Here is a 230,686-nt window from a genome sequence, read left to right on the forward strand (position 1 = left end):
GAAAAACTGGGGATTATCATTCCTGTTTTAGCAATCACGTGTACGTATAAATCGATGGTTTACTACAATGACCGTGTCTTCATTATTCCTAAGATTGAAGAGTTTAACGGTATTCGTTTGACTATTTCCTATAGGATAATAGATAAAGCTACCGGTGTATTGCGAACTACTGGGGAAAGTAAACATTGCTTCTTAGATAAAACTAATCGTCCTATTTCATTGAAAAAAGAACAGACAAAAATGTATGATTTATTCAACGATTATTGGGGAATCGATTTATCAAAATAAGTTTCAGCAATTAGTAAAAACCAAAAAGACAAAGTAAGCTGTCTTTTTGGTTTATTTTTTATCAGTCAGTTATTTCAGTAATTAGTTTTTGAACAGGTATGTCAAACGACTCAATTGGAAATCCAGCGGTTAGTTGTTTCGAATAAATAAGAGCAGCTGTGTGGTTAGGAAAGTCGGTTAAAAAGCGATCATAATACCCTCCACCAAACCCGATTCGAAAACCTTTCGTATCAAAAACCAACCCGGGTACCAATACTAAATCAATTTCTGTTTTACTCACTTCTTTTGTCTCTTGAGTTTTAGGTTCGATGAGGTTATAGAAGCCTTTTTCTAGTTGTTCTAAACTAGTGAAATCATAAAATATCATTGCCTTAGTTTGTGGAACACACTTTGGTGCACAAACAATTTTTCCTTCTTGCCATGCTCGTTCAATAACACCTAACGTATTCCATTCAAATCCTTGAGAAAGTGTGACCCCAACACGCTTGGCTGCTTTCCACTCCTCGGATTTAAATAAGTTTTCTTCTAACTTTTTTTCAATAGCCACTTTTTCTTCCGAAGAAATATTTTTCAAGAAAGAAATCATCTTCTGACGCAAAAAAGGTTTAGTCATTTCTTCTGTCATTGGTTGTCCTTCTTTTCCCAGTCTTAAAGCTTTATTGGCTTGATGATTTGTATAGCAGACTGATTTTTTGATAAACGTTCGTTGCGAGAATTGTCCCTTTTTCTAGCAACAGATCAGCTTTTAGGTTTAAAGCTTCTTTTTTTTGCCTATTTTTCATCGAAGCTGTATTGATGTAAACACTCAAACTAGCACCTTCTAAAGCAGCTTTACAAAAAACAATGCCCGTTCCCGCATCCGCAATCAACATTTTATTGCCTATTTTTGACATCTGTTCCAGCAGTTCAATTGCTCTTAAGGCCTTTTCCATTATTTCAATTGGGACAACTGAAGCGCCTACTAAAGCTTCTTCTATGACTTTTTCTTTGTAGTTTATTTCAGCTGGTGTTGATTTAGGCAGCTTATACGCTTGTGCTAAAGGATAAAAAGCATCTGCGTCTTTTTGAATTAACCCTTCCAAGCACCATTTTATTTGTTCTAGCTCTTCAACAATCGTCTCAACTTCCGATTCAACCGCTTGATATTTTTTCTTTCCCAGTGTGAAATTTCCAACCATACTACCTAAAGAGGAGCCTAATGCAGCCACTAATGCTGCGGCACCACCTGCTCCAGGAGTAGATTGTTTTGCGGATAAATCTGTTAAAAACTGCTCAATGGTTTGTTCTTTCATTGTCTTAACCTTCTTTCTTTAATCTATAAAGAAATTAAAATAATCCAATAACTCTTCCATCAGCCAGAACATCAATAGATTCGGCTGATGGTACTTTAGGTAACCCTGGCATCGTCATGATATCTCCAGTTAAAACTACAATAAACCCTGCCCCAGCTGATACTTTTACTTTTTTTATTGTAACGGTAAAATCTTCTGGACGGCCTAATTTATTTTTATCATCTGAAAACGAATATTGCGTTTTCGCCATACAGATAGGCATATTCCCAAATCCAAGCGCTTCTAAATTGGCGATTTCTTTTTTCACTCCAGGTGCTAATACGATTCCTTCGCCACCATACACTTTTTGTACAACTTTAGTCATTTTATCCACTAATGAATCCTCTAATTCATACGCGTAAGTTAACGTGCTCTCTTGATCTGCTAGCTCGACAACTGCTCTAGCTAAATCTTGTCCGCCATTCCCGCCATTTTCCCAGACATCTGATAAAACGACCCGAACACCCATCGCTAGGCACTTTTCTTCTACTAAAGCTAATTCTTCAGCCGTATCTGTGGGGAACTTATTAATGGCTACAACAGTTGGCATTCCAAATACCGTTTGCATATTTTCAATATGCTTTATTAAGTTAGGCAACCCTTCTTCAAGAGCTAAAAGGTTCTCTTTCTTCAGTTCTTTTTTAGCCATCCCACCATGCATTTTCAATGCTCTAATTGTTGCGACAACAACGACTGCTGAGGGTTCCAATCCCGATAACCGGCATTTGATATCCATAAATTTTTCTGCCCCTAAGTCGGCACCAAAGCCGGCTTCAGTTACAACGTAGTCCGCGTATTTCAAAGCTAATTTAGTTGCTTTAATGCTATTGCAACCATGTGCTATGTTAGCAAATGGACCGCCATGAATAAAAGCAGGAGTATGTTCCAAAGTCTGAACTAAATTTGGTTTCAACGCATCTTTCAATAAGGCTGCCATCGCCCCATGTGCCTTTAAGTCTCCGGCTGTAACGGGTTGCCCAGCAACGGTGTACCCTACAATAATTTTTTTCAACTTCTCTTTCATTTCATCCATATTCATAGACAAACATAAGATAGCCATAATTTCAGAAGCTACGGTAATATCAAATCCATCTTCGCGTGGAACACCATTTGTTTTGCCGTTTAAACCATCAACAATATAACGCAATTGACGATCATTCATGTCTACTACTCGCTTCCACGTAATGTTTCGTGTATCAATAGTTAAAGTATTTCCGTGATGAATATGATTATCTAACATAGCAGCTAACAAATTGTTTGCTGCACTAATCGCATGGAAATCACCTGTAAAATGCAGATTTAAGTCTTCCATCGGTACTACTTGAGCATATCCACCACCAGCTGCACCACCTTTCATACCAAATACTGGCCCTAATGAAGGTTCTCTTAAAGCAATGGCTGCTTTCTTACCTATTTTTTGAAGTCCATCTCCCAATCCCGCTACCGTAGTTGTTTTGCCTTCTCCAGCAGGTGTAGGCGTGATGGCCGTTACAAGAATCAATTTCCCGTCTTTTCTAGTATCCAAATCTGTAATTTCTGTTTCATTGATTTTAGCTTTGTATTTACCATATTGTTCAATAGCCTCATCATTAATGCCTAACTTTTTAGCTATCGCTACTATTGGTTCCATTTCAGCTTCTTGTGCAATCATGACATCTGTTTTATAGTCCAATTATATCCCTCCACTTTGTTTCAACTCAAATAATACTTACCCTTATATTACCATTTTTCTCGGTTGATTTTGTAGATTTATTCAAGTTGTTATTGAACATCCTTTTTTCTATAAAAAAGAGACGTTTTGCTTAAAAATAAGCTTAAACGCCTCTTCTTTACTTGCTTTTAATTTGTCTTTTTCAGAATATGTTTGTGGTAAATTTTATCCATTATAACTGCAATAGCGTTGTCGCCTGAAACATTTGCAGCTGTACCAAAACTATCTTGTGTCAAATAAAGTGTGATTAAAAGATTTCCCAGTACACCAGTCGGATCGATGCCAACCATCGTCATAAAAGGTAAAGCACTCATAATTCCCCCACCTGGTGCACCTGGTGCAGCCACCATTGCTACACCCAACATAGCAATAAAACCGGCCATCATTCCAAAGTGTACGGGCATATTGTACATCAACAATACTGCTGTCACGCATGAAACGACTGTCACAATACTTCCCAACAAATGGATGGTCGCACATAAAGGGATAATAAATTCACGAATTTGAGTGGATACCCCATTCTTTTTAGCAATCTCTAAGTTAACAGGGATAGTAGCCGCAGAGGATTGCGTTCCAACAGCCGTTACATAGCCTGGAATTTGATTTTTGATTAATGTGAACGGATTTTTCTTTGTATAGATTCCTGCAATAATAAAAAAGAGGGAAACAAGAATAAGCTGCACACTAATCACAACAATAAATACTTTCCAAAAAATTGCAAGTATTGAAAAAACACTTCCTGTATAACTCAAGTTGACAAAATTACCAAATATAAAAATAGGCAATCCTGGAATTATCAGTGAATTAAGTAATTTAGTAATGATTAGACTAAATTCACTAAAAAAGTTGTACATTGTTTCTCCTTTACCTTGACCTTTTAGCCAAGAAATACAAATGCCAAACATAAAAGAAAAAACAATAGCAGAAGTAACATCCATTAGGGGTTCTAAAGGAATTAAAAATAACGGTTCAAGACTTGCCTGCTCACCAATAACGGCTTTGCTTAAACTAGCATCTATAAACAAAGGAAATATATTAAACGCAACAACGTAAGCAATAACTCCAGCAATCAATGTTGACGAATAGGACATCAATGTGGTGATTCCCAGTAGCTTTCCAGCTCCTTGTGTCAAATCGGCAATCCCGATCACTACGAATCCAACAATCATTAATGGAATAATAAAACTTAGCAAACTGCTAAATAGAGCGGAAATCGTAACGGGTATCTCAATAATAAAATCTGGTAAAAAAGTCAACTGACCAAAAATAATACCTAAAACAATTGCTATTAGTAATTTGGTTACTAATCCTAATTTAATTTTTTTCATTTTTTCTCACTCCTTATATATAAAGAAAAATCTATCTTTTTAATAAATTCTTCCTTAACTATCCTAACACACTTTTTTATTTCTAACCATTTTTTAATCAAAAAAAAAAGTGGTTAGTTGATTTGAAAATTATTCAACAAAAAAAAGGTCTGTAACTATTGGTGTTGATAAATGCATTGAAATAATTAGCTGGAATTTCTGGAGGAATAGGGTTGCTTGTAGCCGTGTAAAGGATTCAATGCGAATTACCGAGCGTTGACGCTTCAGCGATTACGTTTGGTTTGAAGCTTAAAAGTTTTAAGATTATGGTCTTTAAGCTTAAAATGCTCCCATGGCTTCACAAGTTACCCCGTCTATTCCACAAAAAAAAATAGCTGGCACAGATTCGGAACAATCCCGAACATCTGCCAGCTAATTCATTATTGATACTCTCTTTATTAGTATTGATTTATTTATTCTTCTTTCAGTATTCCATCTTCAATGCGGTAAACTCGGTCACAATATTTCAACATGCGTTCATCATGTGTAACCATGATGGCTGCTTTGTTACGCGATTTCACTTCTTTTGAAATCAATTGTACCACTTCATGTGCACGTGCTGTATCTAAATTAGCTGTTGGTTCATCTGCTAAAATAATATCTGGATTATTTACAAATGAACGAGCAATAGCGACACGTTGTCTTTCACCACCAGATAGTTCATTAGGATATTTTTTAAGTTTCATACCTAATCCCAAATCTTCTAATAATTCAGTGGCTATTTTTTTCATTTCTTCAGTGATAGCGCCTTTCATTTTTACGACTACCAACAGTTGATCTAATACTGTCAAATACGGTATCAAGTTCGCTGTTTGCAAGATGAATCCAATTTGTTCCAAACGTACATGTGCTAATTCTTTTTCATTTAAAGATGAAATAGCTTTATCTTTAATAAATACTTCTCCATCAGTTGGCTTCAATAAAGCTCCAGCAATAGATAAAAAAGTGCTTTTTCCTGAACCAGATGGCCCAATAATAGCCACGAATTCTCCTTTATCTACCGTCAGAGAAACCTGATCCAAAGCGATTGTTTCTCTTTCGCTATCTTTATAGCGTTTAGTTACATTTTCCAATTGAATACTAGCCATTATTCCACCCTCCCTAATGCTATTAGCGGATCGATTTTTGAAATTTTCATGACAGAAAATAACGAACTTAAAACACTTATTATTAGTAACACAATACTATAGATCACAACCATTGGAAGTTGCAAATTAAATGGCATTCCTTCAGGTAGTACTGCAGCCGTTAAATAGGTCAATCCAATTCCTACTAAAATGCTGACTGCTGATAAAATAAACACTTGAGAAATAACCGTTTTGATGACAAACCAGTTGCTTCCCCCAATAGCTTTTAATACACCAAACTGTTGCGTTTTTTGGTTAGTTAATACATAGAAGAACACGCCAATAATAAATGCTGAAATAATAATTAAAAACCACAGCATCATAGTGATTGTGCCGTTCTCAGCTGCATAACCTGGAACTGCATTTACCGCTTCATCTTTTGTGCCCATTTCGATTTCACCGACAGCTTCTTCTACTTTCTTTGTATCTACATCAGTTCCTTGAACTAAGATTCCATTAACCGGATTTTCAATACCTGTATCTGAACCAGGTGCAGCATACTTCACCGCACGAAATTTGTCCATCTGCGTAAATATGACCGGTTGATGATTTAATGTTTGATTATGAACAAAACCTATAATTTCTACTTCTTCATTGGAACCATTGATTGCCAACACGTCACCTAAAGAAAAGCCATCTGCTTTCAGTGAATCATCTACAATCACACCGTTTAAATTGTTGCTAGTCAAATTTTCACCAGCATTAACCGTTGGCTCCATAAAAGATCCAGGCTGAATACCTGCTATAAGGACATCCGTTTTAGTGGCATTTTTTTCATCACTAGCTGCTGAACGGATAGAAGCAGAAACAGTCCCCATCGAAGCAACAGCATCTACGCCCTCTTGTTTTAGAATCTCTTTCTCGACAGATTCAGAAAGAATTGATTTTGAAAAACTAAAATCCGTTTCATCTTCAAAAACAGCATAATCTGCCTCTGAATATTTTAACGTTGAAGTTGCTAAATCAGATAATCCTGTTCCAAGACCAGATAATACAAACACTAGCCACGAAATAAAGACGATAATTAAACCAATCATCATAAATTTCCCTTTGGAATGCTTTAATTCTTTTAATGCTAAAAACATTTATCCTACCCCATTTCTTTGAATACTTATCTTTACAATAAGTAGTATACAGCAAAGTTACACAAGTGTCACTTTAAATAGTGAAAATACCATTTTTTATGATTAGTTTAATAAAATACGCTTTTTCTTCCAGACTTAAATTAGAATGGTCTGGTATGTTGATGCTATGAAATATCATATTAACAATTAAACTATCTGGTAATTCTTCTTTCAGCTGTCCATTCTTTTTACCCGTTTTTATAAATTGTTGAATGTGTTTAAAAAAATGACCGTGTACATCTGCAGAGATAATTTCTTTTCGCTTTTGATTTTCTGGACTGATTTTGATTTTATTGTGAGGAATAGCATTTGATATCAAGTGGATTTCGCGGTACTTAAAGATCAACTCAAATAATTGATCGAACTGCTCAGAGTAATTTAAAGACCATTCAGTATGATTAAAATCTTTCATCATTTGTTCCATCTGACAAATCAAATAATCATTCATTAATTCATCTTTATTCGTATAGTATTTATAAATGGCTGCTCTTGATACCTGCAAAGATTTAGCTAACAAACTAAACGAAAAATGTTCGTATCCTTCTTTTATCAGAAGTTCATGTGTATGCAAGTAAATCTCTTCTGTTGAAAATTTCTTTTCTCTTGCCACCGAAATCATCCCTTCTTTTTCTTTTCTATTACAGATTATATCACGTTCTCACCCTCTAAAAGCAAAATAAATAAGGGGATGAAGTTCTTTCCTTCACACCCTTATTTATTTCTATTTCACTAACGCTAAAGCACCCATAGGATCCCATGGTTCTAATGCAATAATCGGTTCATCTAAAGCTTTTAGCCATTCTTCAGAAACGTATTTCTTATCTACTGCAATTTGATAATTAAACTCTTCAAACCATTTATCACTCATAGAATAAATGCCTTTTTTACCAGCTTTGTCTCCCCAGCTATTTTCGACCTTCCATGTTAAGGGTTGACCTTGTTCATCTAAGTCTACTCCAACAAAGACCATTGCATGTGTCAATAAGCTGTCCCCATAATCTAAGCGTTGAGCTTTTGTTAATCCATTGCCTTCGCCTAGCGTCAACTCATAACTGTAACTTTTTTCATCCATAATTCCAACATCTTTTACCAACATTTTGCCTACATCACAGCCAAACCATACAGGTTGGCCATCTTTAATAGAAGCCACTGCTGCTGCTTTTAAAGCTTGAATTGGAACATTGATGTATTGAATCGGTTTAGCTTCTTTAACGGTTCCTAAATATTTAACCGTATACGCTCTTCCGAAAGGTTTATCTTCAGTTGGCGCATTTAACAAGCTAACCAAATTCGTCAAATCCCAACCCACATACTCTTTGAAAAAATTTTGTGGTGTACTATCTTGAATGCGACGGTATTCGCCATCTTTATCTCGGTATGTGTAAGCGAATGTTTCAGGAACTTCTCCCAGAGATTTTACCAGTACGCTATAAATGAAGTATAACATCGTTTCTTTCTTAGCTGTCAGTTCATTTAAGGTCAATCCTGTTTTATGTCCTTCACGTAGTTGATAAGCAAATTCTCTTAATTTAGATGTTAGTACTGCATTTAATTTGCTTGTGTTAGAAGAATGAAACGTTTCCGGCATAACTGATTTAGGAACAGCACCATATTTTTCTAATAAGCCTGAAAACATATCCCATTGTCCGCCATCTTGAACTGGATCCATCAATAGATGAGCAATAATTCTAGAATCTTGGGCTTCATCTAGCGTTTCTAAAATGCTGTCCAAGAAATAATTTGCTTTTTCTAATTTATCCCAAAAAAGCGTATAGTTTTGAGAAAACTCAAAGCTTTCCATATTTAATTTGTTCATTGTGTCAACACGAGCGGTATTTAAAGCCGCAAACATCCAACACCGGCCACTAGATTTTTGATTTGTTATCGTGCCACGTTTTGTTTCATTTGAAAACTCAAAAGAGTGTCGTCTTAATACATTGTTGTCTAAAGAAGCGTCATCAATACCGACTTTTGCTATTGCACCTTTAATGACTTGATTTGTGCTATTTGCATCAAATCTGTTTTTAAATTCTACTAATAATTCGTTATCGATTCCCATCTTCATTCCTCCTAAATATTACTCAATATGTTACTCTTCTTTAGTTTATCTAGCAAGTTGATTCATTTAAAATAAAAAAAAGACTGGATTAATCCAGCCTTACTTCATAATTATTTAGCTACTTGATAATTTGTGCCGCTTAGTGCTTGGTTAAATTCTGCTTCATCAATTTCATTTTGGCTTTCAACGATAGCTTGTTTAGTTTTTAAATCAACCGCTACACGTTCAACCCCGTCAATAGACTCCAACTTTTCAACTACTGTACTGGCACAACCATCACATTTCATGCCTTCAATCGTTAATTCTTTTTTCATTCTTCATCGCTCCATTTCTTTCAAGTGTTTTTTAAGCTTTTATTTAACAGCGGGTTTAAATCTTTTCAAGCGCAAAGCGTTAATCAAGACAGATACTGAACTAAAACTCATTGCTGCTCCAGCTAGCATTGGATTTAATAACGGTCCGCCAAAGACATGCAAGAATCCCATTGCTATCGGAATCCCAAGAACATTGTAGCCAAATGCCCAAAATAAATTTTCTTTGATATTTTTGATAGTAGCTTTACTTAATTCAACAGCAGTTGGTACATCCATCAAATCACTTCTCATCAACACAATATCAGCAGATTCCATAGCGACATCTGTACCTGTTCCAATAGCGATTCCGATATCCGCTTGTGCTAAAGCAGGAGCATCATTAATACCGTCTCCAACCATCGCAACGATTTTTCCTTCTGCTTGTAATTTTTTAACTTCATTTGCTTTCTCTTCTGGTACTACTTCACTTAATACCCGGTCTATTCCAACTTGTTTGGCAATCGCTTCGGCTGTTCGTTTATTGTCACCAGTAATCATAGCTACTTCTAGTCCCATTTTATGCAATTTCTCAATAGCTTTCAAACTATTTTCTTTTACAGTATCTGCAACAGCAATAATCCCAGCCATTTGACCGTCTTTAGCAATATACATTGGCGTTTTTCCTTCTCCAGCTAGTGTATCAGCTGTCATTTCTACTAAATCAAGCGAAATACCACGGTCTAGCATGAGTCTTTTATTTCCTAATAAGATAGACTGATTCTCAATGTTCACCTCAATACCATGCCCTGGCAGCGCATTAAACGATTGTATCTTAAGAAATGTTAATCCTTTATTTTCTGCACCATGAACAATGGCTTCTCCTAGTGGATGTTCGGACCCTTTTTCAGCAGACGCTGCAAGAATCAGCAAGTCTTCTTCAGCCAGGTCATTAACTGTTACGATATCGGTGACTACAGGCTTGCCTTCTGTGATTGTACCCGTTTTATCAAAAACAATCGTTTGGATTTTGTGTGTTTTTTCTAACGCTCCACCACTTTTAATTAATACTCCGTGTTCTGCACCTTTTCCGGTACCAACCATAATTGCTGTCGGTGTCGCTAAACCTAGTGCACATGGACAAGCGATGACTAATACGGAGATTGCAATCGTTAAAGCAAATACGCCAGACTCGCCTGCCAAATACCAAGCCAAACCTGATAAAACGGCCAAAACGATAACGATTGGTACAAAGTAACCCGAAATAATATCAGCTAGTTTGGCAATCGGCGCTTTTGAACCTTGTGCATTTTCAACCAGTTTAATGATTTGAGATAAAGCTGTATCTTTTCCGACTTTCGTTGCTTTGTATTGAATTGTCCCGTTTTTATTGATACTTGCTCCAATGATTGCATCGCCGATTGTTTTTTCAACCGGTATACTTTCTCCTGTCAGCATTGCCTCATCTACTGAAGTGATTCCTTCAACAACGACTCCATCGACCGGCATCTTTTCACCTGGTTTGACGATAATAATGTCACCTACTTGTACTTCATCAATGGTGACTTCAACCTCTAGTTCATTGCGTATCACGCTAGCTTTTTTCGGAGCAAGTCCCATTAATTTCTTAATGGCCTCAGAAGTTTTTCCTTTTGAAAGAGCTTCAAAGTATTTACCGAGGGTGATTAATGTCAAAATAACTGCCGCAGATTCATAATAAAGTTCCATCGCTAAATCAGTATTTCCCATTATTATTCCTATCGTAGCAACCAAGCTATACAAGAAGGCTGCACTCGTTCCTAATGCGACGAGCGAATCCATATTTGGGTGACCTTTGAATAACGCTCTAAAGCCTACTTTAAAGAATTCTCTTCCTAAAAATACAACTGGCACGGTTAAAATCAATTGCGTTAAAGCAAACGTTCCAGCATTCATCATGGGATCTATTGCTTCAGGTAAAGGCATTCCTAACATATGTCCCATTGAAATGTACAATAACGGAATCGTAAATACTGCTGAAATCCAAAAACGTTGCCACATATTTTTTATGTGTTGAGCCTTTTTCTCACGATCCACGTCTACCGCATCTCGTGTTTCAATTTCTTCATGAGCTTCATAACCCGCATCTTTGACAGCACTTGTAATATCCGATAAGACTAACTGATCTGGGTCATATTGGACCGACATTTTTTCTGTAGCAAAATTGACACTTGCACTTACTATACCAGGCAATTTACCAGTAGCTTTTTCAACTGTTTGAGCACAAGACGCACAGGTCATTTCCTCAATTACAAATGTTTTCTGCTTTGTATTTGTTAAAGCTTTATAGCCGGATTGACTGACTACTTCTTGAATGTCTTTGTATGTCAGACTCGCTTCATCGTAACGAATATGCATTTTTTCAGTAGCTAAATTCACACTTGATTCTTGAACTCCCGGTAATTTCTTAGTTGCTTTTTCAATTGTTTGCGCACAAGATGCACAACTCATACCTTCAATCGTAAATGATTTCTCAATCACCTTTATCCACTCCTTTTTTTAGTGCTGATGGTTTTGGCAATCACATTGACCAGGAATACAATCGCATGAAACGACATCGACTGCTTCGTTTCTTTTTTCTTTTAAAAGCTCTTCCAACATTTTTACATCTGCGTGACTTAACGTTGCTTCACTAATAAGATTGGCAATTGTTTGTCCAACTTTTCGATTGCAGACCTGATCAAAAAAATCGTTGGTTTTACTTTTCAAACTTTCTTCTTCAGTAATTAACGGGCTGTACAAATACTTATTGCCAACAGCTTCTGTTTGCAACATGCCTTTATCAACGAGTCGACCAATCAATGTTTTTATCGTCGCTTGTTTCCAATTCATTTTTTCTTTTACTATTGCTGTAATTTGCTTACTCGTTACCGTTTGGTTCGTCCAAGCTACTCGCATGATTTCCCATTCAGCATCGGAAATATTCGGTTGAATGTTACTAATCATTAAGTTTCACTCCTTTCGACTACATTCGTAATCGTTCTATATTTATAGTTTACATTCGTAATCGTTTTTTGTCAACTATTTACATTCAAAAAAAAACAACACAATAAAAAAAGAGCGAAGTTTCACTCTTTTCTTATTGTGTTGTTTGTTCAGTATCATTGTACTCACTAGTTAAAATCAAACTATCGACCCGGCCTTCTTCTGTTTTATTATCTGCTTTTGGTCGGCATTCACCGTATCCTACTACAGAAATGCGCTTTGGATCAATTCCCGTTCTTTGATAAGCCTTATGATCATTGATCAAAATCCAATAATTAAGCCTCCCATCATAATTCCTCCAAATACCCATACTAATCGGTCATTTATCTCTACTGACCATATAGGGAATTAACTTAGTTTTTTTAAGTCTCTTCTAAACAAGAAAACGCTCATTCTATACTGCTAGAATGAGCGTTTTTTTGTTCGTATTTTTCTTTTTTACGGTTGAATACTTTTTCTAGGCGTGGTCGATTATAGCGCTGCACTAATATAATCGGTACATTAAACATCAATGCGTAAATAACCATGATCCACCCTGCCCAAACGGGATTCCAGAAAAAAAACAATCCTGAAGGCAGAATTGAAAGCCAATGAGTGAGTTCTGCTCTTTTTGTTTCGATTATAAAGGTTTCTAAATAGTTCATTTCTTTCTGTTGCAACTTTCTTTTATAAAAGCCACTTCCTAAAATACGAGAACCTTCGGGAATATATTTGGCATATTTCTTAACATTAAAATGGTTTTGCCAAAATTGTCCTTCAGCTTCCCATTTCCTAGTTCGATACAGTAAGGAATTTTTTTGAAAAAAGTGGTCAGGTAAACTCAACGTAAACATAGAAATAGCTAAATGAAAAAAAAGCCAAGCGACACTATCAACAACGATGGTCCAGAAAACAGATAATTCTATTAGCTGCATTGCATTTTCCCTCCACTATACTTCTATATTACGCCCTCGCCACTTCACCCGGTGAAAAACTTTTGTTAAAATAAGTGACCAGACAAACAATCCAACAAAAAATAAAAATTGGAACGGATAGAAGACAAGCGCATAAAACTTAAAGTTCCCTACTCGTCTGGCCAACCAATAAAACTGCGTTAGGTACAAGATACACAAAAGGCTAGTTGCTACTAACAGGCTATAGTGGGTTGTACTCAACGCGCCAATTAATGCAATCATAGAGAAAAAGCTTCCGCTAATCCAGCTTGATATCATTAACGTGACTATTGGATGAGTAGATTGTGCCGCAGTCCCGAAGCTCTTTGTCCATCCTTCTACCAATGTTTTCATTCCTTCTGGATACATTTGGAAAGAAATGGTTTCTTTTCCGCTGTAACAACGAACTGGGAAGTCCTTCTTGGCGAATAACTCTCCTAAAGCTAAATCATCCATGATTGCCCCTTGTATTTCTTTGTGACCGCCCACACTAAAATACTCTTCACTTGTACACAAAATACAGGGACCAAAAGATCCAGCTGTTTTAAGTTTATCACCTATAGGTGTAAAAGTATTCATTCCAGCCATTAAAATAATATTAAAAACGGCTGACATATTTTCGTATAAATGGGTTATTTTATGATAAGGCTGAAAAGATAGAATGCCATCTCCACCAACCGTTTGATACGTATTTAGTAAATGTTGTAAGCTAAATTGATTTTCAAAGCACGTATCTGCATCTAAAAAGAGTAACCAATCTCCATTGGCCTTTTGGGCTCCACGCCAACAAGCAGCGGATTTCCCAATATCTTCCTCAGAACTCGCTCTCTGGATTACTTTAGCGCCATAACCTTTAGCAATCGCAACCGTTTGATCTTTTGAATCATCATCGACTACTATTATTTCTATGTTATAGACGGATTGTTCTTTTAATGACTTTAGCAATTTGGGCAAACGATTTTCTTCATTTCTAGCAGGAATAATAATGGATACCGTTTTTCCAAAACTTAGCTGTTGCTCTTTCTTGAGTGCTAAAGGAACTTTCCAAAGCATAAGGAAACCACTAACGAGAGCTAGGGCTGTCAAAACACAAAAAACGATTACGATACTTTCCACTTCTAAAATAACCAACGCCTCCATTTACGAAGCAAATTCAAATCATTTGTTTGATATGGTGGGTATTGTTTTTGGCTATTGAAAGGCAAAATATTTTCATAATCCATCTTCAAATAACTAAAAGTAGCTAGACTAGCCATTCCATGATAGCGCCCAAAACCACTTGCTCCGACTCCACCAAAAGGACTATGTGAGCTGACAGCATGTAAAATTACTTGATTTAAACTGAACGCTCCTGAACGCAATTCTCTTTTCAAAAATTGACTAGTTTCTTTATCTTTACTGAACACATATACAGCTAACGGATCAGGATAATCTTTCAATTGATGAACTAAGGTTGTTAAATCGGTATAAGGAATAATTGGCAAAATTGGACCGAATATTTCTTCTTGTAAAATCGAACTATCCATTGGAATATCGGTTAATAGTGTTGGTTCAATAAATCGATTAGCAGTATCTACATGCCCACCATAATAGATTTTTCCTTGTTCCAAATAATTCTTTAATTTTTCAACTTGTTTATCATGAACAATCCGGCCGAAATTCGAATGGTGAATCGGTTGAGTTCCATAGAATGTTTTGATTTGATCAGTCGCTAGTTGGAGAAATTTAGTGTAAACAGACTCATGGATATAAACCGTGTCAGGAGCGATACAAGTTTGTCCTGCATTTAAAAATTTACCCCAAATGATACGTTGAACAACTGTCGGAGTTAGATTTGTTTCGTCAACGATACAAGGATTTTTTCCACCTAATTCCAGCACAATTGGAATCTGTCTTGCAGCTGCAGCTTTATGAACAATTGACCCCACCTTTTTACTTCCAGTAAAAAAAATGAAATCCCATGGCAACTCTAATAACTCACTAGCCACTGAAGCATCTCCAGTAACAACCACTAAATTATCCGGTGAAAAATACTGTTCAACTAATCGTGCAATTAAATTGGCTGTTGCAGGTGCATATTCTGAAGGTTTAATGAAGCAACTATTTCCAGCTGCCATTGCCCCAATTGCAGGAAGAAGTGCTAAATGTAAAGGATAATTCCAAGGACTAATAATCAGTACCGATCCATAAGGATGATGTTGGATACTTGTTTTGCTAATTGAACTCAATCTAATGTGATGCTTCTTTTTAGTTCTTTGCCATTGATTGAGTTTACGTTTCAAAAAGTCGATTTCTTGAAGCAATACTGCAATTTCAGAAGCATAAGCTTCCTCAGGTGATTTGCCCAAATCTTCATAAAGCGCATTCAACAATTCCGTTTGATTCTCTTCTAACATTAACTGAAAAGTAAACAATTGTTGTTTGCGGTAGTTGATATCTGAAAGACTTGTTTCAACCACTCTTCTTTTCTGCTGCTGTTGAATAATCGTCCACTTTAACTTTTGTTTGTAAATTCTTATTGATTCAGTCATTTTCTTGGTCTCTTTGCACGATTTTATCTCTAACTTGTTGACCACTCATAGTAACCATAGGCATACCTCCACCTGGATTTACAGTGCCTCCAACAAAATAAAGATTGTCATACTTTTCACTGTGTTTACTATGTTTAAATCCATGATTTTTTTTGCGGTTAGATACGGTGCCATAAATTGATCCTTTGTGCGATCCATAGGTTTTTTCAATGTCATCCGGTGTCCACATATCCTCCGTCACAATGTGTTGTCGCAAATCTGTTAAACCCATCTTCTCTAATTTGATCAAGACTCGTTCACGCAATTGCAAGTAGTCTTCTTGAGTGAAGGGTTTGTCTTGAATATAAGGAATATGAGGCAATATTTTGATATTTTCATGTCCTGGTTTAGATTGAGTTGGGTCAGTTTTATTCACATTTACTAAATAAATAGTAGGATCTTCCGGTAGTTCGTGCTTATTGAATACTGTATCAAAATGGTGAGCTGGATCAGCTGAGAAAAAGAAATTATGGTGCGCAAGCTGAGGATATTCTTTACTTACACCTAAATGCAACACTAAGCCAGAGCTTGAAGGCTCAAATTTCTTTTCTAATTTATCAATAAAATCCGTATCTTCATTCAATAATTTTTTATAAACTGGAATAACTTCCATATTTGAAACATAATAATCAGCCTTTTTTAACGAACCATCTGCAAATTGGACGCCTTGAATTTGATTTTGGTTATCTTTAAGTAATGAAGTAACGGCTTTACCGGTGTGAAATTCCACGCCCAATTCGCCAGCTAATTTAACCAGCCCGTCTGCAATTTTATGCATCCCACCTGGTACATACCAAACACCTTGAGCATGTTGCATATAAATCATCATATTTAAGACTGCTGGAGCATCATAGGGGGACGAACCGACGTATTTTATAAAATAAGCCAGCATGTCTCTGACTTTTTGATTACTGATTCTTTTTTCAATAGCATCATACATGGATGAAAAATAATCAAAATCTTTCATCGCCCCTATTAACCCATGCACACGAAAAATTTCTCCTGTTTTGTCTAATCCCTTTTCAAAATAGCCTTTTTCAGTCGCATCGTATAATTTTTTAGCGTAAGACAAGAACTCTTTGTACTCATTCAGATCCTTTTCACTTAACTCTTTATTTTCACGAGACATTTTCTCTAAATCACCATACAAATCAATAACTGAACCATCTGGAAAGAATGATCTCCATTGTTGATCTAATTGAATGATAGAAAGATAATCATCCATCTTACGTCCACTGTCTGTAAATAATTTTTCAAATACGTGAGGCATTGTTAGGATTGATGGACCTAGATCAAAACCAAAACCGTCTTGTTCTAAACGATTTAACTTGCCTCCAAGATGATCATTTTGTTCAAAAAGCGATACATTATACCCACTCTGGGCCAGTGAAATAGCTGCCGAAATTCCGCCTAATCCTCCGCCAATAACAATGACTGATTTTTTTTGAGATGACATATTCAAACACTCCTCATGTACTTTATTGTATAAGAAAAGCCCCAGACTCAAACATCGTGCTCATTCGTCAAGGACAATTTCTTATTTTATTGCTTGGTAAATACGCTGCATCTCCATTTTAGAAACATAATTACGTTTTGTAAAACAATCGTACTTATTTTTTCGCACCGCATTTAGCAGACCTCTATAAATATTAGCTGATAATTCAACCGGAAAACGACTATCTTCATCAAAGTAGCGATAATCCGATTGAATATTATCATAAAGTTCTTCAGCGCGTTGAGCCAATCTTTCCCAAATACGAATAAATTTATCATTCACTTTTTTTTCCTTCAACTCTTGAATAGAATAGTTTTCCTTTTCTAATTCTGAAATAGGAATATACACACGTCCAATATTTTGAAAATCTTCCCCTATATCTCTCAATATATTAGTCAATTGCATGGCTAACCCTAGATTTACAGCTGTTTGCGTAAGATCTTTATCCGTTTCAGAAGCTAGTACAGGCAACAACATAAGCCCCACTGAGCCAGCGACATAAAAACAATACTTTTCTAAGTCTGACATCGTTTCAGGCATACTAAATTGAATATCCATTTTTTGACCCGTTAATTGATAATAAAACGGTTGAATATCCATATCATATCGTTCAAACACATCAGTTAACGCTCTCCAAGCTGGATGATCAATTGGCTGTCCCTTTTCAAATAGAGCCAATTCTTTTTCAAGCGTCTCCACTGCTGCTAACTGTTCTTGTGCTGTTTCTGCTAAATCTACCTCATCATCGGCTCGCCTACAAAAGGCGTAAATCGCAAATATGGCTTGTGCCTTAGCTTTAGGCAAACGTGAGAAAGCATAATAAAAACTCTTGGAGTGCTGTTTAATAATATTTTCACAGTACTGGTAATCTTGTTTTATGGTTTCTTGTTTGTTTAATTCCATATTCCGCCCCTCCTAGCTTTTATTCATCTACTTTCTTCAACCCATTAGTATTTAACGCCACGGTCATCTAGCAACAATTCTCCTACAGCTATCTTAGCAGACAACAAGACAATTGGGACACCTGCACCTGGATGGGTACTGCTTCCGGCAAAATAAAGATTTTCACAATTTTTTGCTTTTGCTTGTGGTCTAAAATGATTGCTTTGTAACAAATTAGGTCTCAATCCAAAACATGCTCCATTATAGGCATTGAATTTTTCTTCAAAATCTAATGGTGTCATATACGTTTCCGATACAATCTCATTTTCAACATTTTCAAAACCTTTTAGGGTTTTAAGCGAGTCCAATACTTGTGAACGGTAATACTGAATCGTTTCTTCATTCCATTCGTAATCTGCTGTCGAAAGATCTGAAACGGGAACTAACAGATACAATCCATCTTTGCCTTCTGGTGCCATAGATTGATCCATTTTTGAAGCCATATATAAATAGTAAGAGGGTTTATCTAATAATTTTCCATCAAAAATATCCTCAAGATTTTTATCTAGATCTTCTGTAAATACAAAGTTATGCAATTGATCAACCTGATCATATTTACGATCCATCCCTAGGTACAAGATAAAACAAGAACAAGAATACTTCATACTATCAATTTTTTTGTCCGTATATTTGCCTTTTGCAGCTTTGTCTTGCACTAAATTCTTGATAGCATAAGGAAAATCAGCGTTACATAAAACAAAATCCGTTAGTACTTCTTTGTCTTTCAGTTTGATCCCATAAGCTTTTTTATCTTGAATCAAAATACTTTCTACTGGACTATTATAGTTTACTTTTCCACCTAATTCTAAAAATAAACGTTCCATTGACTTAGCCATTGTATACATGCCGCCTTTAATGAACCAAACACCGTAAAGGAATTCAATCATTGGAATGATCGAATAAAGAGAAGGTCCATTATTAGGTGAAACACCTATATAAAGGGTTTGAAAGCTTAACATTTGCTGCATTCGTTTGTCTTTTACGAATTTACCGATAGAATGACTAGCCGTATCAAATGTTTTCAACTTCAGCGCTTGCTTAATCATAAAGGGGTTATAAAAATCTAACGCACTTCTGAAAGGTCGTTGTAAAAAGTGATTTTTCGCCACGATAAAACGCCCATAAATATCTTGCAAATAACTTAAAAATCCTTCTGCATCTTCATCGCTAAGATTTTCTAGTGAAGCTATCAATTTAACAAGATCTGAAGATACATCATATCGATCTTTTTCCTCTGGCCCAAAGAACGCTGAATACATAGGATCGAGTCTGGTCATAGGAATATAATCATCTGGATTTCTTCCTGCCAATTCGAAAACTTCTTTATAAATCTCAGGCATCATTACTAAGCTTGGGCCTAAATCAAATGTATATCCGTCTTTTTCAATCCGATTCATTTTTCCGCCTGGAATGGCTTCTTTTTCAAATATCTCTACTTCATATCCTTCATGTTGCAACCGGATAGCACTGGCTAAACCGGCTACACCAGCCCCAATAACCGCTATTTTTTTACTCAAAAAGTCTTCCCCCTAATTTATATTTGTATGGTTCCTATTTTTAGCCTGAGTTCAACTTAATTATTTTTCTCTTCTAACCATTCAAATTCATGGTTTAAAGACTTCAAACCTTTTACAAAAGCATCATTGCTTATATCTTCCATGTTACACTGAATAATTTCATTCAAAATAGCTTTTGATATAGCTTTTTTAGATTGCTGACTTTTCTCAGTTAACGTCACTACTACTGCTCGCTTGTCCGTATCTGATATTACTTTTTCAATCCATCCTTGAGTTTTCAACCGATTTAAGATTGGATTCATTGTTCCTATACTCATACCTATACGATCGCTTATGTTTTTTATAAAGACATGATCTTCATCCCATAGCGCTAACAAAACAAGATACTGAGGAAAAGTTAAACCGAATGGCTTCAAGGCTCTTCCATACATTCTTGAAAATCCGTTGGAAGCTTTGTATACTTCAAAGCACAGTTGGTCTTCTAAAGATCGAACGAATATTGATTCATCCATTATTTTTTCCCCTTCCATCTAGTCCATTCATTTCAATTGTAATACTCACGTTAATTAGTTTCTCTCAACGTTAAAACGCCGTCTTTCATCACGTAAACTTTGTCACAATGGCTAATCAAACGCTCATCATGAGTAACCATTATGGTTGCTTTCTTTTTAATTTTCGTTTCACGTGCTAATATCTCAACTACTTCAAAGGCTTTTTCAGAATCTAAACTAGCAGTCGGTTCATCTGCTAAAATAACAGAAGGCTCATGATACAAAGCACGCGCAATCGCAACACGTTGACGTTCTCCGCCAGACAAATCACTTGGGTATTTATCTCTCAAATCATAAATTCCTAATTCTTCTAACAGTTCTTTTTGTTTTTCTTTCTTCACTTTTGATTTTTCAACTTTATTGACTAAGTTTAGTTGATCTTTCACAGTCAAAAATGGAACTAAGTTTGACGCTTGCAAAATAAAACCGATTTCTTTGAATCTTAAAGCTGCACGTTCTTTTTCACTCACATCACTAAATGGTTTTTCGTTAATTTCTACTGTTCCATTTGAAGGCTTTTGTAATCCTCCAATAATTGTCAATAAGGTACTTTTACCAGATCCACTGGGACCTATAATAGCAACGAACTCGCCTTCTTCTACAGAAAAAGTGGTGTTTTTTAATGCTTCTATTCGTTTGTGTCCTTCACCAAAAGAACGGCTTACGTTATCCAATTCTATTAATTTCATTTTTGTTTTCCTCCTTTATCCAATTGCTGTTAATGGGTCGATTTTAACGACTGTCCGTACTGAGAATAATGCTCCTAAAACAGCTATAACAATAAGCAATGCTGTTATTCCTGCAATAAATAGCCAATTTGTGCTATATGGAACTGCTGCTGGCAGAACAAATGACGTGATAACCGTTAAAGTCAAGCCTATTCCCACACCAATAGTAGATAATAAGAATGTTTGTGCAACTACAGATTTAGCGATATAGCCTGAAGAGATTCCTTGTGCTTTCATTACTCCAAACATACTTGTTTTTTGTAAAGTCAATACATAGATAAATATTCCAATAACGACTGCGGCGATTACGATTAAGAAACCAATCATTAAACCGAATGTTAAGACTTGAGCGCTGTATCCAGGTATTTTAAAGATGTAATCCCCAATAGAATACGCAACTAAATCGTCAGCATCTGCAACAACTTTTTTAAAAGAATCTGAAGAGTCACGAACAACTACTGCACTGATTCGACCATTTTCTGAATCATCACTTGCTTCAAAGCGTACTTCTTGGTATGAGTCAATCGTAGTGTACAATACCGGTGCCACATTAAACTTAGCATTTTCAGTAAATCCAACTACTTTTACTTCTTTATCGCTTCCAGCAAGTTGAACCTCATCTCCCAATTCAATGCCATCTTCTTTATTTAAACTGATGTCAGCAACCACTTCATCATCAGTTTCAAATGCTCGTCCATCTATGACTTCGGGCATAATAAATTCATCTGGATCAATACCAAAAAATGTTGCATTTATTTTTGAAGATTCGCCTGTCTCGCCAACTTTTCTAATAACACTAGGCGCTAAACCAAGTAACGCAGTTTCATCTGCTTTTACTTCTTTTGCTTGTTCAAATGTCAACATAGACATATTGATATTGGTATTTGATTCGTCCGTCAAAACAATCGCATCTGCTTCCCATTTATCCACACTTGTTCGATTATCTTGCGCTAAACCATATGCTAACCCTGTTAAAAAATAAACCAAATAGGATACTAATACCATAACCCCAATAATCAATGCAAATCTGGTTTTTGAATACTTAATTTCTTTCCATGCTAAAAACATATTATATCCCCCTCTTAACTACCTGCTTCTTTTTAGACCAATGAATTCTGTTGTATTTTGACTGTATGTAACCCATTGCATCATACACGATATATCATACCGTAAACGAAAAAAAATGTACAATTTTCTTACTTGTTTTTTACAATTCCTACATGATTGCTATAAATCACCCTCCCTTTTGTACTCTTTCAACAATCGTGCGAAGCGATCCGTCAGATTAGCCGTGAATCCCCAGATTGTATGATTGCTCAAGTTATAGAATGGGACAGCATGCTTTCCTTGCTTCCAATTGTATTTTTCACCTCCAGGAATCAGCTCATAAGGAAACCCTTTTTCGTGTTCCAATTTAACATTTGCAGTATAATATACCGGCTCGTGAGTTAAAAAATAATTTAACGGCACAGTATAGACTTCATCTACCTCTTCATTAAATTGAATATCCTTCACGCTTATCTTTTTCACTTCTCCCACAAAAGCTCGAATAACGAGGTGCTCATTCACAATATAATCCATTTCGCCTAAAATTTGAATGGCGTCTCTAGAAAGAGATAATTCTTCCATTGTTTCACGGATAGCTGCTTCTTTATACGTTTCCCCTTTTTCGACTCTTCCACCAGGAAAAGACGTTTCACCCGGTTGAGAGATACTTTTACTGCGTACTTCGTATAAAAGATGCATCTCCTCATCTACTTCAATTAAAGGAATCAGTACTGCAAAATGGCGTTGATTATTAAGCGGTTTCACTCTATGGCTTTCCAACAAGATTTTTATTTCTTCTAACATATTTAATCCTCCTTCAGATATTCATATAATAAACGATATACCTCATTATAATTAATCCAGCTGTACTATACTAATATAATTCTTGCTAATCCTGTAATAAGTTGATTACAATAGAAGAAATATGACAGTTCATGCGTTCATACAAAAGGGAGATTATTATGGAACAAGTAGAAGAGACCTTTTATTTTATAAATGACCAAAAAAAAGCAACCGAAAATAGCACTATTTTTAACCAACTGGATGGAAAAATGATTTATGAGGTTATCCGTGTTCAACAAGGGGTCGCTCTTTTTTTAGAAGATCACTTAGAAAGGTTTAAAGCATCCGCTGCCGCTACAAATTTAACCTTAACTGATTCTGATGAGTCTATAACGCAACGGATTTATCAATTGATTTCTGTAAATCAAGTTTCTAATAAGAATATCAAACTTATTTTAACTGCTTCAAAAGGACTGTTAATTTTCTTTACGAAAACGACTTACCCGCCACAAGAGTATTACCTAAATGGTATGCATACAACTTTATTGAAAATGGAAAGAATAGATCCAAATATCAAAACCGTACGAAATGATTATCAAAAAAGAGTTTTAGCTGAACGAGAAAAACAGCAAGCTTATGAAGTGTTACTCGTCGATCAAGACAATCATGTTACTGAAGGCAGCCGTTCAAATTTATTTATTGTTAAGCAGAATAAACTGTACACCTCGCCTGCTAAGAATGTATTACTTGGTATTGTTCGAAAAAAAACGTTAGCTTTATGTGAAACGTTGGGCTTTGAGGTTTTAGAAGAAACCATCCCTGTTTCAAAATTAGCTGAAATTGATGGAGCTTTTATTACAGGTACTGGGAATAATATATTACCCATCCAATCGATTGAAACACTAACTTTACCCTCTACATCCAATCCAATCATTAAAGCCCTGATGAATGAATACACGAAACTTGTTGAGTCTTATATTCACTCTGCTACTAGTCGTTAACGCGTTCACTTGACTGATAAATAACTGTTAAGAAGCCAAGAACGCAATTTAGGTTCTTGGCTTCTTCAATGAGTTTAATGTGTGTTTTTTAGTTGCTGTGTCCTTTTGATTACTTTGAAAATGGTATCAACAGTGAAAATTGCCAAGGCAATCATCCCTGCTATTTGGATGGTATTCTGCAGGTGCGCTTGTGCTAAATTAGTATTGCCTTGAATAAATTCATAGACCGTTAAATACATACCCGAACCTGGTACCAACGGGAAAAATCCAGGAAGAAAGAAAATAGTTACTGGAACTTTAAACATGCGCGAGAAAATATGCGATTGCGTTGAAATCACTAATCCTGAAATATAGGTAGCTCCAACAGATCCTAGTGCATCAATACAAAGCAAATAAACTGCCCAACCTACAGCTCCTACAATAGCTGCTGTAACAATATGTTTTTTAGGCGATTCTAAGATGACAGCCGCTGCGGTGACTGCCAGAAAAGCTCCTATGATTTGACTAATCAAAGAGAGCACCTCCAATAACAACTAATCCAATGGCTACCCCTATGGCGATTGAGAGAGCAATCACGAAAGCTTCTAAGGCTTTCGCACCACCAGACATGTAGTCTCCTTGTAAAGTATCTCGAATCGCATTTGTAATCGCTGTTCCTGGAACTAAAGGCATGATTGTTCCCGTTATGACCAGATTTATATTAAGCGTTGGGAAAATAAACGCCTGCATCAACCCAGCTCCTACTGATATAACCGCAGACGATAAAACATTTCGTACAAATGATCCCATATCCAACTTTTTCTCGCCTTTTAATACTAGCGCCAGCAAGCCACCGTTAATTCCAGCAGCCAGTATTTCAACTAGACCGCCTCCTAGTAATAGAGCAAACGAAGCTGCTAATGCTGCTATAGCAAAATCTTTATATAGTCGCTTGTACTGTACTTTCCCAATATCCTGTAAAGCATCATACGCTTCTGGAATCGTTATTTCTCCAGTCGTCAATTGACGGGATATGGTGTTTACAGTAGCAATATTATTTAAATTTGTATCGCGCAAGCTGATTCGTTTAACAACTGTGATCGGGTCTTCGATACTAGGATCATCTAGCGTAGCCACTAATCCAGTTGCAATTGCAAAAGCTTCAGTGGTTTCGAATTTTGATGTTTTCAAAATATGATTCATTGTGTCTTCAACACGATACGTTTCAGCGTTGCTTTCTAACATGATTTTCCCTGCTAATATAGCGATATCCATCAGAGTTCTATAATCCATTTTGTGTGTCCTCCCTTTCCCATAATGGCTACCAGCCGCTGTTTCAACTGCATTACTCGTATGTAAATCCAAATTTAGTATAGCATAGTTTCTTTATCCTAAAGAATCTTTCTATTTTTAAAGACAATAGGTGTAAGCAAAAAACAGAGCAGAAAAATCTGCTCTGTTTTTTGCTTACTTGTAATTTAATTTACTTCACCCAGAATTTTACGTACTTTAGTCATCTCTTTGGCTAGTTTTTGATAAGTAGGAATGATTTTTTTGTAGTTTTCAGTCGTTTGTTCATTTGGCTGCATCCAAATCTCAGGCTCCGTTTTTTGATCTAATAAAACAGGTTTATGTTGGATGATCGAACTTTCCAAGATCTCATTATCCACTTTCCCAAGCAGCACTGCTCCTAAACAAGAACTTTCAAAGCTAGTCGGCTGCTGCATCGGTCTACCAAATATATCTGCAAGCATTTGCTTCCATAAAGGAGAATTTAAAAAACCACCCGTTACTTTAATTGTTTTAGAAGGACCACCAACTTCTTGAATGAGCTGCCAAACTTCATAGAGATTAAACATTACGCCTTCCATAGCTGCTCTTACCATATGTCCAGTAGTATGACGAGAAGCTAAACCGATGTAACTACCAGTAGCTTCTGACTCCCATAGTGGCGCACGTTCTCCATTTAAGTACGGCAAGAAAAACAACCCATCTGCACCTGGGGTTACTATTTCAGCTAAACGATTAAGCTGCTCCAATTCTGTTTCAACCTTATTGTCCATTAATTGGCTTCCTTCAGGATAAAGTACAGACGTCAACCAGGCCATCACATTGCCACCATTATTTACAGCGCCACCGATGACCCAACGATTTTTTGATAAGTAGTAGCAAAATGTTCTACCTTCTGCATCCAATACAATTTGATTGGTTACCATGCGTATTGCTCCGCTCGTCCCGATTGTGATTGCTGTTTCTCCAGGATCCATTGCTCCAACCCCAAGATTAGATAGGCAACCATCACTGGCTCCAATAACTAAATCTGTTTTTGAATCAATTGCCATCTGTTCCGCATAAAACTCACGGATAGTCTGCCAGCGATGCGTTACATCAACAGGTTGGGATAACATAGACTCTTCGATTTCGACAAGTTCAAGAATTTCTTTATCCCATGCCAATTCACGAATATTGAACAAGCCTGTCGCTGAAGCAATCGAATAATCAATTTTGTATTCGCCAGTCAACTGGTACAGAACATATTCTTTAATGCCAATAATCTTCTTTGCTTTTTGTAAAATAGTAGGGAAATATTCTTTTAGCCACATTATTTTACTCAGTGGTGTCATAGAATGAACAGGAGTCCCCGTTTTCTGGTATAAAGCTCTCCAATCTGTGGTCTCTTTTAACTGAGCAACTAAATCGGCTGGACGATTATCCGCCCAAATAATGCAATTTGTTAATAATTCATCTTTTTCATCTACAACAATCACGCTATGCATGGCACTTGAGAAAGAAATAAAGTCCACTTGGTTTTTGATTTCTTTGTCTTTTTCCATCAATGTTCGAATAACCGAAAGGACTGCTTGGAAAATTGCCTTTGGATCCTGCTCTGCCATTCCTGCTTCAGTTTGACTAATAGCGTAACCTACATATGTACTATCGACCACTTGAAGGTCTTCTTGGTACAAAACGGCTTTTGTACTGGTTGTCCCAATGTCCACTCCAATGGTATATTTTGGTTGTTTTATCATAAATTTAGTCCTCCTTGCTTTGATACAACTATCTTTCAAATTCATTACGCGATGATTCAAACCATTAAATCTCTCTGCAACCGATTGCATCACGCATACTCTTACTATTATGAACCATTTTCAAATAATGTCTACTGTCACTTTTGGTTTCATTATTTTTTTGAGTAAAAAAGCAAGAAAAGATGAACGTATTCTCCTTTTCTTGCTTAGTCTATGCTGTTTTTTAATTTAATTCTGGCCAGAAACCTTTGTTAGCAATAATTAAATCATCTAATAAGTTTTTAGCTACCGCTGCATTTGGCACAATTTTAGACAAGCACAAAGCTTGCCATAATTTCTGGTAGCTTCCTTCAATGTACGCTTCAACAACCATTTTTTCAGCTGTGACTTGTTGCAACATTAAAGCTCTCTCAAATTGAGGAATCTTCCCTTGTGCTAATGGTTCTGGGCCATCACTACCGACGATACAAGGAACTTCTACCATAGCATCATCATCAAAGTTAGCGATAGCGCCATTATTTTCTACAATCAATAACATTCTTTCATGTGTATTAAAAGCAATAGCACGGGCTAAATCAACAATAAAAGAAGCGTGACTATCAATATGGAAGTTGCTATTTTCAGCTGTGCCTTTTTCAATGATTTCTTTAGCAGCTGTAAATACTTCTTTTTCACGACCAGCCATCACTTCGTTTGCACGCGTGAATTCAGGATTAGAATGAGCTACTTCATAATCTGGGTAAAAATAATATTTCAAATACGTATTCGGTAAGAAACGAGGTTCAATAGCCAATAAATCTTTAGCTTTTTTATGAGTCGCTTGCCAGCTCTCATCCATATGTTGAGTATCGACTTCAACTTGTGTCAAATAACCATTTTCAGCAACATATTCTTTAATCTCATCTAGGTATTCATGGCCAGTTGCAATATCTTTCACACTTGTCCACCAACCAAAATGATTTAATCCAAAATAACGGACTTCTAATTCAGCTGGCGTTTTTCCAATAATTTGAGACATTCTTCTTAACGTTCCCACAGGCATATCGCAAATGTTGAGTACTTTTGCATTAGGACGCATGACACGACATGCCTCCGCTACGATAGCTGCTGGGTTAGAATAGTTCAGCATCCAAGCATCTGGAGAATACTCTTCCATATAATCAATAATTTCCATCATGCCTGTGATACTACGCATTCCATAAGCAATTCCACCAGGTCCACATGTTTCTTGACCTACGATTCCATATTTCAACGGAATTTTTTCATCTTGTTCACGCATTGCGTACTTTCCAACTCGGATATGTGCCATACAAAAATCAACATCCGTAAAAGCTTCTTTTGGATCCGTTGTATAAGAAAAATCAATTTCGGGTGCTTGCTCTTTCAATAATATTTCAAGTGCCTCTCCTAAAACAGCTTGTCTTTCTCCATCATTATCATATAATTTTAGCGTTCGAATTGGAAAACGATCCACATTTTCGAGCAACATCATGACGATTCCTGGTGTAAAGGTGCTTCCGCCTCCTGCGATTACGATTGAAAATTTCTTCATTAGTCATAACTTCCTTTCATCTTATCTTTTTATTTATTCTTCTGATTCTCTTCCTAAATAGTGATCGACTGATTTTCTCACACTGCTCACTTGCAACCCATAAACAACGTGGACATTGTGGTCTTTAATGATTACTCCACTTGCTCCTGTATCATTTTTTAAAGACTGCTCATCTACTATACCGGGGTTATGCAAGGTTAACCTCAAACGTGTGTAACAATTAGTTACCGTATCAATATTGTCTGGTCCTCCCAATGCTGCAACAATCGTGCTTGCTAAACCCGTATCCCCTTGATTCTCTGCACCACCGGAGGCAGGTTTAGCAGCCTTGCTTTCATTGTATTCTTTCTTAGAGTAAAGCTTTGTTTCCTGACCAGTATCTTCACGACCAATCGTTTTAAACTTGAATTTAGTAATCAAGAAACGGAAAGTAACGTAATAGATTGCGAAGAATACGAGACCAACCAAGATGTACATTGGCCAACCCGTTTTCTCAATACCTAATGGCACATTGTACAACAGGAAATCGATGAAGCCATTTGGTCCAATAGCTCGAACACTCAATAAATTCAACACCACCATACTTAATCCACTTAACGCTGCATGGACAATAAATAACAATGGAGCTACGAACATGAATGAAAATTCAATCGGTTCTGTTACTCCTGCTACAAATGAAGTAACCACTGCTGGAATTAAAATAGCTTTTGCTTTATTTTTATTCTCAGGGCTAGCTGTGTGATACATGGCTAAACAGGCTCCAATTAAACCAAACATTTTTGAAATCCCACGTGCATCCCAAATCACGCTTGGAGATAAAACTCTGACACTTGGATCGGCGATTTCAGCAAAGTAAATATTTCTTGCTCCTTCAAAAATTTGCCCTCCAACTTCTTGAATGCCTCCTAGTGACGTGTACAAGAACGGTGTATAAACCAAGTGATGCAGTCCTGTCGGAATTAATAAGCGTTCTAACGTTCCATATAAGAAAATCCCAAAATTTCCGCTTTGATTAATTAATGTTCCTAAGCTATTGATGCCGCTTTGGAAAAACGGCCAGATATATGTGAAAGCAATAGCCAATAAAACGACTACTGGAATCAATAAGATGAATACGAAACGCGTTCCACCATAAATTTGAAATGCGTTATTAAATTCTTTCTCACAAAACTTGTTATGTACAAGTGCTGTTACGATACCTAATATAATGCCAAGAAAAACACCCATATCGAGTACTTGAACACCTAATACCATGGTCTGTCCAGTACCTTGTAATGATTCACCTTCGAATAATACCCCACTAAGTTCCATAAATTTGTTCATCGCATTGATAAACACTAAGTATCCTAGTACAGCAGTAAATCCTGCTTCTGACTTTTTCTTTTTAGCTAATCCAACGGCTAGTCCAATACAAAATATTAGTCCAAGGTTGCTTAATATAGAAACTAACGAGCTAGATAAAATAGCACCAAAACCCATTGTGATGGGATTATTTAAAAAGGGAACGGTTTCAATCAACTTCGCATTTGTAAATAAATTACCGATTGCAATCAAGATTCCTGCGATAGGTAAAATCAATACAGGGATAAACATCGCTTTTGAGAATCGTTGCATACCATCCATCACTTTTTCTTTCATACTTCTTACCTCCAATTTTTTATTGTTTCATTTCTTTTCATAAACCTAGTTTATCTTGAAAGCGATTTATTGTATAGCATTATGGGCACACAAAAAACGTGTTCCGCAACTTAGAAACACGTTTCATTCATCTGTAATTTCCTTTTGTAATCCATCAAGATACATTTTGAAAATATACTCCACCAACATCAGTAATCTAGGAAAAAAACTATTCGGCAACATATTTCGATCATCCAGTTTATTATTGTCGGTTAGTTTAAAGTTTAAATCCGCTAATTCAGCAGCCCGATTGTCTGTTTCTTTTGTAAAAGTAATCGTAAATATTCCCTGATCCTTTGCGACAAGCAACTTATCAATTACTTGTTGTGTTTCGCCAGATTTTGAAATCACAATAAAGGCGCCAATGTCTTCTAAATTATTTTCAAAGACACCAATCGAGTCGGTACCTGTAGCGATAACAGTTTTTTTACCTAATACCAATAGTTTTTTATAGAGATACTCTGCCATGATTGCCGAAAATCCAGTTGCATAAATAAAGATGTATTTTTGCTTTAAACATAGAACCTGTCGGATGAACTGATCAATGTCTTCTTTACTATTTTCCTTAAAAAAATCTTGTTGACTGATGCGCAAAAAATCTTCATCGTTGTCTGTTTGTTGACCTACTGTTCGATTAACCATTGGAAGTAGCTGATAATATAAGTCAATAAAACCCGTATAACCTAACTTCTTTGATAAACGAATAATAGTTGACGGAGAAGTATAGTTGTCTTTTGCTACGCCTCTTACACCTTTATCTAATACATCATCGATATTTTCAATAATGTAATGCAAAACTTTTATATCCAGTTCGGATAGTTTTTTTCCCTGAATCAGTTTGCTGATATCTTTCATTCGCATTCACCCCTTTCGTTGATTGCCCTTTAATCCTTTTCTACTGCTTTAAGCCATGCATTTGCAATAGTTCTATGTCCAGCTGGTGTAGGATGGACCCCATCTTCTCCTGTCAAGTAAGCGTAGGTTTTTTTGATTCCGATAGTATTCAGTATACCATCAAGTGGGATCAGATCCGCTTGAAATTCGTTAGCTAGTTTTCGCACCACTTCAATTCGTGGATTTAAGTCATGGCGCCATGCTTCACGATCCTTTGGATAAGGGAGCACAAAAGGCTCCATTAAAATAATTTGACACTTAAGTTCCCTTTGCAAGGATTCTAGCAATAAACGGTATTGTTGCTCAAAGCGTTGCAATTCCTCTATGCGTCCAAATTGTTCTTGGCCAACAGTATGCCAGGTATCATTGATTCCGATTAAAATAGAAACGATTGTTGGTTTTAAAACCAGGCAGTCTTCTCTCCAGCGTGCAGCCATATCGCTTAATTTATCTCCTCCGATTCCACGATTAAAAAACGTTAGCTCTAACTCAGGATAATGCTTTGTTAAATTTTTAGCGATTATTAAAGGATAGCTCTGACCTAAATCTGCTCCAGTTGTTCGGTCACGGTCGCCATCTGTCACACTATCTCCAATAAAAAGAATGCGGTCTTTTTTATTTAGTTTCATATTCCATTTCCCTCTCTACTACCTGTTAGGTTTGCTTTTATTCTAGTGAATAATTCCTTTTAGTTTCTCGCATATTTCAGTTTGTTGAAAGCAGCAAACTGCTTGTTTGATCATTTTTCAAAAGTCGTTAAAATAGCTTCTTTTGTGTTTGTTTGCTATACTCACATTGTAAGGTTTTTAATTCTGCTTGGCTAGTTTAAGTAGTAAAAGCAGCTTTAACCACTCATCACCATAGTTTGAAAGGGGAAATATATATATGAAAGTCAATGCTATTTTAAGAACAGAGGTCGGATCTGCAGCGGCTACTCGCGACAGAAAAGAAAAGAAAGTTACTGCCGTTATTAACGGTAAAGGTATCACAAGTACTCCAGTATCATTAGATAGTAAAGATTTAGATAATGTTTTAAAAACATTAGGTAAAAATGCTATCTTTGACGTTGTCGTTAAAGGTGGAGAAACTCACCAAGTAATTATCAAAGAGATTCAAAGTGCAACTCTTGTAAATCAAATTTTAGATGTTGAATTGCAAGTTGTCCAAAAAGGTGAAAAATTAACGGTTACGGTTCAAATTAATGTAGAAAACGCTGAGAATGTTAAACGTGGGATTGTTTCTCAAACATTAAATGAATTAGAAATCGAAACTCTTCCAGCTAACATTCCAACTGAATTCACATTGGATGCTGGTGCATTAGAAATTGGAGATGCATTAACCGTTTCAGATATCAAAGTTGATAAGTCTATCACAGTATTAAGTGATCCTGAACAAACAGTAGTAAGTGTCTTACCTCCATCTGCTGAAGAACCTGAAACAGCTGCTGAAGCTGTTGAACCTGAATTAATTGGAGAAAAAGAAGAAGAAGCAAAATAATTATTCTTGACCAATTAATAAATGAATAAAACGAATAAAAACCTCCCATCCCTGGCTCTAAAAGCTCTGGATGGGAGGTTTTTATTTTTCTTGATTAAAAATTGGCTCTATCCTTCTTAGTGTGGATAGATGAATTTAGTTTATGCTTAACTGTTTGAGGAAAAGCCAAAAAAATATATTCAAGAATAAGAATAGAATATGGTAAACTTTGACTAAGAGCGAATCACGAGGAGAATAGTGAGATGGATAAAACTTATTTAGATAAATTTTACAAAAAGAGTCCTACTGAAAGAAAAAAGGCTCTTGTAGCCGCAGATGTGCTAACTGCTGACGATTTCCTGTTAACCCATAACCTACATTTGGCAGATGAACTAGCGGATAATATGATTGAAAATTATTTAGCCAATTACGAACTGCCACTGGGAGTAGCCTTAAACTTTTTAGTTGATGATAAAGACTACATCGTACCGATGGCCATTGAAGAACCTTCTGTTATCGCTGCGGCCAGCGCTGGAGCTAAAATCATTGCTCAAGCTAGCGGATTTAAAACAACAATTTCAGATCGCATAATGATTGGACAAGTCGCTTTAAAAGAGGTTCCTGATTTAACTCTTGCAAAAAGTAACTTGGCCAAATATAAACAAGATATTCTCAAAAAAGCTAATGAAGCACACCCTTCCATCGTCAAGCGCGGAGGCGGAGCCACTGAATTGTTTGTTCGCGTTATTGAAGCAAATCCTGAAGCTGCAACACCAGCATTTTTGATGGTGCATTTGCATGTATCTACTCTTGAAGCCATGGGTGCTAATATTATCAACACGATGATGGAAGGCATTACGGCTTATCTTGAAGAATTAACGGGTGGTACGGCTTTGATGAGTATCCTTTCTAACTACGCAACGGAATGTTTAGCTACTGCTGTTTGTCAAATTCCGGTGCACCTGTTAAAAAGACCTAACTCTAACTATTCTGGAGAAGAGGTACGAGATCGTTTAATTGAAGCTGGGCAACTGGCATATGTCGATCCTTACCGAGCTGTCACTCATAATAAAGGCATTATGAATGGCATTGATGCTGTTGTTTTAGCTTCAGGAAATGATTGGCGAGCAATTTCTGCTGGCGCTCATGCTTATGCTTCCCGCAGTGGACAGTATCGTGCTCTTTCTACTTGGAAAAAAGCTGAAAACGGTGATTTGATTGGCCAATTGACATTGCCTTTGCCTGTAGGGTCAGTTGGGGGCTCCATTTCAATTCATCCTGCTGCTCAGTTCAGCAAACGCTTGTTAGGATACGAATCTGCTAAAGAATTAGAAGCTGTGATTGTTTCCGTTGGACTGGCTCAAAATTTCTCAGCTCTTAAAGCATTAGTGACTGAAGGTATCCAAAAGGGACATATGGGCTTGCAAGCACGTTCTCTAGCCATCAGTGCTGGAGCTACTGGAACAGCCATTGAGCAAGTTGCAGAACAATTAAAACACGCTAAAAACATGAACTTAGCAACCGCAAAAGAATTACTTTCACACATTAATGTTTTAGATAATTAAAAAATGAGGTGCGATTTTAAAATCGCACCTCATTTTTTTAATTTTTTTTAGTAACGTATTGACGCATGTTGTCTTTTATACCCGCTAAATAAATAGCTGCTGTGTCTTTTGTAGCATCAAATTCTGCGGTCGATCCATCAACTGGAACGGTTTCTTGGAAAACAGCTTCATACTCTTCAATAGAGATCTCTGTTCGAGCCGCAAACAAATTAGCATGTTTTTCTACTTGCAAATATTCGCGGTAGTTTGGTTGTAAAATACCCGTAAAGAATTCTCCCACTGCACCAGATCCGTAACTGTACAGTCCGATACGAGAACCATCTTTTAACTGGTCACCTTGTTCAAGCAATGAAACTAAGCTCAAGTACAGTGAACCAGTATAGATATTTCCAACGTTGCGATTATATAGTGTGCTTGATTTGTAATTAGCTAATAAGCGTTCTTGATCTACTTCATTTGCTTCTTCTAATACTGTTCTCAAGGCTTTAAGTCCCATTTTTGTGTAAGGCAAATGGAAACAGATGGCTTCAAAATCATTTAAAGCTAAATCAGATTTAGCTTTGTATTGTTCCCAAACAGTATTGAAAAAGTGAATGTATTGTTCATTTGAAAACTTGCCGTCTACAAAAGCTTTGTCTGAATAAACAGGACGCCAGAAATCCATAATATCGACCGTTAGATACGCGCTTTTATCTTCTAAAGCCAATATCTTAGGATTTGCGCTGATTACCATAGCAACTGCTCCAGCTCCTTGAGTAGACTCTCCTGAAGTATTCAATCCATAACGTGCAATGTCAGAACCTAATACCAAAACTCTGCTTTCTGGATTTAAGGCAATATGCCCTTTTGCCATTTGAATTCCCGCAGTTGCTCCATAACAAGCTTGTTTCACTTCAATAGAACGCGCGTTGGGATTTAAGTCCAACAAGTGATGAACATAAACGGCTCCTGATTTTGAATTATCGATGCCTGACTCTGTACCAAAAATGACAAAATCAATTTTCGCTCGATCTTCATCATTTAATATATTTAATGCTGCATTTGCTGCTAATGTTACTGGATCTTGTGTAATTGGAGCAATTGCCATCTTTTCTTGACCAATACCAATGGTGAATTTTTCTGGTTCTACATTTCTCGCTACCGCCAACTTATTCATGTCCACATATAAATGTGGCGCATAAAAACCAATCTTGTCTATTCCAATTTTCAAAGAAAGGACCCCTTTTTTATTTAATGACTTCTTTTATACAGCTATACGTTCAACGTATACCTATCTAATGGCCTCTTCTACTAAGCTTTCTAACAAATCATAAATTATTCCTAATAAAAAAACAACTGTTTACAACAAAACTAAAGAGAAGTTTAATAAACTGATACACCACAAAGTGATGAAAGCTTTCACCTTATTAATTCTTCTTTAATCGCTACTAGTTTGGCTATTTCCTTTTTTAAACCATCTAATGGGTCGTGCCCACATGGGTATTCAATCGCCGTATTTATGTCGCTTGGAAATACTTTAAGTACTTCAGCGACAGCAATGTCGCCTTCGTTTAATAAAGTCATTTCTCCTGTAGCTGCTTTAATGTCTTTCAAATGGACATACGTTACATTTTTTTTCAATATTAGTGCATTTTTAACTGGATCTTCATGAACGAATATAAAGTTCCCAGTATCAAAGGTTACTGAAACAGTCGCCCCTTTTTCGGTTAACCGGGTACACAATTGGTTTAATTGTTCAGCTGTCGAATAACTTTCTTGACCATTTTCAATCGTAAAGTGATCAATTCCATACTCTTGCATTACTTTATTTAGAATACGCGCATCTTCTGTTGATACTTCTTCAAAGTATCCAGCACCAAATTTCAAATGCTTCGCTCCTAGTTCATTGGCTTCTTTTGCGTAAGAGATTAAAGTTGTTTCTTCCATCATCTGTCCTGTGTAAAGCAGTTCTGGCACAGAATACAATAATTCAAACCCGTATAATTGTGCGGCTTCATTAAGAGCTTTAAATTCAGATTCCTCTTTAATATAGTCTCTTCTAATTTCTACTTTTTTTATGCCCAATTGAGAAAGTCCTTCAAAGAAATCTAACTGTTTCTTTCCTTCTTTAACCAATTCATCAAAAACCAACATATTTACGACAATTGTTTCAGCTATCATTTTTATCCTCCTTAGTAACTACAGCTACATTTTTTTAGTTGAATTCAAAATAAAAATGGCAATCCATTAATAATAGATTACCATTTTTATCCTATTTATTCTTGTTAACTGTTCTAAACGTGCTGCCTTTACTTGATTTCTGTTTTATCCGGAATCTCAAATTCACTCTGTTCAATTAAATCTTTGTACCAAAAAGCCGATTTCTTTAATGAACGGTCTCTATTATTGTCTAAATCAATTCGAACTAATCCATAGCGGTTTTTAAATGCGTTCATAGGAGAAACACAATCGGTAAAGGCCCATAACATATACCCTTTACAGTTTGAACCTGCTTCAGTAACTTCAATCAAACTATTTAAATGCTCTGTAATAAATTCAATTCGGTAATCATCTTGTACAACGCCATTATCGTCCATAAAGCGCTCTTCCTCTTCAATACCCATTCCATTTTCTGTAATTATCCAAGGAATATTGCCATACTCATTCTTGATACGCATCCCAAAATCAACCATCATTTGCGGGTAAATTTCCCAACCTCTTGATTTATTCATTTTGCGTCCTGGTAATTCGAAATGATCATAGTAATACGCTGGATGGAATGGCGCTTGTTCATTCCATTGATGATTAGGTGCCTTCACACGATTTGGGTAATACAAATTGATTCCTAAGTAATCTACCGTGTTCTGTTTAATAATATCCAACTCGTCTTTTGTATAATCAAATAAGATATCATGTTTTTCTAAAAGCGGAAATAATTCTTCAGGGTATGTTCCTTTAACCAACGGATCTAAATAAATACGATTGAAAAACAAATCATACATCTCGGCTGCTTTTTTATCTGCTTCTGAAGAAGATCTTGGATAGGTCACTTCTGGATTAAGCACCACACCAATTTGTCCATCATAGTTGTTTCTATGGTACACTTCAACAACTTTTGCAGTCGCCAGAACTTTATGGTAATTCCACTGCATCCATTTTTTAGTGTTTTGTTCATGTGGATAACGGATAGCATCTAAGTAAGTTCGTGTTTGGATAACCACGGGTTCATTAAATGTAAACCAATGCTTTACACGGTCTGCGTAACGCTCAAAAACAATCTCTGCATATTGCGCAAATAATTCCACAACCTTTTTAGAACTCCAGCCATCGTACTTGTCTAACAAATAAGTAGGGAGCTCATAATGTTCTAAACAAAGCATTGGTACAACACCTGCTTCAATCAAGCTATCTACAAAACGATCGATATATGAAGCATAGTCTTCATCAACTTCTAACGTTTCATAATTCGTAAAGAAACGTGACCAATTGATAGAAGTTCTAAAATGAGTTAAACCGACTTCTTTCATTAAATCAATATCATCTTGGTAGCGTTCATAAAAATTAGTTGCCACTCCTGGTCCATATCCTTCATGCCAAACATGACGTTCATTTTTATACCAGGTATCAAGATACGAATCTTGACCTTCTTTTTTACCTTTCCATCCTTCTGTTTGCCATGCAGAAGACCCCGCACCGATAATAAAATTTTCTGGAATAGTTCTTTTCAATTTATACACTCCTTCATTAATATTTCCAACTAAAAAATCGCTAGTTATCTAATTTAAATTAATTCGTGTTAATCTTCATGATGGCTATACAATAAAAAGTCATAAAATAAATCTTTTATGACTTTTTATGAATCACTATAAACTTACATTTAGTCGATTGCTAATCCTGCAAGCTTTTTATATACATCTACAACTTCAGATGCTAAATCTTTAAATGTAATAGCGTTCATCAAATGATCTTGGCTGTGCACAGCTAATAAAGAAACAGTTAGCTCTTCACCAGATGCTTCTTGCGTTAACAAACTCGTTTGAGCATGATGAGCTTCAACTAATGATTTATCTGATGATTCTAACTTTTCAGCTGCCAATTCAAAATCATCTTTTTTTGCAGCTTGAATAGCTTCCATTGCATCACTTTTAGCATTTCCTCCATGAATGATCAAACCCATGATTGTTTCGATATCGATTGATTGTCCCACTTTAAAACTTCCTTTCCATGTTACGTCTGATTAGTTCATTAATTCGATAGCTCTGTTTAATACGTTTTCACCATTCATTTTACCGTAATCTTGCATATTGATAATATCTAAAGGTATATTTTTGTCAGCCAATTTTTTCTCGAATTGACCTTTCATGAAGCGAACTTGAGGTCCTAATAACAAAACATCAACTTCTTTGCTTGCAAGATATTTATCCGCTTCTGCTGCAGATACTGCGAAAATATCAGTATCCATACCGCGTGCTTTTGAAGCTGCTTGCATTTTAGTTACCAATAAACTTGTACTCATACCTGCTGAACATACTAACATAATTGTTTTTTCTGCCATTATTTATCACTCCATTGTTTTATTTGCTTTACACTTATTATATTGCAATAAACGTGCCAACTTTTACAAATGAAAACCTATTCAGTAAGCCTTTTCTTCACTCCTTCCACCTTACACACTCAAACAAAAAGAATACACACTATAGTAGTGTGTATTCTCAAAGATGAAATTTAACTTTATTTTCAATAATCATCTGAGCAATATAGGCTATTTCATCCTCAGGAATAGCAATCTGATATTGTTTTTCTAATGGAATTAAGGTTACTTTGATAACATCCATAGTCATTCGATTCTTTTTAGCGTATTCATCTAAACCAGAGAACTTACGTAAAATCGTTCCCGTTTTTAGTCCTTCTATTAAGAATGCGATATGCAACATCATTCCCGTTTCGACACCTGCAGGAATCATAACGTTCAGTTCATTTTTCAATTGTTGCATTAACTTTTGTAAGAAATGCATCAACTGTTGCACCGAACCAACTTTATTTAAAGTTCCTGTTAATGATTGAATCATTTCGTTAATTGGCAGCTCTTCTTCAACTTGATTTTTTAATAAACGTAATTTTTCATCATTAAAAATATCATAAGCAGTATAGAAAGGAATATTTTGGTAATCAAATTCAACTGTTCCTACAATTGCTTTAATTTCATAAGTTTCCATCAACTGATCAATACGTTGATTAAAGGCCTCGCGATGCAAAAATTGCAACGGAATAATACTGACATTATCAGAATCTAAAATTGGTCGAATGCGTTGTTCTAATTTTTTAGCCACTCCTTCACCGGTAAAACAAGTCACTAAAATGGCTTTCTTTTTCTTAACATCCATCGAAGTCAGTTGTTTTGTACTACTTTTCAATACCGTTTGGCAACTTTGGTAGATGTCTTCTAATGTGCGACCAATACTAGCCATTCTTACCGCCTCTAAAACAACTGGCGTGCTGACCATTGGTAAGGTTTTGATGCGTAAGCCTAAATCTTCTGCCAGCATATTTCCAAAGGTATTTAGAGACCCCATATCGGTTAGGATCAATAAACCTTGTTCATAAGCCTCTTTGTCTTCCATAATCGTTTGACGCACACGATTGTACATCACTTGTACTTTCATCGACAATGGCATATTAATTGCAATTCCTACCATTGTTTCTAAAAGTTCCTTTACTGTCTCTAACATACTACTGGCTGTTGTTTTCCCGTGCATTAAAACCATAATAGCCGTTGTTTTTTCCTGTTTCTTAATGCTATCTGCTTCTTCTTGTTTTGTCAGGAATAAGGTAATAAAGCCAATTTCTTCAAATGGGATTTCAATAGAATACGTCTCTTCAATCATTGCAGATAAGTCAATGGCTACTTGAAATTCTTTGGGAAAATTTTTGCGGATGTCATTCAAATTAGGAAACTCAATCAGTCGATTCTGAGCTATCCGCTCCAATGCACTCTGCAAATGCAAAGCAAAAGCAAATTCAATTTTAGGAGTGTAGGAACGGTTAAGTCTTTTTTCTGCGATTCTATACATTTGCTTAATCAATTCTTTTAAAATAGGATCAATCATCTGATGCCGTATATCTGATGTTTCTGATAAATTTTTAACATATTCATTAAAATAATTTTTATGACCTAGCCCTTCCAGTTGATAATTTCCCAATAGATTCTCATTCGTTTTTCTCACCAGATTATTTGCAGTTGTATCATTCATCACATTTTTAATTTGCGATTCCATTCCTTCAGTTAAAGGCTGATACGTAAATTCCGCTTTATCCTGTTGAATCAAACGCTCCATTGACTTAGGCATCTCTTTAATAAATAGCAATCCTTTTTGAACTTGAAGAGGCAAATCTTTTTGATCAATTTTCAAAACGTTACTTTTTTTAGTTCTAAAATTTAAAAAGGCTTTTGCACAAACAAGTTTTAAATCTCTTTGGAATTGGCCAATGTTGCCCTCTGGCTGATACAACATAAAGGCTAGTAAAACTTCTCTTTCAATCGTTATCTTTTGGTTGAGTCTTTGCGATTCTCTTTTCAAAAAGCTATCAATTAACTCATAACGCTCTTCAATAGTCCGTTCAGCTAACTCAGGCAAGGTGATTGACATTGGTATGCGTCGAGTAAAGGTTGACAACAAGACATCAGCTTTTTCCGTCGTAGCGCCAATAATCAAAACGTTCGCATGATACGTTTCATTACTTTCTCCTAATGGACGATAAATCCCCTTATCAATAAAGGTAAATAACATCTCCTGGCCTTCAGGGGGTAAACGATGAATTTCATCTAAAAATAAAATTCCATTATCTGCTTGGTGCAGTAATCCAGTTCTATCTTGATTAGCACCAGTATAAGATCCCTTTTTCACACCAAAAATGTGCCCAAATAACAATTGCGGATTTTGCGCATAATCAGCACAATTATAGGTAATAAAAGGGGCATCGGCAGATAGGGCTTTTGATTCCACTGCATACTGATACATACACTCTGCAAAGAGTGATTTACCCGTACCAGTTTGTCCGAAAATAATCGTATGCAATCCATTAGGCGGATACAAAATTGCCGATTCTGCTTGTTGAACCATCTCTTTTAGAGAAGCATCGTATCCAATTAAACGAGAAAAAGCTTTTTTATTGTGGTCTTCCTCTTCTGTATCTTCATCACTAAGAGTGGCTTGATACAACACTGGCCGACCTGGTAATTTCTTTATTTGATTTTCTTTATACAATTCATTCAAATACCGGCTAATATTCGTTCGGTCCAAAGATAATGCCGCTGCAATATCTTTGGCTGTGACGGCTTTATTTAGTTCATTTAAATGATCCAATACTAACTTTTTGCGATTCGTTGCCAATTTTCCTCCCCCTTAGTTTGAGAGCGTCATTGCTTTAAAATTTTTGATTCATATCTATAAATGTAAAACTTCTTGTATCATAACGGTGACGGCTTCGTGAATGCTCAAAAGGGCGACCATCTTTTAAATATACGATTTGTTCGACTTCTAATATAGGATCATGAACGTCACAAATCAAATATTCTTGATCATATTTTGACGCTTTATCTGCCCGGATTTTACGGTAGGCTCCGCTAAATTTTATATTTAATTCATCATGAAGATATTTATAAATGGATCCTTCAATAATCTCTTCTGTTAATCCCGTTGCTAAATCGGTTGGCATATAAGTATGCTCTAACACATAAGGCTTGCCATCCAGAATTCTTAATCGAATAAGATTATAGACGGGCATACTTTTTTCAATCATCAGATGTTCCATCATTTCTTCACTTGGAAATTCTACTGTGAATTTGATGATTTTGCTTTCTAATTTGTGGCCTTGCATCTGTTTAGTTAATCCATCGTACTCATTAACGGCAGCATTTTTTTCATTTAATGGAGAATTTTTCATCACAAATGTTCCAGAACCACGCTGACGATAAATTAATCCTTCCATGGCTAAAATATCTAACGCTTTTTTGATAGTCATTCTACTAACTTTAAATTCTTCTGATAAGGTCACTTGATCTGGAATAAGAGATTCCACTTTGTAAATGCCATCTGTAATGCGACTTCTTATTTCTTTTGCTATCGCTTCATATTTTACCATTGAGGTTCCTCCTCGTTCTTCTATACACATTTATCATAGCTTAATAAAAATAATAAGACTAGCCATTTCAGATAAAAATAGCTTTTTTTCGAAATTATTAAAAATAAAAAAGAACTTGCCTCCAAAAAAGGCAAGTTCTTTCTATATTTGTTGTTTTTATGCCTTCGTATTTATAATTAGTCAGTCATAGAAACAGTATTTAGATTTACTTTATCCACTAATTTAAGGAATGGGAACCAGATTAATCCGATAAGAGCCATATCGATAATTTGAAGTACTCCACCCATTACTGAACTTGTAGCCATTATCCCATTCATAACCACTGGAATTGTCCACGGTATGATAACCCCTGTTGGAGTTGGGAATATATTTGCAGCCATCATAGCATAGTTGAAAGAAGTTGTTACTAATGGAGCAAGAATCCAAGGAATAAAGATAGAAGCATTTAATACTAAAGGCATACCGAAAAGTAACGGTTCGTTAACATTGAAGATTGCAGGTGCTAAAGCTAAGCGACCAATTTCTTTGTTTTGTTTGCTCTTCATGAAGAAGGCTAACAATAATACAACGATTAAAGTACTACCTGATCCACCCATACCAACAGTGTATGTTTCCATAAATGGTTTAGTTACAATATGTGGTAAAGCTTCTCCAGCTTTGTAAGCATCAAGGTTTTCTAATGCTAATGTGTTCCAGATAGGATCCATTACTGAGTTAACAATAATTTGACCGTGTAATCCAAAGAACCATAAGAATTGTACGAAGAATACAGCAATCAAAGTAGCTGGTAATCCACTACCAAGAGCAGTTAACGGTTTTTGAATAACTGAGTATACTACATCATGTAAGTTAGTATCAAAGAAACCAGAAACAGCTGCATTAACCATTAAGAAGATAAATAATGTAATAAGAGCTGGTAATAAGGCTGCGAATGAATTTGCAACTGCTGGCGGAACACCATCAGGCATTTTAATTACGATACCTTTTTTAACGATACGTGTGTAAATTTCAGCTGCAATAAAGGCTGCAATCATTCCGATAAACATTCCTTTTGCACCTAAACGATCTAATGATAATACACCACTGACTGCTTCTCCGCCTTCAGTCACCATTGTGAATGGTGTTAAGATTAAGTATGCAGCTAATGAAACAGCACCACCAAAGGCACCTTCAACATCATATGATTTACTTAAGTAGTAACCAATACCGAACGTAACGAAAATGGTTAGGATTGACATTGTCGCATTTTGTCCGTTTCCGAACAAGCTTCCTAAAGAACCTTTTGTATCATCACTGAAAAATGGCAAGTTATTAAATACAACTACGAATGAACCAAACATGGTAATAGGAAAAGCAAGCATAAATGCGTCACGTAAAACTTTAAGATAACGATTTTCGCCCAATTTCGCGGCAACTGGAAGTAATTTTTCACTTAGCTTATCAATAAAATTATTCACTAATATTCCTCTTTTCTTTTTTAAGTCTCTATTAAGTAATCTTACGTTAATTATTTACTCAAACTAAAAATAGGCCTCTTTTTAGTTCTTTTATCAATTTATTGAAATCGATTACATATAAATAATATCATTTTATTTTATATATGTCTAGTCTTTTATTTAAAAAAACTAAACTTAGGTTAAAAAAGACAGTTAATAAAAAAATTGAGTTCTCCAAGTGGAAAACCCAATCATTTCGTACTTTTTAATTAAAACCGTTAGCGTCAGATACTTCTTTAAACCAACGCCCACTTTTCTTAACGGTTCTTTTGCCTTCATTTTCTATGTCAACAGCAATAAACCCATAGCGGTTTTTATAAGCATTCGTCCATGACCAGTTATCCATACATGTCCACATATGGTAACCTTGTACATTACTACCTTCTTGAATAGCTTTATGCATAAATGTTAAATGATCTTTGACAAATTCAATACGGTAATCATCTTCAATGATTCCATCAGGATTAACGTATGCTTCTTCGCCTTCTACCCCCATCCCATTTTCAGAAATGTAGCAGCGGATATTGCCATAGTTTTCTCTTAGGTTTGTTAAAATATCGTATACTCCTTTTTCGTAGATTTCCCATCCACGGTAAGGATTCATTTTACGATCAGGTTTGATGTAGTTGTCAAAATAATCATCCGGCATAGGACCATCAGCAAGTTTTTCTGTTGATTCTTTCGCCTTGATTCGACGAGGTTGGTAATAGTTAACACCTAACAAATTGACTGTATTATTTTTGATTGTTTCTAAATCGCCTTCTTCGATAACTGGTAAATGATCGATTTCTTTCAACAATTCAACTAAATCTGTTGGGAATTCCCCTTTAACTGAAGGATCTAAGAATGAACGATTAAAGAATGCATCAGCAAGTTGTGCTGCTTTTACATCTTCAGGATTGGATTCATCTCTTGGATAACTTGGTGTTAAGTTTAGAATGATTCCAATTTCGCCGTCTAAGTTCATTTCATGATAAACTTTAATCGCTTTAGCACTTGAAAGCACTTCATGATAAGCCACTTGGACCGCTTTTTTCATATTCACTTCATTTGGATAATGGAATTGGTATAAGTATCCACCTTCAACCGGTACGATAGGTTCATTATGTGTAAACCATTTTTTAACTCGATCACCAAATAATTCGAAACAGGTTTTAGCAAATACTACATATGCGTCTACCGTTTTGCGATCTAACCAGCCGCCCTTTTCTTGTAATTTCATTGGCATATCAAAATGGTACAAGTTGATAAACGGTTCGATGTCATTTGCAAGCAATTCATTGATTACGTCATTATAAAACTCAACAGCTTTTTGATTAACTTCTCCTGTGCCATTCGGAATTAAACGGCTCCATTGAATAGACGTTCTAAATGTCGTATGACCTGTTTCTTTCATTAATTGAATATCTTCTTTATATTTTTCGTAAAAATAAGAAGTTTTTTCTGGTCCTACTTGATTGAAGAATTTTTCTGGTTCTTCGCGGTACCAATGATCCCAAATATTGTCCCCTTTGTTATCGCCTTCAAAAACGCCTTCTGTTTGTGGGCCACTAGCTGCAGATCCCCACCAGAATCCTTTTGGAAATTCATAATTCATTTTATTAAACACTCCTTTTTTTATCTTAAACCAAGACGATTTGTCTAGTCTTTTACATAAAACAATTATACATTTATAAAAATGAAATTACAAGTTGTTAGCGCTATATTTTTCAATTAAATAAGAAACACTCATAATTGAGTGTTTCTGTATTTCTAGCCTAGTTAAGAGAGATTGTACTGGGTAGTCTCTTTTTAAATACATACACTTTATCAAAGCCAGCTTCTTTTGCCATTTTTATGGCTATCTCTTGATTAAATCCAACGGTTTCAGCCTGGTGCGAATCTGAGCCAATTGTTAAAATTTCTCCACCTAATGCGCGATACAACCGCAAAACAGCCATTGATGGAAAAGTTTCTTTTAATCCGCTTTTTGATAATCCTGAGGTATTGATTTCAATACCAATACCTCGCTCTATCGCTTTAAGTAAGATTTTTTCAATAATGGCTTTATACTTATCAAAAGTATAATTGCTAACTGATTCTGTTGCGTAGCGTTTGATTAAGTCTAAGTGTGCAATCACATCAATATCTGCCTGACTAACCAGCTCATAAACTTCTTCAAAATAGTTTTGGTAAATTTCTTCCTTCGTTTTATCTACCATAAAAGTTCGCAATTTTTCTTCGTTGATATTATGAACAGATCCTAAAATGAAATCTATCTCCAAATCCGCTAAAGCTTCTTGATAGTCTTCTTTCATCAAATGCGGCTCGCATAACTCAATCCCAGCTTTAATGATTAACTGACTTCCAAATAACTCACGGCATTGCTCAATTTGCGAAAAGTAGCGTTTGAAATCCATGTGTCCATAAGTCGGTGCTTTAGGGTTTACTGAAAAATGTTCCGTAAAACAGATTTCAGCGATACCTTTATTTATCGCTTGTTGGCAAACATCTTTCATCTGAGCTTTGGAGTCAAACGAATTATCTGTGTGGTGATGGTATTCCATAAAATCCATTTACACTCACTCCTTTACCTTTGTTCTTCCTAAAAAAATAAGATAACCCATCTTTTAAATGGATTATCTTATTTTAGTTTACCGTAAATGGCCTGGCATAGAAACAGATCAATTAGTTTATTTCTTTATAGTGTTTAATGACATTTTCAACTGTGAAACCATACTTTTCAATAACTTCTTCTCCAGGACCTGCTGCTCCAAATGTATCAATACTCATCACACTACCTTTTGTTCCAGCATACTCCCTCCAACCGAGTTTAGAACCCATTTCTATCGTCAATCGTTTTTGAATGTTATCTGGTAAAATAGTCTTTTTATACTCTTCTGTTTGTTTTTCAAATAAATCCCATGATGGCATACTGACAACTGTTACGTGAATTTTTTCGTCAGCCAATTTACTTTGTGCTTTAATGGCTAACGAAACTTCAGATCCGGCAGCAATGAGGATTCCACTTGGCTCTTCTTTTGCTTCAGAAATAACATATGCCCCTTTTTTAACGCCTTCTGCTATCTTATTATTTGTGTTCTCAAGTGTGGGTAAACCTTGTCTTCCCAAAACAATCATGGTAGGTCTATCCTTTTGTGTTAAAGCTATTTTCCAAGCTTCTTTTGTTTCATTTGCATCACCTGGTCTAATTACAGAAAGATTGGGCATTGCTCTAAAAGCTGCCAATTGTTCTACCGGTTGATGTGTCGGTCCATCCTGCCCGACTGCAATGCTATCATGCGTAAATACATAAATCACTGGCACATTCATTAAAGCCGATAATCGAATAGCTGGTCGCAAATAATCAGAGAACACAAAAAATGTACTTACAAAAGGTCTGAGATAATGTAAGGCCATCCCATTAGCAATACCACCCATGGCAAATTCTCTAACCCCAAACATTACATTACGACCTGCATAATTTGATTTTGTGAAGTTATCATATTTAGTTAATCTAGTCTTTGTTGAAGCATCTAAATCCGCAGATCCTCCCACTAATTCTGGGCTATTCGTTGCTAACGCATTTAAAATCTCGCTGCCGCTTGCTCTCGTTGCTATAACTTCCCCTTCAGTGTATAAAGGTAAGTTTTCATTCCAATTTTCTGAAAAATCCCCTACTATAATTCTTTTTAGTTCTCTAGCTAAATCAGGATATTTTTCTTTGTATTGTTCAAATAATTGATCCCATTCTTTTTCTTTTTCTTCTCCATTTTTTTGAATTGTTTCAAAATCAGTATAAACTTCTTTCGGTACATGGAAATCTTCATATTCCCATCCATAAAATTCTTTAGCTTTTTTTATTTCTTCTGCACCTATTGGATCACTATGAATGTCACTAGTCCCTTGAAGAGTAGGAGCACCATAACCAATTATTGTTTTAATTTCGATGATTGTTGGCTTATTTTGTTCTGCTTTGCCTTCAATAATAGCTTTTTCGACTGTATCAACATCGTTACCATTCTCAACTAATAGATAATGCCAGTTCATTGATTCAAAACGTTTTTGAATATCTTCCGAAAAGGAACGGTTCAAATCTCCATCTAGGCTAATGTCATTAGAATCATACAGTACAATTAGACGTCCTAAACCAACATGACCTGCAAATGAAGCTGCTTCATAAGACACACCTTCCATTAAATCGCCATCCCCACAAATGGTATAGGTAAAGTGATCTACGATTGGAAAGTCATCTTTATTATAGGTTTCAGCTAGATGTCTTTCAGCTAGTGCCATACCAACACTTTGAGGTATTCCTTGTCCTAATGGTCCGGTTGTAGCTTCAACTCCTGGAGTAATTCCATATTCAGGATGTCCCGGTGTTTTACTATTCCATTGCCTAAATCGTTTTATTTCGTCTAAGGATAGATCAAATCCGGATAGATGCAATAGGATATATTGAAGTAATGAGCCATGTCCTGCTGATAGGATAAAACGATCTCTATTAAACCATTTCGGGTTGCTAGGATTTATATTCAAAACTTTTTTCCACAGACTGTACGCCATCGGAGCCGCACCCATTGGCATACCTGGATGTCCATGTTGGGCCTTTTCAACACTATCCATCGCAATTGTACGAATAGTATTGATAGATAATTCTGAAATTAAATTGTCATTTTTCATTGTACTTTCTCCCTCCGTAACCGACTATTTTAATAGTTAATTATCCTGCTTACTCTAAAATGCTACAAAAAAAGTGAATACATCACTAATGAGTATCCACTTTTTATTCATTGTCTTATTTAATAGACTTATTTATTTTGCTTCTGCCGTTTTCTTTTTAAACGGTATTGCCATTAATACAAGAATTACAACTAAACTTACTACAATTGCAATTGGCCCTGCATAATTTGCTAATGATCCAAAGAATAGACCACTAACACCAAAGTCGGCATCAGAGAAAGTTGTACTTGCAAAACCTAAATCTCCTAATACAGGCATTAAGAATAACGGTAAGAATGAAACAATTACCCCATTAACAAATGAACCTGCTACAGATCCTTTAATTCCACCAGTTGTATTGCCGAATACTCCAGCTGCAGCCCCTGTAAAGAAATGAGGTACAACTCCTGGTAAAATCACTGTACTTCCTACAGCCAACATGATAGCTAGACTAACAATTCCTCCTAAAAAGCTAGAGAAGAAACCAATCAATACAGCATTGGGAGCAAAAGTAAAAATGATTGGAACATCTAGTGCTGGTTTAGCATTTGGAACTAATTTTGTAGAAATCCCTTTAAATGCTGGGACAATTTCTGCTAGAACTAAACGAACACCTGCTAAGATTACAAATACTCCAGCAGCAAAGTTACCTGCTTGAATTAGTGAGAAGACTAAGAAGTTTGTTCCACCACTAAGTTCTGCTTCAATAAACTGAGGACCTGCAAATAGAGCAACGATGAAATACATTACAATCATAGTAATTGCAATACTTACTGTACTGTCACGTAAGAAACCAAGTCCTTTTGGAAAGTTGATATTTTCAGTGGAATGTTCTTTATCCTTTTTAAAAATTCTTCCAATATAACCACTGACCGCATAACCTACTGCGCTAAAGTGACCTAATGCAACATTATCATTTCCAAGTAATTCACGCATAAACGGTTGAACAATAGCGGGTGATAAAGTCATAATAATACCTAACGCTACAGAACCAGCAATGATTAAAGGTATTGTATCGAATCCGGCTACAGCCATTATTACAGCTAACATACAAGCCATATATAACGTATGGTGTCCTGTCAAAAAGATGTATTTAAATCTGGTGAATCGTGCAATTAGAATATTAGCAACCATTCCAAAGAACATGATCAAAGCAGTGTTTGTGCCATATTCAGTTAAAGCTAATGCAACGATAGCTTCATTATTTGGAACAACTCCTGCAATATTGAAAGCTTCTTGGAACATTAAACCGAATGGTGCTAAAGAGGTTTCTAATATTCCTGCACCTGCTTGTATCACTAAGAAACCAACAAATGTTTTAACTGTACCTTTTATGACATCCGACGTTTTTTTCTTTTGTACCAAAAGACCAACTAAAGCAATAAAGGCTACTAGAATGGAGGGTGCGCTTAAAACATCAATTAAAGTATTCATATTCGTTCTATCTCCTTTTCATCTATCAATTTTTTATTGTAACTAATTCTATAGCATCCCTTTTTCTTCAAGTACTTTTTTTACTTTCACTCTCAACTCATCAATATCAATGATACTGTCTAGAATCACTACATTACCTAACTGTTCCCCACCTTCTGCAATATCTTTAGCTAAGAAAAAGACATCTGCATCTCCTGGTTGTGCAGAACTTAAGTCAGAATGCGAAACCTCTACATCCGTTACTCCTAATTCACCCAATACTTGATTGATATTCATTTCCACCATAAAACTTGTCCCTAAACCTTGTCCACAAACTGCTAAAATTTTCATTATTCATCTTCTCCTTTTTTTATAATACTAATTATTTCTTCTGCTGTTTTTGACTCTTTAATCGCATTTAATGTTGTATCATTGCTTAAAAGCTTTGTTATTTGTGCTAACGCTTTCAAATGCGCCTGGTTATCAATCGCTGCTAAACAAATAAAAATATCAATTTTATGTTCTTCTTTATCTAACAATAATACTGGAGTAGTTGTTCTTAGAAATGAAATACCTAAACTATTTACTCCCGCTTCAGGTCTTGCATGTGGAATAGCTATTCCTTTACCTATATGGATATAAGTTCCAATTTCTTCTACATTTTTTATCATAGCATCCACATACCCTGATTGAACTTTATTAGATTCAACTAAAGGTTGAGCCGCTTTAGCTATTGCTTTTTTCCAATCCATTTCTTCATTTGTAAATTGAATCATATCTTTAGTTAATAATTCTGAAAGCATTGGCTTATAACTCCCCTTTTCTATTTCTTTTGAATGGATAAGATTCACCAGTTCTGATAACATCTTATCCTCATCTTTTACTTCTGTATATTTATGGATAATTTTCATTAATTGATCAATAGAAATATTTCTCAAATTTAATCTTGGAAACTGAGTAGCTACAGATTGAATCAAATAATTTTTTTCAATATCCGTTAATAATGGCTTAACTCGATATACTGGTTTAATTGAAATAACCTCTACTGTTGAAAAAATCAAATCATATTCCGTAATTGGAATGTGATAAATTTGCTCAATCGCATGAACACGAGAAAACCGAATACTTGGAAACATATCTTGTAACTGTGAACGGAGCATAATTGAAGTGCTGACACCATTCGAGCAAACAACTAAGGCGTTTATTTTTTCTGGTTCTTTTTCTTCATTTCTTTCTAGGTAACCGCCAAAATGTAAGGTGAAAAAACTTATTTCAGTTTCACTAATCGTTTTCCCTGTCAAAGCAGATAAAGGTTCCAATGCTCTTTTTACAAATCCAAACAAATCAGCATATTCAGTCTTTATTCTTTTTATCATTGGATTAACTAGTGGAATTTCAAATGTAATTCTAAAAAAAGCTGGAACCAAATGATTATACAAACTGTTTTTTAATTGCGGTTTATTTTTTAAAGGCAATAATGTACTCTTTTCAAATTCTTCAATAATTTGTTCAGCTAATTCTTCAAGAAAAGGGTTCTCTTTATCCTCAATCTCTTGTTGAGTTATCAATAATTGAACAGTAAGAAAATACGAACCATTTATAGCTTTTTCATTAAACAAACTATCAGCTAATTGTTTCCCTTTTTTAAACAGTAGTTGTCTTTCTAACAATTGCTTTTCAAATTCCGTATAATTAAGCTTATCAGTTTTATTCCTTAACTTAACAAAAAGAATGTGCATGAGCATTTCTATTTTTCTACTTTTTACTAGCTTTAAATTAGTTCTTATTAATGCTTCTTCAACCAACTGTTGAACATGTGTAAGTTGATTTTCTTTTCGCCATGCTTTTAAAATTAAGTTTATTAGTTCTTTTCCAAGAGGCTGTGTTAATAGGTAATCAATACAATAAGAAGCAAATTTCCATTTATCATTCTCACTTCCTGTTAAGTAGTACCCCTCCTTTCTTGAATATACTAGGCTGATATTCCACTTCTCACAATTTAATTTTGTTTTTTTCACATCAGTCAAAGCTGTATTTTTACTTACGCCTAGCAATAATTGATAATGATAATTTGATACTGGTTCCGTTCTTATATAGGTGTATAGATAAATTAACAGACTCCGTGTATCTTCAGCTATAACGAACTGTTTTGTATTAAAGTCTAATGGTAACCCTATTTGGATGCGTTTTTTTAAACTTGGATCTATAAAAAAGTTATCCTTATTAATCTTAATCATTGGTAAATCCATCATTTGCAATGTATCGTTAACTTTATCTAAATCATATTGAAGTTGTCTTTCAGATAGGTTCAATTCTCTCATAACTTCAAATTTACTCATCTTATTATGGGTCGTTATTTCTTCGAATAATTTGTAAGCCCTCTCATCAAACAAAAGAGTTCCTCCTTTTCTTAATTTAACTATAGTTGTTTCATCAATCTACATCAATTGGATTTAAACCCAATTGATGTAATCGTTTTCCATAACCGTTGTGCCTACTATCGAATCTGGACTATTAAATCACTTGCTTTTAAACTAAAAAAGTAAGTTGAACCCTCATAAATAGGGGATTCAACTTACTTAATCAATTACCCACCTAATGTAACATCTTGATCTTGGTACCATTGCAATACCTATATGTTTAGGCAGACGCTTGTATATTACCATTCTGTCTTCCCCCTTTATCCATCACTATGTTATTGTAACTGAATTCTTGTTAAATAAATAATAAAGCACTTTAACCTAAAAGAAATCTACCAGAGCCAATTTACTCTGGTAGATTTCTTCTTTAGCTGTATTTATTTTATTCTTCAATTTCAAATGAACGTAGAGTATAAAGCATCATTCTTTTTTCCATAGGTTCACCTAAGTTTTTGAAACTAAACAGATAGTCTGTTTCGTCTACAAAATATCTTAAAGTGAAAACTTCTTCCCCATGGTTCAAAAATAATTCTAACAATGAACTTTCGACTAACAATCGTAATTCTGTCAATTCACGTGTTAAAAACGTCGCTCTTTCCTCTCTCATATTTGTCTTCCAGTTCGTCCGTATTATAGAAAGTTTTCTAGTTTTGGATTGGTACAAGATTTCAATTTCGTTTCTTAAATTTATCACAAAGTCTGTAGCTACTGAACCCCATTCAATCAGAATATCTTGTTGTAACGACGACAATTTAATAACTTCACTTTGACTACTTTTAATGATTATAGGACTTGTTTCTCTTAAATTCGCTATATCAGAAAGTGGGTACTGAGTAAGTTTTTCACTTTCGTAATGCACCTCTCTAGGAATTGTTAACGCATGTAGCCAACCTTGCTTTCTAGTAGGTACCGCTGCTTCAACTTTAGGATCCATCACACCTACCCACCCGTATAGAATTGTACGTCCAACATCATCCACAAAAGTCTGAGGAGCATAAAACTCAAAACCATGATCCAGTTCTTTAAAGTCTTGAGCATTTTTTTTAAAGACACCATTTTCTGTAAAATGACCTGTAAAATAGCCACTTTGATAAATATTACGGTATTTTTCTCCTTCAACTTCTAAGCCTTGCGGTGAAAAGGAAAAGATATCTGTATCCGCAAACCTTAAGATATCAGGGCATTCCCACATATACCCTAATGATAAGGGCTCATCAAGCAATGGACCAACCAATGTCCAGTTTACTAAGTTGTTTGATTGATAGATTAAGGCATCACCTACTAAATTTTCTTTTTGTGCTCCTAATACCATCCACCATTTGCCAGCTTTACCTTGCCAAACTTTTGGATCTCTTACATGTGCTGTATATCCTTTTATAGGGTGTTCTAAAACAGGGCCTTTTTTCTCAAAATAGTTGCCATCTTTTGATACAGCCAAACATTGGTAGCTAAAACGTTCGCCATTTTCTCCTCGGACGTTTCCTGTGTAGAATAAATAAATTTCTTCGTTAAAAACAACAGCACTTCCAGAATAACATCCGTCTTTATCGTACCAATCAGTAGGCTCTAATGCTGGTTTATAAGATTTCCATTGGATGAAATCTTTAGTCGTTACATGACCCCAGCTTTTTGATTGATGTGTAGTATCCGTCTGGTTCCATTGAAAGAATACATGATAAACACCTTTAAAGTGAACTAGTCCATTTGGATCGTTTAACAGTCCTTTAGGCGGTGTAACATGATATCCTAACTTGTAATCATTTATTTCATCCGTTTGTCCCATCTATCTAAACGTCCTTTCATCCTTCTAATTCTTGTCTCATTTTATCGCTGTATCCAAATAGATAAGTTAATACAAATGCTACACCGATAGCAATGATATTTGTTAAAATATACAACAAAATTTGACCATTTAAATAAAGTAATATTCCTGGTATAACCGTAAGTGACATTCCAGTTGCTTCTAATCCAACTAAGCTAGCAAAAAAACCACCAACTCCACCACCAACTAAACCAAAAATAAAAGGTTTAATATAACGCAAGTTTACACCAAATACAGCTGGTTCAGTAATGCCTAAAAAGGCTGCAAGTGTAGAGGGATAAGCCAGCGCTTTTAATTTCTTAGATTTCGTTTTCATTCCAACTGCTAATGCTGCTCCACCTTGTGCAGCTACACTCGCTGTAATGATCCCATTGTAGGGATTAACACCTGTATTAGCTAATAATTGTATCTCCATAAAGTTGAAGAGATGATGAATTCCAGTTACCACAATCAATTGGTTCACGGCACCTAGAATTAAACCGGCTAAACCAAACGGTAAAGCTAATACCCAAATCGTTGCATTTAAAATTACTTCTTCTAAAGAGTGAAAAATTGGTCCGATGATAAATAATGACAAGATACTCATGATTAATAGTGTCATGAATGGTGTAACCAATAAATCAAGTGTCTCAGGTACGTATTTACGAATCCATCTTTCCAATTTCGCTCCGACAAAACCTGCAATAAAAGCAGGCAATACCGTTCCTTGATAGCCGACTACGGGAATAAAACCAAACATAGTGATTGGATCTACTGTTCCGCCTGCTACTTCATAAGCATTTGGCAATGCAGGATTAACGAGCATCAACCCTAAAACAATCCCAATGACTGGCGAGCCACCAAATACTTTAAAGGATGACCAAGCTACAAGTGCAGGTAAAAAGGCAAATGCTGTATCTGTTAATACTTCAGTATATAATAAGAAATTAGAGCTGATATCCGTTGGAACCATTCCAAAAACTGCTAAAACTTGTTCTTGTGTCAATAGACCACGTAATCCCATAAACAACCCTGTAGCAACTAACACAGGAATAATTGGGACAAATATATCCCCAAACGTACGAATCATTCGTTGGAACACATTTCCTTGTTGATTAGACTCTTCTTTCATCTCACCAGTTGATCCTTCAGCTGCACCTAAACTTACAACTTCTTCAAAAATCTTATTTACGGTACCGGTTCCAAAAATGATTTGGAATTGTCCAGAATTATAAAATGCACCTTTGACTTTATCAATATTTTCTACTTCTTCCTTATTTACCTTACTTTGATCCTTAACCATGATACGTAATCTTGTTGCACAATGAGCCACCGAATTGATATTCTCTTTTCCACCAACAGCAGCAATGACTTGTTTGGCTATTTCTTTATTATCTGACATGCTTTTTCCTCCTTTTCATTTTTGGAACCGGTTTCTTTTTTTTAGTTTACCTTATTTTTTTTACTGTGTCTACTAATACATAAAAAAAACACTTCTATTATTTAGAAGTGTTTTTTTCAACTGGCATAGTTGATTCTCTTTTGATTAGCTTGTTGGGTAATTCCAAATTATCTATGGTCTTTCTTCCTTCGATTAATCCAATCATGTTAGCTACCGAGAGAGTACCCAATTTTTTATAAGGATATTCGACTGTCGTTATAGATGGTGTAACGATCGACGTGACTTCATATCCCCCAAATCCTGATAAAGAGAAATCATTTGGGATACTTAGTCCTAATGTATGTGCTGCCTTCATAACAGCTAAAGCAATATTATCAGTAGCACAAAGAATATATGTCGCAGAAGTTTTAGGTAATACATTCATCGCTTTTTCATACGCCTTTGAAAAAGAAAAATTGGTTTCAATAATTTCAATAGACGTGCTAGTGCTTTTTTGTAAAGCATCCATGACACCTTTTGATCTCAGTTTTCCGACTGCATGATCTTCTTTAGAAACCATAAAAACCAAGAAATTATTATGACCTAAATCTGTTGCATAACTTCCCATCTTAAGCCCAGCTTCATACTCTTGATGAACTATCGTATGTAAGCCTTCTGCCGATTGACCCAAAAGTAAAACAGGGATTTCAACTTCTGCTATTGCTTTACGATGAGCCGGGGTTACAATTGTGGCTAAAAGAATAATCCCGTCAACTTTCTGTTTTGCCAATGTGTAAATGTTCTCAACTTCTCGTTCAACACTTTGATTCGTATTTGTAATAATTAATTGATACTGCTTATTTCTTAATTCTTCGTCAATGCTTGCTAAAATAGCATTCGTTGCGAATGAATCTAAGCGAGGAATGATGGTACCAATCATATTTGTTTTTTTCGCTTTTAAGCTCTGGGCAAAAGTATTAGGTGCATAACCTGTTTCTTTTACAATAACATCTAATTTGGCTTTCGTTTTTTTACTCACAGATCCGCCATTCAGATACCTAGAAACGGTACTTTTAGCTACTCCAGCTTGTTGAGCGATATCCTTTATGGTCACCATCTTATCACCTTACATTTCTTTGAACAATCTATTTATTTTCTTCAATAGCCATTAATAGACAACCCGTAATACCTGCATTATCTTCCAGTTCAGGTGTTACGATGTACTCATCTAAAGCAGGAGTACTGACATAGTCAGCCATTAGTTGGGTAAATTCTTTTTTAATTAAAGGAAGTAATTGTGCTTGTTTCATAACGCCTCCACCCAAGATAATTTTTTCTGGGCTAAGAATCAATGTATAATTTACTAAAGCTTGTGCTAAATAGAAAGCTTCTATTTCCCAAACCTTTTTATCGTCTGCCAAATCGTGCCCTTTTTTCCCATAACGTTTTTCAATGGCAGGACCTGCAGCGACACCTTCTAAACAATTCCCGTGATATGGACAGACGCCTTCAAAATCATCATCAGGATGCATACTAACCAAAAGATGTCCCATCTCCGGGTGACCAAAACCACTCAATACTTTTCCGTCAACGACAGCGCCGCCGCCAATACCAGTTCCAACCGTTAAATAGAGACAACTTTCAGTCCCACGCGCACTACCTTTTTTAAGTTCCCCATATGCAGCTGCATTTACATCTGTCGTCCAAGACACCGGAACGTTATATCTTTGTTTAACTGTTCCTAAAAAATCAAAATTCTTCCAAGCTGTTTTAGGAGTTGATGTCACGTACCCATATGTAGCTGATTTTTCATTTACATCAATTGGGCCAAACGAACCTATTCCAATAGAGTTTAACGAATACTGATCAAAGAAATCAAAGACTTGTTTGAGCGTTTCTTCAGGTGTTGTTGTTGGGATACTTACACGTTCTTTTATCTCTAATTGCATATCGCTGACTGCACAAACAAATTTTGTTCCGCCTGCTTCAATTGCGCCATACATCATTCATTTTTCCTCCTACTAATCCTTTGTTTTAAGCAAAGAAAAGGTTTTCTTAATCCTAATAATACCACAGAATTTTTTGGAGTACTAGACGAGTATCTATTTTTAACGGCTCTATACGTTTTAGTGTGGATAGATGAATTTAGTTGATCACACCATTTCTGGAAGAATAAGATTGTTTGTAGCAGCAACACTATTGAATGAAGAGCTTTTTTGATATTTCCAAAACAAAAAGTTTTTATAGAAGAAAATCCTTCCATAAAAACTTTTTGACTGTACTCATTCGGTATAAGCGTTGAAATAAATCAAATCTTTAAAGACAAATAATTTACGTTCGTACTCTAACTTATCCATTTCCTTTAATTTCTTGATAGTATTTCCTACTGTTTCTCTTGAACAGCCACTCATGTCTGCTACTTCATTAATGGTAATAGGATAAGGTATTTTAACCATTGTTGGATTTGTATAGTCGCCTAACTCTTTCATTAAATAATTCAGCGTTTTAATAATCCGATTCGTCGCATTTGAAACGACTATATATTGCACTCTTTTTTCATGACTTTCAAGAATTTTAGATAATTTATGATAGAAGTAAATCATTTGTTTAGGATTATCGGTTATCAGTTTTTCAAAAAGAATCGTTGGAATATAGTACAACTCAATATCTGTAACAGCGTATGCAGAATAATGATAAGTTTCATCGGAGAACATCCCACCATATGGGAATAAGGTTTCTTTTTTTACATAATCTGTATAGGTGTAAAAAGCACTTTCATCATATTTTTCAAGTTTAACCAATCCACTGACTAAATAAAATATTTTTTCACGGATATCCCCTTCATCAAATAAAACTTGCCCTTTTTTATACTTGCGCAAATACATATTTTTTCGGAGGTGATTAAACTCTGGATCAGTAAATTCTGAAAAGACAGGCTTGTAACGAAGCTCGTATAGATTGGTCATCTTTTTTTGAATAGTTGTCATCAAAACACTCCTCAATTTAAGATTCCTATTCATTCTAATCATCTCATCCATTGAAAAATCATCCAAGATAATTTATTCACAATTCAATTATAACATAAAAGCAAAAAAACCCATCATAATAACGGGCTTTCTTGCTTTATTATGTGGCATTCCTAATAACGCTTACATCACTTTGTAATAATTGTACCGGCTCCTTGAGTTAAAACGAATTCGATATTTTCTAAAGAAGTAATGATTGCTTTTCCATCTTTTGAATTTTCAACAAAAGCAATTGCTGCCTCTACTTTTGGCAACATACTTCCTGCGGCAAATTGATTTTCAGCGATATAACCTTTCATTTCTTCAATAGATACTTCGCTTAACTGTTGCTGATTCGGTTTATTGAAATTGACGTATACGTTATCTACGCCAGTTAAAATAACCAATAAATCGGCTTGGATTAATTCTGCTAATTTTTGTGAAGCAAAATCTTTATCGATGACAGCTTCTACTCCTCTTAGCTCATTGTCTTTTTTGATGACTGGAATACCTCCACCGCCAACCGTAATGGGAATGACCCCATTTTCAACTAATTGATTGATCACAACATGTTCTTTTATGCTGATTGGTTTTGGAGAAGGAACGACTTTACGCCAGCCTCTTCCAGCGTCTTCTTTAAAGATAACGTCAGCTTTTTCCATTTCTGCTTTAGCTTCGACTTCAGTTAGAAATGGTCCAATGGGTTTACTTGGGCTTTTAAAAGCTGAATCTGCTTCATCAACGACGACTTGAGTGATCAACGAAACGACTTGTTTCGTTAGATTTCTTTTTTCTAATGCGTGTGAAAGTGCATTTTGCATCCAATAACCAATGCTTCCTTGAGTCATGGCTACACAAGTATCTAATGGCATGGCTGGATTTTTCGAACTATTTGCCGCATTTTGTTGTAATAGTAAGTTTCCCACTTGCGGTCCGTTACCATGAGAAATGACTAAATCATCCCCATTTTCAATAAATTTGACCAAATATTCTGCTGTTTCTGCAAGTGCCTGCTGCTGAGCTTTAGCGCTAGCATCATTTGATAATATAGCATTTCCACCTAAAGCTACCACAATTTTTCTTTTTTTCATATCTGTCACGTCCCTTTACATATTACTGATATCAATTGAACCATTTGCTATTTGAAAGATAGCTATCAAAAAGAGAACCACTACGACCGCAGCCGCAATCCATTCGCTTTTAGTAAATAGTTTTTCTTTATTTTCTTTTTGTACCCAAGCATAAATAATGATTCCTGGTGCGTACAACAACATTGTTAGCAGTAAATAATCCACTCCACCTGCATAAATCAACCAAACAGCATAAATACTAGCTATTATTCCAATAAAAATATTTTGATTACGGCGTTTTGTGTCACTTGTTTCCATTAGCGACAGTTTCAATTGATAAAATGCTGTAAATGCATAAGGAATTAAAATGGCTGATGAAGCCAATGAAAAAGCGAAATTGTAAGCTCTGGAACTGATTAAAAAAGTAAATAAGAATAATTGAATCAATATATTCGTAAATAACAATGAATTGACTGGCGCTCCATTTTTATTTTCTTTAGAAAAGAACTTAGGAAAAGCCCCTTGTTTAGCCGCTTGATAAGGCAATTCTGCCGCAAACATAGTCCAAGCAAGCCAAGCACCTGAAACAGAAATGATTACACCAATATTGATTAATACTGCACCCCACTTACCTACCACGCTTTCTAATAAATAAGCCATTGCAGGTTGAGGCAAATCAGCTAATTCTGGTCTCGTTAAAACGGCCATTGATAGGATAGTCGTCAATAAATAAATCGCAATGACAGTTACCAATCCGATAATCGTTGCTTTTCCAACGTCAGATTTTCTATTGGCACGTCCAGAGAATACAACTGCTCCTTCAATACCAATAAACACCCAGACCGTTACAAGCATCGTTCCTTGAACTTGATCCATCACTTCTTTAAAAGAGAACTCGCCTGAAATGGTTCCCCAGAAGTCAGCGGTAAATATATCTAGTTTAAAAGCAACGAACATCGCAACGAAAAAAATTGCCAAAGGAATCAATTTAGCTGCTGTAACAATCGTATTGATAAATGAAGCTGTTTGGACTCCTTTTAATATAAGGGCATGAACCAACCAAAGCATGACCGATGCTCCAATAACTGAAGCTAAGTTTTGACCATCTCCAAAAATAGGGAAAAAGTACCCAATGGAACTAAACAGCAATGTTCCATAAGCCACATTTCCTAAGAAAGCTGACAACCAATAACCCCAAGCAGAATTGAACCCCATATATTTTCCAAAGCCTTCTTTAGCATAACTATATATTCCGGCATCCAAGTCAGGGCGCTTAGCAGACAAATTTTGAAAACAGAAAGCTAAAAATCCCATACCTACACCGGCAATGACCCAACCGATAATAACTGGACCTACAGAAGCTTCGACGGCCATGTCGGACATGAGGTTGAAAATTCCACCACCAATAATTGACCCTACAACAAGGGCAACTAAAGGCGTTATGCCTAATTTTTTCTCTTCCATTATTTTTCCTCCTCCTTTTTATTAACGTTACGGGTTCAGTTAATTTTATGAAATAAAGTATGAGAAGCTTGTCTCCTCATACTTTATATTCAATTAATTTTTCATTCTTAAACTTTGGGAATAAATAAATTACCTAACGTTGCAGCCATAATCGCTTTTATAGAGTGCATGCGGTTTTCAGCTTGTTCAAATTGTCGTGCATGTTTACTTCTAAATGCTTCATCCGTAATTTCCATCGCATCAATATGGTGTTTTGCTTTTACGTCTCTTCCATAGTCGGTATTGGTATCATGAAAGGCTGGTAGACAGTGTAAAATAATCATGTCCTCTTTTCCAGTAGCACGAACCATCTCCATATTTAACTGATAAGGCGTCAATAACTCGATCCGTTCTGCAAACTTATCTTCTTCTCCCATAGATACCCAGACATCGGTATATAACACGTCTGCGCCTTTAACACCTTCTGCAACATCTTTTGTGATTATCAATTTGCTACCAGATTGTTTCGCAAAAGATTGAGCCATATCCACTAATTCTTTTTCTGGGAATAATGATTCAGGAGACACGATTCGAATGTTTACTCCTAAAATTGCGCCTGTGACTAGCAAGCTGTTTGCTACATTGTTACGGCCATCTCCAACATAGGCTAACGTAAGCCCTTCAAGGTGTCCAAAGTTTTCTTTAACCGTCAAAAAGTCTGCGATCATTTGCGTTGGATGCCATTCATCCGTTAACCCATTCCATACAGGGACTCCTGAAAACTCAGCTAATTGTTCTACAGTACTTTGTTTGAATCCACGAAATTCAATTCCATCGAACATACTTCCGAGTACTCGAGCTGTATCTTCAACAGATTCTTTTTTACCTAATTGAATATCATTTTTCCCAAGGTACTCAGGATGTGCACCTAAATCAATAGCTGCTGTAGTAAACGCAGCCCGCGTACGAGTAGAAGCTTTTTCAAATAATAAAGCGATATTTTTCCCTTCTAAATAGTGGTGTGGAATACCTCTTTTTTTCAAATCTTTTAAATGTGCAGATAGGTCGATTAAATACATCAATTCTTCTTTTGTAAAATCTTTTTCAGCTAATAAACTGCGTCCTTGAAATACTTGTTTTGTCATTACTTATTCCTCCATATACTTATTAATTGGTTGTGAAATTAGGTTTATCTGATAGGTAGATCCTCACGAACTAAAGGCATACTCATACAACGAGGACCGCCACGACCTCTAGATAATTCACTTGAAGCAATTTCAATAACCTCAATGCCGTGACTTCTTAATAACGCGTTAGAAACATAATTGCGGTCATAAGTGACAACTACTCCAGGTGCAATAGCTAGTGTATTGGATCCGTCATTCCATTGCTCACGAGGTGCCGCAATCGCATCTCCACCACCGCAAGGAATCAATGTCAACTTCGGTACATTCAGTGCTTCACGTAAAATTTCTTGCAAATCAGAACGGTGAGTCATTTTGATAGTTCCAGCTTCTTCGCCCTTTTCCAAAATGTACGTATCTACTTCACCACCATTTTTTTGAATCCCTGGATGAATAGTAAATTTATCGTAATCAACCATTGTAAACACCGTATCTAAATGCATCATAGCGCGGACATTTGGTATTTTGATTGCCAAAACTTTCTCAAAATTAGAGTTTCGATCAAACAATTCAGTTGCAAGTTGTTCAATCGCTTTAGCTGATGTTCGTTGTGAGATACCAATAGCCAATACTTTATCGTTTAAAACTAACTCATCTCCTCCTTCAATGCGAGATGTATGATTCCGGTCACGCCATACTTCTACACCTTGACCAGCGAATCTGGGATGGTGTTTTATAATCACTTCAATAAAGAGCGACTCTCTGTTACGAGCTTCAAAAGCCATATGATTGATAGTTAGTCCTTTTCCAATTGCTGCAGCTGGGTCTCTTGTAAAGTAAAGGTTAGGCATAGGATCCATGAAAAATGGATAGACTTCTTCACTAGAAATATCTGCTAAATGATGGCTTTCAATACTGACATCTTTTTTACGGACACCAGCCATAATGACATCTACCATTTCTTGTGTATCGAAACCTAGCAAATATTTTTTTAGTCCCTCTCTAACCCCTTCCGTTTCAAGTTTCGACTCATCTAAAATACGTTCAACAAATTTCTCTCTCCCGTTTGCTGCATCTATCGCTTCTGCAGTTAACTTTTCTAAATACAATACTTCTACCCCGTGATCTATTAAAGCTTGAGCAAATGCATCGTGTTCTTTTTGAATAACTGGCAAATGCGGAATATCATCAAATAATAAACGCTCCATAATCTCTGGCGTTAAATTTTCGACTTCTTTACCTGGTCTTTTCAATAATACTGTTTTCAATTTTCCAATTTCGGACATTACGTGAATGGGTGTCGTCATTTCTTTTTCCTTCCTTTCTTAAAGCTTCTATTTATTATATAATCATGATAACGTTTACATTATTTTTATGAAAGTTTGAAATCCGCACTAGAAATGTCGATTTCATCACATTATTTCACGACTTTTTCATATATATTCTAATTATGGAATATTCATTCCACAACGAATCTTTATACTGTATATGACTTTCGTTTATACACTTTTTATGAATGAATTTTTTTTAGAAAAGAGGCTGATTATGAAGAAAAATGATCGATTATTTGCAATAAAAAAACTAATCCTCAACCACGATATTGCTACACAACAAGAATTGATGGAGCATTTGAAAAACGAAGGCTTTCAAACCACGCAAGCCACATTATCCAGAGACATAAAAGAATTAAATTTAATCAAAGTAACTCAAACAGACAGGACAACAAAGTATACATTCTATCATGATGCTTATCAGGAAAAAAATCTTTATTACAGACTAGAAAAAGCGCTACATCATTATGCAAGAAGTGTTACCGCTGTCCAATTTTTAGTTATCATTCTGGTTACACCCAATTACCCTAATGTTATTGCATCTTTAATTGATGAATTAAAAATGCCATCTATCGTTGGTACGATTGCCAGTTTTGATACTTGTTTAATTATTTTGCACAATGAAAAAGATGCGCGTTTATTGAGCGACTGTTTTTCAAACATTATTCATAAACAAACTGTTACGAATTTAGAAAAAGAAGTGTCTTTTTTAGTCCCAAAGTAACTTATATAGCACGAAAAAAAACTAACTTGAAAAAATTCGGTATCTAAACCAGAATTTTCAAGTTAGTTTTTAAATTAAACCGTTTTAGTTAAATTCAATTGCTTTTATTTCAACATCAATATTGTTGCTAGTAGCTTTAGAATATGGACAGAAAGCATGAGCTTTTTCAGCTAATTCTTGTGTTGCTTCAAGCGTTTGTCCTTCAATAGCAACTGATAACACAACAGAAAGTTTGAATCCATTGTCTGTTGGATCTGACTTTAATGAAACTTCTGCTGTAACTTCAGATTTAGCTTCGATTTTAGCTTGTTGAATCATAATTTCAAGTGCTGAATTGAAACAAGCACTGTATCCTAAAGCAAATAATTGTTCAGGGTTAGTTCCTTGACCAGGTCCCCCCATTTGTTTTGGTGTAGAAACTTTTACAGAAAAAGAACCATCTGGTAAACGACTTTCTCCATTACGTCCACCTGTATTGATTGCTGTTGTTTGATACATTACTTTTGATTCAGTCATTTAAAATTCCTCCTAATGTTTTTGATAAATCATCTATTTTTGTCAATAAATCAAAATAATCTTTTTCATTCATATTTAACAGGGCTAGGCAGGCAGAAACCTTTTCAAGTAACTCATCCCTTAAACTATCAGCTTTTTGGGTAGTCGCAATGATTACTTTTCTTTCGTCTTCCGGATGACGCTTTCGAGTAATGAATCCATTTGACTCCATTCGCTTTAACATCGGTGTTAAAGTTCCACTATCTAATCCAAGTCTTGTTCCTAATGATTGAACGCTTAGATCAGATTCCTCCCAAAGCACAAGTAAAGCTACGTATTGCGTGTATGTAAGAGAATAAGGTTCTAAAACCGGACGATAAAGTTTTGTAAACTGTTTGGATAAAGTATAAGTAGAAAAACATAACTGTTCTTCTAGTAGAAAGTTGTTTCCATCCATTCTTGTTCCTCCTAAATAGGTTGTGCACAATTAAATTGTACACTATTAAAATTTTTAATACAATCTTTTTTAGCTATTTATTAAAAAAATTCTATTCTTTCTCAACCTTCAATAATTTTTACGAAGAATTGTCGTTCTCGTGGGCCGTCAAATTCACAAAAATAAAGGCTTTGCCACGTTCCCAATATAAGCCGTCCTTTTGAAATAATCAGTGTTTCACTGGCTCCTACTAAAGATGATTTCATGTGTCCATCTGAATTTCCTTCCATGTGAACATATTCTTCTTTATTAGGAAATGTTTGATCTAAACCTAAACTGAGATCTTTTTTGACATCTGGGTCTGCATTTTCATTGATGGTAATTCCAGCCGTTGTATGAGGACAAAATACCAGCATGATCCCATTTTTCACACCGCTTCTATATAAAGCCTGTTGCAGATAGTCGTCGATAGTGAGAAAGGTTTGCTTCTTTTCTGTTGTGATATCAAATAAATAAAGATTACTGGTCATGTTGCTCAACTCCTTTTCCTCTTTGCCTCCATCATACAGTATTCCAAAGTATTCCTAAACATATAAGCCGACAACTGGTATACTAATAGTATAAAAATGATTAGAAAGTCGGTGAAATCTTGCAGATTTATATCGATGCAGATGCCTGCCCAGTTAAAACGATTATTATTGAAGAATCCTTAGCGAAAGATATTCCTGTTACACTTGTGACTAGCATTTCGCATTTTTCAACAAAAGAACAACCTCCAGGGGTAAAGACCGTGTACGTTGATACAGGAGCAGAAGCAGCAGATTACCGTATCATAAAATTAATAAAAAAAGGCGATATTCTGATTACGCAAGATTACGGCTTAGCTTCATTAGGTTTAGGGAAAGGCTGTATTGTGCTTCATCATACAGGTTACATGTATACAGCTGAAAATATTGACCAATTGTTGCAATCTCGCTATTTGAGCGCTATGGTACGAAAAAGTGGTAAACGAACAAAAGGTCCTAAGCCTTTTACCGATGAAAACCGCAAAGAATTCAGACAACGATTTAAAGAAGTCCTTTCTCAATCAAAAGAGTCACTTCAAAAAAAAGGATAGACTAGCACAACTCTTTATCAAAAAATTCATTACTATTTTTGATGATTCCTTACAATAGAAGTGAGAATGTATTTTCTTATATTCACTCTGTTTGAAGATGAAACGGCAAAAAAACCTCCCTCTTCTGCTGAAGAGGGAGGTTTTTTTGATAGTCGTTAAAGTCTTTTTGTTTATTTTTTACAATTTGAAACGTCCAACCATATCAGCTAGATTTTCTGCTAAGTTTGAAAGTTGTTCAGAGCTTCCGGCAACTTCCTCCATTGAACTAGTAATTTGTTGTGAAGCAGCAGATGTTTGTTCGACACCCGCAGCAGATTCTTCTGAAACAGATGCAATTTCTTCAATTGAACCGTTCATGATTTCACTGTTAACTTTAATACTCTCTAAGTTGTCAGAAATCCCTTTGATATCTTCTACCATTGCCGTAACTGACGTATTGATTTGATTAAAGGTTTGACCAGTTTTAGCAATTTGACTTGTTCCTTCTTCTACCTCAGCATAACCTGATTGCAGTGAATCACTTACTCTATTAGACTCAACTTGGATTTTTTCTACAAAACCAGTAATATCTGCAATCGATACAGCAACTTGTTCAGCCAATTTACGGACTTCATCTGCTACCACCGCAAATCCTCTACCATGTTCTCCAGCACGTGCAGCTTCTATTGCTGCATTCAAGGCCAATAAATTGGTTTGATCAGCAATTTTTTGAATAATAACTACTAAATGATTGATTTCTTGCGTTTGGTTGTCTAAAATCGCCATTTTTTTCACAGCGTCTTGTACAATTCCGTCTATTTTTGCCATTTGTTGGCTTGTGTCTTCCATGTATTGCTTTCCTTCATTGGTCATAGATAACACACCTAGTGAAGAATTTTTGATTTTTTCTCCGTTTTTATTCGTATTTTGGACTTTTTTAGTGAAATTTTCCATAACGACTGCCAAATTGCTTGCAGTTGTCGCTTGAGTTTCGGAACCAGTTGCCAATTCTTGCATCGTTATTGCTACTTGCTCAGAACCTGATTTCACTTCACTAGCAGATTGAGTTAGCTCTTCACTATGACTGCTCAACTCTTCAGATGCATGCGAAATTCCCTTCATAACACTTTTAACTGTTTTTTGCATTTTATTCATAGACACACTTAATTTACCAGTTTCATCTTTTTCAGTGATTTCTAATGGCTCCAAGCTAAGGTCGCCTTCAGAAATGCTTTGCAAGCGTTTCATTACTACATTTAAAGGCTTTGTAATATTATTAGATGTTAAATATGCAACAAGTATAGACAATAAAGATACTAAAACCATAATAACTACACTGATTGTACTAACCTGTTCGCCATTTTCAATCACTTTTTGACCAATTTCATTAATTATTTGTTCGCGCTCTTTAGCTAATGTTGAAAATCCTGTAATCAATTCTTTTTCAATTGGTTGTGCTTGTTCTATCATAATTTCGTAGGCTTTTTCATTATCGCCTTCGTCATATGCTGCTAACGCTTCATCAGTTAACGTACCCCACTCGAATTTTTTAGCCATTAAATCCTTTACTTCGGCTGAAGCACTTAATTCCAAGGCTTGATTTTCAAGTGCAATCGTTTCATCTAGTTCATCATTAAATGTCTCTCTATAGGTATCATCCTCATATAGCATATATCCTCTTATAAGGCTTGTACGTCTGTTCATATTTGTTGAAAGTTTTTCATCAACGATTAGCAGATCCAACTCTTTTTCTAATATACCTCTTATTGAAGTATTTGTTTTATTGATTGAATGGATTGTGTAAAAACTTAACATAAGCATTAGTACAATGGTAACCCCGAATCCCCCTAAAATTTTTGCACGAATACTTTTAAACTGAAATCTCTTTTTCATTACTTTTATCTCCTCTAATTTATTAGCTAGTTTGTAAGCTAGTTAACTAACTTACAAACCGCTAACGCCCTTTGTTATTTTTAATGACTTACTCTTAACCCTTGTTATTTTTTACCTTTCCCTAGAAGGTAAACCTGTTTTGCTTATTTCAACGTTCTATTTCACGTTTTTTCCACTTGCTTTTATACCTTAAATTCTTCAACCATATCAGCTAAACCTTTTGCTAAATCGGCAAGTTGCTCAGAATTTTCAGCAACTTCATCCATTGAACTTGTAATTTCTTGTGATGCGGCAGATGTTTCTTCTACCCCAGCAGCTGACTCTTGTGAAACAGACGCAATTTCTTCAATTGAACTGTTCATGATTTCACTATTTACTTGAATGCTTTCTAAGTTATCAGATATGTCTTTAATGCCTTTCACCATTGTTGTAACGGAAGCATTGATTTTATTAAAGGTATCACCAGTTTTTTTAATTTGGCTTGTTCCTTCTTGTACTTCTGTATAACCGCTTTGTAAAGACTCGCTTACTTTCATAGATTCGGCTTGAATTTTCCCAACAAATCCAGTAATATCAGCAATCGATACGGCTACTTGTTCAGCTAATTTGCGGACTTCATCTGCTACTACAGCGAATCCTCTACCATGCTCGCCAGCACGTGCGGCTTCAATCGCTGCATTTAATGCTAACAAATTGGTTTGATCGGCGATTTTTTGAATAATGACCACTAAATGATTAATCTCTTTTGTTTGGTTATCCAATGTAGCCATTTTAAATACCGCCTCTAAGACGATTTCATCGATTTTAGCCATTTGCTGACTAGAGTCTTCCATGTATTGTTTACCTTCTGCGGTCATAGACAAAACACCCATTGAAGAGTCTTTAATTTTTTCGCCACTTTTATTGGTACTTTGGACCTTTTTAGTAAAGTTATCCATCACGACAGCTAAATTACTGGCGGTTGTCGCTTGTGCTTCTGATCCAGTTGCTAATTCTTGCATGGTTGTCGCTACTTGTTCTGAACCTGATTTCACTTCATTTGCAGCTTGTGTCAATTGATTGCTGTGATTCGTTAGCATCTCAGAAGCCATTTGAATGCCTTCCATAACTTCTTTTTCCATAACTTGCATTTGGTTGATTGCCATAGCTAATTGGCCTGTTTCATCTTTTTCTGTTATTTCTAATGGTTCAGAAGTAAGATCTCCATAGGCAATAATATTCATCCGTTCCATCACTCTTTTAATCGGTTTAATGATTGAATTTGATGTCAATAAAGCTATAGCGATACCTACTAGGATAATGATAATGCTGATAATAATGATAGATATCAACGAACGGTTTCCAGAATTCGTAACTATTTGTGCGTCAGCTTTTATAGATTCCTTTTGTTCAGTGGACAATTTTTCAAGTTCATTAATCAAATCGTTGGAGTAAGGTTCTACAGATGATCTTAAATAGCTGGCAGCGCCAGCTGTATCGCCATTGTCGTATCGTTCAAATACTTCTGTCAGTACCATCTGTTCCCAGTCATTACTTCGTGCGACAATTTCTTTTGAAGCTTTCACATCAGACAGAGCGAGAATTTTCTTTTCATGTTCATGACTTTTTTCAGAATACTGATTAAATAAATTTTTATACATTTGATCTCCAAATAATATATATCCTCGCGCTGCTGCGATTCTTTGTGACAGACTGAATGTCAAATCATCATTAACAATTAGAAGTTCTAACTCTTCATCGACCATTTTTTCTGTACTGTCATTTGCTCTCGAAATCGTCACAATAGTGATTGAAGATAAGATAATGACTAATACAATGACCGTCATAAATGCTAGAAGGATTTTTGTTTTTAAACTCTTAAAATTCATTACTTTCTTAAATCTTGCTAAATCTAATTCTTTGATCTTCCATTTACCTTTGGTGATGGTTTTATCTTCAATATTATTTTCCAACTACTCTACACCCTTTCGATCTATTTCTGTTCCTATTACGGATAAAACAGATTCATTCTTTTACTTTCTATATATCTTTTACTATATCGGTCCTTTTTTAGAAAACTTTAGTTATACAATCGGAATCTTTTCAACTAAATTTATCCGTAGCGTTTATTGGACCACAAAAAAATAGATAGGTTTAAGCATCTCTCTTTATGCTTAAACCTATCTATTTCACAAATTCATTTTTTATGTATTAAACAACCACATATTCTCCCAATGACAGATCGTATTGAATTGCATTGTCATCTTTATTTTCATCCCAGACAATTTTGCCATTTTCAATTTCTATGACACGATTGCGAAACTTATCTACTATCTTGCGATTATGAGTAACCATTAAAATAGTCGTTCCTTGTTGATTGATACGGTAAAATAACCGCATGATTTCTAAAGCTGTTTTCGGATCTAAATTACCTGTTGGTTCATCTGCAATAATCAGTTTAGGTGAATTAACGATTGCACGTGCAATCGAAACCCGTTGTTGTTCTCCACCGGATAATTCAGTAGGTTTATCATTGGCCTTATGTTCTAATTCAACGTAACGCAAAGCTTGCATCACCAATGGTTTGATTTCATCCGGTTCTATACCAATTACTTCTAATGCATAGGCAATATTATCAAATACGGTACGGTCTAGCAATAATTTGAAATCTTGAAAAACGATTCCAATCTGTCTTCTAAGTTTAGGAATATCTTTTTCTTTCATTTTAGAGATCAATTGACCACAAACCTCAATTTGACCTTTGTTCGCTTTTTCTTCCCGATACAGTAATTTTGCTAAAGTCGACTTTCCAGAGCCGCTTGCTCCAACTAAATATACAAATTCCCCATCTGCAATCGTCAGATTGACTCCTCGAAGAGCTTTCACTCCCTTAGAGTAGTTTTTAATCACATTTTTCATTTTAATCATGTTTCATCACCTATTTTACCTCAAATTCTTCCCCAACGCCTATTTCGCGTCAACCCAAATCCGATAGTGTATGTGCCTAAAGATATTCCTATCTTTTCCTGTTTTGCGACTAAATGCTATTGTTTAAATTGATTAATGACTGAAGCCATTTCGTCTGTGCCTTGTGCTACTTTAAGATTCATTGAATAAGATCTTTGTGCCAAAATCATTTCAGTCATAGAAGAAGCTAAATCAACATTTGAGGCTTCTAAATAATGCTGTTGAATCGAACCCTCTCCCGTTCCAAATGCACCGTCATAGCTGAATTTATTTTCTCCAACAGGCTGCATAGCATTTGGTTGAGCTGGGTAAAATAACGGTATTGTTCCGACTAACATACTATTATTTTCTGATTGGATGGTTACTTCGCCATTTTCAGCAATGGATACGTCTCCTTCAGGCCATTGGTTGATTGGAATAGTGGCTTGGATTTCCAAAGTGTCTCCATTATCATTCGTGATCGATTTATCTCCATTGACGTGGAAAGCACCATCACGTGTCAAGTAACGTTCGCCGTTTTCTCCCGTAACACCAAAAAATCCTTCTCCAGCAATAGCCAAGTGGTAATCATTTGGATCAGAAACAAGCGCTCCTTGGGTAAAATTCGTAGAAGTTACGGCACTTTTTGAACCTATTGAAATTCCTGAACCTTGAGCATCAGCCGATAAGTATGCTGCCTCTCCGTTCATGTCATTCAATAGCAATTCATTAAAACTGATATTTTTAGACTTATAACCTGTTGTATTGATATTTGCAATATCATTCGATACAACGTCCATTTGATTTTGAATGGCATTCATACCGCTTTTGCTAATGCTTAAAGGTATACTCATTTTTTCATCCTCCTAGACTTTCCCTACTTCATTCACAGCTTTTCTTAACGTTTCGTCTGCTGCACTGAGAGCTTTTTGATTTGCTTCAAAAGCTCTTGAAACTTGCATCAAATTCGTGATTTCGTCAACCGTTTCTACGTTAGACGTTTCCAAGTAACTTTGTTGCACAACCGTTCCGCCAGTTTGTACGGTACCGCCTTGACCCGTAAAAAGTGTATCTCCAACTCTTGTTAATCCAGCAGTATCGTCAAAATTGGTAATCATCAAACTCATTCCAGTTCCCGCAATCGTCCCTCTAGCATCAATCGTAAAATCTGCTCCATCAACTTGAATTGGAGCCGCCTGACCGTTAGCTGTTACCCCAAGAACTCGGTAACCTTCTTGGGTAACCAATTCCCCAGCATCGTTAACGTTAAAATTCCCATTGCGGGTGTAAGATGTTTCACCATTTGCGGCTTCAACTGTAAAAAAACCGTCTCCTTGAATCGCTACATCTGTCGTAGAGGTCGTTGCTTTTAAACCGCCTTGATTAAAGTTTTGCACAATCTCATCAATTTGACTGCCAAACGTAAAGCCGCCAATGTCTTGTTGTTGATTTAACAATGGTCCGTCTAAATGATTGGACATTATTTCTGATGCTCGCGTACTTTGGATAATTTCTTGCGATTTATAACCAGAAGTATTGATATTCGCTACGTTTGCACTAATGTTTTCTTGTTTTTTTTGTAGGATATTAATACTATTGCTGAGTGTTGTTAAACTTCTAATCATCGTATTCTCTCCCCATCGATCCTTTTAATTTCAAAATCATTTTGCCATGTATTTGTGAGACCCTAGGAACCGAGATGTCGAAAATATATGCGATTTCTTTCAACGACAACTCTTCAACATAAATCAAACTCAAAATGGTTTGCTCGCGCTTATCCAATTGACCCACATGTTTGGTCAACAGATGCTGCCGTTCTTTATCCAACAATGTGTCTTCAGAACCAGTTTCATGCGTGTCTTCTAAGAAATCCAATAACTCGATTGAATTGCCATCATCGCTAAACATCACTTTTTCTAGTGAGACAGATGCTAAATTATGGACTGTTTCATGAATCTTTGCTAAAGATTTTTCGTCTATTTTCAATTCTGCACAAATTTCTTTTTCAGTAGGCGTGCGCATCAGTTCTGCTTCCAGCTTTTCTTTGCCTCGGTAATACTCATTTAATTTCCCCATCCGTGTACGCGAGACGGGAGCTGTTTTTCTGATTTCATCAATGATTGTACCTTTGATTCTAATGTACGCATACCCTTCAAAAGGAACTTTTTTCGATTTGTCGAATTTTTCCAGCGCATCCATCAGACCTATGACGCCTATATTGTATAAGTCATCCCGGTCATATTCACTCCGCTTAATATCGATTCGGTTAACAATTTTTTCTACTAAGGGAAGGTATTTAATGATTTCCTTTTCCCTATCATTTTCGTAATACATTTATACCCCTCCACCTTAGAAAACGGAATGAACTGGAACGAATAGAATCCATTAGATTCCAGTCCTTCATTCAGCTTATCGTTTATTTTTTTATCCATTGATCATGCCGACTGTTTCAATAGGAATATCATTTGGCACTTCGTTTAAAGATACCACCGTTAAATCAGGGAAATTATATGAAATGAGATTTTTCATTGCTGGTCTCACTTTTGGTGAAGCTAATAAAACATGTGGAATTCCTCTTGCCGAAAGTTGGTTGTGAATAGCTGTAATACTGTCAAAAATCTTCGTGACCGTTTCAGGCTGCAGGATCGGAATTGATCCAGCTGAAGACTTTTGAATGCTGCGTGTAATCAATTCTTCCGTATCTGGCAATATAGTAACCACTTGAAGCACATTTTGTTCATCTAAATACGGTTTAACGATTGTTCGTTTAAGCGACTGACGTACGTATTCAGTCAACATTTCAATATCTTTGGTCGTATTGCCATAATCGGCTAACGTTTCTAAAATAGTAACCAAGTCATTAATCGGAATACTTTCTTTCAATAAGTTTTGCAAGACTTTTTGCACTTCACCTAAACGAAGAATATCTGGAATCAATTCATCTATCACGACACCATATTTATCTTTAATGCCTTCTAGCAATTGTTTCACTTCTTGTCGGCCTAACAATTCATAACTCGATTTGTAAATCGTCTCTTTTAAATGAGTCACTAAAACGGTTATCGGATCGACTACTGTATAGCCTCTTAAGTCAGCAGCTTCGCGGTCACTTTCGTTTACCCACATAGCATCTAAGCCAAAAGCTGGTTCTTTTGTTGGGATACCGTCAAAATCAAATTCGGTTTCGCCTGGGTCTACGATCATATATTTATCTAAATACAATTCCCCACGAGCCACAGCGTTTCCTCTAATTTTAATCACGTAATCATTGGCTTTCAACTGCAAATTATCTCTAATACGTATTGGACTCAATAAAATACCTAACTCATGAGCGCTTTGTTTACGGATTGTTGTGATATGACTCATCAGATTGTTGTCTTGGTTTTCATCCGCTATTGGAATCAAACCGTAGCCAATCTCAATGGAAATCGGATCCACTTGAAAGGAAGCCACTGATTCATCTGTACTTTTTTCTTGATTTGTTCGCTGTACAGCTTTTGAGCGCATTTCTTTCGCTTTCTGATTCAATTTTTTAGATTTTTCATTCTCCATCAATAAGTAACTAGCCGCTCCGGCTGCTGCTCCCAATAATAGAAATGGAACAGTCGGAAAACCAGGCATAATGGCAAATAATAGTAAAATTACTGACAACATCATCATTACTTTGAACGAACCGAACAATTCTTCACCGATTGAGCTCCCAAAGCCTTTAATACTTCCAGAACGTGTCACTAAGATACCAGAAGCTACCGAGATCAATAAGGAAGGAATTTGACTAACCAGTCCATCCCCGATGGTTAACTTCCCAAAAGCCATCAATGCTTCCATAACGGGCATGCCGTTTTGCAGCGAATGAATTGCCACTCCACCAATCAAGTTGATCACGGTAATAATGATACCAGCCATGGCATCCCCTTTTACGAACTTACTCGCTCCATCCATAGCTCCAAAAAACTGAGTTTCTCGTTCAAGATCTGATCTTCTTTTTTTAGCTTGTTCTTCATTAATTAGCCCTGAGTTCAAATCTGCATCGATTGCCATTTGTTTACCGGGCATAGCGTCTAACGTAAAACGGGCTGAAACTTCAGAAACCCTACTGGAACCATTCGTTACAACCATCATCTGGATGATGACGATAATGATAAAAATAACCGCTCCAACAACGAAATTACTTCCTGCTACGAAATTAGCAAACGTATCAATCACTGCTCCCGCTTCTCCTTCAGTTAAAATCAATCGTGTAGAAGAGATGTTCAACGCTAAACGAAACATCGTTGTGATTAATAGAATCGTAGGAAAAGTTGAGAACTCTAACACATTTTTAGTGAACAGAGTCAGTAATAATATGGTGATGGATAACGCTATGTTAATCACTAACATAAAATCGAGTAATCCAGATGGTAAAGGTATAATGATCATCGCTAGAATAGCCATTACAAAAAAAGCTACGATAACATCTAGAGAACCGGTTAGTTTTTCTAATTTCCCCCAAAAAGCAGTAGACATGTTTTTGAACTCCTTATCTTAAATCAGCATTAAATTTTATTTTTATTTAATTCTTCCATTTGGTAGACCAATGCTAATATTTCAGCAATGGCTTGGTAAAGATCGATTGGCACGGGTTGCCCGATTTCGACCGATTTATACATGGCTCGAGCGACTGGTTTATTTTCAATAATTGGAACATCGAATGCTTTAGCTCTCTCTCTAATTTTTGCAGCTTGATGATCTGCTCCTTTAGCCACAATGATGGGAACCTCATCTTTGCCTTTTTCATAACGAATTGCGATAGCTAGATGAGTTGGGTTCGTAATAATGGCTGTGGCTGTTTCCACCTCTCGCAAGGCCCCTTTTGTTAATTGACGGTAACGTTGTCTCCGTTGCGACTTGATTTGTGGGTCTCCCTCAGATTCTTTGTATTCATCTTTTATTTCTTGTTTAGACATCCGCAAATTTTTCCGGTAGTCATAAACTTGATAAATGTAATCCACTAGCCCTAATATAAGCAGTAAGACTCCTAATTGAGTACCTAATTCCATCACAAGATCAGACATTAAGAAAAATATTTTTTCCGTTCCAATACTGCTAGAGTTAATAATCAAGTAAATAGAGGTTTCAAGTGTTTTATACGCCATCCAAAAGACAAGTGTTAATTTGGCCACATTTTTGACCAGTGTAAATAAAGTTTTTTTACTGAACATATTCTTAAAGCCGCTAATAGGATTGATTTTACTTAGCTTGAATTTAATCGGCTCCGCAGAGAATAAAAAACCGGTCTGTACAATACTAGAAATAAATGCAGCTACAAAGGCAATAGCTAGAAAAGGTCCAGCTAACACTAAAGTGAATAGAATGGCTTTCATTCCAATATCTGCTAAATCATTTTCCAAGCCATCTACTGAGAATCCGGCCGTTAAATAATTTTGTAAATAAAGTAAACTATTTTTCAATATGTAATTTCCTAAAAATGTTGCTGAGAGAATAAAAACAATAAACGTAACAGCGGAAGTTAAATCTGGACTTTTAGGAATTTCCCCTTTTTTTCTAGCATCCCTTAGTTTCTTGGGACTAGCTTCTTCGGTTTTACCATCTTTTTCCGCCATCTACGTTCACCTCTCTTTCGTTACAACGACTGCATAAATTCATTCATATATTTCACCATCAACGGTAAGGTTGTCTGAATATTTTTTACTAGAGTTGGCAATAAAACCAATATCATAACGAAACTAGCCACGATTTTTAATGGCATCCCCAAGATCAATACGTTAATCTGAGGTACAGAACGTGAAATCAGTCCTAATATCACTTCCGTCAATAATGCCACAATCATCATCGGCACAGCTATGTTAAACGCGATTTCAAAAATGATGCCAAGTAATTTCATCATTCCTTCGACACCAAAATCACCTAAATTGGTATTGGATATCGGAACGGTCGTAAATGATTTAACCAAACTTTTGATTACGACATGATGCAGATTGGTTAAGTAAAAGACACACATAGACAACCAATAATAGATTTTCCCGTAATAAGAAACATTGATCCCCATACTCGGATCATAAACAGCTCCCATTGAAAAACCTACTTGGAAATCCACAAAATTACCGGCAATCTCAACAGCCGTGAAAAAAAGTTTGGTAATAAAGCCTAACGCTATTCCAAGTAAAACTTCTTTTATGACCAATACTGCAAAAAGTACTGTTCCTGCTTCTTGTTCCATAACTGGCACAGCAGAGTAAGCTGCTAACGTGATGCCCATCGAAAGAGCGATTTTTGCTACACTTGGCAGACCTTTGATTGAAAAACCTGGACTTACCACTATAAACGATGTCACTCGAATGAAAATTAAAATGATGGTTTGCAGTTGTATGTTCATGATTATCCTCTCAAAGCGCCGCAATCATTTCAAAAATTTTCTGTGTAAATGTAATCAGACCATTCAACATGAAATTTCCAAAAACGATTAACGAGACGATTACGGCTAAGATTTTGGGTACAAAACTCAATGTCTGTTCCTGAAGTTGTGTAGTTGCTTGAAAAATACTGATGATCAGTCCTACCACTAATGCGATGATCAATGTCGGACCTGCTACTGCTATCATCACCATGAATGCTTCTCTTATAATGTCTAAAACTTGTACAATTGTCATTTTTCACACCTCTACTGAAATCCTGTGACTAACGATTCGACTACTAAATACCATCCATCAACTAAAACAAATAAGAGCAATTTAAATGGCAGTGAAATCATAACAGGAGATAACATAAACATCCCCATTGACATCAAAATACTGGCCACCACAATATCGATCACTAAGAATGGGATAAAGATTAAGAAACCGATTGTAAAAGCCGTTCTCAACTCACTAATAATAAAGGCTGGAATCGCTACCGTTAGCGGAAGATCATTTACGTCTGCTGGTTTTTCAGTTTTAGATATATCTAAGAACAATTGGATATCTTCATCTCTTGTTTGCTTGTACATAAACTCTTTAATCGGTAGTTCGGCTAATTCAAATGCTTCTATTCCGGATATTTCTTCATTTATGTAAGGCGTAATAGCTTCATCCATCACATCAGTATAGACAGGTTGCATAATAAACAAAGATAAAAACAACGCAATTCCCATCAACACCAAATTGGGCGGATTTTGCTGCGTTCCTAATGAACTTCTGACAAATGACAGTACGACAATAATCCGTGTGAAACAAGTCGTCAACACTAAAAACGTTGGGGCTAAACTTAGTGCTGTTGTCAAAAGGAACAACTGAACGACTTCTGAAGTCCCGCCAGATTGCTTTCCAAAGAGATCCGTTAATCCGTTTAATCCATCCGTTAATTCAGCGGCTGACGCAACTTGCGGAAAGAGAACAAAACTGGTTAAAAAGAGGCTAGAGCATAAAATCAAAAACTTTTTCTTGTGCAACTTTATTTCCTCTTTTCATAGAAAGATTGGTATTGAGACTGTAAGGTTTTAAAGGTCTGGATATTTTTTTTGCCAGCTGACGCTTTTTTCGGTTTCAATTGTGTAACAGGTACAACTTCTTCAATACTAGTCGTGATTTTCGCTTTTTCTTCTGCTGTCAGTTCTCTTAATATTTCGTTACGCGTATCTGTAAAACTCATTAAGTAATACGTATCTGCGATTTCTACGATGCTAAGTGCCGAACTTTTACTGATTGGCGTTCTTTCAATGACTTTAATCACTTGATTTTTTTTAGTCATAAACGTATTTAAATACTTCAATCCATAATTAGCCGCAAAAATGATCACGACCAATGCAACGACACTTTTCAACACATAATTCAGTCCAAGTTCCAATTTTCTCTTCCTCCTTTTTTATTTTCTTATTGGGTTACGATATTTGTGATGAAAATATCTTCCACTGCATCTGTGTCTAATTTTTTATTGATCGCTTCAATCAATTCTTTTTTAATTATCAATTTTCCTTCTGCTTCTACAAACACGTTGTTTACTGATTTCTTACGCAAAACAGAGATAATCGTATCACGAATTTCTGCTACATTTGCATTAAGCAATACATCTGCGCCTTCTTTCGTGCTGTATAAAGAAAGTTCAATTTTTAAAAAATTCTTTTTAACCGATTCACCAGAATCTAAATTAATTAAGAATTCTTCTAAAGGAACCGTTGATTCGACGACTTCTTTTTCTGAAAATCCTTTAATTATTTCCGTTGCTTTACCTGAAGTAAAACCAAAACTGACGACTGCTCCTACTACAATTGCCAATAAGATAGCAATGATTATGCTTATTTTTTTCTTCCCTTTAGCAGGCTTTGCTTCTTCAGATTTCATCTGCTATTAACCCTCCTGTTGATCATAAACAATAACAATATTTACTCTTCTATTTTTCGATCTATTTTCTTCTGAATCATTTGGAACTAACGGGTGGTATTCTCCGTATCCTTTTGCCGCCAACCTGGTTGGATTAACATCTCTTTCTTCACTTAAATACCGCAAGACCGATAAGGCTCTGCCTGTTGATAATTCCCAGTTGCTGCTGAAATTTGCATTGTACATTGGCACATTATCCGTGTACCCTTCAATCACTACAGCATTGTCAAATTGTTGGATCAATTCACCGAGATCATTTAACGTATGTTTTCCTGAATCGGCAATAATTGCACTTCCGCTTCCAAATAAAATCGATTCTTGAATATTTACATAAATTCCATCTTGATCGTATTCAACACTTGCTTGAGAAGTAATATTTTTGTCTTGTAAAAACTGAACGACTTCGTTATACATTTTAAGCAATTCTGGATCAACCGTCTTTTTACTAATTTCTTCAAGTGTCTCTTCAAGAGTCTCGTCACTCGTATCTGTTTTTGTATCTACGACTGTGCTTCCTTCAAGCATCGATTCTCCGCCGCCAAATGCTGATTGCATGGACTTAGCTGCAGCTTCAAATTTTTCCGCACTGACACTTGACATTGAATACAATAGAATGAAAAATGTCAGCAATAAAGACATCAAATCTGAAAAAGTTGTCATCCATCCGCCACCGCTAGAGCTGTTTTTGGTTTCTTTTTTCTTTCGTCTTCTAGCCATAGTTTTCTTCCTCTTGCTGAATCTTAGCTGCTTCTTTCATCGCATCTTCTTTATTTTCAAAAGGCAGATAGCCTTTTAATTTTTGCTCAATGACACGTGGATTTTCTCCAGCTTGTAAGGATAAGACACCTTCAATAATCATTTCACAGAACTTCATTTCTTCAATGGTTTGATTCTGCAAGTTGCTGGCTATTGGAATGAACACTAAGTTGGCTAAGAAACTGCCATAGAAAGTTGTAATCAAAGCTGTTGCCATCCCCACACCAATTGTACTAGGGTCATCTAACTCTCCTAGCATAATAATTAATCCAATCAATGTTCCAATCATTCCATAAGCTGGGGCCATTTCGCCCCATTTTAAAAAGATATCTTGACCAACACTGTGTCTTTTTTCAATGTTTTCCGTTGTGATTTCCATAATATCTCTGACTGTTTCAGGTTCTAAACCGTCTACAACCATTTGCAATCCGCTTACCATCAATTCATTGTCTTGCTGTTCAATGTCTTCTTCAATAGCCAAGATTCCTTGACTTCTGGCTTTTCTAGATAATGAAGCAAAAGTTTCAATCAACTCATTGTAGTTAGGATTCGGATCAAGCACCAATGTTTTTAAAATAGAGGGCAATGTTTTAATTGATTTCAATGGAAAACTAATCAGTATTGCACTAAACGAACCACCAAGTGTGATCACTAATGAAGGTGTATCAATAAAACTAGCAATATTTCCACTAGAAGTGATCGACCAAATAATCAAACCAAATCCTAAGATTAAACCAATTATTGGTACAATATTTTTTTTCATAATTCTCCTTCTGAAAAACCGTTGTATATTTTTCTTTTGTATTGAATGACTTTTTCTACTATTTCATTTTCTGTTTCGCTAACTCGTACTGTTTTGCCATCCGTTAATGTAATAATAGTGTCGAAAGAACGGTCTATCCGATAAATCAATTCACAATTCAAATAAAATTCTTTTCCTGAAATAGCTGTTAGAGCAATCATACTTAAACCCCATCCTATTTTTGTTTAGTTATTAACATTAACTAACGTAAAAGGTTTTTCACTGTTTCAAAAAACCTTTTACCTAGAGACTATCTCTTAAGATTAATCAATTCTTCCAACATCGTATCAGAAGTCGTAATACTTCTTGAGTTTGCTTGGTAAGATCTGCTAGTAACAATCATTTCAGTAAATTCATTCGCTAAATCCACGTTAGACATTTCTAAGAAACCAGAACGCACACTACCATATCCAGGTTCTCCTGGGTTTCCTGCTTCTGGAGCTCCTGAGTTAGCAGATTCTGTGTATAAGTTTCCACCGCTCTTTTGCAAGCCATCTGGGTTCGAGAATGACGTTAAACCAACACGTCCTAAGACCATCGATTTCCCCCCACTATAAGACCCAACGATGAACCCTTTACTATCTACGCTGTAGCTTTGTAAATCCAATGTACCTGCTCCATCTGGGTTTTGAATTGTTTGAAGAATTGTTATAGGCGCCATAGTTGTTCCTAGAGTAGTCGGGTCAAAAGGGTCAACATTTACAGCTGGGGTACCACCTGTATAACCTTGAACTTGCAAACCACCACTTGTGACTAGATTACCGGTAGGATCTGTATAAAATCCACCATCTCGAGTATAAAAAGTATTTTCACCATCTTTAACTGTGAAAAATGAGCTATCACCATTTTCAATCCCGAAGTCTAGTGCTCTTCCAGTTGATTGCAATGATCCACCTGACATAACTGTGTCAATTGATCCTACTTGCACACCAAGACCCACTTGTTGAGCATTGATTCCTGTTTGCGCTGATGCATTAGTTTGGCTCAACATATCTTCAAAACGAACTCTTCCTGTTTTAAAAGCTGTCGTATTTACATTGGCAATATTATTTGAGATAACGTCCATTTTCGTTTGAATATTCTTCATTCCAGTAACACCTGAGTATAGTGATTTTAACATTTCTTTTTCCTCCATTCGATTGTCCCACTTCAGTCGGTCCATGGGATGTTAGCCTCTTTATAAGTCCGGCTAATTTAGGCGTTTATTTTTTTAACACTATCGATATTGGTAACCGTTTCTATTTCATTAGTAGTCATAGCCGTAATAATGGTTCGATTAGCGATACTAGCAATCAATGCCATGTCTTTATAAACGATCAATGAATTTTTCGATCCTTTTTGACTCAACTCTTCTACTGCACCTTCAATGGTGGTCAAATCAGATTGATTTAATTGAATGCCTCTTTCTGCCATGCGTTTTTGTGCATGATGTGAAATTTTCATTTCTGTTGCAGTCGTTTGATTCTGTAGCGATTCGTTCAAAAAAGTACTAAACGTTCGATCAATTTTTTGATTGTTTGGATTAGCTCTATTTTCTATTGCTTGATTTGATGCACTTTCAACGCGAAAAGACATTACGTCTGATCACCAACTTCTAAAATATCGTTTAATGCGTAATCTTTGCCGCCGACTTGAATCGTTGCATAGCCTTTATCAAATTTAACCTTATCAACGGTCCCGCTGACAAAACCTGATTCTGCACCCGCTACTTTTACTTCTTTACCTAACAGGCTTAAGCCCTGTTGTTGTTGCGTCATTAAAATACTCATATTTAAGGTTTCTGAAACAGTCGTCAACTGGTCCAATGTATTAAATTGAGCTAACTGAGCAAGATAATCGGTTTCTCCACCACCACCGCTGCCGCCACTTTCACCTGGAAGTGAGGGCGTTTTAATTGAGGCTGCCATAATTTGTAAAAAGTCTTCTGTAGCAAGTTCATTATTTTTCTTTTCAGTAGATGAGACATTTTTGATTGACCCCATCATAAAACCAGTTGGAAATTCCATTTTTTTTGCTCCTCTTACACTAATATACTGAGTCTACCGGTATCTATCTTCGCTTTTTCTTCAGTTTTCAGCATTTCTATTTCATTATCCGAAAAATTCATTTGCGGTGATTCAAAAGATTTTTGCTGCCCTTCTTGCTGTCTTTCTTGAGAAGTAAAACCGGCTGTTGCATTTTCGTTCAATTGAATTGTTAGTTCTCCTAAACGAATATTTTGACGGTCTAATTTATCGGTTAAGTGCTGCATACCCGTTGTTAATAATTCTCTTGTTTCCAAGTTGTCCACAACAATCTTTGTTAACAACACATTATCGGTTAACTCTACGGTGATTTTTACTTCCCCCATTTTTGCTGGTGTTAATATGACATGCGCAATAGATTGCTTGCCACTTAAAACCGCTTCAGCTTGTTCCAATACGACTTCATTTATCATTTGGACACTCGCTTGTCTCACAGGTTCGATTACGTTTGATTGTTTTACAGCTGTCGCTTCAAAAGGCGGCTGCTGGTGAATGGTTTGTCCATCCGTATCCATTTCAGCAACTCGCATTGCTGTTTCAGTATTTTCGGAATCAGTCATACGAGAAATTGATTTTTTAAGTAGCGTTTCGTTTAAAACTGGTTCTGTTAAAACATTCAACTTACTTTCGACTGTAGCTAAGTTTTGAGGTTGCAGCAGTTCGTTATCGCTTAGTGCTTCACTTGGTTGACTAGCATCATCTAACACTTTATTTAATGATGTTCCTGTTGAATCACTGGGTTTAGCTGTGAGTTGGTTAACAGCCATTCGGTCATTTTTCCATTCAGCAGTCAAAAATCGACCAGTTGGTAAGATAGATCCAACCATTTCATTTTCTTTAGTCGTACTTTGCATTTGATCCATTTCAATCAGATTAGTTTCCTCAACTAACAGGTTAAGCGCATCTTTTGCAATGGATTCTCCTTGAATTCTGTTGGTTGGTTCATTGACTACAGCCGGTTTAGTAACCGTCTTTCCAATTGATTCTATTGGCTCTGTTTGGTCCTTTAAACTCTGTTGTGAACTGCTGACTTCAGTAGCTAAAGGTTCCATCAAAGATTCTACAAATTGATTTTCTTGGGTATTGGGTAAATTTTTTTCATTTTGACCAACTGCAATTGCATCTATTTTTTCCGTTTCAACAGTTATTTGTGCTGCAAAAATCGGTTCACTGCTATTCAACGGTTGATTCACTTCAACTGGTTTTTGGGTCAAGTTAAACGTGCCTGTATAAAGCAATGGTGAATCTAAACTAATCGCTTCATCAGTTGTGTCTTCCTCTGTTTCTTGGTTAATTTCCTGTTCAGTTGTCTTCTCAGAATCAGAACTCTCTTTATGTATTGTGCCAGACTTCTCTTTGTCTAGATACCCTGCAAGCTGAGCTTCAAATTCTTCAGGTAGTACTGCTTGTTGCTGTTCAGGCATTTGTTGGACACCACTACTAATGGGTGCAACAGGAGTCGGGTTCATGTGTTTTTTCACCTCCTTTCAATGGAAAATAAATCCATTTAGTGATGCATATGTAGGTTAATAAAATGATTTCCCAAAACTCAGGGTTGCCATTTCATCTAATTGCTTTTGTTCTTCTTGTTTTTCTTGGTCCATCGTAAAGGTGTACTCTTTTTCTTTTAACTTCTCCATGACTTTTCGGTCTTTATGGGCTTCCATTAATTCGATACGAGCCACTTCTACTTCTTTTTCAGCTTTACTAACGGCATTTTTTTGATGAATGATTTTTTCATCAATCATATCTTTATATAAATTCTGTTGTCGCAAGACATCGATGCGATTGGTTGATAAACTGTCATTTTTTATTTTGATATTTTCATTGATCAACCGTCGTAAGATTGTTTCTTGCTGTTGTTTACTTTGTTGAACTTGGACTAATTTTTTTTTCTTCTCTTCTTCGGTATCTGATCTCCAGTCGAGAACTTTTTCCATTGAAAACTGATATTTCGCCATTTTTTTCGCTCCTTACGTTAACCAACTGAGAAAGTTATTCTGATTACTTTAATAATGTACGCCGACTATTACTCTAGAACTCTTTTCCTTTAAGAAAAAAAACTAAAGTAAGCGTCCACGATACAGTGGAGTGAGAAAACTACTTCACTGTATCGTGGAAGAGTTCTGCATGATATAGTAAAGCAAAAATTGTTCCTCACTATATCATCGAAGCCGGTTGCACGTTAAAGTGAAACCAGAAACGCTGCTCACTGTAACGTGCACCACTATCTTCCATCTTCTATCTGCCGCTTTAAACTCTCCATAACCTAGCTAATCAAACCCTTTTTAATTGCCGAATTGCTGTACTTCAAAGAGTGTTTTTAATTGTCCAACTACTTCATCGAATGCATAGCGCTCGTCTACCCGTTGTTTCAAGAAGTCTTTGATTGGTGTGTTTAACTGAACCGCACGGTCGACTAATGGGTTACTGCCTTTACGGTACGCTCCTACATCAATCAAATCTTTTGAATCCGAGTAAATAGCCATATTCTCTTTTAATTTTCCAGCTGTTTCAGAATGCTTTTCGGCTGCGATGTCCTTCATCAAACGACTGATGCTATTTTGAATATCGATTGCCGGGTAGTGATTCTCTGAAGCAATTTTTCGCGACAACACGATATGACCATCTAATATCCCACGTACGGAATCGGCAATGGGTTCGTTCATGTCATCCCCTTCAACCAATACGGTATAAAAAGCTGTGATTGACCCATTTTCAGACATTCCGCTACGTTCTAATAACTTAGGCAATGTTGTAAAAACTGATGGCGTGTACCCTTTAGTTGTTGGCGGCTCGCCAGTTGCTAATCCAATTTCACGTTGGGCCATAGCCACACGCGTGACCGAGTCCATCATCAAGACAACTTTCTTGCCTTGATCTCTAAAATACTCTGCAATAGTCGTTGCGACCGCTGCTCCTTTTAAACGGACCAGCGGAGGCATATCTGACGTTGCACAAACAACGACTGACTTTCGGTAGCCTTCTTTGCCTAAATCTTTTTCGATAAATTCTAGCACTTCTCTACCACGTTCTCCAATCAATCCAATCACAATAATGTCTGCTTCAATGTAGCGCGCCATCATTCCTAGCAAGGTACTTTTCCCGACCCCACTACCTGCAAAAATTCCAACCCGTTGACCTTCGCCGACAGTCAATGTTCCATCAATGGCTTTTATCCCCGTTGGCATAACATCTTTGATTTTTTTTCGTTTAAAAGGATTTGGCGAGCTTCTATTCACATCATAAAACACGCCATCTACTACTAATGAGGTATCCATCGGTCGGCCTAAGCCATCCAATGTATTGCCGAGCAGCTTTTCACTAATTTCGACTTTAAGCGTCTTACCAGTCGGTTTAACTAAACAACCTGGTCCAATGCCTTCTAATTCATCTAAAGGCATCAGTAAGACCGTTTCATCTACGAACCCAACGACTTCACTCAATGCCACTCTGCCAGATGATTTGATCAAAATCTCGCATACTTCGCCTACAAATGCATCCAAGCCTTCTACTTTAATGATCAGACCCGTCACTTGACTAACTTTCCCCATCTTTAAGTAGTAACTTTTTCGATTCAATTGGTTGTGATATGTTTCAAAAGGAATATCAAACATTATCGTCACTCCACATTCTTCATCTCATCTATCATCGCATCTAATTGTTTTCGCACTTGCAAATCAACGATTGCATGGGCATTTTCAACCACACAGCCATTTTTAGCCAATGTATTATCTGACAGAACTGCAAACCGAATATCTTGATTCTCTTTTTCAAACTCTTTTACTTTTTCTTTAACCAATTCTTTTTGTTCCGGTCTGACCATCAACGTGATGAATTGATCTTCTCGCTTCAAACGATGCAACACTGGCTTAATTAAATCCATTACTTGATTCGAAGAGACATCAATTGTTTTATGAACAATGGTTTCAGCCATGTGTCCTGCCAACTCGATGAATTCAGTTCTTTTAGCTTGGTAATAGCTTTCTACCACTTCTTGAGCTTCAATCAGCATGTTGTGGATTGTTTCTCTCAAACGTTGGCTCTCTTCTTCAGCTTGCTTTATACCGGCTGCATAGCCTGCAATGTAACCCGTTTCATAGCCGTTTCTTTGACCTTCTTCAAAGCCTTGCTTTTCAGCCATTTCTCTCATTTGGTTGGCTTCATTTTGGGCTTCAGAAAGAATAGCCAGTTTCTTTTGGCTCGCTTCCAGCAACAAAGCTCTAGCTTGCTCAACTTCAATCGGTTCTTCTAGTAGTTGCTCGCTTAAGATTTCTTCCATGTCAGGTCGTTTGGCAGCTGTCATATCCGTTTCGATAAATGAGCGGCTGTCTCTTGTAAACGACTGTCCTTGCTTGATAATTTTATGAGATGATGGCATCAGATTCGCCTCTTCTCAAATAGATCTCCCCTTTTTCATCTAAACGACGAATCACGGTTACAATGCGTTGTTGAGCTTCTTCAACGGCTGATAAGCGAGTAGGTCCCATGAATTGTAGATCTTCTTTAAGTGTCTCAACTGCACGAGTAGAAAGGTTGCTGTAAATAAAGCTCTTGATTTCGTCCGATACCCCTTTAAGAGCCAATGCCAAGTCATCATTCTTGACGTCTCTAAGAACTTTTTGCACATCGCCTTTTTCAAGTGTAATGATGTCTTCAAATGTGAACAGACTAGCTTTGATTTCTTCAGCCAATTCTGGTTGTTTTTCTTCCAATACACTAATGATGTTTTTCTCAGTGCTTCGTCCAACAGAATTTAAGATTTCAACCAATGTACGAACGCCACCGACTGTTTCCAAATCATTTTCAATGTAATTTGAAAATTTATTCTCAATTACTTTTTCAATTTTTTCAATAATAGCAGGAGAAGTACTCGTGATGGTTCCGATTCTCTCAGCGATTTCTGATTGCAACTCTAGTGGAAATTCTGCCAAAATAATCGCTGCTTTTTCTGGCTGCATGTAGCATAAAATCAACGCAACTGTTTGCGGTTGTTCATTTAATAATAAGTTCGTCAGCTGCTGTGGATCAGCTTTTCGAGCAATATTGAATGGACGTTCACGCAGTTGAATTTGATTCAGCATATCAATGACTTCTTTGGCACGCTGCGGACCAATGGCCATATTCAATAAATTCTTAGCGTAATCGATTCCTCCATCAATTACGTATTCTCTTGCTTGAGACATTTCGATAAATTCATTAATAACCGAATCCCGTTCTTCTGGGTTCACATAATCAATATTAGCTATTTCATAACTCACTTTTTGAATGTAGCTGTCAGGAAGATTTTTCATGATCTTGGCTGACGTTTCTGAGCCTAATGAGATCAGCAATATAGCCGCTTTTTTTAATCCGTCTACTTCTTTCATACCTTCACCTACTCATCCTTCATCCAAATTTTGATCAAGTCAGCTGCGCCTTCTGGACTTTCTTTTGCATACTCTCTTACAGTCGTTTCTTTTTCAGACATGTTTTTATTTAGTTCTCTTTTAAGGTCTGCTTTTTCTTTTTCTTTTCGTTCTTCATCGGTTGGTCTAACAGGTCCCACTGGTTCTACGATTGGTTCCGGTTCTTCCTCATCGAAGAAATCCAACTCATCATCTTTTCGGTTGCGCAGCAACATACGGAGCAATACAATCATCACAATTAAAAGAACGAGTCCACCTACAAGATATGGCCAATAACGTAAAAGCGTATCTCGAATACTGCTCTTTAATTGCTCGGGAGCTGTTGGTTCGACTACTTCAGTAGAGGTTGCAAAATCGATCCCTTGTATCGAAATCACGTCTTCTCGTTCAGCAACTGTCCCAACCGTTGCAGCCACGATAGCCTCTAGAGAATCCTTATCCGCTGGGCTTAAATTGCCGTCAAAAATAACCGAAGTGCTCAAGCGTTCTACTTCTCCGGGTGCCTTAATAGTATTTGTTGTTTCTGAATTCAATTCATAATTAGTCGTTCGGTCATACGTAGAATTCCCGCCTTCTTCACCACTCGTTACTTGATTAATGGCGTTGTCGAATCCTTCTCCTTCTTCGACCCCAATCGTTTTTCCACCTGCAGAAACCGTTTCACTCCGAACAGAAGAATCACCATAATTAATGATTTCACTTTCACTTGAGTCGAAATTCATGTCGGCATTTACGGCAACGGTCAGCTTATCGATTCCATAAATCGGACCTAGCGTTTGAAGCAGCTTTAGTTCTAATTGTTGTTCGTAACTGTTGGTAATGGCTTGGTACTTGCTGACCAAATCGGTCGCATTTAAATTGACTTCATCTTCCAACGCTACACTCAATAAATTACCAGCGGTATCTACAATCTTGATATTTTCTTTTGGCAAATTATCGACTGCTCCAGAAATCAAAGATGCAATTCCTTGCACAGCAGCAACGGGGATTTGAGAACCGCTTAAAGGGGTTAATACAACAGAAGCTGAGGCCTTTGATTGATTCTCTTCACTTGTAAAGACACTGTCTTCCGGCAGTGACAACATTACTTTTGCCTCTTCAATGGAATCAAGTGCCGAAATCGAGCGTTCCAATTCGCCAGTAACCGCTCTTTGGTACATAATTTTACGGTCTTCATCGGTCGCCATCATACTGGTTTCATCAAAAATCTCAAAACCAGTCGTACTTTTTGGTAAGAGATCATTTACGGCTAATTCAATTCTATATGTATCAACTTGGGCTTGATCAATTAAAATCGTTGTGCCATTGTCTTCTAGCTTATAATCGATGCCTTTAGTTTTTATGTCATTTACGATTGTACCTGCATCTGCTTCTTCCAGGTTAGAAAAAAGTGTGGCATACTCTACTTTTTTCGTATAGTAAGTCACAGCCGTTGCAATACTGATGACAAAAAACAGAACCAAAATGAGTCCGATGCGTTTACTTTTGCCAAGATTCGTCCAACCGTCTTTGATTCCAGTCCAGATTTTCTTAATTCCATCCATAATTAACGTAACTCCCCCAAAAACTCATTAAAATTGCATATTTTTTATTTCGTTGTAAGCTTCTAGACCTTTATTTCTTAATTGCAAGGCTAATTCTAATGATAATTGAGCCTCAGAGGTTTGAATCATGACGTTATGTAAATTATCTGTGTTCCCCGTAATCAAGCCTTGTACACCTTGATCAGCTGCAACTTGTTGGTCATTTAGTGAACCCATCGCATTTTCCAACATATTTGAAAATGACGCTGAACCAGTCGCTGCTTCAGCTGATTGTTCCTTTAATCCACCGGTCACTCCCGTTTGCGTTGGTCCACTGACTAAGCTATTAAAAAGTGCATCTACATTCATTTAAATTCTCCTCTAAACTGTTTTATTAACCAATTGTAATCTGTAACGCTTTAGACAGCATTTCTTTGCTGGCATTCATAGCTGTTACGTTAGCGTCATATGTTCGCAGTGTTGTCATCATATCAATCATTTCATCTGCCATATTAACGTTCGACTGTTGAACATAACCCTCTTCATTGGCATCAGGATGAGTTGGATCATACTCCATAACAATGTCATCTGTATTCTCTCTAATTTCAGTTGGTTTTACGCCAAAACTTTTTTCAGTACCTTGACCGTTCAAAGAAGTTTCAACTTGCTTTAAACTTTCTTCAAAGACCACTTCTTTTTTTAAGTACGGACCTTCTCCATCTTCTGTTCGCGTTGTGTTCACATTCGCAATATTGGTCGATATCGTATCTAGCTTCAAGCGTTCTAAGCTTAATCCGCTTGCATTTATTTGCATTGAATCAAAAATGGACATTAGTACACCTTCTTCTTTTTCTATTCACTACTTCGTAATTACACTACGCAACATGGCATATTTAGCGTTTAATTGAGTCACCAACCCATTATAATAAATGCTGTTGCTAGCTTCTTCAGCCATTTCGATATCAATATCCACATTATTCCCATTCTCTTTGACTGAAGTATTGGTTCTTTTTGACACAACTGGTGTTACTTCATTTAAATTTTCAAACCCTATATGTAAATCACTTGTTTTATTCATTGTTGTACCTTTTGAAACATTATCTAAGATACTTTCAAATTCTACTTTATTGACTTTGTAGCCATCTGTATTTACATTCGCAATATTGCTTGAAATCATTTCTTGTCTCATTGAAGTTGCATCTAATGCATTTTTCATCAAATTGTAAGTAGGATCCATTTCATTCACTCCCAATCTTAATTTTCCAATTTGTTTTATTATGAACATTTTTGTATTTATCACTCACAAATAAAATACATTCGTTATTAATTATTATACATTTATTAGTCGACTTTTTGGTAAACTATACAGTTCTATCAACCTAAGAAAGTATATCCTATTTGTTTTTATTCAGCAATACACTTTTCTCATTCCACTTTGTTCAAAAATACACAAGTTATCTTTTTCTAAAAAAAATAATTTTTTTACTTGATTTTTCTTTTTACTTTGATGTTCAAATAAAACCTTGATTTTATTAAATTTTAATACAAAATAGCCTTACTTTTTTGAAAGTAAGGCGGAGTGGGACTATTAAATTAATATTGTTATTTATTTTTTTGAAAATGTGTCTAAAAATCAACACTTGTCGTTTTTTATTTTCACTCTATTTCAATCCAAGCATCCCGTAGTTCTTCTACTAACTTACGGTTACGCTTTACATCTTCAGTGTCTTTGGAAACATTTGCTTTAATCAATTCACTACCAATGTATTCATACATGCGGTAAAGATTTTCCGCAACTTCTCCGCCTCTTTCAAAGTCTAATGTATTCATTAATTCAGCAATAATATCTTGCGCTTTGATCAACACTTGATTCGTTTTTTCGATATTTTTTTCTGCAATGTGTATCTCAGCTAATTTCAAGTTTTTGATGCAACCTTCATACAAAAGAACAATTAATTTTTTAGGCGATGCATTTAAAATCTGATTTTGTTTGTAAATTTCTGATCCGTTTTTTTGGTACAATGTTTTTTACCTCCTGATTCCATTACTTGTCTTTTTATTTCCCCTGTTAAATGCCTTTATCTACAAATACAGGAGCCCGTTTAACCGACACATAGTTATCTCTGACTTGATTTTTTTTATTGATTTGTTTCATTTTATTCATTAAGCTTGTTTTTTCTCTGCGAATCGTCGCAATCATTTGTTGTTGTTTCGGAATGATTACAGTAAGAAGTTGTTTTTCAACTGAAGTGTACTGAAAAGCCCCATCTTCACTTAACTGTTGTTCAATTTTTTTTAGCTGATCCATATTTTGTTCATTCTCAGATATCAGTGTCACGGCTTCTTCTGCACTGCCATTCCATGAATCCAGTAAAGATTTAATGTTTTGCAATACATCCGTTCGAAGTTTAGCCCATTGAGTATCAGTTGTCATAGTGAGCACTCCTTTCTTAAATTCTTATAAAATCTATTTAGTTGTACTAAATTGACTTTGCAAGTAAGCTAGTTGCGATTCTGCTTCCATCATCGCCGTATCCAACCGAGTAAACATCGCAACATAATTTTCACGTTTCTTCACTAAACGCTCATTGAACTTTGTGATACTGCTAGAAAGATCTTTTAATGATTTATCATAGGTTTCAGATTTTGTCGCAATAATCCCAGTCTTTTCTGAAATATACGTGTCTATTAATGAACGCATTTTTTGAGCCATACCGACTTCGGTTTCAGTGGTTATAGTCGTTGGATCACCATTTTCATCTACTCCTGTTGTTTCAGTTGAAGTAGTTTGGAACAACATTTTTTTTACCGCTGTTGGATCATCTGCTAATGCCGTTTTCAATTTCTCTGTATCAAGTGAGGCCTTACCATATCGATCTACTGAAATACCCACTGCTTCTAAGTTATTGTATGCAGCATTTCCAGTATTTGCGGCTCCAGTCATTAAAGAACGCAAACTTGATTGTAACCGCATCAAAGAACTGTCCCCAACTAATGCCCCAGTAGTATTACCTTCAGCAGAAGGATCGCCAACATCTAATTGATCACCAATAAAATCTAAAGTTGAATTGTATTGATCTACAAAAGATTGAAATGCTGTAACCGTACTGTCAGTATCTTCTTTAATCCCAATTGTGACGGGTTTTAAGGCTTCCGTCACGCCTTTCAACTCAATAGTTAGACCTTCTACAGCATCTGTAATGCTGTTGGTATCACGTATCATTTTAATACCATCTATTGTGAGTTCAGCCGATTGCCCTTCGACTTTTGAAAATTTACCGGATCCAAAACCTAATGCTTCCGCCATACTACCTTTTACAGGATCAGTTCCATTTTCAACAGTTAAATCACCGTCAAATGTCATATTGCGTGCACCCATTTTGCTATCTGTCATGATGATACGATTATCAACGATTTTTGCTTCTATACCCGAATTTTTTGAGACTTCATTGATTTTTCCTACGATATCTTTTAAACTATCTTCTTTTGAGATTTTAATATTAAAGCCACCAGTAGTTGGTTTACCATCTACTTCGGGACCAGCATTTTCTTGATTTATAATTGTAAACGTACCGCTCAATCCAAGACTGTCTTTAATACTTGTACCTATAGCTGAATTGATTATGCCTGATGTCGCTTGGGTTGAAGTTGCTAATTTAGTTACTTCAATGCTATAGTTGCTTGCTGCCGAATCCGTATTTGCTGTAATAGCCACCTTAGATTCATCACTTGATGTCGTTGTTTTTGATTGAAATGTTTTATCTTCTCCAAGAGTCCCTAATTTCTCAAATAAACTATCTAATCGTGTATTTATATCTTTCCAAGCATTTTTTTCTGCTGTAATGCTTGTTTGTTTATTTGTATATTGAACAAGCTTACCAGATTCTGCTTGAATCATTGAGTCAATCGTTGCTGAATCTATTCCTGAATAAGACCCTAAAAAACTAATGCTGCCTGCCATACTTTCACTCCTTTCGATCTACTATTATTCCTGCCATGTTCCAAATACCCGCAATAACGTCAAGCATTTTTTCTGGTGGAATTTCTTTTACTACTTCTTCTGTTTGTTTGTCGACCAATCTAACAACTGTTCTGCCTGTACCTTCATGGATTTTAAAATCAAACTGAATGTTTAACCCCAATAAAAATTGATTGGCTTTTTCTATCGATTTCTCTAATTCTTCATGAGAAATTCCAGTAATTCCATCAATGTTTTTAGTCTCTGATTTACTTTTATTTTCTATTGAACTATATTTTTGAACAGTAGACTGCCTAATTGTACTTGATTCAATCGGACGAATCTGAAGAGATTTAGTGACAGCTTGTATAATATCCATACCTGACAACTCCGTTTCTCGACATCGTATAGCTTACTATAAATAAAAAGCCGGCACAATGCCGGCTTTTTATTGTGCTTCAAAGTTTTTATGCAATTATTATTGCAATAATTGTAATACACCTTGAGGCATTTGATTAGCTTGTGCCAACATTGCTGTTGAAGCTTGAGAAAGAATATTTGATTTAGTAAAGCTCATCATTTCTTCAGCCATGTCTACATCAGTAATGCGAGAATTCGCTTCTGATAAGTTTTCTTTTGTTGTAGCTAAGTTAGAAACTGTGTGGTCTAAACGGTTTTGAGTAGCTCCTAAGTTTGCACGTTCTGTTGAAACTGATTTGATTGCATCATCTAACTTACCAATAACCGCATCAAAAGCAGCTGGTGTAGTTACAGTACTTACATCTAATTTATCAGTTATTGCTCCAGCCGCATCAACTGTTCCAATTTTTAGTGAAGCTGATGTCATATCTGCAACTTTCAATGTAATATCTTGTTCTTTATTAGCTCCAATTTGGAATGTAAAACTACTTCCTTCAGTTGCAACCGCTTCTTTCAACAACTTTTTACCGTTAAATTCTGTTTGGTTAGCGATACGATCTACTTCTAATGTTAGAGAATCCATTTCTTTTTGAATAGCGCCTCTGTCTTCAGTAGTATTGGTATCATTTTTTGCTTGAACAGCTAAGTCACGCATACGGTTTAAAATGCTGTGTGTTTCTGTTAATCCACCTTCAGCTGTTTGAATTAATGAAATACCATCCTGTGCATTACGTGAAGCTTGTGTCATACCACTAATTTGATTTTTCATTTTTTCTGAGATTGCTAAACCTGCTGCGTCATCCCCAGCTTTGTTGATACGTAGACCTGATGATAATTTAGCTAATGAGCTACTTTTTGAAGCATTAGCTGATGTTAATTGAGAGTAAGTATTCATTGCTGCTGTATTTGTATTGATTCTCATAATTGTATTTCCTCCTAATGTTAATTTTTTTTGTTTCTTCTTTGTCTATATCGGTTCATTTGTAAGTTTCTTAATAGTGAATAAAAAAAGTTGAAATAAAATTAATTATTTCAACTTTCAAGTCAACCAGCTAAATCAAACTATTATTGTAATAATTGTAGAACGCCTTGAGGCATTTGATTAGCTTGTGCCAACATTGCTGTTGAAGCTTGAGAAAGAATATTTGATTTAGTAAAGCTCATCATTTCTTCAGCCATGTCTACATCAGTAATGCGAGAATTAGCTTCTGATAAGTTTTCTTTTGTTGTAGCTAAGTTAGAAACTGTGTGGTCTAAACGGTTTTGAGTAGCTCCTAAGTTTGCACGTTCTGTTGATACTTTGCTAATAGCAGTATCAATTGTACCAATAACCGTATCAAATTCTCCTGCTGTAATACCCACCTTTGAAACGTCTAAAGGCACTGCAGTAGCTCCAACTGCAGCTGAGTCAATTCCTAAACTTTTTGCGGTCATATTTTTTATATCTAATGTAATATCTTGTCCTTTATTTGCTCCAATCTGAAAAGTAAATTTAGTGTCAGCTGCTGTCGCTGCGCCAGTAGTGTCTTTTGCTGTTAACAATGATTTACCATTAAATTCTGTTTGATTAGCAATACGATCTATTTCTGATGTTAATGAATTCATTTCTTTTTGGATAGCGCCTCTGTCATCATCTGTATTTGTATCATTTTTAGCTTGAACAGCTAAGTCACGCATACGGTTTAATATACTATGAGTTTCTGTTAATCCACCTTCAGCTGTTTGAATTAATGAAATACCATCCTGTGCATTACGTGAAGCTTGTGTCATACCACTAATTTGATTTTTCATTTTTTCTGAGATTGCTAAACCTGCTGCGTCATCCCCAGCTTTGTTGATACGTAGACCTGATGATAATTTAGCTAATGAGCTACTTTTTGAAGCATTAGCTGATGTTAATTGAGAGTAAGTATTCATTGCTGCTGTATTTGTATTGATTCTCATAATTGTATTTCCTCCTAAAGTCATTTTGTGAAGGAGTTGCCTTCTATCTCTTATATCGGCATGTTTCATTATCTGTTAAGCTTATTTTTCACTTTCGTAAGTTTCTTTCAAAAACAATTCTAACGCTACTATAATAGAATCTATTTACATATCGTAGGAAAATTCGCTATTATTTATTTATTTTCTGAACTATCTTCATGATTCTTTTAAAATAAAACAACACCAGTGCTATTATTAAGCACATACAAATGTTAAATGAAAGGTTTTGTGAAATATAATGGCAATTCATACATCTTATGTAGCTGTACTAGCAATTCCTATTTCTTTTTCTGATTCAGCTATATTAATTCCAATTTAAACGACGATGATTGCAGCAATTTATAAGGATTATGACCGAGAAATTTCACAAGAATTTTTACTTAGAGCTGCAGAAGCTACAAAAAGTTTCTACAATCGAAAAAGTGTTGCAAATAATCTATTTAAAATGATTCTTGGCGTTGGAACTGTATAAATGCTAGTGTTGAAGTAACATTTGCTGAAGCAATAGGATTCGGAATAGCTAATACTTTCGAAAAAAGATTGTGATGATAAATTCCTGGATATATTAGAAGGTTTAAAGGTTATTGGGTTAAACTTTAAAACGAAAAGCATAATATACAACTAATGGTTCTATAATCTTTCCTTGATTAATTTTGATATATAACTTAATTAGTTTAAACTCTTCAAAAAAAAGACTATCTTATAGATAGTCTAGTATGCTTGTGTCTAATATTTTGGTTCCCATGGATAAGGCTGCTTGATAAGCTGATTTTTCCATCGTAAATTGCATGTATTTCTCAGCTAAATCAATATCTTGATTTTCAGATAACATTGTTTTAAGGTTTAATTTTTCGCTGTCATTGCGTTCTAATGTTGCAGTTAGACGATTAAAGATAGAACCTGTTTTTGAACGATTAGAAACCACATTTTCAATTTCTTGATCTGCTCTACCTAATAATCCAGACAACTTTTCTGTATCGTCTTCATCTAGAGCTTTTAGCACATCAGAAAAGAAAGTTCCTAAATTATCTGATCCATCCGCATTTTGTGCATTCATAAAATTACGGCCATCTGTACTTAATTCCACCGAAACACCTGGTGCAATTTCACGTGACAAGTTCCCATTACCTTTAACTGTTCCAGTATAAGTAATCCCAGTAATTTCTCCAGCATCATCTTTGTCAATTGCAAAAGGTTTATCAGTGGTATTCATTCCTGCGAAAACATAGCGTCCACCAAAGTTGGTATTCAATGCATCAACGGTTCCTTGAATTTCTGATTCAATCTCTGCTTTATTCGCTTGGCGATCTTCATGGCTTAATGTGCCATTGGCTGAGTATTGAATCAGTGTTTTAATGCGTTGCATCGATTCTGTCGCACTGCTTAAAGCAGAATCTTGTACATTGGTCCATTGGATGGCATCATTAATGGTTGTTTTGTATTGATCGTTTTGAATGATTGAATTGTTTAAATCCAAAATTTTGGAAACTTTTAAGGGATCGTCGGAAGGTTTGCTGACTTCCTTTAATGTTGATAATTGATTTTGGTATTTCATTACATTTGATGTGTTAGCTGAAAGGTTACGTAAAAAACTTTTCGACATTAACGAATCGGTTACTCTCATTTATTATACCCCCGTCCGATTGATTAGCGTATCTAGCATCTCTGAAACAACTGAAATGATGCGAGAATTCGCTTCAAAAGCACTTTGATAAGTAATCGTATTGGTTACTTCTTCATTGATTGAAACTCCTGAAACAGAATCTCTACGCGCTTCAAGCAAACTTACTAAGCTTCCTTGACTGTCTACCATATTATCGGATTGTTGTTTCACGATTCCCATTTGCGTAACACTATCGTTATAAGCACCAGCTACTGTTGATCCGCCTACTTGATTTTTAATTGTCATCGTATCTGGGTCGTATTCGATTCCTGATGGATCAACAGGGTAACCTAACTTTGTATTTTGCAATGAAGCAATCGCTTGAGCGCGTGTTCCATCTCCGCCTACAACTGTTTCAATATTTTTTCCGGCATTAATTTTAGAAACATCATTTAAGATTTCTTTATTCACTTGGATAGAAGCAGCATAATTTCCATCTACAGTTTCACTAAGGTCAAAGAAGTCTGTACCTTTTCCACCGTCACTATGTACTTTATTTACTGCTGTTGCAAAAGTATAAGCTAATTCATTTAGATCTTGTTTTTTAACGTCAATTTCTACTAAGGCTTCTTGTGAACCTTTGATAGTACCTGACTTGATTTCAATGGTTGTATCATTTACTTTCAATTGTCCTGCCGTTGTAGCTGCAGTATCAACTGTTAGATTGTTAATCTTATCTTCTGTTAAAACCGGTTGTCCGCCAACACTGACGCTGACACGGTTAAATTTATCGTAAGTTGCTTCAACTCCAGCAATACTCGACAACTCGCTTAGAATTTTATCTTGTTGGTCTAATAAATCATTCGGTGCTTGTCCTTGAGAGGTCATATTAAAAATTTGTTTATTCAATGAATCCAATTGTGTGACTTTTGAGTTGAAATCTAACACATTTTTCTCTATATCTTGAACGGTACCTTTATGAAGATTGTCGATTTGATTTGACATATGGTGTAACGTATCCGTAAACGTTTCTGAGTTTTGAGCCACCATTGTTTTAGCAGTCGCAAGTTCTGGGTTAGAGCCTAGGTAAGTCCAAGAAGCAAAAACTTTGCTCAAGTTATTGTTTAGTCCCGTTGTAGAAGGCTCATTAAAGATTCCTTCTAATTGGCCTAGAACATCCGATTTTTGATTATACATTTCTAAAGAAGAGTTTTCATTTCTTAATTGGTTATTCACGTATGGATCCACGATACGGTCAATCGAAGCAATTCTGACTCCTGTACCAAGTTGGCCGATTCCTCCAAGAGTATAAGGATTGTCTGCTACCATAGTGACTTTTTGTCTAGAGTAACCTTCAGTATTCGCATTCGAGATATTGTGACTGGTTGTTTGTAACGCTGATTGTTGCACCAGTAATCCTTTGGTTGCGTTGTTTAATGTTCCGAATAAACCTGACATTCTTTCACCTCATTATAGGGATTGGTCAATAATATTGGCTTGCTGTGTGGCACTAAAATCTCCCTGTTTGGAGTAAGTAGAACCACCTTTGTTAACCCCTTTAGTAATAGCTTCCATCACCATTTCTTGGTAATTGATTGCTTGCTGCGTCAGAGTTAAGTTCGTTTGTTGCAAGTTTTTAATGTCTTCTACCACTTGGCTAAGGTCTGATTTTTCTAGTCCTTCAGTTGATAAGGTAGGTAGAACAGCTAAAAAGGCTTGCTTTTTTTCTACAATAGCTTTTACTTTAGCACTATCATTTTTGATCAATGCTTGTTGTTCTTCCATTAGCACGTTCTTAAATTGCATTAACGTATCAAGTGCTGTCGCTTGTTTGGCCATTATTCAGTGAACTCCCTTTGATTGTTCATTGCTTGCATCATGCCATTCGCAATTTTTTCGGGCGATACGGTATAAGTCCCGTTCAATACAGCTTTTTTAATAGCTTCGACATTCGGTGTCATAGCTGAAGATTCAGCTGATTTAGCTTTAGCAAGTTGTTTAGCAGCATCAGATATGTCAACCGTTACAGATTCTTCATTAACCGTTTCAGTCGTCTTAGCCAATCCTTTGCTGTGTGTATTTTCTTGGTTTTGGCGAACATTATTGACGTATTGGTTGTATCCATTATTTCCTATTTTCATTGGTGGTGCTCCTTTCTTATGCTTGGTTTCAATTTTTATCATCAGTAGGTTTGAGTAATTGATTTGAGTTATCTATGAGTTATAGGCAATTTCTGCCTTACACGTTTACTATCGGCAGTTTTTTTAGATACTTAAGCCTTTAAACCAAAAAAGCCATCTTTGATTTATTTATGTATATTTGTTATGAACTAGACTCTTCTATATTAGCGGTTGCTTTCCCACTATTCAAGAAAAATTAAAGAAACCAGAATAGTTTATTCTGACTTCTTTCCCTTTTGGACACCTGATGAATTAGTTAATGGGTTAATAGGAGCAGACCCTATTTTTGACGGAATAGGGTTGCTTGTAGCCATGTAAAAAGATTCAATGAGAATTAAAGCGCGTTAACGCTTCAGCGATTACGCGCTGTTTGAAGCTTGAAAGCCAGAAGTCTAAAAGGTAGTCTTCCGGCGGTCTCATGGCTCTCCACAAGCAAACCTGTTATTCCAAAAGAAATGTCATTTTATTGCAGACAACTAAAAAAGCCAGAACGATTTGTTCTGACTTTTTTTCCTTTTTGACCTAGAATGTGTTCTCAAAAGCAGACCCGATATCACTTCCCAAATAATGCTCAATTGTCTGTGACCATACTGCGCTTATTTGCTCCAGTGATTCGGGTCTAAACGCTTTTTACCACACTCCACGCGTTAGTTTAAATGTTTGATGCGTTGTTCTTTGCTTAAGATGTTGGTGATACGAATTCCGAAGCTTTCGTTGATCACGACAACTTCTCCTTCAGCGATCAATTTACCATTTACATAAATTTCTAAAGGTTCATCGGTCATTTTGTTCAACTCAACTACTGAACCTGTTCCAAGTGATAAAATGTCTTTGATTGTTTTTTTACTTTCGCCTAGCATAACGCTAAATTGCAACGGTACATCCATAATCAGATCCAAATTGCGCGGTGTTTTCAAACTGCCTGCATGAGTCAGTTCTTGGAACTCAGGCTTTTGAATGCCAATCTTCCCAGCTGTCTCTTGCGTTGGTTGATTAGCTGCCGGTGCAATTGGAGCGGTCATTTCTTCAGCTTGAGGCAGTTGACGATCTTGAATCACTTCACCTTCATCTGCCAATACGATTTTCGAAATATTTCTTACTGTATCAAGAGTGAAAACTTGCATGATTTCACTTTCAATAAAGTCACCTACAGTCATTTGAAAAGCAATTTTACAAACCATCGTGTCGCCGCTAATGCGATCATACGTTACATTATTTTGGTCTTTCCATACTTCAACGTCAGGTGGCAAAATATCGACAATTCGTTCTAGCATCGTAGCCATTGCTGTTGCGGCTGAACCCATCATTTGATTCATGGCTTCTCCTACTGCACTCAATTCAAGTTCAGTAAATTCTTTATTTTCAGGATTGCCATCGCCATCCATCATTAAGTCGGCAATAATGATGGCGTCTCTTTCATTCATCATCAATAAATTACTGCCTTCTAATCCTTTTTTAAACTCAATAGTTGTCACTACTTTTGGTGTAACACTTGCGTCGATGATTTCTTGAAATTTCAAAGTTGATACAACTGGAGTCGTAATCGTTACTCGATGATTTAAGATATCAGACAAAGTAGTAGCGGCTTGAGACATTGAGATATTTCCGATTTCTCCAATAATATCTACTTGTGTTTGATCAAGGGTGTCAGTTGGTGTTGGCTCAGGGGTACTTGCACTGCCGTTTAGCATTGCATCAATTTCTTCTTGTGTTAATTTTTCACTACTCATTCGTCTGTCTCTCCTCCAATATACTGTAATACTTCAACTGCCATGTTTTTTCCTTTTAGTCCCGGTTTAACAAAATAGCGCGGAAGCTCTTCCACCGATAGGACTAACGGATCAGATGTTTTACCATCTAAAGGAATAATGTCTCCCAATTCTAATTGTAGAAAGTTTTCCAACGTCATGACTGTTTCGCCTAAAAGTACTTCCATATTTACTGGGGCAGAATGCAGACTTTTTTCTAATTTCCCACTATCTGTATGATCGGTTTCCTTTTCAGAATGGAACCAATTGCGTAAACTTAACTTTTCTAATATGCCTTCAAAGAAGATGTACGGTACGCAAACATTAATAAACGTTTTGACCCCATGTAACTCAACCGTGAGTGTTACCAGAACTACAGGTTCGTTGGGTGACATGGTTTGTAGGATCTGAGGATTTGTTTCAGTTGAATCTATTTTCACTTTAAGGTCTACCACATCACGCCACGCCAATTCGAATGACTGACTAAAGTTCGTCAATATCTCTTCTAGAATGGCCATTTCAATATCAGTAAAACTATTTTTACTCATAACTTCATCGTTTTTACGAATTTCCGAGCTTCCGCATAATAGATCAACCAGCTGTAAGCAAAGTTGCGGGTTTAGTTCTATAATTTGCGTTCCTTCTAAAGGAGCAGAACGAAACAATCCCATTAACGTAAAACGAGGAACAGAATGGACAAACTCATCAAAACTCACTTGTTCAATTGAGGCAAGCTTTACATCTACATTTGTCCGAATTTGAGTGGACAATAGATTCCCAATTATTTTAGCAAATTCTTCAAAAATCATATTCAGGGTCGTTATGTATTCTTTTGATAACCTGGCTGGTCGTCTAAAGTCATAGCTTTTAACTTTATTTTTTTCTTGCTCCTGTTCATCTATACCTGCAGCATCGATTTCGCCACTTTCTACTGCTTGCAATAACGAGTCGATTTCTTGTTGCGATAGAACTTGCTTCACTATTTATCCCTCATTTTTATAAAAATAGTTTCTCCATGTTGATGACACTCACTATTTGGTCTTTAACTTGGAATACACTAGACACTAAATCATCCATTTTATTGTCCAACTGTTGAATGGTGTCTGGTTCTATATCCAAGACCCAAGCCACTTCATCTACCATGAATGCTATTTTTTCCTCATTATTTTTCACAATAATAATATTATTGTACCATAATTCTTTTGTTTCATCCGTTGGAGAAAGCAATTTATAAAAATTTATCAAAGATATCACATTTCCACGCAAGTTAACGAGCCCTTGAACCCAAGCAGGAGATTGAGGGACTGGGGTCCAAGGCATTTTATTTGTTATCTCTTCAACATTTTCAGAAGAAAAGGCATAGTAATTTTTATTTAACGTAAAAATAATCATCTGCATATTTTTGTCACCTTTACAGACTTGCTTTGTCTAAAGCTTTAATTACACGATCACTATCGAATGGTTTTACGATAAAATCGACTGCTCCAGAACGAATTGCATCCATAACCATTCCTTGTTGTCCCATAGCACTACACATAACTACGCGTGCTGCTGGATCAAAAGCTTTAATTTCTTTTAATGCTTCTACCCCGTCCATTTCTGGCATCGTAATATCCATCGTTACTAAGTTAGGTTTTTCAGCTTTGTACTTCTCAACAGCTTCTAGCCCATTTTGTGCTTCTGCTACTACTGTGTACCCGTTTTTTTCTAAGATGTCTTTCAGTTTCATCCTCATAAAAGCGGCGTCGTCTACGATCATTACATTTTTTGTCATTTGTTTTTCTCCTCTCAAACTGTTAGTGCTGTTAACATCTTTTCTATTATCCCTGGTTTTGGGATGAAATACAATGAAGATTCTAATCGATCTCCTAAATAATAGAACTCATTTTTTATAATCATGATGCTGTCATCGTACTGGCTTTGTTCCATATACGCACTGCTCATAATTGCCCCAAACATATCTTCAATCATAATAGGCACCGAAGTGATTAAGTTTCGGTCTATTAGTTTCATGACCGCATTTAAAAATGAATTGACTAATATGTTTACTAATTCTTGCAAAGCAGAATCAGCCATAGCTTCTGAATAAGGGGTGTTTTTAGGCAACATCATGGCTACTAAATCTTTTGAAAACTGTTGATCTACCGTAAACAAAAACACACCCTCTGCATCACCCATCATTCTAACAATGATAGCTTTTATGACTGTTTCTTCAGGCATAATTTGCTCAAAAACAGCTGCATAATCCATCATTTCAATAACCGGAACAGTCATATGGACTGGTTTATCAATCAATTGAGACAAGCTTGTTGCCGCATGTCCACCGCCGATATTAATAACTTCTTTTAAGACGTCTAATTCGGTTGCTGAATAATTAGATTTCACTATACTCACCAATGCTTTCATTGCAAATGGCTGACGCATCTAAAATCAAGACAATGCTACCATCTCCTAGAATAGTTGCTCCTAAGTAATTTTTCAACATATTTAATTCTTGTCCTAGTTTTTTAATCACGATTTCTTGTTGTCGAACCAAGTCATCTACTGCCAAAGCATTGTAGTTGTCTCCTTGTTTGACCAAGACCAAATGCAGATTGGATTCTTCTGTTACTGCCACATCTAACGCTTTGTGCAATCGAACCACTGGAACAGCTAGTCCTTCATATTTGTACACTTCACGGTTGTGTACGCGAATGATGTCTTCTTCTTTCACCTTAACGATTGTTTTAATAATCCCTAAAGGAATCGCAAAAGTAGCTTGACCAACTTTTACAAGCAACGATTGAATGATGGACAAGGTTAACGGCAAGTTAATTTTAAAGACTGTTCCTTTGCCGACAATACTTTCCAATTCAACGGTTCCACCTAGTTCCGTGATTTTTTGCTTAACGGCATCCATTCCCACACCGCGACCAGAAATACTCGTGACTTCTTGTGCTGTTGAGAATCCTGGGTGGAAGATCAATTGCTGAATTTCTTTGTCGCTCATTCCTTCAGTTGAAATGCCTTTTCGTTCAGCACTTGCTTTAATTACGACTGGGTTTACTCCTTTACCATCATCAGTCAACGTCAATACAACTCGGTTACCTTCTTGATAAGCGGTTATTTTAATTAGACCTTTTGGATTTTTGCCTAATCTCAAACGTTCTTCCGGCATTTCGACTCCATGATCTGCTGAATTTCGCAGCAAATGGACTAAGGGTTCGCTTAATTCAGAAACCACGGTACGGTCTAACTCAGTATCTTCGCCTTCAATTACTAAGTTAAACTCTTTTCCTAAATCATTCCCTAAGTCACGGATCATGCGAGGGAAACGAGTCATCACGGTGCTGACCGGTTGCATTCTGATTTTCAGTACCAATTCTTGCAATTCTGAACTGATCCTTGCCACATGTTCAAGCGGCTCTTTCATTTCAGATACCAATAACTGGTCGCTTAAATCTTCTAATCGTGTGCGGTAGATAACCAATTCAGATACCAAATTCATAAAGGAATCTAATTTCCCAATATCGACTCGAATGGATTGATTCATCGCATGATTTTGCGCTTTCGCTTTGCCAGGTGCTTTAGCTGTTGCTTGAGTTGCTTCAACTTGTTTTGCTTGAGGTTCCGTTTGACTTTTTTCTGCTTGTTGCACGAGTAAGTCATCTGGTTGTTGAATCGTTTGGATCAAAACTTCCGTAATTTCACTATTATCCAATGCTAAGTTTAAGACAGTTTCCTCGTCTAATTTGCTCACATAGATGAGTTTAAAAATAGTGCCGAAATCATCATTTTCAAGCGCTTCTGTACCTGGTTCAGAATACAAAACATCTCCGTGCTGTTCCAACTTACTCATAACAAGGTACACGCGCGCGTTTTTCATTGAACTGTCTTCGTCAATACGAATAGCCAAAACGTAAGCATTGTAGCCATCTTCTTTAGCTGCTTCAATAATCATTAAGTCGGAATCTTCCACTTTTTCTAAAGATAAATTAAGCAATGAACCGGTCTCTTGTTCAACTGTTACAGCTTCTACTAGCGCACTTTTGCCAGATGATACATGATCCAACCGTTGAACAAGGTTAGTAATATCACGTTCTGCATCATTTTCTTCTCTCAAATCTTCCACTAAGTCGGATAATGTATCTAAGCAGTCAAAGATTAAGGCGATAGATGTTGCATCAGCTGGAATGATTTTTTGTTTTAACAAATCAAATACGTTTTCCATTTTATGGGTTAATTTAGCCATTGTATCGTAGCCCATTGTCGCAGCCATTCCTTTGATGGTATGAGCTGATCGAAACATCACGTCTACAATACTAGAATCTTCTGGATTGTTCTCTAATTCAAGCACTTGTTCATTCAAACTTTGCAAATGTTCATCTGTTTCTTCAAAAAATAAATCGAGGTATTTGCTATTTTCGTCCATAGTATCCCTCCCTTTCATCCGTTCTCGTAATTTAGTTGTTACAGTTTTTCATAAATGAACGATGCACGTTTTACTAAGCCATATTTCTCTGGGCTATAAATTGTTTCTGTTGCTCCTGTGAAAAACAAACCACCTGGAACAAGAGCATTACTGAATTTTTGGTACAACTCTTCTTTCACTTCGTTTTTGAAATAAATGGTCACATTTCGGCAGACAATGACATTATAGTCTTTTCCAAAGCGGTCTCCAATCAAATCATGTTTTTTAAAAGCGACTTTGTTTTTAATTTGGTTTGACAAATAATAGGTATTTTCATCATGTGTGAAGTACTTTTCACGGTTTTCTTCATCAACATTTTTGATTTCTATATTAGAAAATGTCCCCAGTTTTGCACGTGCTAATATCGTTTCATCAATATCGGTAGCTGTTATTTTTTCTGATTGCGCGATCTTATGTTTGTCCATGATCATTGCCAGTGAATAGGCTTCTGCTCCGGTAGAACAAGCCGCACTCCAAACTTTTAACGAGCCAAACCGCGGTTCAAGATACGAAACCATCAACTCTTCAAATTCATCAAATACTTCTCTGTTTCGGAAAAAGTCCGTGACATTGATAGTGATGTAATTCAAAAAGTTCTTTTTGACGATTGGGTCTGCTTGTATTTTGATGGCATACTCTTCTAGTGTTGCAGCACCCGTATTTTTCATGATTGTTCCAATTCGTCTTTGAAGCTGTTTTTCTTTGTATCCTTCTAGATTGATATTTAAATGTTCTTTTGTCCAAGCGTAAAAAAATTCGAAATTCAACATTAGCTTCGCATCCTTATCATCCAATTGATCAATTCTGATATTTCATTCAAACTTGCAATTTTATCAATAACACCTTTTTGCACTGCATGACCTGGCATACCGTATACAATAGACGTCTCACGGTTTTGCGCCACTGTATATCCGCCTGTTTCTTTGATTTTAGCTAATCCACGAGCGCCATCTTGCCCCATGCCCGTTAAAATAAAACTAGCCAATTCGCTGCCATAAGATTCAGCAGCCGTTTCAAACATATAATCTACTGCTGGTCTCACACCATGGATTTTATCTGCTTCATTTAATTTAATGCAGTTATTTTCAATTAGCATGTGGTACCCGCCTGGCGCAACATACACAACCCCACCTCTTATTGCCATACCGTCTTCAGCTTCAACGACTGTTGCAGTTGATTCTTTATCCAATCGCTTCGAAAATGATGTCGTAAATCCTTTAGGCATGTGTTGAACGATAAAAATGGGAAAGTTTAAGTTCTCCGGCAACGAGCGTATGATTGAAAATAATGCCTTAGGTCCACCTGTAGAAGCGCCAATTGCGATGGCTTTTATTTTTTTAGGCAGTTTATTTTCCAATTCATTTTTCTGTAATGCTGATTTTTCGGTTGGCAGCTCTGTTCTCTTCTGTTCAAACAAAGGCATGATTTTATCTGCTACTTCATTTTTAAATAAATCCGATTGATTTCTGATATCGTGTGGTTTTTCAATAAAGTCCATTGCTCCTAAATCCAGTGCAGCAATCGTATTGTCTTCTCCACTAAATGAACTCATCATAATAACCGGTACATCATGTTCTTTTTTTATAATCTCAAGGGTTTCTAATCCATTTAATCCCGGCATTTCAATGTCTAAAGTGATGACATCTGGTTGAAGTAACGGAATTACCTTTAGTGCATCTCGACCATTTCTAGCCGTACCAATAACTTCTAATCCATCAATACTTGCTATTGTTTCAGTAATAATCTTTCTCATAAAAGGAGAATCATCTACAACCAATACTTTTATGTTCACTATTTGATACTCTCCTATCCCTTTTTACAGCACAATTATTTCTCTATTCACCATTCGAACAGTTACCGTAAAGGTGGCCAAATCAATGATCATCGTTCGGCCCATATTCCCTCCAGTATGAGCGGCTAGTAAAGGAATGCCTAGTTGTTGCAATACTTTTTCAACGGCAAGGATATTTCGATCTCCGATACTTCCATGCGGAAGATCTTTAGAAAATTGAAACATACTTGCTCCGCCTGCAATTTTTGCGATTAACGGATTGTTGTTTGTTAATTTATTTATTTCAGAGACCATATGAGGAACAGCTAAATCAGCGAATTTTTCAACTTTATTGGTATCTTTAAACGCACTGCTGTCAGGCAGCATGATATGGCTTAATCCGCCAATTTTTGTTTTAGGATCATATAAAGCAATCCCCACACACGAACCCAATCCTACTGTTATCAAGGAATCAGGCTGCTGTGCTACTTTATAATCTGAGATTCCAACTCTTAATTCATCTGACATACCGTTTCACCATTCCTCTAATCTACCCATTTTTATCGATTAATCAATGACACTAATTCTCGTTCGCCATCTTCCGAAAAAATACTGTCTACATCTAATTGTAAAATGATGCCTTCTTCTGTTCGGATAAAAGCCATGACATAACTAGCTGCTTCTTGATTGGCGTTTTCTGACACTTCGCGGTCTTTACTTTCAAATGAACGAATATTGGTTACTTTATCGACAGCTAATCCAATTTTTTTCTCTTGCCATTTTATAGCAATCACTTTAGTATCAGAAGTCACTTCCGTTTTACGTTGAAAGAATCGTTCGCTTAAATCAATGATTGGTAGAATTCCATCATCGTACTCTATCGCCCCTAACACATAATCAGATGTATCTGGAATTCTAGTTAGTCCTTCAACATGTATGATTTTTTCGGTTACTTCGATTGGAATGGCAAAGCTTTGACCTCCGCTACTAAAAATAACAAACTTTTCCATTATCCTATTCCTCCAAGTTCTCTATTTATTAGATACGTGCACTCTTTTTAGACTGCACGTATCTTTTGTATGAATAGTTTAGTTTAGTTTAAATTGATCTGTTTCTTCTTTTAATTCATTTGCAATCGTTTCTAGTTTAGAAATACTTGATGAAAATTCTTCCATCGTTGCCAAAATCTCTTCTGCGTTTGCTGACACTTCTTGAGTTCCTGCAGAATTTTCTTCCGCTGATGCAGCAATGTTTTCAATGGCTACTAATGTTTCATCTTTCTTAGCTGAAATAACAAAACCTAAACTAGCAACATTTAAGATACTTTCAACTAGTTTATCCATTTGATCTGTCACTTTATTCGATGAATCGATGGCTTCATCAATCGTTTTCGTTTGGATTTCACTTTCTGAATGTGATTGCTCCACTTTGCTAACCATTTCATTAGATTTCTCTTGAATGTTTTTGATAATAGCCGCGATATCTTTTGTTGATGCGTCACTTTTCTCAGCAAGTTTTCTAATTTCATTGGCAACCACTGCGAATCCTCGGCCGCTTTCACCTGCACGAGCAGCTTCAATAGAAGCATTTAGAGCTAATAAATTGGTCTGATCAGAAATTCCATCAATCACTTTAACAATTTTCTCAATATTTTGGATATCTTCATTTACTGCATGGATACTTTCACCTAATTTGTCCATTGTGTTGATTGTTTTTGTCCAATTTCCTTGGACATCTGCCATCATTTGGTTGTTTTTCCCATTGGCAATTGTTGTATCATCCGTATGTTGGCCCATTTTTTGAATATTTTGATCAATTTCGCCAACGGTTTTAGATAACTCTTCCATTTTACCAACAGTGTCTTCCGTATCTTTCGTTTGAATACTTGTTGCTTGAGCAATTCCAGTAATCGTCTCAGATACTTCTTCGGTTGCTGAAGTTGTTTGTTTAGAAATATCATTTAGCGTTTGTGTCATATTCATCAAATGATTACTCTTTTGCTGAATCCCTCCAACCATTTGTCTGAATTGGTGCATCATATTATTAAATGCAAATCCGATTCGTCCAATTTCATCACTATTTTCATTAACCATTTTTCGTCTCTTCAGTGCTTTAAAGTAAGGTTTATTTGGTAAAATATTAAAATCTTCACTCGTAATTTCTGTCGTCAAGTCTCCAGCTTCAACTTTACTAAATGCTTTAGTCAACGCTTGGGCAATCGTCATAATATATCTTGAAGCTATGATTGCACTTAGTATGGCAATGAGAAGACCAATTGCTAAACCAGTAAGTGCCGCCTTATTCGTAGCATTAACCTCATTAGCCATTTCATCTTCGCCAACGACTCCATAAACAGTCATTCCTAAACGGCTTACTTTAGCATAATAACTGCCGATTTTTTGCTTATCGTGAATGTAGCCTGTTTGATCAGTTGCTTCTTTCACCAACTTACTGTCACCGATATTTGTGCCAATTTTCTTAGGATCATTGGCCATCAAATAGTCACCCGTTTCAGAAAGCACAAAGAAGTGACCGGTATTTCCATTTTGAACTGATGTTAAATAAGTATTCATTCTTTCAAGATCTAAATCAATCCCTAAAACGCCGTAAAACACGTCATCAACAATGATTGCTCTAGAAATTGTCATCGCCATAGCTCCGGTTGTAGCATCACGGTAAGGCTCACTCCAAATCATGGCACCATTACGTTTGACTGCTCTTTGGTACCAAGTTGTCGCACTTGCATCAAAGTCCGTTGCTACATTCTCGATTGTTCCCAATAATGCCTGATCTTCGGGAGCATAATAAGCATTTCCTATGTACATACTATTGGTCTTAACAAATTGCATCTCTTCTTGAATAGCTGCTCGCACACTTTCTTCGTCAGCTCTTTCTTGAAAATCTGGCTTTTCTGCTAAAGAATTAATTGTATTTTCTAATTCTAAACCGATCCAGTCCAGTTGTGTTGTAAATTGAGTTGCCAAATGTTTTTCGTTTTGCTCAATTCGTTGGGATAACAAATTTTGCGTGCTGTAATAATTCATAACTAAAACAATGATAATTGGTACAGTAATCATGGCTATCAATGTAGGAATAATAACTAATCTTATACTTTTTTTTCGACCATTTTTCTTTTTGCGTATGCTCTTCACCAACGATTCCTCCTTATGTAAAACTTCTTTAAAAACACTTTTCATATCCCGACAGGTGTTTGATTGAAGTTCTCATCCGTACTTTTATTTAAACGTTTACTAAATAGCATATCGGTCTAATTAGTTCTTTCTTAAGTCATTAATTTTATTTTTTCATTTGTTCTTAACTTTATCACCCGCTATTTAAAGCGACAGAAAAAAGTATCCATTTGATTTTAATCAAATGAATACTTTTTCTTTATTCTATCTTTTTTATGGTAATTTATTTCCAGCAGCCCGATAAATCTCATACCATTCATCATGAGTGATTCGGACTTCAGAAGCTTTAGCATAATCCGTTAATCGCTCTGGTGTCATAGTCCCAACAATGGCTTGTATATTGGCTGGATGGCGTAAGATCCATGCAATAGCCACAGCAGAATTAGACAACCCGTAACGCTCTCCAATTTCTTTCAACTTAGCGTTTACTTCAGGATAATTTTCATTATCCACAAAAATATCTCCACCACTTTTAATCGGTGACCATGCTTGCAACGTGATGTCTTCTAATCGACTGTAATCTAAGATTTCACCGTCTCGATTTATGCCGCCATCAAACTTCGTATTCACATTAATGCCTGCATCCACCATTCCAGTATGCATAACACTAAATTGCATTTGGTTCACAATCAGTGGTTGTTTAACATATCTTTTCAACAATTCGATTTGATTAGGATTGTGATTGCTGACACCAAAGTTACGCACTTTGCCGCTCTTTTCTAATTCATCAAAAACTTCAGCGACGATCTCAGGTTCAACCAATGCATCTGGACGGTGCAACAGCAATACATCCAAGTAATCTGTTTGCAAACGTTTAAGAATGCCATCTACACTCGTTAATAAATGCTCTTTTGAAAAGTCATAGCTTCCTTTTCGAATGCCCGCTTTAGATTGAATCAGCATTCTTTCTCGTATAGAAGGATCCATTTCGATTACTTTCCCAAACGTTTCTTCAGCTTTTCCTCCGCCGTAAATATCTGCTAAATCAAAAAAATCAATCTCCAAATCTAATGCGTTATTAATTACTTTGCTAGCTTCTTCAGGCGATAGCTTTCCCATTGACATGCATCCTAAGCCTATATTCGGTACCAATAATTCACTTTTTCCTAAAAATAGTCTTTTCATACTGATCAGCTCACTTTCTTTTAATTTAAGAAATCGTTTTCAGTATACCATTTTTGAACATTTTTTACTAAAGTAACGCTGTTGAATGATTGCATGAACAAGTGAAACTCTTTTTGGTGTTCACTGTATCATGCAGAGCTTTTGGACGTTACAGTGAGGCAACTTTCTCGCTCTACTCTATCATGCAGCCAATTATTCAAACCAAACAACCTTACTAAACACCCTTTTTACTCTCTAGCCGGTTCTTTTAACGATGCTCTTAGGTACTATTCCTTCTAGAGTTAGATTGCATGAACAAGTGAAACTCTTTTTGGGGTTCACTGTATCGTGCAGAGCTTTTGGACGTTACAGTGAATCGCTTTTCTTGCTTCACTGTAACGTGCGAGCCGGTTGCATGTTACAGTGAGGCAACTTTCCCGCTCCACTCTATCATGCAGCCAATTACTCAAAACAAAAAACCTTACTAAACACCCTTTTCATTCTCTAGTTGGCTCTTTTAATAATGATTTTGGGTAATTTTCCTTCTATAGTTGGATCCCTTGAACAAGTGAGGACACTTTCTGGGTTCACTGTAACATGCAGGGCTTGTTGACGTTACAGTGATCTGCTGTTTTTGTTTCACTGTAACGTGTAAGGTGTTCGCATGTTACAGTGAGTCAACTTTTCCGCTTCACTCTATCATGCAGCCGACTACTTTCATCAAAAAACCAAACAATCTTACTAAATAACCTTTTTCTTCTCTAGTTGGCTCTTTTTTAACTAATTCTAGGTGATTTTGCTTATATTATTAAGAGACAAAACACTATTAAGGAGCTCATAAAAATGATTCTACTAAAAGAACGAACAAAATCAGTTACTCACCGCGTACTAGAGTCTTTGAATGCTCGAATGAATTTGCCAGATGAAGAAAAAAAGAAGTATGAAAATCAAGTAAAAGGTTTTGCAGGTGAGAAACAGTTTGATTTTCACATGACTCAAACTCACCCTTTTGGGATTATATTAAATGATCTCGTTCTAACCTATAGAGATACGGTTTTTCAAATCGATTCGCTTCTTATTACCAATGATTCTGTCTATGTGTATGAAGTGAAAAATTATACAGGAACATACTTTTATAAAGAAGATTCCTTTTTCGCGGAATCGGGGTACAAAATTCTTAATCCCTTAAGACAGATTGACAGAAGTGCAACTTATCTTCATAACGTGATGCTTCGTTTAGGATACCGGCTGACCATACATTCGGTTATTGTTTTCATTAATCCAGATTTTCAACTTTACTCACTCTTTCCAAATAAACTTTTCGTATTCTCTAATCAATTATCTAAGCATCTTAACAATCTACCTTCTCAAGATATTTCACTAAAACACGAACAGTTGGAACTTGCGAACAAACTCAAAGAATTCCATAATGAAAATTATCGTCCCGATAATTTACCGATTTATATCTTTGACCATTTGAAAAAAGGCATTATATGCCCTATTTGTTTTTCAATAAGGTATACAACAACTAGACAAAATTACTTTTGTACTGCTTGTGGATACAAAGAAACTAACAGACAAGCAATCGAACGTAGTATTAAAGAATTCAAGGTGTTATTTCCGGATTTAATGCTAACGACAACTCGAATTTATCAATGGTGTGGCGAAATTTACTCAAGGCAACACATTCGAATCATCTTAAAAAAGAATTATCAAAGTCAGCTATCTCGGCATATGACTTACTACAGCGAGAATTAAATTTGGTCCCATGAGAAAGCGAGCAGTAAGTTTGAACGCAAAAAAAGCCATTCGTTTCCGAACAGCTTTTAAGCAAAGATATTCTATTTTTAACTATTTTCCAACTCTTTTTCCATTGCTGGTTTTTCTTTCAAAATAATATTTAATACTAAGGCAACGATTGTTCCAGCCGAAATACCCGATGAGAATAATCCGCCAAGTATTCCTGGCAATCCAGCAACGACTTCAGGTCGGAAAGCCACACCTAATCCAATACCTAATCCAGCGGCTACAATGATTAAATTGCGGTTGTCAAAATTCACTCGTGACAATGATTTCACACCAGATGCCGCTACATTTCCGAACATCAATACTCCTGCTCCACCAAGTACAGCCATGGGCATGATTGAAACAAGTGTCGCAAATTTCGGCAAGAAACTCATTGCCATTAAAAGAACTCCAGCCGTAATTGCTACTGAGCGTGAAGCATTACGTGTCAAAGGAATCAACCCAGCATTTTGGCTGAATGTAGCTACGGGACCTGATCCCATCATTGGTCCAATAAACGAACCCACACCATCAGCACGTACACCATTTGCAATGTCTTCATCAGTCAATTTTGTTTCGGTTACAGCTCCGATTGTTTGCATTACACCAACCGTTTCAATAACAGTTACTAAATAACCTGAAATAAATGGAATGGCAAATTTGAAATCAAAACTGACACCATATTTAAAGAGTTGGGGCATAGCGAACCAGTTGGCTGCTGCAACTTGACTAAAATCAACCATACCAAGCGGGATGCACATTATGTAACCAGCGACGATTCCAAGGAGTACAGCAGCTGGCCCAATTTTGACACTGCCATAATGATTTAGTGTGACTATCAGTAGAAATACTATCGTAGCAATTGCCAAATTAAGTGGCGAACCGTAATTGGCTGCTCCAACTCCACCAGCTACCCAATCGAACGCAACAGGCATCAATGTTAATCCCATCAGTGAAATAACGGTACCTGTGACAACAGGAGGAAAAAACTTCATTAAAGGTTTAATAAAATAACTCAAGATAATCTCTAAAACGGATCCCATCATTGTCCCACCAATGTAACCGGCAATCCCTCCGCCCATCGTATTGATGACCGCATTTGCTGGACCGACAAATCCAAAGTCCGTTCCCATGATTGTTGGAAGACCAGCTCCTACTCGAAACCATTTTGGTCCGATCCCTTTAGATTGAATAATGGAAACAACGCCTGAACCTAGTAAAGCTGCACTAATCATATAAGACGTATCTGCAACCCCAAACCCTGCCATACCGGAAATAACTAATGGAACTGCAACAATCCCCCCAAAAGCGGTCAGAATATTTTGAAATCCTAAAAGTGTCATCAAAATAAATCCTGGTTTATCATCTACTTGATAAATAAGATTAGATTCGTGTTTAGGCGAAACTTTTGCCTTCCTCTTCTCTTTTTTCGGTAACACGATTGTTCCTGCTGGACGTTTCATTCTCTCTTCCAAAATAACCCTCCTATTAAATACGAACATTAATTTAAATAAACGTTTTATACTTCGTTAATATTTATTACTTTTATAGTATAACTTCAAATACAAGTTAAGTAAAGGTTAAAAAGCGAATTATTTCTAATTAAGCGTTAAGAACTTTCGTAATCACCATCGTTCGTGTTTAAACAAAAAAGAACTTCTCACGTTTAAGTGAAAAGTTCTTTTAATCTAGCTATTTTATTTATTAAGGAACAATCGGGAACCAACCTGGTCTACTTTCAATATACTCCCACATAGCATCTGGCAAAGTGAGATCTTCACGGTATTCCGGTTTAATTTTTTTACGAATAGCTGTTTCGTTTCCTAATTTTACTTTTTGGATCCAATCTGGCTCAACGACTAATTCTCGTCCAATTGCCACTAGCGGTATACCAGTCTCCAGAACAGCCAAAGCATCATCCGGTGTAACAATTGATCCTACTCCAATAATTGGAAAATCTTTGCCAACCAGTTCTTGGATACGTTGAACTACAGGTTTCGTTACGACAGCATCACGAACTGACCCTTGAGTCCACTCATTCGTTGAGACATGAATGTAATCTAAACCTTGTTCTTTTAACTTAGCCACCAGTTGAAAAGTATCTTCTATAGTAATACCAGGTTCTTTTATTTCTTCAGGTGAAAGACGGTATCCGAAGATAAAAGGCTTATCAGCATAGGTTTGAATGGCTTCTTTTGCAGCTTGAACGACTGCTAACGGGAAGTTCATTCGTTTTTCAAGTGATCCGCCCCAGTGGTCTTCTCGACGATTGGAATGCGGTGAGAAAAATTGTTGAATCAAGTAATTATTTGCTCCATGTAACTCTATCCCATCAAAACCAGCTTGAATAGCTCTTCTAGTCGCTTGTCCAAATGCGTCAACTAATTCGCGGACTTCCGCGTCTGATAATGCTCTTGGTACTTCTGCTCCTTCACTATCCAGTGGAATCGCACTTGCACTAACCGGTTGTTCGCCTCGTAAAGTCCGTTTTGATCCAAGTCTTCCTACATGGAAAATTTGTAAAATAGCTTTCGGACCTTCATGTTGAATCGTTTTTGCCAATTTTGAAAGACTTTCAATTCGGTTATCCGATGCTGCACTTAGTGAGCCAGCGAAACGGCCGTTTTCCATTACTTGGGCACAAGATGTCACAACAGCTCCAAGTCCTGCAACACGTCTTTTATAATAATTTTTCTCTTCAAGTGTGACCATCCCATTTTCAAAAGAGGAATTCGTCGTCATTGGTGCCATAAATAAACGATTATCAATTTTAGCTCCTGATGCAAATGTAAATGGTTCAAATAGTGGATTGTATTTTGGTTTCATAACTTTTCTCCTACTTTTTTCATTTATTTTTTTTAGTATACTCTAATGGTAAAAGAATGTCAGACTTTTTTCAATATATTTCACTTACAATTTGTAAAAAACGTCGTCTCTCACCTTTTCGCATTACTTTTGGTATACTAATCAAAAGACTTTATCTTACTGGAGGAATAGCAATGAACCAAGAAAAATCATGTGGCGCTGTGATTGTCACAAAAGATATAGAGAATCCTAAAGTAGTACTAATCAAACACCAAAACGGCGGACACTGGGCTTTTCCCAAAGGTCATGTAGAAGGCAATGAAACAGAAGAAGAAACAGCTTTAAGAGAAATTATGGAAGAGACTCATTTAAGCGTTGAATTAGATACTCAATTCAGACATGTCGTTCGTTACTCTCCTTATAAAGGCACAGAGAAAGAAGTAGTTTATTTTATTGCGTATGCCAATGAGCAGACTATTCTTAAACAAGACGAGGAAGTATTAGCCAGTACTTGGTTAAGCTTTTCAGATGCATTAGCCCAAATCACTTATGAAAACGATCAAAAAATTCTTCAAGCAGCTATAGATTACTTAACTGAAAAGAACTGATAGACGATAAATTAAAAAGAAGGTGTTGATCTGCTCAACACCTTCTTTTGTTTCGTTTTTTTATTTAATCTCAATTTGTTTAGGTGTCGTGCCTTCAGAATTTTTCTTAGGCAATGTTACAGTTAGAACACCATTATCAAATGCTGCTGAGATTGTTTCTTCGTTGACGTTTTTCAATAAAAATTGGCGACTGAAAGATTTAGTTGAGCGCTCTCTACGGATGTAGTTGCCTTCTTCGTCCTTTTCATCTTTCTTCTCTTCTTGAGTTGCCCCAATTGACAATACATTATCTTCGTATTTTAACTGAATACTATCTTTAGGCATACCTGGCAAATCAGCTTCTACAATATATGCGTTCTCTTCTTCACGAATATCTACATTAAAATTAGCCGTGTGCGCTAGTAAATGGTCAAATGGATCCTCGAAAAAGTTCTTGCCAAAATTCATGAAATCACGTCCTACTGGAAATAAATTACTCATAAATCTCTCCCTCTTTCTAAAATTTTTTTAACCTTTTGAGCAGGTATATCCCTTGCTCACGTATAATATAATACCACTTAGCACTCTTGTCAAGAGAGTGCTACAACTTTTTTTAATTTTTTTTTACTAACTTGTTTACTAACCCTATTAGTATTTTCTTTCGCTATTTTTTGCTATACTCATTAAATCAAAGACTGTATTGGAGGTAGATATTATGTTCAATAGTATAGGTAAGATTTTATTAGTAATTGGTATCATTATTATAGTATTTGGTTACTTTGGTCCTGTAAAATCAGGTGATCCAATTATCGGAACGTTAATTATCTTAGTTGGTTTAGTGATTGCAGCTTTAGGTTTTGTCTTCGGACGAAATCAGACACCCCGAGTATAATTTATCTAGAAACAAAAAGAATGGCCTCACTTTCCTGAATCAAAAAGGAAACTGAGGCCATTTTTTTATCTGCTTTTCGCACTAGAAAAACAAGAAAATTATATAACTTTTTAATTTTTTCAAGATATTTGCTTTTTTAATTCAAATTACTTTACCTGTCGTAGTAAAAGAAGTATACTCATATTACTACGATAGATGAAGTAAAAAAAATGAGGTGATGAGGTGATATCAAGTGATGTCATGCGCGGATTTAATAGTCTGATTCTACTGTCTATTTTGATGAAAGAAGACTCTTACGGCTATCAAATTTCAAATACGATCAAGGTACTAACTGATGGAAAATACATTATGAAAGAAACGACTCTCTATTCTGCCTTTAATCGTTTAGAAAAAAGTGAACTTATTGAATCATATTCAAGTACTGAAACCAATGGCAAACCTCGGACCTACTACCGAATAACTGACCTAGGCAGACAAACCTATCATGAGAAAGTAAGCGAATGGCTGGATACAAAAAATATCATCAGTCAATTCATTGAGGAGGAGTGAAATTTATGGACACGATTAAGAATTATGTCGAATCAGTTTTTGTTAATTTGCCTCGGACTTCTGAGATGCAGCAACTTAAAGAGGATATGCTGACTAATATGGAAGATAAATACCTTCAGTTGAAAGCAGATGGGATAAGTGAGAATGAAGCTATCGGAACGGTTCTATCCGAATTTGGCAATATCGATGAAATCATTGAAGAGTACAACTTAGAAAGCGATGCAGAACAAGTTGATAACTATTCTGTTCAGCTATCAGAGACACAAGTTGAGGACTTTATGCAGCACCGTACAAAATTTGGAATTGCGATTGCAACGGGTGTGTCTCTTTGTATTCTCTCCCCTGCTATGATGCTGACATTCCGTGAAATTGCTAGTCTTGTAACTGATTCTTCAAGTACTATGGATAGAATTGACTTATTATCGGTTATTCCATTGTTCTTATTTATTGCTATCGCAGTTGGTATTTTCATTGTTTTTGGGTTAAAAGAAGAACAATACAATCTTGACAAAAAGGTTGTTCTAATTGATTCAGCCACACGTGCCCACTTGGATCGAGAAATGAAAGAGTTTAAACCTGGTTTTGCAAAAGCCATCGCTTCTGGTGTAATTCTTTGTATCCTAGCTCCTATCTCCTTATTGTTGGCAATTGTTCTTCTCGGTGATGACAATGCTTGGTCCGTAATTTTCTTATTAGGTTTCATAGCAGTTGGTGTTTTCTTGTTTGTCTTTTATGGCATTCTATACTCCACTTATGAAAAACTTCTTTCACTCGGAGATTACACACCTGAGAAAGTCATTGCCAGCAAATTAATTGATACTATTGCCGGAGTCGTTTTCCCATTAGCTACAGCTATTTATTTAATCGCAGGTTTTGTCTACGATGCTTGGGGAACTGCTTGGATCATCTTTCCCATAACCGGTATTCTATTTGCAGCTTTTTCTTCTCTCTACCAAAGTATTATTAAGACAAAAAGAAAAAATTAGCCTTCTGATGACCGATTCCATATGGAGTCGGTCATTTTAATTGAATTTATCATTTGTACTGTCAACATTGTTTACTAAACCATCTTTCACCTTTAACTCTAGTCCTCTAATTTCATTACCTTTCTTACAAAAATAAGTCATCTTTCACGAAACGGTTGTTAAGCGGAATACCAAATTGTATACTTAGGCTTATCGGCAATAAATAAAAAAAAGACTGGAGTTCTTACTCATGTACAACACTAAAAAAAATACTCAAAAATGGCCAACAATTTTAATTTCCATTTCTCTCCTATTAACTGTTGTTTCTATACTTATTCAAAACCAATTTTCATTGTTTAGTTTCCCCATTTTTCTTGGCGTACTTATTGTTGCAGTGTTATTGAATATTGGATCAATGGTCCTATCGACGAAAGCTAGAAATCAAGCTTTTACGACTATCTTATTTATTCTTAATCTACTGATTATCGCTTTTCTAACATTTACTATTTACACGCTTTTAATGACCTAAATTAATGGTTTTTTTTCTTCCTAAAAACTTCATATTTTCTTTCATTCATTGTCACAAAATAGAAAGAAACAATCATTAAAACTTCACATTGACCGTTTATACTAAAGTCATACCAACCCTAAAACTTTTTCTTTTCTTACTTATTTACCCCCATAAATAAGTACTTACCCCCTTTTTAAGCCTTTGCGATAATCGCAAAGGCTTTTTATATTAAATTCATTAAGCGGGTAAACTAAAAAACTCATTCTTATTTTGATGGATAAAGTGACCATCAAAAAAGAATGAGTTTTTTACTTAGGCTAGGACTTTTTACCAGCCTATTTGCCTAAAAAATTTTTCTTAATCGGTTAATTGTTTGGTTAATGCAATGATTGTATCCACTGATTCATCTAAATAATGAATCGTATCCGCTAAAGGTTTATCCGTAGTAATATCAACACCAGCAATTTTTGCAGCTGGTGCTGGGCGGTATTGATCTCCAAGAGCTAGGAATTCTAACCACTCATTTACTGCTGATTGTCCTTCTTCTTTAATACGCAAGAAGGCTTGAGTCGCAATCGTCAATCCTGCAGAATAAGTGTAAGAGTATAATCCCATATAGTAATGGCTTTGGCGCATCCACGTTAATTCTGCTCCTGGATTGATTTCAACTGCGTCTCCCCAGAATTTATTCAATACAGAACGTTTGATATCGCTTAATTGAGCAGCATCAAAACTTTTTCCTTCATCAATTAATTGGTAAACTTCACGTTGATAAGCTGCTTCCAATAAATGTGTAATAAAGTTGTGGAAATAGGTGTTTGAAATCATATTAGATAAGGCGAAACGTTGTTCGCGAGGATCTTCGCTTTTTCGTCTTATCGATTCTGTTAACAACAATTCATTGAAGGTTGACGGAGCTTCTATCAAATAAAGAGACGGTTCTGCTCCCAAAATGCTGTTGTTTTCCCCAGAAAGAATCCCTTGTCCAGCATGACCAATTTCATGGATCAATGTGTATACATCGGACAATTGGTTATTCCAAGACATTAGGATATAAGGGTGTTTGCCATATGGTGACGTACAGAATCCACCAGTAGATTTCCCTTTGTTTTGCACAAAATCTACCCAGCGTTCTGGATAAGCTTTCATAATTCGGTCAATGTAATCTTGCCCTAGAACGCTCAATGCATCTGCCACAACCTCTTTTGATTGTTCTACAGTGATTTTTGATGAGTAATCAGCGTCTAAATCAATCTTCAAATCGGCATAAGTCATTTTGTCCAACCCATTGATTTCTTTAACATGCGTAATGTATTTTTGCATTACAGGAGCTAAATCGTTCATGATGCTGTCGATTTGGCGATTATAAAGCTCGCGGTCAACTTCTTGATCGTATAAAAGATAGTCGATTACTGAATCAAAACCACGCATGGTAGCGATTGTTTTTTCTTTTTGAACTTGTGTGTAATAAGCCGCTGCTACAACATTTTGGTATTTGCTAAGGACTGTAGAGAATTGGTCAAATGCAGCACGTCGAATAGCTGTATCTGCATGGTACATATAATGGTCTTCATACAAGACAAAACTTAGTGGATATTCTTTTCCTGCAACATTAAATGTTCCAAAATCCATATCCGCCAAACGAGCTTGTTCATAAATCGCTTCAGGAGCGCCAAGAACTGGTGAAAGTTGAGCTAAAGCTTTTTCTACTTTAGGATCCAATTGAATCGATTTGTCTTCTTTAATGTGGCGAATAAAAGAAGCAAATTGAGGTTCTTCTTTTTCAACTTGATCTAAAATAGCGGTATCTACTGCTTTTAATTCTGAATCGAAAAAGGATAATTGAGCGCCAATTTCGGCTAGTACATTATCCATTGAACGAGACAGCCCGGTATTTTCAGGATTCGTCAAATCAGTCGTAGCTGGCAAAAAGGCATAATGATTCGTCCAGTCTGCTGTTTGCATGATTTCACTATATTGCTTTAAAGCCGTAGAGATCATTTTAGCATCCGTTAAATTCCCTTCATAAGTCGTACTAAATTGTTTGACCGCTGCTTTCATATCTTCTACTGCAGCTTCGAAAACTTCTTTTGTTGGGTATAAGCCTGTAAGGTCCCATGTTAATGCTTCAGAAACCTCAGATCTATTTTTCAGTTCTTCTTGTGCCATTTTATCGCACTCCTTCATTGGATTAATTTAAATTAATTTATTCAACTAAACTACTCATCTAGTATACACTACTGATTTATTGGTGGTTGCAATTTTTTTTACAGACTAACCAAAAAAGGCTCATTAAATGAGCCTTTTTAGTGCTATAAAACTACTCTTATAGCGTATAAATTACTTTTAAGTACTGTATAGATTTAAAAAATTTGCACTTACGGTACCTAAATCCCTTTTAACTACCCTATGAACCTAAATTTTCTGCTCTTACGGTATGCAAACTCCTTTTAACTACCATGTGGACCATAAAAAAATACTTTATGGTACGTAAACTATTCTGCATTCATGCGAGCAATTTCAATCACAACTTGAGCTGCTTGTTTCATACCTTCAACTGATACAAACTCGTATTTGCCATGCAAGTTCTCAGCACCGGTAAAGATATTTGGTGTAGGCAATCCTTTATACGTAATAATACTGCCGTCTGTTCCACCTCTAAATGGTTTGACATCAGGTTCGATTCCTAATGCTCGGTAAGCATTTAACGCTAACTCTACAATAGAAAGATCTTTTCCAATGATATCGCGCATGTTGTAATACTGATCGTATAACTTCACCGCAATACGCGGCTGATCAAATGTTTGATTGAATTGATCGACTAACGCAGCGAAGTATTGCTTGCGTTTTTCAAATGCTGCTTTATCGTGGTCACGAATGATATAGGTTGCTTTAACTTCGTCAATCGTTCCAACTTGGCTGGACAACATATAAAAACCCTCATAACCTTCCGTTTTTTCAGGAACTTCTTCTTGAGGCAATGCTGTAACAAATTGAGCTGCGACTAATAACGCATTGACCATACTGTCTTTAGCCGTTCCAGGGTGCACACTGGTCCCTTTGATCGTTAATTCGGCTTGAGCTGCGTTAAACGTTTCGTATTCAAATTTACCAACCATTCCACTATCTAAAGTGTAAGCAAAATCAGCTTGGAACTGATCGACATCAAATAATAACGCGCCACGACCTATCTCTTCATCTGGTCCAAAAGCCACACGTATTTTGCCATGTGGAAGTTCTGGATGCTTGATAAATTCCTCCATCGCAGTAACAATAGAAGCCATACCGGCTTTATCATCTGCTCCTAACAAGGTTGTTCCATCTGTTGTGATCACTGTTTCCCCAATGTAATGCGTTAATTGAGGGAATTCAGCTGTTGTCATCACGATACCCAGCTCTTTATTAAGCACAATATCGTTGCCATCATAATTCACATGAACTTGTGGTTGAATATTTTCAGCATTAAAATCAGCCGTATCGATATGAGCAATAAACCCGATAACAGGAACGTCATGAGCTAGATTGCTCGGCAAAGTAGCTGTCACAAAACCGTTAGCATCATTGTATTCGACTTCCTCTAACCCGATTTCTTTTAACTCTTCCGCCAACTTCAAAGCAAATTCTACTTGTGCATAAGTTGTTGGAACGGTCTGACTGTTCATATCAGACCGCGTATTGACTTTAGCATATTTTACAAAACGTTTAAGTAACTGTTCATCCATTTTCTTAGCATCTCCTATTCTGCAACATAAGCATTGCGGTAATCGTAACGAGCGCTGACAGAATGCACTTCAACACCTTTTAGTTTCGGATTGCGCAAATGTACTTCGGCTGTGTGGTATAAAGGGATAAATCCTTTTTCATTTAACATAATTGCTTGAGCATCAAGCATATTTTGCCAACGGGCTTCTGGATCATTTGCATTTACTGTTTCGGCATCATTTAATAATTGGTCAACTTTTTCATTTTTGTAAGGTCCGACATTGAATGTTGTCTCACTATTCATGATATCCAATAAATTGATTGCATCTGGCAAAATAGCTCCCCATCCGCCTAGAATGATATCAAAATCACCTGATTGTCCTTTTTCGATTCGATTGTTTTTAGGCACATTACTCAAATTGATCGTTAGCCCCTCAAAGTTATTTTGCAATTCACCTTGAATGTATTGTCCAACCAGCTTACTTGCCTCATCGTCATCTCCAAGCAAATCGATTTCGATGGTATCGACTCCCAGTTCTTTTTTAGCTTCATCAAAAAGTTGTTTAGCTTTTTCTTTGTCGTACGTTAAAAAATCACCTGCATCATCTGCAAAGTCATTGCCGGTAACTGGATTTGTTACAAAATCATGTGGCACAAATGCGGTTGCAGGAAGTGACCCATTTCCTAAAATCGTATTGGCTAATTCTTCACGGTCCAATATCAAAGAGAAAGCTTCTCTCAATTTAGCATTAGAAAACATTGGCACATCGGTGTAATTGAATTGCAAATAGTTTGTGCGGGCTTCTGGCTCTACAACATATGCTTCATTATCCACGTATTGTTTGGCACTTTCACCTGAAAGAATAGCATCATCTAATCCACCAGATTCAAATAAATTGAGTGCCGTCGAAACTTCTTTAATGACCTGTACGTCAATTTTGTCTAAGGTTATATTTTTCGCATCCCAGTAGTCTTCATTTTTTTGATAACTCCATGATTGATTCGTTCCATCCCATCCAGTTAAAATGAATGGTCCATTATATAAAGTTGTGTCACTACTCGTACCATATTCTGAACCCATCTCTTCTACGAATGCTTGATTTTGAGGAAAGAAAGGCAGAAAAGCCATTTCACCTAAAAAGTAAGATACCGGCACAGTCATCTGCACGGTAAATTCATAGTCGCCAACAGCTTCTATACCTAATTCTTCAGGAGTCATTTCACCATTGATGATTTCTTCAGCATTTACGATAGATGTAAACATATATGAATACGGAGCGGCTTTTTCAGGGTTCACAGCTTGTCTCCAAGCATACACAAAATCATGAGCTGTAACCGGTTCGCCATTTGACCAAGTTGCATCTTCTCGCAATTTGAATGTGTACGTCAACCCATCTTCTGAGACCGTTGTTTCTTCTGCAAGGGCTGGAACTGGCTGATTATTTTCATCCAATCGGTATAGGCCTTCTAAGTATTGACTCATTGCAGTATTTGTTCCAATATCGGATACAAGCAATGTATCGCCAGTCGATAATTCATTTAACACACCCACAGAAATACTCTGGTCTGTTGCCTGATTTTCCCCTTTTGTTGAATCTTTACTCGTTGAGTCTGTATCGCCATTAGATCCACCACACGCTGCAAGTAAAACAGTCGTTACGGTAAGTCCGATAGACAATGCCCCTTTTTTATTGATTTTCATTGCTATACCCCCATAAATTAAAGTATTGTCATCTTACCATAACCCACCCTGAATTTTAACCTTTTTATCATCTTTTTCTCACTTTTCATCATATTAACTGAATGAATCGTCTAAAAAGTGTATATTCTTGCAAATTAAAATTCTTTAAACTAGAATTAATCCCCTTGTAGCAATCAAGCTATTTCGGTGGTATACTGCTAGTTGCGTTTAAAATGAGTTGAACCAAATCTTTCTTTATTTCCAGCTTTTGAAAGGAGCTTATTTCATTGACTGATAGCTTATCTATGGAACAACAACGTGTTCAAACCGTTGTTAAAAAAATTCAATCTGAACTAGATCAATTAAAAAAAACCGTCGCACACGATAGTGCTGAACAAAAAAAACGCTTAAAAGAATCTGGTGAAATTAAAATCAATCAAGGTTCAAGTGAAAGCATGTGGGAATCAGCCGGTGAATTACGCTTAATTGAACAAGACCTAATGATTCGCAGTAAAACACTCCTAAAAAATCAAAATCGCGTGATGGCTTTAGAAAAAATGGTCGACGATCCTTACTTCGGTCGAATCGATTATGAAGATGAATTGGGCAAAGAAACTATCTATATCGGCATTAGCTCTGTATTTGATGAATACGATAACTTAGTGGTCGATTGGCGCTCACCTATTGCATCGCTTTATTATGAAGGCAATGTAGGCGACACGATTCCGTTGAAAATTGGTGAAGAAAAATTAACACTTCTGATTGAATTGAAACGTCAATTTTTAATTCGTCAGGCAAAAATTATTCAACTCTTGGATACCGATAATGTGATGGGCGATCCTTATTTGCTTGAAGCATTAGAAGACCGCTCCACTTATCAAATGGGTGCCGTTATTTCAACTCTTCAAAAACAACAAAATCAAATCGTACGGGATAATTCTGCCAAAATCACCTTGATTGAAGGCGTTGCGGGTTCTGGAAAAACCGTTGTCTTGATGCAAAAAATTGCTTATTTACTTTACACATTCAGAGATCAATTAAAAGCTTCTGAAATTATTTTATTCTCTCCCAATAGAATTTTCCAAACGTATATTTCTCAAGTGTTGCCTGAATTAGGTGAAATGAATGTGACAAGCCATACGTTCCCTGAATTTATGAATCAAAGAGTTCCAAAATTTACTCTCATCTCCAACCAAGATGAAGAGTTGTCTAAAGTCACTTTACTTAAAGGAAGTCTGCAATTTTCAGAAGCGCTAAAACGCTATACTGATCGATTAAAAACGGATTACCTGCGTTTTTCTTCGCTATCTTTCCAAGGTGAAATCATCATCTCAAAAGAAGAAATTAAAGAACTATTTTACAGCACCGAAAGCAACGGTACTTTAGCTAGTAAGTTAGCCTTATTGCAAACCTTGTTGTTACAAAAAATCGAGCAACTTAAACAGACACAACGAACAGCTAAATGGGTGGAAGATGTTTTACTTTCAATGTCTGATAGTGAGTTGCGCCTACACGAAAGTGAATCGAAAAATGAACAAAAGGCTGAAGAAAATTTGATTGACTCGATTATAGAGTCCGCTTATTCACCTCTTATCAAAAGAATTAAACGATTAAGTTTTATCCGTTACCAACATCAATATGTTCATTTCTTAAAAGCTGTTCCAAAATTGCTTTCTTTAGCAGAATTTTCAATCACTGAGGACATGTGGACAGAGCACATTCAACAAGTAGTAACGAACATCGCTCATAAAGAACTAGCGTTAGAAGATATGGATGCTTTTTACAGTTTGTTCCAATTGATGCATGGACCGATTAGCAGCACTAAATTTAAATACATTTGTTTAGATGAAGTACAAGATTTCTCTCCATTCCAATTGCAAATGTTAAAAGACTTTTACCCAACAGCACATTTTGTTCTAAGCGGTGATCTTAATCAAAATATTTTAATGAAGCGACTTTCTTTCAACGACTTAGATACCATTTTCACTGGCAGCTCTTTTCAGCGCTATCAATTATTAACAAGTTATCGGTCAACAAATGAGATTATCCAGTTTTCAAACCGTTTTCTGGAAGATCATTCTGCTGCAGAAGCCAATTTCCGTGAAGGTAAAAAACCTGAAATGATTTTAACCGCTACTCATGATCATTATTTGGACTATGTAAAAGAAAAAGTTGCTGAAAATAAAAAAGCCGGTTTTCGTACGGCCTTTATCAGTAAAAATTATGCAGAAGCCGAACGCTTCTACCAAGAATTAGCACATGCTGGCATTGGCAGTAATTTAGTACTGAAGGATACGGATAATACTCATCATCCTGTTATTGTTATACCCGTGCAATTAGCTAAAGGATTGGAATTTGATAGTGTATTTGCCCTTTTCCAATATTCGGCTCCTACTTCTTCCAACGACTTATCGACTGCTTATACTATTTGTAGTCGAGCTATGCATGAATTGTATTTTATCGCATCAGATTTGCAAGATTCATTGGTCAATCGCCTTAAATCAACCGATTACCAGTTAGCTGAACTGAATTAAACAAAAGAAGAAGGTGAAAAGCAGCTGCTTTTCACCTTCTTCTTTTGTTTTCTATTTAATTTAGATCAATTGATAGCACTTCAGCATCTTTTGTTCCTCTAAGAGCAACTGTATCGGGTTGGATCTTCAAGACTATGATATTTGGATCATCTTTTCCGTCAAAAATGAGTTTCATATATGGACTCCAAAGATGTTCAATCAGTGCTTGATCTTCAGTAATCGAGACTTGACCCGCTATCTCGACATAGTTATTATTCAATAACCCTGTGTCATAGCCCAATAAAACAAACGCATGAGGATTCTTTTCCAAATCTTCTACTTTATGCGTGCGTTTATCTGTCAGTGTATAAAGAATGAATCCTTCATTAAAAAAAGTCATGTAACGAGATACTGGTTTACCCTCTGAGACAGTAGACAACGTTCCTACATTATTTTTTTCAATAATTTTTAAAGCTTTATCACGCTCGTCAGCCATAATTACATCCCTCCATTTTGAGCTCATTATGGCATACCTCTCTTTCTTATTCAAAAGATACGATTCTCTTTGGCGGATTCTTGATATTTTGGATAAAGACCCACTTCCCAATCATTTGATTGAGAGGAGGAAAGAAAGCATTGGAATACCTATCAAGAAGGTTTAAGTCATTTAGCCAACTTTCATTGGTTGCTTTTTTATTCCTATTTTTTCACTAATTTCTCAAAACCAGTGTGGTATAGTAAACTTAAAGATAGATTTAAGACAGAAAGGAGAATGACAAGTGCCTTTTTCTTTTAAAGGTTTGGATCACGTTCAAATTACTGCTCCATTAGGTTCAGAAACAGAGACTAGAAGGTTTTTCACAGAGATCTTAGGATGTGAGGAAGTTGAAAAACCTGAAACACTCAACCATTTCGAGAGTATTTGGTTTGATATTGGCAATCAAATTTTACACGTCGGATTTGATGGGGATTTTCACGCTGAAAAAAGAGGCCATCCTGCATTTGAGATGACCAATATTGCTGAATTAATGAATCGGCTAAAAGAATACGCTATTCCATTTGAAGAGGATCATAACCTTCCTGGTGCTCGTCGATTCTACACAAATGCTTTTTTCGGTCATCGAATGGAATTTTTGGAATGGCAAAACAAACCCGAAGCAATGATGACGGTTGTAGAAAAATTGAGCACAGAATAAGCTATCTCGTTTACCTTGCTTTCAAACAGTCGGCTAAACCTGATTTACTCAAAGAACTCTTTGCATTTTATAAAATAAGGACTTTGCTGAATTTTTCCTCAGCAAAGTCCTTATTTATATTCATTCTTATTCAGCTTCAGAAACAACGGTAAATCGTTCATTTTTATGTGTTGCTTGTTCAATTTCATCCACAATGGCAATCGCAAAATCAGCATAACTGATGTAGCTTTGATTTTTTGAGTTTACGATAACTTGATTAGTTCCAACTTGGTAACTGCCCGTTCGTTTACCTGTTGCATCAAAATCTAAAGCTGGACTGACAAACGTCCATGTTATATCATCCGTTTTTTCTAAATCAGCTAAGTTTTTGGCTTGATTAATAGCTGTCGGTTGAAAAAAAGTTGGTAAGTCTGGCGTATCCATCACACGAATCGTTTGTTCTTCATTTACATACAAACTACCTGCTCCGCCTACAACAATCAATTTTGTTCCAGGGGCACCTTTTAATGCTTCAATTAAAATTTGACCAAACTGTACGTGTTTAACCGCTTGTTCCTGTTCCATTCCAGTACCAAATGCATTAATTACTACATCATATTTTTTTAAATCTTCTGAAGTTAATGTAAAGAGATCTTTCTCAACTACTTTCAATTCTTTATCTGCTAACTTTTCTGCATTTCTTACAATAGCCGTTACTTTATGACCTCTATCTTTTGCTTCTTTTGCAATCAAACTACCCGCTCTTCCTGTTGCTGCAATAACGGCGACTTTCATCTCTTTGACCCCCTTAAAGTTTATTTCTTCTTTTTATCAGATTAACACAGGGTTCATTTCAAACAAAATTTCTCGTCTTTAAAAACCTTTTGTTTACCTTTATTTACAGTAAATTAGTCTAAATGTCACAAACTTGTGAACTCTTTGTGACAAATGCTGTTGCTTTTTGTACAAATTCATAGTAAGATACTACTTGTAAAAGAATTCCAATTTTATTTAGCAATTATTAATTAGTTTAATTATAAACAGGAGAGTGAATAAAATGATTACTTTGTATACAACACCTAGCTCAGCTTCATGTCGTAAAGCAAAATCATGGTTAGAGGAAAATAACCTGTCTTTTATTGAAAAAAATATTTTCAATGAAAGTTTAACTATTTCAGAACTTAAAGCAATTTTACGTTTGACAGAAAATGGAACAGAAGATATTATCTCATACCGTTCACAAGCTTTCCAAAATTTAGATGTACCATTAGATCAACTTTCATTGTCTGAAGTATTAGAATTAATCCAAGCAGAACCAAGTTTGATTCGTCGCCCTATTTTAATCGATGAAAAAAGATTGCAAATTGGATTCAACGATGATGACATCCGTCGTTTCTTGCCAAGAGAAGTTCGTCGCATCGATTTGTTAGAAATGCAAAAACAACTTTCTCATATTTCTTAAATCACTATTATACTTAGCAGAAAAAGAATCTTTTTTCTTATAAACTAATAGTCCAACCACATAAAAATAACGCTCACTCCATTAGCCTACAACGTTAATGGAGTGATTTTTTTATAAAAATCACTCCTTCTAACAGAAATTTCAGTAAGATCCTGTTAGAAGAAGTTATTCTCTTTAATCCATTATTTCTTAATATCCTTATCAACTGTATTGTGTAAGCTAGGTTGTGCGGGTTTTAAAACAGGTTTTTCTCCCAACACTTCTGGCTCATCTTTATAGATAAATGTTCCGCCATTTGAAGATGTCCTTGGGATTCTGCATTAATATTTGAATGAAAATCAGCAAGTAAATTTCCACTTGCAGTAATATATGAACCATTACAAGGAACGCCATTTGAATCTTTTGCAGTGGGTCCAAGACCTGTTACGATAGCATGTTGTAAATCCATGCCTCCCATAACAGCTGCAATAGCAGGATCACTTTCAAATGCGTTTTCTTGAGGATCGACTGGAGCATCATCTAGTAATTGAGCAATCATTGTTGCAATCATTTCCACGTGTCCGATTTCTTCCGAACCAGTATCTAAAATCAAGTCTTTGTATTTACCATTTCCCCTTGTATTCCATCCTTGAAACAAGTATTGCATAGCTACTGAAATTTCACCCTACTGTCCGCCTAGAATTTCTTACATCTTACGAGCCATAAGTGGATCCGACTTGTCAGATTTTGCATAATATTGTAATTCTTTTTTATGAATGAACATCTTTTCTTACCATCATTTCTTCTCCGTCACCTTATTTTTTATTACACTTCAAAGAATCCGCTCTCAAATTTATGGTTATTTTCCATTTTTTTCAAAAATAAATGGCAATATAAAAGCACGTTTTTTCCTTTTTCAGAAAAAAACGTGCTCCCTTAAATTTTAAACCATCATTCTCTTCTCCAACTCTCGCAATACTTCTCCTCGATAGAAAATAAAAGTCACAATCAACATGACCGTACTGAAGCCAATTGACAACCAGGCTGGTAAAGGAGTCGTTACCCAATCGAAAAATAGGAAAACAGCCGGAATCAAGCCAATCATCGCAGCACACAATAAATACACAATATAATCTTCTACTTCTACTTTCACCAAACGAACAGCGATATACATGGCAATAAGCGCAAAAATACAGATCATTGGCACAGCATGAGTGGTAGACCAAGCGGACCACCCCTCTACATAATCCCAATAAATACTTAATAGCGACAGCGAAATAATTAAATAAACGATGCTTTTAGCGATATTTCGACGTTTGCGAATAATGATTAAAACAACGAGCCACATACTCACGATACCAAATGAAACAATATTCAATCCTTTGGGCGAATGTAAAAAGAACAATTCAATGATTAAGGATATACTGATAGTCGCAAGAGAGATTATCGTTAAGATCCTCATAACTTGTTTCTTATTAAACCGTAAAGGAATATCTGGATAAGGATTAGGCAATGGCGGTTCAGAACCCTTTTCCAAAGGCTGATGACAAAGAGGGCAATTTAACCAATCCCCATTAACAGACACTTTACATGCTTGACAATAATTCACTCTTCCTCACCTCTCAATTCTGGACCAGCTATTTTATTAGCTGAAATGGTCACTGGAACTCCCAGAGCGGTTAAATCTCTAACGAATTGCTTATATAACGTTGTATCAATAAATGGCGAATTTAGGCAAATGGATAAATGATCTCGATGACTGACGACACAGAACTGCGGTCTTACGGCAGATGTTTGAAAATAAACTTGATGAACTTTCTCATCAATGGTTTGGGGCAACTGAACTTTTCCTAAATTAGACATTGCAAAAGTTAACCCGCGGTTGTTAAAATAATTGATTACTTTTAACAGACCATCTTTGATTGGACGAATGATTACACGCGTAAAAGGGTTAAATTCATAGGAAATCAGCTTATTCAATCGGGTTTCCAAACTATTTTGACTAAGCTGTTGTTGCAATTGTTCCTTAAGCGTTTTGCAAATAGCTGCTAAATTGATTTCCTCTGCAGGGTCATAGGTATATTCCAAACGTGTCGTGCTAAAAAAGTTTCTGGCAGAATTTGAATAATAAAATTGCCTCAAATTGACCGGAACCGAAACCGCAATCGTCATCCCGTCTTGTACAGCGGGATTTGTTTTGCGAATTGCTTCAATAAACAAAGCTGTTAAATAAGTCGTAAGAGAAGCCTGCTGTTCATGTGCTAATGTTAGAACAGATTGGACCGGCATATTTAATTCAACGACATGCGTTCGGTTATCAATAGTTCGTTTGCCTTTTATTTGATAAACTTTCTTTTTTTTCTTTTTATTTTCTAAAGATGTTGGTTCATTTTGGATGAACTTTTTTCCATAACGCAGTGCAAATTTACCAACGGTCTTGCTTGCGCCCGCCAACTTTCGAATAGCCGATTGTGCAGCATCTGTGTAATTGCGCTGCCCTTTATGACGAAAATACTGGATAAAACTATCTACATTTGCATTTTCTCTGGTGCGTTCTAAGCGAGAATTCTCCTTATTTATGTCAGAAGGTGCTTGAGCCTGTTGCAGAAGAACATATTCACTCAGTAAATCTTCAAAGAACCACAACGCTCCTGTTCCATCTGACAAAGCATGAAAGACTTCTAAATGAATCCGATTTTGATAGTACACTACTCGAAAAAGCAATTCTTTACGATCAAAGTGATACAACTGAGAACAAGGAGGTTGTTCATCTAATAGGACTTGGGGCTTAAGATCACTTTCTTCTAAATAATACCAAAATACTCCACGTCGCAAAACACTACGGTATAAGGGATACGCTTCTAACGTATGTTCTAATGCTTCCTGCAACAGTTTTGGATCAACTGATTCTTCCATGGCTGCACTTAGTCGAAAGACTTTTGTGTCAAAATCAGTCATAGCTGCGAGAAAAATATTAGACGCATTATCCAGTCGAACCCAATTTTTCCGTTTCATATTCTCCTCTCCTTTGCTCTACTAAATTTCCCCTTACTGTTTAATCTTCATTCAAAAAAATATTGATAGCTTCATAAGTGGCTGTCATCGATTCAGCAAATCTTGGATAAGTAATAAAACCATGTACGGCTCCACCGATACGTTGGATTACTACCTCATTTCCCGCTTCTCTTAAAGCTATTCCATACATTTCCCCTTCATCTCGTAACGGATCGAACTCGGCTGTAATAACCAATGTTTTAGGTTGATGTGTTAAGTCTTTTGTCATCAGGGGTGCGACATAAGAATTTTTACGCTCAGCTAAATTAGGTTCGTACATTTCCATGTATTCTTGGACCTTTTTAGCTGTTAATCCATATTTATACCCATTTGTGCGAATAGATTCAAATGGAGAACTTTCTGTATGGTTCCAATAAGTAACCGGGTAAAGCAAAATTTGTTTAGTCGGAACAATTTTCCCTTTGTCTCTCAACATTAACGAAACAGCCGCAGCTAAATTTCCACCCGCTGAATCTCCAATTAACGTAATTTGCGAAGCTTCCATCATCCCACTTAGTTCCAAATGAGTCATTAGCGTCTCTGCCACTCGGTAACAGTCTTCTAAGCCTGATGGATAAGGATACTCAGGAGCTAGTCGATAATCAACTGAATAGACAACTCTTCCAGTCAAATCTGCCATATTGATGCACGCCGTTGTATAGGTATCAATGTCTCCAATCACCCATCCGCCTCCATGAAAGAAAACTAAAACATCGTCATTTAATGGTTCTTTAGGATAAAAAATACGCACCGGAATATCATGTGTTTGATCCTTTGAATAAATTTTCTTATCCAATATGCGGTACCCTTTTTTAGGTTTCCCCGAAAAAATTTGCTGCATTCTTCGTACCCAAACGTAATCCTTTTGCATATCTATTTTTGGTGAAGATAGTAATTTTAAGATAATTCTAAATAATGGATTCATTGTTTTCCCTTTCCAACTACCCAATTCTTTTTCTTCAGCATGAGTTATTCGATTAGGATTGTCAAGGTAAACTACTATGTAGTTGGTACTGCTCTTTCTTTTCATTGATTTCCAGATAATTAAATACGTCATTCAAAAAAGCCATCATTTAGACTAATAAACAGTGGCTTTTTAAACATTCGCTTATATTACTGAAAAAATTTATTTTCATCATTTTTCTACCTCTAATAAATAGCCTCTATGAAAGTTTCTATTTCTTCAACAGCTGACATTTTATAACCACCATATATCTTTTGTATTTCATTTATCATGGCCTTGCCTACTCCTTCTCCTCTATAAGAAGGAAGAACCGCTAAATGTTGAATCAAGAACTCATTTTCTTGAACGTTAATTCCGATTACTCCAATATATTTTTCTGCTTCTTTCCATAAATACATCTCCCAATTAGGATTTTGCTCATAGCGTTGCATCGTTCTTTGGAGTTGCTTTAAATCATGCTCTTTTGGCATATAAGACACTAAACCTAACGCAACTTTATTGTAAGCATTTCTATATTTCACTAGCATCAGATACCCCTCCTACTGATCCAAACTTTTTCTAACAAGGTATATGTTTATGTCTACTGTCTGCAGTTCTTTTAATTACAGTAAAAGATTACCACAGATCTTTTTTTCACCCCACTATAATGAACCTATTATTCTTTTTTTAAAAATAGAGATACCGTCGTTAATGCTCTCATTAGTTGATTTCTATTTTTAAACTTTTCATTACATCCAATGTTTCTTTATGCAATTCTTCAGTCGTCCCTATGCATAAATCTTCTAATACTCTAATAGTTGCAAGCGGAAAAGAATTATGGAGCATGATGGCATTAGACAATACACATACATTGGTTTCTACTCCAACAAATTCAATGACTCTATCCGGATCATCTTTATACGCATTTCTTAATTCTTCTGCATCTTCAGGTGAAATAGAATGAAATTTCTTGTTAAAGCCTTTATGTTCTTTCAAAGCTGCTTCTAAAGGACCAAATAATGCCATGCCCCACTTTTTTTCTTCATCCGAACGATGGTCATTTTCTAAATCATGCTGGTTTATTGTGTAATAAATAGGCTCTCCTTTTTCTTCTTGACGATGGATTTCCTCAATAATTTTTGGTACAATCTTTGCGGCATTAGGTACCGCTAAAACGCCTTTTTCATTATCCACAAAATCATTTTGCATATCAATGATAAACAACATCCAATCTCCTCCATTTATTTATCTAGTTGCTAAAAAAAGCTGCACTTCTGTGCAACTTTTTTAGCAACTGGTACAATTTTGACCAACATTAGTGATTTTTTGGTTGGTTTTCACTAGTTGGTTGGTTTGAATCACTAAAAGTAGCATTTGTTCCTTCAGGTTTCACCTCAACTCTAGGTAGGATAGGGTTCCCATCAGTTCCCGAAACCATCGTATTACCCGCTGGTACAGTTATAATCGGTTGGATTCCTTCATTTGATGCCGGCTGATTGGTTTCATCATCAACCAATACTACATACTCTCCATTTTTAATAGCTGTATTATACGTTTCAGTCGATTTTTTATCAAATCCGTATTTTTTTAGTGGATTATCCTCTTCATCTTTATTTGAAAAGACATTTTTTACCGTATCCCATACTGAAGTTGGACTTTCATTGGTTAGAACAGCATCCACTTCAGCCAGTGTTTCAGCATGAATGGCTTCTATTTTTTCTTTTTTTGCTACTACTGTAATGTTATCTGCTCTATATCCTTCTTTTAACAATTGATCAATTTTACTTACCGTTTCTTCTAGCGTTGGATAAGCTCCTTGTATTTTTTTCATCATCACTTCACACCTCTCAACTTTTTTACTATTGCTTGTTCTAATCATATCAAATAAAACAACCGCTTCCAAAGAAAACGTTTTTCTTTTTTTCTATCCTTTTAAATTTCTTCCATCTATTTAGTCTCAATTACTATTCAAAAAAAGCTCTTAAGTGCTACAATGGAACAATATTGAATTGATATAGAAAAATTAATGGAATGATTTTAAGGGGGTAATGAATATGGGAAGACATTTTAATAAAATTGGATTAGTTGCCCTTACGTCATTTGCAGTGTTAAGCGCATGCGGAAATGATGAAAAAGGGAATGGTAATACTGGTCAAGAACAGCAAATTTTACAACTTGCAGCTGAATCAGAAATGGATACAATGGATACAACTATATCCACTACAAACTTTACACCGATGAACAATGTTTATGAAGGTTTGGTTACGTATGATTTAGAAGGCAATTTAGTTCCAGGCAATGCAGCCAATATGCCTGAAGTTTCTGAAGATGGTGTCACGTACACCTTTACGCTACGCGATGATGCGAACTGGTCAAATGGCACACCTGTTACAGCCGATGATTTTGTCTTTGCTTGGAAAAGAATGGTGAATCCAGAAAATGGATCCGGATATGCTTATTTGTTTTCAGGTATTGTAAAAAATGCTGAAGCTATCCTAAATGGTGAAGCAGAAGTAGATACATTGGGTGTTGAAGCACTTGACGATAAAACATTAAAAGTAACATTAGAAAAACCCGTTCCTTATTTTCTCGATGTCTTAACAATTCCATGCTATTTCCCACAAAATGAAGCTTTTGTAACCGAAAAAGGTGAAAACTATGGCTTAAATGCAGAAAATGCTATCTATAATGGACCATTTACATTGGCGGATTGGGATTCTGCTTCAGGAGATTCTTGGAAATACATGAAAAATGATGAATATTGGGATAAAGATACCGTTCAACTTGACGAAATCAATACTCAAGTCGTCAAAGAAGTGGGAACTGGACTTAATCTTTATGAGTCTGGCGAGTTAGATTCTATTGATTTATCCGGTGATTTTGTCGCTCAATACACAGAAAATCCTGATTTTAAAACGAATGACAAAGCCTGGATCTATTACATCGAGGTCAATCATGATGTTCCCGAATTAGCGAATGAGAATATTCGTAAGGCTTTAACTTATGCCATTGATCGTCAGGGATTTACTGATAATGTACTCTTAAACGGGTCTCACTCTATTTTCGGACATGTTCCAAACGGCTTGGCTAAGAACCCTGAAACAGGTGCTGATTTCCGTGAAGATGCTGGGGATGTTGTACAATATGACGTCAATATAGCCCAAACGGCTTGGCAAGCTGGCTTAGAGGAATTAGGTGTAGACACTGTTACACTAGAGTTAACAACTTCGGATTCTGAAGACAGTAAGAAGTTAGCTGAATTCCTACAAAGTGAATTGCAAAATAACTTACCTGGATTAACAATTGACATTCGTCAAATGCCTGATAACTCAAGACTAGATAATATCAAATCGGGTAATTACCAAATCGCTACTTCTTATTGGTTAGCTGACTTCGCGGATCCAATTAACTTTGTTGAACGTTTTGATACCGATATTAATCGTGGTAATTATTCATTTGAAGACATCGACGCACTTGTAGATCAAAGCAATCAACAATACGATGATGCCTTAGCAAGATGGAACACGCTGATTGAAATTGAAAAAGTAGCCTTGGGTGAACATTATGTTGACGTTCCAATCTACCAAACAGCAGAAGCTTACCTTGAAAAACCTTTTGTAAAAGATATTTACCGTCCTGTTTTCGGTAGTCGCAGCTTCAAATATGCTTCTATTGATGATACTCAAACAAATTAAACGATAACAATCTTAAAAAACGCTCTTTTCATTTTAATGAAAAAGAGCGTTTTTTTGACATAACTCACTATCTGATAATAAATGATATTATTCTTATAGGTTTTACGATATACTCAGATTATAACTAGTTTTAAGGAGAACATTAAATGAAATTAAAAATTGTAACCGATTCAACTGTTGAATTAACTGAAGAAGAAGTATCTCGCTATGGTATTACGATTGTTCCACTATCCTCTATGGTTGATAATGTGGTTTATCATGATGAGATTGAAATAACAAATGAAGAATTTTTGCAAAAAATGAAACAATCATCTGAGTTACCAAAATCTTCTCAACCTCCAGTTGGAAAATTTTTGGAAGCGTATAACGATTTAACGGCTGATGGTAGTGAAGTTTTATCTATCCATGTAACCGAAACGTTAAGTGGGACTGTTCATTCGGCTCACCAAGCTGCCGGTTTATCAAATGGAAAAGTAACCGTTATCGACTCTGAATTTTGCGCTCGCGCACAAGCGTTTCAAGTTCTTGCTGCAGCTGAATTTGCCAGCACTGCTTCGACAATGGAAGAACTATTAACTCATTTAGAAGATATCAAATCAAGAACTATTCTCTATATCAGCATTGCCAACCTTGAGAACATGATAAAAGGCGGTCGTATCGGAAAAACGATGGGTAAATTGACTTCGCTAATGGATATCAAAGCAAATTTACAAATGACTAATGGGAAACTGCATTCAGATTCAAAAGGACGCGGAACGAAATCTATCGTAAAACGCTATAAAGAAATCTGTCAGACTTTACATGATGCTCCAAAAAAAGTTCATGCCATTGGTTTTACTCACATTGGTATGAGCGACTATTCAACCACTATTTTAGCTATGTTAAAATCAACTTTTCCACATGTTGAACCCATGGTGTCTTATGCTTGTCCTAGTGTAATGACTCATGCTGGTCCAGATGCCATTTCAGTGCAGTTTTTATTAGAAAAATAATGCCTATTTAATTCCATAGTAAAAGCCAATCTATTCCTAAATTTATAGGAATGGATTGGCTTTTACTGTAGATAAAGAACCCTTCTTTTTACTTATTAAGTTACTGAGTCTTATCCCTCGTTTTATAGATAGCATTAGCTGTTTCAATCCAAATATAATCAAAAAAATGAATCTTTGAATAGTCAGGATTCTTATCAAATGACGGTTGAGTTAAAATCATAGCGTAGAGTTCATCTGCATACTTCTCTTCATTTGCTTGTTTAAAGTAGAGATACGCTAAAGCATACACAGCACTTGATTCATAAGGGACAGCTGGTGTACGAGTTGATTTAACATATCCCCCAAATAATTTCCCATTTGTATCCCATTCTTGTTTCACCCACTGATCAAACTCTGGTGGAACTTGATTCATAAATTTCAAATATTGAATTGCAATCATGAATTGGTCAATCATATTCACAGTATTTTTATCTGCTGATAGATACGAGTGCTTATCAACTGTATAAATCTCTTTAAAAAATGGATTTTGTGAATTGGTTGATCCAGCCAATAGCTTTTGATAATCTGCTGGATCAACCCTAGCATTTCCTTTTATAATTTGGTCATTGATATACGATAAATGCACTGTAGTAGCTTTTTTTTGTAACTCCCAATCATAAAAATCAACTATCAGCCCATCTGTTAATTGTTTCGAATTTAACGTTTCTTCTAATTCATTAGCTAATATTACATAATCCGGTTCCTGAAAATATTTGCCACCTTTTCTAAGAACTTCAATAATACGAAAATCATCAACGGAAGCATTTGTGGTTGTTTGATCAGATGTTGTCCATTTAATATAGGTTCCATCAGACCTTTTTACTATAAAATTATTTTTCAAACTATCCACTTGTTGTTTGAACTCTTTTTCATCTTTTACAAGCAGTAAGTAATAAAGATATTGACCAGTACTTTCAGATAAATACTCAATCTGATTATTTTTGGCATAATTTTTTATCAAATTGTCATCATTTTTATAGTTATTTTCTATCACTTCTTGAACCTCTCTTTTATTATAACTAAATAGCAGAGTTAGAATCGTTATGAGCAAAATGACTAGTAGAATCATGAAGAATCTTTTTTTACTCACTCTGACTCTCCTTTTTTAAAGCGTTTTGTTTTATCCCAAGTGATGGTTTTATTCGTTATTCGGCTCCAAATGTATTGACTGGCACTTCTTAAAAGCAACACTAAAAAGAACTGTGCGTAAGTAAAGTACATAATCAACCCTACAAAGACATTAAAAGGGGTGATTGACTCTTCTAAAACCATCGAGCTGATTACCTGAGCAGTATAAATAACATAACTTAAAAACCAAATGATTAATAAAGGAACGTCAAAATAAGGAACGGAGAATCCAAACAGCCCTAAGAAAAACCACGTATTTGAAATCAATAATAAAATGACAAAAACAAAGTACGTTAAAAGATGTTGTAAACTATAAATAAAAGTTTTGCCTTTCCAAAAGCTCCATTCATGAAGTGATTTTTCCAATAAATACAGATTTCCTGTCAACCATCTTGTCCGTTGTTTGATAAATATTTTCATGTTTTCGGGTTCTTGTTCCCATGTATGAGATTGATGAACAACGGGTAACGTTTTTCCCATTGCAGCTATACGGACAGTCAATTCTGCATCTTCTGCTAAAGCATACGGATCATATCCACCAGCAGCTATAAGTACATCTCTTTTAAGCAGCATATTGGTACCGGCCAGAGAACCTGCCCGAAACATTTTCCACCGGCCACTTTGCATTAATAACTGAAAGACTTGAAATTCAATGGCAATCATGCGCGTTAACAAATTTTGGTTGGCATTAACTGTCTTCACATAGCCCACTGCCCCAGCTGCATCTTTAGTCGTTTCTGCTGCATAAATTAATTCAATTGCGGCATTTTCATCTGGTTGATTGTCTGCATCATACACTAAAAAGTAATCTGATTTTGTAATCGAAAGCCCATAATTTAAAACTCTAGATTTTCCAGTAGGTTCTCCTGGCGGAACTTTGATGTAACGTATTCTAGAAAACAGCTGACTAAATTCCTGTACAATAGCCTCAGTATCATCTTTCGAATTATCATCTAATACATACACTATCAATTCTCCCGGATACTTCAACTTTACCATTGCATTCAATGTATCTTTAATAACAACATCTTCATTATGAGCAGGAATTAATACGGCAATTGAAGGATAGTTGGTTAAAGTAACCGTCTTTTTTTTCGTCAATCGTTGAACCACGCCAGCTATTGTAAGGATAGAATAAAAAAGTAACATTACCCAAAAGAAAAGTAGAATAATTAACATTAATAGATTCATTTTTAAACTTCTCCATCTCTATTGTTCTCGTAATAATCAGAGCCCGTTTCCTGGTTAAAAATTTCATATTGAACTGGAATTTGGATAACCGTTAATTCTGTTCTTAAAGATTCGAAAACTCTTTCTATGACTTTTAAACATCCTTCTCGTTTAGCATTTTGTAAAAAAACTAAATAAGAATTATCGGTTAATTTAGTGACTAAGTCAAAGTCTGAGCGCACCGTTTTTAGCAGAGTCTGCACCACTAAAAAGTTCATCGCTTCTTTTGTTTTTTCGAGCGGATCTACTTTAAATAAAACATAGTAATTTTCTTCTCCCCGTCTTTGAGTACCCGTGCTAATAAACTTTATCCGATTAGCAAATTCTGATTGGGTCAATAAATTAGAAGAACCAATATACTTCTCTAATTTATCAGCTTTTATCCTCAAAGCTGTCATTTCAGTCGTCATTTTTTTTACTTCTGAAAATAATAACCACATGATGATTAAGGCTGCTGCCAATACGGTGTATTCACCTATTAGATAGACCTGAGAGCGAATATCTGTGTCTGAATATAGGGTCATTAAAAATCCTACGCTAAAAATAATTGTGAGAATCAAAATAAAATTTTTAGAAGTAGACAAATAATTCATTGCTAATGCTGCCACAAGTATGATTACAGCACTAATAGAATGATACTCGCTAGTACTGACTTGAAAAAGCAGAAAAAAAGTAATCAATAGTAATAACAGATAGAACGGTAAAACAGACATTTTCTTTGTCATATCGAAATATTCCTCGTTTCAGTAATTAGTAATTTTAATGAATAATCTTATAATTTATAACACATTTTTTTCATTTTAGCTATCACTTAATAGCTTACTTTAGGCGGACAGAAATTTTTATTCTCATTACCCACTTTCTCACCTTAAAAAAACTTGAAAATTAGCGTTAAAACAAAGAAAAAACCTCAAAAAAACTAATCTATTCCATCTAGTTTTTTTGAGGTTTTATTGAATTTTTTTTACCTTATATTGGAATCATTTCTTATTTTTAGTCATTTTCGACAGATAAAAACTCACCAGTTTCAGCATTCAAATGTACATCTACTTCATTGTTACCTTCTTCAAATTCACCTGTAAACAACGGTGTTTTAGTGTCATCATCTGCTTCTAAGTTCCAAGAAACAAGTACAGCATTTGAAGCTTCTTCCTCAGATTTGGTAATTAATTCATCAATAGCCATTAAATCATCGACCATCAATTCTTGATCATCAAAGTCTGCATCCTTCTTTTCTGTGTTGTTTTTTGTTTCTTTTCCATCTTCAGCATTTACTTCCCATTCAATTTCTTGCGTATCATCGAAACCATTAATTTCAAATGTGTAGTTGCCAAAATCTTTGTCAAAGTCAATTGAAGAAATAGCAGCATCTGGATAAGCTTCTTGAAAATCAGCAATAGCTTGTTCATAGGTTACTGAAAAACTTTTCCCTTCAAAGTTTTTAGATGCAGATGATTCAGAACTAGCTGATTCTGTTGTTGATGAACTTGCCATTGAATTAGCAGTTGATTCTTTTGTCGAAGTTGCTGAATCATTCGTTGTCGTATCTGTGCCACCACATGCAGCCAAAAGAATAAGTGCACTTCCACTAATCATTCCTACTTTTAATTTCATTTTCATAGTATCATCTCCTTACTGCTATAGTAACAAATTAAGCCGATTTTTGACACAAAAGTGCTTTTTAATGACTAAAAATCAGCCTCAAGTTGTAGTTGTTTTCTGTGTTTAAAAAGGTCATTCTCTTTTAGTGTTTAGCTTTTTTCAAGTTCCGATTTTAAGAATTTTGCCAATTCTAACACCGCATATTTTTCAGCCATTTTTTCAGCATCTGCATTATAATTGGTATTTGTATTTACATCATATGCATACGCTACTCCATTAGCATCAAAAATAAATTCAACAGCCGCAACATCATTTTTTTGTTCTTTTAAAAACTGTTCATACAGCTTAATTTGGTCAATCGGTAGGGAATCAATAATCGTGAATTTGTTGTTTGCGGGTACTTCGCCAATCTGGCAGCTATCTGCTGGGCACAACTCAAATCCATCACTTGAATCAACTTTCACCGCATAAAAGAACTTCCCGCCAATAAATTCAGAGCGGACAATCGTTCCATCAGCTGGCTTAATGTATTCTTGAATTAAGCTGATCCCATCAATTGAATCTTCAAATTCTGGTCCATAAACATACGTTTTTAATTCTTCAATAGTATTTAGTAACCGGACACCTAATCCTTTGCCTGCACGGTTGTGTTTGATAATAAAAGGAAATGTATTTAGTTTTTCAGCCGCTTTAAGAATATGCTCTTTACCAACTGCTCCATAGGTCTCAGGAGTTTGAATACCTTGTTTTTGTAAGGCTAAATGCTGTTTTAGTTTGCTTACTTCTAATTCAATGGCTTTTGTCCCATTAAACACAGTAGCATTATGGCTTTCTAACCACGTCAAAAGATTATCTGTTAACTCAGGTGCATAACGGTGTCCACGAGTATGAGATGAAGCACTCATACGATTATAAAAAATTCCTTCCGGCGGTTCTTCTTGAATATCAATCAATCCATCAGATAAGTCCCATAATTCATAAGGTGCATTAATTTCGTCTAATCGCGCTGTCAAATGTCTCGTCCAATCATTGTTTTCATGAATAATATAAATTTTCTTCATTTTATTCTCTCCTCATATCCATTTTAAGTTGCGTTGTTTATTTGCTTACTTCAGCTACTTCTTTTTTGTAGTCTGCTTGTTTATCATATCCAAATGCGTCTTCTGACTGAGCAATAAGAACGGGGGCTAATGCATTCCCTACCACGTTGACGGCAGAACGGCCCATATTGATAAAGAAATCGACTGAAACCATCAAGGCTACTCCCTCAGCAGGTAAACCAAGTTGTGTCGCTGCCGCCAATAATACAACTACCGCTCCTGAAGGGACTGTTGCGATTCCTTTAGTAACGATTGTTAAAAATAAAACCAACGCAACGATTTCGCCAAATCCTAGTGTTACATCATACATATTAACAATAAACATGGTCGCTAAGCTAATGTAAACACATGCTCCACCCAAATTAAACGAATAGCCTAATGGTGTTACAAAAGCAGAAACAGAGGGTGATACACCGAATTTTTTTAAGCGATCAATGAGAGAAGGCAAAACAACGCTTGAACTTCCTGTCGTAAATACAACTACAATCAAATCACTCACTTCTCTCAGCAAGGCAAAGTAAGGTACATGGAAAATCCACGCAATAAGAGGAAAAACAATTAAAACAACAAGCATAAATGCTGCATAGGTAAACAAAACAAATTGCCCTAAAGAAAATAAATTCCCAATCCCATATGCAGCGATGTCATATGCCAAAAATCCAAACACCCCAATTGGAGCAAATAAAATCGCATAATCTACCATCTTAAACATGGCTTGAGACCACGATTCAAAAAAAGAAATAACCGGTTGCCCTTTTTCACCGATAGACACTAAAGCCAACCCAAGAAAGATACCAAAAAAGATGATTGGCAATAGATTTCCATCTGCAAAAGCTTGAAAGATATTACTCGGTACAATACTCAAGAAAAAGCTTTGAAAATCTATTCCACTTGCAATGCCATCCAGCGATTCAGTAGAAATAGCCCCTGTTTGAAAGTTACTGCCAATTCCAGTCCACTTTCCAGCCAAAATACTCAGAATAATCAATCCTGTGGTAACCGTAAAGAAATAGATAAACGATTTACCTGCTACTTTTCCAAAAGTTTTTGCATCACTAATATTAACTATCGCTAAAATAATGACCGGAAAAATAAGCGGTACAATGATCATTTGAATCAAGTTCATAAAAATCGTGCCGAGTATTTCTAATTGAAATCCTAGTGTTTTACTGAAATAACCGACCAGTATACCCGCCAATCCTCCAATAACAACTTGTAACATGAGACTTGGTTTTTTTATTCGTTCACTATTGGCTAACATTTTTCATTTTCCTCCTAATTGATTAATTAATTTGCACAAAAAAAGTGCATGAGCGATAGACACTCATGCACAGTTGATTCATCTTTAGACTAAATTACGAGAGTCCTGTACCTAAAAAAACAGACTATTTCTCTTGTAATCGATTATAGAGCTACCCTTTATATGTTTAGACAGAAAGAAGCTCTAAGAAAAGATGTTGACTGATAACATGAGTGGTTCATACAACATGGACAACACAACATGTTTAAACAGTTCATCTTTTTCATCCTAGCTTCCTCCTTTTAATTTGTTTTTTTATTTCTTTAGTGGTGAGCGCTCACCTCTTAAAGTGAATTCATTGTAACAATGTGAAAAATGAATGTCAACCGTTTACTTTGGACCAGCTTTTCGTTGACTACATTCAGTAGACCATTTTTTGGAGCTTTAAACCTTCTTGCTACACTTTTTCTACTATTACCTTTTTTTGCAAGTTTTGAGCGTCTTTTACACTAAATGATGTACTGTCAATGTGCTGAACTTTGCTCGCTGAACACGCGGTAGCAAACGTTAGAGAGTCTACAAAACTTTTTTTCTGCGTTAAACTGGCTAAAAAAGAACCTACAAAACAATCCCCGGCTCCTGTATCATTTTTAACAACGATAGTCGGAGGACTAATTTGGTAAAACTCGTTTCCATGTCCACATAAACTGCCTGAACCACCTTGCGAAACGATGACGTAATCAATCGTTTTTGTTAATTCTTTTACAGTATCCAACAACGATTGCCCATGATTGGCAAGTTCTAGTATTTCAAATCGATTCGGTTTAATGAAATTCACACCTGCTTTTACGGCAGCTTTTAATGCTTCACCCGAGAGATCACACGCAATAAAACAGCCTATTTTATTTAGTAAAGTTATTAGCTGTTCTAAATCCTTAATCTCAAACCCTGGAGGCATGGAACCTGCAATCAATACAGTGTCCTCAGGTTTTACTTTTTCTTCAATTTTATCTACTAACAACGATTTATCGTAACTTGAAACTTCGTATCCTCTTTCAGTGATAAGAATGCTGCCGCTAACGCCTTTTTCTACTATTACATAACTTTCTCTAGTTGGTTTACCGTAAACATCCACTAGGTCATGGTTAATATTTTTTTGTTCCAATATTTTTTCTAGTTGCCTTTTATTTGTTGTTCCACAAAAACCTAATGCTTGATTTTCTACTTCTAATTTACTCATAGCATAAGAACCATGATGCCCTTTACCGCCTAAGTCATAAGCAACGCTCTCCAAGCGGTTGTTTTTCTCTTTAGTCAATACTTCTTCAAGGTATAACAACCGGTCGATAGTTGGGTTTAATGTAATGGTATAAATCATTTAATATCCTCCTCTTTTTGAAGCTGATAACTTATTACGAGACTTATTATAACACTTAATTAAATCGTTTACATATTCAATCCTTTTTATGGTCTTCTCCAAGCAAAGCAACATACTCTTATCCTCGTTTTTGTACCGTGCATGATACAGTGAGTCCCATTTCCTGCTCCACTTTAACGTGCAACTAGCTTGGACGATACAGTGAAGTCCTTTTCATCTCTCACTGTATCGTCCAGAACCATTGCATGATACAGTGAGACTCATTTTGCGCTTCACTTGTTCATGCAACCAACGGACGTTAGTTGTCATAAAAAGAAACAAAGGAATCGCTATTAGTCGAAAATGCGCCCGAGCAGTTGTCTAAACCCAAAAAAGTTCATTGCATTTTGCAATGAACTTTTTTGGGTATGTTACTAACTTAACTCCAGTCTCCTTGTTCTTTGAATGCTAAATCAAGGTTAACCGAATAAAAGCAAAACAAACGAATGCCGACAATACTGCTAAAAAGCCGCTAATACTAAAAAGGATAACCGCTAAGTGAGGAGTTGTTCCTTCTTCAGCAGCTTTCAGCTCCACATTTTGCTTCATCGTCATAATACCTAAAATAATGGCCATAATATTTCCAGTCAATACATTGCTGCAGATAAAAATAAGCATGGTTCCTCGCCAAACTTTCTGACTAATCTGATTTTGTGCAGCTGATAAAATAACAAACCAAAATAGTGACAGCAATGCCATTAACAACATTACAGGGTTCATAGGTTGACTCGTCAAGTAAACTGAGAAAGCTTCTCCACTTAAATTAGCATTCACAGCAAAGTACACAAAAAAGATAACCGGTGCTAAAATCAAATAACTACGTAGAAAGAAAAATGGCTCAAACTTACTTTGCAAACTAGCTAAACTTTGTTTCATCTTAGTGTTCCTACCTTTCATCTTTATTTTGTTGATAATAATCAAAATAGGCTCTAAATAAAGAATCAGTGACTTGAAAAAGCGGTAAAAACGAAAAAATATCTTCTCCATTCAATGGGATTGATGTTGCTTGAAAATAAAGATTATGGGTCGCCATAGACGCTAATTTGTTGTTTCTTAAATTAGTGATCGACAAAATCGGAACCCCTTTCAATTTAAGCATATTCATCTCGTCTTTAGCTTCTTGGATATCGCCGCTTAATGATAAAACAATCAACAAATCATCTTCTGTGATTGTTGATGCTACAGCCATTTGCAATTCTCTTTGAGCAGAAAGAAGAATAAAAAACTTTTCTAACGGTACAAAATTGCGTCTGAAATCAGACAAAACATCTCTTTGACCCCAACCTGTTCCATAACAAAAAATACGTTTAGCACCATGAATTTCTTTTAAAATCGGCGTTAATTCGGTTTGATTGAATAACTTTGAAGTTGCCTGACTATCCAAACTTTGCATTGAGCTGAAATTCACTTGTGTCTCATTCCTTTGCACTTGTTCGGAATCATTTTTCAAACTGTATTTAAACTCACTAAATCCTGAAAAGCCTAATTTTTTTGCCAATCTTACAATGGATGATTTCGAAGTATGAGTTTTTTGACCCAATTCAACAATCGGCATCGTTTGACACTCATTTTTATGCTTCATAATATAAGATATGATTTGTAAATCGTTTTCATTTAGTTCATGGTAGTGTTGATTAACAAGTACTTCTAAGTCCAACTAAATCTCTCCCTACTATTAACAATGTACAAAAAAATGGAGTCGGTTATCTCTCCATTTTTTTGTATACATTATTATAGCATATGATTATTTTAATTCAGGCCAGAAGTCTTTGTTAGCTACAATTAAGTCATCTAGTATTTGTCGAGCTACACGAGCATTCGGCACAACCTTAGAGACAGTTAGTGCTTGCCATAATTTTTGGTAAGACTTTTCTTCCCATGCTTCAACGACTAATTTTTCAACGGCTACTTGTTGTTCCATCAATCCTTTTTGGAAACGAGGGATTTCTCCTTGATTGATCATTTCAGGACCATTCGAACCAACAATACAAGGAATTTCTACCATAGCTGTTGGATCAAAGTTAACAATTGCACCATTATTTGGTACGATTAGTAACATTCTTTCACGGGTGTTGTATGCAATTGCTCTAGCTAAATCAACGATATAAGAAGCATGATCATCAGTAACTAATTTTGCATCTTCAGCTGTTTTAATATTTGCAATACGATTACATTCAGAGAATACTTGTTTTTCACGGTGATCCATCACTTCATTTGCACGAGTGTATTCAGGATTAGCTTTTTCAGCTTCATCTTGTGAGAACAAGTAGTACTTCAAGTACGTATTTGGTAAAGTATTCGGATCCAAAGCAAACGTTTCTTTTGCTTTGCCGTAAGTATGCATCCAGCTTGGTTCAATGTCTTCACCTGGAACACCTTCTAATTCTCCTGGAGTAACATAACCATGTTCTGCAACGTGTTTTTTGATCGCTGGCATCAAATCATTGCCGTCTTTATCGCGAATATCGGTCCACCAACCAAAGTGATTTAAGCCATAATAACGAACCGTAATTTCTTTACGGCTCTTCAACCCTAAAATTTCAGCCATACGGTGTTCAATTCCAACGGGCATATCACAAATATTAATGATTTTGCTGTTGGGTCTTAATTTTCGAGTCGCTTCTGCAACGATTGCTGCTGGATTCGAATAATTCAGCATCCACGCATCTGGTGAGTATTTTTCCATGTAATCAATCAGTTCTAATACTCCTCCAATTGAACGCATGCCATAAGAGATTCCGCCTGGTCCACATGTTTCTTGACCAATCACGCCATATTTCAAAGGAATTTTTTCATCTTGTTCACGCATCGCGTATTTTCCTACACGAATATGCGCCATTACAAAATCAATATCTGTAAAAGCTGTTTCTGGGTCAGTAGTAGCTAAAAACTCAATTTGAGGAGCACGTTCTTTCAAAACGATCTCTACAGCATCTGCGATTTGTTTTTGTCTTTCTTCATCATTATCATAAAACTTGATTTGGCGAATCGGGAATATTTCCAAGTTTTCTAACAACATCATAATGATTCCTGGTGTAAATGTGCTTCCGCCACCTGCTACTAAAATAGATTGTTTTTTTAAAGTCATCTTTATCTACTCCTTTATATTTCCTATTTTTAAACGCTTGGTTCTGTTTGACTATCAGTATCTACTACGATTGGATCTCTTTTCATTTCATCTTCAAAAGCGTCTCTTACTTGGGGAACATCTAATCCAACAATCACTTGGAACGCTTTACCTTTACGAACAACTCCATGAGCGCCTGCTGCTTTAAAGAAGCCATCTTCTTTAACAAGGTTTTCGTCTTTAACGGATACTCTTAATCTCGTAGCACAATTAGTTACATCGGCAATATTAGCTGTACCGCCAAGTCCTACTAAATAGTGAGCTGCACTATTTGCATAAGCACCGCCTGCTGGAGCTGTTTTTCCATTTGCCTGTCTTTCACGGTAGTCTTTTTTAGAATACATCTTAACTTCTTCTTCTAATTCTCTACCTGGTGTTTTAATATCAAACTTTAAGATAACAAAACGGAAGACAAAGAAGTAAATAACACTGAATGCTAGTCCTGTTCCAATCAACGTTAAGACTGTCCCAAGATGATTGATTGACATGGGAATGATGAATTGTGTCACCATTGTAATCAATCCGCTACCTACATCGCCCACAACACCAAAGGCATAAACAGTTGCTCCCAAAGTTGCTGCTAAAGCCGCATGAATTAAGAACAATTGTGGTGCAATAAATAAGAAAGTAAATTCAAATGGTTCAGTGATTCCTGCAAGTACAGCTGTTAAAGCTGTTGGGATTAATAAAGCCAATGTTTTTTTCTTTTTAGCAGAATCCGCTGTTGCGTAAAATGCTGCTGCTATCCCAAGAGGAGCAAAGATTTTCGAAACATTGTGCAATCCGAATCCACCAGCTGGGAATAGTTCTTTAAGTGGAACAGTTGAGGAAGCAAAATCGCTTAAATTATTCAGCCAATAAGCTGTAATCCCACCTTCAACAACTGCTGGACCATAAATGAATGGTTGATAAATGAAATGATGCATTCCAGTTGGGATCAATAATCGTTCCAAGAATACGTATAACCAGACACCTAGTGTTCCTGATGAGGCTAAGAAACCTTGCATTGAACTAATTAATCCTTGAATAATAGGCCAGCCCCACGCTGTTAAAAAGGCTAAAGGAAGCATGAGGAAAAATCCTATCATAACCACTAACGAAGACCCTTGGAAAATACCTAAGAAATCTGGTAATTTAGTTTCAAAGAAGCGGTTATGTAACCAGACAACAATTGCAGCAACTAGAATGGCACCAATTAAATTGGTATCTAATGTTTTAATTCCAGCAATCATTTTTATTCCGCTGTTTCCGCCGGCTTCTTGAGTGAAGTCTACGCCAAATGTTGGCCCCATCAAATCAAGAATTTTTCCAACAAAGTTGTTAAATGTCATATAAACTACGACAGATTCCAAAGCTGCTCTTCCACTAGCTTTTTTAGCTAATCCAAGAGGTAAACCAATAACAAATAGTAACTCCATTTGATTGAATACAGTCCAACCACCGGATTCAACAATTGACCAAAAGTTTGCCCACATCGTACCCGAATTTGCGATACTTCCTACAATCAGTGTGTTTTGAAGCATAATAGCAATAGCTAATATAATACCTGAGAAGGCAAATAATAACACTGGAGTAAACATCGCGCCACCAAATCGCTGTAATTTTTGCATCATGTTCTTTTCATCTCCTTATCATTTTTATGAAATCGCTTCCATAAACAAACTATAGCATTTGGTTTTTTTAGGTTCAATACTCAACCCGTTAAAAAACTCAGCGTTCCTTAATGGGTATTTTTTCCATTTCCCGGGAAATTTCCCACCCAAAATTGGGATTGCGACAGTCACTTATTTCAAAAGTATCACTCAAAAAAGAGCTTTAAATCAAAGATGAATCATCTCGATTTAAAGCTCTTTTTCTAATTTTAGTTGAAAAATCAACTTTTCAACTGTTTAGTCTTCAGAAAGTTCTTTTTCTGTTACCCATTTGTGATTTTTAACTGTATCGCCACCTGTTGTAGGTTCATAATCAATCATATAAATGGTTGTTGTCTCTGAAGCTTCAATCGTTGCCGGCGCATCGTCCATTCCTTCCATATGATCCGCTTTTAATGTTACTTCATTACCATTTGCGATCACTTCATCTTGAGCCTCTTCAATTTCTTCTTGTGTGACCCATTTATGATTTTCAACTCTTTCTGAACCAGTCGTTGGTTGATAGGAAACTTCGTATACAGTTGTATTAAAAGCCCCTACAATCGTAGCTTCAGCACCTTTCATTCCTTCCATGTGGTCAGCTTGAATGACCACTGTACTACCTACTTCATATTTTGGATCTTCAGCTTTCTCAAGATCCGCTGGTATTTCACCAGAATCGTTATGCATCATACCCTCCATGTTCATGCTTGTTGAACTGCTTGATTCTGAAGAAGCCGTATCGGTTTCTTCATTTCCAGTTCCACATGCTGCTAAGGTTAACGCTGTAGCTAAAGTTGCAACCGTTAAATAAATTTTTCTGTTCTTCATTCATTTCCCATCCTTTCAAGTTTCAATCTATCTTACTTGTTGTTACTATGATTTTTTAATCGAAAATTGCTTTCTATTAGTTAAGTTTAAGGCGAATAGGAGTTGAAAACAATTATTCCATCTTTTCCTAGACTAATGAGGTTTAATTGCATCTTTTCTTAATCAACTTTCATCATTTGAGCATTGATTGCTACAATAATGGTACTTAAAGACATCACAACTGCTCCAATTGCCGGGGTAATTAAAATGCCTTGATTAATCAAAACACCTGCAGCTAGTGGAATAGCAATGACATTGTATCCGGCTGCCCATATAAAGTTTTCAATCGTTTTTTTGTAACTAGCTTTAGATAATTTAATGATAGCCAATACATCTGCTGGATTACTGTTCACTAAAACAATATCAGCTGTTTCAAGAGCTACATCTGTACCTGCTCCAATCGCAATTCCAACATCAGATTCTGCTAACGCTGGAGCATCATTGATTCCGTCTCCAATCATGGCAACTCTTTTACCATCTTTTTTCAATTCAGACACATACTTAGACTTATCATGAGGAAGAACTTCAGCAATTACTTTTGAGAGTCCTAATTTTCCGCCTACGTAATTGGCTACTCGTTTGTTGTCTCCGGTTATCATAATTGTTTCAATACCTAAATCGTTCAATTCTTTGATCACTTTATAAGAGGATTCTCTAATGATATCGGCTAATGCAATCATCCCTTGTAATTCGTAATTTTTCAAAACAAATACTACTGTTTTTCCTTGTTGAGCCAACATTTCATATTCTTTTTCATCAAAAGAGACTTGATTATTCTTCATTGCTCCCGGGCTGATAATTGAAATTTCGGCACCATTGACAGTAGCCATCAACCCTTTACCTGCTAAGTTACGGTAATTTTTCACATCATCGATTTCTAAGTTCTGTTCTTTTCCTTCTTTAACAATGCCTTTAGCAATAGGATGATCCGATTGTGTTTCAACAGAATAAGCCAAGGTCAGTAACTCTAATTTGCTTACACCATTAGCAGGTTGAATATCGGTTACACCAAAATTACCTTCTGTTAAGGTACCCGTTTTATCAAAAACAATTTTATCTATTTTATGTGCTCCTTCAAAAGCAATACGATTGCGAATCAATAACCCTTTACTAGCTGCAATTGAAGTAGATCTTGAAGTAACTAAAGGACCTGCTAATCCTAATGCATGTGGACAAGCAATGATCAATACGGTTACCATCCGTTCTAATGCAAAATCAAAATCGCCTGTGACTGACCAATAAACAATTGTCAGTAGTCCTACAACAACGGCTACATAAAAAAGCCATTTTGCCGCAATATCAGCAAATCCTTGAGCTTTAGATTTTGTTGTTTCAGCGTCTCTAACCAATTGAATAACTTGAGCAAGATAAGTGTCGTTCCCAACTTTATTGACCTTGATTTTTAATACCCCTTCCCCATTCACTGATGCACCGATAGCATCCATTCCAGGATTTTTTTCTATTGGCACAGATTCTCCAGTCAACATAGATTCATCTACAGTCGATGTACCTTCGTAAATGGTGCCATCTAAAGGAATTTTTTCACCCGACTTAACAAGAATCCTATCACCAGGTTTTAAATTTTCAATTGTAACTTCTATAATATTCCCAGATTCATCAATTTTATGTGCTTCTTTTGGCATTAATTTTATTAACGCTTCTAAAGCTTTTGAAGCTCCCATCACTGATCTCATTTCGATCCAATGGCCTAGAAGCATAATGACAATTAAAGTAGCAAGTTCAAAGAAAAAATCACTACCAGAGATAAAAAAAGTGGTCAATGTACTATAAACATATGCTGTAATAATGGCTAACGAGATAAGCATCATCATTGCTGGTGTGCGTGATTTCAGTTCACCCCATGCTCCAGTCAAGAAAGGTTTCCCTCCGTAGAAAAAAAGAACCGTTGAAAGAACAAACAAAAGGAGGTCATCTCCCAAAAAATTAATCTCATATCCAAAAAGCATTTGCACCATTGGAGATAATAGGGAAATAGGAATTGCTAAAATCAAGGAAACCCAAAATCTTTTTTTAAAATCTTTTATCATCATTGCGTGATGTCCTGCATGTCCACCAGCATGATTCATACTGCTATGATCCATTTTGCTGTGATTTTTGTTATTGTGGTCCATCTTATTATGATCTTGATGCTTATCCATGTTATCCTCTCCTTTTCATTTTTCGTTTACGTTTGTAATCGTTCTGTTTCTTAACTATATACTCTTGCTACAAAGTTGTCAAGAATATCACTCGTATACTACAATCATTAAATAATCATTTACACAAATAATATAAAAAATCCATTTTAAATTAACGTTCGTATTTTATACTAACTTCAACGGCAAATCACTATTTCAAATTCAAATGACTGATATCTTTTAATAAAATAGTGTAATAACCGAACGTTTCTATTTTATATATTTTAAAAAAAGGCTATCTTTTAAATAACACGAATGATACAATGTTAAATGTGTTAAATGTTTGTAAAAACAAAAATCATAGGGGGATTCAATTACATGCACAAGAAGTTTGGTAAGTACATAGGCGCAGCTTTACTAGCGGGACTATTGGTTGGATGTGGAAATGAAGCAGCTAGTAGCGAAACATCGGCTTCAAATACAGATGGAACAATCAAAATAGATACACTTTCAGTTGGATTTGTTCCTTCACGAGATCCTGAAGAAATCGTTACTGCAACAGAGCCGCTAAAAGATTTGCTAATCGACGAAATGTCTACTTTAGGTTATGACATTGGCAAAGTTGATATCACTGTTGGAACAAACTATGAGGCTGTTGGGGAATCTCTTTCGGCTGGAACGTTAGATGTTGGATTTATCCCAGGTGGCACATATGTACTATACGATGACGGTGCTGAGGTAATTTTAACTTCTACTAGAGCCGGATTAAGCATTGATTCTGATAATCCAGCTGACTGGAATGAAAATGCTCCTACTGAACCAACGGATGAACAAGTTACCTCTTACCGTTCATTGATTATCGCAGGCCCTTCTAAAAAAGGACAAGAATTAGCTGCTAAAATCAACAGTGGCGAGGAATTGACTTTTGAAGATATGAACAGTGCTTCTTGGAGTGTAATGTCTTCCTCTTCTTCCGCCGGTTACATTTACCCAACATTATGGTTAAATGAACACTTTAAAAAATCAATTACAGACTTAGACAAAGTCGTTCAAGCTGATTCATATGGAAGTTCATTTGCCCGTCTTGCTTCTGAACAAGTTGACCTTTTGGTTACCTTTGCTGATGGCAGAAGAGATTACGAAGATACGTGGACTTCAGAATATGGTAGAACCGAAAGCATTTGGGATGAAACAGCTGTAGTAGGCGTGACTCCTGGCATTTATAATGATACGATCAGTGTCAGCAAAAACTCTGAGAAAATAAATCAAGAGTTGAAAACTGCTTTACAAGAAGCCTTTATTAACATCTCTAAGACGGACGAAGGTAAAGAAGTAATTTCCGTTTATAGTCATGAAGGTTACCAAGTAACGAAAGATGCTGATTATGATGATGAAAGAGCCGCTCAAAAAATCGTCCAAGATTTAGGCATTCAATAATCCCTATTAGCTTTATTAACTTAAAATAAACCAAATAAGACTGTGAAAAGAGTATGCGATGCTGCTTTTTCATAGTTTTATTTTTGGAAAGGACTAATGACAACTGTGATCGAATTTATTGATGTAAATAAAACGTACCCAAATGGAGTAACAGCTTTAAGCAATGTAAACTTAAAAATTGAACAAGGAGAATTTGTAGCGATTATCGGATTATCCGGCGCTGGTAAATCAACTCTTATTCGTTGCGTCAACCGGATGCATGACATCAATAGCGGCAAATTAATCGTTAATACTATCGATGTCAGCGCCTTAAGAGGTAAAGAAATTCGACAATACCGTCGAAAAGTTGGTATGATCTTCCAATCATTTAATTTAGTGACTAGAACAACCGTCTTAAATAATGTCTTGCTGTCATCTGTTCCTGAATTGCCTTATTGGAGAAAAGTCTTGGGGGTTTTTCCTAAAGAAACTAAAATCACTGCTTTGACTGCTTTAGATAAAGTCGGCATTTTAGATAAAGCTTACATGCGTGTTGACCAACTTTCAGGGGGTCAACAACAACGCGTGGCTTTAGCTCGGACTCTTGCCCAATCACCAGAAATTATTTTAGCCGATGAACCTGTTGCATCATTAGACCCTGTGACCGCTAAACAAGTAATGGATGATTTTAAAAAAATAAATAAAGAGACAAATATGTCGATTCTTTTGAATATTCACCATGTTGAATTAGCTTTGGAATATGCAGATCGAGTTATTGGAATCCGACAAGGACAAGTGGTTTATGATGGTAAAGCAAGTGAAGTTACCCAGTCTGTTTTAGATAGCATTTATGGTGATGTCCAATCTCAAGATGAGTTAACCATACACCCCACTCTACAACCACAATCTTAGGAGGATCTTAAAAAATGATGATTTATGATAAATTATTTCCACCTAAAAAAATTATACTGGCTAATAATAAAGTCGTTGAAGAAAAAAGAAGCAAAACACCATTTATCTTTATTTTGATTATAATCGGCTTTGTTATTTCGGTAAATGTAACGGGTTTTAGCTTCAGTATTCTTTTAAATCGTTGGCAAGAATTTTTTGTTATTTTAAAAGAGATGATTCCACCGAACATCGATTATTTGCCTAATATATGGAAACCATTGTTGGATACCATCAAGATGTCCTTAGTGGGTTCGTTGCTTGGCTCGTTAGTCGCCGTAATTTTTGCTATTTTAGCTTCCTCCAATATCATCAAAAGTAAATTTACAGCAGGTATTTTCAAATTTATTTTGAGTGTTTTGAGAACATTGCCTACTCTAGTCACCGCTTTGATTGCTACTTTTGTTTTTGGATTAGGTACCATGGCTGGAACGATTGCCATTTTTTTATTCACTTTATCTTACATTGGAAAGTTACTGTACGAACAAATTGAAACCATTAATATGGGTTCTTTTGAAGCGCTAGAATCTATGGGCTTAACTAGACTTCAGTCTTTTCGCCACGCTATCGTTCCAGAAATTTTACCAACGTATCTTTCAACTTCTTTATTTTGTTTCGAGGGAAATGTTCGCTACGCTTCTATACTAGGCTATGTTGGAGCTGGCGGACTTGGTTTGCTTTTAAATGAAAGACTTGGCTGGCGTGATTATTCTAGCGTAGGCATGATCCTAGTGATTTTGGCTATTACTGTTTTTATTATTGAACGAATCAGTGAATATTTTAGAAAGAAATTACAATAAGGAGTGTAGCCAATGTCTGAAATGATTGAAAATCAATTTGAAAATGAACCAAAAAAAGGTTTTTACTGGATAAGTATTGCTACTATCTTACTGGTAGCTTTTATTTGGTCCGTTTCTTCTATTGAAGTACAAAGTTTGAATGAAAGTGGGTTAACCATCGCATCAAATATTTTTAGGGGTCTTATGAATCCAGACCTCGAATTATTATTCGGCTTAACTACTGGTGGTGTGCTTTATTTGTTATTTGAAACCATTTGTATTGCTTTTTTAGGTACTATATTCGGAGCAATTTTGGCTATCCCGATTGCCTTTCTTATGGCTCCAAGTGTAGTACCAGCACCCATTGCTTACATTGTTCGCTTAGTTGTCATTGTTATCCGTACTGTTCCTGCTTTAGTCTACGGTCTGATGTTTATCCGCGTGACTGGTCCAGGGCCATTTGCCGGTGTATTGACGATGTCTATTACATCTATCGGTATGGTCTCAAAATTATATGTAGATATTATCGAAGATTTAGATATTAGTATTTTAGAGTCATTGACTTCAATGGGGTGCACGACCTTTGAGAAAATTCGCTTTGGGATTATTCCTCAGCTTTTTTCTAATTTCTTATCCATTACCATTTATCGTTTTGATATGAACTTACGTGATGCTACCATACTGGGGTTGGTTGGCGCTGGAGGAATTGGCGCACCTTTAATTTTTGCGATGAATTCCTATCGTTGGAACGAAGTAGGTTCTATTCTCGTTGGTTTGATTGTTCTTATCTTGCTAGTAGAGTTCTTCTCTAATAAAATGAGAGCAAGACTGGTTAAAGGTTAACGAAAGTATTTTAAAAGGAGTTTTACAAATGAACTTAACAATCTTATCAACAAGCGATATTCATGGGTATGTTTACCCCACCGATTATAAACAAAGGCAACAAGACTTGCCATTTGGATTGTTAAAAGTTGCCTCACTTATCAAAAAAATTAAAGCAAAAAATACCGATCCGGTACTAGTGATTGATAATGGAGACTTTTTACAAGGTTCCCCTTTTACCTACTACACTGCTAAGCAAATACAGCAACCTTCACCTTACACTTCTATCCTAAATGATGTTGGATTTGATGTCGGAGTAATAGGAAATCACGAATTCAATTACGGAAAAGACTATTTAAATAAAGCAGTGGATACGCTCAACTACCCCATTTTGTGTTCTAATATTTTAAATATTAAAGAACAGCCTGCATTTGGACAAGCTTACGAGCTTTTTCAATTTAATGACCTTACTGTAGCCGTACTTGGATTAACTACCCAATACATTCCAAATTGGGAACAACCAACTTCTATTAATGGATTGTCTTTTCAATCAGCTGTTGCTTGTGCAAAAGAATATGTCCCTAAATTACGAGAATTGGCTGACGTTGTCATCGTAAGTTACCATGGTGGTTTCGAAAAAGACTTAGAAACTGGAGAACCAACTGAAGTTTTAACTGGTGAAAATGAAGGTTACGAACTTTTAAAAAATATTCCTGGGATAGATGTTTTACTGACTGGACACCAGCATCGAGAAATTGCCACTGTAGCGTCTTCTGTGGCCATTATTCAACCTGGTGAAAAGGGTCATCATCTTGGACAAGTTCGCTTAACTCTTGAAAAACAGGACGGAAAAGCAACTATACTTTCTAAAGAGGCTAAGTTAATTTCTGTTGCGGATACGCCTATCGACCCTACTCTGGACAAAAACCATCATGCTTTTCAAGCAGAAATTGAAGATTGGCTAGATCAAAATATTGGCACAATCGACGGCAACATGTGGATAGAAGACCCTTTTCAAGTTCGCTTAACCGGTCACCCTTATATTGATTTCATCCATAAAGTTCAAATGGAGGCTACTGGAACAACGATATCTGGTACTGCCCTTTTTACAAATCACAGCAAAGGTTTTGGACCGACTGTAACTATGCGTGATATTGTCACCAATTATATTTACCCCAATACTCTTGCAGTAGTACGTGTAACTGGTGAAGATTTACGACAAGCGCTAGAAAAATCTGCCAACTATTTCAGTTTATCGGCAGATGAACAACTTGAGATTAGTCCTGCTTTTCTGTACCCAAAAGCTCAGCAATACAATTACGATATGTATGCGGGGATTGAGTATACAATTGATATTTCGCTTCCGCTTGGTGAACGCATTCGCCTATTCACTTACAATGGAAAAGCCATTCAAGCGAATGATGAATTAGAGGTCGTCATCAATCAGTATCGAGCAGTCGGCGGCGGAAATTACGATATGTTTAGCGCTGATAAAATTATTAAAGAAGTCACCGTTGATATGACTGAACTTATTGCAGATTATTTTAAAAACCACTCAAATATCCAACCTGAAACATTTGCTAATTTTAAAGTCATCTACTAAATTAGGTTCCATAAAAAAAAGCTCAAAGCCATTAATATAATGGTTTCGAGCTTTTTGTCTTTAATGATTTTCTGCTAATTTCGCTTTAGGTAAATAAGGATTTTCTTTAATAAATAACGTCATAATAAAGGCTACCAATGAGAATACTCCCACTAATTTGAAGACTGTTTGAAATCCTGCTAAATCAGCTAACTCAGATGGCAAGTGTTGTGATACACCATTTTGAGAAACAACCGTCATCACAACTACAAATAATGCTGTTCCCATTGATCCAGCTAATTGTCGTTGAGTATTAAACATTGCGGATGCATGTGAAGCAAGCTCTAGTGGAACCGCGTTGAAAGCTGCTGTTTGGATTGGCATTAAGGTTAATGCAAAACCTAATGACCGAACCACTTGAAGTAGAACAATGTAAACTATTGGCGTGTTTAAATCAATTAGTCCTATGATAAACGTTCCAATTGTTACCAAAGTTAATCCACTCATAGCTAATCTTTTTGATCCGTATTTATCAAACATTCTACCAGTAATTGGGCTCATAACAGCCATTACAATTGCTCCTGGTAACAAAGTCATTCCCGATTCCATCGGTGTCATTTCACGTATATTTTGCAAATAGATGGGCAATAGCATAATAGCACCATACATTCCAGCCGTTAATACGAAAGAAATAATAAGATTTAAACGGTAACCTCTGTATTTAAAAATACCGAAATTCAATAGCGGTTCTTTTGAATGATTAGAACGGTTAACCAATAGAACTAAAGAAGCGATTCCCACAACTATAGGCAAGGCTACGTTAACACTTATAAAATCATGTGAAGAGGCATTGCTAAGACCAAAGAGTAATCCACCAAAACCTAATGTAGAATAAATAACACTTATTAAATCTAGTTTAGGATGACCTGTTTTCCCAACATTCTTCAAAACAAAAATGGCCACTACAACATCTAACAGTGCAAATGGTAAGATAAAGTAAAACAACATATTCCAATGGTAATTTTGTACTACCCAGCCGGAAAAAGTAGGTCCAATTGCTGGAGCGAAGTTCATCGCTAAACCAATTAAGCCCATTGCTGATCCTCTTTTTTCAATTGGGAAAATATACAATACAACAATCATTTGCAACGGCAAAATAATCCCTGCTCCTACCGCTTGGATCATACGCCCAGCAATCAGTACTCCATAGACACTAGAAGTAGCTGCCACAAATGTACCAATTGAGAAAACAATCATTGAAAAGAGATACAACTGACGGGTGGTAAATCGATTTACCAGATAGGCTGTAATAGGTACCATGATACCATTAATCAGCATATAAGCTGTTGTTAACCATTGCCCTTGAGTTGCTGTAATTGAAAATTCTCTCATAATACTTGGTAAAGCCGTGCTCATTAGTGTTTGATTTAATATGGTCACAAAAGACCCCATTAAAATAACTCCTAAAATAGATATAACTTGTGCAAATGACATATTTTGGTTTTCTTCTTGAATCATGTTTTTTTCCCCTTTATTCAATTTTTATAACCTATTCTTTTTCCTCTATATAAATTCTCAAAGGAAAAGTACTCGATAATAGCTTATTTTTTCAATATAATTTATGAAGTGCTATACTTATTAACGAAAGGTTCATTACCCTTCATTGGGTTGAGCTTTCCTATTTACTGTTCTTAAAACTAATCTAAGGAGCTGAAATTATGCAAAAAGAACAACTTGAACGAATGAAAAATGGACAAGGTTTTATTGCAGCATTAGACCAAAGTGGCGGGAGCACACCAACAGCTTTACAGCTTTATGGTATCGCCTCAGATACGTATTCTGGTGAAGAAGAAATGTATGACCTCGTTCATGAAATGAGAACACGTCTTATGACTTCTCCTGCTTTTAGTTCTGATTCAATTTTAGGTGCTATCTTATTCGAACAAACAATGGATCGCAAAGTAGAAGACCTTTATACAGCTGATTATTTGTGGGAAAAGAAAGGTATTGTTCCTTTCTTGAAGATTGACAAAGGATTAGCAGAAGAAACTAACGGTGTTCAATTGATGAAACCTAATCCAGACTTAGATGAATTATTAAAACGAGCAAATGAACGCCATATTTTTGGAACAAAAATGCGCTCATTGATTAAAGAAGCAAATCCTGAAGCTATAAAAAAAGTTGTTGACCAACAATTTGAAGTTGGAAAACAAATTATTGCAGCCGGGCTTGTTCCAATTATTGAACCAGAAGTGGATATTAATAGTACCGATAAGGAGAAGTCCGAATCTCTCTTAAAAGATGAAATCTTGACTCAGCTAGACGCCTTAAGCGAATCAGATAACGTCATGTTAAAACTATCAATCCCAACGATTGATAATTTTTATAAAGAATTGATCGATCATCCTAGAGTTATAAGAGTAGTCGCTCTTTCTGGTGGTTATACCCGTGAAAAAGCTAATGAAGCTTTAACACATAACCACGGACTAATCGCTAGTTTTTCAAGAGCTTTATCCGAGGGATTAAGTGTTAGTCAATCAGACGAGGATTTTAATGCTTTATTAAAAGAATCTATCAAACAAATCTATGATGCTTCAATCGCTTAACATTAAGTGGTCTGAGACAATATAATAAACACAACGTATGAGAAAGGAAGACCCTTCTGCCTTATACGTTGTGTTTCATTTTGCCAGTATACTCCTATTTTCAGAAAAAATCAAAAAAACTTTATTTTCTTATTGACTTTTCCTGTTTTCATCTAACTAAACGTTTTCATTATCATTTCTTGAGGTATAATTTGTTTCATAAAACATCATTATCTCTGTTCCATCCTTCCAACCGCATATCAAATTCTTCGATTGGTTCTGGTCCTCGCATAGTATCTTTTTCAATCGTCAAAACACCTTTTTTACTCACTTTAGTTTCCCAACGTACTAATCGGACTTGACCTTCAGTTATTTCAATTCCTGTAATAATTGTAGGATAAACACAGCAACCTGTGTTGAAATAGGGAAGCTCTTTGTTTTTTGGGTACTTAAATCGATGAGTATGACCACAGATAAGCATGACTTTATTTTTTTGAATCCATTTATTGAAGTTTTTTTCAATTCTATGTCTTTTGGTGACATTTTTTACCGGACTTGACGGGTTTCGAATACCAAATCCATGAAGAAAACGCCAAAAGAATTTTAAGGATAACATCGTAAAAAAGGCGAACTGGTCATTTGGAGCATCGCCTTGATGTCCGTGTACCGTTAGAATTTCTTGTCCTGTTTTTTTGTATCTCAGCACAAGTGCCTCAATAGGTTGCAGACCTTTTAAAAAATCAAAAAACTCTTCTGTGTATTCATCGTAATTTGTATAGTAATTCTCTTCAACAAATTTAGGATTTTTTAACGCAATATCATGGTTGCCGTATAATTTTATTAAGCGATTATCATCGAAAAATTTTTTAATTATATCAAATACTTCATTATGGGCATTTTTTGTATACGTAAAATCTGAATACTCTAATAGTTCATCTCCATCGCCTGCTTCTACATAAGTATACCCATGTTTATAGTAATATTTTAAAGCATGCAGAAAAATATTGCGGTTCCTTGTAAACTCATCTGAGATATTCCCATTTCCGCGATGACTATCACTAAAAAATATATATTTAGAATTCTCATCGAATTCTTCTACTCTAGCCTTTTTGTATGCTTCTGTTAACCGTTTGTCTGTGAACATTTTTTTCACCCCATAATCAGTTGGCACTTTTTTGCATAAGCAACTGAATTGTTATCTTTGTTAACAGTATACTTTATCTGGTCTAGTAAAAAAAATAATTGCTTTCACACTTCTGAAACTGCTCCATAATTATATAATTTCTTCAAAAAAATTTGGTTGTTGTGCTTTTAGTTCGCCCGTTTTTATGTACGTTGTAAAATCATTCGCTTCAAATGCATCGCCTGCTTCTAAGAGAAAAAAATGTAAAAAATAAGGATACTGTTTTCCTTTAGCTAAAATATGGTTTTCATCTTGATAAGAGTACCACCACAATTCATAAAACCTTCCACTAATTTGCACATCATTTTCTAGCAATGTGAAATGATCACAACCTTTCCTTTCCAATAAATCAGCTGCTTCTATCGGTCTTTTACACATACCTTCTTTTAAAATTTTCATCATACTCACCTTATTTCTCAAATATAACTTTTACATTATATAGTATTTTTGCACTACAAATTGATTTCGTTTGTTTCTCTTGCCAAATAGAACAATTGTTTTTCCTTCGGTGACAAGATATAGAAAATTTAATGCATTTGACTTAATCAGACAGTTTTCCTTATATGCCTCGTTAACGGTTAATGTAAACCGTATCAAAGGAGCTTCTTCTAATTTCAAAACTTTAATTTTTTCTACTGAACCTTTTAAACACATTCCTTTTTCCATATTAATCACCTCATTTCACTTAAATTATACGAACATACGTTCCATTAGTCAACTATAAGTATGATTTTTTTGCTCTTAATTTATAATGTAACACTCTGTCTAACCATTTTATCTCCACAAAAAAAAGAATTCCTATCTCAAAATCTGAAATAGGAATTCTTTTTGATTCGTTTATTTCTTTGTGACCTCATGGCCGCCGAATTCATTTCTAAGTGCAGCAACAACTTTTCCAGTAAATGTATCTTCTTCTAAAGAACGATACCGCATCATTAAAGATAGTGCTATTACAGGCGTAGGAACTTTTGCATCCAAAGCTGCTTCTACTGTCCATTTCCCTTCACCTGAAGATTGCATAATTCCTTTTATCTCATCAAGGTGAGCGTCTTTTTGGAAGGCACTTTCTGCCAGTTCCATTAACCAGCTTCTGATAACTGATCCATTATTCCAGACTTTTGACACATCTGCCAAATCATAGTCAAATTCACTTTTTTCGACCACTTCAAAACCTTCAGCCATGGCTTGCATCATGCCATATTCTATCCCGTTGTGTATCATTTTCAAATAATGACCGCTACCGGATTTTCCAGTATACAGATACCCGTCTTCTACACAGATTCCTTTTAATATTGGTTCAATTACTGCAAATGCTTCTGAGTTTCCGCCAACCATTAAACAAGCACCTGCATTTGCACCGCTCGTACCACCCGATGTTCCCATGTCTAAGAAATGAATCCCTTTTGTTGCAGCTACTTCTGCATGTCGCATAGAATCTTTGTAGTGTGAGTTTCCTCCATCAATGATGATATCATTTGCTCCTAATAACTCATGAACTTCGCTTAAAACATTTTCCAATGGATCTCCCGCTGGAACCATAATCCAAATAATTTTAGTTTCTTTAAGGCTAGCAACTAACTCTTTTAGATCATTCACTGTTTCGATTCCATTTGCATCCGCTTGTTTTCGAGCTGTTTCAAAGCTGTCATATCCTATAACATGATGCCCGTTCTTTTGTAAGTTCAAGGCTAAATTGTATCCCATTTTTCCTAAACCAACTAATCCAATTTCCAATTTCTCCACTCCTTATGTATTTATAACTTTAGTATATGAAACATTTTTTCTTTTTGCAACTATTAAAAAAAATATTTTTCTTTCAAGAATGTATGATATACTAAAATAAACTCTTTTAAGTAGGTGAAAATATGAAGACTCAAAATATCAACTTGAAAATCAAATCAATTTATAGAGACTTAAGCAGCAAAGAAAAAATGATTGCAGATTTTATTCTTTTACATCCCGAAAAAGTTATGCATGGAACCATCAGCAATATTTCAGATATCATCCAAGTTGCAGATGCTACTTTCTTTCGCTTTTGTAAGCGCTTAGGGTATGATGGGTTTCAAGATTTCAAAATTGCTTTAGCTTCAGAAAAAGTAGATAGCTCTTTATCTATTCATGAGAATATTTCTAAAGAAGACAATGAACTACTGATGGCACAAAAAGTTTTCGACTCCAATATCAAGTCATTAAACGATACAAAAAAATTATTGGATGAACAAGAGTTGATTAAAGCTGTCCAGTTCTTGACTGGTGCTCAAACAGTCGGTTTCTTTGGCGTCGGCGGCTCTAGCATCATTGCAATGGATGCTTACCATAAATTTTTACGTACCCCATTAAATTCTATGTATATGCAAGATTCTCATATCCAAATGATGCAGGCTTCTCGCTTAACTGAAAATGATTGCGCTATTATTATTTCTCATTCTGGTATCACCAAAGATACTATTCAATTGGCTGAAATTATTAAAGAAAAAAACGCAAAGATAATCATCATTACGAGCTATTCACTTTCTCCTTTAGCAAAGTTTGCAGATGCCTTATTGTTATCAACAGCTGAAGAAACGGACTACCGATCTGAGGCCTTAACATCTCGCATCACACAACTAAGTTTGATTGATGCTTTATTTGTCAGTGTTATGTTCAAAACAGGTGATTTTGCAACCCATTCACTTGAAGAAGTCCGAAAAGTAATTTCTCAGACTAAATTGTGATTGCCCTTTTTCAAACCCTTTCTTTTGCTTACAATTCTTATGTCTTCTATAATAAAGATGAATCAAGCAAAAGAAATCTTAGGGAGGAATAGAATATTATGAAATTTGTAAAAGGAAGTTACCTCACGTTAGAAGAAGCAAGAACAGCTGTTGATGAAGTTGTGGCTGAAGGCTATGATAGAACATTGATCACACTTGTCACCAACAGAGAAACTGCTGATATTTTGCCTACTGATTTAAATGTTGGTGTTTCAACAGATCATTCTGAAAAGCATGGACAAGATGACGAGTCTTTCATGGATAAAGTGAAACATATCTTTTCTGCCGATGATAATGAAGATGTCAATTCAACTGACGAAGGATACGAAGCTGATGAATCAGTTTTACGCGATTTTAAAGATGACATAACTAACGGTTCCATTGTTGTTCTAGTAGATGATTTTGGTGTTGAACCTGGTGCAAAAGACTTTGACAACAGCACCCCATCAGGAAAAATGGAAACCAACGCTACTCCTCTTCCTTCTGATACTTTGGATACAACAGATACACTAGACACAATAGATAAAACTGATCCCATTAACAGACAATAAAACAGTATAGACTATCAAAATTCACTATTCAGAATAAATAAAAAAGAGCATCAATATGGAAATTTCCCTATTGGTGTTCTTTGTTAATTATTAATCCCACTAAAATTAATATGATGAAACACATATTATACTACCATTTATAAGGAGGAATAAGCATGGATTTAGGCATTTCAGGAAAAATCGCATTAGTTACTGGAGCAGATTCGGGTATTGGTTGGGAGACCGCACGTGTTCTTTTAGAAGAAGGAGCTACAGTCGTCCTTACCGATAAAAACCCAGAAAAATTAACTCAAGCTGCTGAAAAAATAGGCTATAAAGATAAAGTCTTTCACTATCCAGCAGATATTACCAGTATAAATGATTTGAAAATGATTCATCAAAAAATTGCTAAAGAAGTCGGAAAAATCGATATTTTAGTTCAGTCCGCAGGCATTACCGGTGCACAAGGACTTTTTCACGAATTAGATGATGCAGGATGGACAAATACAATCGAAGTAGATTTGCTTGGTCCTGTTCGTTTGGTAAACGAATTTTTACCTGATTTAAGAACAGGTGGCTGGGGCAGAATCGTCTTTATCGCTTCTGAAGATGCTGTACAACCTTATGATGACGAGATCCCTTATTGTTGTGCAAAGGCCGGTATTCTTGCATTGTCAAAAGGACTTTCGAGAACCTATGCCCGTGAAGGATTGCTAGTCAATTCCGTCTCACCTGCCTTTATTGAAACACCAATGACGGATGCGATGATGGAAAAAAGAGCTGAAGAATTGAACGTTTCAAAAGAGGAAGCTATCCAATCATTTTTAGATAAAAAAAGGCCTTATCTTGAATTGAAACGCCGTGGTCAAGCAGAAGAGGTAGCTGCAGTAATTGCTTTTCTTTGCTCAGATAAAGCTTCTTTTGTGAATGGTTCGAATTACCGCGTAGATGCAGGTTCCGTTGCGACAATTTAATAACCAAAAGGGAGTGCGATATAATGACAGATTATATGAACGAAAAATTAAATCCTCAAGTTATGGCTTGCAATTATGATTATCTGATTATCGGCGGAGGAATGGCTGCAGATACGGCTGCTAGAGGTATTCGTGAACAAGATTCATTTGGCAGCATCGGCATTCTTTCTGCTGATAGCGATGAACCTTATACACGTCCGGCTTTAACTAAAAAATTATGGACGGACAGTACCTTTACAGAAGATCAAGTCGCTCTCAATACGACAAAAGAAACGAAAAATACTACACTTAAATTAAAAACGACTGTAACAGCTATCGAGCGAGAAGATCATAGAGTCTTGTTGGAAGATGGCACATCTATCGGGTATAAAAAATTGCTGCTCGTTACCGGCGGAGAACCAAAAAGAATTGACGGCCCAGAAGACGAAAAAGTAATTGCCTTTAGAGAATGGTCTGATTATAGACGCTTACGTAATTTTTCAGGAAACAACCAACATGTCGTTATTGTAGGTGGCGGTTATATTGGCGCAGAATTAGCTGCTGGACTGGTTCAAAACAACACTAAAGTTACCCTTATTTATCCAGATAAAATTTTAGGTAGCAGCCAATTCCCTAGTGAACTTGCTAAAGAATATGAAGCATCTTTCCGAGAAGCTGGCGTAGAACTTTTAAACGGCAGGCGTGCAGAGTCTTATACAAAAGAGGATGAAAAATTCACTCTTCTTCTAGACGATGGGTCTACAGTAGAAGCGGATGCAATTGTTATCGGCTTAGGAGTATCGCCTCGTATTTCATTAGCTGAACAAAGCGGTCTTAAAATAGAAGATGGTGTATATGTTGATGAATACTTACGTACAAAAGATCCCGATATTTGGGCTGCTGGTGATATTGCCTTTTATCCGGATAAAATTTTAGGCAGAACACGGATAGAACATGTGGATCATGCCAGAAAATCTGGTAAAGCAGCAGGTAAAGCAATGGCTGGATCAGGTGAGGCTTATACGTATACTCCCTACTTTTATTCTGTCGTCTTTTCTATTTCATGGAAGGCGATGGGTACATTAGATTCTTCATTAACTACACTCATCGATGATGTAGATGGCGGAAAAGTTGTTTACTATTTAGATGATAATCTTCCAGTAGGTATTTTAACTTGGAATATCGAGCCAGATTTAGATACTCTTCGATCTATCCTAAGTGATCCTCCGATTGACCCTCAAACATTAAGAGGCATGATTCGTTCTAACTAAAATTAATGGGTTAGTCACCTAGAATAGCCTCACCTTCCAGCTGTCTTAGCGCAGTTTAGTAGGTGAGGCTATTTTTATTACCTTTAACTATTCTCAACCACACGTTGAAATTTCCTGTGTAGCTCTTCCATCACAACGAACCGTGCTTCGCGGATTACTTCTTTTCCTTCAACAAATAACAATAAAGCTGGAACAGTGAATACGGTGAATTGGCTGGCAACCTCAGGAATATCATCTGCACTAACTTGTATTGGCTTAATAGCTGGAAATTCTGTTAACATTTCTTGGACTTGAGGTTGAATAACATGACAGATACCACAATTTTCTTTTGAAATATAAACAAAAGTAAGCTTGTTTTCTTTTATATAGCGTAATACTTGATCTATGGACGTTGCTTGAGGAAATGTATTCATTGTTCATTCTTCTTTCTATTAGTTAATTACCTATTATTTTTCTGGTTTATTTTAGTTCAAACGCATACTTTCCAAGCCGATCTTTCATGAAAGAACTAGAACTACTTCTTCTAGCTTCTCCATGTTACTCTTTGCTTCAGTTGAAGTATTTCTTTTAATTTAGCAGGATGGGGCCTTTCAGTCAAACTAGAAGATTAACATAATTCTTTATATAAAGGTTTACAGTATTTATTCCTATTATATTATTGAAAAATCATTACCTATTACAAGTAATCTTAATTGATAACGGATATATTGATAAACAAACGTGGCGATCTTTGCTAGAACTGATGCTAGATTCAATATTATTCATATAGAAAGCAATAATCTTTCTGTTGCTAGAAATAGTGATTTTTCGTATATAGTCCACCTCTTCATTATCACTATTATCTAAGCCGTCATTTAATAAACAACAAAAAAAACCGTGTAACGATTACTAGTTTACACGGGTTTTTGGATTTTTCTTATGAGTATTGTTTTAACAAGTCATCAAATTCAGTAATAACTGCTTCCTGATAAGCGCCAGTATATGTTTTACCTGTGAAGTGTTTAACTCCTTCTTTTGAAAGACGTTTCCATGAAAATGTTTCTTTACCGAATAAAATTGGGTAGTATAAAACACCATTTTTAAGAGCAGCATTTAAATCTCCTGGAGCATCTCCTACCATTAAAATTTCATCTTCAGCGTAGCCATATGCTTTTAATTCATTGATACAAGCAGCTTTTGTTCCAGCTTCTTGTCCATAAACAACATCAACATGTGGCAATAAAAGATGTCTTTCCCACTCGCTATACAAAGCTTCACTGTTTGCAGAACTTACAATCGCAATATCCGCTACTTCATGCAATTCATTTAAAACTTCTAACACATTAGGAAATGGCGCATCTTTTCCAGCTAACTCTTCAATTCCAGAATTTACTTTTTGACTCCAATTTAAAGCTTTCTTAAGATCTTCAACTGGATTTTTTGCGACTTCTTTTTCTAAAGATTTGTTTGACGGTTCTTTAGTTGTTTCTGCCCAGTTTACTAGATTAGAAATATCGCCTACTTCTTCTCCATTTGAAACAGCTTCTTGTAATCCTAAAACCAATCCTTTAAAGCGATTGATTCCGCGAGTTGTTGAATACAAATTGATACGATTCCAGATTCCTAAGAATTCATCGCGATTTTTGATCCCAAAAACTTCCGAAGCTAGTGGTCCAAAATACTTTTCATGTTTGATATTCATTGTATCCATTGCGCACCCATCTGAATCAACGCAAATTAAAAACTGTTTTTTCTTAGTAAATGTACTTTTTCCCATAATTAAACTCCTCATTTTATAATGTGAAAATCTTTACAGCAAGGAAGGGACACTAGAATATAACTATTCTTATGTCCCTCTCTCAGTTTGAATTGTAATCGTTTTATTGCTTTAATTATACACCTGAATAAGCGTGGAATCCACCATCAATTGGTAAAACAACACCATTAACAAAACTTGAAGCTTTTTCGTCAGCTAAAAATAACAATCCGCCAATCAATTCTTCAGGTTCACCAAAACGGTTCATTGGTGTGCTTGATAAGATTTTGTGTGTACGAGCAGTTGGAGTTCCATCTTCATTGAACAATAATGCTTGGTTTTGTTTACTTACTAAGAATCCTGGAGCAATAGCATTTACACGGATACCAACATGTGAGAAGTATACTGCTAACCATTCTGTAAAGTTACTGATTGCTGCTTTAGCGCCTGAGTATGCAGGAATTTTTGTTAAAGGAGTATAAGCATTCATACTTGAAACGTTAATGATATTAGCTCCTTCTTTTCCAAGCATATTTTTAGCAAATACTTGAGTTGGAAGTAATGTTCCAAGGTAGTTAAGATTGAATACAAATTCGATTCCAGATTTGTCTAATTCGAAGAATGATTTAACGCCTTCCATTCCTTCCATTTCGTGGAATTCATTTTCTGTAGATGCTTTAGGACTATTTCCACCAGCTCCATTAACTAGAATATCTGCAACACCGAAGTCTGCAACAACTGCATCGTGTGCTTCTTGTAAGCTTTCTAATTCTAAAACGTTTGCTTTGTATCCTTTAGCTTCTCCTCCAGCAGCAACGATTTCATCAGCGTATTTTTGAGCTGCTTCAACATTTAAATCTAATAATGCTACTTTTGCCCCAGCTCGAGCTAATTCTTTAGCGAAGAAAGAACATAGTACTCCACCAGCTCCTGTTACTACTGCTACTTTACCTGTTAAGTCATGTGTGAATGGTGATGTCATTTTTATTTCCTCCTTTTATTTATTATCTAATAGCTTTTATTTATTATCTAATAGCTTTTATTTATTTTGCGTCAGCTTTAGCTTTTTGAGCTGCTTCATATAAACCATTAAGGTAAGTTGCACCTAACGCACGGTCGAACAAACCGTATCCTGGTTTACCCGTTTCGCCCCAAATCATACGTCCGTGGTCTGGACGGATAGCACCTTTAAAGTCGTGGTCGCTTAACGCTTTAACCACACGGTACATGTCAATTGAACCCATTTCAGATAAGTGAGCTGATTCTTGGAATGATTTTCCGCCCATCAATTTAACATTACGTGCGTGAACAAAGTTAACTCGATTTTTTTCTAACATACTTTCTAAGATTGCTACTGCGTCATTCTTAGGATCTGATGCAAATGAACCTACACATAACGTAACGCCGTTATATTCGCTGTCATACAATTTAATGAAGCGCTCCAATGCAGCTTGTCCAGTAATGATACGTGGTAAGCCAAAGATGCTGTATGGAGGATCATCCGGGTGAATAGCCATCTTAACGCCTGCAGCTTCAGCTGTTGGCATAATTGCTTTGATGAAGTACTCTAAGTTTTCCCAAAGTTTTTCATCATCGATTGATTTGTACTCATCCATTAAGTTGTTCATTTCTTCAGAACTGTAACTTTCATCCCAACCTGGTAAAGAAAGTGTACGAGGATCCATTTTGTTTACTTGCTCTTCATCAAAGATTAAGGCATTTGAACCATCTGGAAGTGGGAAAGCTAAATCAGAACGAGTCCAGTCAAAAACAGGCATGAAGTTGTAACATACAACTGGAATTCCAGCTTCTCCTAAATTGGTTAACGTTGTTTTATAGTTTTCAATGTATTTATCGCGTGTTGGTTTTCCTGTTTTAATGTCTTCATGAACAGGCACACTTTCAATAACAGAAAGTTCTAATCCTTTTGCTTCAATGGAAGATTTTAATGCTTTAATTTTTTCTAAAGGCCATACTTCTCCAACTGGAATATCGTAAATAGCTGAAACAATTCCTTTCATTCCTGGAATCTGGCGGATATATTCTAGTGAAATCGGATCTGATTCACCGTACCATCTAAATGTCATTTCCATTATAATTAATCTCCTCTATGTTTAATTTTTTTTATCTTGCTTTATTAAAGTAGCGCATAGCATTGTTGTAGCTGACATTTTCAATAAGCTTTTTCAAAAGTTCTTGATCATTAGGGAATTTGCCATTTTCAACACGTTCTCCAATGAAGTTGCATAAGATACGACGGAAGTATTCATGACGTGGATAAGAAACAAAACTACGTGAGTCTGTTAACATTCCAACAAAATGCATCAACAAACCATGGTCTGCCAAAGCTTCCATTTGGCGCAACATACCTTGTTCGGTATCATTGAACCACCAACCGGAACCAAATTGGATTTTGCCCTTGATTCCTTCATTATTAGATTGGAAGTTTGCAACTGCACTGGCGACCACATCATTGTATATTGGGTTCAAGTTGTAGATAATCGTTTTAGGTAATTTGTCTTCTTTATCTAATGCATTTAAAATGTTATTCAACGCATAAGCGACATCTGTCTGGTCATTGATTGAATCAAAACCAGCATCTGCTCCTACTAAGTCAAACATACGAGAGTTATTGTTACGAATCGCTCCGAAATGAAGCTGCATAACCCATCCTCTTGCATGGTACATTTTTCCTAAATCAGATAATAAACGTGTTTGGTATTTGGCGTTTTCTTCAGCTGTTATTTCTTTTTGAGCTAAGGCTTTCAAGAAAATCGCTTCAATTTCATCATCCGTTGACTCGGCATAGAAAAGTTTGCCTAAACCATGGTCAGAAACAATTGCCCCACGTTCATTAAAGTAATCAACTCGATTTTCAATTTCTTTTATTAATTCTTTATACGTTGTTACATCTTTAGTTGAAGCATCTTGTAATTTTTTAATGAAATTTGTGAATTTTTCTTCGCCAACTGCAAAAGCTTCATCTGGTCGAAACGATGGAGCAACTTCAACAGTGAAATTTTCATCTTCGCGGATAGCGTCATGAAATTCCAAAGAATCCGTGGGGTTATCTGTTGTTCCAATGAAAGTAACGTTTGAATTATTAATTAATGTTCTTGCTGTTAAGCCTTTTTCTAGGATAGCTTTATTAGCTTGATCATAAATAGATTTCCAATTTTTTGAATTTAATAATTCATCAATAGCGAAATACCGTTTTAATTCAAGGTGCGTCCAGTGATACAATGGATTCCCAACAACAGATTCCACTGTTTGTGCCCAAGCTTCAAATTTTTCCTCTGAGCTAGCATTACCCGTTATTTTTTCTTCCGGAATTCCGTGAGCACGCATTGCGCGCCATTTGTAATGATCTCCTGCTAACCATAATTCAGTTACATTGTTAAACTTATGATCTTCAGCAATTTGTTGAGGATCTAAGTGACAATGGTAATCGAAAATAGGCAATGATTCAGCAAAATCATGATACAACTGTTTAGCTGTTTTGTTTTGTAACATAAAATCTTTATTTATAAATGTCATTACTGTACCCCTTCCAATAATCAGCTTTGCTTAATTCATTTAAGATAAACAGAATTTTTAGAAGAACTAGTTACCTGAACGAATTTCTTTGTAACGGTCAGCAAAAGTTCTAGCTGTCTCTGTTACTGCTTGGTATCCTTTTTCAGCTACGTCTTTTGTTAAAGCACTACCTACTCCAACGCCCCATGCTCCGTTGTTTACCCAAGTAGCCATATTTTCAAGATTTACTCCGCCTGATGGCATTAATTCTACTTGAGGAATTGGTCCGTGAACGTCTTTAATAAAACCTGCTCCTAATATTCCACCTGGGAATACTTTAGCAACTTCTACTCCAGTAGCCATTGCATTTGCGATTTCTGTAACAGAGCCACAGCCTGGCAAATAAGGAATAGTATAGCGGTTACAAATAGTTGAAATTGCGGGGTCAAAATGTGGGCTGACGATAAACTTAGAACCTGCTAATATAGCAATTCTAGCTGTTATATCATCCATGACAGTTCCTGCACCAATTACCATGTCCGTTCCTGCGAATTCAGCTGCTAAACGAGAAATAACTTTATCTGCGTTTGGTGTACTGAAAGTTACTTCGATATTTTTTATTCCGCCTTCATAGGTTGCTTTTGAGATTTCATATCCATCATCTTCCGATTTTCCACGAACAACCGCGAATAAAAAATTTTCTTCTAATTTTACTAATGTTTCTCTTTTAATACTCAACTAAAGTCCTCCTTTTAAGCGACAGTTTCACAATACGATACCTTATTTCATAATACGGATTAATTATAACTGGTTTATGCTCCATAGTCAACACAACCTGACTTTAATTTCAAAAAATTATCTTTTTTTTGAAAACGTTCTCTTTTTTTATTATACTCTCTTTTAAAGTTCTGTAACTGAATCCTGCTTGAAATTATGCTATTGAATTATAGGAGTTTCGCGATTTATTATTTTCAGCTACTTGTTCTTTTTTTAAAACTATCCTATACTGTTTTATATCTATCGTATCGCATTATAAAACGCTTTATCCAAATAATGTAAAACTATACTTTAAAAAGGATGTTAAAAAAATGGTTGAAAACTCACCCAATAGAGTACAGTCAGTTGATCGTGCTCTATTAATACTTGAAACGCTTTCAAATTATGATATGCTCAGTTTGATGGAACTTAGTGAAAAAGTTCATCTACATAAGGCGACTACTCACCGTCTTGTCAATTCTCTTCTCGAAAATGGGTACATTGAAAAAAATCCTTTAACTAAGCAATACAAAATATCCTTAAAACTTTTTCAAATTGGAAATCGCCGGGTTCAAAATATTGATTTCCTAAATGTGGCCAAAAGTATGATTCGTCAGTTATCATTAGATTTAAATCAGACAGTTCATCTAGTAGTTGAAGATAATGAAGAAGTGCTCTATATTGATAAACACGATCCAAGCGGAAATGAAAATCGCTTAAGTTCAAAAATTGGTAAAACAGCTCCAATGTACGTAACTGCTGTAGGAAAAGCCATTTTAGCAACAAAATCGAACGAAGAAATTAGAGCTATCTGGAATAAAACTGATATCCAACCCTTTACAAAACATACGATTACCTCTCTTGATGCGTTCATGATGGAAATTGAAAAAGTACGTCAAAAAGGATATGCCATCGACAATGAAGAAAATGAGTACGGTGTTCTTTGTATTGGAACTGTTTTTTCTAGCTATAAAGATCTTGCAGCGGGTGCAATCAGTATTTCTATTCCTGCTACGGATGCGGATGATGAAAAAAAAGCTATATATATTGAAAAGATTATTGATACTTCCAATAAAATTTCTCGTTTACTAGGTCAATTTTAATTATTGCTCAATCTAAAACTATCCCAGCGAATTCTAATTCGCTGGGATAGTTTTTTAATTTAAGTATTGCTTAAACATAAGTACACAACAAATACCTTTATATAAGAACTGCTAAAATAGGCAGACTTATCTTATATAAAGGCTAATTTGTCATTTATTTACTTGTAAAACGAACTCTTAATATTTAGTATCTTCGAAACCACAGAATGCATCCACTGGAGATACCCCTACAAATTCAGTACGACCTAGGAATTTGTCTACCAAGGCTTTCAATGTGAATTCCTTGCTATCATAAGCATTGATGTATGTTTGTACTTGAGGTACATCCGCTAAATGGAACGGAGATTGCAAGGATACGAAGATTGTTGGTATTTCATGGACATAAAAAGGAATATCTGGAGTCCCTTTTGATGCTGGCCATTGAATACGTTGATCCGTATTTGGATTAACCACTGCTAAATTAATGATTAAATCATAATTTTCTGTTAAATCGGCAATAGGACGTTTTTGCGCATACACATTTCTAAGTGCCACTTGTCTTTCCTCTTCAGGCATTTTCATAATTTTTTCTTCAGCAGCTTCCCAAATTGACACTTCAAAGCCTTCTGCTTCAAGTAATTCTTTCATTTTTGCAGATGGTTTTACGTTTTCACCAATCATCGCTCCGAAACCACCTTGTGTTCCTTGAACATCCACTAATAAAACACGTTTGTGCGATTTTGGAGAAACAGGGAAAATATTTTCATTGTTTTTTACTAACGTAATAGCTTTATCGGCAACTTCTTCGGCAATTTTTTTATTTTCAGGTAAACCAATTTTAGCCATTGCTTCTTCTTTAGAAGGTAAAAGTTCTGTTTTAGCTTTTTTGTGCAAACCGATAGCTGCTTTAGTTCCTAAGATACGAGTCAACGCTTCTTCTAAACGATCTTCAGTAATTACCCCGTTTTTGTATCCATCCATCATCCATTGGAAATCTTCATCTGGATCATTAAAGAATAAAAATAAATCTGAACCAGCTGCTACAGCTGCTGGAAGCATATCTTTACGTTTCATTGCTCCTGTTAAAGCTACCATGTGACTTGCATCAGTAACAACAAGTCCATTGAAGTTCATTTTGTCTCTCAACAAGTCAGTTAAAATGTATTTGTTGATTGTAGCTGGAAGTGTGGCTTCTTGTACCGTTGCATCTGGTTTGAAATACCGTACATAAGAAGGTAATGAAATGTGCCCAGCCATAATAGATGGAAGTCCAGCATCAAATAGTGAGCTGTATACTTTTCCAAAAGTAGCATCCCATTCTTCTACTGAATAGTGGTTAGGCGCAAAAGATAAATGTTGGTCACGTTCATCAATTCCGTCTCCAGGGAAATGTTTTGCAGCTGGAGCGATTCCACTTTCTTGAATCCCTTTCATGTAAGCTAAAGATAATTCAATTGTTTGATCAACATCTGCACTCCAAGTACGAGTCGAGATGATTGGATTACGCCAGTTACGTAAAAGGTCAACGATTGGCGCAAAACTCCAGTTACATCCGATAGCTGCAGCTTCAACACCGGAAACACGTCCCATTTCATAAGCATATTTCGGATCATTTGTAGCAGCAATTTTCACTTCATTACCGATATATGTTCCATCCGTACTAGCGCCATTTCCGCCCATTTCTGTATTAGCAGCAATCAACAATGGAATTTTACTATTTTCTTGTAAAATACGGTTTTGTTCGTAGACTTCATCCGATTTTGCCGGATTATATCGAACTCCGCCAATGTGATAATCATTTACTACACTTGTTAAATATTCTTCCGTACGGCTTGAACCCATATTAATAAACAATTGACCAATTTTTTCTTCTGTCGACATGTCTTCGATTGTATCTTTCACCCATTTGATAGCTGCTTCGTCTAAACTATAAGGTTTTGCTTGTAAATCTACTTTCATCATAAATATCTCCTTTTAATTTTATTTTTTAGCTATTTTCCTATTTAAAAAATAACAATAACTGACACAATAAAGTAAAAACCGTTTTCAATTCCATTTTAAATACTTAGTTTTCTTGTTCTGTTATCAAGAAAACTAAGTTTCATATAATGATACTCGGTTTCGTAAAGCGCTTTTATTATAGCATGGTTAATTTATTTTGTCATATCCTTTTTCTAAATTTATTTATTTAAAATGACTAAGTAGGAATAGACATCTGCTGAATGACTAATCTATTAGGTTATGAATTCTTTATTTTTTAGGTTCTGCAAGTTGATTAAGCTCTATTTTTTATATTAACTCTCTCGCTGTTTTTCTATTCAAGGAAAGCTTACTAAAAAAACATTCTAGTAAATTAAACGGTTCTTATTGGCAAATGAATAAAAAAAGAAAGCCTATCGATGTTAGCTTAATCAGCTAATATCAATAAGCTTTCTTTTACTTGAATGAAACTAACAATTTCTTTACCGTTTAGCCGACTGTTTTTCTATAAAATCTAGTAACGTTTTTCTATCTGGCAGACCTTCATTATCGCCTAAATTTTGGACTTGAATAGCACCAATTGCATTTGCGCGAACAGCAGCTTCTTCTAACGATAGCCCATCTAAATAACCGCTAATGATTCCCACGGCAAAGCCATCTCCTGCACCTACAGTGTCTACAACTTTTTCAGCTTTAAATCCTGGGACAAAAACTATTTCTTTTCCAACACCTTTTACATATGCTCCAGATGGTCCCATTTTAATCACGATATATTTTACGCCTTTTTCAAAATAGAACTCAGCAATGTCATCTGGTTCTTCTAAATCTGTTAGAATTCTTGCTTCTTCAATACCAGGCAAAATGACATCCGCATAGGTTGCCAATTCATTCAGTACTTTTTTCATCGTTTCCTCGTCTTCCCATAATGCAGGGCGCAAATTAGGATCAAATGTAATGAATGTACCGGACTCTTTTGCTTTGCCCATTAAATAATAAATCGTACTTCTAACCGAACGACTCACTGCAGACGGAATTCCAGTAATGTGTAAAACCTTTACCTTTTTAAAATCAACCAAATCAATGAGATCTTCAATAGACAGTTCAGAAAAAGCACTGCCTTTTCGATAGTAAGCTGTTTCTGGATCGCCTTCTTCTGTTTTACTCTTAAGCATAAAACCAGTATTGCTTTTTTCATCAAATGAAACAAATTCCGTTCCAATACCTTCTGATTCTAAAAACTTCAAAATGTAGCGTCCAAAATAATCTTCTCCTAAACGAGTGATCAATTCAACATCCATCCCTAGTCGTGACAACCCGATGCTTACATTGACTTCTGCTCCGGCAACTGTTTTAGAAAAATATGACGCATCATCTAACTTTCCAGACTCATTCGCACTAAATAAGCCCATTGCTTCTCCAATTAAAACAACATCTTTTTTCACTTTTTCCCACTTCCTAATCCAATTATTCTAAAAAAAGGTCAAGTATTTCCCTGACCCTCTCATTTTTTATGTTTATTTTTTATAATTAAAGTCGGGGATACTTTCCCATCGGTCTTTCAATGAACGGACAACCATTTTCGGTTGACGAGCACGGTTGAATACACCTTTTTTGTTTCCTTGGACACGATTGATGCCTTGTTTGGTTTCAAAATCAGCAAAGTTCCATAATTGTTCTCCAACAAAGTTAGGAATTTCATCAAACACTTTATGATTCATTGCGTAATAATCCACTTGGTATTCTTCCGTGAACATTTGGTTTTCGATTCCATGCATTCCAGGAACTGTATCTGCGCCATATTCAGTATACATAATCGGTTTTTCAGGATACATTTCTTGCCATTTCAGTAACTCTTTCCGTGTACTTTCTTCTGCGGATTTTAAATCTCCACCTTGCATATACCAGCCATAATAGCGGTTCAACGCGATAACATCGGCTAACTCTTCGCATTTATCGGCTTCTGGAGTGGACATCATGATATTCACATAGGTACATGGGCGGTTTTGCGGATCTAATTCTCTAGCAAGTTTAAACAACGGTTCAAAATACTCATAAGAACCACTTTGATGGGTTGCAGGCTCATTTGCAATAGACCACATCACCACGCTAGCATGATTTTTATCACGATTAATCAGCTCACGAATCACTTGTTCATGCGCTTCTCTTGTTTGCATGATCGACCATGTATTATTATCTACTCCTTCATCTCCACCCATAGCATCAAGATTAAAATTAAATGATTCAAGCAATCCAACAGCTGTTGTTTCATCAATTACAACGATTCCTTCACGGTCGCATAGGCGCATCATTTCTTCTGAATACGGATAGTGAGATGTCCGGAATGAATTTGCACCCATATATTTGAATAAGTTTAGATCTAATACATTAGCTGCTTCATTGATTCCACGTCCATTGATGTACGTATCTTCATGTTTTCCGAATCCTTTAAAATAGAAAGGTTCGCCATTAATCAAGAATTTACCTTCTTTTGTTTCAACAGTCCGGATACCAAATGTTTCTTCGTAAGTGTCCACCACTTCTTCAGCGGTGATACATTCTATTTTAGCCGTATACAAATAGCTGTTCATTGGTTTCCACAGATGGACAGCTTCAATGAAAATTTCTGTTTCTTTTCCAGCAGCCGTTGCTACGATTTGATTTTTTTCATCAAAAACGGTTACTTTTACTTCATCAAATTCACCGACTGTTTTTACAGTGAAGGCTACTTTTGCTGTTTTTGCAGTGACATCAGCTTCAGGAACGATGATAACGTCTTCAATATAATCCCAAGGAGTTGAATAGACTTTGACCGGACGCTGTAAACCAGCATAATTAAAGAAGTCAAAATTTTCATCAACATTACGAATGAGATGCCCATCTTCATCTGTCGATTCAGTGTAGTTTCCTACTGGTAATGTTGTGTAATCTAAGATATTACTGATGCGAACGGTCAAACGATTTTTTCCTAAGTTTACGTGTTCATTGATTTCACTTTCAAATGGCATAAATCCACCTTTATGGTGCATCACGAACTCTCCATTAATATAAACCCATGCTTCATGAGTTGCAGAACCAAAACGCAAGACTAATCGTTCTCTTAGTATCGGTTTTGCAATAGAAATTTCTGTTTCATACCATACAAAACCATTATGATCACGAATTTCAGAAATTACACCTTGATCATTAAATGAAGCTGGGACAGCCATGACATCTTTTGTTGGTAATGGTTCTTTAACGTCGATTTCTTTCAATTCTTTATCAATCATAAATTTCCATATTCCACTTAAGTCCGTTAATGTGCGGGTAGCTGTAGTTATTGGATATAACATATCACACTCTCCTTTTTCCTGGTAATTTTATTATAGCGTTTTCATTTTTATTTTTCTCGTAAAATCTTAACAAAACAAGTACAATTGTTGCATCAGCCTAAAAACACTAGTAACATTCGAATTGGAGGTGCCTTTTATGACTGAAAAAAACAACTATTCAAAAGAAATTTATCATCTGTGCTCCTCATTTTATGACTTATCAAACTTAGCGATTCAATACATAGACAATGAAGGGAAAATCCTAGTCCAAATGATTCAACCACATTTTCCTGATGAAATCTTGTCCTCGACTAATGATTCTTTCCAAGAGGTAGAAAAACAATTACGGCAACAAAAGCCTGATTGTTGTTACTTTTTCATTACTAGCTTCCAATTAGAGTACATTGCAATCGGTTTATGGAAAGAAAAAGAATTTAAAGGCTCCATTTTAGTTGGACCTTTCCTTTCCACTACACCTAACTTAGAGTTCATTAATTACATCACTTCAATAAATCACCTGCCTCTTCATACTCGAAAAACACTGGCAAATTTCTATGAATCTTTGGTTATCGTACATTCTCAAGAACTGCACCATTTGAATGTCTTGCTAATTAATTTGTTCTCTCATCCTTATATCATGCCAGATCTACGTTCGTCTGAACCTGTACAACCTACTTCTACTAGACGCGAAGTACGTTATAGGCAACAGAATGCACAACAACTTATTGAAGCACGATATCAATTTGAAAATACTTTAATGGAAGCTATCTCTAAAGGAGACAGTACTCTAGCTGTAACAACTATGAATGATCACCAAGAATTGACCGACTTTTCAAGTCGCAATACTGCTGATCCTGTTCGAGCATATAAAAATATTTTAGTTACTTTGAATACACTCAGTCGTAAAGCAGCTGAGAAAGGTGGCGTGCACCCTATTTATTTGGATAGTATCTCTGAAAAATTCGCTCTTATGATTGAGCGTACCAAGGATTTACCAAGTTTATCTGAGATTAGTCGAGTACTCTTAACCGAGTACAGTGAAAGTATCTGGCTATATTCCAATCCAGAATACAGCACTATTGTCAAAAAAGCGATTCATTACATTTTATTGCACATTGATTATCCTTTAACTTTAGAAGAAATCGCCAGGAATATTTATGTCAATCCAGCTCACTTATCGCGTAAATTCAAAGGCGAAACGCAGATGACTCCTACCCAATTTATCCATTTAAAAAAAGTAGAAGAAGCAAAACTTCATCTTGAAAAAGGGCATTTAGCCATCACTGAGATAGCTTTACTCGTCGGCTTTAATGATCCAAATTACTTTGGTAAGGTCTTTAAAAAGGTAACCGGCATGACCCCCTCTCAATTCATTAGGAGTACAAAAAAAACGCTTAAGAGGTAATGCCTAATAATGATCGTTAAGAGTAATTTAAAGCAAAAAAAGAACTGCTGAAACGCTGCAGTTCTTTTTTACTATCGTTTAGTAAACTTAAACTCTTTCTGCTTCTTTTCTTACTTGCGCAGGATTTGTTTGGGTATCATCTGAAAGTAATTTATTAGCAACTAGTAAAAGAATCGGTAAAATAACGTCATCTGCATACCCAACTACTGGAATAAAGTCGGGAACAAAATCGATTGGACTAATAATATAGAGAATAATCCCTGCTACCATTAGTTTCTTTTTTCCGCTTGTTTTTGTATTAAATAACGAAAGGATCAGCGACTTTACTTGTGACATTGGGGTCTTAGTTTGCTTTGTTTTCATTTTCATTTTTTATGACCTCCGTTTAATTTAACTACAGTTAGTATAGCTGCAATTCCCTTAAAATGTATCGGTCTAAAGCATGATTTTTTAACGTATCACATTAAGCCATCTATTTAAATACTTCCTAAAATAACACCAACACCATAAGCCACCAAGGCTGCCAAACCACCAATTACTAACATTTCAAAGCCAGATTTCAACCAGTTCGATTGTGTAATTTTTGATTTTGCTGCACCTAGAATAAACAAAGTCATCCCTGTAAGTAATGCAGCAATATAAAAAGCGTTTTGCAATAAACCAGGTATATACATAGATAATACGTAGATTAAAAGAGGCACTACGCCAAAGACACTAAATGATAAAAAAGTTACTATTGCATTTTTCAAAGGTGAATCCTCTGTAGTACTAGAGCCATATTCCATTTTCATAATTTGGTTCACAAATGGTTCTTCGTATTTTGCTAGAGTGGTTACTAATAAATTAGCATCTTGTTCATCAATCCCTTGTTCGGTTAAAGAAGCCTTTATCTGCTCTGCTTCTTGTTCTGGATTTTCCATTATAGCAATCTGTTTTTTATGACGTACCGTTTTTTCATATTCATTTTGCGATTTTGTTGAAAGAAAATCTCCTACTGCCATTGAAAATCCATCAGCCAGTAAGTTTGAAAAACCTAAAATCAACACAACTTTAAAGGATAATTCTCCACCAACACTTCCTGCTACTACAGCAAATGTTGTTATGATGCCATCTAATCCTCCATAAACGATACTTTTAATGTACTTTCCTTTACTATTATGAACTATTTTTTCCGGTTGATTCATTTTCATTCCTCCTTAAGCTCAGTCAACAAAAGAAATAGTTGAAGGAATACACCAATTTCTTTTCCGAGTTCTTTTTATTTAATTTCCCATACTAAAAGTGATGCGTTCTATCACCCCTAGAGTTAAAATTAAAAGGAGTAAACTAAACGATAAAAGAAAGATTCCAACTAAGAGATAGTTGCCTTTCTTTTGGACTACACTATCTTTAATCGAAAAAGCTACTATCAATAGACCTATACAGCTTATCCCGATTGATCCAATCTTTTCTAAGTCAGTAATGGTTGAGAAAAACAAACCATGCATTAGTAAGAAAAACTGGATGCACAAGAAAACTATTTTAGCATTATCCAATCTTTTGCTCATATCATTCCTCCTTAAACAAATCACACTGCATGTGAATAATATAACAACATCTAACATTCATTACAATACTTAATTTAATAAAACAAACATGCATTATTTATCTTTTTTTAAAAAAGTTTGTTCATTAAGTTCAATTTTAAACGGTATTATTATCACATAAATAGAATAAAAAAAGTCACTCCATCAGTTTTCTTACTTCTTAATAAGATTTATTCTGGACTGACCATTACATTTTTTTCTACCCATACCTCTTCATTGGAATTTTTTATAATCACATCAAATAGTTTCCTGTAAGGATGCATAAATAGTTCATATTGGATGCGGCGTTGTTTATGAGACTCTAATAAAACATTTATATCCGTACCTCTTTCCAAAACATCTCTTCCAACTCTTCTTCTTAGCTCTGTTTCATCATCCGTATAAAAATAAATGTTCAAATCAATTAATTCAGGATCAATAAACGCCACGCTCATTCCTTCTATAATGGTAACTTTTTTAGGAGAAATGAGTTCACTTTTACTATAAAAAGTATCTATCGTGTAGAAATCTAACCCAGATTTGACCATTCGAATATCTCTTTCTAGGGACACTATATGATGAGCATCTGGATGGCAAGCAGTCATTTTCGACTGATAATATTTATTTTGATAACCATACTGGATCATAGTGTATTGTCGTAATTGCGATGTGATTATATAGGGATCTGTGTTAATATGCGATACTTCATTTAACCCTATCAAATGTGCAAGTTTAGTAGCAAAATTCGTTTTCCCTGCAGCACCATGACCTGATATGGCAATAATCACCGGTTTATCCGATTTATGTATCCAGTTTAGGACTTCATTAAGGATATTATTCATTTTCCACCTTTTTCTATTTAATTTTTTTTAACGTTTAACGATTTAATCATCTATTATAGAAATTACTTTATTTTACCATTAAAGAAAACGCTTTACTTGTAACTTTTCATTTCATGCTGGAAAAATAACTACCTTTATGTAAAATAAAAAAAGCAATACAGTCATTTAAAATGAACCTCTACTGCTTTACAGTTTATTGAATTGTGAAGTTAGTTCAGCATTACTTTTTAGTGTAGTCTACAGTGGTTTACTATTATACCAGTCGGCTGAATCAAGAAATGCTAAATTATTTTTTTGCCATTTTATACCGGCTATCATTTTATTTGATTTAAACGTTAATTTCTTTTCACCTCTAACTTTCAAAACTATTTTGTACTCTATCAATCCTTTTTTAATTCTAAGGTACTCTATGTCTTCATAAGGAAACCGAATATGATTACCTGAAAATTGACCCATCATTGTTAAGCCAACTAACGTGATCTCTTCTGAAGAAAAGAACAATAAGTAGTATTGCATATCTACAAAAGATGCTAACGCTCCATAAGTAAAGCTAGACATAATCCCTGGTTCTGTATACCCATAAACAAAATTTTGAGACACTGGAATATCAAGTGGTTCCATATAAGTTTCAATATTCTCTATTTTCATTGCTTCATTCACTACCAACAACCCCTTTTTACCATCTTATCTAACTCAGATAGAAAAAGAAAATAATAATCTTTTTCCTGTTAACTATCTTATTCATCAGCACTAAGAATCTATAAAACAACATACAAAAAAATGCCCATGATCATAAAATAAATAGCTCAAAAAAAATATCCGGTACACGATGCTTTTTACAAAACGCTGTACATCATTCTTTTTTGGATTATAGTACACATCAAGAACAGAGCCGCGTGAAAACTTAAAAAAGAGCTAGCACACCAAAATAGGCGTACTAGCTCTTTTATCTTATCTAGTTTTACTTCTTATTACTTAAATTCTTTTCCTCTAAAACAGGCAACTATTGAATAACTTTTAAAAATTCTTTTAAGAAGTCAGCTGAATTTCCAACATAACTAAAATCTGAGTAGTTAAAAATAGGTGCTTCTGAATCTTTATTAACAGAGATGACTAGTTCAGCATTTTCTATCCCGGTTGTATACTGCACAGCTCCATGGATACCCAAATTAATCAATATTTTAGGCGCAATCGTATTTCCAGATTGTCCAATTTGATCTTCACCACTAAATCTAGGATGATCTGTCAAAGGACGTGTTACGCCGATTTTAGCACCTAATTTGCGAGCAAGTTCTTCCGCCAAAGCAAGTTCTTTATCATCTATAGAACCGCGTCCTAATGCAATAACTCGATCAGCATTAGCGATACTATCGCTTTTAGAAATCAGCGGTGTTTCTTCTATAATTTTCACACGTGCTGCTTCTTTAAATGTTAAATCATTTATTTCAGTCACCTCAACTGTTTTACTGCTACTTTTCTTAGCTTCAAATGTATTTGGTCTTACAGAAGCCATTTGAGGACGGTGGTTAGGACTGATAATTTCACACATGATATTATCTCCATATGATGGTTTTGTTTGAACCAACAAGTCACTGTCAAATGATAAGTCTAAACAGTCTGAAGTCAAACCCGTATTTAACTTTGCTTGCAATCGAGGTGCAATTGAGCGGCCAACAACTGTTGCACCGAAAAGGATGCTATTTGGTTGACGTCGTTCTGCTAATTCTGCCATTAAACTGGCAATTTCAGAATCCATCGCATTTTCCAAACGATTGTCTTTTACAACAATGATTTCATCAGGACCATATTCTTTGATAGCTTCTTCCAGTTTTTGGTCTTCTGATTCAAATAAAATTACAACAACCTTTTTATCGCCTGCAATCTCATTTGCTTTAGTTATTAATTGATAGGTAACCGGCTGGATGATCCCTACATGTTTTTCTGCATATACCCAAATTTCTTGGCTAGTCATTTTTCTCAACCTCTCTTAGAGTAAATTAGTGGCTCTTAATTGTATTAATAATTCACGAACAGCTTCATCAGCCGATCCTTTAAGGAACGTTGTTGCTTTTGCTTCTTTTTCCGGTGCCCATACACTACGGACAACAGTGGGAGAACCCTTCAAACCAATTCTATCAGCATCAACAGGCAAGCTGTTTTCATCCCAAATACGAATGGTTTTCTTATAACTTTGTTGAATATTACGAGGCGTTGGGTAACGTGGTTCGTTCATTTCGCTACGAACCGTTACAACTGCTGGCAATTGGAATTCAATTTTTTGTTGCATGTTTTCTAACAAACGAGTTGCAGTCATAGAATTTTTAGTATGACTATGTAACTCACTGACAAATGTAATTTGTGGCCAGTCTAAAAATTCAGATACGATTGGACCAACTTGACTAGTATCTGCATCGACCGATTGGCGACCGAATAAGACTAGGTCTACATTGCCTAATTCTTTAATAGCTTGCGCTAAAACATATCCTGTTGCTAGTGTATCTGCTCCACCAAATTGACGAGAACTTAACAGCACGGCATCGTCACATCCCATAGCTAATCCTTGGCGCAAAGTCATTTCAAAATCTGGAGGTCCCATAGATAGAAGTGTAATTTCGCCACCCCATTCTTCTTTTAATCGAAGAGCTGCCTCTATGGCATTTTTATCATAAGGGTTCATAACTCCTGCTTCTCCAGAACGAACAAGGTTTTTAGTAACTGGATCAATTTTCAAATTATTAGAAACTGGCACTTGTTTAATACATACTACAATTTTTAAGCTCATTGGACTTATTCCTCTCTCTCATTCACAACTTCTTTAGCTATTTCAATCATCATTTTTTCTAGTGACCCTTCGGCAAGTTGTAACGCACGAGCATCACGAATTAAATGTTCTACGGGATACTCACGACTATACCCATATCCACCTAATACTTGCAAAGCATGATCAGCAGCAATAACGGCAGCACGACTTCCGTATGATTTCGCCATAGTAGATACTTTAGCGTAAGATTTACCTTCTATTTTCAACTTAGCTGCTTCTTGATAGAGTAGCTGTGCGTTTTCTTTTGCAATAGCAATTTCAGTGATTTTCGTTTGAATAGAATGTAATTGGATAATCGGTGTATCAATTGCATCACGTTTTTTTGCGTAATCAACCGCAATAGTCAACGCATGTTCTGTAATTCCAGCTGCGATTGCTCCCATTGAAATACGAGCATCATAGTGAGCATTATCGCCTATTTCCACACCTTGTCCTATTTTACCTAGCAAGTGCTCTTCAGTAACTGTTACGTTTTCTAAGAAGATTTCTCCTACAGGCGTTCCAGTCATACCAATGAATTCTTCTCTTTTACCATGTTTAAATCCAGGCATGTCTTCATCGACAAGGAAACATGATAATTCGTTTGGCGCAGTTTTTAAGAGTACACAGTACACTTGAGCTAAGCCACCATTGGTAATCATTGTTTTATTTCCGTTTAAGATCCATTTATCTCCATCTTTCACGGCACTAGCTGTGAAGCCCATTACATTAGATCCACCTTGTGGTTCTGTTGAAGAAAATCCAAAGACACGGTGGTTTGCTTGAGGCAAATATTTTTCTTTTAATTCAGGTGTTGCATATTTCATTACTTGATCAACCGTTTTATAATGTCCTTCTAAAGTAAATGCTACACTCGCATTTCGAACAGCAAAATCATATACCGTTTGCGAACTAGCAATAACATCAAATCCGGCTCCACCGTATTCTTCTGGTATGGTCAAGCCTAAAAATCCTGTTTTAACAAGTTTATTCCATAGGCTTTCAGGATAGTTTCTTTCTTTATCTATCAACATATCTAATGGTTTTACCTCTTTATCAGCAAAATCAGTCACCATCTGATGCAACATTACTTGAGGCTGTGTTAATTTTATACTCATTTTTACACTCCCTTTGTTCAATTATGCACAAAAAATAAAACAACTATTTAACAAATTGATTATAGTCTATTATTTTTTCAATAGACTTGATTTAAATCAAGTACATTCTAATTAATATTGCTAATGAACTCTTTTATAATTCATAAGAAACTGGTAAACTGTAAACGTATTATGAGGAAGTATTGAGGAGATTACAAGATGACTAAACGATGTTTAAATTCTGAGCAACAGAATAGTACTTGTCAAAAAACAGGAGATATTTGCATAGATTCTATCCCATTATTTCAATCTTTAGCACCCATACAAAAGAAAAGAATTCATTCCCTAATCCAGTCTAAACACTACTCTCGCGGTGAAACCATCTATCGTCCTGGAGAAACTGCGGACTCCCTTTATGTCTTGAGAAGCGGGAAAATACGTGTATACCGATTATCCGATTCCGGAAAAGAACAATTGATTCGAATTGTCTATCCAGGAGAATTTACTGGAGAATTAGCGTTATTCAAAAAAGGCATTTACGAAGCATTTACGGAAGCGTTAACAGATTGTTCTATTTGTGCAATTAAGCATACTGATTTCAGAGAATTACTCCTCCAATACCCACTAATAGCTGTCGAGATGTTAGCTACTATTTCGAACAGATTGGGAATGTCTGAGCAACAAACCGCTTGGGCTACTACTGAAACCGTAAGAAATAGATTGCTACATTTTTTAATCAGTTTAGTTGACTCCAAAGAAAATGAACCTATTATTGAATTAAAGATGGCTAAAAAAGATTTAGCTTCTTATTTAGGAACCACTTCCGAATCTTTAAGTCGAGAACTTGCCCATTTAGAGAAAGAACACGTTATTCAAGAAATTTCTTATGGAAAAATCAAATTATTTAAATTAGACTAACACTAACGATTTGCATTTTAGTCCGTCCTTGGTTTTGAAGATAACTTATTTTATACATTAAAAAGAGCAGTACCTCAAAATAATGAGGTGCTGCTCTTTACTTTACACTATCTTATAGTTTTGCTTGCCATTTATTTGCCCAAACATTTTCGTTTGGCGTTCCTTTAAATTCGGATTTACCTTCTAATTTATCGATTACTTGTTTGATTGTTTCTTCGTTATTATGGTATGCATTCACAAAAGTTTTAACCATTGTTGCATCATGTAAATGAGTCGTAAAGTTTAGTGATACGAATACAGTGGGTACTTCGTATACGAACCAAGGAACTTCATTAGACATTGCTGTACTCCATTGGATACGGTAATTATTTTGTGCACCATATCCAACAATGTCAGAAACTTCTAAAGCTAAATCAACGTTTTCACGGTATTCTATTGTCTTGCCTTTTACTCGTGTAGATCCATCATTTAACGTTACTTCATAACCACGAGACGTCAATTCGTCTGTAATTTGTTTAGCAATATCAGATCCACCTTCGTAGATTCCACCTTTTTCACCTTCAAGCAAATATAAACGAATGCGTTTGTGTGTTTCAGGACTGATAGGTAAGTTATTTTGAGTATCTTTTACTAAAGTGATTCCTTTGTCTGCTGCGTCAGCGCGCATTTGTAAATGCTCTTCACTACCCACAACTTCTAACTCAGATTCATCTTTTAATAAAGTACCTTCAGCTTGTTTTGTATTCAAGTTTAACTTAGCTTTTAAACCTAAAACACGTTTTAAAGCATCTGTCATACGTTCTTCAGTAATCACGCCGTTTTGGTACCCTTTTAGCATGAAGCCAAAGTCTTCATCGATATCGTTGAAAAATAAGAACATGTCACATCCAGCAGCAATTGATTTAGGAACATAGTCTTCGCGACGCATAGCTGCCGTCATACCTAACATATGAGAAGCATCTGTGATCACCATACCATTGAAATCTAATTTAGTTTTCAATAAGTCTTGAATCAATTCAGGTGCTAAAGTTGCTGGTAAGATATCTTTATCTTCTAACGTTGAATCCAAAGCTTTTTGGTACTCAGGTAAAGCAATGTGTCCAGCCATAATCATTTCAACACCATTGTTGATATGGTTACGGTAAACGCGTCCGAATGACTTTTCCCATTCATCAACCGATAATTCATTCACACCTAAAACTAAATGTTGGTCGCGTTCTTCAGTACCGTCACCAGGCCAATGTTTGATACATTTAATAACTTCACTTTGGTCTAAGCCTTCAAGGTAAGCATTCGTATATTTAATAACATCATCTGCATTTGTACCGTAAGCACGAGTGTTAACAATAGTATTTCTCCAGTTTTTCAAAATATCTACACATGGATCAAAGTTTACATTTACACCCATCGCAGCTTCTTCACGTCCAGAAACATAGCCAGCATTGTAACCAACTGTTGTATCTCCAGAAGCTTCAACTTGTGCTCCAGAAGCAATATACGTACCATCATTAGCAGCACCATTACCACCTGCATCGCAGTTAGCAGCGACCAACAAAGGTATTTTCGAATCTTTTTGAAGTGAATTAATCAATTCTTGTACTTGTTTAGCTGATCCACCTTGGTAACGTGCTCCACCAATATGGTATTTTTCTAAAATTTCTTTATTTGTTAATGTGTTTCCACTAAATTGATCTTCTCCAAAAAAGAATAAGTTAGTGAACAATTGGCCTACTTTTTCTTCATCTGTCATGCTAGCAATTGTGTTTTCCACCCATTTAATAGCATCATCATTTAAATTATAAGGTTTTGCTTTTAAGTCTACTAATTTACCCATAATAATCTCCTAACGGTTCATTTTTATTTTGTTTACAACCCCATAATAAAGAAACCGTTACCATTATACTTTCACTATTTTTGTTTTTATTATATAATTATGTTTTAATGGACAATTAATTTATAAGGAGATCATATAGTGAACTTGGAAAAAGAATTTACAGCACATGGTGTTTGTCAATTAATCTATACTATTATTCAAGTTAATACTCAATACTTTAGTGTTGATCATCTAACACAAAAAAGCTTCACGACTACGCAAATCCCTACCTTTTTACAAACTCATATTGAGCAATCGTTATTTTCTATAGAAAACCGCTTATTACACAAAAAAAAGAACGATGTCTATTTTCATAAAGACCCTAAATTACAACTCTACTATTTAGGAAAAGGTGTATGGAAAGACAACTACTATCAAGGAACTATTGTGATAGGTCCCTTTATTTCAGATACTCTTCCTAACGACTATTTAGAACAATTAAAAACTCAATTTTCTATTGAAAATGATTCTTTAGTTGTATTAAAACAATACATTGAGAGCTTAACGATTATTAATCAGAATCGTTTATCCTCTATTAGTTATTTATTGACAACTTTTACTCCTAAAAAAATTATTCAACCAAATATGATTTTTTCAGATATGGGTGAAGCAACTTTAATTCAGAATACTTTAGCCTCTAACGAAAATAGCTATGCTGAAATAGAAAAGAGTTATCAAGTAGAAAAGAAAATTCTGAATGCAGTTGAAAAAGGCGATCATGAAAAGGCGATTGAACTTTTAGAATTTTATAAAATTGATTTAACTTATCGTATACCTGGAAATCCATTACGAACCTATAAAAATCTAGGATTTTCACTCAATACTTCTCTACGTATTACGGTTGAAAGAGTTGGGGTTGACCCCATTTATATTCATTTACTTTCTAATAAGATTGCTATTCAAATTGAAAATTTAACAACTATCTCAGAGCTTGAAAATATCCGCACATTTATGGTGACTGAATATTGTCAATTAGTTGACGCAGAGCGTTCAAAACGATACAGTCCAGTTATAAAAGAAGCGGTTACCTATATTCAACTCCATTATTTTGAGAAAATTTCTCTTTCTACAGTAAGCACAAAATTAAATATCAATGCTACTTACCTTTCTAAACGATTTAAAGTAGAAACTGGTCAAACGATTACTCATTTTATCCAAGACGCTCGAATCAATCATTCAAAACAATTGATCAAAGATAATGATTTATCTATCACTGACATCGCTTTAAAGGTTGGATTTGAAAACTCAAATTACTTTTGTACGGTATTTAAAAAACGAACAGGTGTGACTCCTAGACACTATTTTGAGCTTTAATAATAGTAACATCTTTTGAATATCGGAATTTGATTGTTTAGATTTCCAGTATTAGATACACAAAAGAGCAAAACCACGTTACATGGTTTTGCTCTTTTGTGTTCTTTTTTAAATAGTGATTTCAACCCAATTGCCTTCTGGATCGGATACAACACTTTCGTAGTACCCATCTCCTGTCCAACGAGGTTCTCCAATAATAACGTATCCAGCTTCTGCTAGTTTTTCCGTTAAAGCATTAACAGTAGCTTCATCTCCAACACTGATTGCTAGATGTGCCCATCCTAATGGAGTTTCTGCTAGTTTTTGTGTAACAGTCGGTTGTTGCATCAATTCTAAGCGCACTGTAGAATCAGGAAAACTCAAAAAATAACTAGCAAATCCTCGAGTAACATTTTCATAACGTTCTCCCGCTCTAGCTAAAAAAAATGTTTCATAAAACTGACGCATGCGTTCAATATCCTTAGACCATACAGCTATATGCCCAATTTTCATTATATATTATCCTCTCTTATCAAGTCATTCTTTTTTTCAATGGCAACTTCTGCCCAATAATCTGCTTGTTGAGCTTCCCAAAACACTTTATCATCATGAGTAATCTCACGCATAACACGACAGGGATTTCCAACTGCTATCGTATTTGCTGGAATATCTTTTGTAACAACAGAGCCTGATCCAATAACAACATTATCTCCAACAGTAACACCTGGATTCACTACGGAACTACCACCAATCCAAACATTATTTCCAATCACGATGGACTTTCCGAATTCTAATCCACTATTACGTACTGTAGGATCAATCGGATGCCCTGCAGTATATAGACACACATGTGGACCAAACATCACATTATCACCGATTGTGATTGTAGCCACATCTATCAAAACACAATCAAAATTAGCATAGAAGTTTTTTCCAATAGTAATATTTTTCCCGTAATCAATCCGTAAGTTTGGCTGCATGTAAATATTTCCTGCTACTTCATCAAAAATTTCAGTCAGCAATTCTGTCCGGTAAGTACTTTCTTCTTCTGTAGTGCCATTAAATAATCTTACTAATTTTTGTCCTTTTTGTCGTATCGTCTTCAACTCTTCTCCTTGTGCTCGATACAACTTTTCAGAAAGCATTCTCTCTTTTTCAGACATCTTTTTCCTCCTATTTTTCTAATTCGAAACCGTTACCATTATTTTAGCATGAATTCTTAAAAAATTATAGTTAGTTAAAAGCTTGCTACGTATCATATTATGATATTTAATTTCAATAAATAGAATGCGTTTCCAAAAAACGCTTCCATTTTAATTTTATTGTGATATAATTTCGTTATTAAGATGAAAAGGTGGTAATGAAATGATTGAAGCAAGTAAACATGAAGAAAAACAAGCAGAAGTAAGAAAATTTGGTTTCATTGATAAACTCGCATATATGTCTGGTGATATCGCAAATGATATGTTCTTTATTTTCTCTAGTTCGTTCTTAATGCTTTTCTATACAAAAGTTTTAGGGATAAGCGGGGCTGTCGTTGGAACCCTATTCCTAACCGCTCGTGTTGTCGATGCATTTACCGATATTGGAATGGGCCGATTGATTGATACATTGAAACCTTCTAAAGATGGACGATTCAGAGTATGGATTAAACGTGTTGCTCCATTTGCCGTAATTTCAGGGATTCTGTTATTTTTAAATGTTGCGCAAGACTGGCCGATGAATATGAGAATCGTTTATATTTTTGTAACTTATATTTTTTGGGGAAGTTTTTGTTATACAGCTATAAATATCCCTTACGGTTCCATGGCCTCTGTTATCAGTGATAACCCAGATCACCGCTCTTCACTTTCAATTTTCCGTAGTGTTGGTGCAAGTCTCGCAAGTATTTTCATTTCATTTTTTGTTCCGCTTTTTGTTTATACAACCGATGCAAATGGTACACAAATCGTTCTTGGAAACCGATTCACTATAATAGCTATTGCATTTGGAGTTATCGCCTTTGTTCTTTACCAATTTTGCTATCATTTCTCAATCGAGCGTGTTCAATTACCTGACACGAGTCAACAACCAAAAGAATCTTTTGGCACACAAGTCAAAAACATTATTAAAGGACTAACAACAAATCGCGCATTAGTTGGAATTATCGTAGCTGCCATTTTCTTATTGTTAGCTCAATTGTTGGTTGGTACAATGAATGCTTATTTATATGCTGACTACTTCCAAAATTATAGAGCGCTAGCAATTGCAGGTGTTGCGGGTGCAGCAGGTGTACTTGTTCTGGCACCATTTTCAAATAAAATTGCTTCTCGTTTTGGAAAGAAAGAATCAGGTACAGTAGCGCTTTTATGGTCTGCAACAATATATACGCTTTTATTCTTTATGGGTACTTCAAATGTTTGGTTATTCCTTGTCCTCGCAAGTTTAGGAAACCTAGGAATGAATTACTTCAACATTATCATTTGGGCATTCATCACCGATATTATTGACTATCAAGAAATCAGAACAGGTAAACGTGAAGATGGAACAGTTTATGCGGTATACTCTTTTGCCCGTAAACTTGGTCAAGCCTTAGCTGGTGGTTTAGGTGGATTCGCATTATCGGCCATCGGATATGTTTCAGCTGCTTCCACTCAAAACCAAGATGTTTTAGATAAAATATATGGTGTTGCTAGTGGTATCCCAGCTATTGCTTATCTACTAGTAGCTCTAAGCCTATTCTTTATCTATCCATTAGGTAAAAAACAAGTTCGCGAAAATACAGCTATCTTAGCTGAAAGACGTAAACAACAAGCCTAACACTAAAATTTCTTTTTCATTAATCTCCTACAGAAAAACATAAGCGTTTACAATCAATTTGCACAAAATGCCATATGTATCCTTACTATAAGGACGCATATGGCATTTTTTATTTAATGTGTACTTGCTAAAGATTCTTCTGTTTCACGTGGAGCTGTTAGGACAACAGAAATCACAGCAATCACAACGAATAATACATTTACCCATAAACCTATCATACCTGCTAATTCAAAAGAAGTACTTGTGGACATAGCTGAATAGACACTAGATGAGATAGCTACACCAATGGCTCCACCTAAAGAACTGGCCATTTTGTAAACTCCAGACGCTACTCCAACTTTGCTTACAGGAGCAGCAGAGATAGCCGTATCTGTGGAAGGTGTTGCATAGTAACCAAGTCCTAGACCATAGAAAGCATAACCTACAAATACAAGAACAGAATAGATTGTACCTGGTATAAAAGTTAGAGACATGAGTAGAATCCCGATACCAGCAATACTGGTGCCCATTAACATCGGTTTACGAGCACCGTGTTTTTGTAAAGCTTTTTCACCTAGGCGAATAGATGACAATACACAAACTAGGTAACCAATCGTTAATAAACCTGATTGGAATGAAGAATAGCCTCTACCCATTTGCACGTACGTATTCGCAACGAACATTGTACCGGCAGATGCATTCAATAAGAAGTTTGATAATGTTGCACCACTGTAAGCTTTATTTTTAAACAATGAAAAATCAATTAAGCTGTTTGTTTTTGCTAGTTCAACTTTAAAGAAAATAGCTGTTGAAATAATAAATACGACAACAAATGCAATTTCTAATGGGCTAGTCCATCCAATAGAAGAACCATTTGTAATAAATAAATTGAACGTTAACATCATGATCACAAAACTAACTAAGCCACTAAAATCAAAAGTCGTTCTTTCTGCAGCTACGACTTTGCTTTCAGGTGTGCCATTAACTAGTAAAAAGCCTGCAATAGCAAAGATGATAGAAAAGACAAAGATGTATCTCCAGCCTAAATAAGTTGCTACCATTCCACCGAATAATGAACAGATCCCGGAACCACCCCAAGATCCAATAGACCAATAACTAAGAGCACGTTGACGATCTGGTCCTTCAAAATAAGTTTTCATAAGTGATAATGTTGCAGGCATAATTGCTGCTGCTGAAAAACCCTGAATGATACGCCCGATAATCAACAACACTGAACCTTGAGCAACTACTAAACACAACGAACCAATAATGCTTAAAATCAAACCAATTTTTGTCAATTTTACACGGCCAAGTTTATCAGCCATTGCGCCTGACCCTACCATAAACATCCCTGAGAATAACCCGGTCAAACTAATCGCAATGTTTAAAACACTTGATGAAATACCTAAATCAGCTTGTACAGCTGGTCCAATATTTAACATCGTTTGTGCGAATAACCAAAATGTAATAACTCCAAATACAATCCCAACAATTAATCTATTTGTACCCTTATAATTTGTTTCCATTTTTCTTTTATTCTCCTTTTACTAGATAATCTATTACAATTGATCCCATTGCTTTTGCTGCAACGATTAAACTTGATTCACTAATTTTAAATTTAGGATGATGATGTGGATAAGCTTCGCCTTCTTCAGGAGCAGCCCCCACATAAAAGAACATACTTGGGCGTTCTTTTGCATAGTAAGCAAAATCTTCTGAAGGGGGTTGTGCATCACACATTTCGATTCCTTTTAGTTCAGGAATAGTTGTTTGTTTCAATTTGCTGATCGTTTCTTCTGTCAACTCAGGATCATTATATAGAACTGGGTAGTCATTTTCATATTTCAGCTCATAAGTAACATCAAACATAGCTGCTATACCTTCTAATTTAGCGCGAATTTCTTTTTCGATAATTGTACGAACTTCTTCAGACATTGAACGTACATCACCCTCTAGGAAGACTGAATCTTTGATCACATTGAATGATCCACGACCATCGAAGTTACCAATTGTAATTGAACCCACGTCAAATGGATTTAAACGACGGCTCACGATGGATTGGACGGCTACCACGAAATAACTTGCGGCTACAATTGCATCATTTGCTTTGTGTGGCGAAGAACCATGTCCGCCGACTCCTTGAATCTTGATATGGAAATTTGCACGGCCAGTTTGAATGTTTTCAGGACGATAAAATAGTTTACCTGTTTCCATTTGAGACATCACATGGATACCAAAAACATTGTCAACTCCATCTAGTGCGTGATCTTGAATCATTTGTATTGCTCCACCTGGAGGCATTTCTTCCGCATGTTGATGGATAACAACGATTTTCCCTGCTAATGAATCTTTTAGTTCAATCAAAGATTCAGCTAAGATTAACATGTATGCCGTATGCCCATCATGCCCACAAGCATGCATCACACCCGCATTTTTAGATTTAAAGGAAACATCTGCTTCTTCTTCAATTGGCAATGCATCAAAATCAGCGCGAATAGCCACTGTTTTTCCGGGTTTACCAGAATCAATTGTTACGACTATACCTCTTCCACCTACATTTGTTCGCACGTTACAGTCTTTGCCTTTATAAAAGTCAGCAATATAAGCAGCCGTTTTTTCTTCTTGAAAAGACAACTCAGGATTTTCGTGCAAATAACGGCGTATCTCAATCATACGGTCTTGCTTCTCATTCATTTTTTCAAAAAGGACATTTTTAATCGATTCATTCATTTTTTCTCCTCCTTAGTTATCTTTCAGAGCAATTGAATTTGTTCTTTCATTCTTTACTCTTCTATTCTAAGATAGATTCAGGAAAAAAATAGGGCATAAGTTTACACAAAAGAGCTCTTTTTTGCTCTCGTCATCTTTCATTAGGCTCAAAGAGGTAAAGAAAAGAGGCTTTTTTATCCCTTAATTGCTTTTATTGCAAAAAAAACGTTATTCTACTCAGTATCAGCTAGAATAACGTTTTTTTATTTATTTTGGTTTTTGGGACTTGTATAGATCTTAAGACTTAAGACGGTACCAGGGCTCTTACAAGTATATCCGTCTATTCCGCAAGAACTTTTTTGAAGTAGCCACATTATTTGACGAAGAGCTATAATCTTATCTTCATTAATAATCTGGTTCGATTTTTTTCAACTCAATAAAATGAATCGAATTGATGTCCATGTAAGCATAAAAAGACCATTTTCCATCAATAAGTTCATCATTTATTTCTACATCTGGAGTTGTCGTCGAAATAATATATTTCATGACCTCTTGATTGATACCATATTTACTATTTATTTTTCTTAAGTTATCATACAATGCGCCATTTTTACGGTCAAATTTAAAACGAGTGACTTGATATTCACCTGGTTCTAAATTTTCTATTTTAACTTGCAACTCTTTACTATGTTCACGCAAGAATAAATCATCAACTGAATACCTAGGGTTAAAGTTCCGTTCATGGAATAACGCAATTTGATAGCCATCTTCATTTTGTGTTAAAAGATGGTTTTCTCCTTCAGATAAGACGGTACCGTACAACCTTTCTTTAAAAAACATAGCATAATAAACCGGTCGTTTACCATCAAAATAATGAAAGAGTTCAAGACCATCAGAAACCAAATCTTGACTGTTATGGACCCTTTCGTGTATTTCATTATTAATCCAAAAACCTAAACCTTGAACTTCTTGACTCAGCTCTAGCACGGTGTTGAAAATGAGTGCCGCACGAAAAAAAGTGCCATTACTATACCGAGAATCTCCCGTCAGTGTATTCCAAATATCAAGGAACAACGGTTTTTCAATTTTATTTTTCTTGAGAAAGTGTTTCAACCTCTTCGTTTTGTTCATATGGTAATTTTGTGCTTTCATAAAATTCTTATCACTTGTGTCTTCAAAATTAATATCGCTATTTCGATTGGCATCAAAACTTATGAAATCAATAGTTATGGCCTTATTCAGAAGCCACATGTGACTTTTTTCAATACTTTCCGTGTCTTCATCAAAAGGTAAAAAAACACCTAATTGAATATGTGGCATTTTATTTTTCAATGTCCTTTGTAACGTATCGTATAACTCCTCTAGTAACGCAGGATCAAGTTTTGTCTCTTTTGGTGCATAAAACAAAACATGCCATTTCTGAACAAATTCTTTACCAAACACTTGAACAGCATGATTTAGAAATGCCCTAAGTTTAGAGAAGTAGTCTTCGAAGTAAAGTATTTCATTTACATTGATCCGCAAAAAGATACTAAATCCCGAATCCTTAATTGTACGTAAAGCTAGATCAGCGTTGGCGTATATCGAAATAGTAGAAATGGCTTCATCGGTATTTATTTCTGGTAGAATTGTTGAACCGCTGATTAAATTACGGATACCGATATAGTTTATTTTCATGGAATCATTTGCCATCAAAATTTGTTTCTTTATATTCTCATTTAAAATGTCTTTCAATTCGCCAATAAAAACAATGTGTTTTTCATGAATAAGTGCTGTTTTTGTCTGCTCCATGGGTGAAATCAGTAGTTTTTCGTTTGTAAAATCATTTCCTAAAAGAGTTTGGTTCATTTCTTTATCACAATACTTAGTTAATTTCACAAGTACCTCAGGTGAATCTAAAATACTAGATTTACCAGTATTCTGTTTAGCCATACTTTCCTCTAAAGGAACCATTGATTTATGCTTTTTTCGATAACTAGCTGGTGTTTGTTCGTAAGCTGTTTTAAAAGCCAGGGCAAATTGTTTCGCTGTGGAGAACCCATTGCGGGACGCTATTTGAAAAAGCGAATCTGATGAATGAATCAAATCTTCTTTACTGTGCTTAAGGCGAACGTTCGTCAGATACTTTGAAAAATTGATACCGACGAATTGTTTAAAATAACGTGAAAAATAAGAAGGCGATAAGAATTCTTGATTTGCCATATGGGTTAACGATAAGGGTTCGCCATAATGGTGTTCAATATGGTTTAAAATACGAGTTATTCGTTCGTCTTCTAATTCAATTTGTTCTTGATAAGGAATGCTCTTTTTGAAAAAACGAATCATCATCAATAAAACTTGATAAAGATCGCTTTGAACGCTAATGGAACTATCCTCCCCCTTTTGCAAATGAGCAATCACCATTTTCGCTAATAAACGGCGCAGTTGGGCTAAAACTTCCTCACGACCAGTATCAATCTTTTTAGAGAAACATTCAAAAACATAATGGTAGTAGGCTTCGTACTGCATTTTAAAAAAGTGGTTCGTAATAGCTAAAGAAACGACAACATTCGATGAGTCTCCTATGATACTATAAATGGTATTTCGATTAATAATCAGAATATCGCTTTCCTGTAAGAAATACTCTTCTCCATCCATCGAAACCGTAATAGTCCCTTCAACCACAAACAAAAGCATTGTACCTGCAAATTGGTGAGCTGAAACAGATTGAATGCTTTGTATCATAATTTCAAAGTCGTTGATCAGTTTTTGTTCCACGCTATCCCCCCTTTGCACAAATTATTTTTTTCGCATTGCTGCTCAGTTTACAGACCTCATTATTCTATCAAACCAATAATAACCCATCTAAATCAAGTACTCTAATTCGTTTATGAGTAATTTGTTTGATGTACCCTTTCTCCTCTAGGTCATTGAACTTACGACTGATGGTTTCAGGAGTCGTTCCCAAATAAGAAGCCAAATCTTTTTTGCTCATAGGTAAAGTAAATTCGGCTGCTCCTAGTTCTTCATCATTGAGACTTTCTGCTAAATATAAAGCAATACGAGTTTCAACTTTTTCTGTTGAAAAACGTGTCGTTTGCTTTTCAGATGCTTCAAGGCGACTTGAAAATTCAGCAATCACTTTTAGAGCAATCGAAGGGTATTTCAGCAAGAATTCTTGCAAATCAGAGCGCTTAATCATACAAATTTTTGTGTCCACAATAGCTTCAGCATACGATTCATGTGTAGATTCTGAAAATAAAGCCATTTCACCAGTGAATTCGCCAGGATTTAACATACGAACTAATTGTTCTTTCCCAGAATCTGATAATCTGTAGATTCGAACTCTTCCTTTATTAATAATATAAAGAGAATCCGATTCATCTCCAGCATGATAAATAAGTTCATTTTTTTTATACGTTACAGATCGCGTTGTTTTCATAATTTCATCTAACTGCTCATCTTCTAAGTGATTAAAGATGGGAACCAAAGATACGCATGCTTTATGCGAATTACTCGAATGGTCATGGTGTGTATGATTCATATTCATTTCCTCCACATAAGTTACTTTTTTGACAGTATCATTAACCTTAGTATACCAATTTCAGCTGGATTCTTCGAGTTAAGTTAAACATTCTTTCTTATTTGCTTAGATTTCATCAAAGTCAGCCTACTGCAGAAATGAATTTTTTCTGTAGTAGGCTGACTTTGACTATTTATTTAATGGGTTTACTCATCTTCTCCTTCAAGAGCTGATTGGCTAAGAAACGCTTGTAACAGCCAAATTGTTTTGTCTAAATAGTTCTTGTAACCAATCATGGTATCTTCTAATACAAAGTCTTCTTCTTTCTGTGCTAGTCGGATCGTTCTTAGTGTCAAATCTCTTGTGAGACGGTAATCATCTACTAGATTTCCAACCATTTCTTCAGCTGACAAATATTTATCTTTTGATGATTCAGAGATCAACCCATACTTCGCATACTCTTCAGTAGTAGATGCTGGTTTGGCACCTGAAGCAATTAAGCGCTCTGCAATGTCATCGTAATACTTAGCATTTTCCTCATATAAATTTTCAAATTTTTCATGCAATGAAAAGAAATTTGGTCCTTTTACATACCAATGATACTGGTGCAGTTTCACATGTAAGATTGCTTGGTTAGAGATAATATGGTTCGTCATAGCCGCTGCAGTTGGATTGTGATGATCATGCTCTTTTTCCTCTTGTACGGTCTCAGCTTGATATAATTCTTCATTGGTGTGTGCTTCAGTCATTTTTAAATCCTCCTAGTTTTATCATTCGATTAGTTACGGTTGCCTTTTGAACAAATTAGCTTGAATTAACTTAGTGTAGGACTCGCACTTAATTTTGACTAATCACTCCTTTCAATGGTTCAGCACATTTCCTTGCCTATTGGGTAGTACTCCAGTTGATTACGCTTCGACAGGTACTACAACTCCTTCTACGTTTGCTTGCATATTTTTACGGTTGAAATGAATCAAACGCATCGCATTTAAAATAACGATTAGTACACTGGCTTCATGTATGAACATTCCAGATGCCAAATGAACACTTCCCATTAAGACCCCAGTTAATAAAATAGCTACTACAGCTACCGCAATGAAAATATTTTGTTTCATATTTCTAGTTGTTGCTTTAGATAATGAGTAAGCATGTGAGAACTGCATCAACTTATCAGCCATTAAGACAACATCTGCTGTTTCCATCGATACATCAGTTCCGCCTTCACCCATTGCTAAACCAATATCAGCCGTTGCAATCGCTGGAGCATCGTTGATTCCGTCTCCCGCCATAGCAACAATGTGTCCTGATTCTTTCAATTTCTTTACATATTCTACTTTGTTTTCTGGTAATAATTCAGCATGGAACTCATCTAATCCTAGTTCCATTGCAACAGCTTCTGCAGTATGTTTGTTATCTCCAGTCAACATGACGATTTTCTTAATTCCATTTGCTCTCATTTGTGCCAAAGCTTTCTTAGCATCATCACGAATCTGATCGGCAATAGAGATAATACCAGCAATATTTCCGTCAATTGCGATAAAGATAGCAGAGTTACCTGCTTTTTCACGGCTCACGGCATAGCTTTCAACAGCCGTTGACAATGTGATGTTTTCAGTTGTCATTAATTTTCGATTACCAGCAATAATTTTACGCTTGTTCACTACAGCTTTGATCCCGTTGCCTTTGATTGCTTCTCCATCAGTTAGTTCCATAGAAGCAAGGTCCATGCCACGGTTTCTGGCTGTTTTTACAATTGTTTGTCCCAAATGGTGTTCAGAAATGGTTTCTGCTTTAGCCACTAGTTCCAATAACGTATCCTTATCGACTTTGTTAAACGTGTGAATGTCTGTCACTTCAGGTTTTCCTTTTGTTAAGGTACCTGTTTTATCAAAAACCAAGGTATCAACTTTGGAAAACTTATCCATAATTTCTCCACCTTTAATCAACACCCCATTCTTTGCGCCATTTCCGATACCGGCAACATTTGAAACGGGAGCTCCGATAACTAAAGCACCAGGACATGCGATAACTAAGAACGTAATGGCCAAATGGAGATCTCTAGTAAAGAGGTACACGATAATCGATAAGACAACTACAGTTGGTGTGTAGATATTGGCGAATTTATCTAAGAATTTTTCGGCTTTAGATTTTGATTCTTGTGCTTCTTCAACTAGCTCAATAATTTTCGCAAATGTCGTATCATCACCAACTCTTTCAGCGATGATTTCAATGTACCCATTGTCTACTATAGTTCCACTAAAAACTTTAGCGTCGATTGTCTTTGAAGCTGGAACAGATTCCCCAGTAATCGCCGCTTCATTAATAGAAGCTTTTCCGGAGACAATTTTACCATCAACAGGAACTTTTCCACCTGGATGAATCACGACACGGTCTCCTTCTTCAACCTCTTCGACGGGAATTGTCTCTGTGTTTCCATCTGCCCGTAATATTGTCGCTTCTTGTGGAGCCATATCAACCAATTCTCTTAAAGAAGAACGGGTTTTTTCTAACGTTCTCATTTCTAAATAATCTCCAAATAAGAACAAGAAGGTTACCACAGAAGATTCGGTGTACTCGCCAATGTACAATGCCCCTAGAACAGCAATACTGACCAATAAATCAATGCTGAAAGCTTTCATACGCAACGCTTGAATGGCTTTGATAAAAATAGGTACACTGGCAATAAGAGTTGCAATAATTAAAGCGATGTCTTTTAAATTTTCAGTTCCCAAGAAGCCAGAAATAAATCCAATAGCGATTAAGACTCCTGATAAAATAGTGATATGATTTTTATGATGATTAATATGTGCAATCATTTTTATTCCTCCTAATTTTTTATGTGCTTACTTTTGAATGAATGGAATGTCCGGTTAACAGAATGGCTTTTTCAATTTGATGGATCGTAACTTTTTGGTTGTCAAATGTCGTGCGAATCTTTCCAAGTTGAGGAAAAACTCTGACCGATTCGATACCGTCTAATTCTTTGACCTGATTTTCTATTTTTTTTGCACATCCAACACAGTCAAGCGGTTCGATTTTAAATAAGGCTTTAGCCATTGATCTTTCTCCTTTCTTTTTGCTCTCTCTTTATAGTCTTATCTTACTTCTTAATACGCAGTTAAAAATTGACCACAGTCAATAAAAAAAAGATTTCAGCACATTTTGCTGAAATCTTTTTTTGTTATACTAATGACCTTAGTTTCGTTGTCTCTCTACCCTTGGAATAGTACGGAATAGGCGGATAATCTTGCCTGCGGAGATACCATATGAGAATAGCTCCGATGAATAACACTAAAGATAAGGCTTGCGATACGCGCATCAAATCCCCTATCCACAAGCTATCTGTTCTCATCCCTTCAATGAAGAATCTCCCTACTGAGTACCAAAGTACGTAACTTAACGCTACTTCTCCTTGACGCAACATGTTCTTCCGATTCCTTAATAGGATAATCAGTCCAAATCCCACTACGCTCCACAGTGATTCATATAGAAACGTTGGATGGTAATAGGTACCCTTAATGTTCATTTGCTCAATAATAAATTTTGGTAAATATAATTTTTCAAGAAATGCATAACTAACAGGTCCTCCATGAGCTTCTTGGTTAATAAAGTTTCCCCAGCGTCCGATAGCTTGAGCCAACAATACATTAGGTGCCAAGATATCTAATAACAATGATAAAGAAACGCCTTTCTTATTTGTATACCAGTATAGTGTAAGTCCTCCTGCAATCAACCCTCCGTAAATAGCAATTCCACCATTCCAAATAGCTACAATTTCTCCTGGGTTCTGGAGATAATAATCTAATTCGAATAAAACGTAATAGAGACGTGCACCTATAAAACCAATCGGAATAGCCCATAAAGCCATATCAATGATGATATCCTCTTCAAGACCTTTTTTCTTTGCTTCTCTGGTGCTTAAATGAATAGCTAAAACTATTGCTGCAGCAATGATGACACCATACCAATGGATCACGAAAGAGCCTATCTCAATAGCATGGGGGTTGATTGATCCTAATCCTACTTCCATTTAATCTACTCCATTTCACTTTTCAAAAAAAGATTCCCACTATTGAAAGTCGGAATCCTTCTTTAGATTATTTTCAACTCATTATCAGACTTCATCTATTAAGATATTTTGGCAGATAGTACGGGATAACCTAATTTTTGAATGGTTTCTTGAATTTTACTAGCTTCAATAGCTGTTTCATCGAACTCTGTTTTTACTTTGCTTGAATTAAACATTACCTTGGCTGATTCAATACCTGCCGTTTTATTTAAAGTCGTTTCGATTTTCTTGATACATGATGGACAAGTTAATGGTTCTAATTGATATACTGCTTTACTCATAATGATCTTCCTCCTATCTTTTATTATCTTTAGTATAAGCAGTCCTACTCCTTAAAAAATTGACCTTCATCAATTTCCGATAAAAAGCTCAACAAAAAAAGACCGAATCTAAAATGATTCGATCTTTTTTTGATAGTTAATCGGTTTAAGTGTTTATAAGTCGCCTGTTCTTTCTTGATAGGTCTGTAACTGATACATATCGTAATAGGTGCCTTTTTGATCAATTAATTCATCATGACTTCCTTGTTCAACAATTTCACCGTTATGCAGAACTAAGATCTTATCTGCATCTTTAATCGTAGATAAACGATGGGCAATAATCAAAGAGGTCCGACCTTTGCGCATATTGGCTAAACCTTTTTGAATTTTTTCTTCTGTTTCTGTATCGATATTAGCCGTTGCTTCATCAAGGATTAGTATACGTGGTGAACGTAAAATGGTTCTAGCAAAACTGATTAACTGCTTTTCTCCAGCAGATAAGCTTGCTCCTCGTTCAATGACTTTTGATGCATAACCATTTTCCATTTCAGATATAAAATCATCTGCATAGACAAATTCAGCCGCTTGCTTAACCTCTTCTTCTGTATAAGAGGTATTGTACATTCGGATATTGTCGGCGATATTTCCATAAAACAAGAAACTATCTTGCAAAACTAAGCCCATTTTAGTTCTAAGCCCTTCAATAGACATATCCTTTAACGAGTGTCCATCAATAGTAATTTCTCCTTCATGGTATTCATAAAAGCGCATCAAGACATTAATGATGGAACTTTTTCCTGATCCCGTTTGACCGACCAAAGCAACTGTTTGACCTGGTTTCACTTCAAAGCTGATGTTGCGTAAAACTTGTTTCTTACCATCATATGAAAAGTTCAAATTATTTACTTTGATGTGTCCGTTAGTAATCAACCCATTTTCCCCTGGCATAGATTGCGGTGCAAGTTCATCATTTTTCAATAATTCTTGGACCCGATACCCAGAAACAATACCATCTTGTAAGGAGCTTAAGCTATTCATCATTTGACTAATGGGTTGAAAGAATGAGCGCGAATATGCCGTAAACGCATAGACCAGACCAATATCAACTGCACTTTGATTCCAATCTTGATACCCAAAAATTAGCAATACTACTACTAGAGCAACGGATTCAATCACATTGATAGCTGGTGCTAATAATAATGCATTCATGCTATACATCGAACGTCGAGAAACGACATATTCTTGATTGATATCGCTAAATTCTTCTATCAAACGCTCTTCTTGGTGGTACTTTTGGATAATACTCATTCCGCTGATCGATTCACTTAAACTCGCATTTAGCTGACTCAATACTTTTCTCATCTGACTGTAGACAACCGTACTTTTCTTTCGATAGATTCCTGCAATCCAGATAATGAAAGGTGTAAACAGCAAAAAGACTAACGCCATTCGCCAATTCAATGCAAACATAGCAATTGTGATTGAAATGACATTAAATAACCCATTTGCAATATTTAAAAAGACTGTCCAAAAGTCTTTTATGGTTTCTGTATCATTTGTTACTCTAGAAACAACTGTACCCGCGGGAGTTTGGTCAAAATAACGCATTCCCAATGAAACAACTTTTTCATACAATTGATTTCGAATATTCGCAACGGTTCTTTCAGAAGCCGTGTTAAATAGAAAATCCTTTGCATATGAAAAGATGGCCTTGAGGAGAGTCAGTACTCCATAAAAAATTACTATACGTACTGTAATTTCCATTGTTGCTGTCCCATTTGCTAAATAAGTGTCAATGTAACGTTGAATAATGATTGGCAAATACGCAGCTATTGCTGCACTCAACGCTAAAAATAGAAATGAGAAGATGAAAAGAAATTTATGCGGTTTTGCAAAACGGATTAGACTAAACAAGATACGCCCTGATTCTTTAGTGGAAAAGGCTGTTTGTTTTTGTGCTTCCATTACACTCCCTCCCCATCTAATTTTTTCTCGAGTTGTTGTTTATGGTACATATCGTTATACCAGCCGTCTATTCCGATCAATTCTTGATGAGAACCGCGTTCACTGATCTTTCCTTTTTCCATTACAATGATTTCATCTGCATTCATGATTGAACTAATACGATGGGCAGAAATAATGGTTGTTTTGTGGCGTCTTTCTTGCTTCAATAAACTTAAAATAGTTTCTTCCGTTTGAGCATCTACTGCTGAGAGAGAATCATCTAAAATCAAACATTCTGGTTCTACAGCTAAAGCACGTGCAATCGCAATCCGCTGTTTTTGTCCACCAGATAAAGAGACTCCTCGTTCCCCAACTTTCGTATCATAGCCCTCAGAGAATTGTAAAATATCTTCATGGATGTTGGCTAATGTTGCATATTTTTCAACTTCTGCTTGCGATAAATTCGGATTCCCAAAACGGATATTTTCTCGAATAGTTGTTGAAAATAAAAAGTTTTCTTGTGGAACAATAGCTATTCCTTTTTTAAGTGACTCTAATGCGTACTCTTTTATATTAATCCCATCATAGGATATCGTTCCCTCATATTGATCATAATCACGTAGCAGTAATTTGTATAACGTGCTCTTTCCAGCACCCGTTCTGCCGACTACTCCTAGCATTTCACCTTTTTTTAATTGGAAAGAAACATTAGTTAAAGTAGGATGCGGATCATCTGGATAAGCAAACGATTGAATATCAAACGCAATATCTCCATTTAAAGATTGACGGTAAGGATTATCCAATTCCACAATTGAAGGAGTGTAATCTAATAAAGCATCTACCCTATCGTAAGCGGCATTTCCTCGTTCAAGTGTATTAATAAGACCCCCTGCAGCTAGCAATGGCCACTGCATCATGCCAATATAACTAATGAAAGCCACTAAATCTCCAATAGAAATACGTCCAATTTGCACATAATTCCCACCAACTAACAAGGCAATTACATACGTTAATCCCATAATTATCTCAATGCTTGGGTTTAAAGCTGCTTTTAATTTGTAGACGCGTTGGTTTGTATTTACAACCTTTTGTGTTTCTTCTTTAAAAGCAGAAAAATCTTCTTTTTCTTCTCCAAGTGTTTTGAGCACTTTCATACCCGTTACACTTTCTTGAACGTGATCGTTCATAGATGAAAAAGCTTGTAAGGCTCCACGGTAACGGGCATGAATCATTTTCCCTAAATAAGTTGAGACAAAAATCAAGATTGGCAATGGCAAAATAGAGACGAGCGTTAGCTTCCAATCAATAAAAAAGAACATAGAAAAAAGCGTAACACCGCCTAATGATAGAGCATCCGTTAATGTTAAGACACCATCAGCTGCTACAAATCGAATAGCTGCCAAATCATTTGTAGCATGGGCCATCAAATCTCCCGTACGGTATTTATGAAAAAATTCTGAATCCATTCGAGTGAAAAATGTAAACAAACGATTACGTAAAATAGACTCAATCAATGTTGAGTTCCCAAATAAAGCCATTCTCCAGCCATATCTCAAAGCATACATAACCAATGAAAAAATAAGAATTAGTGCAACCCAAAAAGACAAAATTTGCCAATTTAGCGTTCCTGCTATGAAATGGTCAATAATAGTACCGATGATTTTTGGATTCATAACTTGTAAAATAGCACAAATAATTAAAGCTGTAACACCAAACGTATAACTTTTCCAGCGCAACTTGAAAAACCAACCATATTTTTTAAACGTATTAAACATTATTTCGTTCCTTTCTTTTAATCTTCCATTTTTCTATGCAAGATTCTAGCTTGATCCATGAAAAAACAAATAGAAAGGAAACTTCCTATTTGTTTTTAATAGTAGCTTTTTTTATTGATTTTATTTTTTCAAACCTATCATTCTAATGTAACTTTGATAATTTTTATTCCCACCAGACAAATTATATACTTTTTTAAATCCACTATTAAGCAATATGTTTTGAGCAGCATTTCCCGTGACCCCTTTATTGCAATAGACAATGGTGGTAGGGGATTTATCCAACTCTTTACTTCTTTCTCTTAGTTCAGCGAGTGGAATATGAATAGCTCCTTTTACATGGGCTTTTTCAAAATCTTTTTTTGAACGCGTATCAATAATTTGCAAAGCTTCATCATCCCGTTGACGATTTACTAAATCTGCCGGTGTCATCAGTGGATTGCTTTTCAATGCATTGTCTAAAGCCATTCCAGTATAGAGAACCGGGTCTTTAGTTGTGGCAAAAGGTGGTGCATAAGCTAAATCCAAATGGAACAAATCTTCTGCTTTAGCTTTAAACGTTATGGCGGTTGCAATCACATCAATTCGTTTGTCGACTCCACCTTGACCAATGGCTTGCGCTCCCAGAATGCGGCCCGTTTTCTTATCGGCTAAGGCTTTAATGGTCAATTCTTTTCCGCCCATATACTCTGCATGATCTGGTTTGATATTGAATAAAACTTCAATCTCATAGCCAGCTTTCGCTGCGTCTTTTTCGGTCATTCCGGTATACCCAACATGCCTATCAAAAATTCTAAAAATCCCTGTTCCCAAGATACCGCGGTGTTCTAAATTCCCACCAGTAATCACATCACCTGCAATGCGACCCATTTTATTAGCCGTTGTTCCAAGCGGGCGATACATTGGAGTATTGGTCAAAAGAGAATAACTCTCTGCTACGTCTCCCACTGCATAAACATCAGGAATGTTGGTCTGCATTTGATGATTGACTGCGATAGCACCGGTTTCTCCTATATTCACACCGATTTGTTCTGCCAATGCAGTATTTGGACGAACCCCAGTCGCTAGAATAACCATATCCGTTTCGATTTCTATCCCTTTGGTCGTGGTTACTCCAGTAATGGTTTTTTCTGTTTCGACAATCGCATGCACTGTATCGTCAAGAATCAACCGAATCTCTTTTTCGCGTAAGTAACTTTCTACTCGAAAAGCCATGTCTGGATCCATTTGCGGCATAATGTGTTTTCCTCTTTGAACTACTGTCACTTCGATTCCTAAATTTTCTAGCTGTTCCGTCATTTCTAAGCCAATAAAACCGCCTCCGATAATTAGCGCTTTTTTAGGTTGTTTACTAGCAATAAAAGTCGTGATATCTCGGTCATCTTGAATATTTCTAACTACAAAAGTATTTTGGTAGTCTTTTTGGTCAAACGGAACAGGAATAATAGGTGTTGCTCCGGTCGCAAATACCAACACATCATAAGTATCTTTTTTACTTTCCCCAGTTACTTTATTTTCAACCAGTAGCGTTTTTTCATTAGCATTCACATGAGTCACTTTATGTTCCGTATAAATATCTACATTGTATCTTTTCTTGAACCATACAGAATCACGTGGCGTCAATTCTTCAATTGTTGCGACTTCTCCACCAATTTGATAAGGAATGCCGCAGACAGAATAAGAAATATCCTTCCCTTGATCGTAAACTGTTATCTCAGCTTCTTCTGTATTTCTTCTAGCTTTAGCTGCTACAGAAGTTCCCGAAGCAACCGATCCAATTATGACAATTTTCATCTCATTTCTCTCCTTGTCCCTTTACTTCTCCGCCAATAGACGTCGCGCTGGCTGAGGCGAGTTTTAGCGTATCCGTTACCAATACAGTCATTATATCTTCATTTAATGAGTAGTAATGCCATGTTCCTATTTTTTCTACTGTTACCAACTCAGCAGTCACTAACACTTTTATATGATGAGACAAAGTAGGCTGTGTAAAATTAAATTGCTCCAGAATAGCGCAAGCACATAACTTGCCGTTAGAAAGCATATCTACTATTTTTACCCGTTTAGGATCAGATAAAGCTTTCATCACTTTTGCATAAGAATTATAGTCCACATTTAGACCTCTTTTCTTCCATTTTGCTTCCTTACTAATATAGATGATATTCTATCTATGTGCAACTTTTTCTTTGCAAAAAGACCCCAAGTAATAGTGAACCCACTCACTATTACTTGGGGTTTCATTTCAAAATCTCTTCATACTAATGTTTAGCCTTTATTTATCCGTTTTTTTATAGGGCTTAAACATTACCTTATGCTCCTCATTCACTATAAGAGCAGCTGAAAAAGTCTCGCCTGTTTTTTTCTTGAATCCTTTTAACAACGATGTTTCTTTTGTCTTTAATAGTTTTTTTATTGTTGCTTCAGATAATGTTTTTCCTACATATCTTTTTGGCAATGTGAAGGTACAGCCGTTACTGTATCCACTACAACCATAAAATTTCCCTTTATCTATTATCGACTGGCCGCATGCAGGACAAGTTCCAATTGTCTGCTTTGTTTGACTAATCGTTTGATTCATACTCGTTATACGAGTAGACCAGTCACTGCTTTCAATTACTTGAGCGCTTGAAGCCAATGTATGGTCGATAAATTTTTGAATATTTTCCAAAAATGCTTCTTGAGTGCCTTCTTCTTTCTTTATTTTCTTTAAATAAGTTTCCCATTTGGCTGTCATTTCAGGACTGCTTAATAAGGTGTTTTTTACTGCTTGACACAGTATCGCTCCTTTTTGGGTAACCGTCACATCGTTTTTTTGAATCTCAATATAGTGTTGTTTTTTAAGTGTCTCAAGAACATTCGCTCTGGTCGCTTCTGTTCCAATCCCTTCAGTGGCTTTTAGGATTTCTTTTTCTTCCACATTTTCCAGTTCTTTACCACAAGTCTTCATAGCAGTGATTAAGGTACCTTCTGTGTAAGATTTTGGTGGTGCTGTAAACCCTTCTGAAGTAGCTAAATCTGCTTCAATTGCTTCATTTTTTTGTACTAAAGGCAATTCTGTATTTTCTTCTTTATCTGTTTTCTTACTAGCAGCATACTCCAACTTGCGCCAGCCTTTATCCAGAATCGTTCTTCCTTTACTTATAAAAGGGAGCTTTTTAATTTCTACCGTGATGGTGGTTTCATCATATTTATAGTCTGTTTCAAACATCGCCATTGTCCGCTTCAAAACAGTATAATAAATTTCTTTTTGAATGGATGTCAACTTGTCTAACTCTTTTTGCGTGGGTACTTTTTTAGTCGGAATAATAGCGTAATGCTCTTGAACTTTTGAACCATCTACATACCGTTTTCGTTTACTTGTATTCGGCTGTTCTATGGTATAATTCAATACACTTTGATAACCGTCAATTCTTTCTATCAAGTAATGAAACTCTGAATCAGTAATATGCCGGCAGTCGCTTCGTGGGTAACTGAGCAATTTAGCTTCATAAAGCGATTGGACATGTTTCAATGTATCTGATGGGCTCACTTTATATTTTTTATTTATCAAACTTTGCAAGTCACTTAAGGAAAACAAAAACGGTGAAGGCTGTGAAATGCGTTTCGTTCCGATATCAGAAATCACTCCAGGATTGCTAGCTAGTAATTCATGTTTTTTGATTAGATCTTGTAATTCTTTTTTTGTTGGAAATTTTTTGTTATATTTGGCTTTAAATGACCCTTTTTCAGCTTTTATTGTAGCGTGCATTTCAAAAAAAGGTTCCGGGATAAAATTTTCAATCTCTTTTTGACGAGTATAAATCATATAAAGGGTTGGTGTTTGAACACGCCCCACGCTAAATACCCCTTCATTAATGCCTTTTTTTTGCAGCGAAAGAGTGTACATGCGCGATAAATTAATACCCACTAACCAGTCGCTTATTTGTCTTGTTTGAGCTTCAATGTAAGCAGAATAAAAGTCTTTTCCATCTCTTAAATCAGAAAATCCTTTTTGTATCTCATCCGCTTCAAGTGAGTTGATCCACAGACGTTTAATTTCCTTGTTATCTGCTTTTGCTTGGCTGATGATTGACCGCGCAATATTTTCCCCTTCGCGATCGCTATCAGTAGCGATCACGATTTGGTCTGCTTCTTTCAACAGTCTTTTTATGATATTAAACTGTTTGCTTTTGCCTTGCCCAACTTTAAATTTAAACGTTTGCGGAATAATGGGCAGTTCTTTCATATTCCATTTTTTCCATTCATCTCTATATTCTTCTGGGGAAGCCAATTCGACTAAATGTCCGAATCCCCAAGTAATGATATCATTGGATGGATTTAAAATAATATACCCATCTTTTTTTGAAAATTTTCCAAAAGATTCAGCATACGCTTGTGCCTGGGAAGGTTTCTCTGCTAAGATAACCCGCTTCATATTTATCACTTCCCCAATCTTTTCACTTAATTCGCTCCTACAAATGATTCTTCATTTTAGTTAATTATTTCACCAGTTCAATTCACTTGGTAGATACTACTTTTTATTCGTTAGACTGGATAGCGAATATATGCTTTTTGTTTATCAATACCTTTTTTAAGATCACTTTTCGCTTTTTCCTTATTCAATGCAATCATTTTTTCTTGATCATCCACTTCAATAAGCGCTAAAGAACGGCGGTTTTCTTCCACTTTAGCAACATTATCTGTGATTTGAGTAACAAATATCCGTTGATCACGTGATAAAGATTTCCATTCTTTCGTTTTCATCAGATAATTAGAATATACGCGCAATGCGTTATTTCGATCTAATAATAGCGATAATGTTTCATATTGGTAAAGATTGACCCAATTGGCTATTTCAATATTATGGTCAATATCTTTTTGCATTAATTGCTCTCTCTGCAATAGTTCATCGTAATAGCTTTTGTAATCATTGGTCAACTGATTAAACTTCTGTTGTAAATCCCACAGTTGTTCAAAAGCTTTATGACCTTCATTTACGGTTAAATCTGTTGAATTTACCGGTATTTTTAGGGGTTCCGTATAGTAAGTAATGTCTATTTTTAGATGTTCACCGCCAACCTTAAAAATATTTGTACTAGTATCTGAAAAAAGTGATAATGAAGATTGAGCTATTTCTGCTTCTTCTCTCGTTTCTTCCCCTACAGTTGTTAAATAAGCTGTCGCTTTTGCGGTATTATGCACTGTAAATCCAGCCATGTAGTACGGTTTTCCATTTACTTCCCAAAAAACGGGATTTACAAATACACCTTCATACCACTTAGCTAATTTCTTTGCTTTCTTAATCAATAATTTCTCTGTTTTTTTATCCATTTTTTTCCTCCATAGTGTAATAAAACGTTAGGATTAGACACTATCCATTTTTCATTGTATCTATACAAAGTATAAAGAATTCTTTCTATGTCCGCAAATCAAACCTAATCCTTCTACCGGTTTCTCACTTTGTCTTTCTTACGATAAAACCAGCCTTTTCTTCTCATTTCTCGGGCTATTTGTAGTATATTTAGATTAATTTACTTGCCCTTATTAATAGCTTTTTAGGATTATTCATTGGAACATGACCCTGCATCAGCAGAACATAAAATAAACGTACTGGAGGAAAACAAATGTTAACATTAGAAAACGAACAATTATTTGTTGAAATAGCAACAAAAGGAGCTGAACTACAGAAAATTTATAATAAACAAGAAAACTTTGATTACCTATGGACTGGAGACCCTGATTTTTGGGGAAGTCATGCACCAAATTTATTTCCTATTATTGGTCGCTTAAATGACTATAAATATACTAAAGATGGCAAAACTTATGAACTGCCACAACATGGATTTGCGAAAGACCTTGAATTTGAAGTAGCGGAAGCTTCTGATATAAATGCAGTTTTTGTATTAAAATCAACGGACGAAACAAAAGCAATGTACCCGTACAATTTTTCATTAGTCATTAGTTATAATTTAGAAGGCTCCGAGCTGAAAACAACTTATCAAGTAACAAATGAATCAACTGAAACTATGCCTTTTTCAATTGGTGGTCACCCTGCATTCAACATTCCAATGAACGGAGAAGGTACTTATGACGACTATACATTGAGAATTGAGCCTAAAAAAGAAGTGAATTACTTCGAAAGTGACCCTGTACCTTACCGAAGTGGAAATAAGAAACCATTTAAAAATATGAAAAATGGTGTTTTAAATATGAATCACGAAACCTTCCGTGATGGATTGATTATTATTGATGAACCAACTATTGAAACGGTCACATTAGCTTCTCCTCAAAATAAACATGGAGTAACAGTAGATATTTCAGATTTCCCCTACCTATGCTTATGGACCAAAGAACAAATGGATGCACCCTTTATTTGTATCGAACCATTTTATGGGCTGCCAGATGTTATAGGAGAAATTGGAAAACTTGAAGAAAAAGAAGGCATTATCTTACTAGAAGCAAATGAACAAAAAGAAGTTTCTTTTACGATTACAACCTTTTAATCGTTCCATTAAAACGCATGGAATAGAACGCAATATAAAAAGCTGCAGCGAAAATCCTTTATTAAGGAATCTCGCTGCAGCTTTTTGTTTACTATTTTGTTGGGATAACCAGCGCTTTTTCTTGTGTGATCAAACACAATTCTTGCGCTTTAAAAATATGTTCTTGTGTCATAGCATTTTCTGTTCGATGGATACAATCTTTAATCATTTCACCAAAGAATGGGAAGCCTACTTCTCCCGTTAAAGAATAGTGTTTTTCTCCTTCTGCGGTGACTAGGTACAAATGATCCCCAGTTTCTTCACGAGCAACATCTAGATATTTACGAACTTCGATCGTTCCTTTTGTTCCGGTAATAAAGACGCGTCCATCACCCCAAGTGTTCAATCCATCAGGAGTAAACCAATCGACTTTAAACATAAAAGTAGCACCATTTGCTCCAAGTAAAGTCGCATCGCCATAGTCTTCTAATTCTGGCGTATCCGGATTCGCGTAGTTTCCTACTTTACTGTGCAGTACTTCCGCATCTTCATTCCCAGTAAAGTATAAGAACTGTTCTATTTGATGACTTCCAATATCACAAAGGATCCCGCCATATTGTTCTTTATCGAAGAACCAGTCAGGACGTTTTTCTTTGTCTAAACGATGTGGACCAAACCCCGTTACTTGAATAACCTCGCCGATCGTTCCATCTTTAATTAATTGACCTGCAAATACAGCTCCTTCAACATGAAGACGTTCACTGAAGTAAACCCAAAATTTTTGTCCGGTCTCTTTTACAACACGCTTGGTTTCGTCTAACTGTTCCATAGTGGTAAAAGCAGTCTTGTCTGTAAAATAATCTTTCCCAGCTCTCATTACTCGGTTTCCTAGTTCACTCCGTTTGTTCGGAATTGCTGCTGCTGCAACCAAATGGATCTCTGGGTCTTTTAAGATTTGCTCTAAAGATTCAGCAACTTGTGCATCCGGGAATTGTTCTTGATAGGCCGCTACTTTCTCAGGATCTGGGTCGTATACCCATTTTAACGTAGCTCCTGCTTCTAGTAATCCATTTGTCATCCCGTTAATGTGCCCGTGATCTAAAGCTACTGCAGCAAAGTTAAATTCGCCTTCTTTTACTACACGATTGATTTTTCCTTTTGGAGCATAGTTCATACCGTCTTTACTAGCCATTTCATTCGCTTCCTTTCATGCATCACTCAATAGAAAAGAGAGCTAGGGATAAATCCCTAGTCTCCTTAGTTAGTCAGTTTGTTGGTTAAAATAAATCTGCATACCCAATTTTTTTCAGGTAGTCACGTGATTCTGCTAAACATTCAAACGGATCGCGTCCATATTGGTCATCTTGTTCGACCAATAAGTAACGTGCACCACTTGCAATACTTTGTTCGATAATCGCTGGCAAGTCTAATGTCCCTTGTCCCAATTCAGCAAATTCGATATTATTCGTGAAGGCATGCATGAAATCTCCGGCGTTTCCTTTTAGTATCTCATCTACCGCTTCTTGTGGAACAGGTACGATACGGTAATCTTTTAAGTGAACTAAATCCACTTTTCCAGCATACTCTTTCAATACTTCTACCGGGTTGCGTCCACCACGTTGTACCCAGTGAACATCCAATTCTAAACCTAACAATGGTGCTTCCTCACGGATAATGTCTAACAAGTAACGCCCATCGTATTTTACAAATTCAATGTGGTGATTATGGTAGTACAATTTGATTCCTTGTTCTTTCATTGTTTCTGCTACTGCGTTTGCTTCATGGCAAAATTCTACAACTTTTTCCAAAGAAGCCATCGCTTCAAATGGCAGCATGCCGATGCGAACGATATCTGTGTTTAACGTTTTGCAGTCTGCAATGATTTTGTCCAAATGAGTAGATAAAGATTCTTGTCCTTCCATCATTGGTTTCAATCCTGCTGATAAAGAAGCAATTTCCATTCCGAATTCCTCAGAAGCACGTTTGATTTCTGCAACATTTTCTGGAGTCATGTCTACTTGAGAGATCTCCACTGCGTTATATCCTAATTCGTTTATTTTCTTTAGCGTTTCATAAGGTCCTAATTCACTGAACTGCTTCTTCAGTGTGTACCCTTGTACCCCGATTTTCACTTGTTGTCCCATATAAAAGCTCCTCTCTTTTCACTCGTTGTGCGTTTCCAGTATTTTTTGACGAACGATCCATCATTTCAATCATTTCCATTGTTGGAATGGATTCTCTTACATGTACGTAATCTTCGGTATTATCCAAAATGCTCTTGTAAAAACGTTCAATCAAAATCCGATGCCCCATTCCATAGTAAAATTTCGATCCAGGAATGCGATCATCTTCTACTATGACTTCTTTCCGTCCATTCTCATTTGTAAAGTATAAACGGCTATCTTTAATGGTGAATTTTTCTTTTTCAGTAATCACTTGTAATTCCACTGAAGAGTTCTCTGTATAAGCGTTGGTCGCATGGAAGAAAGCTTTTACTCCAGATTGAAAACTGAAGGTGGCACTAGCCGTATCTTCTACCTCAATAGCGTAATCCGTCAAATTAGACAGGGACGCTCTACAGCTCTTCAATTCTCCAGCAATCAATTGGATCAAATCTAGTGTGTGAATCGATTGATTGATGATCGAACCGTATCCGGCTTCTAGTTTCCGTCCACGCCATGGTTTTGAAGTATAGTAACTTTCTGGTCGAAACCACGTGACTAAACCTTTGATAGACGTGATTTCTCCAACATCATCATTTTTAAGGATATCTACTAATTTCATAAAGCTCTTATTGTAGCGGTTCTGAAAACTAACACAGATTTTCCGATCCGTACTTTCTGCTAATGCAAGCTGTTGCAAGGACTCTTCATAATTTATGGCTACTGGTTTTTCCAAATACACATGTGCCCCATACTTCACGCACAATTCTGTACTCGGTTGATGTAAATAATGCGGCAAACAAATGTGCACCACATCCAGTTGCATCTTTTTCAACATCGCTTCCGTATCACTGAAGAAAGGAAACTCCATCCATTCACTTTTTTTATCCGGATCGCTATCGCATACCGCTACTAACTCTCCGTATTCACTAGCATTAATGGCATTCACGTGAATAGGAGAAACTTCTCCTAATCCTATTAAACCAACTCTTAGCATACACATTCTCTCCTTGCATTGCTTCTTAGTTCACTAATGATTTTTTTATGAAGATGTTCTTTCAGAAAATTTGCCTTCTTCACGGATCCGTTTGTTCAATTCTTCCAAATACAACTCTTCATCTAACTCTTGTAAATTAACTTCTTTGCCTGTCCAACTTGATAAGTGGATTGCATTTGCTAAACGAACTCCTTTGATTCCGTCTGATCCAGGTGCTAATAATGGCGTACCATCAAGAATGTTAGCCGCAAAGTTCTCTAGCACACCTGAATGTTGTTCGCCCCATGCACTATCAAACTTAATTGTCTCAGTTGTATATAACTCTTCAACATTCATTTGTCCCATAAATAATTTAGCAACGTCTTCCATGCCCATATTTTCGCTTAATTCTGTTTCATCTTTTTTTAGACGTGTAACAGTAGCAGTCAAACTATCTTCAACCACAATTTTTCCTTTATCGCCTAATATTTCAAAACGATCGGTTCCAACAATATCATGAGTCGAAGTAACAAAGACACCTGTTGCGCCGTTACCATAGTCTACGACTGCAGTTACTTCATCTTCAACAGCGATATTACGCTTAAATCCATAAGCAACTTTGGAATAAACAGATTCAGGAACACCACAAATCCATTGCCATAAATCTAATTGGTGAGGAGCTTGATTGACTAAAACGCCTCCGCCTTCTCCACCCCAAGTTGCTCTCCATTCGCTTTGATCGTAATAAGGTTGCGGTCTCCACCATGTAGTGATGATCCAACTTGTATGACGCACTTTACCGATTTCACCATTGTCCATGATTTCCTTCAGCTTTTTATATAAAGGATTATTGCGTTGATTGAACATAATTCCAAAAGTCAATTCCGGTTTCATCGCTGCGTAGTCATTTAATTCTTTGACTTGAGCCGTATAGACGCCTGCTGGTTTTTCAACTAAAGCATGAATATCGTGTTTTAAAGCTTCAATTCCCATTTCTGGATGCAAGAAATGCGGCACACAAGTGATGATTGCGTCTACCTTTCCACTTTCAAGCATTTTAATATAATCCTCATAAAACGGAACACCTGTGTACTGCTCTTCAACTAATGTTTTTTTACTTAAATCGATATCACAAATTGCCGCAATTTCCATATTTGGTACCATACCGTCTTTAATAAACTTTGCATACATTGATCCTTGTGTTCCGATACCTATAATTCCTAATCTAACTTTTTTAGTCATTTGTCATTCTCCTATCATTCTAGTGTATTTGTATAATTTTTTCTTCCTATATTCATTCGGGGTCATACCAATTTTCTTCTTAAAAAAACGATTAAAATGTGCATCACTTTCAAAACCACATTCTCTAGAAACCTCTTTGATTGTTTTATTTTCTCCTGCAACTTCAATCAGGTATTTCGCTTGTATCAGCCGATAATCCATTAAGTATTGCATTACGGTGTAACCGGTAGACTCTTTAAACGTATGTGAAATGTACGAAGAGCTCAAATTCAGTGCTTTTGAGATATCTTCTATAGAAATGGCCTCTTTAAAATATTTTTGGAGGTAAGAAGCAATTTTCTCTACATATAAATACTTACCTTCATTCCCTTTATCTAACACCAACATTGTTGTTTTCTCTAATTCATGAACTTTAAAAAGCAATTGAATTAACAAAATTTTTGCTTTGGCCTCTGCTTTTGCTTCATTGTCCACCTCTGTTGCTTGAGATAATAGTGACAACTGATTGATTAATCTTTCAATTTCAAGAGTTTCTTTTACATTTGATGTGTGAAATAGCCCATGATGCAACTGACTAAAAGTATCAAATAAAAAAAGCGCATCCAATTCTTGCAAAACTGGTAAAATCCATTCTGGTGAAAAATGAATCATGCTTCTTTCGTATAACTCTTTGTTCCCCGTTACATGTGCCTTATGCAAATCTAGACCATCTAAAAACAGCATATCTCCGGGTTGTAGATCATATATTTGATTATTAATCAAATACTTGCATTCTCCTCCATAAAAAAAATAAAGTTCGTATTGTTGATGAGAATGAAACTCTAAATCTGCCACTTGTCCTTTCACATGAGAATAAGCAACTAAAGATAATTGATAGTTCATTTTTTGGTTCTTGTTTGAATGCCCTTTCATTATACGATTCCTCCTTGGTTATTACATTATCTAATCGTGTCCATTTGCAAGCAGATAATTGACTGAAACTGCTTTCTATTTCAGTGTAGCATATTATTAGCCCGTTAAGAAGAGAATCCCTTCTCTATAAGAATGGTTTCACAGTGTTTGGTTCTTTGCGCTTTTTTTAGCCATACGACGTCTAGGAAAAAGAAAAAAACACCCTTACACAACAGAAAATTCTCTTGAGTAAGGGTGAAGTTATTGTCTTCTTTTTATCAATATACGCCTTGCTTATGCTTCTTCGATTTTATCTTCTTTTATAATTAGAACTCTATTCCAATACATTAACACTATCGCAACAACTGAAGAGATTGCTACACCAATCCATTTGTATTTTGCAATCTTTACAATTACAAATGGTAACCACGAACTGCCATAATCAATACTTGAAATTAAACTTGATCCTTCTGGGACAGAAAAGTTTGCTGCAGCAGCCGCTTGTGTAAAGATAGGAGCAATATTTGTTCCTATTAAAAGTCCTCCGGAAACGATTATGATTCCGACCACTAACGTTCTGAAGAAATCTCCTTTACATAGTGGAGCAATTAAAACAAACATAAAAGGTAACCCAGCTAAACTTGCAAATGGAAGAAATTCATTTCCAGGAATAAGGAAAGCTAATAATATAGTTATCGGAACCATCACAAGTGAAATGGTTAAAGTAACGGGGTTTCCTACACCAACAGCTGAATCTAAACCAATATATAGTTTACTATTCCCTTTAAATTTTTCTTGAATTTTTTGTTGGACGGTTTCACTGATTGGCATTAACCCTTCCATCAATACAGCTGCCATTTTGGGAGTTAAAACCAATACAGCTGCCATAACGATTGCAAGATTTAATGAGCTTTTAATATCATATCCGGCCACTATCCCTAACAAGATACCTACCAATGTTCCTAAAATTGCTGGATCTCCAAATATTCCAAATCTTTTTTGAAATTCTTTTTCATCTAATTTTATTTTGTTGATTCCCGGTATCTTATCCATAATTGCATTCAATACAAACGCAATTGGAGCAAATGAACCTGTGAAAGCATGTGGAATTGATATTCCAGGCAATCCTAATTCTCTCTCTACCATTGGTGCTGTTCTATCTGCTATAACCATAATAATGATCATATTGATTGCTGCCATAATTAGGCTGACGATAATGTCATTTGTGATCAGATATACCATTGAACCTGTAAAAGCAAAATGCCAGTAGTTCCAAATATCTACGTTTATTGTTTTGGTAGTCTTAGTGAAAAGCATAAGTAAATTGACAACGATACAAACTGGGATTATTAGTACCCCTATTGCTGAACCAAATGCGATTGCACTTGCTGCAGGCCAGCCTACATCAAGTACTCGTAAGTTTAGCCCAAAGTTTTGAACCATTTGTTCCGCTGCTGGTCCTAAATTGTCAGTCAATAAAGAAATAATGACATTTAATCCTGTAAATCCTATCCCGACCATTAAACCTGATTTTAATGCTTTACCAAATTTAACACCTAAAACCAAAGCAAAAACTGTAAAAATGATTGGCATCATTACTGCTGCACCTAAATCAACTAAATAATTCAATATCCCCATATTGTCACTCCTTCATTTCTTTATTTATAGTTTCTAATATTTGAATTTTGCTTTCAGACTGCAATAAAGCATTAACAAATTGCTTATTTGAAAATAAACCCATTAAATTACTTAACACTTGAACTTGGCTTTCTTTTTCCTTCACTAATAAGAAAAAAAGCAATTTAACCGAAACGTCGGCATCACCAACCATTTCCTTAAACATAATGCCCTCATCTAATTTAACAACTGCAATTGCTTGTTTTTTGATGTGCATCGCATCTGTATGTGGTATTGCGATACCACATACTTCTGTTTGTAAACCTGTTGGATATTTGATTTCTCTTTGCTTCAGTGCTTCTTGGTAACTATCATAAACGTATTCATTTTCCAAAAGATCTTTTGAAATTTGATTAAAAAGATCATCTTGTGAGCTGTAACTTTCATTTATATATATTAAGTCTTCTGAAAACATTATATTCCTCCTATAACTCTAACGTCTTAATTACGTCATCAATTATTTTATCTATACCTATCCCTGTGATTAAACCTAATCCTGAAATAACAGGCACGCCATAACCCGTCCCACCTTGTGCTGTTGTTACGATTAAATCGTGCCCACTTACCATTGAAGGTAGTTCAGCCAATGAAGTTTGTGTAAATGTTACAGAATCCGCTTTACCTCTAGCTTCCATACCATCTTTTAATTTTCTTAAAGCTACCGTACTAGTTGCGATACCTGCTCCACACGCTACAATTATTTTTTTCATTATTTTTTCCTCCTAATTAAATAATTTTTTTAAGTAATTAAAATCTTTTTGTTTTATAAATTCATCTACTTTGTATTGAAAATCAACTTTTTCATATATTTCTAAAAATAGTTCATTGTATTCTCTGATTGCTTTTTTATCTACAACAATCATAATAATCAATTGAACTTTTCCGAATTCCCATAAAATTGGATCTTTTAAAATCCCTATACAGATAGAGGAGCGAAAAACTTTTCCGTCCATATTATGTGGTACACATACCCCATTACCAATTTCAGTAGTTGCCATCTCCTCTCGAGCATAAATTGATTCTTTACACTTATCATCTATAAAACTTAGCTGATATAATTTGTCTGTCATTATTGATAAACACTCATCTTTTGTTTTACAGTTTAAATCAGTAAAAAATAGCTCTTTACAAAATAAACTAGAGATAGAAAACTCATTAGATCCATACGTTATAAATTCATGAATTTTTTCTATATCGTTGTTGCTAACAATTGGTGTAATCACTACATCTGGAATTGAATATTTTTTTGACAAAGGTACAGTAGATATAATAATATCAACATCTGTAAATTCTATATCATCCAATTGGTACAGTGCATATACGCCAACAACTTTAATATTCAAGTTAATCTTAGATTGAAGTTTAGCCTTTAATAAAACTGAGGTTCCTAAACCTGTTGTACAAACTACCACGGCTCGTATTTCTTTATTTGATTGAATTGAATCTGCTCTTTCGAGAGCACCACAGAAATGTAACGTTAAAAAACCAACTTCATTGATATCAATCTTAATGTCAAAATTTGTTTCTAGAGAACTAGCTAAAAGTTTTGCTAGTTGCATTGGAAATGGATAATTATCTTTTATTTCTTCAATTAATTCATTGTTAATCGGCATATTTAGCCGGATTCTATGCAATGCACTTTCAAGATGTAAGAGCAAACCATTTTTCAATATAGCATCCTGTCTAAAATCCAATTGATACATTTCATTAATTTCAACTATGACCCTTTCTATTAATTCGCTTTCAGGAGTCTCTAGTCTACTTTTTAATGTGTCTTCACTTACCAACATTCTTTTTTGCCCCAGTAGATGCAAATAAATGTTAACTATTTCATTTTCAGGAATGATTAAATTAATTTTCGTTTCTATTTCTTTGGAAATTGCCTTTGCACACTGGTATTCCTCGGAGTGCTCTTCGATTATATTTGGCTTTTGTTCAACACTGATATTCTGGAATCGGAGCCTTGAAACAGCAATTTCTACGTGAATAATCAGATTTCTAAAACCAATATCCGTTATCGGAATTTGATATTTTCTAATATTCCGGATTACAATTTCTTCAACGGAAACCTTATCGGTTGATGATATGCTGAATATTCTATCTAACTTCAATTCACTTTGCTCAAGAACTAAATAGTCTACAATTAATTGGCGGATGTTTTTTTCTTCTCCTTGTAGTTTTAGTCCCTTATTAGAGATTTTAGCTAGTTGAATGTGATATTTTTGTAAAGTATCTTTTACGCTGTTCATATCCTTTTTTAGCGTTGTCAAACTTACAAATAATTCATCAGCTAATTTTTCTAAGGTGCATTCTTTTTTCTCCATACTTAAAACAGCAAACTTTCTGATTATCCACTCAATACGAGACTGTTGCATGTTTGGAACCAAAGCATCCTTATCTTCATAATCTTTAAAAACTAATTGAATAGATTTTTTTGATTCAAGAGGAATTATATAGCCTTTTCCTCTTGAAGATTCTATACTATCTGTTTTCAATTCTCTTAAAAGCACATTAATATTTTTAATTTCTCGTTGCACTGTTTTACTTGATATCCCTATTTCTTCGGCAATGTAATCGCTCTTAATATATTCATCACTTTTCAATAATAAAGACAGCATTTCTTTTTTTCGATTTGAAAAATCTACCATAGGTTCCGCTCCTCATAAGTATACTTTAATAGTTTTCCAGCATTCATCATAGACTCTTAATGTCTCTTGTCAACGGACATTGCTATATTATAGCCTTTTTCCTCCCATTATTCAGCAATATCATTCCCAGAGCTTCCTATCTACTTTGTTTCATTTTCTATTTAAGTAAAAAAAAGCCCTTACTAGGTTGCTGCTAGAGTCATTGCGCTTGCAAGCATACCAAACAGTAATTAGAGTCTCATTACTATGGTATTAGTCCGAAAATCAAATAACGAGGTAATTTTTTTGTTTAGGGGTACAACATATCGAAGAGAAATAAAACAGTACAAAAAAATAACACTATGAAGGAAATCATTAACTGATTAACCTCTGTAGTGTCATTTTCCATTGCTACTGATGATCTTTTTTGTTAGAAAAATCGATTTTTACCTTATCTTTCTTTAATCAAATTCTTCGTATTCATTTGGATGTTGTCCTTCTACTCTGCCAGCTTCACCTTTATCTAAAGCATCAATTTTTTGAATATCTTCATCGTTTAATGCAAAATCAAAGACAGCAAGATTGGCTTTCTGGTGACTAAAAGAAGAAGCTTTTACAATTGGCATAACCCCATTTTGCAAGTTCCAACGAATAATGACTTGCGCAGGTTCTTTGCCATATTTTTCAGCAATTGCAACAATCGTTTCATTTTCTAATACATCATTGATTTCACGCCCAAAGGGACTCCAAGCTTCCGTAAGAATACCTAATTTTTTATTGGCTTCAACCAACTCTTTATTATTAAAATAAGGATGGCGTTCAATTTGATTTGTAGCAGGAGTAACGCCAGTCTTTTCAATAATGCGTTCAAGATGTTCAGGTAAGAAATTAGATACACCAATTGTTTTAATTAACCCAAATTTTTTTGCATCCACTAATGCTTGCCATGCTTCTTCATATTTGCCTTGTTTAGGTAATGGCCAATGAATCAAATATTTATCAAAAGAGTTAATCCCGATACGATACAATGATTCTTGGATCATCTTGATGGCTTTATCATATTCATGCGCTTTTCCGGGCAACTTGGAATTGATCATCAATTCTTCACGCGGAATAGACGAGCGTCGGATAGCTTCTCCTACCATTCCCTCATTCATATAGTTAGTTGAAGTATCGATAAGTCGATAACCCGCATCAATTGCCGTGAGTACACTGTTCACACCAGTAGCTCCTTGGATATTTACCGTACCAAATCCAATAGCTGGTAAACTTGTTCCATCATTTAATTCGAATTTTTCTATTTTTGTCATCTTACTTTCATCCTTTCTATGAATATTTTACTGCTTCCAGTGTAAAGGAATAATCAATGAGTATCATGTAATATGCTTTGTTTATTCAATATAAAATGAAAAAACAGTCTGTTTGTTATAACTTTTATCATCTTCTAGCAGAATTGTTGGAAGATTTTCATAATGTAAGGATGCTGGTGGTGCTTCAACTTCTCTTGCTCCTTGTTTTCCACCGACAACATGGGGCATTTTTCTTCCTAATGCGCACCCACATCTAGGACTAATTGCTGATTCTGTTTTATGCTGACAGGGTCTACCTGTTAAATGGGCAAAGTACCATTCTCCACTAGGGGTTTCAACTAAAGATCCATGGCCACACTTTTGATGATAGTTCCTTGGAGAGTCATAGGCTGCTAAGAATGCTTCACCCGGTTGAGTTTCGAACTCACCGAAAAGTTCTTCTGAACGAGCAACGACTTCTTGATGGGTATAAACTGTTCCACCTTCTGCAGCAAACAAATAATAGTTCCCAAAAATTTTATAAATGTGGGAGCCTTCAACCAATTTAACATCCGTTCCCTGATAAATGATTTTAGCTGTTTTTGGAGGCAACATTTGCTGGTTAATAGAATACTCGGTAAGTTTAATTCCATTAAACGGATAACAATATTCACGACGATCCCATTCCATTTGAACAAGGTATTTTTCCCGTCTTCATCATGGAACAAAAATGCATCAAAACCAACACCATTTAATTTTATCGGGTCACTCCATTGACCAATATTTTTTTGATGTGTAGTTACTTGTAATACTTTTTTCTTGAAAAAACAATAATTTCTATGAAATACTTGAAGATAACCTATACTGATTATCTAATTATTTAATTTGATTATGTTTAATACACTACTAGTAGTATCTCTTCCCTTTTGCATATGCTATGATAAATACAACTAAACGAAACGACATTTGGAGGAACATATGACTCAATTTATTATTACTACCGAAAGCGGCTCTGACTTATCCTCAGAACTTATCAATCGTTACAATGTACAAGTTATTCCAATGCACGTCACAATGGGTTTGGAAACGCTTGACGATGGCAGCTTTGATGTTGAAGACGTTTATCGTTTTTATGATCAAACAGGCACTTTGCCTAAAACTGCAGGAACGACTCCACAGGATAATAGTAATGTTTTCAAACATATTCTTACTCAATATCCTGAAGCACACATCATTCATATTGCTTATTCAGCAGTAACCACTGTTTCATATAATTCGTGTAATATTGCTGCTCAAGATTTTAAAAACATTCATCTTGTAGACAGCAAGAATGTTTCAGGTGGATTAACTGCTGTCATTGTTGCAACAGCAAAATTTATCGAAAAAAATCCAGCTGCTACAGCTGAAGAGATTGTGTCTTTTGTTGAAGATGTTCGCGAGCGAACTCGTTTCGTTTTCTTACCTCAGTCTTTGCTTTACTTGAAAGCGGGAGGACGAGTTTCAAATGTAGCTTATCTTGGTGCTTCTCTTTTAAATCTTCACCCTACAATTATTTTAAAAGATGGATACTTGGTCGCTTCTAAAAAATATCGTGGATCCTTTGATCGTTGTTTGAAAAATACTATTAAAGACTTCCTAAAAAATTATGATATTGATCCAGAAACAGTGATTATTGGTGGCACAAAAAGATTGAGTGAAGACCATAAACAACTTGCTACAGTACTGTTACAAGAAGCCGGTTTCAATAACTTCTCATGGTTCACTGCTGGATCCGTTATTTCAAGTCACGGTGGTCCTGGAGCTTTCGGTATTATTGGGATTGAAAAAAGACAACTTTCTTAATTTTTCCTAACACAAATCAGATAAAGAGACAGCCAATTTTAGTACAATTATTGGTTGCCTCTTTATCTTTTTTATTAGTATAATCTTTATCGGCTGAAATTCATTCTATGATAAACTAACATTAAGGAACTTTATAGTATTAATGTTAGTATCCTATTAGAGGTGCTTTAACTAACGAAAGGAGCTGATCAAAATATGCATATCACACTAAAAAAGAATTGGCCCTATTTGATAACGGCTTTTGGAATAATTGCTTTATTTGTATTCCTACCCGTTCAATCGGTAGTCGCTATTGAATTGCCAGATGCTACATCTGATTTTTACTATTATGATGAGCCGAACATTTTAACCCCTGATACTAAAGAACTGATCATGAATATAAATGATACTTATGAACAAACAGTTGAAAAACCTCAAATTGTTGTAACCGTCATTGATTCATTAGATGGTGAAACCATTGAAAACTATAGTG

Annotated in this window: 218 protein-coding genes and 1 pseudogene (2 of these 219 running past the window's edge); 35 read left to right on the forward strand and 184 right to left on the reverse strand. The window is 35.8% G+C overall.

All coding sequences use genetic code 11. From position 1 onward, the window contains the following. Positions 1 to 288: the 3' portion of an acyl-CoA thioesterase gene (locus BP18_RS08365; protein WP_029278264.1), read on the forward strand. 150 nt of this gene lie to the left of the window's left edge; the window shows 288 of its 438 coding nt (coding positions 151–438); its start codon lies beyond the left edge, outside the window; it ends in the stop codon at positions 286 to 288. A gap of 61 nt (positions 289 to 349) precedes the next feature. Here the strand turns inward: BP18_RS08365 and BP18_RS08370 are convergent, their stop codons facing one another. The 22 genes from BP18_RS08370 to BP18_RS08470 all read right to left on the reverse strand — a co-directional run bounded on the left by BP18_RS08370 (position 350) and on the right by BP18_RS08470 (position 22,907). Beyond that, positions 350 to 913 carry a 5-formyltetrahydrofolate cyclo-ligase gene (locus BP18_RS08370; RefSeq protein WP_007720994.1) on the reverse strand — a complete coding sequence of 188 codons (564 nt, stop codon included), beginning with the start codon at positions 911 to 913 and terminating at the stop codon, positions 350 to 352. Between the two features lie 31 nt (positions 914 to 944). Beyond that, on the reverse strand, positions 945 to 1,580 hold the full coding sequence (locus tag BP18_RS08375; RefSeq protein WP_007720995.1) for a cyclodeaminase/cyclohydrolase family protein: 636 nt from the start codon (positions 1,578 to 1,580) through the stop codon (positions 945 to 947). A 34-nt stretch (positions 1,581 to 1,614) separates the two neighbouring features. Beyond that, the gene (locus tag BP18_RS08380; RefSeq protein ID WP_269319411.1) at positions 1,615 to 3,291 is read right to left on the reverse strand and encodes a formate--tetrahydrofolate ligase; all 1,677 of its coding nucleotides are present in this window, start codon (positions 3,289 to 3,291) and stop codon (positions 1,615 to 1,617) included. Between the two features lie 167 nt (positions 3,292 to 3,458). After that, complete coding sequence (locus BP18_RS08385; RefSeq protein ID WP_035050583.1) at positions 3,459 to 4,658, reverse strand: dicarboxylate/amino acid:cation symporter; 1,200 nt, start codon at positions 4,656 to 4,658, stop codon at positions 3,459 to 3,461. A gap of 452 nt (positions 4,659 to 5,110) precedes the next feature. Continuing rightward, complete coding sequence (locus tag BP18_RS08390) at positions 5,111 to 5,785, reverse strand: ABC transporter ATP-binding protein (RefSeq protein WP_029277223.1); 675 nt, start codon at positions 5,783 to 5,785, stop codon at positions 5,111 to 5,113. Continuing rightward, positions 5,785 to 6,909, reverse strand: a complete 1,125-nt coding sequence (locus tag BP18_RS08395) for an ABC transporter permease (protein WP_007721009.1) — start codon at positions 6,907 to 6,909, stop codon at positions 5,785 to 5,787. The genes BP18_RS08390 and BP18_RS08395 overlap by 1 nt, the downstream gene beginning before the upstream one ends. Positions 6,910 to 6,982: 73 nt before the next feature. After that, a complete protein-coding gene (locus BP18_RS08400) occupies positions 6,983 to 7,567 on the reverse strand; it encodes a TetR/AcrR family transcriptional regulator (RefSeq protein ID WP_407389372.1) in 585 nt (194 codons plus the stop codon). Between the two features lie 102 nt (positions 7,568 to 7,669). Beyond that, positions 7,670 to 9,007, reverse strand: a complete 1,338-nt coding sequence (locus BP18_RS08405) for a C1 family peptidase (RefSeq protein ID WP_007721013.1) — start codon at positions 9,005 to 9,007, stop codon at positions 7,670 to 7,672. Positions 9,008 to 9,117: 110 nt separating this feature from the next. Continuing rightward, complete coding sequence (locus tag BP18_RS08410) at positions 9,118 to 9,321, reverse strand: heavy-metal-associated domain-containing protein (RefSeq protein ID WP_007721015.1); 204 nt, start codon at positions 9,319 to 9,321, stop codon at positions 9,118 to 9,120. A gap of 39 nt (positions 9,322 to 9,360) precedes the next feature. After that, the gene (locus BP18_RS08415; RefSeq protein WP_081835466.1) at positions 9,361 to 11,817 is read right to left on the reverse strand and encodes a heavy metal translocating P-type ATPase; all 2,457 of its coding nucleotides are present in this window, start codon (positions 11,815 to 11,817) and stop codon (positions 9,361 to 9,363) included. 18 nt (positions 11,818 to 11,835) lie between these two features. Further along, positions 11,836 to 12,282 (reverse strand): CopY/TcrY family copper transport repressor, encoded by a 447-nt coding sequence (locus BP18_RS08420; protein WP_007721018.1) that lies wholly within the window; start codon positions 12,280 to 12,282, stop codon positions 11,836 to 11,838. 133 nt (positions 12,283 to 12,415) lie between these two features. Continuing rightward, positions 12,416 to 12,586 carry an OmpA family protein gene (locus BP18_RS12460; protein ID WP_197050107.1) on the reverse strand — a complete coding sequence of 57 codons (171 nt, stop codon included), beginning with the start codon at positions 12,584 to 12,586 and terminating at the stop codon, positions 12,416 to 12,418. Between the two features lie 124 nt (positions 12,587 to 12,710). Further along, positions 12,711 to 13,235 carry a glycosyl-4,4'-diaponeurosporenoate acyltransferase CrtO family protein gene (locus BP18_RS08425; RefSeq protein WP_035050584.1) on the reverse strand — a complete coding sequence of 175 codons (525 nt, stop codon included), beginning with the start codon at positions 13,233 to 13,235 and terminating at the stop codon, positions 12,711 to 12,713. Positions 13,236 to 13,250: 15 nt separating this feature from the next. Then, positions 13,251 to 14,306: a glycosyltransferase gene (locus BP18_RS08430; RefSeq protein WP_231549457.1), complete on the reverse strand. Its 1,056-nt coding sequence runs from the start codon at positions 14,304 to 14,306 to the stop codon at positions 13,251 to 13,253. Between the two features lie 65 nt (positions 14,307 to 14,371). Continuing rightward, positions 14,372 to 15,784 (reverse strand): aldehyde dehydrogenase family protein, encoded by a 1,413-nt coding sequence (locus BP18_RS08435; protein WP_029277229.1) that lies wholly within the window; start codon positions 15,782 to 15,784, stop codon positions 14,372 to 14,374. Then, the gene (locus tag BP18_RS08440) at positions 15,777 to 17,279 is read right to left on the reverse strand and encodes a phytoene desaturase family protein (protein WP_029277231.1); all 1,503 of its coding nucleotides are present in this window, start codon (positions 17,277 to 17,279) and stop codon (positions 15,777 to 15,779) included. Before BP18_RS08440 ends, BP18_RS08435 begins: the two co-directional genes overlap by 8 nt. A gap of 81 nt (positions 17,280 to 17,360) precedes the next feature. After that, complete coding sequence (locus BP18_RS08445) at positions 17,361 to 18,221, reverse strand: phytoene/squalene synthase family protein (RefSeq protein WP_007721029.1); 861 nt, start codon at positions 18,219 to 18,221, stop codon at positions 17,361 to 17,363. Positions 18,222 to 18,265: 44 nt separating this feature from the next. Next, the gene (locus BP18_RS08450; protein WP_035050586.1) at positions 18,266 to 19,777 is read right to left on the reverse strand and encodes a phytoene desaturase family protein; all 1,512 of its coding nucleotides are present in this window, start codon (positions 19,775 to 19,777) and stop codon (positions 18,266 to 18,268) included. A 56-nt stretch (positions 19,778 to 19,833) separates the two neighbouring features. Continuing rightward, on the reverse strand, positions 19,834 to 20,289 hold the full coding sequence (locus BP18_RS08455) for a MarR family winged helix-turn-helix transcriptional regulator (protein ID WP_029277234.1): 456 nt from the start codon (positions 20,287 to 20,289) through the stop codon (positions 19,834 to 19,836). A 50-nt stretch (positions 20,290 to 20,339) separates the two neighbouring features. After that, positions 20,340 to 21,017, reverse strand: a complete 678-nt coding sequence (locus tag BP18_RS08460; protein WP_029277236.1) for an ABC transporter ATP-binding protein — start codon at positions 21,015 to 21,017, stop codon at positions 20,340 to 20,342. Positions 21,018 to 21,032: 15 nt separating this feature from the next. Beyond that, positions 21,033 to 22,124, reverse strand: a complete 1,092-nt coding sequence (locus BP18_RS08465) for an ABC transporter permease (protein ID WP_007721039.1) — start codon at positions 22,122 to 22,124, stop codon at positions 21,033 to 21,035. A 159-nt stretch (positions 22,125 to 22,283) separates the two neighbouring features. Further along, the gene (locus tag BP18_RS08470; RefSeq protein WP_007721041.1) at positions 22,284 to 22,907 is read right to left on the reverse strand and encodes an NUDIX hydrolase; all 624 of its coding nucleotides are present in this window, start codon (positions 22,905 to 22,907) and stop codon (positions 22,284 to 22,286) included. Positions 22,908 to 23,065: 158 nt separating this feature from the next. Between BP18_RS08470 and BP18_RS08475 the strand changes: the two genes are divergently transcribed. Beyond that, entirely contained in the window at positions 23,066 to 23,887 is an 822-nt protein-coding gene (locus BP18_RS08475; protein WP_007721043.1) for an aminotransferase class IV, read from the forward strand. A 74-nt stretch (positions 23,888 to 23,961) separates the two neighbouring features. Here the strand turns inward: BP18_RS08475 and BP18_RS08480 are convergent, their stop codons facing one another. The 7 genes from BP18_RS08480 to BP18_RS08510 form a co-directional block, all read right to left on the reverse strand. Then, positions 23,962 to 24,399: a threonine/serine exporter family protein gene (locus BP18_RS08480; RefSeq protein WP_007721045.1), complete on the reverse strand. Its 438-nt coding sequence runs from the start codon at positions 24,397 to 24,399 to the stop codon at positions 23,962 to 23,964. After that, entirely contained in the window at positions 24,392 to 25,159 is a 768-nt protein-coding gene (locus tag BP18_RS08485; RefSeq protein WP_007721047.1) for a threonine/serine exporter family protein, read from the reverse strand. Before BP18_RS08485 ends, BP18_RS08480 begins: the two co-directional genes overlap by 8 nt. A gap of 185 nt (positions 25,160 to 25,344) precedes the next feature. Beyond that, entirely contained in the window at positions 25,345 to 26,895 is a 1,551-nt protein-coding gene (locus BP18_RS08490) for a gluconokinase (protein ID WP_029277238.1), read from the reverse strand. Between the two features lie 223 nt (positions 26,896 to 27,118). Continuing rightward, positions 27,119 to 28,447, reverse strand: coding sequence for a 6-phospho-alpha-glucosidase (locus BP18_RS08495; protein ID WP_007721051.1), 1,329 nt, complete (start codon positions 28,445 to 28,447; stop codon positions 27,119 to 27,121). Positions 28,448 to 28,480: 33 nt separating this feature from the next. Next, positions 28,481 to 30,085 carry a PTS transporter subunit EIIC gene (locus tag BP18_RS08500; protein ID WP_029277240.1) on the reverse strand — a complete coding sequence of 535 codons (1,605 nt, stop codon included), beginning with the start codon at positions 30,083 to 30,085 and terminating at the stop codon, positions 28,481 to 28,483. 123 nt (positions 30,086 to 30,208) lie between these two features. Continuing rightward, positions 30,209 to 30,979 carry a MurR/RpiR family transcriptional regulator gene (locus tag BP18_RS08505; protein ID WP_029277242.1) on the reverse strand — a complete coding sequence of 257 codons (771 nt, stop codon included), beginning with the start codon at positions 30,977 to 30,979 and terminating at the stop codon, positions 30,209 to 30,211. A 29-nt stretch (positions 30,980 to 31,008) separates the two neighbouring features. Next, positions 31,009 to 31,647, reverse strand: a complete 639-nt coding sequence (locus BP18_RS08510; protein ID WP_035050588.1) for an SGNH/GDSL hydrolase family protein — start codon at positions 31,645 to 31,647, stop codon at positions 31,009 to 31,011. Positions 31,648 to 31,903: 256 nt separating this feature from the next. Between BP18_RS08510 and BP18_RS08515 the strand changes: the two genes are divergently transcribed. Both BP18_RS08515 and BP18_RS08520 read left to right on the forward strand, forming a co-directional pair. Continuing rightward, positions 31,904 to 32,515 (forward strand): 50S ribosomal protein L25, encoded by a 612-nt coding sequence (locus BP18_RS08515; RefSeq protein WP_029277245.1) that lies wholly within the window; start codon positions 31,904 to 31,906, stop codon positions 32,513 to 32,515. A 242-nt stretch (positions 32,516 to 32,757) separates the two neighbouring features. Continuing rightward, positions 32,758 to 34,059, forward strand: coding sequence for a hydroxymethylglutaryl-CoA reductase, degradative (locus BP18_RS08520; RefSeq protein WP_007721058.1), 1,302 nt, complete (start codon positions 32,758 to 32,760; stop codon positions 34,057 to 34,059). A gap of 37 nt (positions 34,060 to 34,096) precedes the next feature. Here BP18_RS08520 and BP18_RS08525 read toward each other — a convergent pair whose 3' ends face one another. The 23 genes and pseudogenes from BP18_RS08525 to arcA form a co-directional block, all read right to left on the reverse strand. Next, positions 34,097 to 35,269 carry a hydroxymethylglutaryl-CoA synthase gene (locus BP18_RS08525; RefSeq protein WP_007721060.1) on the reverse strand — a complete coding sequence of 391 codons (1,173 nt, stop codon included), beginning with the start codon at positions 35,267 to 35,269 and terminating at the stop codon, positions 34,097 to 34,099. Positions 35,270 to 35,457: 188 nt separating this feature from the next. Continuing rightward, the gene (locus BP18_RS08530) at positions 35,458 to 36,219 is read right to left on the reverse strand and encodes a sugar phosphate isomerase/epimerase family protein (protein WP_029276727.1); all 762 of its coding nucleotides are present in this window, start codon (positions 36,217 to 36,219) and stop codon (positions 35,458 to 35,460) included. A gap of 128 nt (positions 36,220 to 36,347) precedes the next feature. Further along, the gene (locus BP18_RS08535) at positions 36,348 to 37,766 is read right to left on the reverse strand and encodes a glycoside hydrolase family 1 protein (protein WP_029276729.1); all 1,419 of its coding nucleotides are present in this window, start codon (positions 37,764 to 37,766) and stop codon (positions 36,348 to 36,350) included. A gap of 149 nt (positions 37,767 to 37,915) precedes the next feature. Continuing rightward, positions 37,916 to 38,215, reverse strand: coding sequence for a PTS lactose/cellobiose transporter subunit IIA (locus tag BP18_RS08540; protein WP_197050122.1), 300 nt, complete (start codon positions 38,213 to 38,215; stop codon positions 37,916 to 37,918). A 60-nt stretch (positions 38,216 to 38,275) separates the two neighbouring features. Then, positions 38,276 to 38,593 (reverse strand): PTS sugar transporter subunit IIB, encoded by a 318-nt coding sequence (locus BP18_RS08545; RefSeq protein ID WP_007721071.1) that lies wholly within the window; start codon positions 38,591 to 38,593, stop codon positions 38,276 to 38,278. A gap of 157 nt (positions 38,594 to 38,750) precedes the next feature. Further along, complete coding sequence (locus BP18_RS08550; protein WP_029276732.1) at positions 38,751 to 41,429, reverse strand: sigma 54-interacting transcriptional regulator; 2,679 nt, start codon at positions 41,427 to 41,429, stop codon at positions 38,751 to 38,753. A 34-nt stretch (positions 41,430 to 41,463) separates the two neighbouring features. After that, complete coding sequence (locus BP18_RS08555; RefSeq protein WP_007721074.1) at positions 41,464 to 42,180, reverse strand: GntR family transcriptional regulator; 717 nt, start codon at positions 42,178 to 42,180, stop codon at positions 41,464 to 41,466. A 176-nt stretch (positions 42,181 to 42,356) separates the two neighbouring features. Continuing rightward, entirely contained in the window at positions 42,357 to 43,637 is a 1,281-nt protein-coding gene (gene celB, locus BP18_RS08560; RefSeq protein WP_029276734.1) for a PTS cellobiose transporter subunit IIC, read from the reverse strand. Between the two features lie 244 nt (positions 43,638 to 43,881). Continuing rightward, on the reverse strand, positions 43,882 to 45,273 hold the full coding sequence (locus BP18_RS08565; protein WP_029276736.1) for a glycoside hydrolase family 1 protein: 1,392 nt from the start codon (positions 45,271 to 45,273) through the stop codon (positions 43,882 to 43,884). 160 nt (positions 45,274 to 45,433) lie between these two features. Beyond that, positions 45,434 to 46,231 (reverse strand): histidinol-phosphatase HisJ family protein, encoded by a 798-nt coding sequence (locus BP18_RS08570; RefSeq protein ID WP_029276738.1) that lies wholly within the window; start codon positions 46,229 to 46,231, stop codon positions 45,434 to 45,436. A 112-nt stretch (positions 46,232 to 46,343) separates the two neighbouring features. Next, positions 46,344 to 48,338: a transketolase gene (tkt, locus tag BP18_RS08575; RefSeq protein WP_035050589.1), complete on the reverse strand. Its 1,995-nt coding sequence runs from the start codon at positions 48,336 to 48,338 to the stop codon at positions 46,344 to 46,346. 132 nt (positions 48,339 to 48,470) lie between these two features. Next, the gene (locus BP18_RS08580) at positions 48,471 to 49,811 is read right to left on the reverse strand and encodes a PTS ascorbate transporter subunit IIC (protein WP_007721082.1); all 1,341 of its coding nucleotides are present in this window, start codon (positions 49,809 to 49,811) and stop codon (positions 48,471 to 48,473) included. Between the two features lie 48 nt (positions 49,812 to 49,859). Continuing rightward, positions 49,860 to 50,141: a PTS sugar transporter subunit IIB gene (locus tag BP18_RS08585; RefSeq protein ID WP_007721083.1), complete on the reverse strand. Its 282-nt coding sequence runs from the start codon at positions 50,139 to 50,141 to the stop codon at positions 49,860 to 49,862. Continuing rightward, positions 50,141 to 52,183 carry a BglG family transcription antiterminator gene (locus BP18_RS08590; protein ID WP_007721084.1) on the reverse strand — a complete coding sequence of 681 codons (2,043 nt, stop codon included), beginning with the start codon at positions 52,181 to 52,183 and terminating at the stop codon, positions 50,141 to 50,143. Before BP18_RS08590 ends, BP18_RS08585 begins: the two co-directional genes overlap by 1 nt. A gap of 409 nt (positions 52,184 to 52,592) precedes the next feature. Further along, positions 52,593 to 53,993 (reverse strand): glycoside hydrolase family 32 protein, encoded by a 1,401-nt coding sequence (locus BP18_RS08595; RefSeq protein WP_007721085.1) that lies wholly within the window; start codon positions 53,991 to 53,993, stop codon positions 52,593 to 52,595. Positions 53,994 to 54,033: 40 nt separating this feature from the next. Then, positions 54,034 to 55,413 (reverse strand): annotated as a pseudogene (locus BP18_RS08600) (sucrose-specific PTS transporter subunit IIBC); the annotation flags it as partial. A 97-nt stretch (positions 55,414 to 55,510) separates the two neighbouring features. After that, positions 55,511 to 56,509, reverse strand: a complete 999-nt coding sequence (locus BP18_RS08605) for a LacI family DNA-binding transcriptional regulator (RefSeq protein WP_029276742.1) — start codon at positions 56,507 to 56,509, stop codon at positions 55,511 to 55,513. Positions 56,510 to 56,537: 28 nt separating this feature from the next. Further along, entirely contained in the window at positions 56,538 to 57,398 is an 861-nt protein-coding gene (locus BP18_RS08610) for an ROK family protein (RefSeq protein ID WP_007721088.1), read from the reverse strand. Between the two features lie 276 nt (positions 57,399 to 57,674). Then, complete coding sequence (locus BP18_RS08615; protein ID WP_051669256.1) at positions 57,675 to 58,379, reverse strand: Crp/Fnr family transcriptional regulator; 705 nt, start codon at positions 58,377 to 58,379, stop codon at positions 57,675 to 57,677. A gap of 167 nt (positions 58,380 to 58,546) precedes the next feature. After that, positions 58,547 to 59,488: a carbamate kinase gene (arcC, locus tag BP18_RS08620; protein WP_007721093.1), complete on the reverse strand. Its 942-nt coding sequence runs from the start codon at positions 59,486 to 59,488 to the stop codon at positions 58,547 to 58,549. Between the two features lie 15 nt (positions 59,489 to 59,503). Beyond that, on the reverse strand, positions 59,504 to 60,931 hold the full coding sequence (arcD, locus tag BP18_RS08625) for an arginine-ornithine antiporter (RefSeq protein WP_007721095.1): 1,428 nt from the start codon (positions 60,929 to 60,931) through the stop codon (positions 59,504 to 59,506). A gap of 107 nt (positions 60,932 to 61,038) precedes the next feature. Then, complete coding sequence (gene argF / locus BP18_RS08630) at positions 61,039 to 62,055, reverse strand: ornithine carbamoyltransferase (protein WP_007721098.1); 1,017 nt, start codon at positions 62,053 to 62,055, stop codon at positions 61,039 to 61,041. A gap of 44 nt (positions 62,056 to 62,099) precedes the next feature. Next, entirely contained in the window at positions 62,100 to 63,341 is a 1,242-nt protein-coding gene (gene arcA, locus BP18_RS08635; protein WP_007721100.1) for an arginine deiminase, read from the reverse strand. A 238-nt stretch (positions 63,342 to 63,579) separates the two neighbouring features. Between arcA and BP18_RS08640 the strand changes: the two genes are divergently transcribed. Continuing rightward, a complete protein-coding gene (locus tag BP18_RS08640; RefSeq protein WP_035050591.1) occupies positions 63,580 to 64,089 on the forward strand; it encodes an arginine repressor in 510 nt (169 codons plus the stop codon). A gap of 84 nt (positions 64,090 to 64,173) precedes the next feature. Here the strand turns inward: BP18_RS08640 and BP18_RS08645 are convergent, their stop codons facing one another. The 3 genes from BP18_RS08645 to BP18_RS08655 all read right to left on the reverse strand — a co-directional run bounded on the left by BP18_RS08645 (position 64,174) and on the right by BP18_RS08655 (position 65,550). After that, positions 64,174 to 64,605: an organic hydroperoxide resistance protein gene (locus BP18_RS08645; protein ID WP_029277914.1), complete on the reverse strand. Its 432-nt coding sequence runs from the start codon at positions 64,603 to 64,605 to the stop codon at positions 64,174 to 64,176. Then, a complete protein-coding gene (locus tag BP18_RS08650) occupies positions 64,598 to 65,041 on the reverse strand; it encodes a MarR family winged helix-turn-helix transcriptional regulator (RefSeq protein WP_029277912.1) in 444 nt (147 codons plus the stop codon). Before BP18_RS08650 ends, BP18_RS08645 begins: the two co-directional genes overlap by 8 nt. Before the next feature lie 101 nt (positions 65,042 to 65,142). Next, entirely contained in the window at positions 65,143 to 65,550 is a 408-nt protein-coding gene (locus tag BP18_RS08655; RefSeq protein WP_007721108.1) for a secondary thiamine-phosphate synthase enzyme YjbQ, read from the reverse strand. A gap of 119 nt (positions 65,551 to 65,669) precedes the next feature. Here BP18_RS08655 and BP18_RS08660 point away from each other — a divergent pair, with 119 nt between their 5' ends. After that, positions 65,670 to 66,137, forward strand: coding sequence for a YaiI/YqxD family protein (locus BP18_RS08660; RefSeq protein WP_029277910.1), 468 nt, complete (start codon positions 65,670 to 65,672; stop codon positions 66,135 to 66,137). A 177-nt stretch (positions 66,138 to 66,314) separates the two neighbouring features. Here the strand turns inward: BP18_RS08660 and BP18_RS08665 are convergent, their stop codons facing one another. From BP18_RS08665 to BP18_RS08910, 50 genes are all read right to left on the reverse strand, one after another. After that, entirely contained in the window at positions 66,315 to 68,009 is a 1,695-nt protein-coding gene (locus tag BP18_RS08665) for a methyl-accepting chemotaxis protein (protein WP_029277908.1), read from the reverse strand. Between the two features lie 182 nt (positions 68,010 to 68,191). Next, a complete protein-coding gene (locus BP18_RS08670) occupies positions 68,192 to 69,961 on the reverse strand; it encodes a methyl-accepting chemotaxis protein (RefSeq protein WP_051926204.1) in 1,770 nt (589 codons plus the stop codon). A 238-nt stretch (positions 69,962 to 70,199) separates the two neighbouring features. Further along, positions 70,200 to 70,916 carry a cell division ATP-binding protein FtsE gene (gene ftsE, locus BP18_RS08675; protein ID WP_007721115.1) on the reverse strand — a complete coding sequence of 239 codons (717 nt, stop codon included), beginning with the start codon at positions 70,914 to 70,916 and terminating at the stop codon, positions 70,200 to 70,202. A 116-nt stretch (positions 70,917 to 71,032) separates the two neighbouring features. After that, positions 71,033 to 71,788 (reverse strand): flagellar hook-basal body protein, encoded by a 756-nt coding sequence (locus tag BP18_RS08680; protein WP_007721116.1) that lies wholly within the window; start codon positions 71,786 to 71,788, stop codon positions 71,033 to 71,035. Positions 71,789 to 71,800: 12 nt separating this feature from the next. Next, the gene (locus tag BP18_RS08685) at positions 71,801 to 72,559 is read right to left on the reverse strand and encodes a flagellar hook-basal body protein (protein ID WP_029277906.1); all 759 of its coding nucleotides are present in this window, start codon (positions 72,557 to 72,559) and stop codon (positions 71,801 to 71,803) included. Further along, positions 72,552 to 73,268 (reverse strand): sigma-70 family RNA polymerase sigma factor, encoded by a 717-nt coding sequence (locus BP18_RS08690; protein ID WP_029277904.1) that lies wholly within the window; start codon positions 73,266 to 73,268, stop codon positions 72,552 to 72,554. The genes BP18_RS08685 and BP18_RS08690 overlap by 8 nt, the downstream gene beginning before the upstream one ends. A 90-nt stretch (positions 73,269 to 73,358) precedes the next feature. Next, entirely contained in the window at positions 73,359 to 75,440 is a 2,082-nt protein-coding gene (gene flhA, locus BP18_RS08695; RefSeq protein ID WP_029277902.1) for a flagellar biosynthesis protein FlhA, read from the reverse strand. 29 nt (positions 75,441 to 75,469) lie between these two features. Further along, the gene (flhB, locus tag BP18_RS08700; protein WP_029277900.1) at positions 75,470 to 76,537 is read right to left on the reverse strand and encodes a flagellar biosynthesis protein FlhB; all 1,068 of its coding nucleotides are present in this window, start codon (positions 76,535 to 76,537) and stop codon (positions 75,470 to 75,472) included. A 20-nt stretch (positions 76,538 to 76,557) separates the two neighbouring features. Continuing rightward, positions 76,558 to 77,310: a flagellar biosynthetic protein FliR gene (gene fliR / locus BP18_RS08705; protein ID WP_029277899.1), complete on the reverse strand. Its 753-nt coding sequence runs from the start codon at positions 77,308 to 77,310 to the stop codon at positions 76,558 to 76,560. A gap of 10 nt (positions 77,311 to 77,320) precedes the next feature. After that, a complete protein-coding gene (gene fliQ, locus BP18_RS08710) occupies positions 77,321 to 77,584 on the reverse strand; it encodes a flagellar biosynthesis protein FliQ (RefSeq protein ID WP_029277896.1) in 264 nt (87 codons plus the stop codon). An 11-nt stretch (positions 77,585 to 77,595) separates the two neighbouring features. Next, on the reverse strand, positions 77,596 to 78,366 hold the full coding sequence (fliP, locus tag BP18_RS08715) for a flagellar type III secretion system pore protein FliP (protein ID WP_029277894.1): 771 nt from the start codon (positions 78,364 to 78,366) through the stop codon (positions 77,596 to 77,598). Beyond that, positions 78,363 to 78,755: a flagellar biosynthetic protein FliO gene (locus tag BP18_RS08720; RefSeq protein WP_029277892.1), complete on the reverse strand. Its 393-nt coding sequence runs from the start codon at positions 78,753 to 78,755 to the stop codon at positions 78,363 to 78,365. The genes fliP and BP18_RS08720 overlap by 4 nt, the downstream gene beginning before the upstream one ends. 26 nt (positions 78,756 to 78,781) lie before the next feature. Next, positions 78,782 to 79,249 carry a flagellar basal body-associated FliL family protein gene (locus tag BP18_RS08725; RefSeq protein ID WP_029277890.1) on the reverse strand — a complete coding sequence of 156 codons (468 nt, stop codon included), beginning with the start codon at positions 79,247 to 79,249 and terminating at the stop codon, positions 78,782 to 78,784. Positions 79,250 to 79,255: 6 nt separating this feature from the next. Continuing rightward, positions 79,256 to 80,005, reverse strand: coding sequence for an OmpA/MotB family protein (locus BP18_RS08730; protein ID WP_035050592.1), 750 nt, complete (start codon positions 80,003 to 80,005; stop codon positions 79,256 to 79,258). Next, entirely contained in the window at positions 79,998 to 80,807 is an 810-nt protein-coding gene (locus tag BP18_RS08735; protein WP_007721145.1) for a motility protein A, read from the reverse strand. Before BP18_RS08735 ends, BP18_RS08730 begins: the two co-directional genes overlap by 8 nt. Further along, the gene (locus BP18_RS08740) at positions 80,804 to 81,007 is read right to left on the reverse strand and encodes a flagellar FlbD family protein (RefSeq protein WP_007721147.1); all 204 of its coding nucleotides are present in this window, start codon (positions 81,005 to 81,007) and stop codon (positions 80,804 to 80,806) included. The genes BP18_RS08735 and BP18_RS08740 overlap by 4 nt, the downstream gene beginning before the upstream one ends. Positions 81,008 to 81,096: 89 nt before the next feature. Next, positions 81,097 to 81,966, reverse strand: coding sequence for a flagellar hook-basal body complex protein (locus BP18_RS08745; RefSeq protein ID WP_029276043.1), 870 nt, complete (start codon positions 81,964 to 81,966; stop codon positions 81,097 to 81,099). A 74-nt stretch (positions 81,967 to 82,040) separates the two neighbouring features. Continuing rightward, complete coding sequence (locus BP18_RS08750) at positions 82,041 to 82,421, reverse strand: TIGR02530 family flagellar biosynthesis protein (RefSeq protein ID WP_029276045.1); 381 nt, start codon at positions 82,419 to 82,421, stop codon at positions 82,041 to 82,043. Continuing rightward, complete coding sequence (locus BP18_RS08755; protein ID WP_029276047.1) at positions 82,421 to 82,852, reverse strand: flagellar hook assembly protein; 432 nt, start codon at positions 82,850 to 82,852, stop codon at positions 82,421 to 82,423. Before BP18_RS08755 ends, BP18_RS08750 begins: the two co-directional genes overlap by 1 nt. A gap of 14 nt (positions 82,853 to 82,866) precedes the next feature. Next, positions 82,867 to 84,339, reverse strand: coding sequence for a flagellar hook-length control protein FliK (locus BP18_RS08760; protein WP_029276049.1), 1,473 nt, complete (start codon positions 84,337 to 84,339; stop codon positions 82,867 to 82,869). Positions 84,340 to 84,396: 57 nt separating this feature from the next. Then, the gene (fliJ, locus tag BP18_RS08765) at positions 84,397 to 84,831 is read right to left on the reverse strand and encodes a flagellar export protein FliJ (protein ID WP_035050593.1); all 435 of its coding nucleotides are present in this window, start codon (positions 84,829 to 84,831) and stop codon (positions 84,397 to 84,399) included. Between the two features lie 327 nt (positions 84,832 to 85,158). Further along, positions 85,159 to 86,490 (reverse strand): flagellar protein export ATPase FliI, encoded by a 1,332-nt coding sequence (gene fliI / locus BP18_RS08770; RefSeq protein WP_035050679.1) that lies wholly within the window; start codon positions 86,488 to 86,490, stop codon positions 85,159 to 85,161. A gap of 2 nt (positions 86,491 to 86,492) precedes the next feature. Beyond that, positions 86,493 to 87,251 (reverse strand): FliH/SctL family protein, encoded by a 759-nt coding sequence (locus BP18_RS08775; RefSeq protein ID WP_029276055.1) that lies wholly within the window; start codon positions 87,249 to 87,251, stop codon positions 86,493 to 86,495. Continuing rightward, complete coding sequence (gene fliG / locus BP18_RS08780; RefSeq protein WP_029276057.1) at positions 87,235 to 88,239, reverse strand: flagellar motor switch protein FliG; 1,005 nt, start codon at positions 88,237 to 88,239, stop codon at positions 87,235 to 87,237. Before fliG ends, BP18_RS08775 begins: the two co-directional genes overlap by 17 nt. A gap of 8 nt (positions 88,240 to 88,247) precedes the next feature. Further along, positions 88,248 to 89,822, reverse strand: a complete 1,575-nt coding sequence (gene fliF, locus BP18_RS08785) for a flagellar basal-body MS-ring/collar protein FliF (RefSeq protein WP_029276059.1) — start codon at positions 89,820 to 89,822, stop codon at positions 88,248 to 88,250. 27 nt (positions 89,823 to 89,849) lie between these two features. After that, positions 89,850 to 90,170, reverse strand: coding sequence for a flagellar hook-basal body complex protein FliE (gene fliE, locus BP18_RS08790; RefSeq protein WP_029276061.1), 321 nt, complete (start codon positions 90,168 to 90,170; stop codon positions 89,850 to 89,852). 25 nt (positions 90,171 to 90,195) lie between these two features. Then, positions 90,196 to 90,633, reverse strand: coding sequence for a flagellar basal body rod protein FlgC (gene flgC / locus BP18_RS08795; RefSeq protein ID WP_007721178.1), 438 nt, complete (start codon positions 90,631 to 90,633; stop codon positions 90,196 to 90,198). A 27-nt stretch (positions 90,634 to 90,660) separates the two neighbouring features. Continuing rightward, positions 90,661 to 91,038, reverse strand: a complete 378-nt coding sequence (gene flgB, locus BP18_RS08800) for a flagellar basal body rod protein FlgB (RefSeq protein ID WP_029276063.1) — start codon at positions 91,036 to 91,038, stop codon at positions 90,661 to 90,663. Between the two features lie 419 nt (positions 91,039 to 91,457). Beyond that, positions 91,458 to 91,823, reverse strand: a complete 366-nt coding sequence (gene fliS / locus BP18_RS08805; protein WP_007721182.1) for a flagellar export chaperone FliS — start codon at positions 91,821 to 91,823, stop codon at positions 91,458 to 91,460. A 46-nt stretch (positions 91,824 to 91,869) separates the two neighbouring features. Beyond that, on the reverse strand, positions 91,870 to 92,235 hold the full coding sequence (locus BP18_RS08810; RefSeq protein ID WP_051926205.1) for a hypothetical protein: 366 nt from the start codon (positions 92,233 to 92,235) through the stop codon (positions 91,870 to 91,872). A 33-nt stretch (positions 92,236 to 92,268) separates the two neighbouring features. Beyond that, the gene (gene fliD / locus BP18_RS08815) at positions 92,269 to 93,762 is read right to left on the reverse strand and encodes a flagellar filament capping protein FliD (protein ID WP_035050596.1); all 1,494 of its coding nucleotides are present in this window, start codon (positions 93,760 to 93,762) and stop codon (positions 92,269 to 92,271) included. 4 nt (positions 93,763 to 93,766) lie between these two features. Continuing rightward, complete coding sequence (locus BP18_RS08820; RefSeq protein ID WP_029276066.1) at positions 93,767 to 94,138, reverse strand: flagellar protein FlaG; 372 nt, start codon at positions 94,136 to 94,138, stop codon at positions 93,767 to 93,769. Between the two features lie 99 nt (positions 94,139 to 94,237). Next, entirely contained in the window at positions 94,238 to 95,101 is an 864-nt protein-coding gene (locus tag BP18_RS08825; protein WP_029276068.1) for a flagellin N-terminal helical domain-containing protein, read from the reverse strand. Between the two features lie 143 nt (positions 95,102 to 95,244). Then, positions 95,245 to 96,123 carry a flagellin N-terminal helical domain-containing protein gene (locus tag BP18_RS08830; protein ID WP_029276070.1) on the reverse strand — a complete coding sequence of 293 codons (879 nt, stop codon included), beginning with the start codon at positions 96,121 to 96,123 and terminating at the stop codon, positions 95,245 to 95,247. Positions 96,124 to 96,862: 739 nt separating this feature from the next. After that, entirely contained in the window at positions 96,863 to 97,786 is a 924-nt protein-coding gene (gene flgL, locus BP18_RS08835; protein WP_029276072.1) for a flagellar hook-associated protein FlgL, read from the reverse strand. 3 nt (positions 97,787 to 97,789) lie between these two features. Continuing rightward, positions 97,790 to 99,223, reverse strand: coding sequence for a flagellar hook-associated protein FlgK (gene flgK / locus BP18_RS08840; RefSeq protein ID WP_029276073.1), 1,434 nt, complete (start codon positions 99,221 to 99,223; stop codon positions 97,790 to 97,792). Positions 99,224 to 99,235: 12 nt separating this feature from the next. Next, positions 99,236 to 99,604 (reverse strand): hypothetical protein, encoded by a 369-nt coding sequence (locus BP18_RS08845; protein WP_007721199.1) that lies wholly within the window; start codon positions 99,602 to 99,604, stop codon positions 99,236 to 99,238. After that, the gene (gene flgM, locus BP18_RS08850; protein ID WP_007721201.1) at positions 99,604 to 99,906 is read right to left on the reverse strand and encodes a flagellar biosynthesis anti-sigma factor FlgM; all 303 of its coding nucleotides are present in this window, start codon (positions 99,904 to 99,906) and stop codon (positions 99,604 to 99,606) included. The genes BP18_RS08845 and flgM overlap by 1 nt, the downstream gene beginning before the upstream one ends. A gap of 686 nt (positions 99,907 to 100,592) precedes the next feature. Then, on the reverse strand, positions 100,593 to 101,675 hold the full coding sequence (gene fliY / locus BP18_RS08855) for a flagellar motor switch phosphatase FliY (protein WP_007721202.1): 1,083 nt from the start codon (positions 101,673 to 101,675) through the stop codon (positions 100,593 to 100,595). Further along, positions 101,672 to 102,673, reverse strand: coding sequence for a flagellar motor switch protein FliM (gene fliM / locus BP18_RS08860; RefSeq protein WP_029276074.1), 1,002 nt, complete (start codon positions 102,671 to 102,673; stop codon positions 101,672 to 101,674). Before fliM ends, fliY begins: the two co-directional genes overlap by 4 nt. Before the next feature lie 16 nt (positions 102,674 to 102,689). After that, on the reverse strand, positions 102,690 to 103,091 hold the full coding sequence (locus BP18_RS08865; protein ID WP_007721206.1) for a chemotaxis protein CheW: 402 nt from the start codon (positions 103,089 to 103,091) through the stop codon (positions 102,690 to 102,692). A 13-nt stretch (positions 103,092 to 103,104) separates the two neighbouring features. After that, positions 103,105 to 103,467 (reverse strand): response regulator, encoded by a 363-nt coding sequence (locus BP18_RS08870; RefSeq protein ID WP_007721208.1) that lies wholly within the window; start codon positions 103,465 to 103,467, stop codon positions 103,105 to 103,107. 14 nt (positions 103,468 to 103,481) lie between these two features. Then, the gene (locus BP18_RS08875; RefSeq protein ID WP_231549458.1) at positions 103,482 to 104,078 is read right to left on the reverse strand and encodes a chemotaxis protein CheC; all 597 of its coding nucleotides are present in this window, start codon (positions 104,076 to 104,078) and stop codon (positions 103,482 to 103,484) included. Then, complete coding sequence (locus BP18_RS08880) at positions 104,068 to 106,104, reverse strand: chemotaxis protein CheA (protein ID WP_029276076.1); 2,037 nt, start codon at positions 106,102 to 106,104, stop codon at positions 104,068 to 104,070. The genes BP18_RS08875 and BP18_RS08880 overlap by 11 nt, the downstream gene beginning before the upstream one ends. A gap of 38 nt (positions 106,105 to 106,142) precedes the next feature. Then, complete coding sequence (locus tag BP18_RS08885) at positions 106,143 to 106,913, reverse strand: CheR family methyltransferase (RefSeq protein WP_051669183.1); 771 nt, start codon at positions 106,911 to 106,913, stop codon at positions 106,143 to 106,145. Continuing rightward, a complete protein-coding gene (locus tag BP18_RS08890; protein ID WP_051669184.1) occupies positions 106,913 to 107,935 on the reverse strand; it encodes a protein-glutamate methylesterase/protein-glutamine glutaminase in 1,023 nt (340 codons plus the stop codon). Before BP18_RS08890 ends, BP18_RS08885 begins: the two co-directional genes overlap by 1 nt. 24 nt (positions 107,936 to 107,959) lie before the next feature. Beyond that, positions 107,960 to 108,442 (reverse strand): chemotaxis protein CheD, encoded by a 483-nt coding sequence (locus BP18_RS08895; RefSeq protein ID WP_029276082.1) that lies wholly within the window; start codon positions 108,440 to 108,442, stop codon positions 107,960 to 107,962. A 32-nt stretch (positions 108,443 to 108,474) separates the two neighbouring features. Further along, complete coding sequence (locus BP18_RS08900) at positions 108,475 to 108,924, reverse strand: chemotaxis protein CheW (RefSeq protein WP_007721215.1); 450 nt, start codon at positions 108,922 to 108,924, stop codon at positions 108,475 to 108,477. Positions 108,925 to 109,002: 78 nt separating this feature from the next. Beyond that, entirely contained in the window at positions 109,003 to 111,066 is a 2,064-nt protein-coding gene (locus BP18_RS08905) for a methyl-accepting chemotaxis protein (protein WP_029276084.1), read from the reverse strand. Positions 111,067 to 111,318: 252 nt separating this feature from the next. Next, positions 111,319 to 112,230 (reverse strand): aldo/keto reductase, encoded by a 912-nt coding sequence (locus BP18_RS08910; RefSeq protein WP_029276086.1) that lies wholly within the window; start codon positions 112,228 to 112,230, stop codon positions 111,319 to 111,321. Between the two features lie 822 nt (positions 112,231 to 113,052). On the opposite strand from BP18_RS08910, the gene BP18_RS08915 reads away from it, so the two are divergent. Then, positions 113,053 to 113,967 carry a nuclease-related domain-containing protein gene (locus BP18_RS08915; protein WP_029276088.1) on the forward strand — a complete coding sequence of 305 codons (915 nt, stop codon included), beginning with the start codon at positions 113,053 to 113,055 and terminating at the stop codon, positions 113,965 to 113,967. Between the two features lie 89 nt (positions 113,968 to 114,056). Here BP18_RS08915 and BP18_RS08920 read toward each other — a convergent pair whose 3' ends face one another. Then, positions 114,057 to 115,469, reverse strand: coding sequence for a uracil-xanthine permease family protein (locus tag BP18_RS08920; protein WP_029276090.1), 1,413 nt, complete (start codon positions 115,467 to 115,469; stop codon positions 114,057 to 114,059). Positions 115,470 to 115,698: 229 nt separating this feature from the next. Further along, positions 115,699 to 116,820, reverse strand: a complete 1,122-nt coding sequence (locus tag BP18_RS08925) for an NADH-dependent flavin oxidoreductase (RefSeq protein WP_029276092.1) — start codon at positions 116,818 to 116,820, stop codon at positions 115,699 to 115,701. Between the two features lie 173 nt (positions 116,821 to 116,993). Between BP18_RS08925 and BP18_RS08930 the strand changes: the two genes are divergently transcribed. Next, a complete protein-coding gene (locus tag BP18_RS08930) occupies positions 116,994 to 117,407 on the forward strand; it encodes a bis(5'-nucleosyl)-tetraphosphatase (protein WP_007722826.1) in 414 nt (137 codons plus the stop codon). Between the two features lie 60 nt (positions 117,408 to 117,467). On the opposite strand, the gene BP18_RS08935 is transcribed toward BP18_RS08930, so the two are convergent. After that, complete coding sequence (locus BP18_RS08935) at positions 117,468 to 117,887, reverse strand: Hsp20/alpha crystallin family protein (protein ID WP_007722828.1); 420 nt, start codon at positions 117,885 to 117,887, stop codon at positions 117,468 to 117,470. A 214-nt stretch (positions 117,888 to 118,101) separates the two neighbouring features. Here BP18_RS08935 and BP18_RS12730 point away from each other — a divergent pair, with 214 nt between their 5' ends. From BP18_RS12730 to BP18_RS08950, 4 genes are all read left to right on the forward strand, one after another. Continuing rightward, on the forward strand, positions 118,102 to 118,278 hold the full coding sequence (locus BP18_RS12730) for a hypothetical protein (protein ID WP_007722830.1): 177 nt from the start codon (positions 118,102 to 118,104) through the stop codon (positions 118,276 to 118,278). Positions 118,279 to 118,500: 222 nt separating this feature from the next. After that, positions 118,501 to 118,827 carry a PadR family transcriptional regulator gene (locus tag BP18_RS08940; RefSeq protein WP_007722832.1) on the forward strand — a complete coding sequence of 109 codons (327 nt, stop codon included), beginning with the start codon at positions 118,501 to 118,503 and terminating at the stop codon, positions 118,825 to 118,827. A 5-nt stretch (positions 118,828 to 118,832) separates the two neighbouring features. Continuing rightward, positions 118,833 to 119,813, forward strand: a complete 981-nt coding sequence (locus BP18_RS08945) for a permease prefix domain 1-containing protein (RefSeq protein WP_029276096.1) — start codon at positions 118,833 to 118,835, stop codon at positions 119,811 to 119,813. 229 nt (positions 119,814 to 120,042) lie between these two features. Next, positions 120,043 to 120,321 (forward strand): hypothetical protein, encoded by a 279-nt coding sequence (locus BP18_RS08950; protein WP_029276098.1) that lies wholly within the window; start codon positions 120,043 to 120,045, stop codon positions 120,319 to 120,321. 339 nt (positions 120,322 to 120,660) lie between these two features. On the opposite strand, the gene pepF is transcribed toward BP18_RS08950, so the two are convergent. The 3 genes from pepF to BP18_RS08965 all read right to left on the reverse strand — a co-directional run bounded on the left by pepF (position 120,661) and on the right by BP18_RS08965 (position 125,707). Then, on the reverse strand, positions 120,661 to 122,472 hold the full coding sequence (gene pepF, locus BP18_RS08955) for an oligoendopeptidase F (RefSeq protein ID WP_029276100.1): 1,812 nt from the start codon (positions 122,470 to 122,472) through the stop codon (positions 120,661 to 120,663). Positions 122,473 to 122,798: 326 nt separating this feature from the next. Further along, a complete protein-coding gene (gene pepT, locus BP18_RS08960) occupies positions 122,799 to 124,025 on the reverse strand; it encodes a peptidase T (protein WP_029276103.1) in 1,227 nt (408 codons plus the stop codon). A gap of 14 nt (positions 124,026 to 124,039) precedes the next feature. Beyond that, a complete protein-coding gene (locus tag BP18_RS08965; RefSeq protein ID WP_007722848.1) occupies positions 124,040 to 125,707 on the reverse strand; it encodes a peptide ABC transporter substrate-binding protein in 1,668 nt (555 codons plus the stop codon). A 266-nt stretch (positions 125,708 to 125,973) separates the two neighbouring features. Here BP18_RS08965 and helD point away from each other — a divergent pair, with 266 nt between their 5' ends. Next, entirely contained in the window at positions 125,974 to 128,220 is a 2,247-nt protein-coding gene (gene helD, locus BP18_RS08970) for an RNA polymerase recycling motor HelD (RefSeq protein ID WP_231549459.1), read from the forward strand. Between the two features lie 55 nt (positions 128,221 to 128,275). Here the strand turns inward: helD and BP18_RS08975 are convergent, their stop codons facing one another. Further along, positions 128,276 to 128,695 (reverse strand): pyridoxamine 5'-phosphate oxidase family protein, encoded by a 420-nt coding sequence (locus tag BP18_RS08975; RefSeq protein ID WP_029276561.1) that lies wholly within the window; start codon positions 128,693 to 128,695, stop codon positions 128,276 to 128,278. 283 nt (positions 128,696 to 128,978) lie between these two features. Here BP18_RS08975 and BP18_RS08980 point away from each other — a divergent pair, with 283 nt between their 5' ends. Continuing rightward, positions 128,979 to 129,395: a VOC family protein gene (locus tag BP18_RS08980; protein ID WP_051669213.1), complete on the forward strand. Its 417-nt coding sequence runs from the start codon at positions 128,979 to 128,981 to the stop codon at positions 129,393 to 129,395. Between the two features lie 126 nt (positions 129,396 to 129,521). On the opposite strand, the gene BP18_RS08985 is transcribed toward BP18_RS08980, so the two are convergent. Further along, positions 129,522 to 130,169: an NAD(P)-dependent oxidoreductase gene (locus BP18_RS08985; RefSeq protein WP_029276565.1), complete on the reverse strand. Its 648-nt coding sequence runs from the start codon at positions 130,167 to 130,169 to the stop codon at positions 129,522 to 129,524. Between the two features lie 262 nt (positions 130,170 to 130,431). Between BP18_RS08985 and spxA the strand changes: the two genes are divergently transcribed. Further along, positions 130,432 to 130,836 (forward strand): transcriptional regulator SpxA, encoded by a 405-nt coding sequence (gene spxA / locus BP18_RS08990; protein WP_007722860.1) that lies wholly within the window; start codon positions 130,432 to 130,434, stop codon positions 130,834 to 130,836. A gap of 235 nt (positions 130,837 to 131,071) precedes the next feature. Here the strand turns inward: spxA and BP18_RS08995 are convergent, their stop codons facing one another. From BP18_RS08995 to BP18_RS09025, 7 genes are all read right to left on the reverse strand, one after another. Continuing rightward, complete coding sequence (locus BP18_RS08995) at positions 131,072 to 131,494, reverse strand: manganese catalase family protein (RefSeq protein ID WP_407921365.1); 423 nt, start codon at positions 131,492 to 131,494, stop codon at positions 131,072 to 131,074. 264 nt (positions 131,495 to 131,758) lie between these two features. Next, positions 131,759 to 132,424 (reverse strand): DUF6320 domain-containing protein, encoded by a 666-nt coding sequence (locus tag BP18_RS09000; protein ID WP_007722866.1) that lies wholly within the window; start codon positions 132,422 to 132,424, stop codon positions 131,759 to 131,761. Next, positions 132,421 to 133,830, reverse strand: a complete 1,410-nt coding sequence (locus tag BP18_RS09005; protein ID WP_029276568.1) for an alcohol acetyltransferase — start codon at positions 133,828 to 133,830, stop codon at positions 132,421 to 132,423. Before BP18_RS09005 ends, BP18_RS09000 begins: the two co-directional genes overlap by 4 nt. A gap of 40 nt (positions 133,831 to 133,870) precedes the next feature. Further along, positions 133,871 to 134,926: an alpha/beta hydrolase gene (locus BP18_RS09010; protein WP_231549460.1), complete on the reverse strand. Its 1,056-nt coding sequence runs from the start codon at positions 134,924 to 134,926 to the stop codon at positions 133,871 to 133,873. Between the two features lie 92 nt (positions 134,927 to 135,018). Continuing rightward, positions 135,019 to 135,360, reverse strand: coding sequence for a GNAT family N-acetyltransferase (locus BP18_RS09015; RefSeq protein WP_029276572.1), 342 nt, complete (start codon positions 135,358 to 135,360; stop codon positions 135,019 to 135,021). Positions 135,361 to 135,532: 172 nt separating this feature from the next. Further along, the gene (locus tag BP18_RS09020; RefSeq protein WP_029276574.1) at positions 135,533 to 136,039 is read right to left on the reverse strand and encodes a cysteine hydrolase family protein; all 507 of its coding nucleotides are present in this window, start codon (positions 136,037 to 136,039) and stop codon (positions 135,533 to 135,535) included. Positions 136,040 to 136,127: 88 nt separating this feature from the next. Next, positions 136,128 to 136,646, reverse strand: coding sequence for a general stress protein (locus BP18_RS09025; protein WP_231549461.1), 519 nt, complete (start codon positions 136,644 to 136,646; stop codon positions 136,128 to 136,130). A gap of 220 nt (positions 136,647 to 136,866) precedes the next feature. On the opposite strand from BP18_RS09025, the gene BP18_RS09030 reads away from it, so the two are divergent. Beyond that, positions 136,867 to 138,507: a peptide ABC transporter substrate-binding protein gene (locus tag BP18_RS09030; protein WP_007722883.1), complete on the forward strand. Its 1,641-nt coding sequence runs from the start codon at positions 136,867 to 136,869 to the stop codon at positions 138,505 to 138,507. A gap of 146 nt (positions 138,508 to 138,653) precedes the next feature. Continuing rightward, positions 138,654 to 139,499: a DegV family protein gene (locus BP18_RS09035; protein ID WP_029276580.1), complete on the forward strand. Its 846-nt coding sequence runs from the start codon at positions 138,654 to 138,656 to the stop codon at positions 139,497 to 139,499. Positions 139,500 to 139,599: 100 nt separating this feature from the next. On the opposite strand, the gene BP18_RS09040 is transcribed toward BP18_RS09035, so the two are convergent. From BP18_RS09040 to BP18_RS09100, 13 genes are all read right to left on the reverse strand, one after another. Then, positions 139,600 to 140,628: a hypothetical protein gene (locus BP18_RS09040; RefSeq protein WP_029276582.1), complete on the reverse strand. Its 1,029-nt coding sequence runs from the start codon at positions 140,626 to 140,628 to the stop codon at positions 139,600 to 139,602. Next, positions 140,625 to 141,857, reverse strand: coding sequence for a glycosyltransferase family 2 protein (locus tag BP18_RS09045; protein WP_029276584.1), 1,233 nt, complete (start codon positions 141,855 to 141,857; stop codon positions 140,625 to 140,627). The genes BP18_RS09040 and BP18_RS09045 overlap by 4 nt, the downstream gene beginning before the upstream one ends. Before the next feature lie 2 nt (positions 141,858 to 141,859). Further along, on the reverse strand, positions 141,860 to 142,621 hold the full coding sequence (locus tag BP18_RS09050; protein WP_029276586.1) for a hypothetical protein: 762 nt from the start codon (positions 142,619 to 142,621) through the stop codon (positions 141,860 to 141,862). Between the two features lie 268 nt (positions 142,622 to 142,889). Further along, positions 142,890 to 143,516: a PepSY domain-containing protein gene (locus tag BP18_RS09055; RefSeq protein ID WP_029276588.1), complete on the reverse strand. Its 627-nt coding sequence runs from the start codon at positions 143,514 to 143,516 to the stop codon at positions 142,890 to 142,892. Between the two features lie 131 nt (positions 143,517 to 143,647). Further along, positions 143,648 to 144,559 (reverse strand): ATP-grasp domain-containing protein, encoded by a 912-nt coding sequence (locus BP18_RS09060; protein ID WP_029276590.1) that lies wholly within the window; start codon positions 144,557 to 144,559, stop codon positions 143,648 to 143,650. Positions 144,560 to 144,596: 37 nt separating this feature from the next. Next, on the reverse strand, positions 144,597 to 145,859 hold the full coding sequence (locus BP18_RS09065) for a dicarboxylate/amino acid:cation symporter (RefSeq protein ID WP_029276592.1): 1,263 nt from the start codon (positions 145,857 to 145,859) through the stop codon (positions 144,597 to 144,599). Between the two features lie 436 nt (positions 145,860 to 146,295). Further along, complete coding sequence (locus BP18_RS09070) at positions 146,296 to 147,216, reverse strand: 1-phosphofructokinase family hexose kinase (RefSeq protein WP_035050599.1); 921 nt, start codon at positions 147,214 to 147,216, stop codon at positions 146,296 to 146,298. A gap of 447 nt (positions 147,217 to 147,663) precedes the next feature. Then, complete coding sequence (locus BP18_RS09075; RefSeq protein WP_007722907.1) at positions 147,664 to 148,131, reverse strand: hypothetical protein; 468 nt, start codon at positions 148,129 to 148,131, stop codon at positions 147,664 to 147,666. A 10-nt stretch (positions 148,132 to 148,141) separates the two neighbouring features. Next, a complete protein-coding gene (locus tag BP18_RS09080; RefSeq protein ID WP_007722910.1) occupies positions 148,142 to 148,912 on the reverse strand; it encodes a MurR/RpiR family transcriptional regulator in 771 nt (256 codons plus the stop codon). An 87-nt stretch (positions 148,913 to 148,999) separates the two neighbouring features. Continuing rightward, the gene (locus BP18_RS09085) at positions 149,000 to 150,343 is read right to left on the reverse strand and encodes a 6-phospho-alpha-glucosidase (RefSeq protein WP_007722914.1); all 1,344 of its coding nucleotides are present in this window, start codon (positions 150,341 to 150,343) and stop codon (positions 149,000 to 149,002) included. A gap of 29 nt (positions 150,344 to 150,372) precedes the next feature. After that, the gene (locus tag BP18_RS09090) at positions 150,373 to 151,995 is read right to left on the reverse strand and encodes an alpha-glucoside-specific PTS transporter subunit IIBC (RefSeq protein ID WP_007722916.1); all 1,623 of its coding nucleotides are present in this window, start codon (positions 151,993 to 151,995) and stop codon (positions 150,373 to 150,375) included. Positions 151,996 to 152,271: 276 nt separating this feature from the next. Then, entirely contained in the window at positions 152,272 to 152,844 is a 573-nt protein-coding gene (locus tag BP18_RS09095; protein WP_029276595.1) for a YdhK family protein, read from the reverse strand. A gap of 158 nt (positions 152,845 to 153,002) precedes the next feature. Then, complete coding sequence (locus BP18_RS09100; RefSeq protein WP_035050601.1) at positions 153,003 to 155,042, reverse strand: copper-translocating P-type ATPase; 2,040 nt, start codon at positions 155,040 to 155,042, stop codon at positions 153,003 to 153,005. Between the two features lie 357 nt (positions 155,043 to 155,399). Here BP18_RS09100 and BP18_RS09105 point away from each other — a divergent pair, with 357 nt between their 5' ends. The 5 genes from BP18_RS09105 (at position 155,400) to BP18_RS09125 (ending at position 160,589) form a co-directional block, all read left to right on the forward strand. Next, positions 155,400 to 156,458 (forward strand): phosphate/phosphite/phosphonate ABC transporter substrate-binding protein, encoded by a 1,059-nt coding sequence (locus BP18_RS09105; RefSeq protein ID WP_029276597.1) that lies wholly within the window; start codon positions 155,400 to 155,402, stop codon positions 156,456 to 156,458. A gap of 105 nt (positions 156,459 to 156,563) precedes the next feature. After that, positions 156,564 to 157,349: a phosphonate ABC transporter ATP-binding protein gene (gene phnC / locus BP18_RS09110; RefSeq protein WP_029276599.1), complete on the forward strand. Its 786-nt coding sequence runs from the start codon at positions 156,564 to 156,566 to the stop codon at positions 157,347 to 157,349. 14 nt (positions 157,350 to 157,363) lie between these two features. Beyond that, positions 157,364 to 158,185 carry a phosphonate ABC transporter, permease protein PhnE gene (gene phnE, locus BP18_RS09115; protein ID WP_007722925.1) on the forward strand — a complete coding sequence of 274 codons (822 nt, stop codon included), beginning with the start codon at positions 157,364 to 157,366 and terminating at the stop codon, positions 158,183 to 158,185. Positions 158,186 to 158,197: 12 nt separating this feature from the next. Further along, the gene (phnE, locus tag BP18_RS09120) at positions 158,198 to 159,007 is read left to right on the forward strand and encodes a phosphonate ABC transporter, permease protein PhnE (protein WP_007722930.1); all 810 of its coding nucleotides are present in this window, start codon (positions 158,198 to 158,200) and stop codon (positions 159,005 to 159,007) included. A gap of 28 nt (positions 159,008 to 159,035) precedes the next feature. Beyond that, positions 159,036 to 160,589, forward strand: coding sequence for a bifunctional metallophosphatase/5'-nucleotidase (locus BP18_RS09125; RefSeq protein ID WP_029276601.1), 1,554 nt, complete (start codon positions 159,036 to 159,038; stop codon positions 160,587 to 160,589). Between the two features lie 60 nt (positions 160,590 to 160,649). Here BP18_RS09125 and BP18_RS09130 read toward each other — a convergent pair whose 3' ends face one another. Next, positions 160,650 to 162,086 (reverse strand): MDR family MFS transporter, encoded by a 1,437-nt coding sequence (locus BP18_RS09130; protein WP_197050078.1) that lies wholly within the window; start codon positions 162,084 to 162,086, stop codon positions 160,650 to 160,652. Between the two features lie 200 nt (positions 162,087 to 162,286). On the opposite strand from BP18_RS09130, the gene BP18_RS09135 reads away from it, so the two are divergent. Then, positions 162,287 to 163,174 carry a fructose bisphosphate aldolase gene (locus tag BP18_RS09135; RefSeq protein WP_007722933.1) on the forward strand — a complete coding sequence of 296 codons (888 nt, stop codon included), beginning with the start codon at positions 162,287 to 162,289 and terminating at the stop codon, positions 163,172 to 163,174. Positions 163,175 to 163,370: 196 nt separating this feature from the next. Here the strand turns inward: BP18_RS09135 and BP18_RS09140 are convergent, their stop codons facing one another. The 4 genes from BP18_RS09140 to gnd form a co-directional block, all read right to left on the reverse strand. Next, positions 163,371 to 164,297 carry a metallophosphoesterase gene (locus BP18_RS09140; RefSeq protein WP_007722934.1) on the reverse strand — a complete coding sequence of 309 codons (927 nt, stop codon included), beginning with the start codon at positions 164,295 to 164,297 and terminating at the stop codon, positions 163,371 to 163,373. 129 nt (positions 164,298 to 164,426) lie between these two features. Beyond that, positions 164,427 to 164,735 carry a hypothetical protein gene (locus BP18_RS09145; protein WP_029276605.1) on the reverse strand — a complete coding sequence of 103 codons (309 nt, stop codon included), beginning with the start codon at positions 164,733 to 164,735 and terminating at the stop codon, positions 164,427 to 164,429. A 30-nt stretch (positions 164,736 to 164,765) separates the two neighbouring features. Beyond that, positions 164,766 to 165,002: a hypothetical protein gene (locus BP18_RS09150; RefSeq protein WP_029276607.1), complete on the reverse strand. Its 237-nt coding sequence runs from the start codon at positions 165,000 to 165,002 to the stop codon at positions 164,766 to 164,768. A 171-nt stretch (positions 165,003 to 165,173) separates the two neighbouring features. Beyond that, on the reverse strand, positions 165,174 to 166,070 hold the full coding sequence (gene gnd / locus BP18_RS09155) for a phosphogluconate dehydrogenase (NAD(+)-dependent, decarboxylating) (RefSeq protein WP_029276609.1): 897 nt from the start codon (positions 166,068 to 166,070) through the stop codon (positions 165,174 to 165,176). Positions 166,071 to 166,201: 131 nt separating this feature from the next. Here gnd and BP18_RS09160 point away from each other — a divergent pair, with 131 nt between their 5' ends. The 4 genes from BP18_RS09160 (at position 166,202) to BP18_RS09175 (ending at position 169,843) form a co-directional block, all read left to right on the forward strand. Continuing rightward, positions 166,202 to 167,050: a MurR/RpiR family transcriptional regulator gene (locus BP18_RS09160; RefSeq protein WP_029276611.1), complete on the forward strand. Its 849-nt coding sequence runs from the start codon at positions 166,202 to 166,204 to the stop codon at positions 167,048 to 167,050. 98 nt (positions 167,051 to 167,148) lie between these two features. After that, on the forward strand, positions 167,149 to 167,640 hold the full coding sequence (locus BP18_RS09165; protein WP_029276613.1) for a general stress protein: 492 nt from the start codon (positions 167,149 to 167,151) through the stop codon (positions 167,638 to 167,640). Between the two features lie 155 nt (positions 167,641 to 167,795). After that, positions 167,796 to 168,593 (forward strand): SDR family NAD(P)-dependent oxidoreductase, encoded by a 798-nt coding sequence (locus tag BP18_RS09170; protein WP_029276615.1) that lies wholly within the window; start codon positions 167,796 to 167,798, stop codon positions 168,591 to 168,593. Between the two features lie 23 nt (positions 168,594 to 168,616). Then, positions 168,617 to 169,843 (forward strand): NAD(P)/FAD-dependent oxidoreductase, encoded by a 1,227-nt coding sequence (locus tag BP18_RS09175; RefSeq protein ID WP_081835452.1) that lies wholly within the window; start codon positions 168,617 to 168,619, stop codon positions 169,841 to 169,843. Between the two features lie 83 nt (positions 169,844 to 169,926). Here BP18_RS09175 and BP18_RS09180 read toward each other — a convergent pair whose 3' ends face one another. The 6 genes from BP18_RS09180 to BP18_RS09205 all read right to left on the reverse strand — a co-directional run bounded on the left by BP18_RS09180 (position 169,927) and on the right by BP18_RS09205 (position 175,832). Further along, positions 169,927 to 170,256 carry a thioredoxin family protein gene (locus BP18_RS09180; RefSeq protein WP_007722954.1) on the reverse strand — a complete coding sequence of 110 codons (330 nt, stop codon included), beginning with the start codon at positions 170,254 to 170,256 and terminating at the stop codon, positions 169,927 to 169,929. Between the two features lie 503 nt (positions 170,257 to 170,759). After that, on the reverse strand, positions 170,760 to 171,599 hold the full coding sequence (locus tag BP18_RS09185) for an HAD family hydrolase (RefSeq protein WP_051669215.1): 840 nt from the start codon (positions 171,597 to 171,599) through the stop codon (positions 170,760 to 170,762). Between the two features lie 115 nt (positions 171,600 to 171,714). Next, the gene (locus tag BP18_RS09190; protein ID WP_029276621.1) at positions 171,715 to 172,560 is read right to left on the reverse strand and encodes an SDR family oxidoreductase; all 846 of its coding nucleotides are present in this window, start codon (positions 172,558 to 172,560) and stop codon (positions 171,715 to 171,717) included. Positions 172,561 to 172,621: 61 nt separating this feature from the next. After that, on the reverse strand, positions 172,622 to 173,671 hold the full coding sequence (uxuA, locus tag BP18_RS09195) for a mannonate dehydratase (RefSeq protein ID WP_007722960.1): 1,050 nt from the start codon (positions 173,669 to 173,671) through the stop codon (positions 172,622 to 172,624). 31 nt (positions 173,672 to 173,702) lie between these two features. Continuing rightward, a complete protein-coding gene (uxaC, locus tag BP18_RS09200) occupies positions 173,703 to 175,115 on the reverse strand; it encodes a glucuronate isomerase (RefSeq protein WP_029276623.1) in 1,413 nt (470 codons plus the stop codon). Between the two features lie 66 nt (positions 175,116 to 175,181). Beyond that, positions 175,182 to 175,832 (reverse strand): bifunctional 2-keto-4-hydroxyglutarate aldolase/2-keto-3-deoxy-6-phosphogluconate aldolase, encoded by a 651-nt coding sequence (locus BP18_RS09205; protein ID WP_007722964.1) that lies wholly within the window; start codon positions 175,830 to 175,832, stop codon positions 175,182 to 175,184. 350 nt (positions 175,833 to 176,182) lie between these two features. Here BP18_RS09205 and BP18_RS09210 point away from each other — a divergent pair, with 350 nt between their 5' ends. Continuing rightward, on the forward strand, positions 176,183 to 176,953 hold the full coding sequence (locus BP18_RS09210; protein WP_007722965.1) for an IclR family transcriptional regulator: 771 nt from the start codon (positions 176,183 to 176,185) through the stop codon (positions 176,951 to 176,953). A 177-nt stretch (positions 176,954 to 177,130) separates the two neighbouring features. Here the strand turns inward: BP18_RS09210 and BP18_RS09215 are convergent, their stop codons facing one another. From BP18_RS09215 to uidA, 3 genes are all read right to left on the reverse strand, one after another. Next, positions 177,131 to 178,891 (reverse strand): glycoside hydrolase family 3 protein, encoded by a 1,761-nt coding sequence (locus BP18_RS09215; protein ID WP_007722966.1) that lies wholly within the window; start codon positions 178,889 to 178,891, stop codon positions 177,131 to 177,133. A 503-nt stretch (positions 178,892 to 179,394) separates the two neighbouring features. Further along, positions 179,395 to 180,354, reverse strand: coding sequence for a sugar kinase (locus tag BP18_RS09220; RefSeq protein ID WP_081835453.1), 960 nt, complete (start codon positions 180,352 to 180,354; stop codon positions 179,395 to 179,397). Positions 180,355 to 180,426: 72 nt separating this feature from the next. After that, the gene (gene uidA, locus BP18_RS09225; RefSeq protein ID WP_029276627.1) at positions 180,427 to 182,241 is read right to left on the reverse strand and encodes a beta-glucuronidase; all 1,815 of its coding nucleotides are present in this window, start codon (positions 182,239 to 182,241) and stop codon (positions 180,427 to 180,429) included. Positions 182,242 to 182,377: 136 nt separating this feature from the next. Here uidA and BP18_RS09230 point away from each other — a divergent pair, with 136 nt between their 5' ends. Then, positions 182,378 to 183,625 carry a helix-turn-helix domain-containing protein gene (locus BP18_RS09230; RefSeq protein WP_029276629.1) on the forward strand — a complete coding sequence of 416 codons (1,248 nt, stop codon included), beginning with the start codon at positions 182,378 to 182,380 and terminating at the stop codon, positions 183,623 to 183,625. Between the two features lie 87 nt (positions 183,626 to 183,712). Here BP18_RS09230 and BP18_RS09235 read toward each other — a convergent pair whose 3' ends face one another. The 8 genes from BP18_RS09235 to BP18_RS09270 form a co-directional block, all read right to left on the reverse strand. Further along, a complete protein-coding gene (locus BP18_RS09235) occupies positions 183,713 to 183,994 on the reverse strand; it encodes a YkvA family protein (RefSeq protein ID WP_007722983.1) in 282 nt (93 codons plus the stop codon). Between the two features lie 107 nt (positions 183,995 to 184,101). Then, entirely contained in the window at positions 184,102 to 184,809 is a 708-nt protein-coding gene (locus BP18_RS09240) for a VIT1/CCC1 transporter family protein (RefSeq protein WP_007722984.1), read from the reverse strand. 78 nt (positions 184,810 to 184,887) lie between these two features. Continuing rightward, positions 184,888 to 185,172: a hypothetical protein gene (locus tag BP18_RS09245; RefSeq protein WP_029276631.1), complete on the reverse strand. Its 285-nt coding sequence runs from the start codon at positions 185,170 to 185,172 to the stop codon at positions 184,888 to 184,890. A 209-nt stretch (positions 185,173 to 185,381) separates the two neighbouring features. Then, complete coding sequence (locus BP18_RS09250; RefSeq protein WP_029276633.1) at positions 185,382 to 186,032, reverse strand: uridine kinase family protein; 651 nt, start codon at positions 186,030 to 186,032, stop codon at positions 185,382 to 185,384. A 237-nt stretch (positions 186,033 to 186,269) separates the two neighbouring features. Beyond that, positions 186,270 to 186,692 carry a hypothetical protein gene (locus tag BP18_RS09255; protein WP_007722987.1) on the reverse strand — a complete coding sequence of 141 codons (423 nt, stop codon included), beginning with the start codon at positions 186,690 to 186,692 and terminating at the stop codon, positions 186,270 to 186,272. A 343-nt stretch (positions 186,693 to 187,035) separates the two neighbouring features. Further along, positions 187,036 to 188,004 carry an electron transfer flavoprotein subunit alpha/FixB family protein gene (locus BP18_RS09260; protein WP_029276635.1) on the reverse strand — a complete coding sequence of 323 codons (969 nt, stop codon included), beginning with the start codon at positions 188,002 to 188,004 and terminating at the stop codon, positions 187,036 to 187,038. A gap of 15 nt (positions 188,005 to 188,019) precedes the next feature. Beyond that, positions 188,020 to 188,814, reverse strand: a complete 795-nt coding sequence (locus BP18_RS09265; protein ID WP_007722989.1) for an electron transfer flavoprotein subunit beta/FixA family protein — start codon at positions 188,812 to 188,814, stop codon at positions 188,020 to 188,022. A 5-nt stretch (positions 188,815 to 188,819) separates the two neighbouring features. Then, a complete protein-coding gene (locus BP18_RS09270; protein WP_029276637.1) occupies positions 188,820 to 189,950 on the reverse strand; it encodes an acyl-CoA dehydrogenase family protein in 1,131 nt (376 codons plus the stop codon). A gap of 198 nt (positions 189,951 to 190,148) precedes the next feature. On the opposite strand from BP18_RS09270, the gene BP18_RS09275 reads away from it, so the two are divergent. Continuing rightward, positions 190,149 to 190,847 carry a Crp/Fnr family transcriptional regulator gene (locus BP18_RS09275; protein ID WP_007723000.1) on the forward strand — a complete coding sequence of 233 codons (699 nt, stop codon included), beginning with the start codon at positions 190,149 to 190,151 and terminating at the stop codon, positions 190,845 to 190,847. A 112-nt stretch (positions 190,848 to 190,959) separates the two neighbouring features. Here BP18_RS09275 and BP18_RS09280 read toward each other — a convergent pair whose 3' ends face one another. After that, positions 190,960 to 192,681, reverse strand: coding sequence for a glycoside hydrolase family 3 protein (locus BP18_RS09280; RefSeq protein ID WP_029276639.1), 1,722 nt, complete (start codon positions 192,679 to 192,681; stop codon positions 190,960 to 190,962). Positions 192,682 to 192,819: 138 nt separating this feature from the next. Here BP18_RS09280 and BP18_RS09285 point away from each other — a divergent pair, with 138 nt between their 5' ends. Continuing rightward, positions 192,820 to 194,034, forward strand: coding sequence for a helix-turn-helix domain-containing protein (locus BP18_RS09285; RefSeq protein WP_035050604.1), 1,215 nt, complete (start codon positions 192,820 to 192,822; stop codon positions 194,032 to 194,034). Positions 194,035 to 194,142: 108 nt separating this feature from the next. Here BP18_RS09285 and BP18_RS09290 read toward each other — a convergent pair whose 3' ends face one another. Both BP18_RS09290 and BP18_RS09295 read right to left on the reverse strand, forming a co-directional pair. Next, on the reverse strand, positions 194,143 to 194,526 hold the full coding sequence (locus tag BP18_RS09290) for a VOC family protein (protein WP_007723007.1): 384 nt from the start codon (positions 194,524 to 194,526) through the stop codon (positions 194,143 to 194,145). Beyond that, the gene (locus BP18_RS09295) at positions 194,526 to 195,176 is read right to left on the reverse strand and encodes a sugar O-acetyltransferase (RefSeq protein WP_007723009.1); all 651 of its coding nucleotides are present in this window, start codon (positions 195,174 to 195,176) and stop codon (positions 194,526 to 194,528) included. The genes BP18_RS09290 and BP18_RS09295 overlap by 1 nt, the downstream gene beginning before the upstream one ends. A gap of 202 nt (positions 195,177 to 195,378) precedes the next feature. Between BP18_RS09295 and BP18_RS09300 the strand changes: the two genes are divergently transcribed. Continuing rightward, the gene (locus BP18_RS09300; RefSeq protein ID WP_029276641.1) at positions 195,379 to 196,812 is read left to right on the forward strand and encodes an MFS transporter; all 1,434 of its coding nucleotides are present in this window, start codon (positions 195,379 to 195,381) and stop codon (positions 196,810 to 196,812) included. A gap of 113 nt (positions 196,813 to 196,925) precedes the next feature. Here BP18_RS09300 and BP18_RS09305 read toward each other — a convergent pair whose 3' ends face one another. The 15 genes from BP18_RS09305 to BP18_RS09375 all read right to left on the reverse strand — a co-directional run bounded on the left by BP18_RS09305 (position 196,926) and on the right by BP18_RS09375 (position 216,357). Continuing rightward, a complete protein-coding gene (locus BP18_RS09305; protein WP_029276643.1) occupies positions 196,926 to 198,317 on the reverse strand; it encodes an MFS transporter in 1,392 nt (463 codons plus the stop codon). Positions 198,318 to 198,324: 7 nt separating this feature from the next. Next, complete coding sequence (locus tag BP18_RS09310; RefSeq protein WP_029276645.1) at positions 198,325 to 199,521, reverse strand: M20 family metallopeptidase; 1,197 nt, start codon at positions 199,519 to 199,521, stop codon at positions 198,325 to 198,327. 384 nt (positions 199,522 to 199,905) lie between these two features. Next, complete coding sequence (locus tag BP18_RS09315) at positions 199,906 to 202,257, reverse strand: helix-turn-helix domain-containing protein (protein ID WP_081897327.1); 2,352 nt, start codon at positions 202,255 to 202,257, stop codon at positions 199,906 to 199,908. 67 nt (positions 202,258 to 202,324) lie between these two features. Further along, positions 202,325 to 203,023, reverse strand: a complete 699-nt coding sequence (locus tag BP18_RS09320) for a Crp/Fnr family transcriptional regulator (RefSeq protein WP_029276647.1) — start codon at positions 203,021 to 203,023, stop codon at positions 202,325 to 202,327. 185 nt (positions 203,024 to 203,208) lie between these two features. Then, on the reverse strand, positions 203,209 to 203,751 hold the full coding sequence (locus tag BP18_RS09325) for a Dps family protein (protein ID WP_029276649.1): 543 nt from the start codon (positions 203,749 to 203,751) through the stop codon (positions 203,209 to 203,211). A 159-nt stretch (positions 203,752 to 203,910) separates the two neighbouring features. Then, entirely contained in the window at positions 203,911 to 205,818 is a 1,908-nt protein-coding gene (locus BP18_RS09330) for a heavy metal translocating P-type ATPase (RefSeq protein WP_029276651.1), read from the reverse strand. A gap of 19 nt (positions 205,819 to 205,837) precedes the next feature. Beyond that, on the reverse strand, positions 205,838 to 206,059 hold the full coding sequence (locus BP18_RS09335) for a heavy-metal-associated domain-containing protein (protein ID WP_029276653.1): 222 nt from the start codon (positions 206,057 to 206,059) through the stop codon (positions 205,838 to 205,840). Positions 206,060 to 206,183: 124 nt separating this feature from the next. Next, positions 206,184 to 207,032 carry a prolipoprotein diacylglyceryl transferase gene (lgt, locus tag BP18_RS09340; RefSeq protein WP_029276655.1) on the reverse strand — a complete coding sequence of 283 codons (849 nt, stop codon included), beginning with the start codon at positions 207,030 to 207,032 and terminating at the stop codon, positions 206,184 to 206,186. A 98-nt stretch (positions 207,033 to 207,130) separates the two neighbouring features. Then, positions 207,131 to 207,352 (reverse strand): heavy-metal-associated domain-containing protein, encoded by a 222-nt coding sequence (locus tag BP18_RS09345; RefSeq protein ID WP_007721863.1) that lies wholly within the window; start codon positions 207,350 to 207,352, stop codon positions 207,131 to 207,133. Positions 207,353 to 207,505: 153 nt separating this feature from the next. Further along, positions 207,506 to 209,296 carry an ABC transporter ATP-binding protein gene (locus tag BP18_RS09350; protein ID WP_029276658.1) on the reverse strand — a complete coding sequence of 597 codons (1,791 nt, stop codon included), beginning with the start codon at positions 209,294 to 209,296 and terminating at the stop codon, positions 207,506 to 207,508. Then, positions 209,296 to 211,050: an ABC transporter ATP-binding protein gene (locus BP18_RS09355; RefSeq protein WP_007721866.1), complete on the reverse strand. Its 1,755-nt coding sequence runs from the start codon at positions 211,048 to 211,050 to the stop codon at positions 209,296 to 209,298. Before BP18_RS09355 ends, BP18_RS09350 begins: the two co-directional genes overlap by 1 nt. A gap of 120 nt (positions 211,051 to 211,170) precedes the next feature. Continuing rightward, the gene (locus BP18_RS09360; RefSeq protein WP_029276660.1) at positions 211,171 to 212,841 is read right to left on the reverse strand and encodes an FAD-dependent oxidoreductase; all 1,671 of its coding nucleotides are present in this window, start codon (positions 212,839 to 212,841) and stop codon (positions 211,171 to 211,173) included. A gap of 1 nt (position 212,842) precedes the next feature. Next, positions 212,843 to 213,160, reverse strand: coding sequence for an ArsR/SmtB family transcription factor (locus tag BP18_RS09365; RefSeq protein ID WP_007721868.1), 318 nt, complete (start codon positions 213,158 to 213,160; stop codon positions 212,843 to 212,845). A gap of 159 nt (positions 213,161 to 213,319) precedes the next feature. Then, positions 213,320 to 215,461, reverse strand: a complete 2,142-nt coding sequence (locus BP18_RS09370) for a type IA DNA topoisomerase (RefSeq protein WP_007721869.1) — start codon at positions 215,459 to 215,461, stop codon at positions 213,320 to 213,322. Between the two features lie 110 nt (positions 215,462 to 215,571). Beyond that, positions 215,572 to 216,357, reverse strand: a complete 786-nt coding sequence (locus BP18_RS09375; protein WP_029276662.1) for a hypothetical protein — start codon at positions 216,355 to 216,357, stop codon at positions 215,572 to 215,574. A gap of 293 nt (positions 216,358 to 216,650) precedes the next feature. Here BP18_RS09375 and BP18_RS09380 point away from each other — a divergent pair, with 293 nt between their 5' ends. Beyond that, on the forward strand, positions 216,651 to 217,529 hold the full coding sequence (locus BP18_RS09380) for an aldose 1-epimerase family protein (RefSeq protein ID WP_029276664.1): 879 nt from the start codon (positions 216,651 to 216,653) through the stop codon (positions 217,527 to 217,529). A 91-nt stretch (positions 217,530 to 217,620) separates the two neighbouring features. Here the strand turns inward: BP18_RS09380 and BP18_RS09385 are convergent, their stop codons facing one another. The 11 genes from BP18_RS09385 to BP18_RS09435 form a co-directional block, all read right to left on the reverse strand. Beyond that, positions 217,621 to 218,700, reverse strand: coding sequence for a Gfo/Idh/MocA family protein (locus BP18_RS09385; RefSeq protein WP_029276666.1), 1,080 nt, complete (start codon positions 218,698 to 218,700; stop codon positions 217,621 to 217,623). Positions 218,701 to 218,785: 85 nt separating this feature from the next. Then, positions 218,786 to 219,652 (reverse strand): sugar phosphate isomerase/epimerase family protein, encoded by an 867-nt coding sequence (locus BP18_RS09390; protein WP_029276668.1) that lies wholly within the window; start codon positions 219,650 to 219,652, stop codon positions 218,786 to 218,788. Further along, positions 219,594 to 220,667: a Gfo/Idh/MocA family protein gene (locus BP18_RS09395; RefSeq protein WP_029276670.1), complete on the reverse strand. Its 1,074-nt coding sequence runs from the start codon at positions 220,665 to 220,667 to the stop codon at positions 219,594 to 219,596. The genes BP18_RS09390 and BP18_RS09395 overlap by 59 nt, the downstream gene beginning before the upstream one ends. A gap of 45 nt (positions 220,668 to 220,712) precedes the next feature. After that, on the reverse strand, positions 220,713 to 221,888 hold the full coding sequence (locus tag BP18_RS09400; RefSeq protein WP_029276672.1) for a Gfo/Idh/MocA family protein: 1,176 nt from the start codon (positions 221,886 to 221,888) through the stop codon (positions 220,713 to 220,715). A gap of 3 nt (positions 221,889 to 221,891) precedes the next feature. Then, positions 221,892 to 222,800 carry an AraC family transcriptional regulator gene (locus BP18_RS09405; RefSeq protein ID WP_029276673.1) on the reverse strand — a complete coding sequence of 303 codons (909 nt, stop codon included), beginning with the start codon at positions 222,798 to 222,800 and terminating at the stop codon, positions 221,892 to 221,894. A gap of 273 nt (positions 222,801 to 223,073) precedes the next feature. Next, complete coding sequence (locus tag BP18_RS09410; RefSeq protein ID WP_007721878.1) at positions 223,074 to 224,417, reverse strand: PTS galactitol transporter subunit IIC; 1,344 nt, start codon at positions 224,415 to 224,417, stop codon at positions 223,074 to 223,076. Positions 224,418 to 224,421: 4 nt separating this feature from the next. Beyond that, positions 224,422 to 224,871, reverse strand: coding sequence for a PTS sugar transporter subunit IIA (locus BP18_RS09415; RefSeq protein WP_007721879.1), 450 nt, complete (start codon positions 224,869 to 224,871; stop codon positions 224,422 to 224,424). Positions 224,872 to 224,881: 10 nt separating this feature from the next. Beyond that, positions 224,882 to 225,166, reverse strand: a complete 285-nt coding sequence (locus BP18_RS09420) for a PTS sugar transporter subunit IIB (protein ID WP_007721880.1) — start codon at positions 225,164 to 225,166, stop codon at positions 224,882 to 224,884. A 12-nt stretch (positions 225,167 to 225,178) separates the two neighbouring features. Further along, positions 225,179 to 227,104, reverse strand: coding sequence for a BglG family transcription antiterminator (locus BP18_RS09425; RefSeq protein ID WP_029276676.1), 1,926 nt, complete (start codon positions 227,102 to 227,104; stop codon positions 225,179 to 225,181). Positions 227,105 to 227,544: 440 nt separating this feature from the next. Further along, complete coding sequence (locus tag BP18_RS09430) at positions 227,545 to 228,393, reverse strand: aldo/keto reductase (RefSeq protein WP_007721885.1); 849 nt, start codon at positions 228,391 to 228,393, stop codon at positions 227,545 to 227,547. Between the two features lie 81 nt (positions 228,394 to 228,474). Then, positions 228,475 to 229,062 carry a family 43 glycosylhydrolase gene (locus BP18_RS09435; protein ID WP_007721886.1) on the reverse strand — a complete coding sequence of 196 codons (588 nt, stop codon included), beginning with the start codon at positions 229,060 to 229,062 and terminating at the stop codon, positions 228,475 to 228,477. Between the two features lie 288 nt (positions 229,063 to 229,350). Here BP18_RS09435 and BP18_RS09440 point away from each other — a divergent pair, with 288 nt between their 5' ends. Both BP18_RS09440 and BP18_RS09445 read left to right on the forward strand, forming a co-directional pair. Beyond that, positions 229,351 to 230,214: a DegV family protein gene (locus tag BP18_RS09440; RefSeq protein WP_007721888.1), complete on the forward strand. Its 864-nt coding sequence runs from the start codon at positions 229,351 to 229,353 to the stop codon at positions 230,212 to 230,214. A gap of 195 nt (positions 230,215 to 230,409) precedes the next feature. Beyond that, positions 230,410 to 230,686, forward strand: the 5' portion of a protein-coding gene (locus tag BP18_RS09445; protein ID WP_007721890.1) for a TPM domain-containing protein. The gene runs 539 nt beyond the window's last position; the window shows 277 of its 816 coding nt (coding positions 1–277); the start codon lies at positions 230,410 to 230,412; its stop codon lies beyond the right edge, outside the window.

Origin of the sequence: Carnobacterium jeotgali MS3 (assembly GCF_000745125.1) — a bacterium.
Lineage (GTDB): Bacteria > Bacillota > Bacilli > Lactobacillales > Carnobacteriaceae > Carnobacterium_B > Carnobacterium_B jeotgali.

Coding starts and splice junctions, on each gene's coding strand:
- BP18_RS08370 (WP_007720994.1), bottom strand. CDS start 913: ATGACAGAAGAAATGACTAAACCTTTTTTGCGTCAGAAGATGATTTCT.
- BP18_RS08375 (WP_007720995.1), bottom strand. CDS start 1,580: ATGAAAGAACAAACCATTGAGCAGTTTTTAACAGATTTATCCGCAAAA.
- BP18_RS08385 (WP_035050583.1), bottom strand. CDS start 4,658: ATGAAAAAAATTAAATTAGGATTAGTAACCAAATTACTAATAGCAATT.
- BP18_RS08390 (WP_029277223.1), bottom strand. CDS start 5,785: ATGGCTAGTATTCAATTGGAAAATGTAACTAAACGCTATAAAGATAGC.
- BP18_RS08395 (WP_007721009.1), bottom strand. CDS start 6,909: ATGTTTTTAGCATTAAAAGAATTAAAGCATTCCAAAGGGAAATTTATG.
- BP18_RS08400 (WP_407389372.1), bottom strand. CDS start 7,567: ATGATTTCGGTGGCAAGAGAAAAGAAATTTTCAACAGAAGAGATTTAC.
- BP18_RS08405 (WP_007721013.1), bottom strand. CDS start 9,007: ATGGGAATCGATAACGAATTATTAGTAGAATTTAAAAACAGATTTGAT.
- BP18_RS08410 (WP_007721015.1), bottom strand. CDS start 9,321: ATGAAAAAAGAATTAACGATTGAAGGCATGAAATGTGATGGTTGTGCC.
- BP18_RS08420 (WP_007721018.1), bottom strand. CDS start 12,282: ATGATTAGTAACATTCAACCGAATATTTCCGATGCTGAATGGGAAATC.
- BP18_RS08425 (WP_035050584.1), bottom strand. CDS start 13,235: ATGCAGCTAATAGAATTATCTGTTTTCTGGACCATCGTTGTTGATAGT.
- BP18_RS08430 (WP_231549457.1), bottom strand. CDS start 14,306: ATGCTTTGGAAAGTTCCTTTAGCACTCAAGAAAGAGCAACAGCTAAGT.
- BP18_RS08435 (WP_029277229.1), bottom strand. CDS start 15,784: ATGACTGAATCAATAAGAATTTACAAACAAAAGTTAAAGTGGACGATT.
- BP18_RS08440 (WP_029277231.1), bottom strand. CDS start 17,279: ATGTCATCTCAAAAAAAATCAGTCATTGTTATTGGCGGAGGATTAGGC.
- BP18_RS08445 (WP_007721029.1), bottom strand. CDS start 18,221: ATGGAATTAAACAAACAAGAAACCATAAAACAAGATTACCAGTACTGT.
- BP18_RS08455 (WP_029277234.1), bottom strand. CDS start 20,289: ATGGATGAATCAATATTCGTTCGATCTTTAGAAGACCAACTGTGCTTT.
- BP18_RS08460 (WP_029277236.1), bottom strand. CDS start 21,017: ATGAAATTAATAGAATTGGATAACGTAAGCCGTTCTTTTGGTGAAGGA.
- BP18_RS08465 (WP_007721039.1), bottom strand. CDS start 22,124: ATGTTTTTAGCATGGAAAGAAATTAAGTATTCAAAAACCAGATTTGCA.
- BP18_RS08470 (WP_007721041.1), bottom strand. CDS start 22,907: ATGTTAGAAGAAATAAAAATCTTGTTGGAAAGCCATAGAGTGAAACCG.
- BP18_RS08475 (WP_007721043.1), top strand. CDS start 23,066: ATGGAACAAGTAGAAGAGACCTTTTATTTTATAAATGACCAAAAAAAA.
- BP18_RS08485 (WP_007721047.1), bottom strand. CDS start 25,159: ATGGATTATAGAACTCTGATGGATATCGCTATATTAGCAGGGAAAATC.
- BP18_RS08490 (WP_029277238.1), bottom strand. CDS start 26,895: ATGATAAAACAACCAAAATATACCATTGGAGTGGACATTGGGACAACC.
- BP18_RS08495 (WP_007721051.1), bottom strand. CDS start 28,447: ATGAAGAAATTTTCAATCGTAATCGCAGGAGGCGGAAGCACCTTTACA.
- BP18_RS08500 (WP_029277240.1), bottom strand. CDS start 30,085: ATGAAAGAAAAAGTGATGGATGGTATGCAACGATTCTCAAAAGCGATG.
- BP18_RS08505 (WP_029277242.1), bottom strand. CDS start 30,979: ATGAAAGATATCAGCAAACTGATTCAGGGAAAAAAACTATCCGAACTG.
- BP18_RS08510 (WP_035050588.1), bottom strand. CDS start 31,647: ATGAAACTAAATAAAAAAGACCGCATTCTTTTTATTGGAGATAGTGTG.
- BP18_RS08515 (WP_029277245.1), top strand. CDS start 31,904: ATGAAAGTCAATGCTATTTTAAGAACAGAGGTCGGATCTGCAGCGGCT.
- BP18_RS08520 (WP_007721058.1), top strand. CDS start 32,758: ATGGATAAAACTTATTTAGATAAATTTTACAAAAAGAGTCCTACTGAA.
- BP18_RS08530 (WP_029276727.1), bottom strand. CDS start 36,219: ATGATAGCTGAAACAATTGTCGTAAATATGTTGGTTTTTGATGAATTG.
- BP18_RS08540 (WP_197050122.1), bottom strand. CDS start 38,215: ATGGGTTTGATCATTCATGGAGGAAATGCTAAAAGTGATGCAATGGAA.
- BP18_RS08545 (WP_007721071.1), bottom strand. CDS start 38,593: ATGGCAGAAAAAACAATTATGTTAGTATGTTCAGCAGGTATGAGTACA.
- BP18_RS08555 (WP_007721074.1), bottom strand. CDS start 42,180: ATGGTAAAATATGAAGCGATAGCAAAAGAAATAAGAAGTCGCATTACA.
- BP18_RS08565 (WP_029276736.1), bottom strand. CDS start 45,273: ATGAATTATGAATTTCCAAAAGGATTCTGGTGGGGATCTGCAGCTAGT.
- BP18_RS08570 (WP_029276738.1), bottom strand. CDS start 46,231: ATGGATTTTATGGAATACCATCACCACACAGATAATTCGTTTGACTCC.
- tkt (WP_035050589.1), bottom strand. CDS start 48,338: ATGAAAAATGACAATTTAATTTCAGAATTATCTATCAATACTATTCGT.
- BP18_RS08580 (WP_007721082.1), bottom strand. CDS start 49,811: ATGAATACTTTAATTGATGTTTTAAGCGCACCCTCCATTCTAGTAGCC.
- BP18_RS08585 (WP_007721083.1), bottom strand. CDS start 50,141: ATGAAAATTTTAGCAGTTTGTGGACAAGGTTTAGGGACAAGTTTTATG.
- BP18_RS08595 (WP_007721085.1), bottom strand. CDS start 53,993: ATGGGACAAACGGATGAAATAAATGATTACAAGTTAGGATATCATGTT.
- BP18_RS08605 (WP_029276742.1), bottom strand. CDS start 56,509: ATGGTGACCATAAAGGATATCGCTCAACAAGCTGGAGTAGCTAAAAGT.
- BP18_RS08610 (WP_007721088.1), bottom strand. CDS start 57,398: ATGATGTATGGCGCAATTGAAGCAGGCGGAACAAAATTTGTTTGTGCA.
- BP18_RS08615 (WP_051669256.1), bottom strand. CDS start 58,379: ATGACAACTATTCAAAAAAAGATGACCAATCTATACGAGCTTCGTTAC.
- arcC (WP_007721093.1), bottom strand. CDS start 59,488: ATGAAAAAAAGAAAAATTGTGGTAGCTTTAGGTGGAAATGCTATATTA.
- arcD (WP_007721095.1), bottom strand. CDS start 60,931: ATGGAAGAGAAAAAATTAGGCATAACGCCTTTAGTTGCCCTTGTTGTA.
- argF (WP_007721098.1), bottom strand. CDS start 62,055: ATGACAAAACAAGTATTTCAAGGACGCAGTTTATTAGCTGAAAAAGAT.
- arcA (WP_007721100.1), bottom strand. CDS start 63,341: ATGACGACACCCATTCACGTAATGTCCGAAATTGGAAAATTGAAAACA.
- BP18_RS08640 (WP_035050591.1), top strand. CDS start 63,580: ATGAAGAAAAATGATCGATTATTTGCAATAAAAAAACTAATCCTCAAC.
- BP18_RS08645 (WP_029277914.1), bottom strand. CDS start 64,605: ATGACTGAATCAAAAGTAATGTATCAAACAACAGCAATCAATACAGGT.
- BP18_RS08650 (WP_029277912.1), bottom strand. CDS start 65,041: ATGGATGGAAACAACTTTCTACTAGAAGAACAGTTATGTTTTTCTACT.
- BP18_RS08655 (WP_007721108.1), bottom strand. CDS start 65,550: ATGACCAGTAATCTTTATTTATTTGATATCACAACAGAAAAGAAGCAA.
- BP18_RS08665 (WP_029277908.1), bottom strand. CDS start 68,009: ATGAAAAAGAGATTTCAGTTTAAAAGTATTCGTGCAAAAATTTTAGGG.
- ftsE (WP_007721115.1), bottom strand. CDS start 70,916: ATGATTAAAATGAAAAATGTGATTAAAAACTACTCTAAGGGAGTGAAA.
- BP18_RS08680 (WP_007721116.1), bottom strand. CDS start 71,788: ATGAGTATACCTTTAAGCATTAGCAAAAGCGGTATGAATGCCATTCAA.
- BP18_RS08685 (WP_029277906.1), bottom strand. CDS start 72,559: ATGATTAGAAGTTTAACAACACTCAGCAATAGTATTAATATCCTACAA.
- BP18_RS08690 (WP_029277904.1), bottom strand. CDS start 73,268: ATGTATTACGAAAATGATAGGGAAAAGGAAATCATTAAATACCTTCCC.
- flhA (WP_029277902.1), bottom strand. CDS start 75,440: ATGTCTACTGCTTTTTGGGGGAAATTAGAAAAACTAACCGGTTCTCTA.
- flhB (WP_029277900.1), bottom strand. CDS start 76,537: ATGGCGGAAAAAGATGGTAAAACCGAAGAAGCTAGTCCCAAGAAACTA.
- fliR (WP_029277899.1), bottom strand. CDS start 77,310: ATGAACATACAACTGCAAACCATCATTTTAATTTTCATTCGAGTGACA.
- fliQ (WP_029277896.1), bottom strand. CDS start 77,584: ATGACAATTGTACAAGTTTTAGACATTATAAGAGAAGCATTCATGGTG.
- BP18_RS08725 (WP_029277890.1), bottom strand. CDS start 79,249: ATGAAATCTGAAGAAGCAAAGCCTGCTAAAGGGAAGAAAAAAATAAGC.
- BP18_RS08730 (WP_035050592.1), bottom strand. CDS start 80,005: ATGGCTAGAAGACGAAAGAAAAAAGAAACCAAAAACAGCTCTAGCGGT.
- BP18_RS08735 (WP_007721145.1), bottom strand. CDS start 80,807: ATGAAAAAAAATATTGTACCAATAATTGGTTTAATCTTAGGATTTGGT.
- BP18_RS08740 (WP_007721147.1), bottom strand. CDS start 81,007: ATGATTGCTCTAACAGCTATTTCAGGAAAAGAATTTTATTTGAATTGT.
- BP18_RS08745 (WP_029276043.1), bottom strand. CDS start 81,966: ATGTTAAAATCACTATACTCAGGTGTTACTGGAATGAAGAATATTCAA.
- BP18_RS08750 (WP_029276045.1), bottom strand. CDS start 82,421: ATGTCTTTTCGCGTTGAAAGTGCATCAAATCAAGCAATAGAAAATAGA.
- BP18_RS08755 (WP_029276047.1), bottom strand. CDS start 82,852: ATGGAATTTCCAACTGGTTTTATGATGGGGTCAATCAAAAATGTCTCA.
- BP18_RS08760 (WP_029276049.1), bottom strand. CDS start 84,339: ATGAACCCGACTCCTGTTGCACCCATTAGTAGTGGTGTCCAACAAATG.
- fliJ (WP_035050593.1), bottom strand. CDS start 84,831: ATGGCGAAATATCAGTTTTCAATGGAAAAAGTTCTCGACTGGAGATCA.
- BP18_RS08775 (WP_029276055.1), bottom strand. CDS start 87,251: ATGCCATCATCTCATAAAATTATCAAGCAAGGACAGTCGTTTACAAGA.
- fliG (WP_029276057.1), bottom strand. CDS start 88,239: ATGAAAGAAGTAGACGGATTAAAAAAAGCGGCTATATTGCTGATCTCA.
- fliF (WP_029276059.1), bottom strand. CDS start 89,822: ATGGATGGAATTAAGAAAATCTGGACTGGAATCAAAGACGGTTGGACG.
- fliE (WP_029276061.1), bottom strand. CDS start 90,170: ATGAATGTAGATGCACTTTTTAATAGCTTAGTCAGTGGACCAACGCAA.
- flgC (WP_007721178.1), bottom strand. CDS start 90,633: ATGTCCATTTTTGATTCAATGCAAATAAATGCAAGCGGATTAAGCTTA.
- flgB (WP_029276063.1), bottom strand. CDS start 91,038: ATGGATCCTACTTACAATTTGATGAAAAATGCATTAGATGCAACTTCA.
- BP18_RS08810 (WP_051926205.1), bottom strand. CDS start 92,235: ATGACAACTGATACTCAATGGGCTAAACTTCGAACGGATGTATTGCAA.
- fliD (WP_035050596.1), bottom strand. CDS start 93,762: ATGGCAGGCAGCATTAGTTTTTTAGGGTCTTATTCAGGAATAGATTCA.
- BP18_RS08820 (WP_029276066.1), bottom strand. CDS start 94,138: ATGGATATTATACAAGCTGTCACTAAATCTCTTCAGATTCGTCCGATT.
- BP18_RS08825 (WP_029276068.1), bottom strand. CDS start 95,101: ATGAGAATCAATACAAATACAGCAGCAATGAATACTTACTCTCAATTA.
- BP18_RS08830 (WP_029276070.1), bottom strand. CDS start 96,123: ATGAGAATCAATACAAATACAGCAGCAATGAATACTTACTCTCAATTA.
- flgL (WP_029276072.1), bottom strand. CDS start 97,786: ATGAGAGTAACCGATTCGTTAATGTCGAAAAGTTTTTTACGTAACCTT.
- flgK (WP_029276073.1), bottom strand. CDS start 99,223: ATGTCAGGTTTATTCGGAACATTAAACAACGCAACCAAAGGATTACTG.
- BP18_RS08845 (WP_007721199.1), bottom strand. CDS start 99,604: ATGGCCAAACAAGCGACAGCACTTGATACGTTAATGCAATTTAAGAAC.
- flgM (WP_007721201.1), bottom strand. CDS start 99,906: ATGAAAATAGGAAATAATGGATACAACCAATACGTCAATAATGTTCGC.
- fliY (WP_007721202.1), bottom strand. CDS start 101,675: ATGAGTAGTGAAAAATTAACACAAGAAGAAATTGATGCAATGCTAAAC.
- BP18_RS08865 (WP_007721206.1), bottom strand. CDS start 103,091: ATGCAGATGATTATTTTTACGTTAAATAAAAATTACTATGCCTTTTCT.
- BP18_RS08870 (WP_007721208.1), bottom strand. CDS start 103,467: ATGACAAAAAATGTAATGATCGTAGACGACGCCGCTTTTATGAGGATG.
- BP18_RS08880 (WP_029276076.1), bottom strand. CDS start 106,104: ATGGACGAAAATAGCAAATACCTCGATTTATTTTTTGAAGAAACAGAT.
- BP18_RS08885 (WP_051669183.1), bottom strand. CDS start 106,913: ATGTTGAATTTCGAATTTTTTTACGCTTGGACAAAAGAACATTTAAAT.
- BP18_RS08895 (WP_029276082.1), bottom strand. CDS start 108,442: ATGTCAGATGAATTAAGAGTTGGAATCTCAGATTATAAAGTAGCACAG.
- BP18_RS08900 (WP_007721215.1), bottom strand. CDS start 108,924: ATGGAAAAGTTTGTTATTTTTAGTAGCGGAGGTCAAAGCTTTGCCATT.
- BP18_RS08910 (WP_029276086.1), bottom strand. CDS start 112,230: ATGAAAAGACTATTTTTAGGAAAAAGTGAATTATTGGTACCGAATATA.
- BP18_RS08915 (WP_029276088.1), top strand. CDS start 113,053: ATGATTCTACTAAAAGAACGAACAAAATCAGTTACTCACCGCGTACTA.
- BP18_RS08925 (WP_029276092.1), bottom strand. CDS start 116,820: ATGAAACCAAAATACAATCCACTATTTGAACCATTTACATTTGCATCA.
- BP18_RS08930 (WP_007722826.1), top strand. CDS start 116,994: ATGAACCAAGAAAAATCATGTGGCGCTGTGATTGTCACAAAAGATATA.
- BP18_RS08935 (WP_007722828.1), bottom strand. CDS start 117,887: ATGAGTAATTTATTTCCAGTAGGACGTGATTTCATGAATTTTGGCAAG.
- BP18_RS12730 (WP_007722830.1), top strand. CDS start 118,102: ATGTTCAATAGTATAGGTAAGATTTTATTAGTAATTGGTATCATTATT.
- BP18_RS08945 (WP_029276096.1), top strand. CDS start 118,833: ATGGACACGATTAAGAATTATGTCGAATCAGTTTTTGTTAATTTGCCT.
- BP18_RS08950 (WP_029276098.1), top strand. CDS start 120,043: ATGTACAACACTAAAAAAAATACTCAAAAATGGCCAACAATTTTAATT.
- pepF (WP_029276100.1), bottom strand. CDS start 122,472: ATGGCACAAGAAGAACTGAAAAATAGATCTGAGGTTTCTGAAGCATTA.
- pepT (WP_029276103.1), bottom strand. CDS start 124,025: ATGGATGAACAGTTACTTAAACGTTTTGTAAAATATGCTAAAGTCAAT.
- BP18_RS08965 (WP_007722848.1), bottom strand. CDS start 125,707: ATGAAAATCAATAAAAAAGGGGCATTGTCTATCGGACTTACCGTAACG.
- BP18_RS08975 (WP_029276561.1), bottom strand. CDS start 128,695: ATGGCTGACGAGCGTGATAAAGCTTTAAAAATTATTGAAAAAAATAAT.
- BP18_RS08985 (WP_029276565.1), bottom strand. CDS start 130,169: ATGAAAGTCGCCGTTATTGCAGCAACAGGAAGAGCGGGTAGTTTGATT.
- spxA (WP_007722860.1), top strand. CDS start 130,432: ATGATTACTTTGTATACAACACCTAGCTCAGCTTCATGTCGTAAAGCA.
- BP18_RS09005 (WP_029276568.1), bottom strand. CDS start 133,830: ATGAAACGGAAAAATTGGGTTCGACTGGATAATGCGTCTAATATTTTT.
- BP18_RS09010 (WP_231549460.1), bottom strand. CDS start 134,926: ATGACGTATTTAATTATCTGGAAATCAATGAAAAGAAAGAGCAGTACC.
- BP18_RS09015 (WP_029276572.1), bottom strand. CDS start 135,360: ATGCTAGTGAAATATAGAAATGCTTACAATAAAGTTGCGTTAGGTTTA.
- BP18_RS09020 (WP_029276574.1), bottom strand. CDS start 136,039: ATGTTGTTTATCATTGATATGCAAAATGATTTTGTGGATAATGAAAAA.
- BP18_RS09025 (WP_231549461.1), bottom strand. CDS start 136,646: ATGATGAAAAAAATACAAGGAGCTTATCCAACGCTAGAAGAAACGGTA.
- BP18_RS09030 (WP_007722883.1), top strand. CDS start 136,867: ATGGGAAGACATTTTAATAAAATTGGATTAGTTGCCCTTACGTCATTT.
- BP18_RS09035 (WP_029276580.1), top strand. CDS start 138,654: ATGAAATTAAAAATTGTAACCGATTCAACTGTTGAATTAACTGAAGAA.
- BP18_RS09045 (WP_029276584.1), bottom strand. CDS start 141,857: ATGAATCTATTAATGTTAATTATTCTACTTTTCTTTTGGGTAATGTTA.
- BP18_RS09050 (WP_029276586.1), bottom strand. CDS start 142,621: ATGACAAAGAAAATGTCTGTTTTACCGTTCTATCTGTTATTACTATTG.
- BP18_RS09055 (WP_029276588.1), bottom strand. CDS start 143,516: ATGAAAATGAAATTAAAAGTAGGAATGATTAGTGGAAGTGCACTTATT.
- BP18_RS09060 (WP_029276590.1), bottom strand. CDS start 144,559: ATGAAGAAAATTTATATTATTCATGAAAACAATGATTGGACGAGACAT.
- BP18_RS09065 (WP_029276592.1), bottom strand. CDS start 145,859: ATGTTAGCCAATAGTGAACGAATAAAAAAACCAAGTCTCATGTTACAA.
- BP18_RS09070 (WP_035050599.1), bottom strand. CDS start 147,216: ATGATTTATACCATTACATTAAACCCAACTATCGACCGGTTGTTATAC.
- BP18_RS09075 (WP_007722907.1), bottom strand. CDS start 148,131: ATGAAACAAAGTTTAGCTAGTTTGCAAAGTAAGTTTGAGCCATTTTTC.
- BP18_RS09085 (WP_007722914.1), bottom strand. CDS start 150,343: ATGACTTTAAAAAAACAATCTATTTTAGTAGCAGGTGGCGGAAGCACA.
- BP18_RS09090 (WP_007722916.1), bottom strand. CDS start 151,995: ATGATGCAAAAATTACAGCGATTTGGTGGCGCGATGTTTACTCCAGTG.
- BP18_RS09095 (WP_029276595.1), bottom strand. CDS start 152,844: ATGAAGAACAGAAAAATTTATTTAACGGTTGCAACTTTAGCTACAGCG.
- BP18_RS09100 (WP_035050601.1), bottom strand. CDS start 155,042: ATGGATAAGCATCAAGATCATAATAAGATGGACCACAATAACAAAAAT.
- BP18_RS09105 (WP_029276597.1), top strand. CDS start 155,400: ATGCACAAGAAGTTTGGTAAGTACATAGGCGCAGCTTTACTAGCGGGA.
- phnE (WP_007722925.1), top strand. CDS start 157,364: ATGATGATTTATGATAAATTATTTCCACCTAAAAAAATTATACTGGCT.
- phnE (WP_007722930.1), top strand. CDS start 158,198: ATGTCTGAAATGATTGAAAATCAATTTGAAAATGAACCAAAAAAAGGT.
- BP18_RS09125 (WP_029276601.1), top strand. CDS start 159,036: ATGAACTTAACAATCTTATCAACAAGCGATATTCATGGGTATGTTTAC.
- BP18_RS09130 (WP_197050078.1), bottom strand. CDS start 162,086: ATGATTCAAGAAGAAAACCAAAATATGTCATTTGCACAAGTTATATCT.
- BP18_RS09135 (WP_007722933.1), top strand. CDS start 162,287: ATGCAAAAAGAACAACTTGAACGAATGAAAAATGGACAAGGTTTTATT.
- BP18_RS09140 (WP_007722934.1), bottom strand. CDS start 164,297: ATGTTCACAGACAAACGGTTAACAGAAGCATACAAAAAGGCTAGAGTA.
- BP18_RS09145 (WP_029276605.1), bottom strand. CDS start 164,735: ATGAAAATTTTAAAAGAAGGTATGTGTAAAAGACCGATAGAAGCAGCT.
- BP18_RS09150 (WP_029276607.1), bottom strand. CDS start 165,002: ATGGAAAAAGGAATGTGTTTAAAAGGTTCAGTAGAAAAAATTAAAGTT.
- BP18_RS09160 (WP_029276611.1), top strand. CDS start 166,202: ATGAAGACTCAAAATATCAACTTGAAAATCAAATCAATTTATAGAGAC.
- BP18_RS09165 (WP_029276613.1), top strand. CDS start 167,149: ATGAAATTTGTAAAAGGAAGTTACCTCACGTTAGAAGAAGCAAGAACA.
- BP18_RS09170 (WP_029276615.1), top strand. CDS start 167,796: ATGGATTTAGGCATTTCAGGAAAAATCGCATTAGTTACTGGAGCAGAT.
- BP18_RS09175 (WP_081835452.1), top strand. CDS start 168,617: ATGACAGATTATATGAACGAAAAATTAAATCCTCAAGTTATGGCTTGC.
- BP18_RS09180 (WP_007722954.1), bottom strand. CDS start 170,256: ATGAATACATTTCCTCAAGCAACGTCCATAGATCAAGTATTACGCTAT.
- BP18_RS09185 (WP_051669215.1), bottom strand. CDS start 171,599: ATGGGAAAAAGTACATTTACTAAGAAAAAACAGTTTTTAATTTGCGTT.
- BP18_RS09190 (WP_029276621.1), bottom strand. CDS start 172,560: ATGACATCACCATTCACACATGACTTAACAGGTAAAGTAGCAGTAGTA.
- uxuA (WP_007722960.1), bottom strand. CDS start 173,671: ATGGAAATGACATTTAGATGGTACGGTGAATCAGATCCGATTTCACTA.
- uxaC (WP_029276623.1), bottom strand. CDS start 175,115: ATGACATTTATAAATAAAGATTTTATGTTACAAAACAAAACAGCTAAA.
- BP18_RS09210 (WP_007722965.1), top strand. CDS start 176,183: ATGGTTGAAAACTCACCCAATAGAGTACAGTCAGTTGATCGTGCTCTA.
- BP18_RS09215 (WP_007722966.1), bottom strand. CDS start 178,891: ATGAAAGTAGATTTACAAGCAAAACCTTATAGTTTAGACGAAGCAGCT.
- uidA (WP_029276627.1), bottom strand. CDS start 182,241: ATGTTATATCCAATAACTACAGCTACCCGCACATTAACGGACTTAAGT.
- BP18_RS09230 (WP_029276629.1), top strand. CDS start 182,378: ATGACTGAAAAAAACAACTATTCAAAAGAAATTTATCATCTGTGCTCC.
- BP18_RS09235 (WP_007722983.1), bottom strand. CDS start 183,994: ATGAAAATGAAAACAAAGCAAACTAAGACCCCAATGTCACAAGTAAAG.
- BP18_RS09240 (WP_007722984.1), bottom strand. CDS start 184,809: ATGAATCAACCGGAAAAAATAGTTCATAATAGTAAAGGAAAGTACATT.
- BP18_RS09245 (WP_029276631.1), bottom strand. CDS start 185,172: ATGAGCAAAAGATTGGATAATGCTAAAATAGTTTTCTTGTGCATCCAG.
- BP18_RS09250 (WP_029276633.1), bottom strand. CDS start 186,032: ATGAATAATATCCTTAATGAAGTCCTAAACTGGATACATAAATCGGAT.
- BP18_RS09260 (WP_029276635.1), bottom strand. CDS start 188,004: ATGACTAGCCAAGAAATTTGGGTATATGCAGAAAAACATGTAGGGATC.
- BP18_RS09265 (WP_007722989.1), bottom strand. CDS start 188,814: ATGAGCTTAAAAATTGTAGTATGTATTAAACAAGTGCCAGTTTCTAAT.
- BP18_RS09270 (WP_029276637.1), bottom strand. CDS start 189,950: ATGAGTATAAAATTAACACAGCCTCAAGTAATGTTGCATCAGATGGTG.
- BP18_RS09275 (WP_007723000.1), top strand. CDS start 190,149: ATGACTAAACGATGTTTAAATTCTGAGCAACAGAATAGTACTTGTCAA.
- BP18_RS09280 (WP_029276639.1), bottom strand. CDS start 192,681: ATGGGTAAATTAGTAGACTTAAAAGCAAAACCTTATAATTTAAATGAT.
- BP18_RS09290 (WP_007723007.1), bottom strand. CDS start 194,526: ATGAAAATTGGGCATATAGCTGTATGGTCTAAGGATATTGAACGCATG.
- BP18_RS09295 (WP_007723009.1), bottom strand. CDS start 195,176: ATGTCTGAAAAAGAGAGAATGCTTTCTGAAAAGTTGTATCGAGCACAA.
- BP18_RS09300 (WP_029276641.1), top strand. CDS start 195,379: ATGATTGAAGCAAGTAAACATGAAGAAAAACAAGCAGAAGTAAGAAAA.
- BP18_RS09305 (WP_029276643.1), bottom strand. CDS start 198,317: ATGGAAACAAATTATAAGGGTACAAATAGATTAATTGTTGGGATTGTA.
- BP18_RS09310 (WP_029276645.1), bottom strand. CDS start 199,521: ATGAATGAATCGATTAAAAATGTCCTTTTTGAAAAAATGAATGAGAAG.
- BP18_RS09320 (WP_029276647.1), bottom strand. CDS start 203,023: ATGAATCATACACACCATGACCATTCGAGTAATTCGCATAAAGCATGC.
- BP18_RS09325 (WP_029276649.1), bottom strand. CDS start 203,751: ATGACTGAAGCACACACCAATGAAGAATTATATCAAGCTGAGACCGTA.
- BP18_RS09330 (WP_029276651.1), bottom strand. CDS start 205,818: ATGATTGCACATATTAATCATCATAAAAATCATATCACTATTTTATCA.
- BP18_RS09335 (WP_029276653.1), bottom strand. CDS start 206,059: ATGGCTAAAGCCTTATTTAAAATCGAACCGCTTGACTGTGTTGGATGT.
- lgt (WP_029276655.1), bottom strand. CDS start 207,032: ATGGAAGTAGGATTAGGATCAATCAACCCCCATGCTATTGAGATAGGC.
- BP18_RS09345 (WP_007721863.1), bottom strand. CDS start 207,352: ATGAGTAAAGCAGTATATCAATTAGAACCATTAACTTGTCCATCATGT.
- BP18_RS09350 (WP_029276658.1), bottom strand. CDS start 209,296: ATGGAAGCACAAAAACAAACAGCCTTTTCCACTAAAGAATCAGGGCGT.
- BP18_RS09355 (WP_007721866.1), bottom strand. CDS start 211,050: ATGTTTAATACGTTTAAAAAATATGGTTGGTTTTTCAAGTTGCGCTGG.
- BP18_RS09360 (WP_029276660.1), bottom strand. CDS start 212,841: ATGAAAATTGTCATAATTGGATCGGTTGCTTCGGGAACTTCTGTAGCA.
- BP18_RS09370 (WP_007721869.1), bottom strand. CDS start 215,461: ATGAAGCGGGTTATCTTAGCAGAGAAACCTTCCCAGGCACAAGCGTAT.
- BP18_RS09375 (WP_029276662.1), bottom strand. CDS start 216,357: ATGGATAAAAAAACAGAGAAATTATTGATTAAGAAAGCAAAGAAATTA.
- BP18_RS09380 (WP_029276664.1), top strand. CDS start 216,651: ATGTTAACATTAGAAAACGAACAATTATTTGTTGAAATAGCAACAAAA.
- BP18_RS09385 (WP_029276666.1), bottom strand. CDS start 218,700: ATGGCTAGTAAAGACGGTATGAACTATGCTCCAAAAGGAAAAATCAAT.
- BP18_RS09390 (WP_029276668.1), bottom strand. CDS start 219,652: ATGGGACAACAAGTGAAAATCGGGGTACAAGGGTACACACTGAAGAAG.
- BP18_RS09395 (WP_029276670.1), bottom strand. CDS start 220,667: ATGCTAAGAGTTGGTTTAATAGGATTAGGAGAAGTTTCTCCTATTCAC.
- BP18_RS09400 (WP_029276672.1), bottom strand. CDS start 221,888: ATGACTAAAAAAGTTAGATTAGGAATTATAGGTATCGGAACACAAGGA.
- BP18_RS09405 (WP_029276673.1), bottom strand. CDS start 222,800: ATGAAAGGGCATTCAAACAAGAACCAAAAAATGAACTATCAATTATCT.
- BP18_RS09410 (WP_007721878.1), bottom strand. CDS start 224,417: ATGGGGATATTGAATTATTTAGTTGATTTAGGTGCAGCAGTAATGATG.
- BP18_RS09415 (WP_007721879.1), bottom strand. CDS start 224,871: ATGTTTTCAGAAGACTTAATATATATAAATGAAAGTTACAGCTCACAA.
- BP18_RS09420 (WP_007721880.1), bottom strand. CDS start 225,166: ATGAAAAAAATAATTGTAGCGTGTGGAGCAGGTATCGCAACTAGTACG.
- BP18_RS09425 (WP_029276676.1), bottom strand. CDS start 227,104: ATGGTAGATTTTTCAAATCGAAAAAAAGAAATGCTGTCTTTATTATTG.
- BP18_RS09430 (WP_007721885.1), bottom strand. CDS start 228,393: ATGACAAAAATAGAAAAATTCGAATTAAATGATGGAACAAGTTTACCA.
- BP18_RS09435 (WP_007721886.1), bottom strand. CDS start 229,062: ATGGAATGGGATCGTCGTGAATATTGTTATCCGTTTAATGGAATTAAA.
- BP18_RS09440 (WP_007721888.1), top strand. CDS start 229,351: ATGACTCAATTTATTATTACTACCGAAAGCGGCTCTGACTTATCCTCA.